At 61.0% G+C, this 206681-nt stretch carries 200 protein-coding genes, 1 tRNA gene, 4 pseudogenes and 2 riboswitches (1 of these 207 running past the window's edge); of the genes and pseudogenes, 108 read left to right on the forward strand and 97 right to left on the reverse strand.

Annotated elements, in window-relative coordinates; genetic code table 11:
* From HGP14_RS17310 to bluB, 3 genes are all read left to right on the forward strand, one after another.
* A protein-coding gene (locus HGP14_RS17310) for an NAD+ synthase (RefSeq protein WP_168831296.1) crosses the window boundary here: on the forward strand, positions 1 to 924 show its 3' portion. Its footprint begins 756 nt before the window's first position; 924 of the gene's 1680 nt are visible here — the last part of the coding sequence; its start codon lies beyond the left edge, outside the window; the stop codon is at positions 922 to 924.
* Positions 925 to 943: 19 nt separating this feature from the next.
* Positions 944 to 1774, forward strand: a complete 831-nt coding sequence (locus tag HGP14_RS17315) for a TolB family protein (protein ID WP_168831093.1) — start codon at positions 944 to 946, stop codon at positions 1772 to 1774.
* Positions 1775 to 1792: 18 nt separating this feature from the next.
* Positions 1793 to 1978: riboswitch (cobalamin riboswitch) on the forward strand.
* 40 nt (positions 1979 to 2018) lie between these two features.
* Positions 2019 to 2702 (forward strand): 5,6-dimethylbenzimidazole synthase, encoded by a 684-nt coding sequence (bluB, locus tag HGP14_RS17320; protein ID WP_168831094.1) that lies wholly within the window; start codon positions 2019 to 2021, stop codon positions 2700 to 2702.
* Positions 2703 to 2708: 6 nt separating this feature from the next.
* Here the strand turns inward: bluB and HGP14_RS17325 are convergent, their stop codons facing one another.
* Positions 2709 to 3803 carry a DUF2865 domain-containing protein gene (locus tag HGP14_RS17325; protein ID WP_168831095.1) on the reverse strand — a complete coding sequence of 365 codons (1095 nt, stop codon included), beginning with the start codon at positions 3801 to 3803 and terminating at the stop codon, positions 2709 to 2711.
* Positions 3804 to 3927: 124 nt separating this feature from the next.
* A complete protein-coding gene (locus HGP14_RS17330; protein WP_168831096.1) occupies positions 3928 to 6240 on the reverse strand; it encodes an NADP-dependent malic enzyme in 2313 nt (770 codons plus the stop codon).
* Between the two features lie 170 nt (positions 6241 to 6410).
* Between HGP14_RS17330 and HGP14_RS17335 the strand changes: the two genes are divergently transcribed.
* A complete protein-coding gene (locus tag HGP14_RS17335; RefSeq protein WP_409527084.1) occupies positions 6411 to 7268 on the forward strand; it encodes a UDP-2,3-diacylglucosamine diphosphatase in 858 nt (285 codons plus the stop codon).
* A gap of 144 nt (positions 7269 to 7412) precedes the next feature.
* The gene (locus HGP14_RS17340; protein ID WP_168831098.1) at positions 7413 to 8633 is read left to right on the forward strand and encodes an MFS transporter; all 1221 of its coding nucleotides are present in this window, start codon (positions 7413 to 7415) and stop codon (positions 8631 to 8633) included.
* Here the strand turns inward: HGP14_RS17340 and dgcA are convergent.
* The gene (dgcA, locus tag HGP14_RS17345; RefSeq protein ID WP_168831099.1) at positions 8585 to 9568 is read right to left on the reverse strand and encodes an N-acetyl-D-Glu racemase DgcA; all 984 of its coding nucleotides are present in this window, start codon (positions 9566 to 9568) and stop codon (positions 8585 to 8587) included. The genes HGP14_RS17340 and dgcA overlap by 49 nt on opposite strands.
* Positions 9569 to 9668: 100 nt before the next feature.
* Here dgcA and HGP14_RS17350 point away from each other — a divergent pair, with 100 nt between their 5' ends.
* The 4 genes from HGP14_RS17350 to HGP14_RS17365 are packed head-to-tail and all read left to right on the forward strand — an operon-like array spanning position 9669 to position 13711.
* Positions 9669 to 10835 carry an ABC transporter permease gene (locus HGP14_RS17350; RefSeq protein WP_246704501.1) on the forward strand — a complete coding sequence of 389 codons (1167 nt, stop codon included), beginning with the start codon at positions 9669 to 9671 and terminating at the stop codon, positions 10833 to 10835.
* A gap of 9 nt (positions 10836 to 10844) precedes the next feature.
* Entirely contained in the window at positions 10845 to 11693 is an 849-nt protein-coding gene (locus HGP14_RS17355) for an ABC transporter ATP-binding protein (RefSeq protein ID WP_168831101.1), read from the forward strand.
* A gap of 3 nt (positions 11694 to 11696) precedes the next feature.
* Positions 11697 to 13067 carry an MlaD family protein gene (locus HGP14_RS17360; protein ID WP_168831102.1) on the forward strand — a complete coding sequence of 457 codons (1371 nt, stop codon included), beginning with the start codon at positions 11697 to 11699 and terminating at the stop codon, positions 13065 to 13067.
* Positions 13068 to 13096: 29 nt separating this feature from the next.
* A complete protein-coding gene (locus HGP14_RS17365; RefSeq protein WP_168831103.1) occupies positions 13097 to 13711 on the forward strand; it encodes an ABC-type transport auxiliary lipoprotein family protein in 615 nt (204 codons plus the stop codon).
* A 140-nt stretch (positions 13712 to 13851) separates the two neighbouring features.
* Here the strand turns inward: HGP14_RS17365 and HGP14_RS17370 are convergent, their stop codons facing one another.
* Entirely contained in the window at positions 13852 to 14673 is an 822-nt protein-coding gene (locus HGP14_RS17370) for an alpha/beta fold hydrolase (RefSeq protein ID WP_168831104.1), read from the reverse strand.
* 140 nt (positions 14674 to 14813) lie between these two features.
* Here HGP14_RS17370 and HGP14_RS17375 point away from each other — a divergent pair, with 140 nt between their 5' ends.
* On the forward strand, positions 14814 to 15806 hold the full coding sequence (locus tag HGP14_RS17375) for a L,D-transpeptidase (protein ID WP_168831297.1): 993 nt from the start codon (positions 14814 to 14816) through the stop codon (positions 15804 to 15806).
* Here the strand turns inward: HGP14_RS17375 and HGP14_RS17380 are convergent.
* Complete coding sequence (locus HGP14_RS17380) at positions 15794 to 16894, reverse strand: AraC family transcriptional regulator (RefSeq protein WP_246704492.1); 1101 nt, start codon at positions 16892 to 16894, stop codon at positions 15794 to 15796. The two genes, HGP14_RS17375 and HGP14_RS17380, sit on opposite strands and share 13 nt — an antisense overlap.
* 75 nt (positions 16895 to 16969) lie before the next feature.
* Here HGP14_RS17380 and HGP14_RS17385 point away from each other — a divergent pair, with 75 nt between their 5' ends.
* Positions 16970 to 17764, forward strand: coding sequence for a class I SAM-dependent methyltransferase (locus HGP14_RS17385; protein WP_168831105.1), 795 nt, complete (start codon positions 16970 to 16972; stop codon positions 17762 to 17764).
* Positions 17765 to 17874: 110 nt separating this feature from the next.
* Here the strand turns inward: HGP14_RS17385 and HGP14_RS17390 are convergent, their stop codons facing one another.
* Positions 17875 to 24102, reverse strand: coding sequence for a hypothetical protein (locus HGP14_RS17390; RefSeq protein ID WP_168831106.1), 6228 nt, complete (start codon positions 24100 to 24102; stop codon positions 17875 to 17877).
* Positions 24103 to 24566: 464 nt separating this feature from the next.
* Here HGP14_RS17390 and HGP14_RS17395 point away from each other — a divergent pair, with 464 nt between their 5' ends.
* Both HGP14_RS17395 and HGP14_RS17400 read left to right on the forward strand, forming a co-directional pair.
* On the forward strand, positions 24567 to 24935 hold the full coding sequence (locus HGP14_RS17395; RefSeq protein WP_168831107.1) for an Hpt domain-containing protein: 369 nt from the start codon (positions 24567 to 24569) through the stop codon (positions 24933 to 24935).
* 214 nt (positions 24936 to 25149) lie between these two features.
* Positions 25150 to 25470: a 2Fe-2S iron-sulfur cluster-binding protein gene (locus HGP14_RS17400; protein WP_168831108.1), complete on the forward strand. Its 321-nt coding sequence runs from the start codon at positions 25150 to 25152 to the stop codon at positions 25468 to 25470.
* Between the two features lie 282 nt (positions 25471 to 25752).
* On the opposite strand, the gene HGP14_RS17405 is transcribed toward HGP14_RS17400, so the two are convergent.
* Positions 25753 to 26379 carry a DUF922 domain-containing Zn-dependent protease gene (locus HGP14_RS17405; protein WP_168831109.1) on the reverse strand — a complete coding sequence of 209 codons (627 nt, stop codon included), beginning with the start codon at positions 26377 to 26379 and terminating at the stop codon, positions 25753 to 25755.
* 99 nt (positions 26380 to 26478) lie between these two features.
* Here HGP14_RS17405 and folP point away from each other — a divergent pair, with 99 nt between their 5' ends.
* The 3 genes from folP to folK are packed head-to-tail and all read left to right on the forward strand — an operon-like array spanning position 26479 to position 28222.
* On the forward strand, positions 26479 to 27342 hold the full coding sequence (folP, locus tag HGP14_RS17410) for a dihydropteroate synthase (protein WP_168831110.1): 864 nt from the start codon (positions 26479 to 26481) through the stop codon (positions 27340 to 27342).
* Positions 27343 to 27717 (forward strand): dihydroneopterin aldolase, encoded by a 375-nt coding sequence (folB, locus tag HGP14_RS17415; RefSeq protein WP_168831111.1) that lies wholly within the window; start codon positions 27343 to 27345, stop codon positions 27715 to 27717.
* 1 nt (position 27718) lies between these two features.
* The gene (gene folK / locus HGP14_RS17420) at positions 27719 to 28222 is read left to right on the forward strand and encodes a 2-amino-4-hydroxy-6-hydroxymethyldihydropteridine diphosphokinase (RefSeq protein WP_168831299.1); all 504 of its coding nucleotides are present in this window, start codon (positions 27719 to 27721) and stop codon (positions 28220 to 28222) included.
* Between the two features lie 52 nt (positions 28223 to 28274).
* Here folK and HGP14_RS17425 read toward each other — a convergent pair whose 3' ends face one another.
* The 4 genes from HGP14_RS17425 to HGP14_RS17440 all read right to left on the reverse strand — a co-directional run bounded on the left by HGP14_RS17425 (position 28275) and on the right by HGP14_RS17440 (position 32153).
* The gene (locus tag HGP14_RS17425; protein WP_168831112.1) at positions 28275 to 28826 is read right to left on the reverse strand and encodes a hypothetical protein; all 552 of its coding nucleotides are present in this window, start codon (positions 28824 to 28826) and stop codon (positions 28275 to 28277) included.
* A 211-nt stretch (positions 28827 to 29037) separates the two neighbouring features.
* Positions 29038 to 30120 carry a YcjF family protein gene (locus HGP14_RS17430; RefSeq protein ID WP_168831113.1) on the reverse strand — a complete coding sequence of 361 codons (1083 nt, stop codon included), beginning with the start codon at positions 30118 to 30120 and terminating at the stop codon, positions 29038 to 29040.
* Entirely contained in the window at positions 30117 to 31592 is a 1476-nt protein-coding gene (locus HGP14_RS17435) for a YcjX family protein (protein WP_168831114.1), read from the reverse strand. Before HGP14_RS17435 ends, HGP14_RS17430 begins: the two co-directional genes overlap by 4 nt.
* Before the next feature lie 66 nt (positions 31593 to 31658).
* A complete protein-coding gene (locus HGP14_RS17440) occupies positions 31659 to 32153 on the reverse strand; it encodes a histidine phosphatase family protein (protein WP_168831115.1) in 495 nt (164 codons plus the stop codon).
* Positions 32154 to 32429: 276 nt separating this feature from the next.
* Here HGP14_RS17440 and dksA point away from each other — a divergent pair, with 276 nt between their 5' ends.
* The gene (gene dksA / locus HGP14_RS17445) at positions 32430 to 32849 is read left to right on the forward strand and encodes an RNA polymerase-binding protein DksA (RefSeq protein ID WP_168831116.1); all 420 of its coding nucleotides are present in this window, start codon (positions 32430 to 32432) and stop codon (positions 32847 to 32849) included.
* 67 nt (positions 32850 to 32916) lie between these two features.
* On the opposite strand, the gene HGP14_RS17450 is transcribed toward dksA, so the two are convergent.
* The gene (locus HGP14_RS17450) at positions 32917 to 33936 is read right to left on the reverse strand and encodes a flagellar biosynthetic protein FliO (RefSeq protein WP_168831117.1); all 1020 of its coding nucleotides are present in this window, start codon (positions 33934 to 33936) and stop codon (positions 32917 to 32919) included.
* A 277-nt stretch (positions 33937 to 34213) separates the two neighbouring features.
* On the opposite strand from HGP14_RS17450, the gene cckA reads away from it, so the two are divergent.
* Positions 34214 to 36820: a cell cycle histidine kinase CckA gene (cckA, locus tag HGP14_RS17455; protein WP_168831118.1), complete on the forward strand. Its 2607-nt coding sequence runs from the start codon at positions 34214 to 34216 to the stop codon at positions 36818 to 36820.
* Positions 36821 to 36847: 27 nt separating this feature from the next.
* On the opposite strand, the gene HGP14_RS17460 is transcribed toward cckA, so the two are convergent.
* The gene (locus HGP14_RS17460; protein ID WP_168831119.1) at positions 36848 to 37774 is read right to left on the reverse strand and encodes a pseudouridine-5'-phosphate glycosidase; all 927 of its coding nucleotides are present in this window, start codon (positions 37772 to 37774) and stop codon (positions 36848 to 36850) included.
* A gap of 30 nt (positions 37775 to 37804) precedes the next feature.
* Complete coding sequence (locus HGP14_RS17465) at positions 37805 to 38749, reverse strand: carbohydrate kinase family protein (protein WP_168831120.1); 945 nt, start codon at positions 38747 to 38749, stop codon at positions 37805 to 37807.
* A 232-nt stretch (positions 38750 to 38981) separates the two neighbouring features.
* Between HGP14_RS17465 and recA the strand changes: the two genes are divergently transcribed.
* The 3 genes from recA to HGP14_RS17480 all read left to right on the forward strand — a co-directional run bounded on the left by recA (position 38982) and on the right by HGP14_RS17480 (position 43400).
* Positions 38982 to 40070 carry a recombinase RecA gene (recA, locus tag HGP14_RS17470; protein WP_168831121.1) on the forward strand — a complete coding sequence of 363 codons (1089 nt, stop codon included), beginning with the start codon at positions 38982 to 38984 and terminating at the stop codon, positions 40068 to 40070.
* A 156-nt stretch (positions 40071 to 40226) separates the two neighbouring features.
* Entirely contained in the window at positions 40227 to 42887 is a 2661-nt protein-coding gene (alaS, locus tag HGP14_RS17475) for an alanine--tRNA ligase (protein WP_168831122.1), read from the forward strand.
* A gap of 24 nt (positions 42888 to 42911) precedes the next feature.
* Positions 42912 to 43400, forward strand: coding sequence for an STM3941 family protein (locus tag HGP14_RS17480; protein WP_168831123.1), 489 nt, complete (start codon positions 42912 to 42914; stop codon positions 43398 to 43400).
* Positions 43401 to 43441: 41 nt separating this feature from the next.
* Here HGP14_RS17480 and HGP14_RS17485 read toward each other — a convergent pair whose 3' ends face one another.
* From HGP14_RS17485 to HGP14_RS17495, 3 genes are all read right to left on the reverse strand, one after another.
* On the reverse strand, positions 43442 to 44068 hold the full coding sequence (locus tag HGP14_RS17485) for a glutathione S-transferase family protein (protein ID WP_168831124.1): 627 nt from the start codon (positions 44066 to 44068) through the stop codon (positions 43442 to 43444).
* Positions 44069 to 44156: 88 nt separating this feature from the next.
* Complete coding sequence (locus HGP14_RS17490; protein WP_168831125.1) at positions 44157 to 44600, reverse strand: GNAT family N-acetyltransferase; 444 nt, start codon at positions 44598 to 44600, stop codon at positions 44157 to 44159.
* A 76-nt stretch (positions 44601 to 44676) separates the two neighbouring features.
* Positions 44677 to 45888: an NADP-dependent isocitrate dehydrogenase gene (locus HGP14_RS17495; protein WP_168831126.1), complete on the reverse strand. Its 1212-nt coding sequence runs from the start codon at positions 45886 to 45888 to the stop codon at positions 44677 to 44679.
* 190 nt (positions 45889 to 46078) lie between these two features.
* Between HGP14_RS17495 and HGP14_RS17500 the strand changes: the two genes are divergently transcribed.
* The 6 genes and pseudogenes from HGP14_RS17500 to HGP14_RS17525 all read left to right on the forward strand — a co-directional run bounded on the left by HGP14_RS17500 (position 46079) and on the right by HGP14_RS17525 (position 52399).
* Positions 46079 to 46597, forward strand: coding sequence for a hypothetical protein (locus HGP14_RS17500; protein WP_168831127.1), 519 nt, complete (start codon positions 46079 to 46081; stop codon positions 46595 to 46597).
* 88 nt (positions 46598 to 46685) lie between these two features.
* A pseudogene (locus HGP14_RS17505) lies at positions 46686 to 48654 on the forward strand (FUSC family protein).
* A gap of 57 nt (positions 48655 to 48711) precedes the next feature.
* Positions 48712 to 49542 carry an RNA methyltransferase gene (locus HGP14_RS17510; RefSeq protein ID WP_168831128.1) on the forward strand — a complete coding sequence of 277 codons (831 nt, stop codon included), beginning with the start codon at positions 48712 to 48714 and terminating at the stop codon, positions 49540 to 49542.
* Positions 49523 to 50326 carry a glutamate racemase gene (gene murI, locus HGP14_RS17515; protein WP_168831129.1) on the forward strand — a complete coding sequence of 268 codons (804 nt, stop codon included), beginning with the start codon at positions 49523 to 49525 and terminating at the stop codon, positions 50324 to 50326. Before HGP14_RS17510 ends, murI begins: the two co-directional genes overlap by 20 nt.
* A 75-nt stretch (positions 50327 to 50401) precedes the next feature.
* Positions 50402 to 50728 (forward strand): MmcQ/YjbR family DNA-binding protein, encoded by a 327-nt coding sequence (locus tag HGP14_RS17520; protein WP_168831130.1) that lies wholly within the window; start codon positions 50402 to 50404, stop codon positions 50726 to 50728.
* Between the two features lie 156 nt (positions 50729 to 50884).
* Complete coding sequence (locus HGP14_RS17525; RefSeq protein WP_168831131.1) at positions 50885 to 52399, forward strand: ATP-binding protein; 1515 nt, start codon at positions 50885 to 50887, stop codon at positions 52397 to 52399.
* A gap of 7 nt (positions 52400 to 52406) precedes the next feature.
* Here the strand turns inward: HGP14_RS17525 and HGP14_RS17530 are convergent, their stop codons facing one another.
* Positions 52407 to 52838 carry a TA system VapC family ribonuclease toxin gene (locus tag HGP14_RS17530; protein WP_168831132.1) on the reverse strand — a complete coding sequence of 144 codons (432 nt, stop codon included), beginning with the start codon at positions 52836 to 52838 and terminating at the stop codon, positions 52407 to 52409.
* Complete coding sequence (locus HGP14_RS17535; RefSeq protein WP_168831133.1) at positions 52835 to 53062, reverse strand: CopG family transcriptional regulator; 228 nt, start codon at positions 53060 to 53062, stop codon at positions 52835 to 52837. The genes HGP14_RS17530 and HGP14_RS17535 overlap by 4 nt, the downstream gene beginning before the upstream one ends.
* Before the next feature lie 268 nt (positions 53063 to 53330).
* Here HGP14_RS17535 and rpsD point away from each other — a divergent pair, with 268 nt between their 5' ends.
* The 4 genes from rpsD (at position 53331) to HGP14_RS17555 (ending at position 56743) form a co-directional block, all read left to right on the forward strand.
* Positions 53331 to 53948 carry a 30S ribosomal protein S4 gene (rpsD, locus tag HGP14_RS17540; RefSeq protein ID WP_168831134.1) on the forward strand — a complete coding sequence of 206 codons (618 nt, stop codon included), beginning with the start codon at positions 53331 to 53333 and terminating at the stop codon, positions 53946 to 53948.
* Positions 53949 to 54017: 69 nt separating this feature from the next.
* Positions 54018 to 54947 (forward strand): glutaminase, encoded by a 930-nt coding sequence (locus HGP14_RS17545; RefSeq protein WP_168831135.1) that lies wholly within the window; start codon positions 54018 to 54020, stop codon positions 54945 to 54947.
* 59 nt (positions 54948 to 55006) lie between these two features.
* A complete protein-coding gene (ttcA, locus tag HGP14_RS17550; protein WP_168831136.1) occupies positions 55007 to 55888 on the forward strand; it encodes a tRNA 2-thiocytidine(32) synthetase TtcA in 882 nt (293 codons plus the stop codon).
* 30 nt (positions 55889 to 55918) lie between these two features.
* The gene (locus tag HGP14_RS17555; protein WP_168831137.1) at positions 55919 to 56743 is read left to right on the forward strand and encodes an inositol monophosphatase family protein; all 825 of its coding nucleotides are present in this window, start codon (positions 55919 to 55921) and stop codon (positions 56741 to 56743) included.
* Between the two features lie 31 nt (positions 56744 to 56774).
* On the opposite strand, the gene HGP14_RS17560 is transcribed toward HGP14_RS17555, so the two are convergent.
* The 4 genes from HGP14_RS17560 to HGP14_RS17575 all read right to left on the reverse strand — a co-directional run bounded on the left by HGP14_RS17560 (position 56775) and on the right by HGP14_RS17575 (position 60142).
* Positions 56775 to 58055 (reverse strand): multidrug effflux MFS transporter, encoded by a 1281-nt coding sequence (locus HGP14_RS17560; RefSeq protein WP_168831138.1) that lies wholly within the window; start codon positions 58053 to 58055, stop codon positions 56775 to 56777.
* A gap of 33 nt (positions 58056 to 58088) precedes the next feature.
* Positions 58089 to 59294 carry a multidrug effflux MFS transporter gene (locus HGP14_RS17565; RefSeq protein WP_168831300.1) on the reverse strand — a complete coding sequence of 402 codons (1206 nt, stop codon included), beginning with the start codon at positions 59292 to 59294 and terminating at the stop codon, positions 58089 to 58091.
* Positions 59295 to 59434: 140 nt separating this feature from the next.
* A complete protein-coding gene (gene grxD / locus HGP14_RS17570; protein WP_168831139.1) occupies positions 59435 to 59770 on the reverse strand; it encodes a Grx4 family monothiol glutaredoxin in 336 nt (111 codons plus the stop codon).
* A 147-nt stretch (positions 59771 to 59917) separates the two neighbouring features.
* Entirely contained in the window at positions 59918 to 60142 is a 225-nt protein-coding gene (locus HGP14_RS17575) for a hypothetical protein (RefSeq protein ID WP_168831140.1), read from the reverse strand.
* 155 nt (positions 60143 to 60297) lie between these two features.
* Here HGP14_RS17575 and HGP14_RS17580 point away from each other — a divergent pair, with 155 nt between their 5' ends.
* Complete coding sequence (locus tag HGP14_RS17580; protein WP_168831141.1) at positions 60298 to 61449, forward strand: hypothetical protein; 1152 nt, start codon at positions 60298 to 60300, stop codon at positions 61447 to 61449.
* A 19-nt stretch (positions 61450 to 61468) separates the two neighbouring features.
* On the opposite strand, the gene HGP14_RS17585 is transcribed toward HGP14_RS17580, so the two are convergent.
* The 4 genes from HGP14_RS17585 to HGP14_RS17600 all read right to left on the reverse strand — a co-directional run bounded on the left by HGP14_RS17585 (position 61469) and on the right by HGP14_RS17600 (position 66190).
* Positions 61469 to 61702, reverse strand: a complete 234-nt coding sequence (locus HGP14_RS17585; protein ID WP_007789538.1) for a BolA/IbaG family iron-sulfur metabolism protein — start codon at positions 61700 to 61702, stop codon at positions 61469 to 61471.
* Between the two features lie 20 nt (positions 61703 to 61722).
* Positions 61723 to 63957, reverse strand: a complete 2235-nt coding sequence (gene purL / locus HGP14_RS17590; protein WP_168831142.1) for a phosphoribosylformylglycinamidine synthase subunit PurL — start codon at positions 63955 to 63957, stop codon at positions 61723 to 61725.
* 126 nt (positions 63958 to 64083) lie between these two features.
* A complete protein-coding gene (locus tag HGP14_RS17595; RefSeq protein WP_409527087.1) occupies positions 64084 to 64629 on the reverse strand; it encodes an acyloxyacyl hydrolase in 546 nt (181 codons plus the stop codon).
* Between the two features lie 142 nt (positions 64630 to 64771).
* Positions 64772 to 66190: a PLP-dependent aminotransferase family protein gene (locus HGP14_RS17600; RefSeq protein ID WP_168831144.1), complete on the reverse strand. Its 1419-nt coding sequence runs from the start codon at positions 66188 to 66190 to the stop codon at positions 64772 to 64774.
* Between the two features lie 130 nt (positions 66191 to 66320).
* On the opposite strand from HGP14_RS17600, the gene HGP14_RS35550 reads away from it, so the two are divergent.
* On the forward strand, positions 66321 to 66521 hold the full coding sequence (locus tag HGP14_RS35550) for a DUF1127 domain-containing protein (protein WP_312862144.1): 201 nt from the start codon (positions 66321 to 66323) through the stop codon (positions 66519 to 66521).
* Here HGP14_RS35550 and HGP14_RS17610 read toward each other — a convergent pair whose 3' ends face one another.
* From HGP14_RS17610 to HGP14_RS17640, 7 genes are all read right to left on the reverse strand, one after another.
* The gene (locus tag HGP14_RS17610) at positions 66522 to 66920 is read right to left on the reverse strand and encodes a hypothetical protein (protein ID WP_168831146.1); all 399 of its coding nucleotides are present in this window, start codon (positions 66918 to 66920) and stop codon (positions 66522 to 66524) included.
* Positions 66921 to 66966: 46 nt separating this feature from the next.
* A complete protein-coding gene (gene purQ, locus HGP14_RS17615; RefSeq protein ID WP_168831147.1) occupies positions 66967 to 67641 on the reverse strand; it encodes a phosphoribosylformylglycinamidine synthase subunit PurQ in 675 nt (224 codons plus the stop codon).
* The gene (locus HGP14_RS17620; protein WP_168831148.1) at positions 67638 to 67895 is read right to left on the reverse strand and encodes a hypothetical protein; all 258 of its coding nucleotides are present in this window, start codon (positions 67893 to 67895) and stop codon (positions 67638 to 67640) included. The genes purQ and HGP14_RS17620 overlap by 4 nt, the downstream gene beginning before the upstream one ends.
* 19 nt (positions 67896 to 67914) lie before the next feature.
* Positions 67915 to 68157 carry a phosphoribosylformylglycinamidine synthase subunit PurS gene (purS, locus tag HGP14_RS17625; protein ID WP_168831149.1) on the reverse strand — a complete coding sequence of 81 codons (243 nt, stop codon included), beginning with the start codon at positions 68155 to 68157 and terminating at the stop codon, positions 67915 to 67917.
* A 29-nt stretch (positions 68158 to 68186) separates the two neighbouring features.
* Entirely contained in the window at positions 68187 to 68951 is a 765-nt protein-coding gene (purC, locus tag HGP14_RS17630) for a phosphoribosylaminoimidazolesuccinocarboxamide synthase (protein ID WP_168831150.1), read from the reverse strand.
* Between the two features lie 214 nt (positions 68952 to 69165).
* Entirely contained in the window at positions 69166 to 71397 is a 2232-nt protein-coding gene (locus HGP14_RS17635; protein WP_168831301.1) for a putative bifunctional diguanylate cyclase/phosphodiesterase, read from the reverse strand.
* A 169-nt stretch (positions 71398 to 71566) separates the two neighbouring features.
* Complete coding sequence (locus tag HGP14_RS17640; protein WP_168831151.1) at positions 71567 to 72121, reverse strand: RBBP9/YdeN family alpha/beta hydrolase; 555 nt, start codon at positions 72119 to 72121, stop codon at positions 71567 to 71569.
* Between the two features lie 165 nt (positions 72122 to 72286).
* On the opposite strand from HGP14_RS17640, the gene HGP14_RS17645 reads away from it, so the two are divergent.
* Together HGP14_RS17645 and HGP14_RS17650 are read left to right on the forward strand one after the other, a co-directional pair.
* Positions 72287 to 73084, forward strand: a complete 798-nt coding sequence (locus HGP14_RS17645; RefSeq protein ID WP_168831152.1) for a DUF2189 domain-containing protein — start codon at positions 72287 to 72289, stop codon at positions 73082 to 73084.
* Between the two features lie 85 nt (positions 73085 to 73169).
* A complete protein-coding gene (locus tag HGP14_RS17650; RefSeq protein WP_168831153.1) occupies positions 73170 to 73634 on the forward strand; it encodes a low affinity iron permease family protein in 465 nt (154 codons plus the stop codon).
* Positions 73635 to 73674: 40 nt separating this feature from the next.
* Here HGP14_RS17650 and purB read toward each other — a convergent pair whose 3' ends face one another.
* The 4 genes from purB to HGP14_RS17670 all read right to left on the reverse strand — a co-directional run bounded on the left by purB (position 73675) and on the right by HGP14_RS17670 (position 77471).
* Positions 73675 to 74976: an adenylosuccinate lyase gene (gene purB / locus HGP14_RS17655; RefSeq protein WP_168831154.1), complete on the reverse strand. Its 1302-nt coding sequence runs from the start codon at positions 74974 to 74976 to the stop codon at positions 73675 to 73677.
* A gap of 63 nt (positions 74977 to 75039) precedes the next feature.
* Complete coding sequence (locus tag HGP14_RS17660) at positions 75040 to 75525, reverse strand: hypothetical protein (protein ID WP_168831302.1); 486 nt, start codon at positions 75523 to 75525, stop codon at positions 75040 to 75042.
* Between the two features lie 85 nt (positions 75526 to 75610).
* On the reverse strand, positions 75611 to 76288 hold the full coding sequence (gene rpe, locus HGP14_RS17665; protein WP_168831155.1) for a ribulose-phosphate 3-epimerase: 678 nt from the start codon (positions 76286 to 76288) through the stop codon (positions 75611 to 75613).
* A 103-nt stretch (positions 76289 to 76391) separates the two neighbouring features.
* Complete coding sequence (locus tag HGP14_RS17670) at positions 76392 to 77471, reverse strand: ABC transporter substrate-binding protein (protein ID WP_168831156.1); 1080 nt, start codon at positions 77469 to 77471, stop codon at positions 76392 to 76394.
* Positions 77472 to 77643: 172 nt separating this feature from the next.
* On the opposite strand from HGP14_RS17670, the gene HGP14_RS17675 reads away from it, so the two are divergent.
* Genes HGP14_RS17675 through HGP14_RS17705 form a run of 7 tightly spaced genes read left to right on the forward strand, consistent with a single transcriptional unit; the run spans position 77644 to position 83331 of the window.
* The gene (locus HGP14_RS17675) at positions 77644 to 78138 is read left to right on the forward strand and encodes a flavin reductase (protein ID WP_168831157.1); all 495 of its coding nucleotides are present in this window, start codon (positions 77644 to 77646) and stop codon (positions 78136 to 78138) included.
* Between the two features lie 21 nt (positions 78139 to 78159).
* The gene (locus HGP14_RS17680) at positions 78160 to 79083 is read left to right on the forward strand and encodes a MoxR family ATPase (RefSeq protein WP_168831158.1); all 924 of its coding nucleotides are present in this window, start codon (positions 78160 to 78162) and stop codon (positions 79081 to 79083) included.
* A gap of 2 nt (positions 79084 to 79085) precedes the next feature.
* Positions 79086 to 80348, forward strand: a complete 1263-nt coding sequence (locus tag HGP14_RS17685; protein WP_168831159.1) for a vWA domain-containing protein — start codon at positions 79086 to 79088, stop codon at positions 80346 to 80348.
* Positions 80345 to 80674, forward strand: coding sequence for an XdhC family protein (locus HGP14_RS17690; RefSeq protein ID WP_168831160.1), 330 nt, complete (start codon positions 80345 to 80347; stop codon positions 80672 to 80674). Before HGP14_RS17685 ends, HGP14_RS17690 begins: the two co-directional genes overlap by 4 nt.
* Positions 80674 to 81375 carry an XdhC family protein gene (locus HGP14_RS17695; RefSeq protein WP_168831161.1) on the forward strand — a complete coding sequence of 234 codons (702 nt, stop codon included), beginning with the start codon at positions 80674 to 80676 and terminating at the stop codon, positions 81373 to 81375. Before HGP14_RS17690 ends, HGP14_RS17695 begins: the two co-directional genes overlap by 1 nt.
* Before the next feature lies 1 nt (position 81376).
* Complete coding sequence (locus HGP14_RS17700; RefSeq protein WP_168831162.1) at positions 81377 to 83011, forward strand: NTP transferase domain-containing protein; 1635 nt, start codon at positions 81377 to 81379, stop codon at positions 83009 to 83011.
* A 2-nt stretch (positions 83012 to 83013) separates the two neighbouring features.
* Positions 83014 to 83331, forward strand: coding sequence for a TfoX/Sxy family protein (locus HGP14_RS17705; RefSeq protein WP_168831163.1), 318 nt, complete (start codon positions 83014 to 83016; stop codon positions 83329 to 83331).
* Here the strand turns inward: HGP14_RS17705 and HGP14_RS17710 are convergent, their stop codons facing one another.
* The 5 genes from HGP14_RS17710 to HGP14_RS17730 all read right to left on the reverse strand — a co-directional run bounded on the left by HGP14_RS17710 (position 83332) and on the right by HGP14_RS17730 (position 88114).
* Positions 83332 to 83754: an NUDIX domain-containing protein gene (locus tag HGP14_RS17710; RefSeq protein ID WP_168831164.1), complete on the reverse strand. Its 423-nt coding sequence runs from the start codon at positions 83752 to 83754 to the stop codon at positions 83332 to 83334.
* A 7-nt stretch (positions 83755 to 83761) separates the two neighbouring features.
* Positions 83762 to 85255 (reverse strand): DEAD/DEAH box helicase, encoded by a 1494-nt coding sequence (locus HGP14_RS17715; protein WP_168831165.1) that lies wholly within the window; start codon positions 85253 to 85255, stop codon positions 83762 to 83764.
* Positions 85256 to 85411: 156 nt separating this feature from the next.
* Positions 85412 to 86719: a M23 family metallopeptidase gene (locus HGP14_RS17720; protein ID WP_168831166.1), complete on the reverse strand. Its 1308-nt coding sequence runs from the start codon at positions 86717 to 86719 to the stop codon at positions 85412 to 85414.
* A gap of 100 nt (positions 86720 to 86819) precedes the next feature.
* The gene (locus tag HGP14_RS17725) at positions 86820 to 87644 is read right to left on the reverse strand and encodes a ferritin-like domain-containing protein (protein ID WP_168831167.1); all 825 of its coding nucleotides are present in this window, start codon (positions 87642 to 87644) and stop codon (positions 86820 to 86822) included.
* On the reverse strand, positions 87641 to 88114 hold the full coding sequence (locus HGP14_RS17730; RefSeq protein ID WP_168831168.1) for a peroxiredoxin: 474 nt from the start codon (positions 88112 to 88114) through the stop codon (positions 87641 to 87643). The genes HGP14_RS17725 and HGP14_RS17730 overlap by 4 nt, the downstream gene beginning before the upstream one ends.
* A gap of 120 nt (positions 88115 to 88234) precedes the next feature.
* Between HGP14_RS17730 and HGP14_RS17735 the strand changes: the two genes are divergently transcribed.
* Positions 88235 to 91630: a DUF3971 domain-containing protein gene (locus tag HGP14_RS17735; RefSeq protein ID WP_168831169.1), complete on the forward strand. Its 3396-nt coding sequence runs from the start codon at positions 88235 to 88237 to the stop codon at positions 91628 to 91630.
* 45 nt (positions 91631 to 91675) lie between these two features.
* Here the strand turns inward: HGP14_RS17735 and tyrS are convergent, their stop codons facing one another.
* Positions 91676 to 92932: a tyrosine--tRNA ligase gene (gene tyrS, locus HGP14_RS17740; protein ID WP_168831170.1), complete on the reverse strand. Its 1257-nt coding sequence runs from the start codon at positions 92930 to 92932 to the stop codon at positions 91676 to 91678.
* Positions 92933 to 93041: 109 nt separating this feature from the next.
* On the opposite strand from tyrS, the gene HGP14_RS17745 reads away from it, so the two are divergent.
* Together HGP14_RS17745 and HGP14_RS17750 are read left to right on the forward strand one after the other, a co-directional pair.
* Positions 93042 to 94163 (forward strand): anhydro-N-acetylmuramic acid kinase, encoded by a 1122-nt coding sequence (locus tag HGP14_RS17745; protein ID WP_168831171.1) that lies wholly within the window; start codon positions 93042 to 93044, stop codon positions 94161 to 94163.
* 40 nt (positions 94164 to 94203) lie between these two features.
* Entirely contained in the window at positions 94204 to 94680 is a 477-nt protein-coding gene (locus tag HGP14_RS17750) for a GNAT family N-acetyltransferase (protein WP_168831303.1), read from the forward strand.
* Between the two features lie 3 nt (positions 94681 to 94683).
* On the opposite strand, the gene HGP14_RS17755 is transcribed toward HGP14_RS17750, so the two are convergent.
* On the reverse strand, positions 94684 to 95361 hold the full coding sequence (locus HGP14_RS17755) for an alpha/beta hydrolase (RefSeq protein WP_168831172.1): 678 nt from the start codon (positions 95359 to 95361) through the stop codon (positions 94684 to 94686).
* Between the two features lie 202 nt (positions 95362 to 95563).
* Here HGP14_RS17755 and HGP14_RS17760 point away from each other — a divergent pair, with 202 nt between their 5' ends.
* The 9 genes from HGP14_RS17760 (at position 95564) to HGP14_RS17800 (ending at position 103795) form a co-directional block, all read left to right on the forward strand.
* Entirely contained in the window at positions 95564 to 96730 is a 1167-nt protein-coding gene (locus tag HGP14_RS17760; protein WP_168831173.1) for a cysteine desulfurase family protein, read from the forward strand.
* 141 nt (positions 96731 to 96871) lie between these two features.
* Positions 96872 to 98341 (forward strand): Fe-S cluster assembly protein SufB, encoded by a 1470-nt coding sequence (gene sufB, locus HGP14_RS17765; protein WP_168831174.1) that lies wholly within the window; start codon positions 96872 to 96874, stop codon positions 98339 to 98341.
* A gap of 58 nt (positions 98342 to 98399) precedes the next feature.
* Positions 98400 to 98741: a GIY-YIG nuclease family protein gene (locus tag HGP14_RS17770; protein WP_168831175.1), complete on the forward strand. Its 342-nt coding sequence runs from the start codon at positions 98400 to 98402 to the stop codon at positions 98739 to 98741.
* Between the two features lie 101 nt (positions 98742 to 98842).
* Positions 98843 to 99598 carry a Fe-S cluster assembly ATPase SufC gene (gene sufC, locus HGP14_RS17775; RefSeq protein WP_168831176.1) on the forward strand — a complete coding sequence of 252 codons (756 nt, stop codon included), beginning with the start codon at positions 98843 to 98845 and terminating at the stop codon, positions 99596 to 99598.
* A gap of 22 nt (positions 99599 to 99620) precedes the next feature.
* Positions 99621 to 100895 carry a Fe-S cluster assembly protein SufD gene (sufD, locus tag HGP14_RS17780; RefSeq protein WP_168831177.1) on the forward strand — a complete coding sequence of 425 codons (1275 nt, stop codon included), beginning with the start codon at positions 99621 to 99623 and terminating at the stop codon, positions 100893 to 100895.
* Positions 100896 to 100908: 13 nt separating this feature from the next.
* Positions 100909 to 102150, forward strand: a complete 1242-nt coding sequence (locus tag HGP14_RS17785) for a cysteine desulfurase (RefSeq protein WP_168831178.1) — start codon at positions 100909 to 100911, stop codon at positions 102148 to 102150.
* 10 nt (positions 102151 to 102160) lie between these two features.
* Positions 102161 to 102541 carry an SUF system Fe-S cluster assembly protein gene (locus HGP14_RS17790; RefSeq protein WP_168831179.1) on the forward strand — a complete coding sequence of 127 codons (381 nt, stop codon included), beginning with the start codon at positions 102161 to 102163 and terminating at the stop codon, positions 102539 to 102541.
* Between the two features lie 135 nt (positions 102542 to 102676).
* Positions 102677 to 103072: a Fe-S cluster assembly scaffold SufA gene (gene sufA, locus HGP14_RS17795; RefSeq protein WP_168831180.1), complete on the forward strand. Its 396-nt coding sequence runs from the start codon at positions 102677 to 102679 to the stop codon at positions 103070 to 103072.
* Between the two features lie 93 nt (positions 103073 to 103165).
* Positions 103166 to 103795 carry a LysE family translocator gene (locus HGP14_RS17800; protein ID WP_246704494.1) on the forward strand — a complete coding sequence of 210 codons (630 nt, stop codon included), beginning with the start codon at positions 103166 to 103168 and terminating at the stop codon, positions 103793 to 103795.
* 55 nt (positions 103796 to 103850) lie between these two features.
* Here HGP14_RS17800 and HGP14_RS17805 read toward each other — a convergent pair whose 3' ends face one another.
* A complete protein-coding gene (locus tag HGP14_RS17805) occupies positions 103851 to 104156 on the reverse strand; it encodes a flagellar basal body protein (RefSeq protein WP_168831181.1) in 306 nt (101 codons plus the stop codon).
* A gap of 533 nt (positions 104157 to 104689) precedes the next feature.
* On the opposite strand from HGP14_RS17805, the gene HGP14_RS17810 reads away from it, so the two are divergent.
* Positions 104690 to 106372: an arylsulfatase gene (locus HGP14_RS17810; protein ID WP_168831182.1), complete on the forward strand. Its 1683-nt coding sequence runs from the start codon at positions 104690 to 104692 to the stop codon at positions 106370 to 106372.
* A gap of 73 nt (positions 106373 to 106445) precedes the next feature.
* Here the strand turns inward: HGP14_RS17810 and HGP14_RS17815 are convergent, their stop codons facing one another.
* Positions 106446 to 107456 carry a trypsin-like serine peptidase gene (locus HGP14_RS17815; RefSeq protein ID WP_168831183.1) on the reverse strand — a complete coding sequence of 337 codons (1011 nt, stop codon included), beginning with the start codon at positions 107454 to 107456 and terminating at the stop codon, positions 106446 to 106448.
* Between the two features lie 129 nt (positions 107457 to 107585).
* On the opposite strand from HGP14_RS17815, the gene HGP14_RS17820 reads away from it, so the two are divergent.
* Positions 107586 to 108386, forward strand: a complete 801-nt coding sequence (locus tag HGP14_RS17820; RefSeq protein ID WP_168831184.1) for a class I SAM-dependent methyltransferase — start codon at positions 107586 to 107588, stop codon at positions 108384 to 108386.
* 42 nt (positions 108387 to 108428) lie between these two features.
* Here HGP14_RS17820 and HGP14_RS17825 read toward each other — a convergent pair whose 3' ends face one another.
* From HGP14_RS17825 to gcvT, 4 genes are all read right to left on the reverse strand, one after another.
* A complete protein-coding gene (locus tag HGP14_RS17825; protein ID WP_168831185.1) occupies positions 108429 to 108812 on the reverse strand; it encodes a VOC family protein in 384 nt (127 codons plus the stop codon).
* A 160-nt stretch (positions 108813 to 108972) separates the two neighbouring features.
* Positions 108973 to 111837 carry an aminomethyl-transferring glycine dehydrogenase gene (gene gcvP / locus HGP14_RS17830; protein ID WP_168831186.1) on the reverse strand — a complete coding sequence of 955 codons (2865 nt, stop codon included), beginning with the start codon at positions 111835 to 111837 and terminating at the stop codon, positions 108973 to 108975.
* A complete protein-coding gene (gcvH, locus tag HGP14_RS17835; protein WP_168831187.1) occupies positions 111837 to 112199 on the reverse strand; it encodes a glycine cleavage system protein GcvH in 363 nt (120 codons plus the stop codon). Before gcvH ends, gcvP begins: the two co-directional genes overlap by 1 nt.
* Positions 112200 to 112222: 23 nt before the next feature.
* Positions 112223 to 113359, reverse strand: a complete 1137-nt coding sequence (gene gcvT, locus HGP14_RS17840; protein WP_168831188.1) for a glycine cleavage system aminomethyltransferase GcvT — start codon at positions 113357 to 113359, stop codon at positions 112223 to 112225.
* A 152-nt stretch (positions 113360 to 113511) separates the two neighbouring features.
* Positions 113512 to 113605: riboswitch (glycine riboswitch) on the reverse strand.
* Between the two features lie 24 nt (positions 113606 to 113629).
* On the opposite strand from gcvT, the gene HGP14_RS36235 reads away from it, so the two are divergent.
* The 3 genes from HGP14_RS36235 to HGP14_RS17850 all read left to right on the forward strand — a co-directional run bounded on the left by HGP14_RS36235 (position 113630) and on the right by HGP14_RS17850 (position 115186).
* The gene (locus tag HGP14_RS36235) at positions 113630 to 113761 is read left to right on the forward strand and encodes a hypothetical protein (RefSeq protein ID WP_281408099.1); all 132 of its coding nucleotides are present in this window, start codon (positions 113630 to 113632) and stop codon (positions 113759 to 113761) included.
* The gene (locus HGP14_RS17845) at positions 113761 to 114141 is read left to right on the forward strand and encodes a hypothetical protein (protein ID WP_168831189.1); all 381 of its coding nucleotides are present in this window, start codon (positions 113761 to 113763) and stop codon (positions 114139 to 114141) included. The genes HGP14_RS36235 and HGP14_RS17845 overlap by 1 nt, the downstream gene beginning before the upstream one ends.
* Positions 114142 to 114220: 79 nt before the next feature.
* Positions 114221 to 115186: a copper chaperone PCu(A)C gene (locus HGP14_RS17850; RefSeq protein WP_168831190.1), complete on the forward strand. Its 966-nt coding sequence runs from the start codon at positions 114221 to 114223 to the stop codon at positions 115184 to 115186.
* Between the two features lie 56 nt (positions 115187 to 115242).
* On the opposite strand, the gene HGP14_RS17855 is transcribed toward HGP14_RS17850, so the two are convergent.
* On the reverse strand, positions 115243 to 115509 hold the full coding sequence (locus HGP14_RS17855) for a hypothetical protein (RefSeq protein WP_168831191.1): 267 nt from the start codon (positions 115507 to 115509) through the stop codon (positions 115243 to 115245).
* A 118-nt stretch (positions 115510 to 115627) separates the two neighbouring features.
* Between HGP14_RS17855 and crcB the strand changes: the two genes are divergently transcribed.
* The 7 genes from crcB (at position 115628) to HGP14_RS17890 (ending at position 121088) form a co-directional block, all read left to right on the forward strand.
* Positions 115628 to 116005: a fluoride efflux transporter CrcB gene (gene crcB, locus HGP14_RS17860; RefSeq protein WP_168831192.1), complete on the forward strand. Its 378-nt coding sequence runs from the start codon at positions 115628 to 115630 to the stop codon at positions 116003 to 116005.
* 85 nt (positions 116006 to 116090) lie between these two features.
* Entirely contained in the window at positions 116091 to 117086 is a 996-nt protein-coding gene (locus tag HGP14_RS17865; protein ID WP_168831193.1) for an RluA family pseudouridine synthase, read from the forward strand.
* Entirely contained in the window at positions 117083 to 117733 is a 651-nt protein-coding gene (locus HGP14_RS17870) for an HAD-IA family hydrolase (RefSeq protein WP_168831194.1), read from the forward strand. Before HGP14_RS17865 ends, HGP14_RS17870 begins: the two co-directional genes overlap by 4 nt.
* A gap of 9 nt (positions 117734 to 117742) precedes the next feature.
* Complete coding sequence (locus HGP14_RS17875; RefSeq protein ID WP_168831195.1) at positions 117743 to 118531, forward strand: ATP12 family chaperone protein; 789 nt, start codon at positions 117743 to 117745, stop codon at positions 118529 to 118531.
* Positions 118532 to 118598: 67 nt separating this feature from the next.
* On the forward strand, positions 118599 to 119057 hold the full coding sequence (locus HGP14_RS17880) for a hypothetical protein (RefSeq protein WP_168831196.1): 459 nt from the start codon (positions 118599 to 118601) through the stop codon (positions 119055 to 119057).
* Between the two features lie 35 nt (positions 119058 to 119092).
* Entirely contained in the window at positions 119093 to 120625 is a 1533-nt protein-coding gene (locus tag HGP14_RS17885) for an acyl-CoA carboxylase subunit beta (RefSeq protein WP_168831197.1), read from the forward strand.
* Between the two features lie 76 nt (positions 120626 to 120701).
* A complete protein-coding gene (locus HGP14_RS17890) occupies positions 120702 to 121088 on the forward strand; it encodes a DoxX family protein (RefSeq protein ID WP_168831198.1) in 387 nt (128 codons plus the stop codon).
* A 25-nt stretch (positions 121089 to 121113) separates the two neighbouring features.
* Here the strand turns inward: HGP14_RS17890 and sugE are convergent, their stop codons facing one another.
* The 9 genes from sugE to lipB form a co-directional block, all read right to left on the reverse strand.
* A complete protein-coding gene (gene sugE / locus HGP14_RS17895) occupies positions 121114 to 121428 on the reverse strand; it encodes a quaternary ammonium compound efflux SMR transporter SugE (protein ID WP_168831199.1) in 315 nt (104 codons plus the stop codon).
* Between the two features lie 189 nt (positions 121429 to 121617).
* Complete coding sequence (locus HGP14_RS17900) at positions 121618 to 122079, reverse strand: YaiI/YqxD family protein (protein ID WP_168831200.1); 462 nt, start codon at positions 122077 to 122079, stop codon at positions 121618 to 121620.
* A gap of 104 nt (positions 122080 to 122183) precedes the next feature.
* Complete coding sequence (gene gfa / locus HGP14_RS17905; RefSeq protein ID WP_168831201.1) at positions 122184 to 122762, reverse strand: S-(hydroxymethyl)glutathione synthase; 579 nt, start codon at positions 122760 to 122762, stop codon at positions 122184 to 122186.
* Between the two features lie 292 nt (positions 122763 to 123054).
* Positions 123055 to 124182, reverse strand: coding sequence for an S-(hydroxymethyl)glutathione dehydrogenase/class III alcohol dehydrogenase (locus HGP14_RS17910; RefSeq protein ID WP_168831202.1), 1128 nt, complete (start codon positions 124180 to 124182; stop codon positions 123055 to 123057).
* A gap of 135 nt (positions 124183 to 124317) precedes the next feature.
* Positions 124318 to 125583, reverse strand: a complete 1266-nt coding sequence (locus HGP14_RS17915; RefSeq protein WP_168831203.1) for a hypothetical protein — start codon at positions 125581 to 125583, stop codon at positions 124318 to 124320.
* A gap of 113 nt (positions 125584 to 125696) precedes the next feature.
* Positions 125697 to 127706 carry an acetyl/propionyl/methylcrotonyl-CoA carboxylase subunit alpha gene (locus HGP14_RS17920; RefSeq protein WP_168831204.1) on the reverse strand — a complete coding sequence of 670 codons (2010 nt, stop codon included), beginning with the start codon at positions 127704 to 127706 and terminating at the stop codon, positions 125697 to 125699.
* A gap of 103 nt (positions 127707 to 127809) precedes the next feature.
* Positions 127810 to 128502 carry a hypothetical protein gene (locus tag HGP14_RS17925; protein WP_168831205.1) on the reverse strand — a complete coding sequence of 231 codons (693 nt, stop codon included), beginning with the start codon at positions 128500 to 128502 and terminating at the stop codon, positions 127810 to 127812.
* A gap of 86 nt (positions 128503 to 128588) precedes the next feature.
* On the reverse strand, positions 128589 to 129527 hold the full coding sequence (locus tag HGP14_RS17930; protein WP_168831206.1) for a DMT family transporter: 939 nt from the start codon (positions 129525 to 129527) through the stop codon (positions 128589 to 128591).
* Between the two features lie 58 nt (positions 129528 to 129585).
* A complete protein-coding gene (gene lipB, locus HGP14_RS17935; RefSeq protein ID WP_168831207.1) occupies positions 129586 to 130299 on the reverse strand; it encodes a lipoyl(octanoyl) transferase LipB in 714 nt (237 codons plus the stop codon).
* A 175-nt stretch (positions 130300 to 130474) separates the two neighbouring features.
* Between lipB and HGP14_RS17940 the strand changes: the two genes are divergently transcribed.
* A tRNA-Leu gene (locus HGP14_RS17940) sits at positions 130475 to 130559 on the forward strand.
* A 221-nt stretch (positions 130560 to 130780) separates the two neighbouring features.
* Here the strand turns inward: HGP14_RS17940 and HGP14_RS17945 are convergent.
* Entirely contained in the window at positions 130781 to 131368 is a 588-nt protein-coding gene (locus HGP14_RS17945) for a TetR/AcrR family transcriptional regulator (protein ID WP_168831208.1), read from the reverse strand.
* 162 nt (positions 131369 to 131530) lie between these two features.
* On the opposite strand from HGP14_RS17945, the gene HGP14_RS17950 reads away from it, so the two are divergent.
* Positions 131531 to 132760 (forward strand): YbfB/YjiJ family MFS transporter, encoded by a 1230-nt coding sequence (locus HGP14_RS17950; protein WP_168831209.1) that lies wholly within the window; start codon positions 131531 to 131533, stop codon positions 132758 to 132760.
* Between the two features lie 46 nt (positions 132761 to 132806).
* A complete protein-coding gene (locus tag HGP14_RS17955) occupies positions 132807 to 133550 on the forward strand; it encodes an SDR family NAD(P)-dependent oxidoreductase (protein ID WP_168831210.1) in 744 nt (247 codons plus the stop codon).
* Positions 133551 to 133660: 110 nt separating this feature from the next.
* Here HGP14_RS17955 and HGP14_RS17960 read toward each other — a convergent pair whose 3' ends face one another.
* Genes HGP14_RS17960 through HGP14_RS17970 form a run of 3 tightly spaced genes read right to left on the reverse strand, consistent with a single transcriptional unit; the run spans position 133661 to position 136921 of the window.
* Positions 133661 to 134302: an Isoquinoline 1-oxidoreductase subunit gene (locus HGP14_RS17960; RefSeq protein ID WP_205927207.1), complete on the reverse strand. Its 642-nt coding sequence runs from the start codon at positions 134300 to 134302 to the stop codon at positions 133661 to 133663.
* 2 nt (positions 134303 to 134304) lie between these two features.
* Positions 134305 to 136458 carry a xanthine dehydrogenase family protein molybdopterin-binding subunit gene (locus HGP14_RS17965; protein WP_168831211.1) on the reverse strand — a complete coding sequence of 718 codons (2154 nt, stop codon included), beginning with the start codon at positions 136456 to 136458 and terminating at the stop codon, positions 134305 to 134307.
* 4 nt (positions 136459 to 136462) lie between these two features.
* Positions 136463 to 136921 carry a (2Fe-2S)-binding protein gene (locus tag HGP14_RS17970; protein WP_168831212.1) on the reverse strand — a complete coding sequence of 153 codons (459 nt, stop codon included), beginning with the start codon at positions 136919 to 136921 and terminating at the stop codon, positions 136463 to 136465.
* A gap of 329 nt (positions 136922 to 137250) precedes the next feature.
* Here HGP14_RS17970 and HGP14_RS17975 point away from each other — a divergent pair, with 329 nt between their 5' ends.
* Positions 137251 to 137577, forward strand: coding sequence for a hypothetical protein (locus tag HGP14_RS17975; RefSeq protein ID WP_168831213.1), 327 nt, complete (start codon positions 137251 to 137253; stop codon positions 137575 to 137577).
* A gap of 122 nt (positions 137578 to 137699) precedes the next feature.
* On the opposite strand, the gene HGP14_RS17980 is transcribed toward HGP14_RS17975, so the two are convergent.
* Both HGP14_RS17980 and HGP14_RS17985 read right to left on the reverse strand, forming a co-directional pair.
* Complete coding sequence (locus HGP14_RS17980) at positions 137700 to 138197, reverse strand: BON domain-containing protein (RefSeq protein WP_168831214.1); 498 nt, start codon at positions 138195 to 138197, stop codon at positions 137700 to 137702.
* Positions 138198 to 138284: 87 nt separating this feature from the next.
* Positions 138285 to 138779: a peptide deformylase gene (locus HGP14_RS17985; protein ID WP_168831215.1), complete on the reverse strand. Its 495-nt coding sequence runs from the start codon at positions 138777 to 138779 to the stop codon at positions 138285 to 138287.
* A 235-nt stretch (positions 138780 to 139014) separates the two neighbouring features.
* On the opposite strand from HGP14_RS17985, the gene mgtE reads away from it, so the two are divergent.
* Positions 139015 to 140430, forward strand: coding sequence for a magnesium transporter (mgtE, locus tag HGP14_RS17990; protein WP_168831216.1), 1416 nt, complete (start codon positions 139015 to 139017; stop codon positions 140428 to 140430).
* A gap of 62 nt (positions 140431 to 140492) precedes the next feature.
* Positions 140493 to 140885: a MerR family DNA-binding transcriptional regulator gene (locus tag HGP14_RS17995; protein WP_168831217.1), complete on the forward strand. Its 393-nt coding sequence runs from the start codon at positions 140493 to 140495 to the stop codon at positions 140883 to 140885.
* A gap of 4 nt (positions 140886 to 140889) precedes the next feature.
* On the opposite strand, the gene HGP14_RS18000 is transcribed toward HGP14_RS17995, so the two are convergent.
* Together HGP14_RS18000 and HGP14_RS18005 are read right to left on the reverse strand one after the other, a co-directional pair.
* On the reverse strand, positions 140890 to 141891 hold the full coding sequence (locus tag HGP14_RS18000) for a heparan-alpha-glucosaminide N-acetyltransferase (protein ID WP_168831218.1): 1002 nt from the start codon (positions 141889 to 141891) through the stop codon (positions 140890 to 140892).
* Positions 141891 to 142658, reverse strand: coding sequence for a DUF599 domain-containing protein (locus HGP14_RS18005; RefSeq protein ID WP_168831219.1), 768 nt, complete (start codon positions 142656 to 142658; stop codon positions 141891 to 141893). The genes HGP14_RS18000 and HGP14_RS18005 overlap by 1 nt, the downstream gene beginning before the upstream one ends.
* A gap of 179 nt (positions 142659 to 142837) precedes the next feature.
* Between HGP14_RS18005 and HGP14_RS18010 the strand changes: the two genes are divergently transcribed.
* The gene (locus tag HGP14_RS18010; protein ID WP_168831220.1) at positions 142838 to 144244 is read left to right on the forward strand and encodes an L-serine ammonia-lyase; all 1407 of its coding nucleotides are present in this window, start codon (positions 142838 to 142840) and stop codon (positions 144242 to 144244) included.
* A gap of 62 nt (positions 144245 to 144306) precedes the next feature.
* Positions 144307 to 144744, forward strand: coding sequence for a DUF1489 family protein (locus HGP14_RS18015; protein ID WP_168831306.1), 438 nt, complete (start codon positions 144307 to 144309; stop codon positions 144742 to 144744).
* 2 nt (positions 144745 to 144746) lie between these two features.
* Here HGP14_RS18015 and HGP14_RS18020 read toward each other — a convergent pair whose 3' ends face one another.
* The 6 genes from HGP14_RS18020 to HGP14_RS18045 all read right to left on the reverse strand — a co-directional run bounded on the left by HGP14_RS18020 (position 144747) and on the right by HGP14_RS18045 (position 150349).
* Positions 144747 to 145019, reverse strand: coding sequence for a hypothetical protein (locus HGP14_RS18020; RefSeq protein WP_168831221.1), 273 nt, complete (start codon positions 145017 to 145019; stop codon positions 144747 to 144749).
* 110 nt (positions 145020 to 145129) lie between these two features.
* Positions 145130 to 146623: a serine hydrolase gene (locus HGP14_RS18025; protein WP_312862150.1), complete on the reverse strand. Its 1494-nt coding sequence runs from the start codon at positions 146621 to 146623 to the stop codon at positions 145130 to 145132.
* Between the two features lie 135 nt (positions 146624 to 146758).
* Positions 146759 to 147511 (reverse strand): hypothetical protein, encoded by a 753-nt coding sequence (locus tag HGP14_RS18030; protein WP_168831223.1) that lies wholly within the window; start codon positions 147509 to 147511, stop codon positions 146759 to 146761.
* 229 nt (positions 147512 to 147740) lie between these two features.
* On the reverse strand, positions 147741 to 148340 hold the full coding sequence (locus tag HGP14_RS18035) for a transglutaminase-like cysteine peptidase (RefSeq protein WP_168831224.1): 600 nt from the start codon (positions 148338 to 148340) through the stop codon (positions 147741 to 147743).
* 660 nt (positions 148341 to 149000) lie between these two features.
* The gene (locus tag HGP14_RS18040) at positions 149001 to 149612 is read right to left on the reverse strand and encodes a PilZ domain-containing protein (RefSeq protein WP_168831225.1); all 612 of its coding nucleotides are present in this window, start codon (positions 149610 to 149612) and stop codon (positions 149001 to 149003) included.
* Positions 149613 to 149734: 122 nt separating this feature from the next.
* Positions 149735 to 150349 (reverse strand): PAS domain-containing protein, encoded by a 615-nt coding sequence (locus tag HGP14_RS18045; RefSeq protein WP_168831307.1) that lies wholly within the window; start codon positions 150347 to 150349, stop codon positions 149735 to 149737.
* 295 nt (positions 150350 to 150644) lie between these two features.
* On the opposite strand from HGP14_RS18045, the gene HGP14_RS18050 reads away from it, so the two are divergent.
* Both HGP14_RS18050 and HGP14_RS18055 read left to right on the forward strand, forming a co-directional pair.
* A complete protein-coding gene (locus HGP14_RS18050; RefSeq protein ID WP_168831226.1) occupies positions 150645 to 151415 on the forward strand; it encodes a rhomboid family intramembrane serine protease in 771 nt (256 codons plus the stop codon).
* A gap of 101 nt (positions 151416 to 151516) precedes the next feature.
* A complete protein-coding gene (locus HGP14_RS18055; protein ID WP_168831227.1) occupies positions 151517 to 151951 on the forward strand; it encodes a CBS domain-containing protein in 435 nt (144 codons plus the stop codon).
* Positions 151952 to 151976: 25 nt separating this feature from the next.
* On the opposite strand, the gene HGP14_RS18060 is transcribed toward HGP14_RS18055, so the two are convergent.
* The 3 genes from HGP14_RS18060 to folE all read right to left on the reverse strand — a co-directional run bounded on the left by HGP14_RS18060 (position 151977) and on the right by folE (position 154152).
* Entirely contained in the window at positions 151977 to 152945 is a 969-nt protein-coding gene (locus tag HGP14_RS18060) for a patatin-like phospholipase family protein (protein WP_168831228.1), read from the reverse strand.
* A gap of 115 nt (positions 152946 to 153060) precedes the next feature.
* Positions 153061 to 153513, reverse strand: coding sequence for a phosphoribosyl-AMP cyclohydrolase (hisI, locus tag HGP14_RS18065; RefSeq protein ID WP_168831229.1), 453 nt, complete (start codon positions 153511 to 153513; stop codon positions 153061 to 153063).
* 24 nt (positions 153514 to 153537) lie between these two features.
* A complete protein-coding gene (gene folE, locus HGP14_RS18070) occupies positions 153538 to 154152 on the reverse strand; it encodes a GTP cyclohydrolase I FolE (RefSeq protein ID WP_168831230.1) in 615 nt (204 codons plus the stop codon).
* A 305-nt stretch (positions 154153 to 154457) separates the two neighbouring features.
* On the opposite strand from folE, the gene HGP14_RS18075 reads away from it, so the two are divergent.
* The 5 genes from HGP14_RS18075 to HGP14_RS18095 all read left to right on the forward strand — a co-directional run bounded on the left by HGP14_RS18075 (position 154458) and on the right by HGP14_RS18095 (position 158926).
* Positions 154458 to 154904, forward strand: a complete 447-nt coding sequence (locus HGP14_RS18075; protein WP_168831231.1) for an iron-sulfur cluster assembly scaffold protein — start codon at positions 154458 to 154460, stop codon at positions 154902 to 154904.
* Between the two features lie 12 nt (positions 154905 to 154916).
* A complete protein-coding gene (gene yidD / locus HGP14_RS18080) occupies positions 154917 to 155315 on the forward strand; it encodes a membrane protein insertion efficiency factor YidD (protein ID WP_168831232.1) in 399 nt (132 codons plus the stop codon).
* A gap of 19 nt (positions 155316 to 155334) precedes the next feature.
* Positions 155335 to 155862, forward strand: coding sequence for a DUF1697 domain-containing protein (locus tag HGP14_RS18085; RefSeq protein WP_168831308.1), 528 nt, complete (start codon positions 155335 to 155337; stop codon positions 155860 to 155862).
* Between the two features lie 123 nt (positions 155863 to 155985).
* Complete coding sequence (thrS, locus tag HGP14_RS18090; protein WP_168831233.1) at positions 155986 to 157989, forward strand: threonine--tRNA ligase; 2004 nt, start codon at positions 155986 to 155988, stop codon at positions 157987 to 157989.
* A 67-nt stretch (positions 157990 to 158056) separates the two neighbouring features.
* A complete protein-coding gene (locus HGP14_RS18095) occupies positions 158057 to 158926 on the forward strand; it encodes a lysophospholipid acyltransferase family protein (RefSeq protein WP_168831309.1) in 870 nt (289 codons plus the stop codon).
* Here the strand turns inward: HGP14_RS18095 and HGP14_RS18100 are convergent.
* Positions 158887 to 159972 carry a hypothetical protein gene (locus HGP14_RS18100; RefSeq protein WP_168831234.1) on the reverse strand — a complete coding sequence of 362 codons (1086 nt, stop codon included), beginning with the start codon at positions 159970 to 159972 and terminating at the stop codon, positions 158887 to 158889. The two genes, HGP14_RS18095 and HGP14_RS18100, sit on opposite strands and share 40 nt — an antisense overlap.
* Positions 159973 to 160085: 113 nt before the next feature.
* Between HGP14_RS18100 and HGP14_RS18105 the strand changes: the two genes are divergently transcribed.
* From HGP14_RS18105 to HGP14_RS18120, 4 genes are all read left to right on the forward strand, one after another.
* The gene (locus tag HGP14_RS18105) at positions 160086 to 160670 is read left to right on the forward strand and encodes a nitroreductase (RefSeq protein ID WP_168831235.1); all 585 of its coding nucleotides are present in this window, start codon (positions 160086 to 160088) and stop codon (positions 160668 to 160670) included.
* Positions 160670 to 161293 (forward strand): flavin reductase family protein, encoded by a 624-nt coding sequence (locus HGP14_RS18110; protein ID WP_168831236.1) that lies wholly within the window; start codon positions 160670 to 160672, stop codon positions 161291 to 161293. Before HGP14_RS18105 ends, HGP14_RS18110 begins: the two co-directional genes overlap by 1 nt.
* A 92-nt stretch (positions 161294 to 161385) precedes the next feature.
* On the forward strand, positions 161386 to 162525 hold the full coding sequence (locus HGP14_RS18115) for a DUF2336 domain-containing protein (protein WP_168831237.1): 1140 nt from the start codon (positions 161386 to 161388) through the stop codon (positions 162523 to 162525).
* Between the two features lie 17 nt (positions 162526 to 162542).
* Positions 162543 to 163001 carry a GNAT family N-acetyltransferase gene (locus HGP14_RS18120; RefSeq protein ID WP_168831238.1) on the forward strand — a complete coding sequence of 153 codons (459 nt, stop codon included), beginning with the start codon at positions 162543 to 162545 and terminating at the stop codon, positions 162999 to 163001.
* Here the strand turns inward: HGP14_RS18120 and HGP14_RS18125 are convergent, their stop codons facing one another.
* Entirely contained in the window at positions 163002 to 164195 is a 1194-nt protein-coding gene (locus HGP14_RS18125) for an AI-2E family transporter (RefSeq protein WP_168831239.1), read from the reverse strand.
* A gap of 234 nt (positions 164196 to 164429) precedes the next feature.
* Between HGP14_RS18125 and HGP14_RS18130 the strand changes: the two genes are divergently transcribed.
* Positions 164430 to 164885: an OsmC family protein gene (locus HGP14_RS18130; RefSeq protein WP_168831240.1), complete on the forward strand. Its 456-nt coding sequence runs from the start codon at positions 164430 to 164432 to the stop codon at positions 164883 to 164885.
* Between the two features lie 16 nt (positions 164886 to 164901).
* Here the strand turns inward: HGP14_RS18130 and HGP14_RS18135 are convergent, their stop codons facing one another.
* Positions 164902 to 166041, reverse strand: coding sequence for an esterase-like activity of phytase family protein (locus tag HGP14_RS18135; RefSeq protein ID WP_168831241.1), 1140 nt, complete (start codon positions 166039 to 166041; stop codon positions 164902 to 164904).
* 149 nt (positions 166042 to 166190) lie between these two features.
* Positions 166191 to 168239 (reverse strand): DNA topoisomerase IV subunit B, encoded by a 2049-nt coding sequence (gene parE / locus HGP14_RS18140; RefSeq protein ID WP_168831242.1) that lies wholly within the window; start codon positions 168237 to 168239, stop codon positions 166191 to 166193.
* A 214-nt stretch (positions 168240 to 168453) separates the two neighbouring features.
* Here parE and HGP14_RS18145 point away from each other — a divergent pair, with 214 nt between their 5' ends.
* The 4 genes from HGP14_RS18145 to HGP14_RS18160 all read left to right on the forward strand — a co-directional run bounded on the left by HGP14_RS18145 (position 168454) and on the right by HGP14_RS18160 (position 172613).
* Positions 168454 to 169338: an alpha/beta hydrolase gene (locus HGP14_RS18145; RefSeq protein WP_168831243.1), complete on the forward strand. Its 885-nt coding sequence runs from the start codon at positions 168454 to 168456 to the stop codon at positions 169336 to 169338.
* Between the two features lie 132 nt (positions 169339 to 169470).
* Positions 169471 to 170241, forward strand: coding sequence for a triose-phosphate isomerase (gene tpiA / locus HGP14_RS18150; RefSeq protein WP_168831244.1), 771 nt, complete (start codon positions 169471 to 169473; stop codon positions 170239 to 170241).
* A 107-nt stretch (positions 170242 to 170348) separates the two neighbouring features.
* A complete protein-coding gene (gene secG / locus HGP14_RS18155; protein WP_168831245.1) occupies positions 170349 to 170843 on the forward strand; it encodes a preprotein translocase subunit SecG in 495 nt (164 codons plus the stop codon).
* Positions 170844 to 170984: 141 nt separating this feature from the next.
* Positions 170985 to 172613 (forward strand): CTP synthase, encoded by a 1629-nt coding sequence (locus tag HGP14_RS18160; RefSeq protein ID WP_168831246.1) that lies wholly within the window; start codon positions 170985 to 170987, stop codon positions 172611 to 172613.
* 50 nt (positions 172614 to 172663) lie between these two features.
* On the opposite strand, the pseudogene HGP14_RS18165 reads toward HGP14_RS18160, so the two are convergent.
* Positions 172664 to 173747: pseudogene (locus HGP14_RS18165) on the reverse strand (citrate synthase/methylcitrate synthase).
* A gap of 84 nt (positions 173748 to 173831) precedes the next feature.
* On the opposite strand from HGP14_RS18165, the gene HGP14_RS18170 reads away from it, so the two are divergent.
* The 5 genes and pseudogenes from HGP14_RS18170 to HGP14_RS18190 all read left to right on the forward strand — a co-directional run bounded on the left by HGP14_RS18170 (position 173832) and on the right by HGP14_RS18190 (position 180221).
* Positions 173832 to 174977 (forward strand): citrate synthase, encoded by a 1146-nt coding sequence (locus HGP14_RS18170; protein ID WP_168831247.1) that lies wholly within the window; start codon positions 173832 to 173834, stop codon positions 174975 to 174977.
* A gap of 119 nt (positions 174978 to 175096) precedes the next feature.
* Entirely contained in the window at positions 175097 to 175630 is a 534-nt protein-coding gene (locus HGP14_RS18175; RefSeq protein WP_168831248.1) for a FecR domain-containing protein, read from the forward strand.
* Positions 175631 to 175636: 6 nt separating this feature from the next.
* Positions 175637 to 177495 (forward strand): annotated as a pseudogene (locus HGP14_RS18180) (CHASE2 domain-containing protein).
* A gap of 106 nt (positions 177496 to 177601) precedes the next feature.
* Complete coding sequence (locus tag HGP14_RS18185) at positions 177602 to 179500, forward strand: DEAD/DEAH box helicase (RefSeq protein WP_168831249.1); 1899 nt, start codon at positions 177602 to 177604, stop codon at positions 179498 to 179500.
* Between the two features lie 67 nt (positions 179501 to 179567).
* Complete coding sequence (locus HGP14_RS18190) at positions 179568 to 180221, forward strand: methyltransferase (protein ID WP_168831250.1); 654 nt, start codon at positions 179568 to 179570, stop codon at positions 180219 to 180221.
* 41 nt (positions 180222 to 180262) lie between these two features.
* Here the strand turns inward: HGP14_RS18190 and glp are convergent, their stop codons facing one another.
* Genes glp through HGP14_RS18215 form a run of 5 tightly spaced genes read right to left on the reverse strand, consistent with a single transcriptional unit; the run spans position 180263 to position 185732 of the window.
* Positions 180263 to 181486 carry a gephyrin-like molybdotransferase Glp gene (gene glp / locus HGP14_RS18195; protein WP_168831251.1) on the reverse strand — a complete coding sequence of 408 codons (1224 nt, stop codon included), beginning with the start codon at positions 181484 to 181486 and terminating at the stop codon, positions 180263 to 180265.
* Positions 181483 to 181983: a cyclic pyranopterin monophosphate synthase MoaC gene (gene moaC, locus HGP14_RS18200; protein ID WP_168831310.1), complete on the reverse strand. Its 501-nt coding sequence runs from the start codon at positions 181981 to 181983 to the stop codon at positions 181483 to 181485. The genes glp and moaC overlap by 4 nt, the downstream gene beginning before the upstream one ends.
* Positions 181984 to 181985: 2 nt before the next feature.
* On the reverse strand, positions 181986 to 182798 hold the full coding sequence (gene trpC, locus HGP14_RS18205; RefSeq protein WP_168831252.1) for an indole-3-glycerol phosphate synthase TrpC: 813 nt from the start codon (positions 182796 to 182798) through the stop codon (positions 181986 to 181988).
* Positions 182799 to 182807: 9 nt separating this feature from the next.
* Positions 182808 to 183824 (reverse strand): anthranilate phosphoribosyltransferase, encoded by a 1017-nt coding sequence (gene trpD / locus HGP14_RS18210; protein WP_168831253.1) that lies wholly within the window; start codon positions 183822 to 183824, stop codon positions 182808 to 182810.
* 15 nt (positions 183825 to 183839) lie between these two features.
* The gene (locus HGP14_RS18215) at positions 183840 to 185732 is read right to left on the reverse strand and encodes a peptidylprolyl isomerase (protein WP_168831254.1); all 1893 of its coding nucleotides are present in this window, start codon (positions 185730 to 185732) and stop codon (positions 183840 to 183842) included.
* Positions 185733 to 185952: 220 nt separating this feature from the next.
* On the opposite strand from HGP14_RS18215, the gene HGP14_RS18220 reads away from it, so the two are divergent.
* Positions 185953 to 186237, forward strand: coding sequence for a hypothetical protein (locus HGP14_RS18220; protein ID WP_168831255.1), 285 nt, complete (start codon positions 185953 to 185955; stop codon positions 186235 to 186237).
* Positions 186238 to 186322: 85 nt separating this feature from the next.
* Here HGP14_RS18220 and HGP14_RS18225 read toward each other — a convergent pair whose 3' ends face one another.
* A complete protein-coding gene (locus HGP14_RS18225) occupies positions 186323 to 186577 on the reverse strand; it encodes a GlsB/YeaQ/YmgE family stress response membrane protein (RefSeq protein ID WP_168831256.1) in 255 nt (84 codons plus the stop codon).
* A 410-nt stretch (positions 186578 to 186987) separates the two neighbouring features.
* On the opposite strand from HGP14_RS18225, the gene HGP14_RS18230 reads away from it, so the two are divergent.
* The 7 genes from HGP14_RS18230 (at position 186988) to HGP14_RS18260 (ending at position 197522) form a co-directional block, all read left to right on the forward strand.
* Entirely contained in the window at positions 186988 to 187791 is an 804-nt protein-coding gene (locus HGP14_RS18230; RefSeq protein WP_168831257.1) for a response regulator transcription factor, read from the forward strand.
* A gap of 421 nt (positions 187792 to 188212) precedes the next feature.
* The gene (locus HGP14_RS18235) at positions 188213 to 189535 is read left to right on the forward strand and encodes a calcium-binding protein (RefSeq protein WP_168831258.1); all 1323 of its coding nucleotides are present in this window, start codon (positions 188213 to 188215) and stop codon (positions 189533 to 189535) included.
* A 214-nt stretch (positions 189536 to 189749) separates the two neighbouring features.
* Complete coding sequence (locus HGP14_RS18240; RefSeq protein WP_168831259.1) at positions 189750 to 190487, forward strand: hypothetical protein; 738 nt, start codon at positions 189750 to 189752, stop codon at positions 190485 to 190487.
* Positions 190488 to 190766: 279 nt separating this feature from the next.
* Positions 190767 to 191039, forward strand: coding sequence for a hypothetical protein (locus HGP14_RS18245; RefSeq protein ID WP_168831260.1), 273 nt, complete (start codon positions 190767 to 190769; stop codon positions 191037 to 191039).
* 238 nt (positions 191040 to 191277) lie between these two features.
* Positions 191278 to 194292: a calcium-binding protein gene (locus tag HGP14_RS18250; protein WP_168831261.1), complete on the forward strand. Its 3015-nt coding sequence runs from the start codon at positions 191278 to 191280 to the stop codon at positions 194290 to 194292.
* A gap of 26 nt (positions 194293 to 194318) precedes the next feature.
* The gene (locus HGP14_RS18255; protein ID WP_168831262.1) at positions 194319 to 196094 is read left to right on the forward strand and encodes a type I secretion system permease/ATPase; all 1776 of its coding nucleotides are present in this window, start codon (positions 194319 to 194321) and stop codon (positions 196092 to 196094) included.
* 60 nt (positions 196095 to 196154) lie between these two features.
* Positions 196155 to 197522, forward strand: a complete 1368-nt coding sequence (locus HGP14_RS18260; protein WP_312862147.1) for an HlyD family type I secretion periplasmic adaptor subunit — start codon at positions 196155 to 196157, stop codon at positions 197520 to 197522.
* Here the strand turns inward: HGP14_RS18260 and HGP14_RS18265 are convergent.
* Both HGP14_RS18265 and HGP14_RS18270 read right to left on the reverse strand, forming a co-directional pair.
* Positions 197468 to 198175 (reverse strand): response regulator transcription factor, encoded by a 708-nt coding sequence (locus HGP14_RS18265; protein WP_168831263.1) that lies wholly within the window; start codon positions 198173 to 198175, stop codon positions 197468 to 197470. The genes HGP14_RS18260 and HGP14_RS18265 overlap by 55 nt on opposite strands.
* Before the next feature lie 119 nt (positions 198176 to 198294).
* A complete protein-coding gene (locus HGP14_RS18270; protein WP_168831264.1) occupies positions 198295 to 198567 on the reverse strand; it encodes a hypothetical protein in 273 nt (90 codons plus the stop codon).
* 28 nt (positions 198568 to 198595) lie between these two features.
* Here HGP14_RS18270 and HGP14_RS18275 point away from each other — a divergent pair, with 28 nt between their 5' ends.
* A complete protein-coding gene (locus tag HGP14_RS18275; RefSeq protein ID WP_168831265.1) occupies positions 198596 to 199000 on the forward strand; it encodes a hypothetical protein in 405 nt (134 codons plus the stop codon).
* A 74-nt stretch (positions 199001 to 199074) separates the two neighbouring features.
* Here the strand turns inward: HGP14_RS18275 and HGP14_RS18280 are convergent, their stop codons facing one another.
* A complete protein-coding gene (locus HGP14_RS18280; RefSeq protein WP_168831266.1) occupies positions 199075 to 199326 on the reverse strand; it encodes a hypothetical protein in 252 nt (83 codons plus the stop codon).
* Positions 199327 to 199584: 258 nt separating this feature from the next.
* On the opposite strand from HGP14_RS18280, the gene HGP14_RS18285 reads away from it, so the two are divergent.
* A complete protein-coding gene (locus HGP14_RS18285) occupies positions 199585 to 200499 on the forward strand; it encodes a hypothetical protein (protein ID WP_168831267.1) in 915 nt (304 codons plus the stop codon).
* Between the two features lie 146 nt (positions 200500 to 200645).
* On the opposite strand, the gene HGP14_RS18290 is transcribed toward HGP14_RS18285, so the two are convergent.
* The 4 genes from HGP14_RS18290 to HGP14_RS18305 all read right to left on the reverse strand — a co-directional run bounded on the left by HGP14_RS18290 (position 200646) and on the right by HGP14_RS18305 (position 203701).
* Positions 200646 to 201641 (reverse strand): aldo/keto reductase, encoded by a 996-nt coding sequence (locus tag HGP14_RS18290; protein WP_168831312.1) that lies wholly within the window; start codon positions 201639 to 201641, stop codon positions 200646 to 200648.
* A 34-nt stretch (positions 201642 to 201675) separates the two neighbouring features.
* On the reverse strand, positions 201676 to 202104 hold the full coding sequence (locus tag HGP14_RS18295; RefSeq protein WP_168831268.1) for a MerR family transcriptional regulator: 429 nt from the start codon (positions 202102 to 202104) through the stop codon (positions 201676 to 201678).
* 444 nt (positions 202105 to 202548) lie between these two features.
* Positions 202549 to 202932, reverse strand: coding sequence for a hypothetical protein (locus HGP14_RS18300; protein WP_168831269.1), 384 nt, complete (start codon positions 202930 to 202932; stop codon positions 202549 to 202551).
* A 502-nt stretch (positions 202933 to 203434) separates the two neighbouring features.
* A complete protein-coding gene (locus HGP14_RS18305) occupies positions 203435 to 203701 on the reverse strand; it encodes a hypothetical protein (protein WP_168831270.1) in 267 nt (88 codons plus the stop codon).
* Positions 203702 to 203976: 275 nt separating this feature from the next.
* Here HGP14_RS18305 and HGP14_RS36240 point away from each other — a divergent pair, with 275 nt between their 5' ends.
* Both HGP14_RS36240 and HGP14_RS18310 read left to right on the forward strand, forming a co-directional pair.
* A complete protein-coding gene (locus HGP14_RS36240) occupies positions 203977 to 204102 on the forward strand; it encodes a hypothetical protein (RefSeq protein WP_281408101.1) in 126 nt (41 codons plus the stop codon).
* A gap of 320 nt (positions 204103 to 204422) precedes the next feature.
* Complete coding sequence (locus tag HGP14_RS18310) at positions 204423 to 204833, forward strand: cupin domain-containing protein (protein ID WP_312862148.1); 411 nt, start codon at positions 204423 to 204425, stop codon at positions 204831 to 204833.
* 154 nt (positions 204834 to 204987) lie between these two features.
* Here HGP14_RS18310 and HGP14_RS18315 read toward each other — a convergent pair.
* Positions 204988 to 205339, reverse strand: a pseudogene (locus tag HGP14_RS18315) (SOS response-associated peptidase); the annotation flags it as partial.
* A gap of 924 nt (positions 205340 to 206263) precedes the next feature.
* Here HGP14_RS18315 and HGP14_RS18320 point away from each other — a divergent pair.
* Positions 206264 to 206677, forward strand: coding sequence for a cupin domain-containing protein (locus HGP14_RS18320; RefSeq protein ID WP_168831271.1), 414 nt, complete (start codon positions 206264 to 206266; stop codon positions 206675 to 206677).
* The last annotated feature ends 4 nt before the right edge of the window (positions 206678 to 206681 follow it).

Here is a 206681-nt window from a genome sequence, read left to right on the forward strand (position 1 = left end):
CGCGGCGAGGACGGCTGGCATTGCACCGAGGGCCCGATGTCGCGCATTCCCGAGCTCGACGAGGCTGATTACCGTGCCTGCCTGCTCGGTTTTCGCGACTATGTGAACAAGAACGGCTTCAAGAACGTCGTGCTTGGCCTGTCGGGCGGCATCGACTCGGCCATCTGCGCGGCGATTGCCGTCGATGCGCTCGGCGAGGAGCGCGTCCGCACGGTCATGCTGCCTTACCGCTACACCTCCGCCGATTCGCTGAAGGATGCAGCGGATTGCGCCAGGGCGCTTGGTTGCCGCTACGACATCGTGCCGATCGAGGAGCCCGTGAAGGGCTTTACCGCAGCGCTGTCGGAACTCTTCGAAGGTACGGATAGCGGCATCACCGAGGAAAACCTGCAGAGCCGTGCGCGTGGCACGATCCTGATGGCGATCTCCAACAAGTTCGGCTCGATGGTCGTCACGACCGGCAACAAGTCGGAAATGTCGGTCGGCTATGCGACGCTCTATGGCGACATGAACGGCGGTTTCAACCCGATCAAGGACCTCTACAAGATGCAGGTCTATGCGCTGGCGCGCTGGCGCAACAGCCATGTGCCGCCGGATGCGCTGGGTCCTTCGGGTGTGGTGATTCCGCAGAACATCATCGACAAGGCGCCGTCCGCCGAGCTTCGTCCCGACCAGACGGACCAGGATTCGCTGCCGCCTTATCCGGTGCTCGACGACATTCTCGAATGCCTCGTGGAGAAGGAGATGGCGGTGAGGGAGATCGTCGCGCGCGGGCACGACGTCGAGACCATCCACCGCATCGAGCATCTGCTCTATCTCGCCGAATACAAGCGCCGCCAATCGGCTCCGGGCGTGAAGATCACCAAGAAGAATTTCGGACGTGATCGCCGCTATCCGATCACCAACCGGTTCCGAGATCGGTAACAAGAATCCGGGAGGATCGATGCGCAGTTCGGTCGAGATCTACAACATCCGCACCGGCGAAAGCCGGGTTGTCTTTCAAACGGAGCAGCTGATCGAGGCGCCGAATTTTTCGCCGGATGGCGGCTACCTGCTGGTCAATGGCGATGGGCTTCTTTACCGGCTGCGGCCGGATGGAGCCGGCGGGCTGGAGAAGGTCGATACCGGTTTTGCAGTTGCCTGCAACAATGATCACGGCATCTCTGCGGATGGCACGATGATCGCCATTTCGGACAAGACGGAATACGGCAAGTCATGCATCTACGTCCTGCCTGCGGCCGGCGGCACGCCGCGTCAGGTCACGCAGAACCTGCCCTCCTACTGGCACGGCTGGTCGCCCGATGGCCGGCATGTCGCTTATTGCGGCATCCGCGACCAGGTTTTCGACATCTACACGATTGCCGTAGATGGTCGCGAGGAAACGCGCCTGACGCATGGCGAGGGGCGCAATGACGGCCCCGACTGGTCGGCCGACGGACAGTGGATCTATTTCAACTCCAGCCGTACCGGGCTCATGCAGATCTGGCGCATCCATCCGGATGGAACGGGTCTCCAACAGGTGACGCATGACAATTACGGCAACTGGTTTGCGCATCCGTCGCCCAAGAACGACAAGGTGCTGATCCTGTCCTACGATCCTGATGTCTTCGACCATCCGCGCGATCTTCATGTGCGGTTGCGGCTGATGGACATGGATGGCGGCAACCTGACCACGCTTTTCGAACTCTTCGGCGGGCAGGGCACGATCAATGTGCCGTGCTGGTCACCGGAAGGTGACGAGTTTGCCTATGTGCGATATTTCCCGGTGGCTTGATCGGGACAGCAATCCGGGAGATAGAGACTCCTGTCAGGTGCCTGCTTCAAGCAGGAGAATCGGGAATCCGGTGTGAGACCGGAACGTGCCCAACGCTGTAAGGCTGACGCTTGCTGCAAAACTGCCACTGGCTTTCGGGCCGGGAAGGCTGCGGCAGGCGGGTGAAGCCAAGTCAGAAGACCGGCCTGACAGGATAGACTGACCCGCGCGGACGGCGGGCGGTTGCGTTGTTGGGGATTTGACGATGCGACCCTTGAATGACGGCGCGCTTGCGGGCGCGTCTGCCTTTGACAGTGAAGAACGCGATGCGGTTTATCGGGCGATCATGACCCGGCGCGACGTGCGCGATCAGTTTCTGCCCGATCCCTTGCCCGACGATGTTGTGCGACGGCTGCTGGAGGCAGCGCACCACGCGCCCTCCGTCGGCTTCATGCAGCCCTGGAACTTCATTCTGGTGCGCGATCCGGCCATCAGGCAACAGGTGTGGCAAGCCTTCGACCGCGCAAACCGCGAGGCGGCGGAGATGTTCGACGGGGAGCGCCGCGACAAATACCGCTCGTTGAAGCTCGAAGGCATTTTGCGGGCGCCGCTCGGTATCTGCGTCACCTGCGATCCGACACGCGGCGGCAGCGTGGTGCTCGGACGCACCCACAATCCACGCATGGATGCCTACTCGACGGTCTGCGCGGTCCAGAACCTGTGGCTTGCGGCTCGAGCGGAGGGCGTCGGTATCGGCTGGGTGAGCATTTTCCACGAGAGCGACCTGAAGGAGATACTCGGTATCCCGCCCCATATCGAAGTCATCGCGTGGCTGTGCGCGGGTTACTTCGACGAGCTTTACGTGGAGCCGGAGCTCGCCGTGAAAGGCTGGCGGCAGCGCTTACCTCTAGAAGAACTGATCTTTTCCGACCGGTGGGGCAACCGCTAGCGCCTGTCAGTTCTGTTGCGGCTGCGCGCCAGGCGTTGCGGGCTTCTTGAGGTCGATCGCACCCTGATCGCCAGCCAGGAACTGCGGACCGACCTGACGGACCTTGTTGTTTGCGGGATCGTAGGGGCGATCCGGCACTGAGGGTTGCGGCGCCGGTTCCGGGGTCGCGGCGGCGGTCGCCGGCGGCTTCGTCCGGATAGTGGTGATCGAGCCTTTTTCCGGCGGCTGGCTGATCGCCTGGTTCTTGCGGATGTTGTCGTAATAGGCCGACAGATTGCAAGAGCAGGTCGACTTTTCGCCAGGGGCGCGCTTCTTGTAGGCGAAGGCATTCGGCATGGCGCTGTAGGGCGCGCCGGTCGACGCCGAGATCATGTTGGCGGCGTCGGGGTTCGCGATGTCCTGGTAGAAGAGTTCGGTTTCAATGCCCGGGCACATTTTCGAGCATGTCGCAGCGTCGCGTCCGAAATCGACCGAGGTTGCGTTCGTGGTGATCGGGAAAAAGCCGCCGTCGCAGGTGCGCACGCACATGGTGGTGACTTGCGCCATCGGCTCGCCGCGCGGCACGCCGTATTGCATGTCGCCATGTTCGCCGCCACCGAGCGGGATGAACGTGTCGCTGCGCATTGCCTGCTCCTCGGGGCTCGGCGCGGGGGCATAGGCTTGATCGTCGGGCCAATATTCCTCGACCTCATTGCAGCCATTGTCTTCAAGCGCCGCGATCAGCTCCCGGCGTCCGCGATCGTCCACGCCTTCCCGTTCGGGCAGGTCGTTGCGGCGGTTCTGCAGATACTGGATGTTGTCGACCATGCGCGCTTCGGCCTGCTCCAATTCGCTGCAGTAGTCCGCATTCTCGCCGCCGATTACCACCATGCTGTCGACAGAGCAGCCGTACCTGCGCATGTCTTCGCGGACATCGCGCAGTTCGAGATTCTGCTCGGCAATTGCGCTGGCGTAGTGGTGGTTGAGCTCTCGGCTGTTGGTCGTGATTTCCGGCAGATTGGCGAGGCGGGCGCGCAGGTCCTGGCAGATCGCATTCGTCTGCGCGGCCGCAGGAGCTGCGAAGGCAAACAGAAGCGCAAGGGTCAGGTTTCGACGTTTCACGGTATCATCCCGCTAGCAAGCCAGGCCGGTACGCGGCGGAGCATTCGCCGCTTATCCCTTTCTAGCCTGTTTCCGTTAACAGGCTGCCGACGGATTCTAACGCATTTTCCCGTTTGGCAGCAACTTATGCGGGCTGCGAAGCTTCGACGACCGCAAGAGCGGCCATGTTCACGACGCCGCGCGAGGTGACCGAAGTCGACAGGATATGCGCCGGCTGCGCGGTTCCAAGCAGAATCGGGCCGACATGAAGCGCATCCATCATCGTGCGGACGATGCCGAGCGAAATGTTGGCAGCATCGAGGTTCGGGAAGAGCAGGAGATTGGCTTCACCGGTAAGGGCGCTATTCGGCATGGCGCGCTTGCGCAGCGTTTCCGATAGCGCCGAGCCGCCTTGCATTTCACCGTCAACCTCCAGTTCCGGGGCGCGCTCGCGCACGAGCTGCAGGGCATCGCGCATCTTGCGGGCGCTCTCGGAATCGCGGGAGCCGAAATTCGAATGACAGATCAATGCGGCCTTCGGCGTTATGCCGAAGCGGCGAACTTCCTCGGCCGCGAGAACGGCGATCTCGGCGATCTCATCATGCGTCGGATTGTATTTCACGAAAGTGTCGGCGAAGAACACCGGTCCCTTCTGGGTGATCAGCAGGCTGAGGCCGGCAAAGGTGCAGACCCCTGGCCGCCTGCCGATGATCTGGCCTACGTCCTTGAGATGGCGGTCGAACCGGCCCTCGACGCCGCAGATGAGGGCATCGGCCTCGCCGCGCTTCACCGACAAGGCGCCGATGACGGTGGTGTTGGTGCGCACGATGGTGCGGGCGGCCTCCGGATTGATGCCCGCACGGCCGACGAGGGCGAAGTAGTCGTCGACATAGTCGCGGTACCGCGGGTCGTCTTCGGGGTTCACCACGGCGAAATCGACATTCGGGCGAATGCGGATGCCGAAGCGCTTCAGGCGCGCCTCGATAACGGAGGGGCGGCCGATCAGGATCGGCTCGCCGATCTTTTCTTCCAGCAGGACCTGGGCCGCACGCAGGACACGCTCGTCTTCGCCTTCCGCGAAAATGACGCGCTTCTTGTCGGCAGCCTTGGCGCTCGTGAAGATAGGCTTCATGACGAAGCCTGAGCGCCAGACGAAACGGTTCAGCTGATCGAGATAGGCGTCGAAATCGGCGATCGGCCGCGACGCAACGCCGGTCTCGGCGGCGGCTTTGGCGACAGCCGGGGCGATGCGCAGGATGAGACGTGGATCGAAGGGCGAGGGGATGAGGTAATCCGGACCAAAGACCGGCGTCTCGCCGGAATAGGCGCGGGCGGCGACGTCCGATACTTCCTCGCGGGCGAGGCCGGCGATCGCCTTGACGGCCGCCATCTTCATCTGTTCGTTGATGGCCGTGGCGCCGCAATCGAGCGCGCCGCGGAAGATGTAGGGGAAGCAGAGGACATTGTTCACCTGGTTCGGGAAGTCGGACCGGCCGGTGCAGATCATCGCGTCGGGGCGGGCTGCACGCGCAAGCTCCGGCATGATTTCGGGCGTCGGGTTCGCGAGCGCCATGATGAGCGGCTTCTCGGCCATCTGCGCGAGCAGTTCCGGTTTCAAGACGCCGGCTGCAGAAAGGCCAAGGAAGACGTCGGCGCCGCCGATGCTGTCGGCGAGCACGCGCTTGTCGGTCTTCTGGGCATAGACCTCCTTCCACTCGTCCATCAGCACGTTGCGGCCGTCATAGACCAGTCCCTCGATGTCGTGGACCCAGATGTTCTTCTTCTTGGCACCGAGTTCGACCAGAAGATTGAGGCAGGCGAGCGCCGCGGCACCCGCGCCCGAGGTGACGATCTTCACATCCCCGATCTTCTTGCCGGCCAGTTCCAGACCGTTCAGGACCGCCGCCGCAACGATGATCGCTGTGCCGTGCTGGTCGTCATGGAAGACGGGAATATTCATCTTCTCGCGAAGCTGGCGCTCGACCTCGAAGCATTCCGGCGCCTTGATGTCCTCGAGGTTGATGCCGCCGAAGGTCGGTTCGAGCGAGGATACGGTGGAAACCATCTGGTCGACGGTGGACGCGTCGATTTCGATGTCGAACACGTCGATGCCGGCAAACTTCTTGAAGAGAACCGCCTTGCCTTCCATCACCGGCTTGGAAGCGAGCGGGCCGATATTCCCGAGGCCGAGAACGGCGGTGCCATTGGAGATAACGGCAACCAGATTGGCGCGCGAGGTGTAATCGGCAGCGGTTTCCGGATTGTCGCGGATCGCAAGGCAGGGTGCTGCGACGCCCGGGGAATAGGCAAGCGCGAGGTCGCGCTGATTGCCGAGCGGCTTGGTCGCCTGAATTTCGAGTTTGCCGGGACGGGGATAACGGTGGAAGAAAAGCGCCTGTTCGTCGAGGTTTCCGCCCGTTTCATTTTTGTCCGTCTTGGATTTTTCCTGATGATCCATTGCCGTCTCCACTGCCGCACTTACACTTTTCCGAGACTCCTCCATACAACAATCGGCTGAGCGGGCCAGTCAGAATTTCGGCATCGACGTGGAAATCGCGCAGGCGCGACAATGTGCCTTCCTGTCATCTTCCTGAAACACGAGTCTGATTTTGGAAGACCAGATGAACGATGGGGGCGGGCAGGACGCCTGTGAAAGACACTATGGATACCCGACACTTCCGTACTCTCTTCATTTCCGATGTGCATCTCGGCTCCAAGGCGGCGAAGGCAGACTTTCTCATCGATTTCCTTCGGTATCACGAAGCCGATACGATATTTCTCATCGGCGACATCGTCGACGGCTGGCGGCTGAAGCGGAGCTGGTACTGGCCGCAGGTCTGCAACGACGTGGTGCAGAAGCTGCTGCGCAAGGCGCGCAAGGGCACGCGAGTCGTCTATATTCCAGGCAATCACGACGAATTCCTGCGCGACTTCCCCGGCATGCATTTCGGTGGCATCGAAGTGGCCGAGCGCATGATGCACGATGGGGCCGACGGCAAGAAGTACCTCATCCTTCATGGAGACGAATTCGACGTCGTCGTGCGCAACGCGCGGCTGCTCGCCTATCTCGGCGACTGGGCCTATGACACGGCGATCCGCATCAATATCGTGCTGGCCGCCATCCGGCGCCGGATGGGCATGCCCTATTGGTCCTTCTCCGCCTGGGCGAAGCTGCAGGTAAAGCATGCCGTGAACTTCATCGGAGAGTTTCAGCGTGTGGTGGCCGAGGAAGCCCGCAAGAGCGGTGCCGACGGCGTCATCTGCGGCCATATCCATCATGCCGTAATCGAGGATTTGGACGGCGTGCGCTACATCAACACCGGCGACTGGGTGGAGAGCTGCACGGCGATCGCCGAGCATGAGGACGGCACGTTCGAACTCATTACCTGGCGCTCGATTATGGACTCCCAAGCCATTACGGACGCCCAAGCCATTCCGCTGGCAATCGAGCATCGCGACAGCAAACTCGAGCCGCAGGCTGCCTGATTTTTTATTGGGAAGGCATCTAGCCGTTGCCTTCCGGCGACAGCCCTATTTATTTTCTAAAACGTTTCAGGGGCGGCCATTTCTCGCCATAGTCGCGCTTAGGTTGATGTGATAGGTGACGCACAGTTTCCTACAGGTCAACCAATGATTCCCGCCCAAAACGCCCCGACAGGTGAGGGGCCGCCGCCGCGCTTCCGGCTGCTCAGCGCCCTGTCTTACTGCGCCCCCCTGATTGTCAACGGCGTCGTTCTTCCCTTCTTTCCCGTCTGGCTCGCGGTTCACAAATTCACGGATCATGAAATCGGTGTCGTTCTGGCGGTGCCGATGGTCGTGCGCGTTCTCGTGGCGCCGATCGTTGCCATGTATGCCGACCGCATGAAGGAGCGTGCCGACGTCTTGCTCTGGTCAGGCGGACTGTCGTTGCTGACGGCGGTGGCGCTCTACTGGACGACAACATTCTGGCCGGTGCTGATTGTCTTCACGATGCAGGGAGCGACCTTCGCGCCGTATGTGCCGGTCGTGGAGTCGATCGTCATTTCCGGCGTGCGCCGGTGGGGGCTCGACTATGGCTCGATGCGGGTCTGGGGTTCGATCGCCTTCATCGCATCGACGCTGGTCGGCGGCGAAATGATCGGCCACTGGGGCGGCTCCATGGTGCTGCCGGTCATGATCTTCGGCTTCGTCGCGACGATGCTGATGGCGATCTACTGTCCGCGGATCGGGCCGACGCGCCGGCGCGGCACACCCGTCGACATACCGGCGGCGACTGGCAGTTCGCTCCGGCAGCCTCATCTTCTGGTGCTGCTTTGGGGCGTCGCGATACAGCAGTCGAGCCATGCGGTGCTCTATGCGTTTGCCTCGATCTACTGGCACCAGCTTGGTTTTTCGGGAACCGAGGTCGGCATTCTCTGGAGCGCCGGCGTCGCCTCCGAGGTTATGGTGTTCTTCGTTTCGAAGCACCTCAACCGCCGCTTCAGCGCCTGGACGCTCATCCGGATCGGCTGTGCCGTGTGCATCTGCCGCTGGATCCTGTTTCCGATGCATTGGGGTTTTGCCGGCTTCTTCTTCCTGCAGTGCTTCCACTCCTGCACCTATGCCTTTGTGCATACCGGTGTACAGCGCCGGATCGTCGCCACGGTTCAGGCGACGCAGGAATCATCCGCCCAAGGTGCCTACTTCTTCTACAACGGCATGTTCATGGGGCTGATGACGCTTGCCTCGGGCTATATCTACAGCTGGCTCGGCCTCGCGAGCTACTATGTCATGGCGCTGGTCGCAGCCTTGGGCATGGCCCTCGTCTTTACGGCCTATTACCTTCAGCCCCAAAGCTCCTTCTCCGGCGGAAAAACCAGAGAGGCGGTATAGCGCAACCCCGGCTCCCGATCGCGTGCCAGCAGAAGCGCGCCGTCGAGGTCGACGAATTCCGCATCCTGCGCCAGCAGCACGGCAGGCGCCATGGCAAGCGAAGTGCCGACCATGCAGCCGAGCATGATCTGGAAGCCGAGGCGTTGTGCCTCGCGCTTCATCCCAAGGGCTTCCGTCAGGCCGCCGGTCTTGTCGAGCTTGATATTGATGGCGTCATAGCGGTCGCGGAGACTGGCGAGATCGCCGGTATGATGAACGCTTTCGTCGGCGCAGACGAGGATCGGGCGCTCGATACAGGCGAGCATTTCGTCCTTGCCCGCGGGCAGGGGCTGCTCGACGAGGGCGATCTTCATTTCGGCAGAGATGCGCAGGTGATGCGTGAGCGTTTCCTCGGGCCAGCCTTCGTTGGCATCGAGCATGATGATGCTGTCGGGTGCGGCTTCGCGCACGGCACGGATCCGGCTTTCGTCGTCGCCAGTGCCGACCTTGACCTTGAGCAGCGTCCTTGCGGAATGTTCGCGCGCCTGCGCGGCCATGACCTCCGGCTCTCCGAGCGAGATCGTATAGGCGGTCGTGAGCGGCTGCGGGGACGCGAGACCAAGGCGCTCCGCGACCCCTTGCCCGCCAAGCTTGGCCTCCAGATCCCATATGGCGCAATCGACGGCATTTCTTGCCGCGCCAGGAGGCATGGCGCGCAGCAGGTCTTCAGTTGAAATGCCTTGCTCGATCAGTGGGCGGGCCGCTTCAATCTGCGCTGCCACGCTTTCCATCGTTTCGCCGTAGCGGCGGTAAGGGACGCATTCGCCCCAACCACGCCTGCCGTTTTCGGTAAGAACGCAGGTAATCACCTCCGCCGAAGTCTTTGCACCGCGCGAGATCGTGAAGGTGCCTGCGATAGGAAATGAGTTCATCTCGATTTCGAGCGAGCGTGGCATAATTGCAATCCTGCGAGCATGGAAATTCTAGGTGTTTTCGGTATATTAACGCGCCGGGCGCGAGCGATATGTTCGCGAGTCGGCAATGTCGCCCCAAGCTCTGAAAGACACAAGCGTTTTGAAGCCCGAGACCCGCAGCGCCGCCTCTCTGTATGTTGACGACCAAGCCAATGGTGGAGAGCGCCGCGTTCATCTCGAAGGCAATTGGCGCAGCGCCAACATCCATCTCGTCCTGCGCGACTTCGAAAAGATTTCTCACGGCAAAGGCGATCTGACGCTCGATCTGTCCCACGTCACGGATATCGATACCGCTGGCGTGTGGCTGCTGTGCCGCCTCAAGCAGCAGGGAGAGGCGGCCGGGCGGCAGGTTCGTTTCGAGGGAACCAATCCGCATATCGATGAGCTGATCGAAGAATTTTCCGAAAAGCCGGCGGAGCAGGAAGTCGAGGCTCCGAAGAAAACCGGCATTGCGGAGAAAATCTTCGCGCCGATCGGCGAGATGACTGTCGAGGTTTGGAATAACCTCACGGCTGCGATGTATATTCTCGGGTCCGCCGTGCGCGGCGCGCAGATGAAATTCGGGCGCGGCAGTGGCGTTTCTCCGGCTTCGATCGTCAATCAGATCGATCATATGGGTGTGCGGGCGGTGCCGATCATCCTGCTGATGTCGTATCTGATCGGCGCCATCATCGCCCAGCAGGGCGCTTTCCAGCTCCGGTATTTCGGGGCTGAGGTCTTCGTCGTTGACCTTGTCGGCATCCTCCAGCTTCGCGAAATCGGCGTGCTTTTGACGGCGATCATGATCGCCGGCCGTTCGGGCAGCGCGATCACGGCGGAAATCGGCTCCATGAAAATGCGCGAGGAAGTGGACGCGCTGAAGGTCATGGGCCTGAATCCCATAGGCGTGCTGATCTTCCCGCGGCTTGTGGCGCTGACGGTGGCGCTGCCGCTTCTGACGGTGCTTGCAAACTTCGCCTCGCTCTTCGGTGCGGCAACGGTGGCCTGGGCCTATTCCGGAATCACCTTCGCGACGTTCCTTTCGCGCCTGCACGAGGCCGTCACGCTGTCGACGGTGCTCTCCGGTATGATCAAGGCGCCGTTCATGGCGCTCGTCATCGGTATTGTCGCCGCCGTAGAAGGCCTTAAGGTCGGAGGCAGTGCCGAATCGCTCGGCCAGCACGTCACGGCTTCGGTCGTGAAGTCGATTTTCGTCGTCATCCTCATGGACGGGCTGTTTGCCATGTTCTATGCGGCCATCGATTTTTAAGGGTTCAGCGTGGACGGGCAGGTACCAGAGCCGGGCGGGAAGAAGGAGCGGGACATCGTGCTGTCAGCGCGCGACGTCACCGTGGGCTTTGGCTCGAAGATCGTGCTCGACAAGCTCAACCTCGACATCTACCGCGGTGAAATCCTCGGCTTCGTCGGCGCATCGGGCACCGGTAAATCAGTCCTCATGCGGACCATTCTCAGGCTGTTGCCCCGCCAATCCGGTACGATCAAGATCCTTGGCCAGAACTTCGATGAGCTCGGCGAGGCCGAGCGGAATGCGCTGGACATGCGCCTCGGCGTGCTTTTCCAGCAGGGCGCGCTGTTTTCCTCGCTGACGGTGAAGGAAAACATCCAGGTGCCGATGCGCGAATATCTGGATCTGCCGAAATCCCTGATGGACGAGCTGGCGCACCTGAAGATCCGGCTCGTCGGCCTTGCTGCGGATGCGGCGGACAAATATCCATCCGAGCTTTCCGGTGGCATGATCAAGCGCGCAGCACTGGCGCGCGCTCTTGCTCTCGACCCGGACCTGGTTTTCCTGGACGAGCCGACGTCCGGCCTCGATCCGATCGGCGCTACGGAATTCGACGAGTTGATTGCCCGCCTGCGCGATACGCTCGGGTTGACCGTTTATATGGTAACCCACGACCTCGACAGCCTGTTTTCCGTCTGCGACCGTATTGCCGTGCTTGGACACAAGCGAGTAATGGTTGAGGGAACGATCGAAGATATGCTGGCCTATGACGATCCGTGGGTTCAGGCCTATTTCAAGGGTAAGCGCGCGCGCGCGATCGTGCCGCAAGGAGAAAACGCAGCTGGCCGCGCCGAGAGCGCCGAACACGGCAGCGGGAAGTAAACGATGGAAACGAGAGCGAATTACACAATCGTCGGTTTTTTCACCGTTCTGGTGATCGCTGCCGCCTTCGGCTTCGTCTACTGGATGGCGGAGTATGGCCGAAGCGGTCCGATGGCGGAGCTCGTGGTTCGCATTCCGGGTTCCGCGAACGGCCTCAGCGTCGGCTCTCCGGTGCGTTTCAACGGTATTCAGGTGGGCTCCGTGACGTCACTGTCCATCGACGCCGACGATCCGCAGTATTCGCTTGCGTTCACGGAGGTGCGCGTCGACGCACCCATCTATCCGTCCACCAAGGCAATCCTTGAAATCCAGGGCCTGACGGGAGCGGCCTATATCGAGCTCTCGGGCGGCAGGGTCGGCGAAGATAACATCCTGAAAAAGTCGCTGGAAACCGGCCAGCGCGCGGTGATCGTCGCAGACCAGTCGAGCGTGACGAACCTGCTGGCCACGGCCGACAAGATCCTCGACCGAGCAAATGACGCGATCGGCCAGATTCAGACTTTTGTCCAGGACGCCCGCCCGTCGCTCACGAAAACGCTCCAGAATGCGGAAACCTTCTCCGATGCACTGGCGAAGAATTCCGGCAATATCGATTCCTTCCTGCAGAGTGTCGGTCAGCTTTCCGAGACCGTGCGCAACGTCTCCGGCCGTGTCGATTCCACCCTTGTCGCGATCGAGGGGCTCGTGAAGGCCGTGGATGCCAAAAAGATCGATACGATCCTCACGAACGCCCAAAAGGTCAGCACCGACATCGCCAATGCGTCGGGCGATCTGAAGGGTGCTGTTCAGAGGTTCAACGAGACGGCGACGACCTTCAACGACTTCGGCAAGAAGGCGCAGACGACACTCGACCGCGTCGATACGCTGATCGCGCAGGTCGATCCCGCCAAGGTGAAGGGCTCGGTTGACGATATCGCGCAGGCGACCAAAGATGCGCGCGTTGCGGTTGCTTCCATCCGCGACGTTGCCAATACGGTGTCGGCGCACCGGAAAGATATCGACCAGACGATCCAGGACGTCTCGCAGATGGCGAACAAGCTGAACTCGGCTTCCACCCGCGTCGACGGCATCCTGATCAAGCTCGACGCGATGCTCGGCACCGACAATTCGCAGTCACTCTTTGCGGAAGCGCGCACAACGCTCGAATCCTTCAAGAAGGTGGCGGACAATCTGAATGCCCGCATCGGTCCGATCGCGGACAATCTGCAGAAATTCTCGGGCGGTGGTTTGGGCGACGTGCAGGCGCTCGTCAACGATGCCCGCCGGACCGTGCAGAATCTCAACGATGCGATCAGCAATTTCGACCGCTCTCCGCAGCGGCTCATTTTTGGCGGCGATACAGTGAAGCAATATGACGGCCGGACGCGCCGTTGACATGGATATTGAGGAAGCAGAGGTAGCATATGGGCGTATCGCATGTGTGGGCGTGCCGTGCCTTGCTGGCGAGGACCGCAATCCTTATGCCGTTGGTGGCGCTAGCAGTGACCGGCTGCGGTACAGCTGCCAAGAATGACACCTTTGATCTGTCGGCGCCCGTCAGCGGTGAGGGGCCGGCGGCCAGGCGAAGCCAGATTCTCGTGCAGGAGCCGACGGCGCTGAAGCCGCTGAACAGCGATCAGATCGTTGTCCGCGTCTCTCCGTCCGTGATCCAGTATTTGGCGCGCTCGCAGTGGAGCGACAGCCTGCCCCGCATGGTCCAGTCGAAGCTCGTCGAGGCCTACCAGAACTCCGGCAAACTCGGCGGCGTCGGCAAGCCGGGGCAGGGCCTTGCGATCGACTATCAGGTCGTCACCGAAATACGCTCCTTCGAGATCGACGCAGGCGCCGGCAACCAGGCAGTCGTCGAAATCTCGGCGATGATCCTCAACGACCGTAACGGTACCGTCCGTGCGCAGAGGGTTTTCCGCGCAGCAACGCCGGCAGGCGGTGGCTCGAGCGAGGGATATGTGAAGGCGCTCGACCGCGCGTTCGCGGCGGTGACGGGGCAGATCGTCAACTGGACATTGACTTCGATCTGAGACGGGTGGCTGGCGCCTTTCTTTCGTGCGGCCGCCCTCAACATATCCTTGAAGCCGTGCGAATGCGCTTCCGGTCATGAAAGATGGATACATTTCCGTGCAGGAGCCAGTTTGACACGACGGCTTCGCGCCAGGACCTGTCACGGATGCTCCAGAAATGCCCGGATCAAGCCGGCCACCTTTTCGGGGGATTCCCAATGGAGGTTATGGCCGTGGCCGGGAAGAGAAATGAACTTCGCGCCGACGATTGCATCTTTCATTCGGGCCTGATCCTCCTCCGTCGCGATCATGTCCTCTTCGCCCCATAGGATGAGCGTCGTCGCGGAAATATCCTGCAGAAGCGCTGACGGATCATAGGCAAGCTGCTCGTAATAAATCGAATGCCAGATTCGTGACGGCAATGCGGCACTCTCGCGTCGCGCATGGGCGAGGAAATTCTCGTCGACCGCAACTTCCCCGGAACACCATTCACGGATGAACGTGCTTTCGGGATCGATTGGATCGCGGAGCATCTGAATGTTTTCCCACAACCAGCCCCGACGTTCACGCACCGCGGCGGAGGTCGATATCAGCACGATCTTGCGGACGAGATGGGGCCACCGCTCAGCGATCGCTTGGGCAAGCCGTCCGCCAAGCGAATGGCCGACCAAGTGGGCGGGTGCAAGGTTCAAGGCCTCTATCAGCAACCGCACATCATTCGCCATCTCGGGAATCGTGTAGCAGCCCTCAGGCCGGTCGGAGTGTCCGTGGCCGCGCAGGTCCGGCGCAACGAGGCGAAAGCCCGTCGCCAGATACGGTGCGGTGAGGCTCCAACTTCGCGCGCTGTCCGTAAACCCGTGGAGCAGGAGGACGGGCACGCCGTTGGGGTCGCCCATTTCGAAACAGGCAAGCCGGAACCCGCCGGAAAGCACGACGGTCTGCTTCAGTGCTGAAAAGTGTTCCTGGGAAATCAATTCAACCACACGTTCACCTTCAAGGCTGACCTGGTATTATTGACGCGACTGTGGCGATTGTTGGCGCCCGCTTTGGACATCTGCGGAGGTCAAGCTTGATCCGAATGCCGAAGCCAGCCGGCGGAACAAGTTCGGTCGCTGCGGCTTTGATGTTCATGAAGAACAGGACTCTCATCGCAGCATCACTGACATTGGTCCTTTGTGGCACCGCCAGTGCTCAGGAGCTTCAGCCGGACGCCATCAACAATGCTTCGATTGCCTCGATTTCGCCGGAGCGACCGCTTAAACCCGCGCCCCGATCGGATCCCGCCATCGTTCATCTCCAGGTTCTTCTGGACCGCGCGGGTTCATCTCCCGGGGTGATCGACGGCTACTACGGCGAGAATGTCACCAAGGCGATCGCCGGATTTGAGGCTATGCTGAGTCTTCCGGTTGACGGAAAGCCGGACCCCGCGGTGATCGGTCGACTTTCAGACGATGGGCCCGTCATCCAGCCTTATGTCATCTCCGAAGACGATGCCAAGGGTCTCGTCGATAGCATTCCGGAAGACTACGCCAAACAAGCCAAGATGAAGCATCTCGGATATACAAGCATCGCGGAGAGACTGTCCGAGCGGTTTCACATGGACATCGACCTTCTCAAAGCGCTCAATTCCAGCTCGGAATTTGCCGTCGGAGGGACGGTGTCGGTTGCGATGCCTGGCGCCGCGAGGGAGGGTAAGGTCAAGCGGATAGAGGCGCGCAAGCAAGCGGGGCAAGTCCTGGCCTTCGCTGAAGACGGCAAGCTGCTTGCCGTCTATCCTGCTACCATCGGCAGCGAAGAGGCGCCTTCGCCCTCTGGCACGCACAAGGTCAAGGGCGTCGTTCGAATGCCTACCTACACCTACAACCCCAAAGTCAACTTCCAGCAGGGCAACAACAGGAAGGTGCTAAAGCTGCCCGGCGGCCCCAACGGACCCGTGGGAAGCGTCTGGATCGATCTGTCGGAGCCTACCTACGGGATTCACGGCACGCGGGAACCGTCCCTCATCGATAAGGCCGGCTCACACGGATGCGTTCGCCTGACAAACTGGGACGCGGAGGAATTGGCGGCGATGGTCAAGCCCGGGGTAATCGTCGAGTTCACCGATCACCCTATGTAAGGGCTTCGCCACGCGGCGGGTGAGACGCCCACGGTCTTCCTGAACGCCCGGCTGAAGGCAGCCTCGGATTCATATCCGATCTCACGGCCCACGGCGGCCACCTTCATGGAACTGTCGCCAAGGAGGCGCGCGGCAATCTGCATACGCCAGAGTGTCAGGTATTGCATCGGGGCGTGGCCGACGAGATGGGTGAAACGGGCCGCGAGGGCGGCGCGTGACATGCAGGCGCGGCTTGCCAGCTCGTTCAGCGTCCACGGATATGCGGGCTGCTGGTGGAGCATGATCAGGACCTTGCCGATTTGAGGGTCGCGCAGGCCCGAGAGCCAGCCGGTCTCGTGAGCCGGCAGGCGCTCCAGATATCGGCGCATCACCTCGACGAAAATGAGTTCGCTCAGTCTCATCCGGATGGAGCCGCCGCCAATCCGCGCCCGGCGCGCCTCGGCGAGCGTGAGGTCGATGAGGCTGCTCAGGAGACCTTCACGCCCGTTGTGCGACCGCTTGATCCGCAGAAGGCGCGGGAGGGTCGAGAGCAGGGGATTGAAGGGCTGCATGTCGCAGCCGAGAAAGCCGCAGACGAACTCGCAGCGCGGCTCGCAGCCGCCGCCTTCCCTGGCCACGAACGGCAGCCTGCCCGCCGCCATGGCCCGGAAAAAGTCCATCGTCGCGTCGGTGTCGAATTCCGGCTGCTGGTCGGGTTCGCTGAGCATCGAATAGGGGTCGCCATGCGGCAGCACCAGCACGTCGCCGGCCTCGAACGATGTGGAGGTGACGTTGGGAATGCCGGCCCAGCCCGAGCCCTTCAGGATGATGTGATAGGACACGATATGCTGGGCGCGCGGCAGGATGATGGAGGAAAACGCCCGCGCTGGCGGCACCGCCACGCCCCAGGGGAACGACGCGTCCACCAGGAAGAACATCGCGCCCGTCAGCTTGACGGTGCCCAGCACGTCCGAGAGCGGATCGGCGCCGAGCGGTCTGTGCTGGGCAGGTATCTCCGTCTCAGCAGCAGCGCTGTTTGACCGCCCCGCATCGAGCATCTTGGACGATACGGCAAGCGACAAAGACGTCCGGTCATGGGCTTGGACCATGTTTAGAGAGTATCCTATCCCCGCCGGCATATCCACCGGATGTGCCGCTGCCTGAAGTTCAAGGCGGAGGAAGCTATGACGACACTTGAGAGAGTGTGCGGTCCGGCCGAGATCTACGACGCCCATTTCGTGCCGGCGCTTTTTGCGCAATGGGGGCCGGTCGTCGCCGCGGAAGCCCGGGTGCGGAAAGGGGACCGCGTGCTGGACGTAGCTTGCGGTACTGGCGCCCTGACGCTGGCCGTAGCTGAGATCGCCGGCCCTTCGGGCTCGGTTATCGGGCTCGACGCAAATCCGGAAATGCTGGCGGTTGCGCACCGCAAGCCCGGGGAGATCGAATGGATCGAAGGAATGGCCGAGGCGCTGCCTTTGCCGGATAACAGCTTCGACGCCGTTGTCAGCCAGTTCGGCTTGATGTTCTTCGAGGACAAGCCGAAGGCGCTTGCCGAGATGATGCGGGTCCTGAAACCGGGCGGACGGCTGGCTGTCGCGGTGTGCGATGCGGTCGAGAACTCGCCGGGATACGGCACCTTCGCGCTGTTGCTCGACCGGCTGTTCGGCAAGAAGGTGGGGGATGCCTTCCGCGCGCCCTTCAGCCTCGGCGACGCCGGGAGACTGCGTGAAATCTGCAATGAAGCGGGTCTACCGGGCGCGGAGATCGTCCAGCGTAATGGAAAGGTCCGCTTCAGGTCGATCGATGCGCTGGTATCGACCGAACGCGCCTGCGTGTGGACGCTCGGCGGCGTGCTGACCGAAGAACAGTTCCAGCGGCTCCTCAAGGAGTCGCAGACGGCGCTCAGGCCCTTCGTGACCAGTGGCGGTACGATCGAATTCGACATGCCGTCGCTGATCATCAAGGCACGCAAATCTTAGCCTCGAACCTTAAGGACACAGCTCGCTAGGTGCGCCGCCCACATGATCGCGCAAAAGAAAGGGCCGCCTGGAGGCGGCCCTTACTGCAGCAATCTTTTGCTTTGCTACCGTTAGCTCAGGCGGCCCGCGGCGTGGGCCAGCATCGTGTAGACCTTGCCGGTGTCCGAGGTCAGGTAGGACTGGGTGATCGTGCGGTCGCGATCGGTGCGGGCGACGTCGGAGAGCAGCTTCTCGAAATCGGCGATGTAGCGATCGACGGCGGTCCGGAACTCCGGCTCGCGGTCGTACTTCCGCTTGATCTCATCAAAGGTCTGCTGGCCCTTCAGCGTGTAGAGGCGGCGCGTGAAGACGTCGCGTTCGCCACGCTGATAGCGGCGCCAGAGATCGACCGAGGCATCGTGATCGATGGCGCGGGCGATATCGACCGAGAGCGAATTCAACGATTCGACGACATGCCGGGGATTGCGGTTGTCGCTGGCGCGCTGTGCCGGGGCGGGGGCCGGAGCAGCAGGACGGGCCGCAGGCGTTTCCTGGGCGGCTTCGTCACGCGAGGCACCGCGCAGGAGGTCGCTGATCCAGCCACCGGTTTCCTGGCGGGCAGGCGTGGCCGGCGCCGGTGTGGCGCGCGGCGGAGCGGGTACTGCCGGGCTTGCGGGCGCGATCGAGCCGCGAAGCGTCAAGCCCTCATCGATCGGCTGACGGGCCGGAGCCGGGGCCGGTTGTGGCGCCGCAGGTGCCGGTGCCGGGCGCGGAGCGGGCTGGGCCTGCGCTGCCGCGCGCGCGACCGGCTCGGAGATTTCGAGCTGCTGCGTGGAGCGGCCGACGATCTGCGAGATGTCCTGCAGCGCCTTGATCTGCTCGGCAACGGCACGACGCATCGCGGCTGCGCTTTCCTTGGCTTCTTCCGGAAGGTCGAATGCACCGCGCTTCAGCTCGCTGCGCGTCATGTCGAGTTCCTTGCGGATCTCGCCGGCCGAGCGGCGAATTTCCTCGGTGGCTCCAGAGAAGCGGCCAATCGCTTCGTCGACGGCCTCGCGGAGCGATTCGCGGAGTTTCTGGGAGGCGCCGTCCGAAGCGCGGCCCGCCTCGCCGAGCATCCGCTCGACCTCCGAAAGCGATGCCGTCAGGCCGCCGCGAAGGCGGTTCGACAGCTCGTTCGAACGGCGTTCCGCACCGCCGAAGGTTCCTTCGATCGCAGCGTTCGCCTCTTCGCCGGCCTTGGCGATGGTATTGCGCAACGCGGCGGCGGCTTCCTCGGCCCGCTTTTCGGTCTCCGAGAGCACGCGGCCGACATCGGCGAAGGAGGATTGCACGCCCTGGCGCAGATTGCCGGCGACCTGGTTGGCGCGTTGTTCGGCGCGTTCGAAGGCGGTTTCGACCATGCCCGAGAGCGCGTGCATCGTCTTTTCGATGTCTTCGGAACGCTGGACGAGGCTGACCGACAGGCTCTGGAGCGCGCCTTCGCGTTCTTCCAGTGTCGAGACCAGGTTCGACTGCGCAGCGCCGAGCAGGGTCGAAGCCTGGGTAAGCACCTTCGAGTGCTCGTCGAAGCGGCTGACGATGCCGCCGACCTGCGCCAGCGTCTGACCCGATATATTGGAGAGGCGGTCGACCTTGCCTTCGAGAAGGCGGGTGGAGGCGGAGACCATCTCCGCAGCCTTGGACGCCGAGTCGGTGAAGCGCGCGGTGGTTTCGCCAAGCCGGCCGTCGACGTTGGTCAGATCTTCTGCCGCGCGGTTCATCATATGCGCCATCGAGGCGCTGTTTTCGGACAAGCGCTCGATCAGCGTGTTGACGTTTGCAAGCAGGCTGCCTTCAATTGCGTTGACCGCCGTGGCCGCGCTCTCCGTACGTGCCACGATCGCATTCGCAAGTGCGGCGTTTTCGGCGCGCAGGCGCTCTGCGCTCTGCTCTGCGGCAGACGCGATGCGGGCCGCCGCTTCCTTGCCGGTTTCCGAATAGCGCTCGATCATCGGACGCGCGGTCTCGTCGATGAGGCGCGACAGCTCGGAGGAGCGGCCGGCGAGCATCGAATTGAGTTCGCGAGTGCGTTCGTCGAGTGTCGAGCGGATGGTATTGCCACGGGCTTCGAGCGCCTTTTCGACATCCGTCAAAGTCGTGTCGATTTCGCGAGCGCGCTCTTCGAGGCCGGAGCGAATTGCGCTGCCGCGGGCTTCAAGGGCGCGATCGACTTCCGCCATCTTTGCAGCGATCTCGTCGCTGGCGGAGGAGATCGTCGTGCGGATCGCGGTACCGCGCGTTTCAAGCGAGGACTGCGCGTCCGACAGGGCCTGCGAGATGGCGTTGACCTGGCCGCTGACGAGGCCCTCGGCCTCGGCGACCTTGTTGACGATCGCATTGCCCGCTTCGGAGAAGGTCTGGGCCACGGCGGCAGCCTGACTTGCAAGGCGGTTCTGTGCCTCGGAAACGCGGCTGACGATATGCTCGGAGCGCTCGTCCATGGCACGTGCGAACTCGCCGCTTCTCTGATCGAGGCCTTCGGTGAACTGCTGGCCGGTACGGGCCATCAGTTCCGCCGTGCGTGCGGCTTCGGCGTCCATGCCCTGGGCCGCGTCGGCGACGGCGGTGCGCAGCGTCGATGCGAGGCCCGCGGCCTTGCCCTCGATCGTCTGATTCACCGCGTTGAGGCCCTGGGTCAGCGCGCGATCCATTGTGGACAGGCGTTCGTCCAGATGTTCGCCGCCGCGATGCATGGCCAGAGCAAGGTTTGCAGTCCGCTCGTCGAGCGAGGACGCGAGACTTTCGGCACGTTCGTCCATCCACGTCTTGAGGCCCGTCGTCCGATCGTCAAGTGCGCCAGTGAGATTGGCGGTGCGCTCGTCGAGCGAGGCCGTCAGATTTGCGGTGCGATCGGCAAGCGATCCGGTGAATTGTGCAGCGCGCTCGTCGAGAGATTGTGTGAGATTTGCCGTGCGCTCGTCGAGCGATGCTGTGAGATTTGCCGCGCGATCGTCCAGCGACGCCGTGAGATTTGCCGCGCGCTCGTCGACGGCGGTCGTCAGGGTCGTCGCGCTTTCGTCGATCGTTGTTGCCAGACGCGCGGTGCGCTCATCGATTGCGCTGGCGAGTGTGTCGCTGGTGCTCTCCAGCACGGTGGTCACGCGCAGCGCGGCGTCGTCGCCGAGTTCGCGCAACTGCGAAATGCTCTCCGTGAGCGTCCCGGACAGCCGCAGGCCTGCGGCGTCCACCTGTTCGGCGACACCACCGACGCCGTCGCGGATGCGGTTTTCGAGAGCGGTGAGCCCTGCTTCGACGCGCGAACCGGTTTCGGCAAAGCGGCTCGTCATGCCGTCGATGGACTGATCGAGATGCGTGGAGAAGGTTTCTGCGGAACGCGAGATTTCGCCCGCCGCGTCCTGGAAGCGGCCGGCGATCTGGCCGACACCTTCCTGCAGCCGCTCGTCCAGCGACTTGGCGCTGCTGTCGATCGTTTGGCGGAGCGAAGCCTCGTGATCTTCCAGCGACATTTCGAGCATGCTGGCGCTTGCCGCGACGGAGGCGCTGATGGTCATCGCCTGGTCGGACAGCGTGTCGCGGATCTGAGTATGCGCTTCGTTGAGCGAAAGGCTGATCGCGTTCGAACGGTCATCCAGCGTTGCGCGGATACGCTCGTGGGCGGAGGCAAGGCCGCCGTCGAGCCGGTCGGCTGCTTCGCTGGTCAGCGTCTCCATCCGCGCGGCCGCTTCGCCCGTCAACGTCTCCAGCCGGTCGTTGTTGCGCGTGAGCGTGGAGGAAAGGGCTTCCGCGTGCTGGCCGAGCGAACGTTCGAGCCTGTCCTGATTTTCCGTATAGGCGCTGCGGATCGCGTCTGTCTTGTCGGTGAAGGCGCCGGCAACCCGTGCCTCGACGCCCGCAACCGTGTCGAGGATCGCGTTGGTGCGCGCCTCGAGCGCACTATCGAAGCGGCTCTGGCTGTCGTCGAGCGAGATGGCAAGCGCCATCGTCTTTTCATCGAGGGCGTCGGTCAGGCGGTCGTGGTTGCTGGACAGGGCATCGACGAGCGCATTGCTGCGCTCGGCCATGACGCCGTCGATGCGCTCATGGGCAGAATCCAGCGCCTGCGTAATCGCTGCGGCGCGCTGGGAGATCACGTCGTTGAGCTCGTCGGCGCGGCCGAATGCCGAGGTGATCTGCTCCGTGCCGGCGGATACCGCAGCGGTGAGATCGGACGTCGTCGAAAGGAGGGTTTCACGGAATTCCGTGGAACGTGCGGCGAGATTGTTGTGCAGTTCGGATGTGCCGGTGGCAAGCGCCAGCGAAATATCGCCGGTGGCGTTCTGCAGCGCGGAGGACAGTTCGCGAGTGCGGCTCGAAAGGTTCGCCTGTAGTTCGCCGGTGCCGGATGCGAGAGCCTCGGAGAGCTCGCCCTTGGCGTTTTGCAGCGCCGACGTGAGTTCGCTCGTACGGCTCGAGAGATTCGTTTGCAGTTCGGACGTGCCGGATGCCAACGCTCCGGAAATTTCCTCTCTGGCGCTCTGCAGCGCAAAGGTGAGTTCGCTGGTGCGGCCGGAAAGGCTGCCATGCAGCTCGGAAACGCCGGAGGTCAGCGCCTCGGAGATCTCTCCGGTCGCCGTCCGCAGGGCTGTGGTGATCTCGCCGGTCCGCGTGGAGAGCGCCTCCGAGATCTCGTTGACCCTGTTGCCGAGCGCGCCTTCGAGCACTTCCTGGCTCGTGCTCAGCGCCGTTGCCAATGCAAAGGATTGGTCGGTGATCGAGGTGCCAAGGCGCTCGATGCTGGAATTGAGAATGCCGTCGATCGAATCCGAGCCGCCGGCCAGCGTCTCGTTGATGCGCGCGAGGCTTTCCATCAGCTTGGTATCGAGAGAACCGGCGCGCTTGTCGAAGGCGTTTGCAAATTCCGCCACCCGCTCGTCGAACGCCGTCGACATCTGGGCAACGGTCGACTGCAGACGCTCGTCGAAGAAGCCTGAACGCAGGTCGAGGTCCATGATCGCCTCGTCGGCGGTGGACTGCAGGCTCTGACGGAAGCTTGCACCTTTTTCGTCGAGCGTGGTGTTGAGCTTGGCAAGCACGTCGTCGAGCGCCCCGGTGATCTCGCGTTCGCCGCCAGTCAGGCTGTCGTTGATTTCGCGGGTGCGGGCAATCAGGATCTCGTTGAGCTGGCGGGCGCGCTCGTTCAGGGCCGCATTCAGCTTCTCGGCAGTGCTGTCCATCGTGGAGGCGCGCGTTTCGAACTGGCCGAGCAGCTGTTCGCCATGCTCGCTGAGGCCGGAGGTGAGCGTTTCCAGGCGCGTGTCGAATTCATGCGCCAGCGCGAAACCGGACGAGGTGAGCGTCTGCAGCAGCGAATCGGTCTTTGCCGCGAGAAGCGTGCCGAGCGACTGGATCGCCGTTTCCGACTTTTCCGTGAGCGTTGCAGCGCGCGTGTCGATCATTGAGGCGAAGGCTTCGCCGGAAGTCGCCAGCCGGACGGCAATTTCTTCCGTTGCGAGCGAGAGGTCTTCCTTCAGCTGATCGTGGACGCCGACGATCGAGCTGCGAATGCGCTCCGCATGGTTGATGATGGCTTCACGCTCGGAGCCGAGTTCGTGCACCAGGCCGCGCACGCGCAGCTCGTTATCGGCATAGCTGCGCTCAAGTGCATTCACCTCGGAATGAACCAGCGTCTCGAGCTCGGAGGCGCGCGCGATCGTACGCTCGATGCCTTCGTTCATGGCGGAGACTTCGCGGCGAACGGCCTGGCCAACGGTCATGATGCGCTCGGAAGCGATGGTTTCTGGTTCGGAAAGGCGAAGAGCGACTTCCGCCATCGAGCGGGCCGCATTGCGCATGTCCTGGGCACGCGAAATCATGATCGCAAAAGCGTAGAACAGAAGGACCGGCACGACGATGCCGACGATCCCGGCAACGACGCCCGGCAGCGCCACGAGATCGGAGAGCGAACGGACCTGCCAGATCTGCGGGGAGTAGAGAAGGGCGATCAGACCGAGACCGCCGACGATCCACAGCAGCGAGACGAGCGTCGCGTTGCGGACGGCCGGACGCGTCGAGCCGCCGTCCAGCGATTTCAGGATGCTGGCCGCGGTCATGCGGTTGGCGTCGTTTGCCGGCTCCAATGCCGGCGAACGTGGCGCAGGCGGCTCGGGGGGCCTGGCGCCGCGGCCAGGGCGGCGCGGGCTCTGCTCGGCTTGATCGCTGCGGGCAGATGGCGTGTCCGATGCTTTGGCTGCCGGAGGGTTGGGCGTTTTGCCGCCGCGAGGCGGTGCGCCTTGCTGGCTGAAGTCGATTTGGAGTGCTTCGTCCAGTGCCTGGAACGCCTTGTCCTCGATCGACTCGCTATATTTATTGTTCGCCATTCGGTTACGCCTCGTTACATCTCAGCCGGTTCAGCCGCATTTCCGGACAGCGCCGCGCCCGGATCTAACCTTTGCCTCTGACGCTTTCCACGCCCCCACCGAGGCACGGATAAGCATGTCATTTCAGAGTAGATAGCCGCTTTTGCAAACGGACGGTATCAAAACATTACCACTATCCACTTAGGCCGCAAAGGCACGTACCAGAAACTTACTATACGAGTATCGTAGTGACACATCCGGCCTGCTGAGACAATTAACGAACCCTTGCCAAGCGCCACTCGTTAACATGTTGTTAACATCATTTAACGTTAGGAGAGGCGAAAATCCGATAATTTCAGCATGTTTAACGGCCGTTAACCATAGCGCGAGAATTCGCTTCGAACTGTCCCGAAATTTAACGCGGCTGCCATTCTCCCAACGCAGCATGGCTTTAAAGGCGGCGTCAGAAACAGGAGAGTTTGCACATGGCAGCAGTCAGTATCGCGTTCGAGGCGCCGGATAATTCCACGGGGCCATGCCCTTCAAAAGGCCGTCCGATAGACCTTGTTCATCTGGCGAAGCAGACGATGGGCGACAAGGCCCTGGAAGCCGAGGTCCTGCAGATGTTCGCGCGACAGGCTCGCGCTTGCCTGCAGAAGCTGTCTTCAGGCGACACGAAGAGCATGGCAGCCGTAGCCCATCGTTTGAAAGGCGCAGCGAGCTCGGTCGGTGCCTTCTGGGTGTCTGCTGCGGCGGACAAGCTCGAGGCCGATTGCAGCGACCCGGCCAACATGGCCGCGGTCGGGGCCGCCATCGTAGAGGCTGAAAACTTCATTCTGAAACTCAGCCGCTAGGTCCTGACCTATAGAGCTGAGAATTGTCGGGCGCTCTGTCCGCCGCTCCATGCCGGAGCGGCGGTCTTTTTGTGACCAGCTGCATGGCGCAAACGGAAAAGCCTGTCGTTTTTAAATGTGGAATTAAACCGTGAAGGCGGTCGATGTTGACTGCCTATCAGATTTGTTGGAAGAAAAATCCTGATCCTCCCCTCTACGTTTACCGGAAAACAACATGCCCAAACTGACTATCGTCGCCTTTGACGGCACGCGCTTCGAGCTGGATGCTGACCAAGGATCCACCGTAATGGAAAATGCCGTGCGCAACTCGGTGCCGGGCATCGAAGCGGAATGCGGCGGCGCATGCGCCTGCGCGACCTGCCATGTTTACGTCGACGATGAGTGGACGGATCGCGTTGGCCCGCCGGAACCGATGGAAGAGGATATGCTTGACTTCGCCTTTGACGTCCGTCCTAGCTCGCGGCTTTCCTGTCAGATCCGGATGAAAGCCGCTCTTGACGGGCTGACCGTGCACGTGCCCGAGCGGCAGGCCTGATCGGCTTCAAAAAGAAGCCTCGCACGCCAGACGGACGAGCGAGGCGAGGCGGGCGCATAACCAATCGGACGAGGGAGGACCGCCCGCGGCTTACAACGCGCCAGGAGAACCAATACGAAAGATCAGGCGTACCCGCCTAAACTTTCGTATGTGTTCATATTAGCGCGTGCGGGCTGAGTCGCATATCCCAATATGCCGAGAGGCTGTGGAGGACGTGGGCTTTTTTTGCACAGGGTTGCTTGTATAGCACACAGTTCTTAGCGTTCCGTGCCCGAAATTCGGCTAATTCCTGCGCGCGGATGCATTGATTCGGTTGCTGAGCAGACGCATCATCCGGCGCTCAAAATTGACGGCTTCGACGCGGTCGAATTGCGCCTGCACCCTGTCGTGCTCTTCTATTCCGCGGCTGGATTCCTCCGAGACCAGCTCCTGCATCACCTCGCAGCTGCGCTGGGCCGGTAGCGAGCGGATCCTTTGCTCCATGCGGCGGGCCATCGTTCGGGCGATTTCCGCGTGACGCTCTTCGTGTCTCTTGATGTCGCTTGAGAGCGCATCCCAGACCATCGACAGTTCCTTGCTTGCGCCCCGGCGGTTTCGCCAGCGTGGCAGGATGATCTGCGTGTGGACAACGACTTTCGCGCTGGCGAGGCGGCAGCGGCCGTTCTTCTGGATATAGCTTGCCTCGCCGCTGAAGCGGATCTTGGTGGCGCCGGGATGACGGGCCGACGAGCCGCTTGCGGTTGGTCCGCGCCGGCTCAGTTCGTCATCGAGCTGGCCTGCCGTTTTTCCACGGATATCGAAGTAGGAGTAGGTCTTAGTCGCAATGACTTCGGCTGCGGCTTGGCTGCAGAGCGCAAGCGTCATGGAAAAAGCAAGCACGAGACGCATATAACGCGAAGCAGAAGGCATTCTTGACGCTACCCGTGTTGAAGTTTGACCGAGCTTGGGGCATAGGCACCCCAAGCGCAATACAGAGCTTAGGCTTTTTTGATCAGTGGGATAACCCCCGTGAGACAGCTTCAAAGCAGTTTCTGGCGGCTGGCACACGGCCGCGAAATAGAACTCGGACCGCGTGGCGTTATCATGGCGATCATCAACGTAACGCCGGATTCCTTTTCCGATGGCGGACGTTATGAGAGCGTCGATGCCGCCGTTGCGCATGCCCTCCAGGCTCTCGCAGACGGGGCGGAGATCATCGACATCGGCGGGGAGTCGACGCGTCCGGGCGCTGCCGCCGTCAGCCCTTCGGAAGAGCAGGCGCGCGTGCTGCCGGTGATCGAGGCGCTGCGCGGCACAAGCGAAGCACTGATTTCGGTCGATACCTACCGGGCGGAAACGGCGCGGCTGGCGGTCGGCGTCGGCGCGCATATCATCAACGACGTGTTCGGATTGCAGAAGGATGCGGCGATCGCGAAGGTTTCGGCCGATACCGGCGCCGGGCTCTGCCTCATGCATACGGGCCGGGAACGCGAGAAGCTTCCCGACGTGATTGCCGACCAGCATCATTTTCTCACTCGCTCTCTGGAGATCGCGGCGGAAGCCGGCGTTTCGCGTGAGCGGATCGTGCTCGATCCTGGGTTCGGCTTTGCCAAGGATGCCGATGAGAACCTGGAGCTGATGGCAAGGTTTTCCGAGCTGCACCGTTTCGGATTGCCGCTCATCGCCGGTACCTCGCGCAAACGCTTCATCGGCACGGTGACGGGGCACGACGCGGCTGAGCGCGATGTTGCGACGGCAGCGACAAGCGCGCTTTTGCGCCTTCAGGGCGCTGCGGTTTTCCGGGTGCACAATGTCGCAATCAACAAGGACGCGCTGGTGATGGCGGATGCTATGCTGGCGGCAGGCCGGAATTTCAAGCGGGGAGAAGGCTGAATGGGCATGCAATATACAATCACGCTGCAGAATTGCGCCTTCTTCGCGCGTCATGGCGTGCACGACGAAGAGGAGTTCCTCGGCCAGCGATTCTTCGTTGATGCCGAACTCGATGTCATTGCGGGGGACGCGCTCGAAAGCGATTCGATCGACGATACCGTGAATTACGGAGTCGCCTTCGCAGTCATCGAGGAGATCGTGACAGGCAGGCGCCGCTACCTGATCGAATCGCTGGCGCTCGATATCGCCAAGGGCCTTTGCGACAAGTTCCACCAGATCACGCGCGCCAAGATTACGGTGCGCAAGCCGAATGCGCCGGTGCCAGGCGTTCTCGATTTCGTACAGGTGAGCATTGAACACTTTGCCGGCCGTTGATGTGAGGTCCGCGACGCTTGGGCTGGGCGGCAATCTCGGCGATCCCGTGAAATCAATGGCTGCCGCGCTGCGGCTGCTCGACGCGCGTGATGATTGCCGCGTCGTCGCGGTTTCGCGGCTCTATCGTACGCCGCCCTGGGGCAAGACGGACCAATCCTTCTTCTTCAATGCATGCGCGGCGCTCGACACGCGGCTCGAACCGGAGGCGCTGCTCGACGTTTGTCTCGATATCGAGCGAGACATGAAACGCGAGCGCATCGAGCGCTGGGGGCCACGCACGCTCGACATCGATCTGCTGACTTTCGGTAATTTGGAACAGGAGGCGCCGCGACTGGAGCTGCCGCATCCGCGCATGACCGAGCGGGGGTTCGTTCTGATGCCGCTTGCCGACATAGCGCCGGGCCTCGTCATCAAGGGCCGGACCGTGGCAGACTGGCTTTCCAACGCGGATATCCAGGGCATCGAGGTTGCCGATGCCGATCGCGACTGGTGGCGCAACAGCTGACAAAAAGAGCGGCGGAAAACCGCCGCTTCATGTTCCCGTATGGCGGTACTTCTTACTGAACGGAGCCGACGGTCATTTCATCGACCTGGCGGGTCAGCGTGAGGCCGATGACCGGGATCATGCGGTCGTCCACCTTGACGGAAACGGTCACGTTCATCGTCTTGTCGTCGCGGACGCGTGCGATCATCGCACCGTTCAGCTTGGCGCGGTTCAAGCCGACGACGACGGTATCCGTTGTGACGGTTCCCGAGACCACGTCGAGACCCTTGCCGGCGGCACCATCGAGAAACTTGCCCTTATAGCTGCTACCCGCTTGCGCGATCACGGCTGTCATCGGCTGCTTGAATACGCCTACACGGCAGGACCCATCCAGCTTGATGCCCGTGCCGCCGTCATTCACGGGCGAGCCGATGAGATTGCAGCTGAATTTCGTGCCCTTGTATTTGCCGGCGACGATTTCGCCCGGACCCCGCCAAGTGCCCGCTACAGATTCGAAAAAAGCCTTGTCGCGTGTCGCGGCGCTGGCAGCCGTCGTACCATCTGCCATCGGAAACAAGGCCGCGGCGGCGAGCCCGCATACGAAGAGAAACTTGCGCGAATACATGGATTTTCCTTGGCAACCACCACCCGTTCGTAGCTCGGAGTTTTGCCGAATAATGGTTAATGCTTAGTTTCCAATGTGCCGAAATGCACTGGAAGTAAAGGAGTTTTGAAATACCGCAGGATTCAATTTCTGCCGCTAATACGCTGAACTTGCTGTCGTCCGCGCATTTGTCCGTTACGGAAGGCGGGCGGGCAGAAAAACGACAGCGATGTCATTTGTTGCTCGTGCGCGCCGCCATCGAGGGGGCCAGATCGCCGATGAAATCACCGATCCCCGGGCGCTTCAGCGCGCGAAAGGCAAGCGGACGGCAGAGATCCATCGCCGCTATGCCGATACGGGCGGTCATCAGCCCGTTGATGACGCCTTCGCCGAGCCGGGCCGAGAGCTTGGAGGCGAGGCCATGGCCGAGAACCTGCTGCACGAGGCTGTCGCCGACGGCGATGGAGCCGGTGACGGCGAGATGAGCAAGAACGTCCCGCATCAGGCGGATCATGCCGAGCGTGCCTGGCCTGCCGCCATAGAGCTCCGCCATGGCGCGGATCAGGCGCGAGGCTTCGTACAGCACGTAGAGCAGATCGACGACGGCACGCGGGCTGACGGCGGTGACGATCGAAACACGTTTGGATGCATTGACGATCAGCGCTCTCGCCTGCCGGTCCAGAGGCGCCAGCAATTCACGTTCAGCAAGCGCGACGAGATGCGGCGCGTCGATGATGTCGCCTTCGGCGGCCGTCAGGGTCGCGCGGCCCTTGGCGGTCTCGGGCTTGCCGGCAAGCAGACTTGCAAGGTTCTTCACCAGGGCACGCGCCCTGGCGGGCTTCGTTTCAAGGATGGCGGCCTCCGCCTCCGCCTTGATGGTCTGAACCGCGGCAAGGCGCATGATGCCCGCGGTCTCGCGGATTACGATGGCGATGACTGCGAGTATGCCGATCGCAAGCGCCGCGAGCGCCGTGTAGCCCAGCCAGTCGGCACGGGAAAAGAGATCGCGGATCAGGCTGTCGGTCCAGAGACCGAAGGCGAGCGACAGGAGCACGCCGAAGGCGCCAAGCGCGATCTTGGCGAAGGACGTACGCCTCTTGCGCGGCGCGGCGACAGGGAAGGGGGCGATGTCCCCGTCCGGGTTGAGGAAGGGGTCCTCCTCGTCCGGGGTGAGCACCACTTCGCCACCAAAGCTTGCGGGTTTGCGGCGTTCGGCCTTCTTTTCCGTCTCAACGGGGCGAGGATCGTCCTCGTAGGCGAAGGCGGCCGGGGCGCGGCGCGGCAGATCCGAATCTCCTGAAGCGGGTTTGCTCATGCGAGACGGTCTCCAAACAGAAACTGCATGGCCCGGTCGAGCCGGATATGCGGCACCGAGAGCTTTATGCCGGCACCGGTTTCCTCAAGCTGCGGCGGCCGGAAGCGAACGACATTCACGTCCGGCAATTGGGCATCTGGGCTTCCGGATTCAATGCTGTCGAACAGGCTCTCCGGGTTTTCCGGAAGATCCCCGGGAAAAATAGCCGTCTTCCTGAGGCCGTCAAAGCGTTCACCGGCGATCGTCTCGCCTTCGATCGGTGTGCCGACGATGACCGGCAATTCGTGACCGTCACGCTTGACGGTCGCCTCGCGGGTGGCGCGCACGGAGGCAAGCGCCATGACGTCGATGCCGGCGCCAGCCATACCGATCCGTTGGATGGCGCGATCGACGAGACGGCGCGTCAGTGCATCCAGGCGGTCGTGGCTCTCGTGATGCAGATGATCGGCCTTTGTGGCGGCGACAAGAACACGATCGATGCGGCGGCCGAGAAGCGAGGAGAGGAGCGAGTTGGTGCCGGGGCGGAAACAGGCAAGCACGTCGGTCAGCGCCCGTTCCAGGTCCTGCATCGCCTCGGGGCCGCGGTTCAAGGCCTGTAGCGCATCGACGAGAACGATCTGGCGGTCGAGCCGTGCAAAATGTTCGCGGAAGAAGGGTTTGACGACGACGGCTTTATAGGACTCGTAGCGGCGCTCCATCATCGCCCAGAGCGATCCCTTGGCGGGCTTGCCTTTGGATGGAAATTCGAGAGGCGCGAAAGTGAGCGCGGGCGATCCCTCAAGATCGCCGGGCAATAGAAAGCGGCCCGGCGGCAATGTCGACAACGAGCGCTCGTCGGCCTTGCAGGCCTTCAGATAGCCGGTGAAAGCGGCGGCGAGATCGCGCGCCTGCATCTCATCGGCAGGAGCGTCAACGTCGGCCGCCCCGGTGACTGCCAGCCAGTCGCGGGAGAGTTCCGCGCGGACACCCTTGCGGGCGAGCGCCAGCGTCTCCTCACTGAATATCCTGTAGTCCTTGGCAAGAAGCGGCAGATCGAGCAGCCATTCTCCGGGATAATCGACGATATCGATCGAGAGGCGGCCGGGCGAGAACAGACGGTTCCAGCCGCTGGCGCTCTGATACTCCAGCGTGATGCGCAGTTCGGAAATGGCGCGGGTCGAATCCGGCCATATCCGCTCTTTCACCAGGGCGCGGATGTGATCCTCATACTGGAATCGCGGAACCGCATCGTCCGGCTGATGCTCCAGGCGGACGGCCGATACCCGGCCGGACTGCACAGGCTCAAAAAGCGGCAGGCGCCCGCCGTGCAGCAGATTATGCACGAGCGACGAGATGAAGACGGTCTTGCCTGAGCGGGAGAGCCCGGTGACCCCGAGGCGGACGGCCGGATTCACAAGGCTTGAGGCGCGATCTGCGAGATTGTCGAGCGCGATGCGCGCGTCGTCGGCAAATGATGTCAGGCTTGGCGGCAAGGCGGGTTTCCGGTTGTCAGTGCTCAAGCATATAGGACGGGAAGCCGTCCACAAAAAGAAGCGGCTTTAATCGCGCAGGAAGTCGGTCAGCTTCCAGCTCGCGGAACCGTTGTCGAAATCGAGGACCGCAAGGCCGGCCGGGGGAAAGCCGCCCGGCAGTGCGCGCAGCAGGGCATCGTGGCCGATGAGTGCTTCAAGCGTCAGCTCGCCCGTCGGATTATGACCGACGAGCATGACGGAGCCGACCGTCTGGGAATCGATGATCTCGAAGTAGATCTGTGGGGTGGCGTTGTAGAGCTCATCGACGTAGCGGATATCCAGCGACAGCCCCATTGCACGATGCATGGCATCGGTGGTCTCGCGGCAACGCCTTGCTGTGGAGCTGATCAAGAGATCCGGCCGGTAGCCTTTGTCAGCTGCGCGGTCGGCGACGATTTCCGCTTCGTCATAACCCTTGTCGCTCAGCGGCCGGTCGAAATCCCGTTCGCCGGGCTGCGCCCAGGCGGCCTCGGCATGCCGCAACAGATAGATTCGTGAAGGCGGAGGCAAAATTGCGGCCATAGAAGAATCCACGAGCGAATGAACCTTTTCAGTAGCCTCCGCCGGTCGCCGGCGTCAACCGCGTCCGCGCCGCCTGCCGCACAAAACACGAACTACAACACGTCATCTTGAACAAGAAGCAAAATCCAGAAATCCTAATAGTGCTGCCAAAATAGCCTGTTAGCGTAAAAATATGACAGATTTAAAAATCTGTTAACGTGTCGTATTTGGCTTGAATCCGCGACGGCGCTTGGGATATACACCCGGCCAGATGAGATGTTCTTCAGGAGAATCGCGTTGAGTGAGAAGATCGATCTTAGCAGTTACGTTCCCTCGGAGGACGAGGAATTTATGAACACAAACCAGCGGGCCTACTTCAGAGCTAAGCTGGTCGCATGGAAAAACGACATCCTTAGAGAAGCGCGCGAGACACTGGATCATCTCGCTGAGGAAAGCGCCAATCATCCGGACCTCGCAGACCGGGCCTCTTCCGAAACAGATCGGGCGATTGAACTACGGGCCCGCGACCGCCAGCGAAAGCTGATCTCCAAAATCGATGCAGCATTGCAGCGTATCGAGGACGGCACCTACGGCTATTGCGAGGAAACAGGCGAGCCGATCGGCATCAAGCGTCTCGACGCGCGGCCGATCGCAACGCTGTCGATCGAGGCGCAGGAACGCCACGAGCGGCGCGAAAAGGTCTATCGGGACGAATAAGGCTTCAGGCGCTCTTCAAACAAAAAGGCACCGCTGTTGCGGTGCCTTTTTTGTTCCAGCGAGGCGCTCATTTTTCCCGATTGACGCTCATTTCGCCAAAGATACGCGCCACTTCCTTCTGCAGGTCGGAATCGGCGCCGGTGATCGGCGCCATTTCCGGATCGCGGCGCGGCAGGCTGCCGGACGGCGACGGAGCAGGCCGGGCAGGGGCGCTCGCAACAGGTGCGACGCGCTGCGCAGCCAGCGTATTGTCCATCTCTTCTTGAAGAATCCGTTCGAAATCGCTGACTGAGCTCTTCGGAGCGGCCGCGGCTGCATCGCCTCTGACCACCGGTATGTCTTGCTCGACGGTCGGCGGGCTTTGCGCCGGTCGGGTCGAGAGCTGCGGCTCCAATCGCTGCTGCGGCAGCACCCGCTGGCGCGCGGCATCGAGGACATCAGCGGCGCTGGCCGCCTCCACGACCGGAGCGGCTGGGCGTTCCGGAGCCTTGGGAATGATGGGCGGCTGTGGAGCAGACGGGGCGGTCTCGGGTTCGATGTTTGCTGCCGGGACCGGTGGCGCCGCCATAGGCGGTATTGCAGGCGCCGGTGCAGGATGCGCCGCAACAACGCGTTCGGGGGGACCAGAACGTGGCTCGACGGCGGGCGTAGGAGTTCGGACCTCCGGCGCTTCAGCTTCACGCTCGACGGGTGCTGCCAGCTTCGGCTGCGGCATCACCGGCGGTTCGGGCGCTGCGATCACCGGGGTAGGCTGGGGCGCCGGTATGGGCTTGAAAGCGGGCTCGAATCGACCTTCGCTCTCCTGCCCGATCCGGCTTTCGATGACGATGTCGGTCGGGCCGCCGATCATGATGAGATGCTCGACATCGTCACGGCGCACGAGCACCAGCCGGCGGCGCGTATCGACAGCGGCCGCATCCAGAACCTGCAGACGGGGCTGACGGTTCTTGCCGCCGCGCACGAAAGGCGAAGGCGCCCGGCTGCGGAGGATCCAGAAGATGCCGATCAAGACTAGCAGGGCGAGGCCGACCCCGCCGGCTGCGAGGAGGAAACGGCTGCCATAAGCGCCCATTACATCGTCGAACATGATCCTTTACTCCCGTTGCGGCCTCATCATATGTGACGGCTTTTCAATTCCTTAGGCAATAGGTCGCATGCTTGTCCAGACACGGCGGTGTCGCAAGCGCAGGTTTCATCTGGAAATACTTGGTTGCGAAACTGGCCCTGTTGCCTGTGAATTCAAGCTTTCTTGGCCCCTCACAGTGTTTTTGCAAGCGCCGCAAATTGCTAATAATGAACGAACGCCTGATTCCTGCTTTGTCTTAAGATTATCACAAAGCCAGACAGGCTCATGCGAGGAATAGATGACGACACCACGTCAGGCTGACGACTACAACGCCCCGATCGTGGATCGCGGAGGGCGCTCCGGGACGGCTGTTCGCATCATTCTTCTGGCGCTGGTGCTTGTTGCTGCCGCGGCAGCATTTGTTTTCTTCAAAGAGTCACTCGATAACCAGATGGTGCTTGGTGTCCTTGGCGTGCTGGCAATGGTCGGCATCTTCTTCCTGGTTTCCTCGGTCATCGGCTTCATCGAGGTGATGCCGCAACGGCAATCGGATAGCCTCGCCCGGTCGTTTCTCAACAGCCATCCCGACGGTTCGCTGATTACCGACGAGAAGGGCCGCATCATCTACGCCAACGCTGCCTACGGAAAGCTCACCGGCGCGCGCAAGCCGACCGAGGTCCAGACGCTCGAAGCGCTGCTTTCCCGGCATCGGGAGTCGAACGAGGCGTTGTACCGGCTGACCAACGGGCTTCGAGAGGGCCGGGAGGGGCAGGAGGAATTCCGTCTGCTGCGCGCTCTTGGGCCGTCGTCGAACGGTTCGGGTGCTCATTGGTACCGCCTGAAGGCGCGAACGCTGAAAACCGAGGAGAGCCCCCGGAAGCCCCTGCATATCTGGCAGATCAGCGACATCACCTCTGAGCGGGACGATCAGGAGCGCTTCTTCAAGGAATTGCAGAACGCGATCGACTATCTTGACCATGCACCGGCCGGTTTCTTCTCAGCCGGGCGCAAGGGCGAGATCTTCTATGTGAATGCGACGCTTGCCGAATGGCTGGGAGTCGATCTTACCAAGTTTGTGCCAGGGTCGATGACGATCGGCGATCTGGTGGCGGGCGGTGGGCTGGCTCTCATCCAGTCGGTGCAGGCCGAGCCCGGGCTCAAGAAGACGGACACGCTTGACCTCGACCTCAAAAAGGCAAACGGCCAGAGCCTGCCGGTTCAGATTGTCCACAGCGTGACGTCGACCCGCGACGGCGCACCGGGCGAAAGCCGGACGATCGTATTGAGGCGGCAGGCGGGTACCGAGAGCGAGCAATCGGCTTCGGCTGCCGCGATGCGCTTTACGCGCTTCTTCAACAACACGCCGATGGCGATCGCGTCGGTCGACGGGAACGGCCGTATCCTTCGCACGAATGCGCCGTTCCTCAAGCTCTTCTCCGGCATCGTGTCGCGCGACGATGTCGACAACGGCGCAGCCCTCGAAGTGATCGTTCAGGAAAGCGACCGCCAGAGGCTGACGGATGCGCTGGCCGCCGCGAAGGACCGCCAGGGCGATATTGCGCCAATCGATTCGCGCATGCCGAACGACGAAGGGCGGCATTTCCGCTTCTACGTCAACGCCGTCATCGATCAAAGCGACGAGGCGCCCGAAGAGGCTGCCATCGTCTACGCCGTCGAGACGACGGAACAGAAGGCGCTGGAAGCCCAGATGGCCCAGACGCAGAAAATGAATGCAGTCGGTACGCTTGCGGGCGGCATAGCGCACGACTTCAACAACGTGCTGACGGCGATCCTTTTGTCTTCCGACCATCTGCTGCTGCAGGCGCGTCCCGCCGATGCAAGCTTTGCCGATCTGATGGAAATCAAGCGCAATGCCAACCGCGCGGCCGTTCTCGTGCGCCAGCTGCTGGCGTTCTCGCGCAAGCAGACGATGCGGCCGACCGTCTTGACCCTCACGGATGTCGTCGGCGATCTGCGCATGCTCGTCGACCGGCTGCTGTCCGGCACAAACGTCAAGCTCGATGTCGAATACGGCCGCGATCTCTGGCCGGTAAAGACCGACCTGTCGCAATTCGAGCAGGTGCTGATCAATCTTTGCGTCAACGCGCGCGATGCCATGCCCGAGGGCGGCAAGCTGACGCTGCGCACCCGCAACGTGACGGCGGCCGAGGTGGCGGGCTTCAATTATTCCTACATGCCGCATGAGGATATGGTGCTGGTCGAGGTGGCCGACACGGGAACCGGGATCGCGCCCGAGATCATGGACAAGATCTTCGAGCCCTTCTTCACGACCAAGGAAGTGGGCAAGGGAACGGGTCTCGGGCTTGCGATGGTCTACGGCATCGTCAAGCAATCCGGCGGCTACATTCAGCCGGAATCGGAAGTCGGCAGGGGAACCACGTTCCGCATCTTCCTGCCTCGCCATATTGCCGATGCGGCTGTTGCCGCCGAGGCCGAAGCTCTCGAGGTGATGGAAGCCGGACAGTCCGAGCAGGCGGCCGCAGCTCAGCCGGAGCAGCCGGAAGACCTGACGGGCAATGCCGTCATCCTGCTCGTCGAGGACGAGGAGGCCGTGCGCCGGGGCGGCAAGCGAATGCTGGAGACCCGCGGCTACACGGTCCACGAGGCAGGTTCAGGCACCGAAGCGCTCGACATCATGGACGAACTGGACGGCAAGGTGGACGTCGTCGTTTCGGATGTCGTCATGCCGGAAATGGACGGGCCGTCGCTGTTGCGCGAACTGCGCAAGAGATATCCGGACATGAAGTTCATCTTTGTTTCCGGCTATGCGGAAGACGCTTTTGCCCGCAATCTGCCGCCGGACGCCAAGTTCGGCTTCCTGCCGAAGCCCTTCTCGCTGAAGCAGCTTGCCGTCGTCGTCAAGGAAACTCTCGAAAGCGAATAGGGAGGCGGCAAGCGCCTCCCGCCGGTGTCAATCGCCCAGTGCGACGGCGATCTCGGCCGCCAGACGCGCGTTGTTCTCGACCAGCGCGATATTGGTCTTGAGGCTGCGGCCTTCCGTCAGATCGAAGATGGTGCTGAGGAGATAGGGTGTAACGGCCTTGCCAAAGATTTCATCGCGCTCGGCACTGTCCAGCGCCCGCTCGATATAGATCTCCATCTCTTCGCGCGGGATCTCGTCGGCTTCCGGGACTGGATTGGCAACGAGCATGCCGCCGTCGATGCCGAGCTGTTCGCGGGTGGCCTGGAAATTGGCGATGGCGGCCGGGCTGTTCAGCGACAATGGGCTTCTCAAGCCCGAGGAGCGCGACCAGAAAGCCGGAAACTCTTCGCTTTCGTAGGTAACGACCGGGACGCCGCTGGTTTCCAGTACTTCGAGTGTCTTCGGAATATCGAGGATCGCCTTGGCGCCGGCGCAGACGACGATGACGCAGGTGCGGGCCAGTTCCTGCAGGTCGGCGGAGATATCGAAGCTTTCTTCGGCACCCCGATGTACGCCGCCGATACCGCCGGTGGCAAAGACCTTGATGCCGGCGCGCGCGGCAGCAATCATCGTTGCGGCAACCGTTGTGGCGCCGGTGCGGCGCTCGGCAACCGCGAAGGCGAGGTCGGCACGCGAGACCTTCATCACGTCTTTTTCCTGTGCCAGCTTCTCGAGCTCCTCCGGCTCCAGCCCGACATGCAGGATGCCGTGAATGACGGCAATCGTTGCCGGCACTGCACCCTGCTCGCGGATGATCGCCTCGACGCTGCGGGCCATTTCGATATTGCCGGGGTAGGGCATGCCATGGGTGATGATGGTCGATTCGAGCGCCACCAGCGGCGCGCCGCGCTGCTTTGCAGCGGCAACCTCCTTGGAATAGGAGACCGGCAGGAGAGGGGAGATCGGTTTCGTCATTGTCTCTTCCGTTTCATCGGTGCTGCAGTTTCAATGCAGAATTCTTGCGCGCTGAACAAGAGGCAGCGTGTCCGCAAGCAGTCCGGGTGTGAGCCTTTCATTGACGGCATGCGGCGACTGGACGGTCAGCGCGGCAGCCGCCGCGCCATGCCGGACGGCCTCCTCGAGCGGCGCCCCCCGCATCAAGGCGGACAGGATGCCGGCTGCGAGCGAGTCGCCTGCGCCGGTGACGTCGGCGACGGCCTCGACCGATGGAGGCTGCAGGCAGAAGGCTCCATCCGGGCCGAAAGCGATCAGCTCGCGCTGCCCGCGCGTCACGACGCCGCCCTTGAGGCCGATGTCGCCGAGCAGTGATATCCAGTCTTCCGGCCTCTCCGGCCGCCGGCCGGTCAGGGCCGCGGCTTCCGCCTCGTTGAGGAAAAGATGGTCGATGCCGCTAATGGAAGGCCTGAGCTTGACGACCTTTGCCGGGGATATGGCGATCGCGGCAACCGGCTTGCCGAGCGCATTGGCGCGGCTCACGAGCGCGGTGATCGTATCTTCCGGCAGGTTTGCGTCGAAAAGGATAAGGTCGGTGGCGGCGAAGGCTTCGCGCACCCAGCGGATCGCCAGCCGGCGCGGCACGAAGTAGCGGTAGAGTTCCATGTCGGCCAGCGCCACCACCAGATTGCCATCCCGCTCGATTATCGCGGTGTAACTTGGGGTCTTGCGGTCGAGAAAGACGAAGGGCCGGTCGTCGATACCGGCCGCGTAGGCTGCCTCCGTCACCAATTCGCCCGTCGGATCGCCGCCGCGCGGGGAAATCATCGTCACATCGAAGCCGAGCCGCGCGAGGTTCCTGGCGGCATTGAAGGCGCCGCCGCCCGGCTCCTCGAACCATTCGCCGGGGTTGCTGGCCCCCGGCGCCGTCTCGCCGGAGATACGCCCGCGCCGATCGATATGCGCGCCGCCGAGAACGAGAATCCTGTTCTTCATGTCTTTAGTTCCCGATGATCGAATCGACGGGGCCGCAGAGGAGCCGCCGCGTGCTTGCGCCGCAATCTAAGCTGTTGCTTTGCATCAATAAAACAAACGTAGAACACAGACCGTTTTGCCTTTTTCTTTCAACCATTTGGACCCCACTTGCGAAATGAGAACAAATGGCGTACAAACCCGATATCAACGGCGACATTGCTAGAGCGGCTTCAATAACCTAAAGGTGGATCGAATGTCACAGAATACATTGCGGCTTGTAGAGGACAAATCGGTGGACAAAAGCAAGGCACTTGAAGCGGCACTCTCACAGATCGAGCGGTCGTTCGGCAAGGGCTCGATCATGAAACTTGGCGCGAACGAGAGCGTCATTGAGGTCGAAACGGTGTCGACCGGTTCCCTCAGCCTCGATATCGCGCTCGGCATCGGCGGTCTTCCGAAGGGCCGCATCATCGAAATCTACGGACCGGAAAGCTCGGGCAAGACGACGCTGGCGCTGCAGACGATCGCCGAAGCGCAGAAGAAGGGCGGCATCTGCGCATTCGTGGATGCAGAACATGCGCTCGATCCGGTCTATGCCCGCAAGCTCGGCGTCGATCTCCAGAACCTTTTGATCTCCCAGCCGGATACCGGCGAGCAGGCTCTCGAAATCACCGATACGCTGGTACGCTCGGGGGCGGTCGACGTTCTCGTCGTCGACTCGGTTGCGGCGCTGACGCCGCGTGCCGAAATCGAGGGCGAGATGGGCGACAGTCTTCCAGGCCTTCAGGCGCGCCTGATGAGCCAGGCGCTGCGCAAGCTGACGGCGTCGATCTCCAAGTCGAACACCATGGTCATCTTCATCAACCAGATCCGCATGAAGATCGGCGTCATGTTCGGCTCGCCGGAAACGACGACGGGCGGAAACGCGCTGAAGTTCTACGCCTCTGTCCGCCTCGACATCCGCCGCATCGGCGCGGTCAAGGAGCGCGAAGAGGTGATCGGCAACCAGACCCGCGTCAAGGTTGTCAAGAACAAGATGGCGCCTCCGTTCAAGCAGGTCGAATTCGACATCATGTATGGCGAAGGCGTATCCAAAACCGGCGAGCTGGTCGATCTCGGCGTCAAGGCCGGCATCGTCGAGAAGTCCGGTGCCTGGTTCTCCTACAACAGCCAGCGTCTCGGCCAGGGCCGCGAGAACGCCAAGCTTTTCCTGCGCGACAATCCGGATCTCGCCCGCGAAATCGAGATGGCTCTTCGCCAGAATGCGGGTCTTATTGCTGACCGGTTCCTGCAGAATGGCGGACCGGACGCCAACGATGGCGACACCGACACGGATATGTAGTTTTTTACAGCTGCCGCTCCGGCATATCGAAGCCGGCCGCATTCCTGACCAGAATGCGGCCGGTTTTGTTTGTCTGCTGGACAGTGGCAAGGGTGAACGTTAAAAGCCACTGGATTTAAGTTTTGACCTGCCTCGGGCAGCATTGAAGGGCATAGCATGAGCGGTGTGAATGATATCCGGTCGAGCTTTCTCGACTATTTCAAGAAGAACGGCCACGAGATCGTGCCGTCGAGCCCGCTCGTGCCGCGTAACGACCCGACGCTGATGTTCACCAATGCCGGGATGGTGCAGTTCAAGAACGTCTTCACCGGTCTGGAACAGCGCCCCTACAAGACGGCATCGACGGCGCAGAAATGCGTTCGCGCCGGCGGCAAGCACAACGACCTCGACAATGTCGGATATACCGCGCGCCACCACACCTTCTTCGAAATGCTCGGCAACTTCTCGTTCGGCGATTATTTCAAGGAGCGCGCGATCGAGCTTGCCTGGAACCTGATCACCAAGGAATTCGGTCTCGACGCCAAGCGCCTGCTGGTCACCGTCTATCATACCGACGATGATGCCTTTAACCTCTGGAAGAAGATCGCCGGCCTTTCGGACGACAAGATCATCCGCATTCCGACCAGCGACAATTTCTGGGCGATGGGCGATACCGGCCCTTGCGGCCCCTGTTCGGAAATCTTCTACGATCATGGCGAGCAGATCTGGGGCGGCCCGCCCGGTTCGCCCGAAGAGGATGGCGACCGCTTCATCGAGATCTGGAACCTCGTCTTCATGCAGTACGAGCAGGTGACGAAGGAAGAGCGCGTCGACCTGCCGCGTCCGTCGATCGACACCGGCATGGGGTTGGAACGCGTTGCTGCCGTGCTGCAGGGCAAGCACGACAACTACGACATCGACCTATTCCGGGCGCTGATCGAAGCTTCGGAAGAGGCGACCGGCGTCAAGGCCGAGGGCGAGCGCCGTGCGAGCCACCGGGTCATCGCCGACCATCTGCGTTCATCCGCTTTCCTGATTGCCGATGGCGTCCTGCCGTCGAACGAAGGCCGCGGCTACGTGTTGCGCCGCATCATGCGCCGCGCCATGCGCCATGCCCAGCTGCTGGGTGCCAAGGAGCCGCTGATCTGGAAGCTGCTGCCGGCGCTGGTCCAGCAGATGGGCCGCGCCTATCCCGAGCTGGTACGCGCCGAAGCGCTGATCTCCGAGACGCTGAAGCTTGAGGAAACCCGGTTCCGCAAGACGCTGGAACGTGGTCTGTCGCTGCTTTCGGATGCCACGACGACGCTCGGCAAGGGCGACATGCTCGATGGCGAGACGGCATTCAAGCTCTACGACACCTACGGTTTCCCGCTCGACCTGACGCAGGATGCGCTGCGCGCCCGCGAGATCGGCGTGGATCTGGCCGGCTTTACCGATGCAATGGGGCGCCAGAAGGCGGAAGCCCGGTCGCATTGGGCGGGTTCCGGCGACAAGGCGACCGAGACCATCTGGTTCGAGCTCAAGGAACAGCACGGCGCAACCGAATTCCTGGGCTATGATACCGAGACGGCCGAGGGCGTCGTTCAGGCGATCGTCAAGGATGGCGCTGCCGTCGGATCCGCTACCGCTGGCGACAAGGTGCAGATCGTCGTCAACCAGACGCCATTCTACGGCGAATCCGGCGGTCAGGTGGGCGATACCGGCATCATCAGCTCGGATCACGCGAAGGTCGAGATCACCGACACGCAGAAGAAGGGTGAAGGCCTCTTCGTGCATTCCGGCATCGTCGCCGAAGGTTCGATCAAGGCGGGCGACGCGGTCGCGCTGACCGTCGACCATGCACGCCGCTCGCGGCTGCGGGCGAACCACTCGGCAACGCACTTGCTGCACGAGGCGCTCCGCGAAGTGCTCGGCACGCATGTGGCGCAGAAGGGCTCGCTGGTCGCACCCGAGCGCCTGCGCTTCGACGTCTCGCATCCGAAGCCAATGTCCGCCGAGGAGCTCAAGGTCGTCGAGGACATGGCCAACGAGATCGTGCTGCAGAACGCGCCGGTCACGACTCGCCTGATGAGCGTCGATGACGCGATTGCCGAGGGTGCCATGGCGCTTTTCGGCGAGAAGTACGGTGATGAAGTGCGCGTCGTTGCGATGGGTGAGGGCGTGCGCGGCACGAAGGCCGGCAAGCCTTACTCGATCGAGCTTTGTGGCGGCACGCATGTCTCGGCGACGGGCCAGATCGGCCTGGTTCGCATCCTTGGTGAAAGCGCGGTCGGGGCCGGCGTTCGCCGCCTCGAGGCCGTGACCGGTGAAACCGCCCGCGAATATCTGACCGAACAGGACGAACGCGTGAAATCGCTTGCTTCGTCGCTGAAGGTTCAGCCTGCCGAAGTGCTCTCGCGCGTCGAAGCGCTTGTGGACGAGCGCCGCAAGCTGGAGCGCGAACTGGCGGATGCCAAGCGCAAGCTTGCCATGGGCGGCGGACAGGGCGGATCGGCCGATGCCGCACGCGAGGTTGCCGGTGTGAAATTCCTCGGCAAGGCGGTCACGGGCGTCGACCCGAAGGATCTGAAGGGGCTCGCCGACGACGGCAAGTCCAGCATCGGCTCGGGCGTCGTGACGCTGATCGGCGTTTCCGAAGACGGCAAGGCGAGCGCGGTCGTCGCCGTGACGCCGGACCTGACGGGGCGGTTCAGCGCCGTCGATCTGGTGCGGGTCGCATCCGCTGCTCTCGGCGGCAAGGGTGGCGGCGGGCGACCGGATATGGCGCAGGCCGGCGGCCCTGACGGCTCCAAGGCCGAAGAGGCGATCGAAGCTGTGGCTGCGGCGCTTGCTGGCTGAGTATCGCAATAGGTTGGGGCTTCGATGAAGGTTTATCGCTCGCAGGCAAAGATGGTCGGGCTGACGCTGCTCGCCCTGGTGATGGCGGTGCTGCTTGGCTTTGTCGGCTTCGGCGGCTACCAGCGGGAAGGGGCAGGCAACTTGCCCCTTTTGATCGGCATCATCGGTGGCGGCTTCTTCTTCGTCAGCTTCATCCTTCTGCTTATCAAGGCTTTGGACCGGCGACCGGCACTCGATTTTTCTGCCGAGGGTCTACTGATTCCCGACGCGGCCAAAGAGCGGATCAAGTGGGATGATCTGCTTGCCGCCCGTCTCTTCCAGGTCCATCGGCAGAAGTTTATCGAGTTGCAGATCAAGCCGCAGGCTGTGGCCGCGCTCTCGCTGCGGCGCATGACCAAGCTCAACAACAAGGCGATGGGCAAGTCTGACGACTTCATCACCGTCGCCATGAGCGGGCTTACGATTCCTGCCAATCGCGTACTCGAGCTGGTCGGCAAGCGCGGCGAGGAATAGCGCAGCCGATTTTCGGCCGTAGCCTCCGCCGCTATGTTATTTCATGCGGCCTGCATCGCCTTCATGGCTTCGTCGTCAAGCATGGTGGCCCGCCTGTAGCCTTCACGATTGGCCACGCGGGCGGCATAATCCACGAAAGCCGGCCGCTTCTCGATCGCGCCGATGCCCAGACCCCAGCCGATGTGGGAGCCGACATAAACGTCGGCGGCGGTAAAGCGATCACCCGCAATGAAGGGCTTTTCGGTTACAGCCTTTTCGAGCGTGTCCATCACATCGCCAAAACTTCCGTAGCCGGCCATGCGGGCCTTTTCGGCGGGCGTTACGAATCCGAGCGCGCGGTTGGTGACCGCTGATTCCAGCGGACCTGCAGCGAAGAACATCCAGCGATAATAGGGGCCGCGTTCCTCGGGGCGCGGTGCCAGTTCCTTCTCGGGAAAGGTGTCGGCCAGATAGGCGCAGATCGCCGCGCATTCGGTGACGATGGTATCGCGATGCCGGATTGCCGGCACCTTGCCCATCGGATTGACCGCCAGGTAGTCCGCTCCCTTCATCGTATTGCCAAAGGTCATGATTTCCGTGCGGTAGGGAACACCTGTTTCCTCGAGCATCCAACGGGCGATGCGGCCGCGTGACATGGGATTGGTGTACAGGACCAGTTCTTCGCTCATGGTAGTCTCCTCCTCGGTGCCTGATATCTGGCGCAGGCGAACGATGCGGCAATGCCTAACAGAGGCGACCGTCAATTCGTGGCAACAATCACAGCTGTTTGCGGTATTGAATGAAGCCGGAGCGCTGGGCAACTTGGTCGTAGAGCCGCCGTGCCCGCTCGTTCGTCTCGTGCGTCATCCAGTAGAGGCGCCCAGCTCCATGCTCGCGGGCGAGATCGGCAACCCTGTCGATGAGGGCTGCGCCGGTTCCGAGCCCGCGCTGGTCCGCCTCGACGTATAAGTCCTGAAGGTAGCAGGTCCATTCGGGAAACCATGTGGATCGATGGAAAATCGCATGCACGATGCCAACGAGGCGGCCGGTCTCGTCGAAGGCGCCGAAGGCGTGCATTGGTTCCGCCGGATTATGGAACCGCGACCAAGTCAGCTCGGTCGTCGCGGCCGGAATGGCGACTTCATAGAAGCGCTGGTAGCCCTGCCAGAGCGGCTCCCAGGCGGCACGATCGGATGGTTGAAGCAGGCGGATTGTCGTCATTTTCTGTTCCCTTATTGTCGTTGAAACGAAAACGGCGGGGAAATCCCCGCCGCTCGCTTTGCATCTTTCTGCTGGCTTATGCCATGGCCTTCTGAAGGTTCTCGTCGATCTTGTCGAGGAAGGCCGTCGTGGAAAGCCAGGGCTGATCGGGGCCGATCAGCAGCGCCAGGTCCTTGGTCATGAAGCCGGCTTCGACGGTGTCGACGCAGACCTTTTCGAGGGTCGAAGCGAACTTGGCGAGTTCTGCGTTGTCGTCAAGCTTGGCGCGGTGTGCGAGGCCGCGGGTCCAGGCGAAGATCGAGGCGATCGAGTTCGTCGAGGTTTCCTGACCCTTCTGGTGCTGGCGGTAGTGGCGGGTAACCGTGCCGTGAGCGGCTTCGGCTTCAACCGTCTTGCCGTCCGGGGTGAGCAGAACCGAGGTCATGAGGCCGAGCGAACCGAAGCCCTGCGCAACGGTGTCGGACTGAACGTCGCCGTCGTAGTTCTTGCAGGCCCAGACATAACCACCGGACCACTTGAGGGCCGAGGCGACCATGTCGTCGATCAGGCGATGCTCGTAGGTGATGCCGGCTTCCTTGAACTGGTCCTTGAATTCGGTCTCGTAGATTTCCTCGAAGATGTCCTTGAAGCGGCCGTCATAGGCCTTGAGGATGGTGTTCTTCGTGGACAGGTAAACCGGCCACTTGCGCATCAGGCCGTACATCATCGAGGCGCGGGCGAATTCGCGGATGGATTCATCGAGGTTGTACATGGCCATGGCGACGCCGGCGCCCGGCGCGTTGAAGACTTCCTTCTCGATGACCTGGCCGTCTTCGCCGACGAACTTGATGGTCAGCTTGCCCTTGCCCGGGAACTTGAAGTCGGTCGCGCGGTACTGGTCGCCGAAAGCGTGACGGCCGACGACGATCGGCTGCGTCCAGCCCGGAACGAGGCGCGGAACGTTCTTGCAGATGATCGGCTCGCGGAAGATGACGCCGCCCAGGATGTTGCGGATCGTGCCGTTCGGGCTCTTCCACATTTCCTTGAGGTTGAATTCCTTCACGCGCGCTTCATCCGGCGTGATCGTCGCGCACTTGATGCCGACGCCGTACTTCTTGATGGCGTTGGCCGCATCAACGGTAACCTGGTCGTTGGTGGCGTCGCGGTTCTGAACCGAGAGGTCGTAGTAGTCGATGTTGAGGTCGAGATACGGATGGATCAGCTTGTCCTTGATAAGCTGCCAAATGATGCGCGTCATTTCATCGCCGTCGAGATCGGCGACGGGATTGGCGACCTTGATCTTCTTCATGTATCTGCCTCGTTCAAGCTAGCATGGGAACAGGTGTCCCGGTGGGTGATAGGGTCCGGAGCGCTATAGCATTGTGAACCGGGAACGCAAAGCCGCAAGCGTCCCGCGGCGTGGTTTTTGCGCCGCCATTGCCAAGCGCATGGATTCGGCTAGTGTCCCGCCACCGCTCGTTGCCTGATGGATATTTTCAATGAAGACGATTGCCTTGCTGTGTCTCCTTGCCGCACCTGGCGTTCTGCATGCCGCCGACGTTGCCGATCCCGTGAAGGAGATCATGGATGCGACGGTGAGCAACTGGTCGGGGGCCGACACCGAGTGGATCGACATCTTCGATGCCGCGAAAATCGATCAGCGTTTCAGCAGGGACTTCGTCGCGAAGTATCATGAGGCGGAAAAGCATCCGGCGATGGAAGACGGCATCTCGCCCTTCGATTACGATGTGATCATCAACGGCGAGGATGCATGCCCGCTGAAGGATATTTCGATCACGCCGGAGCCGCCGGCCGATGGAAAGACGGAGGTCGTCGTGCGCTTTCGAAAGATGGATTGCGCGGACGGACCGGAGGCGCAAGTGGTTTCAACGGTTCGCTTCGAACTGATCGATGAAGGCGGCAAGCCGGTGGTTGACGATATCGTCAACGAGGACAGCGAGACAAAGGAGTCTACCTCGCTGAAAGCGATCATGACGGATATCATCAACGGCAATTGACGTCGTTCGGATTTGAGTTGCTTCCGGTGGCGCGGCAGTATCTCGCAGAAAGGGCATCTCATGATCGGCCGCATGAAAGGTGTCCACATTGTTTTCCGGCTTTGACTTTCGCGATTGGCTTCTTGCCAATGATCCGGCGCTTTCCCGGCTTCGCATGGCATCGCGGGTAACGATGACGGTCGTCTTTTCCACCGTCATCCTGATTGCCTTCCATTTTCTGGTCACACCGCTGCCGCAGGTCGCTTATGGTCTCGGGATCGTGCTTTCGGTCGAAGGGGGCGTCGCCGTGCGCGACAAGGGCTATTCGCGCCAGCTCGGCTGCTCGGCTGCATAGTCAGTCTCGTGGCGCTCGGCATCGCGGCAGGCCTCGAAGAGCACCGCTACCTGTCGGACGCCGTCTTTCTTGTGGTGATCCTGCTGGCGACATCGAGCCGGGTGTTCGGGCCGCGCGGTCATGCGATCGGCATGTTTGCGTTTTTTTCCTATTTCATGGGGTCTTATTTCCACCCGAAGCTCGACGAGTTGCCGCTGATTGCGATCGGGCCAGTCGTTTCCGCCGTCACCGGACATGTCGTGTCAGTCCTCATGTTGCCCGACAACTGGCGGAGCGACCTCCTGAGGTCGCTGGAAAGCGTGCAGGGAAGGGTCAATCAGATCCTTTTCAAGCTTGCGGCGCTCGCCTCGGAGGGCTTTGTTCAAGAGAGCGACCGGCAGGAGCTGCGGCAGCTCGAGGAGCGGTTGAAGGAAGTGGTTCTGATGGCGGAAAGCTTCCTTCCGCGACCGCCCAGCGGCGTGTTCGACGGCGGAGCGGATCCCGCTGAAGAACTGGCCGTGCGATTGTTCGACCTGCATCTCGCTGCCGAGAGCGCCATCGTTCTCACCCTGCAGAAGCCGCCGGATTTTGCACTGGTCCACACTGTGATCGAAGGCCGAGAGAACACGCAGACGGATGGGTTGGCAGATGGGACGACAAGGCGGCAGTGGAAACGCGCCGCGCGCTCTTGTGGCTCGGGCAGGCCAAGCATCAGTTGGCGAAGACAATCGAGGAAGGCCGAATTTCGGGATTTGCAACGATCGATGCGGCCAGCGGGAAGCCGGCTGCCCCGGCGATCGATTTTTCGCTCCGGAACCCACTGATCAAAGCGTCGCTGCAGATCACGCTTGCTTCAGCACTTGCGATGGCATTCGGGCTCATACTGTCGCGCGAACGCTGGTTCTGGGCGGTGCTTGCGTCCTTCCTCGTCTTCATCAACACGAATTCGCGCGGCGACACGGCCATGAAAGCACTGCAGCGGTCGCTGGGGACACTGTCCGGCATTGCCATCGGGCTCGCACTTGCGACGTTGCTTTCCGGTCATCAGGCGATTGCCGTTCCCGTCGCTGTCCTCTGCATTTTCCTCGGGTTCTATTTCCTGTCGGTTTCCTACGCGATGATGACGTTCTTCGTATCGATTGTGCTTTGTCTGGTTTACGGGTTGACCGGCGCACTGACGCTCGATCTGCTGCGGTTGCGTATCGGGGAAACGCTGATCGGGGTGCTCGCGGGGACGGCCGTCGCATTTCTGGTGTTTCCCGCGCGAACTCGCGGAGCGCTGGATGCGGCCCTGAAGAAATGGTACTCGGCGCTCGATACGCTGCTTGCCGCAGCGCTTAATGGCAAGTCCCGTTTCGAGCTGATCCCGCTTTCGCAAAAACTCGATGCGGCCTATCGCGACCTGACCGTTGCGGCGCGCCCGCTCGGCTCGTCCTGGTCCTTGGTAACGCGGCCGGGCCGGATCAGGCGGACGCTGGCGACTTTTCTGGCCGCGACCTATTGGGCGCGTCTCATGGCCGGGACCTTCGAGGCGGACATTTCGGAAGACGAGGAAATGAGGGCATCGATTGCCGATGCAAGATCGAGGCTCGAAAGGATTTCCGCACGCCGCTCCGAATGCTTCTTTGTCGAGCGGACGGCACCGGCTTCGGCGGGGCGGCATTTACCGCTTTCACGCGGCGGCGCCCGGCTTGCCGCGGAAATGATCGGCGGCATGCTCGACCGGCTTTACCCGCAAGCATAGGCCTTGCCGTTTGCGCTGAGCAAAGCTATTCCGCATTGAAAGCAAGGACGGCGTTTCATGGCAGGCACGAACAGCGATCGTAAACTTCTGGCCGAGGGGCCGGTCATCATTCTGGTGGAGCCCCAAATGGGCGAGAACATCGGCATGGTGGCGCGCGCAATGGCGAATTTCGGCCTTGCGGAGTTGCGCCTCGTCAATCCGCGCGACGGCTGGCCGAACGAGAAGGCGCAGGCCGCGGCCTCCAAAGCCGATCACGTCATCGAAGCCACGAAGGTCTATGACACCCTGGAGCAGGCGGTTGCCGACCTCAATTTCGTCTATGCGACGACAGCGCGCGAGCGAGATGGGTTCAAGCCCGTCCGGTCGCCGGTGGTTGCGGCCGAGACGCTGCGCGCGAAGTTTCGCGCAGGCGAGGGGACCGGCATCCTGTTTGGACGTGAACGCTGGGGGCTGACCAACGAGGAAGTGGCGCTTGCCGACGAGATCGTCACCTTCCCCGTCAATCCTGCCTTTGCCTCGCTGAACATCGCGCAAGCGGTTCTGCTGATGTCCTACGAATGGATGAAATCCGGCATGGAGGATGTCGGAGCGGTGCCGTTTCAGGCGATGTCGCAGACGCAGTCGACCAAGGAACAGCTCTTCGGCCTGTTCGATCAGCTGGAAGAGGCGCTGGATGCGCGCGGTTATTTCCATCCTGCCGGGAAAAAGCCCAAAATGGTGGACAACCTGCGTGCAGTTCTCTCGCGGCGCGCCTTCACGGAACAGGAAATCAGCGTGTTGCGCGGTGTGATCTCCTCCCTCGACCGCTTCTCGCGCAAGTCACCGCGCGGTGGCCGGTTCCCTGCAGACGTCAAGGAACAGCAGAAAGATGACAGCAGCGGCGAATGAGCTGAAACCGGTTCTGGTCTTCGATTCCGGCATCGGGGGGCTCACCGTGCTCCGCGAAGCCCGCGTGCTCATGCCCGAACGCAGTTTCCTTTACGTCGCCGACGATGCCGGATTTCCCTATGGCGGGTGGGAAGAGCAGGCGCTCAAGGAGCGCGTCATCGATCTCTTTGCCAAGCTGCTTGCGGAATACGACCCGGAAGTCTGCATCATTGCTTGCAACACGGCCTTCACCCTGGTCGGCGCCGATCTTCGCGCAGCTTTCCCGCAGATGACGTTCGTCGGTACGGTGCCGGCGATCAAACCTGCGGCGGAACGGACACGCTCTGGCCTCGTATCGGTGCTCGCCACGCCGGGAACCGTGAAGCGCGCCTATACGCGCGATCTCATCCAGTCCTTCGCGCAGCAGTGCCATGTGCGGCTCGTCGGCTCGGAAAACCTGGCGCGGATGGCGGAAGTCTACATTCGCGGAGATGCCGTTTCCGACGACGCAGTCTATGCCGAGATCGACCAATGCTTCGTCGAGAAGGACGGCCGCAAGACCGATATTGTCGTGCTGGCCTGCACGCATTACCCGTTCATGGCCAATGTCTTTCGCCGCCTGGCGCCTTGGCCGGTGGACTGGCTTGACCCCGCGGAAGCCATTGCAAGGCGCGCCCGCAGCCTCGTGCCGCACGTCGCCGAGGCGGTTCATCCCGATGGCTTCGACTTCGCAGTGTTCACCTCCGGCAATCCAGACTTCGCCACGCGGCGGCTGATACAGGGCTTCGGGCTGAAGGTCGGCTGAGAGATGCTCGACGCTTCCGGGAAGCAATCGTGATAGCATGGCTCCGACGAACGGATCAGCGTCGGAGATAGTGCAATGGCGACGGGCGAGGACTTGCGGCGTATCGCGCTCTCTCTGGAGGGTACGGTGGAGGCCCCGCACTTCGACCGCATGGCATTCAAGGTCGCGCGGAACTACGTCACGCTCGCCGCCGACAGCCGGACGGCGAACTTCAAGTTCACGCCCGACGAACAGCAGTTCAAATGCATGATGCTGCCGGAGGCGTTCTCGCCGGTGCCGAATGCCTGGGGCAGGCAGGGCTGGACGACTGCCGATCTGTCGCGGCTGGCCGAGGAGGATCTCGAGAATGCTTTGCGCATGGCCTGGGAGCGTGCTCAACCCAGAAAGCCAGCGCGGCGATGAAGTCCGGACGGCGTGGCCGGCCTAAATGTCCGCATTCGCTGTGGGTTTTAGAAATGTAAGGGCGAAATGCTGGGAAATCTTTGATAGACGGGAGCGCGCCGTTTCAGGACAATGGCGCTCCGCATCATTGAGTCTCAGCTGAGTAGGATCGTCGCATTGCAGGTTGGTATCGATATGGGAATGGCGTCCGGCAACAGCCCGGCGACGCTCGATATCGAGGAGTTGCTGGCGACCCGCCTTCTCGTGCAGGGCAATTCCGGTTCCGGTAAGTCGCATCTGCTGCGGCGGCTGCTCGAGCAGTCTGCGCCATGGGTGCAGCAGGTCGTCATCGATCCGGAAGGCGATTTCGTCACACTTAGCGACCGGTTCGGCCATGTGGTCGTCGACGGCGAGCGGACCGAGGCGGAGCTTGCGGGCATCGCCAATCGCATCCGTCAGCACCGGGTCTCTTGCGTACTGACGCTCGAAGGCCTTGATCTCGAAGAGCAGATGCGTGCGGCGGCGGCCTTTCTCAACGGCATGTTCGATGCCGATCGCGAATATTGGTATCCGGTTCTGGTTGTTGTTGATGAAGCGCAGATGTTTGCGCCATCGGTCGGGGGCGATGTTTCGGAAGATGCGCGCAAGATGTCGCTCGGCGCGATGACGAACCTGATGTGCCGCGGCCGAAAGCGGGGGCTCGCCGGAGTGATCGCCACCCAGCGTCTGGCGAAGCTTGCCAAGAACGTTGCGGCGGAGGCTTCGAACTTCCTGATGGGCCGCACCTTTCTCGATATCGACATGGCGCGCGCCGCCGACCTTCTCGGCATGGATCGCCGTCAGGCCGAAATGTTCCGCGATCTGAAGCGCGGGAATTTCGTAGCGCTTGGTCCGGCGCTGTCGCGGCGTCCGCTGCCGATCGAGATCGGCGCGGTCGAGACCTCGGCCCGTTCCAACAGCCCGAAGCTGATGCCGCTGCCGGATGCGCCGCAGGATGTCGAAGACCTGATCTTCACGCCGGACCCCGAGGAATTTCAGCGGCCGCTCGTTCGCCGCGCGCCGCCAGCGCCACGTCCGACGACCGACATTCTGGCCGAGCTTTCCCGCTCGGCGCCTGCCGCGACCACCGCGCCGGTTGAACCGCGCGCGAGCCAGCCGGAGCTTTCCGCCGAAGAGCGCGAGGAACGCTTGTCGGGCGTGCTGGCTGAAATCCTCGATGATCCCGCGTCGGGTTTCCGGACAGATTCGGTGCTCTACCAGGAATTCCTGGTGCGCCTGCGCATGCGCCGCGTGCCCGGGCCGCCGATCTCCTTGCCCGATTTCCGCCGGCGTGTTGCGATCTCGCGCTCCGGCGTCGATGCTGCGACTGCCGCAACCGATGCCTGGGCGACAGCTCTGTCGCTGTCGGCGACGGTGACCGATGATCTGCAGGGCGTCTTCCTGATGCTCGCCAAGGCCGCGGTCTGCGGCGAGCCGTGCCCGTCGGACGCCCGCATTGCCCGTGCCTACGGCACGCACTCGGCGCGTCGGGCGCGCCGTCTTCTCGGTTATTTCGAGGAACAGGGGACGATCGTCGTGCACACGGATTTCACCGGCAAGCGCATCGTGGCTTTCCCGGACATGAACTGCCAGACGGCGCCGGGTGACGCGAATGCACCGGATGAGGGCGATGCGCGACACGCGGCGGAATGATCCGCAGCTAAGCTTCAATCAGATGGAGGGCTTCGGCACCACCAATGACGGCGTCGGTATTAATGCGTCGGTCGAACGTGGCAAGGTAGCCGCCATACCGGACTGCCAAGCCTAACAGATATGTATCTGTTATCTGTCGGGACGACAGTAACCGATTTGGTCTGAAAAAGCGGGGATCTAAGATACTGACCGCCTCCGGCCAAAACTCATATCGTGGAAGAAATTTTAGCTCGGCTAGCATTTCCACAACAACAGCCGGAGAATTCGTACTGTTGGGGTACCGGGAATTGGCAACAATTCTTACCAGTCCGTTTTCTGTAATCGCGCATGTTGCCCAGCTATCCTGAGAGCTTTCGAGCCAGCGATGTGCGGCATTGTGATGTTCGTGATAGCGATCAACAAGTGCTATCAACACATTTACATCCAATAGATAGCTCACAAATCCTCATCCCTCAGGGCATTGACGATTTCCATTGTAACAGCCCTTCCATTTGGACGTTTCGGCAGGAGAGGTATGCCATTGCGCGTCTCCCAAGGACGAGCCTCTTCGAGTGAGCGCCGTGCCAAGGTGGAAATAACCTCGTCGACGCTCTTATGCTGCCGTTCAGCCATCGCTTTTGCAGCTTCGAAGACATCGTCGTCGATCGCCAAGGTCGCTTTCATGAGCATTCTCCATTATTCCGAATGGAATATAGCGACAAACACCATACTTCTCAACGCATTGCGCTGTTGACATTTTCACGACGAACCCATAAACACCGCGCCAGCACCGGGCAGAGATGTCCGGTGTTTCATTTGACATGTCCCGTGGATTTGTCCTGTTCGCGTAACCGGATGATCCTGTCGGGCTTTCGAGAGAAAGCCAAAGGAGGGCGTGTTTCCTTCACGCGGTTTGGCAACGAACCGTCCTAACATTCTGAAAGGAAATACGATGAGCAAGCGCGAATCGTCCAAGTACAAGATTGACCGCCGTATGGGCGAAAACATCTGGGGCCGTCCGAAGTCCCCGGTGAACCGCCGCGAATACGGCCCGGGCCAGCATGGTCAGCGCCGCAAGGGCAAGCTTTCGGACTTCGGTGTGCAGCTGCGCGCCAAGCAGAAGCTGAAGGGTTACTACGGTGACCTGCGCGAAAAGCAGTTCCGTGCGATCTACGACGAAGCCAACCGCGTCAAGGGCAATACGGCTGAAAAGCTGATTGGCCTTCTGGAGTCGCGTCTCGACGCGATCGTCTATCGCGCCAAGTTCGTTCCGACCGTTTTCGCTGCCCGCCAGTTCGTCAACCACGGCCACGTGACCGTGAACGGCGTCCGCGTCAACATCGGCTCTTACCGTTGCAAGGCCGGCGACGTTATCGAAGTTCGCCAGAAGTCGAAGCAGCTCGTTACGGTTCTGGAATCCGTTAGCCTCGCTGAGCGCGACGTTCCGGACTACATCGAAGTTGATCACAACAAGATGGTTGCGACCTTCGCACGCGTTCCTACGCTCTCCGACGTACCGTATCCGGTCGTCATGGAGCCGCATCTGGTGGTCGAATTCTATTCGCGTTAATCAGAGCGAGACGTTCGCATACGGAAAAGCCGCCTTCAGGGGCGGCTTTTTTGTCTCTGGAGAGAAGCCATGGTGGATTTGCAGGCAGTCCTCGACAGCATCTACAAGGATCTGACGCCCCGCATCGGCGAAGGCACGGTCGCGGATTACATTCCGGAACTGGCCAAGGTCGATCCGAAGCAATTCGGCATGGCGATCGTCACGGTCGACGGGAACATCTATCGCGTCGGCGACGCGGCCGTGCCGTTCTCCATCCAGAGCATTTCCAAGGTCTTCATGCTGACGCTGGCTCTCGGCAAGGTAGGCGAGGGGCTGTGGAAGCGGGTCGGCCGCGAGCCGTCGGGTTCGTCCTTCAACTCCATCGTGCAGCTCGAGCACGAGCACGGGATCCCGCGCAACCCATTCATCAATGCCGGCGCGATTGCCGTCACCGACGTCGTCATGGCCGGCCACGCGCCGCGCGAGGCAATCGGCGAATTGCTGCGCTTTGTACGCTACCTTGCCGACGACGAGTCGGTGACGATCGACGACAAGGTGGCGAAGTCCGAAACGCAGACCGGCTACCGCAACTTCGCGCTCGCCAATTTCATGCGCGCCTACAGGAATATCGATCATCCTGTCGAGCATGTGCTCGGTGTCTATTTCCACCAGTGCGCTCTGGCGATGACATGCGAGCAGCTTGCGAAAGCGGGACTGTTTCTCGCTGCACGCGGGAGCAATCCGATGACCGGGCATTCGGTCGTTTCGCCGAAGCGGGCGCGGCGCATCAATGCGCTGATGTTGATGTGCGGGCACTATGACGGTTCAGGCGACTTTGCCTATCATGTCGGCCTGCCCGGCAAGAGCGGCGTCGGCGGCGGCATCTTTGCGGTGGCGCCGAGGATTGCGTCGATCGCGGTCTGGTCGCCTGGTTTGAACAAGGTCGGCAACTCGCAGCTTGGCTCGCTGGCGCTCGAAATGCTGGCGGCGCGCACCGGCTGGTCGGTTTTCGGCGATTGATGCTGTGTATGCCTCTGGCTTTCTGCTAAGGCAGGGCCGTAGCTGATTTGGATGGGACCATGAACATCGCAGCGAATATTGCGGATGATTTTGACACGCGCGAGGATGGCTCGATCGGCCATGCGCTCTTTGCCGATGCGCCGCGTTCCGTCTCGTTCAACAAGTTGCGCAAGCGCCTGCTCCGCCAAGTGCGTCAGGCTTTCGACGATTTCGACATGCTGAAGGGCCAGAAGCGCTGGCTGATCGGCCTTTCGGGCGGCAAGGATTCCTACGGGCTGCTGGCGCTGCTTCTCGACCTGCAATGGCGCGGCCTTCTGCCGGTGGAACTGATTGCCTGCAATCTTGATCAGGGCCAGCCGAATTTTCCGAAGCATGTGCTGCCGGACTACCTGACCAAGATCGGCGTCAAGCACCGCATCGAATACCGTGACACCTATTCGATCGTGAAGGAGAAGGTGCCGGAGGGCGCAACCTATTGCTCGCTCTGTTCGCGTCTTCGCCGCGGCAATCTTTACCGTATTGCCAAGGAAGAGGGCTGTGATGCACTGGTTCTCGGCCATCACCGCGAGGATATCCTCGAAACCTTCTTCATGAACTTCTTTCACGGCGGGCGGCTTGCCTCGATGCCGGCAAAGCTGCTCAACGATGAGGGCAACCTCATGGTACTGAGGCCGCTCGCCTATTGCGCCGAAGACGACATGGCGAAATTTGCGGCGGCGATGCAGTTTCCGATCATACCCTGCGATCTCTGTGGTTCGCAGGACGGCCTGCAGCGTAACGCGATGAAGGACATGCTTGCCGATATCGAGCGGCGCATGCCGGGCCGCAAGGACACGATGCTGCGAGCGCTCGCGCATGTGAACCCCTCGCACCTGCTCGATCCGAAGCTTTTCGATTTTTCGAGCCTGACGGTCACAGAAGTGTCGCCAAAGGGCGAGTAACTGGACGCTCCTCCCAAGCAAGGAAATGCCATGACTTCGACAGTTGATGTGACGACGCTAGCCGATCTCCTGCGGCGGGCGGCGAAGGCCGAGATATTGCCGCGCTTCCGGCGGCTCGGAAGCGGCGATGTTCGCGTCAAGACCGAGGCGACCGATCTCGTCACGGAAGCCGACGAGCAGGCCGAGCGGATGATGAAGGCGGAGGCCGCGCGGCTCTGGCCGCAAGCGGTGTTCATCGGCGAGGAGTCGGTCGCGGCCGACCCGGCGCTGCTCGAAAAGCTGCAGGGAGCCGAGCTTGCGATCGTCGTCGATCCGGTCGATGGCACGTTCAATTTCGCCTCCGGGATTCCCGCCTTCGGGGTCATGGCGTCGGTGGTGTCGCGGGGCGAAACCGTTGCCGGCATCATCTATGACCCGATGGGTGACGATTGGGTGATGGCGGAAAAGGGCGGCGGTGCCTGGCTGCGGCGGCCGGAAGGCGAGGCGGAGCGGCTTTCCGTGGCGGCTCCGGTTCCGCTGGAACAAATGGTCGGCATGGCATCGGTCGGTTATCTGCAAAAGGAGCGGCGTGCGGAAATCCTAGCAAACCTCGCGAAGGTTCGCTTCCTTGCGAACTACCGCTGCGCAGCGCATGAATACCGGACATTTGCGTCGGGGCACGTGCACTACCTCATGTACAACAAGCTGATGCCCTGGGACCATCTGGCGGGCACGCTGATCTGCCAGGAGGCGGGCGCCTACGCGGCGCGCTTCGATGGAACGCCCTACCTGCCGCACCATGTCGACGGCGGATTGCTAGTCGCGGCGGACAGGGCGTCCTGGGAGCTGCTGCGGCGCGAGGTCTTCACCATCTAAAAGAAAGCCCGCCAGATCGGCGGGCTTTCTTTTAGAAGTGTGCGGCGCCCGGCTCGAGCTGCGGGCTGTCGCCGGGGTGGGTGAAGAGCTTGCCCTTCTCAGCCCATAGCGTCGCCACGATGCTGATCGCACCGAAGACAGCGAAGCCGCCGAAAAGCGGCTGAACGGTCCCGTTGAAAAGCTGGCCAACGGTGCCGCCGAGCAACGCTCCGACGGTCGTCGAGACGAAGCCGGTGATGGCGGTTGCCGTGCCCGCAAGGTTGCCCATCGGCTCCAGGCTGATCGCCGTGAAGTTGGTCGCGATGACCGCAAACATCATCAGCAGGACCGAGAACAGAGCGTAGTCTAGCGCGAAATTGACGCTGGTATCGAGCGCCATGACATAGCCGAAAGCCGAAACGATCGTGAAGAGAACCATCGCGGTGTGCGAGATGCGGCGCATGCCGAAGACGCGGACAAAGAAGCCGTTGGCGAAGTTAGCGACCGCAATGCCGCCCGCCGTTGCCGCGAACGCGATCGGCAACCAGTCGCCGAGGCCATAGACCTCGCCGAAGACCTGCTGGACAGAGATCACATAGGCACTGATGACGCCCGTGAACATCGTCAGGCCGATCATGTAGCCGCAGGTGACGCGGTTGGTGAGGACGGTTCTGAAACCGTCGACGACCGAGCCGATGGAGAGCGGCATGCGCTCGTCCTCAGGCAGCGACTCCTTGAGACGCAGCAGCGCCCAGACGAAGAGGATCGAGCCGACGATGCCGAGCAGAATGAAGATCCAGTGCCAGTCGGCGTAGGTGATGATCAACTGGCCAACGGAGGGCGCGACGATCGGTACGATCATGAAAACGATCATCACAAAGGACATGACGCGCGCCATTTCGCGGCCACCGAAGCAATCGCGCACGATCGACATCGTGGTGATGCGGACCGCTGCGCCGCCGATGCCCTGGATGAAGCGCATGACGAGCAGCATGTGGAAGCTGCTGGTCCAGGCAGCGGCGAACATGGCGACGACATAGACGGCCATGCCGCCAAGCAGGATCTTGCGGCGGCCGAAAGTATCGGAGAGCGTGCCGAAGGCGATCTGCGAGATGCCGAAGCCGAAGAAGAAGACGCCGATGACCAGCTGCGCGTCATTGGTGCTCATCACGCCCAGCGAATGGCCGATGGCAGGCAGCGCCGGCAGCATGCTGTCGATCGCCATGGCGATGCTGGCAGTCATGATGGCGATCGTGATCACAAATTCCGCAAAGCCCATGCCGATCCTGCTGGAGCCCTGATTTTCAATATGCGGCTTATGCTGCGGCGTCATTTCTGAAATCCTGTCATTGTAAAAATGGCCCGCTCAGGCAGGCGAGTTTTGCGGCTGAAACAGAAGACCTTTTTCCGCGATGAGGACGAATACGAGCCCGATAATCGACACGGTGAAATAGCCGGCAACCATCGGCAGCGCAGTGCCGTCGTAGGCCTGGCCGATACCTGCTCCGATGATTGCCCCACCGACCGTGCTCATGAAACCGAGAACGGAGGAGGCGGTGCCTGCCACATGACCCAGCGGTTCCATTGCTAGCGAGTTGAAGTTCGAGCCGATCCAGCCGAAATGGAACATCGCAAGGCCGAAGAAGGTGATGAAGAGGAAGAAGGGCATCGGTTCAGAGCTCGACACCTGCACGATCATCCAGATGGTGTTGACGGTGAGGAAGCCGAGCAACGATGCATGCGACAGGCGCCGCATGCCGAATTTGCCGACGAAGCGCGAGTTCAGGAAGGACGATATCGACATGAAGGCTGCAACACCGGCGAAGGCGAAGGGAAAATAGACGCCAAGATCGTAGATGCCGACGTAGATCTGCTGGGCGGAATTGATGAAGCCGAACAGCGAGCCGAAAATGAAGGTGGTGGCGAGCGTGTAGCAGAGCGCGATGCGGTTCGTCAGGACAAGCTTGAAGCCGCCAAGCACGGAGCGGGCGGTAAAGGGCCGGACGTTGCGCGGATCGAGTGTTTCCGGCAGGCGTAGATAGGCCCAGACGCCGATCATGGCCGCCAACGCGGCGATGAACACGAAGATCATGTGCCAGCTAGCAAAGAGCATGATGACCTGGCCGCTACCCGGCGCGATGACCGGGACGATCATGAAAACCATCATGATCAGCGACATGACCTCTGCCATCTGCCGGCCGCCGTAGATGTCGCGGACGATCGAAATCGTGATGACGCGCGTTGCGGCCGACCCGATGCCCTGGATGAGGCGCAACGCGAGCAAGCCGGCGAAAGACGGAATGAAAGCGATTCCAATCGCCGATGCGATATAGATCACCAAACCGATGAGAAGCGGCAGGCGGCGGCCGAAACGGTCGGAAAGCGGCCCGAAAAGAAGCTGGGCGCCGCCGAAACCGAGGAGATAGGCAGAGACGACGAATTGACGATGGTTTTCGCTCTCGACGCCCAGATTGGCGCCGATTTGCTGCAGAGCCGGCAGCATGATGTCGATCGCCAGCGAATTGGTCGCCATCAGGAAGGCCGCAAGCGCGATAAATTCACGCTTGCCCATGGGCTTCTGGCCCGCGGACACGGCTTGTGATGAATGTGTCACAATGCAATTCCCATAAACAGGTCAAGGCGCTGTTCAGCACAGCGCCTCGGACTCAAATTAGAACAAATATGGAAACCGGGCGGACGCCCGGTGACCTGTCAGGCGGCGCCGCGAAGCGCGACGCCTTTTTCCTGGAAGTGCTGCTGCAATTCACCGGCCTGGAACATTTCCCGCACGATGTCGCAGCCGCCGATGAACTCGCCCTTCACATAAAGCTGCGGGATCGTCGGCCAATTCGAATAATCCTTGATGCCCTGGCGGATTTCCGAATCGGCGAGCACATTGACGCCCTTATAATCGACGCCGAGATAGTCGAGAATCTGGACGAGCTGGCCGGAGAAACCGCACTGCGGAAACTGCGGCGTGCCCTTCATGAAAAGGACGACGTCGTTCGTCTTGACTTCGTTGTCGATGAATTCGTTGATACCGCTCATGAGACCTAATCCTTTCAACAGGCGAGTTAAAGGCCCGCCGTTTCAATCGCTAGCCTTAAATAGCATGCGCTGGCTCAAATTCCACCCGCCCCGACCAAAAAAGAACGTGTCTTTTCCGGGACTGCCGCGGCGATAGGAGCTGGAAAACTAGCGGCTGCGCTGCCTGCTGCGGCCGGCGGCGGTGCGCCGCTTGCTGACCTGCTTTCTGGCGGGCTTTGCGGTTGCGGCCTTGCGCGCGAAGCGGCCGGTCGTGGGTGAGCGCGTTTGACGCTTCTTCCGCTTCGTTGCGGTGCGGCCTGTCGTTTTCTTGAGGATCTCCTTGAGCACGCTTTCCACCACGCCACTCACCAGTTCCTTTACGATATCGGCCATGAACCCTCCTGCACCAAAAGCGTTGCCTGGCTATTGAATTCCTGATGCTTTCCGTTAGCAAGCGGCCTTCAGCGCTTCGGAGCTTTTTCCTCCGTATTTCAGATGCATGCGCGATTGCGAATTGGTAAGGCCCGAGCCTGCCGGAAAGATATTTTGTGGAATTGATCAAGAAGAGGGTGGTGCTTCACTTCCCCGGTTTCGAGCCTTTGGATGGCAACGCCCATCGGATGCGTTACGAACGAACGGCGAGCCAGAGCGGAAAAGTCTGGGGCTTCGGGGCAAAGGTCAGCGAATTGAATGCGTTCCACGGGTTCAGCAGCTTCGATGTGGATGCCGCCTCCCACCTGTGGCAGACGGTGAGCAAGGTTCATGTTTTCGATCATGACGTGCTGGTGCAGCACCTTCGGGCGAAGTCGACGGCCAAGCGCATGCTCGACGGCTTTGTCGCCTGCGGACGCATCGTTGCGGACGGCGGATTGGCCGGGTATTTCCGTCATGCGTGGCGCTTCGGTCTTTTCTTCATCTTTCCGTTTCTGCTGATGCTGCTCGGTCTGCTTCTGGCTGTGACGATTGCGCTCGCGCCGGCGGGCTTCGGCCTCCCGGCCTGGCATCTTGCATGGAGCCTGCCGGGGGCTGCGGCCTTCTTCGTCTATCTCTTCCTGCCGTTCGCAGAGCGCTTCTACACGCTGCATCTGTTCTCGGATTGGGAAATGGCGGTTGCGCTCGCCCGGATGGATCGCCCCGAATTCAACGAATGGCTCGAGCGTTGTGCGGCAGCCGTGCGAGAGGCGCTGCGCGAGGAAGCCGACGAATATGTAATCTCGTCGCACAGCATGGGTTCGAGCGCGGCCGCGCACGTGATCGGAGCGCTGCTCGAAAAGGAGCCGGCGATCTTCGAGGGCAAGAAGGTCGTGTTTGCTTCACTCGGTTCGGCAGTGCTGCAATGCGCGCTGCTTTCGTCGGCAAAGACCTTGCGAGCGCGCGTCGGGCTGATCGCGCGTTGCCGATCCGTCTTCTGGCTCGACGTGCAATGCCTGACGGACGCCATTCACTTTTACAAGGTACCGGTTGTTGCGGCGGCGGGACATCCGGACGCGCCGCAGGCGACGATGCAGTTCATCCGCGTCAAGCAGATGCTGACGTCCGATCATTACAGGAAGATCAAGAGGGATTTTCTTCGGGTGCACCGGCAGTATGTGCTGGGACCGGATCTGAAGGCAGCCTTCGACTTCACGCTGCTGACAGCCGGGCCTGTACCCGCCGCTCGTTTCGCCGACGGCGGACTGCAGAAAATGCCCGGCTCGTGACCGGGCTATTCTCGAAGCATCAATCGGGGGCCGATGTCTGCAGCGCCAGCGCATGCAGGATGCCACCCATGTTTCCCTTCAGCGCCTCGTACACCATCTGGTGCTGCTGTACGCGGCTCTTGCCCCGGAAGGCTTCGGCCACGACTTCGGCGGCATAGTGGTCACCGTCGCCAGCGAGGTCGCGGATCGTCACTTTGGCACCGGGGATCCCGGCCTTGATCATGTCTTCGATATCGCCGGGCTTCATTGGCATGATCGTTTACTCCTTGCGCATCATTCCGCAGCGATAACGGCTGCGGCGTCATTCATGAAATCAGGGAACCACGATTCATGGGCGCTGCGCAATTCCTGAATGGATAGCGAGAGCAGATCATCGATAACGAGTTCGCTGCCGGTCACCGTTCCCAGGCGCCGGAAGGGCACGCCAGCACCTTCCGCATTGGCGCAGATGAAGTTGGCGACGTCCGCCTTGACGGCAATGACATAGCGCGCCTGATCCTCGCCGAAGAGGAGCGCGTGCGGGGCGCCTTTGCCTTCGGCAAGCGTGACATGCATGCCCTTGCCCGTTGCCATCGCCATTTCGGCAAGCGCCAGGGCCAGGCCGCCCGAGGAGATGTCATGGCAGGCCGTTGCCTGGCCGTTGCGGATGACCGAGCGGACGAAATCGCCGTTGCGGCGTTCCGCGAAAAGATCGACGTCCGGTGCCGGGCCATCGCTGCTGCCGAGGATGTCGCGCAGATAGATCGAGGAGCCGAGATGGCTGCCGTCGGTTCCGATCAGGATCAACTGATCGCCTTCGGCGGCTCCGCCGATGCGGGCCATCGCCTTCCAGTCGGGCAGTAGGCCGACGCCTGCGATCGTCGGCGTCGGCAGGATCGCGACACCGTTCGTCTCATTGTAGAGCGACACGTTGCCGGAAACGATCGGGAAGTCGAGCGCACGGCAGGCTTCGCCGATGCCCTTCACGGCTTCGACGAACTGGCCCATGATTTCCGGTTTCTCCGGATTGCCGAAATTGAGGTTGTCCGTTGCTGCCAGCGGCTCGGCGCCGGTCGCAGTGATGTTGCGCCAGCATTCGGCGACGGCCTGCTTGCCGCCTTCGAACGGGCAGGCTTCGACGTAACGCGGGGTCACGTCGGACGAGAAGGCAAGCGCCTTGGTCGGGTGGCCCTCGACGCGGACGACGCCCGCATCGCCGCCCGGAAGCTGCAGCGAATTGCCCTGGATCAGCGTGTCGTACTGTTCGTAGACCCAGCGGCGGCTCGACTGGTTCGGCGAGCCGACGAGCTTGAGCAGCGCCTGGCCGTAATCTTCCGGTGCAGCAACGAGTTCCGCGGGAAGGGGAGCGCGCTTGCCGGACTCGCGCCACGGACGGTCGTATTCCGGCGCCTGGTCGCCGAGGTCCTTGATCGGCAGGTTGGCGACTTCCTCGCCCTGATGGACGACGCGGAACCGCAGATCGTCCGTGGTCGTGCCGACGATTGCGAAATCGAGGCCCCACTTGTGGAAGATCGCCTCGGCTTCCTTTTCCTTTTCGGGACGGAGAACCATGAGCATGCGCTCCTGGCTTTCTGAGAGCATCATTTCGTAAGCGGTCATCTGCTCTTCGCGAACCGGAACCTTGTCGAGTTCGAGCAGGATGCCGAGGTCGCCCTTGGCGCCCATTTCGACCGCAGAGCAGGTGAGGCCGGCGGCCCCCATGTCCTGAATGGCGATGACGGCTCCGGTCTGCATCAGCTCAAGGCAGGCTTCGAGCAGGCACTTCTCGGTGAAGGGGTCGCCGACCTGAACCGTCGGGCGCTTTTCCTCGATCGATTCGTCGAATTCCGCCGAGGCCATCGTCGCGCCGCCGACGCCGTCACGGCCGGTCTTGGCACCGAGATAGACAACCGGAAGGCCGACGCCTTCGGCCTTGGAGTAGAAAATTGCGTTCGACTTCGCGAGACCCGCCGCAAAGGCGTTGACGAGGATGTTGCCGTTGTAGCGTTCATCGAACTCCACCTCGCCGCCGACGGTTGGAACGCCAAAGGAATTTCCGTAGCCGCCGACACCTGAAACGACGCCGGAAACGAGATGGCGGGTCTTCGGATGGTCAGGTTCGCCGAAACGAAGGGCATTCATGGCGGCGACCGGGCGGGCGCCCATGGTAAAGACATCGCGCAGGATGCCGCCGACACCGGTCGCCGCACCCTGATAGGGTTCGATGTAAGACGGGTGGTTGTGGCTCTCCATCTTGAAGACGACGCAATCGCCGTCATCGATATCGACCACGCCGGCATTTTCGCCGGGACCCTGGATGACGCGCGGACCCTTGGTCGGCAGCGTGCGCAGCCATTTTTTCGAGGATTTGTAGGAGCAGTGCTCGTTCCACATGGCCGAGAATATGCCGAGTTCGGTGAACGTCGGCTCGCGCCCGATCAGTTCCAGTATCCGCTGATATTCATCCGGCTTCAGGCCGTGGCTGGCGATGAGTTCGGGGGTGATCGGGCGGGTATTGGATATGGTCATGAGTTCTCGAAAGTCCCTGCCGTTGCGCGTTTGCGGTGTCTTTAGCTTATGTAAGGGCGGCGCGCGACAGGAAAATGCCCGCCGTCAACAAACAGCGGGCGGCAGGCCTTTTAATGCTGCAAGTGCCTAGAATTTGTACCCGAGTTGGACGCCCGCGCGGGTCATGCCCTCATTGGGGCCGTCGCAAAGATTTGCATTCGAGGAATGGGCAACCTGCGCCATGACATTCCAGTGGTTGTCGAAACGGTAGCCCGCGCCGATATACTCGTGGAACAACACGCGGCAGCCGAGCGCGGGGCCATCGTCGTTCTTGTCGAGTTCGCCAGTGTGAATGACGCCGCCGAAACCGGCCTCGGCAAAAAGCTTATCGGTAAAGTTGGCAGTCCAGGAAAAGCCGGTGAAGAACTGGGTCGCTTCACCCTCCGTTCCAATCGACGTACCGAGATGGATACGCGGGCGCACAAGCGTCTGGGTCCAGGTCGTGGCGGAATCGGCACCAAACGGATCGAAAAAGACGGTAACTTCCGGAAAGATGCCGTCTTCCCGCTCGTGGCCGCCCTGGATCGAGGTCGAGGCGCCAAAGCGCAACTCATCGAAGATCTGGTCCTGCGCATAGGCGGATGCCGAGACCTCGGTGATGTCGGCCAGCAGCGCCAACAAGACGATAGCCATGGTACGCAATACCCAGTCGCGATCAAGTATCGCCATCCGCCGCTCTCCTCACTCCGCACAATGAGGAAGTGTTAGCATGAGTCGAAGCGCGATCCAGTGTGCGGTCGACGTTTTGTCTTCGTGACTCCAATTTGCCGCAGCATCAGATTTCGCCGATATACGCCGAACCGCCGCCCTCAAGAAGGCTCCGCAAAATGATCAGGCCGTTTTTAAGTTCATCCTTGCTCTTCGATGAGGAGAAGCCGATGCGCACGCGGTGATAGACCCTGTCCGCGCGGGCGACCTTGAACTCATCCTCGTCATCGACAAGCACGCCGTCGCGGAAGGCTGCGTTCTTGAAGGTACCGGACATCCAGGGGTCCGGAAGCTTCAGCCAGAGGAAGGGAACATGCGGATGCGATTCGAAATCGAAGCCATCCAGCGATTCACGAGCTAGCCGCTCGCGTGCGGCAAGCTCCGTGACGCTTGCCTTGCGCATGGCGTGCGCGCTGCCGCTTTCCACGAGACGCGCGCAAGTCTCCGCCAGAATGAACGACAAGCCCCCTGTGATCATCTTATGCGTGACCTTGATGCGTTGGGCGAAATGCGGGGGGCAGGCGACCCATCCGCCGCGGACGCCGGCAGCGACCGATTTCGAAAGCCCGTTGACGAGGAAGGTACGATCCGGCGCAAGCGAGGTAAGCAATGGTGTTTCGTCGCCGGTCATGCCGCCGTAGAGGTCGTCTTCGATGAGCCAGACGCCATGCTTGCGGGCCGTTGCCGCAATCGCCGCGCGGCGCTCGTACGGCATGGTCGCCAGCGTCGGATTGTGCGCCGTCGGCATCAGGAAGGCGAGTTTCGGATGCTGCTGGACACACAGGCGCTCGAAATCATCGGGAAGGACGCCGTTCTCATCCGAATCGACGGTGATCGTTCGCCGCCCCAGCAGGCGGGCGCTGCGGCTTACCTGCGTGTAACTCAGGTTTTCAAAGACGATCTTGTCACCGGGCGAGGACACCGCGGAAATGATGGAGATGGCTGCCGCGTGCGCGCCGAGCGTCGGAACGATATTCTCCGTCTGAGGCGTCCAGCCGTTTCGTGCCAGCCATTGCCGACCGGCCTGGAACCAGTTGCGCGGGAACTTGCGAGAGTAGGACGAGATTTCGGAAATGTTCTGCTCGCCGATCTCCGCCAGGATCTGACCGATGATCCTGCCTTGGCCGAGATCGGGTGCTGCGGTGGTGTCGAACCGGATCTTGTCCGCCGGCGCGTCGAGGACGCGTGTGCCGCCAAGCGAAATCGTCAACGGATCGGCCTGCTCGCTCGGCGGCGTCTGCGCCCGATCAAGCACATAGGTCCCGCGGCCGACTTCGCCCGCCACGAGGCCACGTTCATGAACGAGGGCATAGGCCCGGCCGACGGTGCCAATCGTCACGCCGATGTCATAGGCGAGGTTCCGCTGCGGCGGCAATTTGCTGCCTGCGGCGAGGGTGCCCGCGGCAATGGCGGATTCGATGCTATCCGCCAGACGCATATAAACCGGGCCGGAGCCGCGTGATAGATCAGGGAGCCAATTTGTCATGGTAACAATTCGATAGATTGTCACCCTTCGGCTGTCAAGGATATGAATCAATCATCAGCAACGGCACGGATTTTAGACGGCGATGTCCATCTTACCGAAGATCGACCAGAGCATTGTAACGATTGTGCCTGTGAACAAGCGGGACAAGTTGGAAGGCATCATCCGGCAGCGGACGCTGTTGGCGAGAATCCTAGAAAGGCTGTCTTCCTGGAGCGAGAAACGCCAAGGGCGCAGGGTCCTGCGGGAGATGTCGGATTGGCAATTACGCGATATCGGCCTTGAGCCCGCCGATGCAGCCAAGGAAGTCAGCAAGTCGTTCTTTTGGGATTGATCAACGGCAAGCCTTGCCGCCACCCGACCATCGGGTCACGTCGGCGGCAATGCGACCGGCTACCGGCTCGGACATCATCGGACCGAATGCCTGCAGCCGGGCAGGGTTGCCTTCGGCCTGGACAACGAGCAGCGGCCTGCCTTCCGGAGTGTTCTTATGGACGACCAGGATGCGCGGCCGGCCGGAGAAGGAAGTCAGCTCCGGCGCCAGGCGGTAGGCTGCGAAGGCAGCGTCGCCGGATTTGAACCAGCACGAATTGGCGCCGACCGCAACGCGCTCCATCGTCGACAGCGCATCGCGAGCAGGGCCCGAAGACGGCGCATGGGACTGGCACGAGGAAACCAGAAAGCCCATCGCACTGATAGTTGCGACGGTTGCGATATTCGTGGAAAGACGCATCAATCTGCTCCGGTGAACCTGTTGAGTGCGTCTTACGCGGCGAAGGTTAAGCAGCGATTACGTCGAGCGCCGAAGCAAACAGGCCGCGTCCGTCGGAACCGCCATGGGCGGCCTCGATGAGGTTTTCCGGATGCGGCATCATGCCGAGCACATTGCCCTTGGCATTCATCACGCCGGCAATATCGTTCATCGAACCATTCGGGTTGGTGCCTTCCGCATAGCGGAAAACCACCTGACCGTTGCCTTCGATCGCCGCCAGCGTTTCGGCATCCGCGAAATAGTTGCCGTCGTGGTGAGCAACCGGAGAGCGGATGATCTGGCCCTTGGCATAGGCACGGGTGAAGTCGGTATCAGCGTTGACGACTTCAAGCTTGATTTCGCGGCAGACGAACTTCAGCGAGGCGTTGCGCATCAGCGCGCCGGGCAGGAGGCCCGCTTCGACGAGGATCTGAAAGCCGTTGCAGACACCAAGTACCTTTACGCCCTTCTGAGCCTTGTCGATGATCGCCTGCATAACGGGCATGCGTGCGGCGATCGCGCCGCAGCGGAGATAGTCGCCATAGGAAAAGCCGCCCGGTATGACGATCAGGTCGACGCTATCCGGAATCTCGGTCTCAGTCTGCCAAACGGTGATCGGCGCCTTGCCGGAAATCTTGGTGAGCGCGGCGATCATGTCGCGGTCGCGATTGAGGCCCGGAAGTTGAACGACGGCTGATTTCATGGGTGCGGTTCAAACCTTGCTTGTGCTTCTGCCAATTCTCGAAGTTCGAGACGATTTTCTATGCAATCCAGGTGGTGCTCTATATGTCCAAAAGTTGCGCGGAGATTGTTCACGTCACCCTGTAGAACATGAAGCTGATTACGCAGCGTCATGTTATCAGCCCGAAGTTCACCAATCGCATGGTCAACCTTGTCGAAGCGCTGATTGAGCTTTTTAAGAAGCTCATACATCAAATCTTGGGTCACCTCGGCCATAACGCATTCTCCGCAACCTTCAGTCGAGAGAAATAGTATAGTTCTCGATCACCGTGTTGGCGAGGAGTTTCTCGCACATGGCCTTGAGGTCAGCCTCAGCCTTCGCTTTGTCGGCGCCTTCGAGCTCCAGGTCGAACACCTTGCCTTGGCGGACATGGCCGATGCCGGCGAAGCCGAGGCCGGTAAGGGCGCCTTCGATTGCCTTGCCCTGCGGATCGAGAACGCCGTTTTTCAGCGTGACGGTTACACGAGCCTTGATCACTTCTTCTTCCCTGTCTTTGACCAGAACGTTTACTTGACCAAAACGGGGCCAGTGCCGCGCACAGGCTCGTTTTCGTTGATGATGCCGAGGCGGCGCGCGACTTCGGAATAGGCTTCGAGAAGCCCGCCCATATCGCGGCGGAAACGGTCCTTGTCCATTTTCTCACGGGTTTCGATATCCCAGAGGCGGCAGGAGTCGGGCGAAATCTCATCGGCGAGGATGATGCGCATCATGTCGCCTTCAAAGAGGCGACCGCATTCGATCTTGAAATCGACAAGCTGGATACCGACGCCGAGGAAGAGGCCGGTCATGAAGTCGTTCACGCGGATCGCAAGCGCCATGATGTCGTCGAGCTCTGCCGGGTTCGCCCAGCCGAAGGCCGTGATGTGCTCTTCGGAAACCATCGGGTCGTCCAGCGCATCCGACTTGTAGTAGAACTCGATGATCGAGCGCGGCAGCACCACGCCTTCTTCGATGCCGAGGCGCTTGGCAAGCGAGCCGGCAGCGACATTGCGCACGACGATCTCTAGCGGGATCATTTCCACTTCGCGGATCAACTGCTCGCGCATGTTGAGCCGGCGGATGAAATGGGTCGGAATGCCAATCTTGTTCAGATGGCTGAAAATGTATTCCGAAATACGGTTGTTCAGAACGCCCTTGCCATCGATGACTTCATGCTTCTTCTTGTTGAAAGCCGTGGCATCGTCCTTGAAGAACTGGATCAACGTGCCGGGTTCCGGCCCCTCATATAAAATCTTGGCCTTGCCCTCGTAGATACGGCGGCGACGGTTCATTTTAATTGTTCTCTATCGTTGGCGCTCTTGGGATGGCGCAAGTGGATCGATCTCGTGGCGTCCCCATAAAGGAAAAGGGAGAGTTTCACAATGTGCCTGTCATTCCTTCCCCGGATTCCTGATATTTAGGAACGCCGCTCAAGAGAATCGAAGATTTTCTAAGACAAGTTTACAGTTTTTCGTGAACCTGTGGAATCAAAGCCGTTCTCTCCGCTTATGCGGATTTATTTGCGCGGCTGCCATTGAGCGGCTGGCGGGCGGCGCCTTTGGGGCGGCGAGAGGCGGTTTCGCCCTGCCGCCAGTGTTCTTCGCGTACAAAAGCCGGAACCTGCGAGGCCGGCATCGGCCGGGCCAATGCATAGCCCTGCAGCGTGTCGCAGCCGAGATCGCGAAGGATGCGGACATGATCCATCGTTTCGACGCCCTCGGCAGTAACGCCGATGTTCAGCGAACGGCCGATGTCGATGATCGAGCGGACAAGTTTTCTTTGCTCGGCCGATTGCGGCAGCATGCGGATCAGTTCCCGATCGATCTTGAGTCTGCGCGGGCTGAGCTTGAGCAGGCTGACGATCGAGGCGCGACCTGTCCCAAAGTCATCGATCTCGATATCTATACCAAGCTTGCGGAATTGCCGCAGATTGGCAAGGACCGCGTCATCGCAGTCGTCGAGCGATATGGATTCCAGCAGCTCAAAGGAGACGACGCCCGGTTCGATTTTCTGAGCCCGCAGCTTCTTGGCAAGGCCCGGATCGGCCAGCCGCCGTGAGGAGACATTGACCGAGATTTTCGGCGTGACGAAACCCTCCTCGGCCCAGCCGGCCCGATCGGCGAGCGCCTTTTCAAGGATAAGCGCATCGATCGTCGAAACGGCATCGAGATCTTCGGCTATCGTCAGGAAGTGGTCGGGTGCGAGCAGTCCGTGCTCCGGATGCCGCCACCTGGCGAGCGTCTCGACTCCGGCGACCTCCAGCGTGCGGGCATCGAACTGCAATTGATAGTAGGGAATGAATTCGTCGCGCTCGAGTCCCAGCAGTATCTCGTCCGATAGCCGTTTGACGGCGATGATGTTGCGGCGGGCGTCCTTTGAAAAGAACTCATGCCGATTGCGGCCTGAGGCTTTGGCCCGGTAAAGCGCAATGTCGGCATTGAGCAGCAGTTGCCTCGGGTCGAGCTCCGGGCCGCCGTCGGCGGCAATGCCGATGCTGGCGCCGAAACGGCAGTCGTGCCCCTCGTAGCGAACGGGCTTGTTGAGCTCGCGAATGATGCGGACAGCGATGTTGGAAAGCTTCTTGGACGCACTGTCGATCGTACAGAGCACGACGAACTCGTCCCCGCCAATACGGGCAACGAAATCGGTGGAGCGTACGCACCCCTTCAGCAACTTGGCTGCGTGTTTCAACATCGCATCGCCTGCACGATGACCGAGTGTGTCGTTGATCTGCTTGAAGCGATCGAGATCGATATGCAGGACCGCGAGCGTCAGGCCGTTCTCGCGGCACGTGGCGGCGCGTTCATCGAGCATGCGGTCGAGATAACGCCGGTTTGGCAAACCGGTGAGATAGTCATGAAGAGCCAGGTGTTCGATGCTTGCCCGGGCGGCTTCGAGCTCCTGATTGCGGGCTTCCGCCAGCTCCTTGGCCTTCTGCAGATCGTTGCGAAGATTGACTTCTTCGGTGACATCCCAGCTGGCGCCGACCAACTTTCGCTTGCCTTCCGCATCAAGGAAGAAGGCCGATCGGGAGCGAATGACCCGTTCGGCGCCGTCGCCTCGGATGATGCGAAACTCCTGCAGCAGACCGCGATCCTTTTCCAGGCTTTCGCTGAGGCTGTTCAGCGTGCACTCTCGATCGTCGGGATGCAGCGCCTGCTCCCATTCTTCGGCGCGCTTTATGCGTGGCGTCCCTTCGACCCCGTACATCGTCAGGAGGCGATCATCCCATTCCACCATTCCGGCCTCGAGATCGGCTTCGAAGACGCCGATCCGCGTGATTTCGAGTGCAAGATCGAGCCTGCGCGAAAGCTGTTCGAGCATTTCCTCCGATCGCTTGCGGGCAGTGATGTCCGTGTCCGTGCCTACGATGCGGGCAGGGGCGCCGCTTTCGTCCCATTCCACGCAGGCGCCGCGGCATTCGATCCAAACCCAGTGGCCCTGCCTGTGGCGTTCGCGGTATTCGAAGACGTGATAGTCCGGGTCGCCGGCGATCTGCTTCGGGATGGCTTCAATGACGTAATCGCGGTCATCGGGATGAAGAAGCGTCAGCCACTCCTCGTAGTTCCCCTGGTAATCTTCGTCCACGGGCATGCCGCGGATTTCTTTCCAGGTGTCGGAATAGTATTTGGTTCCGGTGCGATCGTTGTGATCCCAGACGCCAAGCCCGGAGCCGACGAGGGCGTAATTCCAGCGGCTCTCCCGATCGGCCAGATCGGACGGATCCCGCGCCTGCATCCGCTTTGCCGAAGCCTTGGGCTTGCTGTCAGCCTTGCTCGCGCTTTTCTTTTCTTGCTGCTTCAAACGGCGTCTCGCTGAATTTCGCGTTCTGGTAGTCTGAAGTCATTCAATAAAATAATTCTTAAGCGGGTCCCGAAATGCTGTTCAATCTTGGGATGTCCACAGGTTACGGTTTCAGCCGGCTCAAAAACTGCGCGAAGACCATCGTCCCTTCCGGCCATGGGCCATGGCCAGACTCGGCGTTGATATGGCCGGACTCGCCGGCATCGATCAAAAACGAGCCCCAGCTTGCGGCAATGTCGTCCGCGTGTTCGTAGCTGCCGAAGGGATCGTTGCGGCTCGCCACCATGATCGCAGGGAATGGCAGCGGATCGCGCGGGTAGGGGCCGAACGTCATCAAATGCTTTGGGCGGATATTCGGGTTGGTGACCTCGGGCGGCGCCACGAGAAAGGCGCCTGCCACCTTGTTCCTGAAATGCGGAATTGCATGGATCGCCGAGGGGATGCCGAGCGAATGAGCGACAAGAACGACGGGGCGCGTGGAGGCATTCACCTCCTCGGCGATGCGTGCCACCCAATCGTCGCGTACCGGCTTCGACCATTCCGCCTGCTCGACGCGCCGCGCCGTGCTGAGCTTCGCTTGCCAGCGGCTTTGCCAGTGCTCCGGACCGGAATTCGTATAGCCCGGGATGATGAGAATATCTACGTCAGACGCTTTCATGATGCCGCCGATGTGAGAAAGCTTGGCCCTTCTGTCAAGGGAAAGGCGACAACAGCCACTAAATTAGTTATCATCGCGCCATTGCCGGTTGCGGTTTCTCGGGTCGGCTGAGTTATGGCCGATGCTTTTCCGCCGCCGGTTGATCGGCTCACGGAGGAGAAAGCCATGACGGCATTTCATGTAATGACAGGAGCCGGCGAGCGCTACGCACGCCTTGCCATCAACAAAATCAGTATCTCGGACGTGTTCGACGCGCTGCGGCGCGGCATCGATGATTTTCGCGAGAAGCCTTCCCATTACGTGTTCCTGTGCCTCATGTACCCGATCGCCGGCATTTTCCTTGCGCTGGCGACATCGGATGCCAACCTCCTGCCGATAATCTTCCCGTTGATGTCGGGTTTCGCGCTGGTCGGGCCAATTGCCGCGATCGGGCTCTACGAAATCAGCCGCCGCCGCGAGGCTGGGCTCGATACTTCATGGAAACATGCGCTCGAAGTCAGGCACTCGCCGGCCTTGCCGTCCATCATCGTCGGCGGATTGCTGTTGTTCGGCTTTTTCATCGTCTGGCTGGTGGCAGCGCAGACACTTTACACGAGCTTGTTCGGAGATGTCTTCCCGCGATCGATCGGCGTGTTCCTCTCGCAGATTTTCAGCACGCCTCAGGGAATGCAGCTGATTATCTGGGGCAATCTTCTGGGCTTGGTCTTCGCCATTGTCGTCCTGGCGACCACAGTCGTCACGTTCCCCCTACTGCTTGATCGCGACGTAGGATTGGTCGCTGCGATGGCGGCTTCCATCCGCGCGACGGTCCGCAATCCGGTGCCGGTTTTCCTATGGGGCCTCATTGTCGCGGCAGCGCTCGTCATCGGCACGATCCCGCTTTTTGTGGGCCTGGCACTGGTGATGCCTATCCTCGGGCACGCGACATGGCATCTCTACAGAAAGCTGGTTGCGCCGGCCTGACAGGAAATGCATTCTGCACGTTTGCCTAATGGAACCTGAAAACCTCCTTCCAAGTTACTTAACAGTGCTTTGAGGGAGGTTTTTCATGGGAACGCCGCAGCACGTCTTTGCGCGCTTCGCCACTAAGGTATCGGAATGGGCGGGCAAGCCGGTGATCTTTGTCCTGGCGCTCGTGGCAGTTGTTATCTGGGCTGTCCTCGGCCCGGTCTTCGACTATTCGGAAACATGGCAGCTGGTCATCAATACCGGCACCACGATCGTAACCTTCCTGATGGTTTTCGTGCTGCAGAACGCGCAGACGCGCGACACGCGGGCGATCCAGGCGAAGCTCAACGAGATCATCCTGACAAGCCAGGCCGAGAACCGCTTCATCGGTATCGAACATCTCGATGAAGAGGATCTGGAGCATCTGGATCGACTCGTCGCGAAAGCTGCGAAGGGACAGGCTCAGACGGCGGTGAGCCGCGTGCGGCAACAAGACGAAGGAAACGGCAAGAGATCGCAGAACGGCAAGCGTCCTGGCTTATCGAAATCACGAAGGCAGAAATGAAAACGGCGCCATCGGCGCCGTTTTATGCATGGCGTCAGGATTAACCGAAAACGCGTTTGAAGATCGTGTCGACGTGCTTGGTGTGGTAGCCGAGGTCGAACTTCTCACGGATATCTTCCTCGGACAGTGCCGCGCGGACTTCCTCGTCGGCGAGCAGTTCTTCAAGAAAGTCCTTGCCCTGTTCCCAGACCTTCATGGCATTCCGCTGCACGAGGCGGTAGGCATCCTCGCGGGAAACCCCGGCCTGCGTCAGCGCCAGCAGCACCCGCTGGGAATGCACGAGACCGCGGAACTTGTTGAGGTTCTTCTCCATGTTCTCGGGATAAATGACGAGCTTTTCAACCACTCCCGCGAGGCGGTTCAAGGCAAAATCCAGCGTAACCGTCGTATCCGGGCCAATGGCCCGCTCGACGCTCGAATGGCTGATGTCCCGCTCATGCCACAGCGCCACGTTTTCCAGCGCCGGAACGACCGACATGCGCACCAGGCGGGCAAGGCCGGTCAGGTTTTCCGTGAGAACCGGATTGCGCTTGTGCGGCATGGCTGATGAGCCTTTCTGGCCGGGCGAGAAGAATTCCTCGGCCTCCAGAACCTCTGTGCGCTGCATGTGACGGATTTCGATCGCCACGTTTTCGATCGAGGAGGCGATGACGCCGAGCGTGGCGAAGAACATCGCATGGCGGTCGCGCGGAATGACCTGGGTTGAAACCGGCTCCGGCGTCAGGCCGAGCTTTGCGCAGACATGCTCCTCGACGCGCGGGTCGATGTTGGCGAAGGTACCGACAGCACCGGAGATCGCACCGGTGGCGATTTCGGCGCGCGCGGCGACGAGGCGAGCGCGGTTGCGGTCCATCTCGGCGTAGAAGCGGGCGAGGGTGAGCCCCATGGTGGTCGGCTCGGCGTGGATGCCATGGCTGCGGCCAATACGAATGGTGTCCTTGTGCTCGAAGGCGCGCGCCTTGAGGGCGGCGAGCACGCGGTCCATGTCGGCGAGCAGGATGTCGGCGGCGCGCACCAGCTGGATGTTGAGCGTCGTGTCGAGCACGTCGGACGATGTCATGCCCTGATGCACGAAGCGGCTGTCCGGCCCAACGAATTCGGCGAGATGGGTCAGAAACGCGATGACGTCATGCTTCGTGACGGCTTCGATCTCGTCGATGCGGGCCACGTCGAAGTTTGCGGCGTTGCCTTTTTCCCAGATGGTCTTTGCCGCCGACTTCGGTATGACGCCGAGTTCGGCGAGAGCATCGCAGGCATGGGCTTCGATCTCGAACCAGATGCGGAACTTGGTTTCGGGCGACCAGATGGCGACCATCTCTGGGCGGGAGTAACGCGGGATCATGGCTCACTGCTTTCGTTGAGAGGAAATTTTCTGGCGCCCCTGTACCAAAGACGGGCGGCAATCTCAACGCATGCGTCGTGCCAGCGCGTAGCTGGTCGCAAGCAGGCAGACGAGGCCGAGGGGCAGGAAGAGCCGCATGCCAAGCACCAGGAACTGATAGACCGAGCTCGCGCCCGTGACCATGAACTGGAACATCCATGTGAGGCTACCGAAGGGCGCGTGCCAGCGTGAGTAGAAGTAGCGGTAGTCCATGGAAAAGAGAAATGCCGTCATCAGCATCGTGCCCGCCGTCAGGCAGACGAAGAAAGCGGCAAATCGCGTTTCGATGCGGCGCCGATGGGCAAAGAAGCGGGCGAGCGGCAGCATGAACGGCCAGGATAAAAGTCCCCCGGCAAAATAAAGAACCGCCAATTCGATCGCGTGGTGCGTCTCCAGGCGGTTGCGCAGAAAAAGGGCCGTCACCGCCGACGCCATCATCATGAGGCCCCAGAGTGCTGCGCCGCCGAGCAGATCGGGATAAGGCGGTATGGCAGCGCGTATCCGGCCCATCGTCAGCAATGAACCCGACTTTTGGCCGCAGCTCTCGATCGCATGCCACACAGACCTGCCGGACGGGCGACCGATCGGCGTAGTGTCATGAACGGCCGGCCTCCGCAGCGCTGCGCAGCTCGCTGATGGTGGACCGGTAAGCTTCGATGGAGCCGCCTTTGAAGATCGCCGAGCCGGCGACGAGCACGTTGGCGCCCGCCTTGGCGATCATCGGCGCGGTTTCGACCGCAACGCCGCCATCCACTTCGAGTTCGATCGGCCTGTCACCGATCAGGGACTTGGCGGCGGCAATCTTCTGGGTCATTGCCGGAATGAACTTCTGGCCGCCGAAGCCGGGATTCACAGACATGATGAGGACGAGGTCGACATCGTCGAGGACGTTCTCGATTGCCGAAAGCGGCGTTGCCGGATTGATCGTCACGCCGGCCAGCTTGCCCAGGTTGCGGATCGTCTGCAGCGAGCGATGCAGATGCGGACCTGCTTCGGCATGAACGGTGATGCGGTCGCAGCCCGCCTTGGCAAAGGCTTCCAGATAAGGGTCGGCCGGAGAAATCATCAGATGGCAGTCGAAGGTCGCCTCCGTGTAGGAGCGCAGCGACTTGATGACGTCAGCGCCGAAGGAAATGTTCGGGACGAAATGGCCATCCATGACATCGAGGTGGACCCAGTCCGCGCCCGCCGCGACGACGTCGCGCACTTCCTGGCCGAGCTTTGCAAAGTCCGCGGCAAGAATGGAGGGCGCGATCCGGATCGGCAGGGTCATGAAACTCTCTTTCTCGTCAGGCAATTCGCGGCCATTTAGCAGGGCGCGGCCAATCGGGCAACAGCATGCCAGTCATCAGTAAACTCCGCATAGGCGGCTTATTCTAATCTTGAAGGGCTGGAACGCGAAATGCACCATCACGCCACTCCAGCAGCCTGTAAGGGTTGTCGGAAAGCTCGTGGCCGGCGGTGAACGACAGATCGCCGAGCGGCGTCTGGAAGGTCGTGCTGATAAGCTTCTCGGCGATTGGCTTTCCTTCAGCCACGGCCGCTGTTGCCGCCTGCTGCGCGATCGCTGCGGCGGCAGCCGCGGGAAGGACGTAGCCTTCAGGCTCGATGCCCTGCGCCCGCAATGCCTTTACCGCGGTTTCTGCCGCGGGAGCGTCGGCATATTCCGGTATTGTCACGGCCCGCACTCCATCCCTCATGGCTATGGGCTGGTTTGCGGCGCGCATCGCATCCCCACCCAGGATGTCGAGCGGAATTTTTTCCGCTGTGGCATCGCGGGCAATGACTGCGACGTCGGCGCGATCGCCGCCGATGAAAACCTTGGTCGCTCCGGCTCTCTTCAGGCGGCGGACGAGGGCGATCTGCTGCTCCTGACCCGGACGGTAAGTGTCGGTGAAGACCGGCTTCAGCCCCTTTTCCTCGAGCGCATTTCTGACGGCCTCGGTCAACTCACGGCCATGGATGGTGCCATCCTCGATGAGTGCGATCGGGTCCGCCGCCCAATCGCGGAGGATTACTTCGATAATGCGTGCAGCTTCGGCGCCATCGGGCGGCGCCAGGCGAAACAGCGGCCAGCCGTTCTTCAATGCATCCTCCATCAGGATGCGGGCGCGCACCGAGACGGTGATTGCCGGGATATTGGCTTCCTTCAGTTTCGGCAGCGCCCCTTCGAGCGTCTCGCTACAGAGAAAGCCGATCGCGACCTGCACCTTGGCGTTCACCAGCGCATCGGCAATCCCGCCGCCGCTGTTTTCCTCGCAAGGTTCGTTGATTGTGATAACTGTATTGCCGTCCTTGGTGATCTGATAGTTTGCCCCGGCAAAGACCTGCGCACCGAGCTGTTGAAGGCTTCCGCTCTGGGGAGCGACGACGCCGATCGTGACACCTGCGGCATGGCTTTCCGCCGCTGCAAGAAACAGCATCGAAAAAGCAGCTATGCCACGCAGAATGTTCATGAAAATCGACGGCTCCCTTTCGTGCTTCATGTTCTTTTATCTGCCCGGAGGTAATCGTCAAAGAAAAACAGGCAAATACGCCGTATTTCGTCGGCTTCGTTGTAGAAAAGATAACGGATGACCTCCATATTAGCGGCACAGGAACAAGCGGCGGGGCCGCAGGAGACCATATTTGCTAAGCAGGCAGCCGATCGATCCGCAGCTTTATCGCGATGCCATGAGTCGCTTTGGTGGTCATGTGCAACTTGCGACGACGGCGCTCGGCGAGGCACGGCGTGGGGTTACGATCACCGCGGCCTGCTCGGTCTCCGATAGCCCGGCCTGCGTGCTTGCCTGCCTCAACAATAGCAACCCGAAGAACGAGATCTTTTTCCGGAGCGGCATTTTCGCGCTGAACACGCTTGGTGCGCATCATCAGGCGCTCGCGGACGCGTTCTCAGGACGCACGCCGATGAACGACGAGGAGCGGTTTGCGACCGGCAAATTCGGCAAGCTCGTCACCGGCGCCCCCGTGCTCTGGGATGCGCTTGCCTCGTTCGATTGCAGGGTCATGGAGATCAAGGAGATGTCGACCCACCACATCATTTTCGGTGAGGTCGTGGGTGTGCATTTCAACGAAACAAAACCGGCCCTGCTCTATATGAACCGGGACTATCACACGCTATAACTCCCCTGAAACGGAGGAGAAATGCCTGATCATTCGCTGCCGCCTGCGTCCATCGACGAGACGATTGCCATGCTGGCTACGCAGGACTATCTGGCAGGCAGGTCGCTCGCGACGGTTCTTTTTCTTGCCTTGAAGATGAAGCGGCCGCTGTTTCTCGAAGGAGAGGCTGGCGTCGGCAAGACCGAGATAGCAAAGGTTCTTTCGAAGGCGCTCGATCGTCCGCTCATCCGGCTGCAGTGCTACGAAGGCCTTGATATCGCGTCCGCCGTCTACGAGTGGAACTATCCGGCCCAGATGCTGGAGATCAGGCTTGCCGAAGCCTCGGGCCTGACCGACCGCGGCCGTATCGAGTCCGATATCTTTTCCGAGCGCTATCTCATCCGCCGCCCCGTTCTGCAGGCGCTTTCCTCCGCCGACGGCCGTGCACCTGTTTTCCTGATCGACGAGCTCGATCGCACCGATGAGGCGTTCGAGGCCTTTCTGCTGGAGGTGCTTTCGGATTTCCAGGTGACGATACCAGAACTCGGCACCGTCAAGGCGGCCGAGCCGCCGATCGTCATCATCACAACGAACCGGACACGCGAAGTGCACGACGCGCTCAAGCGCCGCTGCCTCTACCATTGGGTCGATTATCCGCAAGCGGCGCAGGAACTGGAAATCATCCGCCGGAAGGTCCCTGGCTGCAATGAGGCTCTCTCGCAGCAGATCGTGGCCTACGTGCAGAAACTGCGCACGCTCGACCTTTTCAAGAATCCCGGCGTCGCCGAGACAATCGACTGGGCGACCGCGCTGACTGAGCTCGATCGTCTGGCGCTCGATCCGGATACGATCTCCGACACGATCGGCACGCTGCTCAAATACCAGGACGACATTGCTCGTATCCAGGGCAGCGAAGGGGCTCGTGTCCTTAACGACGTCAAGGACGAGCTCAGGGCGACGGCTTAGATATGGAAACGCAACCAGCGCAGGATGCTGTCGTGGTTCCGCCGGTGCCGCCGGGCGAGGGGCGGTTTGCCGATAACATCGTCTTCTTTGCCCGAACCCTCCGCAAGGCCGGCCTCAAGATCGGTCCGGCTTCCATTGCCGATGCGATCGAGGCCGTCGAGGCGATCGGCATGGGATCGCGCGAGGAATTCCACGCGGCGCTCTTTTCCATTTTCGTCAAACGGCACGAGGACAAGCCCGTTTTCGACGAAGCTTTCCGGCTTTTCTGGCGTTCCCGCGATTTGGTGGAGAAGATGATCGCCATGATGTCGCCGCGCGCGCCGGACAACCGCGAAAAGGAAAAGGCGAAAGCGGGCGAAACGCGCGTCAGCGATGCGCTTCTGGGTGATCAGCGCGGCAACAAGCCTCCGCGTGAGGAGCCGGATATCGAAATCGATGCGCGCTTTACCACTTCGGGCAACGAGGTGTTTCGCCGAATGGACTTCGCGCAGATGTCGGCGCCCGAAATTGCGCTGGCGAAGAAAGAGCTGAGCCGGCTGCAATTGTCGCTCGACACCGTCCGGACACGGCGGTTCAGGCCATCGCACGTTCACCGGTTGGTCGATCCTCGCGCTACGATGCGCTCGGCGCTGCGCACCGGCGGCTCACTGATCCTGCCGCGCTATCGCGAACAGAAGGAAATCCGGCCGCCCTTGGTGGTTCTTGCGGATATCTCCGGCTCGATGAGCCAGTACACCCGCATCTTCCTGCATTTCCTCCACGCGCTGACCGAGCGTCGCCGCCGCGTCCACACATTTCTCTTCGGAACACGGCTCACCAATGTCACCCGGCAGATGCGCCACAAGGATCCGGACGAAGCGCTGGACGAATGCGCTGCCGCCGTGAAGGACTGGTCGGGCGGCACGCGCATCGGCGAAACGTTGAAGGATTTCAACCGGCTGTGGGCGCGCCGGGTGCTCGGGCAGGGCGCGCTGGTGCTGTTGATCACCGACGGGCTAGAGCGTGAAGGCATCGAACTGCTCTCGGCGGAGATCGACCGACTGCACCGATCCTGCCGGCGGCTGATCTGGCTTAATCCGCTTTTGCGTTTCGAGGGGTTCGAGCCTCGGGCGCGCGGCGTGCGCGCGATGCTGCCGCATGTTGACGAATTCCGCCCGGTTCACAATCTATCATCTTTGAGCGACCTTGCTGCGGCGCTTGGTACGGGTAATTCGTCAACATATGATCCGCGGCGCTATCTCGACAGAATGAGAGGCTTGGCATGAGCGAGTCATCTTACGGTCTCGATCCGCTGATGAAGGCGGAGGAGTGGAAGAAGAGCGGCCGCGATGTGGCTGTCGCGACTGTGATCGAAACCTGGGGATCGGCGCCGCGTCCGGTCGGAAGCCATCTGGTGATCGACGGCGAGGGCAATTTCGAGGGTTCGGTTTCCGGCGGCTGCGTCGAAGGCGCGGTCATCGCGGAAGCGATGGACGTGATCGGCGACGGCAAGGCAAAGCTGCTGGAATTCGGCGTCGCCGACGAGACCGCCTGGCGCGTCGGGCTATCCTGCGGCGGCCGCATCCGCGTCTTTGTCGAGAGGCTCGGCTGATGGATCTTGTCAATCTGGAACGGTTGAATGCGGGCCGCCGGGCGCGCAAGGCCGTCATGCTGGTGACGGACATGGAGCGTGGAACGGATCGCGTGATCGTCGAAGGCGGGCCGGTCGATGCTGCGCTGAGCGAGGCGGTGGCAGCGACGTTCCGCTCCGGCAAATCGGGGACCTGCGAGATCGATGAGGCGAGATACTTTCTGAACGTGCATCTGCCGCCGCCGCATATCGTCATCATAGGCGCAGTGCATATCAGCCAGGTTCTGGCGCAGATGGCGGCTCTTGCAGGTTTCGATGTGCGCATCATCGATCCGCGGACGGCCTTCGCCACCCCGGAGCGTTTCGCCGGCATAGATTTGGTAGCCGACTGGCCGGTCGATGTTTTGAAGGATCGTCCGCTCGATGCCTACACCGCCGTCGTCGCAGTTACGCACGATCCGAAAATCGATGACTTTCCGATTGCTGAGGCGCTCAGAACCGGCTGCTTCTATGTCGGCGCGCTCGGCAGCCGCAAGACCCACGGCTCGCGTCTCGAGCGACTCCGGATGGAAGGTTTTTCCGACGGCGAGCTGGCGAGGATCAACGGCCCGATCGGGCTTAATATCGGCGCATCCAGTCCTGCAGAAATAGCCGTCGCGATTCTGGGGCAAATCATTCAGGCGTTGCGCTCTCGCGACGTAACGTCTCCGAAAGGTGACTAGCATGATCTTCGGTGAGTTCAGTGTCGAAAGTGCCGAAGGGCTTGTCCTCGCCCATTCCATCAAGATGGCCGGCGGAGCCTTGCGGAAAGGCCATGTGGTTGAAGCTGCGGACATCGAGCAACTGAAGAGTTCTGGCATCGAAAAGATTGTTGCCGCTCGCCTGGAGGACGGTGATCTCGACGAGGACGAAGCTGCGGCCCGTCTCGGGCAGGCGATTGCACCCGATCACCTCAGCTTTTCCGAGGCCGCGACCGGCCGCGTCAACATCCATGCGGCCGTCGACGGCCTGTTCGCGGCGAACCGCGAGGCTGTCGATCGGCTGAACCGCATCGATCCGGCGATCACGCTCGCCTGTCTTGCCGACCATACGCGCATCAGCGCGGGCGACATGGTGGCGACCTTCAAGATCATCCCACTGGCGGTCCCGGGCGCCAAGGTCGATGCTGCCTGTGCGGAACTTCGCGCGAATTCGCCCTTCGAAGTCAAGCCGTTTGTCGAATACGCGGTTTCCCTCATCGCGACCGAATTGTCCTCGCTGAAGGTCTCCGTGATGGACAAGACTGCGCGCATATTGGAGCGGCGCCTGGAGGGGTCCGGCAACCGGCTCCTGCGGGAACGACGGGTGCCGCACGAGACCAAGGCGCTCGCCGCATCGATCAAGGACGTGATGGCGATTTCCGAGCTGGCGCCGAAGCTGGTGATCGTCTTCGGAGCGTCGGCTGTCATCGACGAGGCGGATGTCATTCCACAGGCGATACGCGAGGCGGGCGGGAATATTCTCAGCGTCGGCATGCCGGTCGATCCGGGGAACCTGATGGTTCTCGGCCGCATCGGGGCAACGTATGTGGTCGGCGCTCCGGGCTGTGCTCGCAGCCCGAAGGAGAACGGTTTCGACTGGGTTCTCGATCGCATTCTGGCCGGCGAGCGGCCGGGTGCGCGCGAAGTGACGGGCATGGGCGTTGGAGGCCTGCTGATGGAGATACAATCACGACCGCAGCCGCGCGACGTGCCTGCCGCAAAGCGCGCGGCCGCTTCGGTCGCCATTGTCCTGCTGGCGGCCGGCCGCGCGCGCCGGATGGGCGAAGCCGGCCAGCACAAACTGCTTGCGGAGTTCGATGGGGTGCCGCTGGTCCGCCGCTGTGCATCCGTTGCCATCGCTAGCAAGACAGGCTCGGTCATCGTCGTGACGGGGCACCGGAATAGCGAAATCGAAGCCGCGCTTGAAGGCCTCAACGTGAAGCCCGTCTTCAACGCCGATTACACGTCAGGCATGGCAAGTTCGCTCGCGGCCGGCTTTGCGGATGCTCATGCGGGCGACGCCGACGGCATTCTCGTCATGCTCGCGGATATGCCGGGTGTTTCGACTACGGATCTCGATAGTTTGATCGACGCATTCGAGCGGGCAGACGGGCGGGTAATCGTTCGCGCTGTTGCGCAGGGAAAACGCGGAAATCCGGTTATCCTGCCGCGATCGCTCTATCAGGCGGTGCTTGCGCTCGAGGGAGACGTCGGGGCGCGTCACATCATCGAAGCGGCAGGACTTCCTGTCATCGATGTCGATATAGGCGAGGGCGCGCATCTTGACGTGGATACCCCCGAGGCCGTTGTCGCTGCGGGCGGCATTTTGAAGGAATAGCAATGGACGCCGCTGGCATAGAGGAAATGTTCCAGGGTCTCGGTCCCGTGACGATCAGGCGCATGTTCGGCGGCAAAGGCATCTATCACCTCGGCCGTATCGTGGCGGTCGAAGTCGGCGGAGAGGTGCTGCTCAAGGCCGATGCCGAAAGCGCGCCGGAATTTGCTGCCGCCGGTTCCAGCCAATGGTTCTACGAGGGGAAGAAAGGCAATCCTGTAAAGATGCCTTATTGGTCGGTCCCCGAGGCTGCCTATGACGATCCCGATGAGATGGCGAAGTGGGTGCGGCTTGCCTATGAGGCGGCGTTGCGGGCGGAATGACTAGCGGAAGTCGGTTTCGCTGAGAGTGGCAATCGCGGCCTTTGTGAAAGCCGAAAGCGGTTGCGGCAGGTCATGGCGGCCGAACCAACCGAAATCGGAAAGTTTGTCGGGTTCAGTCAGTTGCGGTTCCCCCTCGACATCTCGCGCTACGTAAAGGAGTGAAATCCAGTGCTGGCGGTCTGCCTCGATAATCTGCTCGGTCGGTTCTAGCAATTCGACGTGGCCGATCTTCAGCCCGGTCTCTTCCTCGGCCTCGCGGCGGGCGGCTTGTTCGGCCGGCTCCATATGATCGACCTTGCCGCCGACGATATTCCAGAAGCCGGCTTCGGGCGGAAGCATGCGCTTGTAGAGCAGGATCTTGCCGTCGCGCAAAATCACCAGGCCTACGCCGAGGCCCGGAAAATCGATGCCGGGCTTGCCCATCGAGAGATCAGATCTTGGCGTTTGCCGCGATCAGCATGAAGGCGGGAATATCGTCGCCGAAGCCGACCGGCGTCGGGCCGTCGTCGTGGTCGCGATAGCGGCGGCGTTCGCGAACGTCGTCGTTCGCCGGATAGGGCCGGGTGTTGCGCGCGGTGTTTTGCGGCTTCTGGTCTGCTTTGCGCTCTTGCTTCACGCTTTCGGCCCTTGCTGGTGCTGCTTCGATGGTTTCGGCGGCATTATCCTCGGCGCCGATATCAGATTTATGACCCCGGCGATCCTTGCCGCGGCCACGGTCCCTGTCGCTGCGATCCCGGCTGCCCTTGCGGCGCGCGCGGTCGTCCTCGCGGCCCGGCTCGGGCGGCGGAAGAGCAGTAAGGTCGCCATTTAGCCATTCGACCTTCTCGCCGATCAGCTTTTCGATCGCGTCGGCGTGTTTCTGGTCACGACCGGTGACAATGGTGAAGGCAGCGCCGGAACGGCCCGCGCGACCGGTGCGGCCGATGCGGTGCACGTAGTCCTCGGAATGGATCGGCACATCGAAGTTGAAGACGTGGCTGACATCCGGAATGTCGAGGCCGCGGGCGGCGACATCGGATGCGACGAGCAGTTGCAGCTGCCCATCACGGAAGTTCTGTAGCATGGTCGTGCGCGAGCGCTGGTCCATGTCGCCATGGAGAGCGCCGACGGAGAAGCCGTGGCGTTCCAGCGAGCGGAAGAGGTCGGCCACGTCCTTCTTGCGGTTGCAGAAGATGATCGCGTTCTTCAACTCTTCCTGTGCGCGGATCAGATCGCGCAGCGCAGCGCGCTTCTCGTAGTCCTTGCCGTGCGCGGCGACGAAACGCTGCGTGATGTTCTTGGCGGCGGATGCCGGCTTGGCGACTTCGATGCGTTCCGGATTCTGCAGGAAGCGGTCGGCGAGCTTCTGGATTTCCGGCGGCATGGTCGCCGAGAAGAACAGGGTCTGGCGCGTGAAGGGGATGAGCTTTGCGATGCGCTCGATATCTGGAATGAAGCCCATGTCGAGCATACGGTCGGCCTCGTCGATGACGAGGATTTCGACGCCGCTCATCAGCAGCTTTCCGCGCTCGAAATGGTCGAGCAGCCGGCCGGGCGTGCAGATCAGAACGTCTGCTCCGCGCTCAAGCTTGCGGTCCTGGTCTTCGAACGACACGCCGCCGATCAGGAGCGCGACGTTCAAGCGGTGGTTCTTGCCGTATTTTTCGAAGTTTTCCGCGACCTGCGCGGCGAGTTCGCGCGTCGGCTCGAGGATCAGCGTGCGCGGCATGCGGGCGCGGGCGCGACCCTTTTCCAGCAGCGACAACATCGGTAGCACGAAGGACGCGGTTTTGCCCGTACCCGTCTGCGCAATCCCGCAGATATCGCGGCGCTGCAGGGCGAACGGGATTGCGCCCGCCTGAATAGGAGTAGGGGTCGTGTAGCCGGCGTCGGTAACGGCGGAAAGCACTTTTTGGCTCAGGCCAAGATCAGCAAATGTCGTCAAAGGGAAAACTATTTCCGTTCAGGTTCGGCCAAACTCCGGTGAGTCGGCGGAATTGCATGCCGCAATGCAGCGCGACATAGTCCCAAACGGCTTGCAAGTCAAGGAATACGGCAACTGCAACCTGTGTGCAGGTAAAGCGATGGTTACTTCATTTGGTTATTTGATGTAACTCGCGAGTTTTAGCCCGGCATTCATGAAATACATGGGGTCTACGGCGCGGCCATTCTGGCGGACCTCGTAGTGCAGGTGCGTGCCTGTCGAACGCCCGGTGCTTCCCGCAAGACCGATCACCCCGGACCGCTCAACCGTGTCTCCGGCTTTCACCAAAATCTGCGACATGTGGCCGTAGCGAGTGGAGATGCCATTGCCATGATCGATCTCGACCATGTTGCCGTAACCGCCCGTCCAGCCCGCGCTGAGGACCTTGCCAGGCGCCGCCGCGCGAACCTTTTCACCGGGAGCGAACCGGAAATCGATGCCGGAGTGAAGCGCGAGCCGGCCTAGAAACGGATCGCGCCGGTTGCCGAACGGACTGGTGATTTCCTTGCCGGCCGCCGGAGTGCCAAAGGGGAGCGATTGCGCCGTGCTGCGCACCGCCTCAAATCGCGTCAGAGCAGTGTCGAGCTGTGCAAGGGAATTGTTGAAGTCGTCGTCGCTTTCCGGTTCGATGTAGGGCCCGCCGACAGCGCTGTCGTCTGCAGCTTTGGCGAGTGCCTGCTCCGGAACGGCGATATCGAAGCGGGTCAGGATTTTCTCGATGTTGTTGGCAGCGTCGCCCGCATCGGCGGTGAGCTGGTCCACACGGGCGCGTTGCTGCTCCTCGATGCCCTTCAGCGTCAGCGTAACCTTCGAAAACAAGCGGTCGGCACGGTCGCCGGCAGTTTCACGCGCAGGTACATAGGCGAGCGTAGAATTGTCGGGTGTGGCGTCGGCGGGTTCGTCCCTGCCTGCCAGAAGTTTGTCGATCGCTGCGGCTCCGGCTGAAAGCGACGCGCGCTTGTCCTTTATCTCGGGTGCGTAGGATTGAACTGGAACTGCCTCATCCTTCTGCGTCAGCCCGGAATTTTCGGCGCGGTCGAACAGGGAGCCGAGCTTTCCGTTGCGTGACGTGAGCGCCATCTGTTGCTCCAGGAGCTTGTCGACCTTGTCTTCAACCACCTGCTGGTCGAGCAGCTGACGCGAGGTCACGCGATCGACCTGTGCGCGAAGAGCAGCGATACGGTCTTCATAATCATGCTGCATGCGGGCCTGGCGGGCCATAGTCGCGCCGATCAGGTCGTCGCGAAGGACAAGATAGGACGTGGCAAGGAGATAACCGATGACAAAGACGCCGCCGAAGCAGAAGGCGAGGGCGGCCATCCACGGCTTTATGGTCGCATGGCGCACCTTATCGCCACTGGCGAGAATGAGGATATGCTCCTGCGAACGCTTGCCGAATACGCGACTATGCTGTGCATGCGTCACGGAGAATCTCCCGATTGGTCGCCCGCGCTTAGGTCAGGAGATGATTACACACGGTTATGGTTAATAACGCCTTAGCGAAAAAGTTAACAAGAACAGTAATTTAGGCAATGCTAATAGATGTCAGCGAGCGGTAGAACGATGGCGTGAGGCCAGCCTCTGCGCGCGCCAGATCGTTGAACGGCGGCTTCAATGGCCCGCGGAAGTTGGCCCGCACCAGGTCCTTGAAGGTCTGTGCCGGGTCGCGCCGCTCGCGAGCGCAAAGAAAGCGAAACCACTTGGCGCCGATTGCCACATGGCCCTTCTCATCGTTGTAGATGACATCGAGCACGGCCGCGCTTTCGAGATCGCCGGTTTCGCGCATTTTTGCCTGGAGCGAGGGGGTGACGTCCAACCCGCGGGCTTCGAGGATAAGGGGAACGACGGCAAGCCGTGCCGTCAGATCGTTTCTGGTCGAGTGCGCTGCCTGCCAGAGGCCGTCATGCGCAGGCATATCGCCATAATCGGCGCCGAGCTCCCGCAGGCGCCCGCGCACCATGCGGAAGTGCTTCGCCTCTTCGAAGGCGACCTGCATCCATCCGTCAAAGAAGGAGTTGGGAACCGCTTCGGTTGCAAAACGCGCGACGATATCGAGCGCGAGGTCAACGGCATTGAGCTCGATATGGGCAATTGCGTGAAGCAGTGCGATGCGGCCGTTGACGGTGTGGAGCGAGCGTTTCTCGACCTGCGTCGGCGGTACCAGCGCCGGTTTCTCCGGCCGGCCGGGCCTGTCGGGCAAGGAGGAATCGAGGGGCGACCGCAGCGAAATCTTGCGGGCGAACCAGCGGGTTGCAGCCTCCTGCGCGAGCGCCGTCTTGCAATCGAGATCGGCGGAGCGGATAGCGTCGATCGCACCGCCGCGCAGCGACGTCATCGAAAGCACATTCATGCGGCGAGATTCCTGACGGCCTTCAGAACGTCTTCGGCATGGCCGGGTACCTTTACCTTCTGCCAGATCATTGCGATCGTGCCTTCGGCGCCGATGAGGAAGGTCGTGCGTTCGACACCCATGAAGGTACGGCCATACATGCTCTTTTGCTTCCACACGCCATAGGCCTGCAGCGTCGTCTTCTCCTCATCCGAGGCGAGCGCGACGGAAAGCTTGTGCTTCGTGATGAAACGATCGTGGCATGCGGCCGAATCGGGGGACATGCCGATAACTGCCGCGCCTGCGGCGTCGAATTCGCCGGCCAGAGCGGTGAAGGCCAGCGATTCAGCCGTACAGCCGGTCGTATCGTCCTTCGGATAAAAGAACAGGACCAGCGGCTTTCCGCGGAAATCGGCAAGCGATACCCGCCCGCCGCCGTCGCGAGGAAGGTCGAATTCGGGGGCCGAAGCGCCAATGCCGAGAAGAGCCATGTGTGGAAACCTTTCTTTTGCCGGGTTTTAGGATGACACTATCTCCCGCGGATATATATTGAAGACCAATTCGTCCAGCCAGACTGGACCAGTTTCGAGGCAGGGGGCTATCCAAAACGCATGGCGTCGATTCGCGGCGAAAAGGTTACGTTTCGCAAAAAGGACATCGTCGCGCTGCATGAGCTCCCATCCGCCCAGGCCGAAGATCCCATCATCGTGCATTGCCCGCGGCCTCGCTCCCGTATTCGCCGTGCTACGGGCGTAACGGCGGGTTGCATTGTCACTCTCCTCTTCATTCTCGCCGCGATCATTTTCACCGTCGAAAGCGGAATGTTCGATGCAACGCTGTCGCGCCAGGCGCAGACCGCATTGAATTCGGCAATAGGTCCCCGCTATCGCGCGGAAGTCGGCTCGACCGTCATCCGCTTCACCTCCGGCCTGCAGCTCGCCCTGGAAGCCCGCAACGTCAACATGGTCGATCAGCAGAGCGGGCAGCATCTGTCGACCACCGGCGCCATACGCATGGCGCTCGACCCCTTGGCTTTGTTTCGGGGCCGTGTGGCGGTAGCTGCAATCGAAGCGGACGACATTGCACTCGATACGGCTCTGCTTCCGTCCGGCGGTCCTCTCGACTTCAGCCAGCTTCGCATCGACGCAATTCCGGTGGCGATGGAAGCCGTGTTTTCCCGCCTTGATGTGCTGGATAGTTTTGTCGAGCGCGGCGGCACGGATACCGTCCGCCTATCGGGTATCAACATCAAACTGGCCGATACCGCCAACGGTCCGCTCTCGGTCGAGATCGACAATCTCGCGTTCACGCATGTGGGGGCGTCTTCGCTGCAGTTGAAGGGCGAAATCGCCATCAACGGCGAAGTGGCGGCGCTGAATGTTCTTGTCGACAAGGTAGCGGGGAAATCGTCCCGGGTTACGGCAAAGCTCACTCATGCCGACCTGACGCCCTTTACCTTGAGACGGAATGCGCTCGGGGAAATTCGTCAGGGCGTCAACGGCTTCGCCGACCTTGCCGTTTCAGCCGTGCGCGGCGAAGGCGACATTGCGCCCTCGCTCGAGGCGGCTGCGGATATCGCGCCAGGGCTCTTCTATGTCGACGGTGATGAGCAGCGGCTTTCCGGCGGCCGGATCAATCTCGGCTATGATTTCGGTAAGCAGACACTGGAGATATCCAGATCGCAAGTGCAGTTCGCAGACACGTCCGTGCCTTTCAATGGCGCGGTCATCGATCTCGACAAGCTCGATCCGGTCGCCGGCAAGGGCTTCGGTGTCGATCTTCTGATCAGCGGGGGTACGGCAGCACCCGCAGGGTCGGGCGAGCATCCGTTGCCATTCGATCTACAGATGACGGGCCGCTACCTCATCGCCTCGCGAGAACTGCAAGTTCCGGGCCTGACGGTCTCCAGTCCCTTGGGGCAGCTGTTCGGATCGCTTCATGTCAGGTTTGGCGACAGGTCGCCGGAAATCAGCTTCGTGGGGAATTCGCAGCAGCTCCAGACGGCTGCGATCAAGCAGCTCTGGCCGTTCTGGATGGCGTCCAAGGCGCGTGAATGGGTGCTTGGAAATCTCTTCGGCGGGACAGTCACGGATGCGTCGATCTCCGTATTCATCCCATTCGGCAAGCTGGACGAAGCCGTCGGCAAGGGACTGAAACTCGACGACGACCAGATCCGCATCAATTTCGATATCGCGGATGCGCGCATGAACGTGGCGGGCGATATTCCGCCGATCCGGGATACGTCAGCGCACTTCGATCTGATCGGACGGAAGGCAACGATTTCGATCAAGAGCGGCACGTCCTACTTCGCGTCGGGCCGCTCGGTCAGTCTCGGGGAGGGCACTTTCGTGCTGCCTTCGACCTACGACAAGCCGCTGATGGCGGAAATGAAGCTCGCAGTCTCCGGCGACGCCGATGCCGTGGGAGAGCTCCTGACTTACAAGCCGATCCAGGTCTTGCAACGCGCCGGCTTGGCACCCGGAGACCTTAAGGGCGAGATCACCGCCGAGGTCGAAGCGAGGTTAGGTCTTCTGCGTTCGCAGAATCCTCCGCCGCCAGAATGGAAGGCAGCGATGCACCTGGCCGGCGTGGATGTCGCCAAGCCGATTTCGGGCCGGATGGTGACGAAACTCGATGGCGAACTCAACGCCGATCCGCAGCAGGTGGTGCTCAATGCCAAGGGGCAGCTTGATGGCATTCCGGCCGAGATCGATCTCGTCGAGCCGACCGACAAATCGTCCGGTGTCAAGCAACAGCGCATCATCACGGCGACGCTGAACAACGACCAGCGTGAGAAAGTGCTGCCTGGTCTTTCGGGCATTATCAACGGCAGCATGAAGATGCAGCTGACGCGGATCGACGAGTATCACCAGAACGTTGAGATCGATCTCGGCAAGGCATCCTTGCAGCTTCCGTGGATTGGTTGGGCAAAGGGCAGCGAAATTCCAGCAACGGCGGAGTTCGACGTCTCGGGTCCACCTGAAAGCACGCAGATCAAGGACTTTCGCTTGAAGGGCGATGGTTTCGGCGCCAGCGGTGCGCTGATGCTGAGCAAGGGCGGTTTGACATCGGCCGACTTCGACAGCGTGAAACTGTCCTCTCTCGATGACTTCGCCATATCGATCAAACGCAGCAAGGGTAGTTTTGATGTCGCGGTTTCGGGGAGCACCGCCGATGCGCGTCCCATTCTTTCAAGGCTGAAGAACGGGCAGGGCGACAGCAGCGATGGAGATGGCAGCAATGCCAGCATCTCGGTCCGCGCCAAGCTCGACAACGTTGTCGGTTTCAACGACGAAAAGATCCGCAATTTCGAGGCTGCTTACATCTCGAGCGGCGGCCGGCTGCAGGCTCTGAATTTTTCGGGGGTTACCGACAGCGGCGAAGCAGTCGTCAGCCAGACGAGAGAGGGCCGTGTACTGAACATCACCAGCGGCGATGCCGGCGCCGTCTCGCGCTTCGCCGATCTCTATCAGCACATGCAGGGCGGCTTGCTCAACATGTCAATCAGGCTCGGCGACGCGCGCAACTGGGACGGCTCCGTCGACATACGCCGTTTTGCCATCGTTAACGAACAACGCCTTCACTCGATTGTTTCGACGCCGGTCGGGCAGGACCAGCGCAGTCTCAGTTCCGCGGTCAAACGCGACATCGATGCGTCCGCACAGCGCTTCCAGCGGGGCTTTGCGCGCGCCGTGTCCCGCGGCGGGGTGATCAGCATCGAGAACGGTGTGGTGCGCGGCGATCAGGTCGGTGCGACGTTCCAGGGCGTGATCCGGGATCAGAGCGGCAACATGGACATGACAGGTACCTTCATGCCGGCCTATGGGCTGAACCGGCTCTTTGCGGAGCTGCCGGTCATCGGCATCATTCTCGGAAACGGATCGGATCGCGGCCTCATCGGCATCACGTTCAGGCTGACGGGCAAATTCGATAAGCCCGCTCTGGTGATCAATCCGCTTTCAATCATCGCACCGGGCGTTTTTCGCAATATCTTCGAATTCCAATAAAAAAGCCGGCGCAAGCGCCGGCTTCCATTGGTCAGAGCTTGGAGCTCAAGCCGTCGGGCGGATGAGGATATGCTTCTTCTTGCCGAGCGAGAGCTTGATGACCCCATCTGTGGTGATTTCGCCGCTACCGATCATTTTGCGCTCATCACTGATCGCCTGATCGTTGATGCGCACGGCACCGCCCTGAACGTGACGGCGGGCTTCGCCGTTCGAGCCTGCAAGCCCGGCCCGGACGATAAGTGAAAGCAAGCCGATGCCGGCATCCAGCTCGGAGGCGGGAATGTCGACGGAGGGCAGGTTTTCGGCAATGGCGCCTTCCTCGAAGGTCTTGCGGGCTGTCTCTGCCGCTTCCTCGGCAGCGGCGCGCCCGTGCAGGATTGCCGTCACTTCGGTTGCCAGGATCTTCTTGACCTCGTTGATCTCCGAGCCGCCAAGTGCGGAAAGGCGAGCGATCTCGTCCATCGGGAGCGTGGTGTAGAGCTTCAGGAAGCGCGAAACGTCGGCGTCTTCGGTGTTGCGCCAGTACTGCCAGAAGTCGTAGGCCGACAGCATGTCGGCGTTCAGCCAGACGGCGCCGGTGGCCGATTTACCCATCTTGGCGCCCGAAGAGGTCGTCAGGAGCGGGGAGGTCAGAGCATAAAGCTGCGGCGTCCCCATGCGGTGACCGAGATCGATGCCGTTGACGATGTTGCCCCATTGGTCCGAGCCGCCCATCTGCAAGCGGCAATCATAGCGCTTGGCAAGCTCCACGAAGTCATAGGCCTGCAGGATCATGTAGTTGAATTCCAGGAACGACAACGATTGTTCGCGGTCGAGACGCGTCTTGACGCTGTCGAAGGCCAGCATCCGGTTGACGGAGAAATGCCGACCGACGTCACGCAGGAATTCAAGGTAGTTGATCGAACGCAGCCATTCGGCATTGTTGATCATCAGCGCGTCTTTGGGCCCGTTGCCATAGGTCAGGTAATTGGAGAAGACGCGCTTGATCGAGGCAATGTTGCTCTCGATCGTATCGATGGTCATCAGCTGGCGGGCCTCGTCCTTGAAGGAGGGGTCGCCCACCATGCCGGTACCGCCGCCCATCAGCGAAATGGCGCGATGGCCCGTTTTCTGCAGCCAATGCAGCATCATGATCTGGATCAGCGAGCCCGCATGCAGGCTTGGCGCCGTGGGATCGAAGCCGATATAGGCTGTCACGGTTTCCTTCGCCAAGAGATCGTCGAGGCCCGATTCATCGGAAATCTGATGAATGAAGCCGCGCTCTTTCAGGGTGCGCAGGAAATCGGATTTGAACTCGGACATGACCTTTTGCTCTCGGATGCGGATTTTGGGATTGTTGAAGCGTCGCGGCGCGTTTAGCACTGTTTTGTTGAACAGTCACCATTTGGTGGAAATCTTCCGGCGGGGTGCCATGGGGAAAATGAGAACCGCAATCGGCCTGATGAGCGGCACGTCGATGGATGGGATCGATGTCGCGCTGGTTCGTACCGACGGCCTTGCTGCCGTGGAACGCGGACCATTTCTGGGCGTACCTTACGATCCGGCTTTCCGCGACAGGTTGAAGCTGGCACTCGAACAGGCAAAATCCATTCGCCAGCGAAACGAGCGCCCCGGCGAATTGGCAGCGATCGAGCGCGAACTGACGTTGCGTCATGCAACTGCTGTTACGGAGTTTCTTGAGCGCAACTCTCTGGATCGAAGCTCGATCGATCTCATCGGGTTCCATGGTCAGACCGTGCTTCACCGGCCCGACGAAGCGCTGACGGTCCAGCTCGGCGACGGGCCGCTGCTTGCCAAGGAGACCGGCGTTGCAGTGGTTTACGACATGCGTGCCAACGACATGCTGCATGGCGGCCAGGGCGCACCCTTGGTGCCTGCCTATCATGCGGCGCTCGCCGGGACCATTCGAAACGCCAGGCTGCCGGTCTGCTTCGTCAACATCGGCGGCATTTCGAACGTGACCTATGTCGGCGTCGATGGCGCCGTCGTTGCCTACGACAGCGGGCCGGGAAACACCTTGATCGACCAATGGGTCGAGACGCACGCCGGAATACCCTTCGACCAGGGCGGCATGGTCGCTTCGGAAGGCCGTGTCATCTCCGAATTGGCCGATCGCTATCTCAGCAACCCGTTCTTCACCGCCGAAAAACGCCGATCGCTCGACCGCAATGATTTTCAGCCGCCGGGCGGAAAGGACGCCGAGCTTGCAGATGGAGCCCGCACGCTCGCCTATGTCGCTGCCGCCTCGATCATCAAATCGGCCGGTCACCTGCCGGTGACGCCGGCGCTCTACGTGATTTGCGGTGGCGGACGTCTCAACCGCACCATCATGCGGGACTTGAGCGATCTCGCAGCCCGCCAGAACGCCGGCGTGATCTCCGCCGAGGAGGCCGGCTTCAACGGCGATGCGATGGAGGCCGAGGCCTGGGGCTATCTGGCCGTCAGATCGCTGCAGCGATTGCCGCTGACGTTCCCGGGCACGACTGGTGTTCGTGAACCGGTTACCGGCGGCATTCTTGCGGAGCCACAATGATCGAACCGTCATTCTCGAAACGCCGCGGCTGCGGCTGGTGATGTGGGATAGGGATGACGTAGGGCTCGTTCTCCATCTGCATTCGACAATCGGAACGACGCGCTATATGTCCGGTGGCGCGCCGTGGACGAGGGAACGGTGCGAGGAGCGGCTGACGCGCTGGTTCGGCGAGCATACGCGCGATGGGACCACAAAGTACAAAGTACTCAGCCGTGACGACGGCCGCTTCATCGGCCGCGCCGGCATTTCGCTTTACAACCGGCAAGAAAACGAATTCGAGCTTGGTTATGCGCTGCGCGAAGAGGAATGGGGAAAAGGCTACGCGACGGAGATCGCCCGAGCTCTGGCCGACTGGTTCTTTGGCAAGCGGTTTGCGACCCACCTTATCGCCTTCACGCATCCCGAGAACGCGGTGTCGCAGCACATCCTAACAAAAATCGGCATGCGAAGCCGCACGCCGATTTTGATCGATGGGATTTTGTGCCCGACCTTCGAGCTCACCGCTGATGTCGGGTGAGTCCTAGCGAATGCGCTTCGCCGCCGGTTCCGGCACCAGTTCGCCGTTCAGACGGCGGTCGAGGTAGTCCTCGCATTCGGCCATCAGCGTTTCGACCTGGCCGTTGAAGAAGTGATTGGCGTTCGGCACCGTGCGGTGCGTGATGAGGATGCCCTTCTGCGTCTTCAGCTTCTCGACCAGACCGTTCACATCCTTTTCAGGCGCGACCTTGTCGGCTTCGCCATTGATGATCAGGCCGGAGGACGGGCAGGGTGCCAGGAACGAGAAGTCGTAGGTGTTCGGCTGCGGCGCGATCGACATGAAGCCTTCGATTTCCGGACGTCGCATCAATAGCTGCATGCCGATCCAGGCGCCGAAGGAATAGCCGGCCACCCAGCATGTCTTCGAATCGGGATGCAGGCTCTGGACCCAGTCGAGTGCGGAGGCGGCATCCGAAAGCTCGCCGGCGCCGTGATCGAATTCGCCCTGGCTGCGGCCGATCCCGCGGAAATTGAAGCGCAATGTCGTAAACCCGCGCTTCTGGAACATGTAGAAGAGCTGGTAGACGATCTGATTGTTCATCGTGCCGCCGAACTGCGGGTGCGGGTGCAGGATAACGGCAATCGGTGCGCTTTTTTCCTTGGAGGGCTGGTAGCGGCCTTCAAGACGGCCGGCGGGGCCGTTGAAAATGACTTCGGGCATCGGTACTCCGGGTTTTATTTTCAGCGTTCTTGCTGCTTAGACTTGACGAATGTTGTCAGGTTTTCTAAAACGCAGTTTAGAACAATTCGAAACTTGCATGGCGGTCCACGGTCTTCGTGGAACGTGTCATAAGGCAAGCCCGGCCGAAATTTCAAGGAAAATGAGCCGAGCTTAGCAGGAACCAAGCGCAGGACCCGAGAACATGGCGCCGCCCCGCCTCTATCTTGATTGGAACGCGACGTCGCCGCTGCATCCCGCAGCGCGCGAGGCGGTTGTGCGCGCGCTCGATCTCTTCGGAAATCCGAACTCGGTGCATGGCGAAGGCCGGGCCGTACGTGCTGCGATCGAACGCGCCCGCCGCCAGATTGCGGCCCTGACCGGCGGCGAGCCTGCACATGTGATCTTTACCAGCGGCGCCACGGAAGCGGCCAATATGGTGCTGACGCCGAACTTCCGCATGGGGCGCACGCCGCTTGCGATCGGCCATCTCTATTATTCGGCGGTCGAGCATCCCGCCGTGCGCGAAGGCGGGCGGTTTCCGACTGAGAAGAAAACCGAGATTCCGGTGACTTCCGCAGGTTTGGTGGATCTCGCGGCGCTGGAAGCGCTGCTTGCGAATCACGACAAGGCCTCGGGCCTGCCCATGGTGGCGATCATGCTCGCCAATAACGAGACCGGCATCGTTCAGCCTGTTTGCGAGGCCGCGAAGGCGGTTCAGGCGCATGGCGGCTTGCTCGTCGTCGATGCCGTGCAGGCGGCAGGACGCTTGAGGCTCGACATCAATGAGCTTGGCGCCGATTTCATGATCGTCTCATCGCACAAGATCGGTGGCCCGAAAGGCGCCGGCGCTGTGATCAGCCGCGGTGAGGTTCTGATGCCGCGCCCGCTGATCCACGGTGGCGGCCAGGAGAAAGGTCACCGCTCGGGGACCGAGAATTCGCTTGCCGTGATCGGTTTTGGTGCGGCCGCCGAAGCCGCCGTTGCGGAATTCGATAAACGCAATGAGACCGTTTCGGCTCTACGCGATCGATTGGAAGCCGGAATGCGCCGTGCTGCACCCGACATCGTCATCTACGGCGCCGCTGCTTCGCGTGTTTCGAACACCACCTTCTTCACGCTTCCGGGCCTGAAAGCCGAGACCGGGCAGATCGCCTTCGATCTCGAGGGTGTGGCGCTTTCGGCGGGGTCGGCGTGTTCGTCCGGCAAGGTCGGCGAGAGCCATGTTCTGGTGGCGATGGGCCGCGACCCGAAGCTGGGTGCGCTGCGCATCTCGCTCGGTTTTGCGACGACGGAAGAAGAAATAGACAGGGCGGTAGCCGCCTTTGCGAAAATTGCCGGCCGGTGCAGGCCGGCCGGAGAAGCGGCCTGATTGCTTCAATTAATTGCGGAAACGCAAATTTCCGCTTGCCAATCGGGCTGAAAACGGCCTTCTGGCCACCTACATACGGGGTAGTAAAAATTGCCCCAAGACGACCTGCCGGACCTTGACCCGGCGAGATTGGAGAACGACATGCCCGCCGTCCAGGAAACGGTTGATCGCGTCCGACAGATCGACGTGGACCAATACAAATACGGTTTCGAAACCGTCATCGAGATGGACAAGGCACCCAAGGGCCTGTCCGAGGATATCATCCGCCTCATCTCCGCCAAGAAGCAGGAGCCGGAATGGATGCTCGAATGGCGTCTCGGGGCCTACCGGCGCTGGCTGACGCTTGAGGAGCCCACCTGGGCACGCGTCAACTATCCGAAGATCGATTTCAACGAGATCCATTACTACGCCGCGCCGAAGAGCACGCCGGGTCCGAAGTCGCTGGACGAGGTCGATCCGGAAATCCTGAAGGTTTACGAAAAGCTCGGGATTCCGCTGAAGGAGCAGGAGATCCTCGCCGGCGTTGAAAAGCCGAAGATCGCCGTCGATGCCGTTTTCGATTCCGTCTCGGTCGTCACGACCTTCAAGGAAGAGCTGAAGAAGGCCGGCGTGATCTTCATGTCGATCTCGGAAGCGATCCGCGAGCATCCGGAGCTTGTCCAGAAGTATCTCGGCTCGGTCGTTCCGACGACGGACAATTACTACGCGACGCTGAACTCGGCGGTGTTCACGGACGGCTCGTTCGTGTTCGTGCCGAAGGGTGTCCGCTGCCCGATGGAGCTTTCCACCTATTTCCGCATCAACGAAAAGAACACCGGCCAGTTCGAGCGCACGCTGATCATCGCCGAGGAGGGCGCCTACGTTTCCTACCTCGAAGGCTGCACCGCGCCGCAGCGCGACGAGAACCAGTTGCATGCAGCTGTCGTCGAACTCGTCGCTCTCGACGATGCCGAGATCAAGTATTCCACCGTCCAGAACTGGTATCCGGGCGACAAGGAAGGCAAGGGCGGCATCTACAACTTCGTCACCAAGCGCGGCGATTGCCGCGGTGCCCGCTCGAAGATCTCCTGGACGCAGGTCGAAACCGGCTCTGCGATCACCTGGAAGTATCCGTCCTGCATCCTGCGCGGCGACGACAGCCGTGGCGAATTCTATTCGATCGCCGTGTCGAACGGTCACCAGCAGATTGACAGCGGTACCAAGATGATCCATCTCGGCAAGAACACGTCGAGCCGCATCATCTCCAAGGGTATTGCTGCGGGCGTTTCGCAGAACACCTATCGCGGCCAGGTTTCGGCCCACCGCAAGGCGTCGAACGCACGCAACTTCACTCAGTGCGACTCGCTGCTGATCGGCGACAAGTGCGGCGCGCATACCGTGCCCTACATCGAAGCGAAGAATTCGACGGCGCAGTTCGAGCACGAAGCAACCACCTCGAAGATCTCCGAAGACCAGCTCTTCTACTGCCTGCAGCGCGGTATTCCCGAGGAAGCGGCGATCGCGCTGATCGTCAACGGCTTCGTCAAGGAAGTCCTGCAGGAGCTGCCGATGGAATTCGCCGTCGAAGCGCAGAAGCTGATCAGCATCTCGCTCGAAGGCTCGGTCGGGTAAATCTCGGGTTCCGTCATCCTCGGGCTTGTCCCGAGGATCTGCGGCTTACGGATAAAGGATGAGCAGCTTCGTCTACATGATGTCCGACAAACCGCGCGGCGTGATCTACATCGGGGTTACGAGTGATTTGCATGGTCACGTTTGGGAGCATCGCAACGAAGGACACAAGGGGTTTACGGAGAGATACAGAGCGAAAAATCTGGTCTGGTTCGAAACCCACCCGAACATCGTGCTGGCGATACAGAGAGAAAAGTCTCTGAAGCGCTATGTGCGTGAATGGAAGATCAAGCTTATCGAGGGACTTAATCTGACATGGATGGACCTCGACGAGCGGATCGATGAAATCGAGAGTGTCTATCGGCCGCATCCGAACACGCGGCAGTGGAGCGACTACAATTGAAGGCTTAGATCCTCGGGACAAGCCCGAGGATGACGATCAGGACCGGTATGAGACGGTCAATCAGGCGGCACTTGAACCCGCCCTACGAACAGGAACTGGAAATGCTTGAAATCAAAAATCTGCACGCCCGCATCGCCGAAGACGGCACCGAAATCATCCGCGGCCTGAACCTCACCGTGAAGGCCGGCGAAGTAGCCGCCATCATGGGCCCGAACGGCTCCGGAAAGTCGACGCTCTCCTACATTCTTGCGGGCCGCGAAGACTACGAAGTGACTGAAGGCGACATCCTTTACAATGGCGAGAGCATCCTCGAGCTCGACGCCGCCGAACGTGCCGCCAAGGGCATTTTCCTCGCCTTCCAATATCCAGTCGAAATTCCGGGCGTTGCCACCATGCAGTTCCTGAAGGTCGCGATGAACGAACAGCGCAAGGCGCGCGGCGAGGAAGAGCTGAAGACGCCTGATTTCATGCGCCTCGTCAAGGACGCGGCCGGCAAACTGCAGATCAACACCGAAATGCTGAAGCGTCCCGTGAACGTCGGCTTCTCGGGCGGCGAGAAGAAGCGCGCCGAGATCCTGCAGATGGCGCTGTTGCAGCCGCAGCTCTGCGTGCTTGACGAGACCGACTCCGGCCTCGACATCGACGCTCTGAAGATCGTCGCCGACGGCGTCAACGCCCTGCGTTCGCCCGACCGTGCGGTCGTCGTCATTACCCACTACCAGCGCCTGCTCGATTACATCGTTCCGGACACCGTTCACGTTCTCTACAAGGGTCAGGTGGTCAAGTCCGGCGACAAGACGCTGGCCCATGAGCTCGAGGCAAACGGTTACGCCGACATCATCGGGGCGGCAGCCTGATCAGGCGGAAAGGACCAGTCTCATGAACATGCAGACGACGAGCCGCCTGACCGTTGCGGAAGCGGCGCTCATCGAGGCTTTTAACAACCAGTTCGGCGACCTGCCCGGCGACGGCGCGGTTACCGCGACTCGCGACCGCCTTCTTGACGACCTGAAGAAGAGTGGCCTGCCGACGCGGCGGATCGAGGCCTGGCACTATACCGATCTCAAGACTCTGCTTCGCGATATTCCGGCCGTTGCCGGCGATGCCGCCGCCAAGCAGATCGAGCCGCTGATCGAAGGATCTTCGGTTCTTTCGATCGTGCAGGGCCATGCAGACCCTAAAGCGACGGCCGGCGATCTCGGTATTTCGAGCTATACGCAGAGCCTGCTCGACGGTTCGGCTGCTGCGGCGCTCCGTGTCCTCGGCACAGATGATACCATCGGCAGCATCAACGGCAGCTTCGTGCGCGACGGCTACGTCGTGGACGTTCCGGCGGATACCGAATTTGACAAGCCGCTCGAGGTCGATATCACCCATGCCGGTGGGCAGATCCACACGCGCCTGCCGGTATCGTTCGGCGCAAACGTCAAGGCGACGGTCATCGAGCGTCACCAATCGGTGACCGGCGATGCGGCGCTCGTGTCTCACGTCAGTGACATCACCGTCGGTGAAGGCACGGAGCTCACCTGGATCATCCTGCAGCAGCAGGGCGCCGAAGACACCCACCTCGGCCAGATCCGCGTCGACCTCGGCGCCAACGCCAAGCTGAAGCTGTTCGTCATCAACGCCGGCGGCAAGCTGGTCCGGCAGGAACTGCATATCAAGGTAACGGGCGAGGGCGCCGATCTGACGCTTCGCGGCATCAACCTGCTCGGTGGCGATACCCACACGGACGTCACCATGGTGCTGGGCCACGACGTGCCGCATACCAGCTCGACGGACGTCATCCGCAACGTCGTTTTCGACCGCGCCAGGGGCGTCTTCCAGGGCATGATCCGGGTCGCTCCGGACGCGCAGAAAACCGATGCCAGAATGGCCTGCAACACGCTGCTGATGTCTGATGATGCGGAGTTCTCGGTGAAGCCGGAGCTCGAAATCTTCGCCGACGACGTCCAGTGCGGCCACGGGGCGACCGTCGCCGATATCGACGACAACCATCTCTTCTACCTGCTGTCGCGCGGCATTCCCGATAAGAAGGCGCGGGCGATGCTTGTCAACGCCTTCGTGGCGGAGATTGTCGAAGAGCTGGAAGACGAAGCCCTGGTCGAGGCGCTGGAAGGCGTCATTTCGGCCTGGCTCGAAAAGCACGCCTGATCGGACAAGAGCCATGGACAAGATAGTACCGGCAACCAGCTACGACGTCGAAGCCATCCGCAAGGATTTCCCGATCCTTGCGAGGGAGGTCTATGGGAAGCCGCTGGTTTATCTGGACAACGGCGCCTCCGCTCAGAAACCGCAGGCGGTCATCGACGCAATCTCGCATACCTATTCGAACGAGTATGCGAACGTCCACCGCGGCCTGCACTTCCTCTCGAACGCCGCCACCGAGGCCTATGAGGGAGCCCGCGAAAAGGTGCGCCGCTTCCTGAACGCGCCTGATGTCAATGACATCATCTTCACCAAATCATCGACAGAGGCGATCAATACGGTCGCCTATGGTTGGGGCATGCCGAAGATCGGCGAGGGCGACGAGATCGTCGTCTCGATCATGGAGCATCACTCCAACATCGTGCCCTGGCATTTCATTCGCGAGCAGCAGGGCGCCAAGCTCGTCTGGGTTCCGGTCGATGACGAGGGCGCGTTCCACATCGAGGACTTCGAGAAGAGCCTAACGGAACGCACCAAGCTCGTCGCCATCACACATATGTCGAATGCGCTGGGCACCCTCGTTCCGGTCAAGGAAGTCTGCCGCATTGCCCATGAGCGCGGCATTCCGGTGCTGATCGACGGTTCGCAAGGCGCGGTCCACCTGCCTGTCGATGTCCAGGATATCGATTGCGACTGGTATGTGATGACCGGCCACAAGCTTTACGGTCCTTCGGGGATCGGCGTGCTTTACGGTAAGAAGGATCGGCTTCGGGAGATGCGTCCCTTCCAGGGCGGCGGCGAGATGATCTTCGAGGTGACGGAAGACAACGTTACTTACAACGATCCGCCGCATCGTTTCGAAGCAGGCACGCCGCCGATCGTTCAGGCGATCGGCCTCGGCTATGCGCTGGACTACATGGAAAAAGTCGGCCGCGAGGCGATCTCGCGCCATGAAGCCGATCTGACGGCCTATGCCACCGAACGGTTGCGGTCGATCAACTCACTGCGTGTTTTCGGAACGGCGCCGGGCAAGGGCGGTATCTTCGCCTTCGAGCTGGCCGGCCTACACGCGCACGACGTGTCGATGGTTATCGACCGGCAGGGCGTTGCGGTTCGCGCCGGCACCCATTGCGCCATGCCGCTCTTGAAACGGTTTGGCGTCACCTCCACATGCCGAGCATCCTTCGGCATGTACAACACGCGCGCCGAGGTTGATGCCCTGGCCGATGCGCTGGAATATGCGCGCAAGTTCTTTGCCTGAGGAGTGCCTTATGAGCCTGGACGAAAGCGAACAGAAAATCGACGTGCGCGAGGGCATCGTGCATTCGAGCATTCCGGCCGACGAGCTGGCGCGCCTCAGTGATGACGTCATTAGCGCGCTGAAGACCGTCTACGACCCGGAAATCCCGGCCGATATCTTTGAACTCGGCCTGGTCTACAAGATCGACATCGAAGACGACCGCATGGTGAAGATCGTCATGACGCTGACGGCGCCAGGATGCCCGGTAGCCGGCGAAATGCCGGGCTGGGTCGAAAACGCCGTCGGTGCCGTCGAAGGCGTTTCTGGCGTCGAAGTCGAGATGACCTTCGATCCGCCGTGGACGCCGGACCGCATGTCGGAAGAGGCGCAGGTCGCCGTCGGTTGGTACTAGCATGACCCCGAAAAGTTGCAGACTTTTCGGACAGGATCATGCGGCGGACTGGTATTGATCGGTTAAGCTGCTGGCACTACATTTGAATCGTGAAACGCCGGACCTTGAATCCGTGCGCGGAAGGAGAAGAGGCCGATGGGCTTTGCAGTAATGAGCATGACGGAAACCGCCGCAAGCCGCGTCAAGGCGATCGTCGAGAATTCCGGGCCGGATGCCAAGGGCATCCGCGTCGGCATCAAGAAGGGCGGTTGCGCCGGGATGGAATATACCATCGATCTGGTGACCGAACCGAATGCCAAGGACGACCTGATCGAGCGCGACGGCGCCAAGGTCTGGGTCGAGCCGTCTGCGGTGCTCTACCTGCTCGGCACGGAGATGGGCTTCGAGATGACGACCCTGCGCTCCGGCTTCATCTTCACGAACCCGAACCAGACGTCCGCCTGTGGCTGCGGCGAATCCGTGGAGCTGAAACCGGCGGATCTGGCAGCGCTTGCCGCTCGTGGCGATGCGGTGGTCCCTGCGGCGCACTAACGCTTTCGGGATCGAGATCCGAAGAGCCGCCAGCGATGGCGGCTTTGTTATTTTTGATTTGCCCCTTTTCGGCGCCAAACCAGTTTCTGCCGTATGATCATCGAAACGCTGCTTGTGCTTTTCGTCAAAGGCGCTTTGCTTGGCCTTGTCGTCACCGCGCCGCCAGGCCCGATCGCGACGCTGTGCATCAATCGCAGCCTTCATCGCGGGTTCGGTTCGGGGGTGGCGATCGGCATTGGCGCGGCGCTGGGGGATTCCTGTTACGCGCTGGTTGCCGCGGCAGGGCTTGCGATGGTGTCTGATGCCCTGGATTCTTATTCCCTGCCGATTGCGGCGGCCGGTGGTATCGTGCTCATCGTTCTTGGCATCCGCGATCTTATGACGCCGCCGGCAGAGGCGGTGGAAGTCGGCGCCCGCAATTTTTTTCGGACCGTCGTGTCAACCTTCCTGCTGGCAATTTCCAATCCCGGCGCGTTTCTATCCTTCGGCGGCCTCTTTGCGGGGCTGGGCCTGGTGAACGGCAATACGGTGACGGAGACCGCGGCGATCGTCACCGGTGTGTTCTTCGGCGCGATGGTCTGGTGGACGGCGTTGAGCGCGGCGGTCAATCTCGCCCGCGACAGGATTTCAAGCGATCTGACGCTGCTGATCCGACGCATCTCCGGCGGCCTGATTATCGCCTTCGGTGTCGTCGTGCTCGGTTATGCCGGGACGCTGCTGTAACGCGCTTTCATCGCTGATGATCGAGGCGATGCGCGGGATCGGCGGGCGCGCTTTCCTAATCCCGCTTTATGCTCATCAGCACGTCCCACATGTCCGCACCTGTCTCGAACACGCTGGCGCTGGCGGCAAAGCTCTGCTTGGCTTGGAGCAGGTCTGTCAGTTCGGTGGCCGGATCGACTTCGCCATCGGTCTGGCTGACGATCGCCTGAACGCCATTCGGGGAGAGGGATTGCAGGCGGGTATTCAGCGCCTGGTACCCGGGCGTACTGGCATTCGCAACATTGTTGGCAATTGCGCTTACGCGCGTCGTCTGCGCCAGCATTCCCGAAAGAGCGGTACTCGTGATGCCTGATATGCTCATCGGTCCTATCCCTGAAAGGTTAGATGGAGCCTTTCTACAGGCAGGAGCTTAGGGAATGCTGAAGGGGCTGGGTTAGCGAAGAGCTGCAAGCAGGCGCGCATTATCGCGGTTTCTGTATTGTATTGGCACGGAACTCAGCCGACAGCGCCTGCTTCTCGGCGGAACCGGCCCACCGTGGGTTTCGGCATTCCTTCATACCAAAGGATGCGGCCACTCGCGTGCGACGAGAGCTTTCAATCTGGCAGTGAAGGTAAAGATGTGCCATATTCGCGCTTAGGACGACTGCCTACACTGGGGCAGACGCCAGAGCGAGCATTTTATCGCTAGCCATTGACGCTTCGATGGCGGGGACGCCTATCGCCACCTTATGGCGACTAATCAGAGCTGCATTCACATACCCAGTATATCCCGCTGTGCCGGCCGCCGCGCCGCGCAGTTTCACAAACTCAGATCGTCGCAGACATGAGGGTGTGTACCCTTATGCTGTGAGAAGACAATCGCGATTTAGACCAAGTGAAACGGAGGGTATAATCATGAGTAGCACGAGAAATCTTTGCCTTGGTTTGCTGGCTTCCGCGTTCGCCACCGCGCTGGGTGCGCCGACTGTCGCACAGCAGCAGCCAAAACCTAACATCCTTGTCATTATGGGCGACGATATCGGCTGGTTCAACCTTGGCGCCTATCACCGCGGAATCATGTCCGGGAAGACGCCCAACCTCGACAAGCTGGCGTCCGAAGGCATGATGTTCACCGACTATTATGCAGAGGCGAGTTGCACTGCCGGCCGGGCGAGTTTCATCACCGGAGAAATTCCATTGCGTACCGGCCTGACGACTGTTGGTCAGGCGGGCGCGGACGTTGGCATGCCTGACAAGGCGGCAACCCTAGCCGCCGTTCTCAAGAACGAGGGATATGCCACCGGTCAGTTCGGCAAGAACCATCTTGGCGACTTGAACAAGTATCTGCCGACACTGCATGGCTTCGATGAGTTCTTTGGCTATCTCTATCACCTCGATGCGATGTCAGACCCCTATTGGTATTCGTTTCCGAATGACCAATCGTACCGGGATAAAGTCGGGCCGCGCAATTTGGTCCACACCTTTGCAATGGACACGGACGACACGACCGAGCAGCCGCGCTGGGGCAAGATCGGCAAGCAGAGGATCGTGGACGAGGGTCCCCTGGCACCATATCCCGACATGTCCAACGTGCCGAACATGCATGACGTCATGCCCAAGGCCAAGTACGACATGGGCACGTTCGACGAAGTGCTGGTCAAGGCTTCGTGCGACTTCATGGACAAAGCCAAGACTGACGCCAAGCCGTTTTTCGTCTGGCACAACACGACGCGCATGCACGTCTGGACTTTTCTGTCGCCTAAATACCAAGCCCTCATGAACAGCGACTCCAACTATGGCCTTGAGGAAGCCGGAGTGGCGCAGCTTGATGACAACGTCGGCGCTCTTCTCAAATGCGTGGAAGATGCGGGCGAGACCGACAACACCATTGTCGTCTTCACGACCGACAATGGGGCGGAGGTGTTTACCTGGCCCGATGGCGGCATGACCCCGTTCAAGGGCACCAAGGGTACCGTGATGGAAGGTGGCTTCCGCGCACCGGCCATCATTCGCTGGCCGGGCAAGGTCAGGCCGGGTACCGTCGAGAATGGTATATTTTCGGCCCTGGATTGGTTCCCGACGCTGGCGGCGGCCGCTGGCAACACCGAGATCACCGACCAGCTGCTTAAAGGTGTGAAGCTGGGCGATACGACCTACAAGAACCATCTTGATGGCTACAATCAGATGGACCTGTTGATGGGCAAATCACCATCCGCGCGGCATGAGTTTTTCTACTTCGCCGGCCCTGCTCTCGGGGCAGTTCGGATCGATAACTTCAAGTTCCAGTTCTTGCAGCAGCCGCAGGGCTGGCCCGGCGGAAAGGTAACGACGGACATGCCCACCATGGTCAATATCCGTCAGGATCCCTTCGAGCGGACACCATCGATTGGCGAGCAAAGCCTCAATGACCTCGGCGGAGGTTACATGAATGACTTCTTTGCCCGCGAGTTCTGGCGCTTCGTCAGCGTCCAGCAGGAAGTCGGGAAACTTGCCCTCACGGCAGTTGACTACCCGCCGATGCAGGACCCGGCTTCCTTCAATCTCGATGCTGTGAAGAGGCAGATCGACGCGGCCATCCGGAACAAGCCGGGCAACTAGTCGAGTGCGGTCAAGACCACGGGCGGCCCGGAAGGGCTGCCCTGTTCTCCTGAACGCGCAGGCGCCCGTCGGTCTATTGCCAGTTATCCCAGCCGTAGCGAACCACGCCGACCATCGGACCGCCGCCGGCGAATACGCCGCGAACGGGATCCCATCCATCGGCCTCGTAGCCGCTCTTGACGCCGCCGACACGAGGGTCGCCGTCGATCCAGTCCCAGAGCGGACCGCCCGACCAGCCGCCGGCGAAGGCGGTGGAATAATCGACCTCCAGTTCCAGGCTGTCGTTGTCGTCGCCATCGATATCCTCGATGTCAATGTTGACGTCCATCACCGGATCCTGTCCACTCATATAGACTGAGGGATAGCCGATGCTGAGCCAGCGGCGGTCGTAATATTTGTCCTCGTCGCCGAAGGACTGCGAGCCCATCCAGCCGACACGCTCGCCGAGCGGGGCATAGAGGCGGCAGATGACGTAGTCGAGACCGTAGGGATCCTCATGCGGCCGATATCCGTGAACCGATTGCACGTAGGAGCGTCCATAGGGCTCAAGGCCGCTGACGTAGCCGGGCGAAAAGCGCATCCACCAGCCTTCTGGCGGATGATCCCATGGCATCAGGTGGCTGGCAGTCAACATCAGATTTGGCCCAACCAGCGTGCCCGTGCCCCAGCCGAGAGGACGATCGAAACTCGTTCCGTGGCCATACTCGACGCGGCCGACGGTGGAATAAGGATAAAGGCAAGGCGGCAGTTCCGATCGGCTCAACGTCTTCATCACCGGCAGCCCAAGAAGCAGGAGCGTGGTGGCGCGAGGGAAGGCCATGGCGTTGGGCCGGCGGGCGCGGGGCCGAAATGGTATGAGGGGCGGTAGATGGGTGAGCGTTGTCCAGGCGGGGCGATAACCCTCGATGATCCCCGCTGTCGGCATCTTGAGCGCCGTGATTGGCTCCAGCACGGCATCTTTGCCGCTCTGTCCCTCGCAGGCTTTGCCGGCGACCTGTTCGGTCAGGATCGCTTTCTTGATATCGTCGGGGAAGGGCTCCGTCGCTGGCTGGTCGGGGAGTGCCCACAATTCCATAGCGTCCATCGTACTCTCCTCTCCTGTTCGAGCACTCAGAATATGAAAACATGCTAATGTTTTAAAGGCAATCTGGGGGCGATGCCTTGGCAATCTTCCAGTCGAGGTTTACCATCTGTTCGGCAGATGGAGGCTCGCATGTCTTCAAGCTTCACTGTTCACGATGCGGCTGGCTACGAACAGCTCATGGGACGCTGGAGCCAGAAGCTCGCGCTTCCATTCATAGAGTTCGCGGGCCTCGCCGATGGCGAGAAAGTACTTGACATCGGCTGCGGCACCGGCAGCCTCACCTTCGCGCTCGACCGAGCCGCCAGTCTCGGCGAGATCACCGCGATCGACTATTCGCCCGTCTTCGTCGAGGAGACAATTCGGCGCAACACCAGCCCTCGCATTAAGATCAGCCAGGCGGATGCCTGCTCCTTGCCATTTGAAGACGGAACCTTCGACCGTGCTTTGGCGCTGCTCGTCCTACATTTCGTGCCCGAGGCCGATACGGCGGTGGCGGAGATGGGCCGCGTCGTGCGGCCCGGCGGCACGGTGGCGGCAGCCGTCTGGGATCATCTCGGCGGCATGCCGGTCATGCGCATGATGGTCGACACGGTGGCGGCGCTCAGTGAGGCCGGGCGCCAGCTACGCAGTCGCTATTGCTTTCAGCCGATGATGCAGCCGGGCGAAATGAAGCGGGCTTTTGTCGAGCAAGGCCTCATGGATGTTGCGGAGACACAGCTGCTGATCCGCATGGAATACCAGAACTTCGCTGACTTCTGGGCACCTATCGCCGCGGGCGAAGGGCCTCTTGGTCAATATATGACGACGCTCGGCGCCTCGGAGCGAGCCCGCGTCGATGCCGCCATCCGCGATGCCTATGAGGCGGGGCGACCGGACGGCGCGCGATCCTTTGCCAATGTCGCGTGGGCCTGCCGAGGCATTGTTCCCTGAGGCCCAAGCAGCTCGAGTGCGAGGGGCCGCTACAGCAGACTGTCATTGCTGTGCCGGCTGGAAGAGTTCGACGAAATTCCCGGAAGGATCGACCAGCAGGATTTGAGCGCCTCCGGGCCCTTTGACGATGTCGTTCCGGAAACGGACGCCAGCAGTGCGCAGCCGCGCGACGGTGGCAGGCAAATCATCAACGATGAGATGAATGCGATTCCAGCCGCCCGGCTTTGGCTGTTCGCCATCCGGCATAGGCCGACCAGCCGAGCTTGTCGGCCCGCTCAAAAGGAGCCGTAAATTCCCCAGCTGCACATCCGCGAAGGCCGGAGCATAGTTCGTCAGAAGCGAGAAGCCGAGGTGGCTCGTATACCATGTGATAGCGGCCTCCACATCATCGACCATGTAGCGGACATTGACGGTGGTTTCCGGCATTGTTCTCACTCCCGCACTCAACGGGCACGTTCAGGCTGACCCGTGGCCGTCATGCACACGCCACTACTTTTACCACAGCTGAGGCACGGCCGATCGAAAAAAGCGAAGTGAGATTTGCAGGAGCCCCTTCTCCCGGGGCAGGGAGAAGGGGATCTTCAAGTTATTCGGCAGCCTCGGCGTAGCTCTCCACCGGCGGGCAGGTGCAGAGCAGGTTGCGGTCGCCATAGACGTTGTCGACGCGGTTGACCGGCGACCAGTATTTGTCGACGCGGAAGGCACCTGGCGGGAAGCAGGCCTGTTCGCGCGAGTATGGGCGGTCCCATTCGCCGACCAGGTCTTCGACCGTGTGCGGGGCATTCTTCAGCGGGTTGTTCGCCTTGTCGGAGCGGCCTTCCTCGATGTCGCGGGCTTCCTGGCGGATCGCCAGCATCGCCTCGCAAAAGCGGTCGAGTTCGGCCTTGGTTTCCGATTCAGTCGGCTCGATCATCAATGTGCCTGATACCGGCCAGCTCATGGTCGGTGCGTGGAAGCCGCAGTCGATCAGGCGCTTGGCGACGTCGTCGACCGTGACGCCGGCGCTGTCGACCAGCGGGCGCGTGTCGATGATGCATTCATGCGCGACACGGCCGGCCTCGGATTTGTAGAGCACGTCGTAGGCGCCCTTGAGGCGGGCGGCGATGTAGTTGGCATTGAGGATCGCGACCTTGGTCGCCTGCGTCAGGCCTTCGCCGCCCATCATCAGGCAGTAGCTCCACGAGATCGGCAGGATCGACGCCGAGCCGAAGGCTGCCGCCGAGACCGCACCGGAGCGACCGTCGGTTTCCGGATGGCCGGGGAGGTAGGGCGCCAGATGCGCCTTGACGCCGATCGGCCCCATGCCAGGACCGCCGCCGCCGTGCGGAATGCAGAAGGTCTTGTGCAGGTTGAGGTGGGAAACGTCCGAGCCGATGTCACCGGGACGGGACAGGCCGACCATGGCGTTCATGTTGGCGCCGTCGAGATAGACCTGGCCGCCGTGGCTATGGACGATGTCGCAGATTTCCCTGACGGTCTCCTCGAAGACGCCGTGCGTCGACGGGTAGGTGATCATGCAGCAGGAGAGGTTCTCCGAATACTGCTCCGCCTTGGCACGGAAGTCATCCATGTCGATGTCGCCGTTGTCGCGAACCTTGACCACGACCACCTTCATGCCGGCCATCTGCGCAGAGGCTGGGTTGGTGCCGTGTGCCGAGGTCGGGATGAGGCAGACGTCGCGATGCGTATCGCCATTCGCCAGGTGATAGTTGCGGATCGTCAAGAGGCCGGCATATTCGCCCTGCGCGCCGGAATTCGGCTGCATCGAGAAGGCGTCGTAGCCGGTCACCGCGCAGAGCTTTTCGATGAGATCGTCGATCATCTCGCGATAGCCCAGCGCTTGGTCGGCCGGCACGAAAGGATGGATGTCGGAAAATTCCGGCCAGGTGATCGGCAGCATTTCCGCCGTCGCATTCAGCTTCATCGTGCAGGAACCGAGCGGGATCATCGCCCGGTCGAGCGCCAGGTCGCGGTCCGAAAGCCGGCGGATGTAGCGGGTCATTTCGCTTTCGGCGCGGTTCATGTGGAAGATCGGATGCGTCAGGTAATCGCTGGTGCGCAGCAGATCCTTCGGCAGGCGGTAGCCCGGCTCGAAATCGGCGATCGCGAAGTTGCCGCCGAAGGCGCGCCAGACGGCCTCAAGGGTTGCAGGGCGGGTGCGCTCGTCGAGGCTCATGCCGATCTTCGTATCGCCCACCTTGCGAAGGTTGACGCCTTCCGCAACGGCGGCGCGCAGGATGAGGCCCTGCATATGGCCGACGTCCACGGTGAACGTGTCGAAGAAGGTTTCCGGCTCGACCGTGTAGCCGAGCTTTTCGAGACCCTTTGCCATCAGCACCGCCTTCTGGTGGACCTGCTGGGCAATCGCCTTGATGCCCTTCGGACCGTGGAAAACGGCATACATGGAGGCCATCACGGCCAGCAGCACCTGTGCGGTGCAGATGTTCGACGTCGCCTTTTCGCGGCGGATATGCTGCTCGCGGGTCTGCAGCGACAGGCGGTAAGCGCGGTTACCGCGCGCATCGACGGAGACGCCGACGAGACGGCCGGGCATGGAGCGCTTGATCGCATCCTTGACGGACATGTAGGCCGCATGCGGACCGCCATAGCCGACCGGAACGCCGAAGCGCTGCGAGGAGCCGATGGCGATATCGGCGCCCATTTCGCCAGGCGACTTCAGGAGCGTCAGGGCCAGGATATCGGCTGCGACGACGGCGATCGCGCCGGTCTGGTGGAGGCGGGCGATCAGGCCGGAGAAATCATGCACATGGCCGTGCGTGCCCGGATACTGGAAGATCGCGCCGAAGACTTCAGTCGGGTCGAGATCGGTGAAAGGGTTGCCGACGATGACGGTCCAGCCGAGCGGCTCGGCGCGGGTGCGGATGAGCGCGATTGTCTGCGGATGGCAGTCGGCATCGACGAAGAAGGCCTTTGCCTTCGACTTGGAGACGCGTTCGGCCATAGCCATGGCTTCGGCGGCGGCCGTGGCCTCGTCGAGCAGCGAGGCATTGGCGACGTCGAGGCCGGTGAGGTCGCAGATCATCGTCTGGTAGTTCAGCAGCGCCTCGAGGCGGCCCTGGCTGATTTCAGGCTGGTAGGGCGTGTAGGCCGTGTACCAGGCCGGGTTTTCGAGGATGGTGCGCTGGATGACCGGCGGCGTGATCGTGCCGTAATATCCCTGGCCGATCAGCGAGGTCAGCACCTTGTTCTTGTTGGCGGTCTCGCGCAGCTTGTCGAGCGCCTCGCGCTCTGTCATCGGGGCGCCCCATGCCAGCGGCTGCTTCTGGCGGATGGAGGGTGGCACCGTCGCATCAATCAAGGCATTGAGGCTGCCGTAGCCGATGACCTTCAGCATGTCAGCCATTTCAGCCGGCGAGGGGCCGATATGGCGGCGATTGGCGAAGTCGTAGGGCTGGTAGTCCGTGAACTGGAATTCCGTGGGCGTCGTCATTACGCGGTGAGCTCCTTGTAGGCCGCCTCTTCGAGGAGGCCATCTGCATCGGCCGGGTTCTTGAGCTTCAGCTTGAAGAACCAGCCGGCACCCTGCGGGTCGGAATTCACCAGCGACGGATCGGCGGTAATTGCCAGGTTGACTTCAGTGATCTCGCCATCGAGCGGACAATAAACGTCGGAAGCAGCCTTTACGGATTCGACCGTCGCGGCGGCATCATTCTTGGAGAAGCTGCTGCCTACTTCTGGCAGTTCGACGAAAACGAGGTCGCCGAGTTGATCGACGGCATAGCTCGTGATCCCGACCGTCGCAACGCCGCCTTCAATCTTCAGCCACTCGTGTTCTTCGGTAAATTTCAGCATGGTTCGTCCTCTCTGGAAAACTATTAGCGTTTATAGGTCGGCGTGATGAAGGGAAGCGCAATGACGGTGAGGGGCAGGTACTTGCCGCGCACTTCGGCGTAAATCTGAGTTCCCGCGGCCGAATGCGAAACCGGCACGTAGCCCATGGCAACCGGACCTTCTACACTGGGACCGAAGCCGCCCGAGGTGACTTCGCCGATCTCGGTCTTGCCTTCGGCATCCGCGTAAAGCTTTGAGTGGCCGCGCACCGGCGCCTTGCCCTCGGGCTTCAGGCCGACGCGGCGGCGCTTGGCGCCATTGTCGAGTTCGGAAAGAATGCGTTCGGCACCCGGAAAACCGCCGGCGCGCGCTCCGCCCGTCCTACGGGCCTTCTGCATGGCCCATTCGAGCGCGGCCTCGATCGGCGTAGTCGTCGTGTCAATGTCGTTGCCATAGAGGCAGAGACCGGCTTCCAGCCGAAGTGAATCGCGGGCTCCAAGACCGATCGGCTGCACGTCCGGATGCTCGAGCAGCCGTTTGGCGATATCTTCGGCCATCTCCTGCGGTACCGAGATTTCGTAGCCGTCTTCGCCGGTGTAGCCGGAGCGGGACACAAGACAGGAGACATCGTGCAGGCGGCAATGGCGCACGTCCATGAACTTCATCGCGGCGACGTCGGCCCAGAGTTCGGCGAGCACATCGACTGCGTGCGGCCCCTGAAGAGCGATCAGTGCCCGATCGAGCACGGTAATGTCGCAGCGGTCGCCGATATGCTTCCGCAGATGCGCGACGTCGGCCTCCTTGCAGGCGGCGTTGACCACGACGAAGAGGTGGTCGTCGAGATGGGCGATCATCAGGTCGTCGAGGATGCCGCCGTTCTCGTCGGTGAAGAAGCCATAACGCTGGCGCCCTTCCGCCAGACCGAGGATGTCCACCGGGACGAGGCTTTCCAGCGCAAGCGCGGCGTCTTCGTATTTGCCGGACTTCGCCTTCACGATGACCTGGCCCATGTGCGAGACATCGAACAGGCCGCCTGCGGTGCGCGTCTGCAGGTGTTCCTTCATGACGCCCGCCGGATATTGCACCGGCATCTCGTAGCCTGCAAAGGGGACCATGCGGGCGCCGAGCGAAAGATGCAGCGCGTGAAGCGGAGTTTTCTTGAGGGCAGCAGTATCGTCCAATGACGCCTCCGGGGTTTGCGCGTGGAATCCCAAGCGCGGGCTCAAATCTGCAGGCACCGCCGCGCCTGTCTTTCGAGCCCCCTCTGTCCCTGTGCCTGAGATTGTTATCCCTTCGGCGAGCGTTTCGAGAACGCTTCTCTCCAGAGTTCCGTCTGCCCCTTGTGGTCCTTTTGCCTGAGAGTTTCCGGGGCGGTTGCTCCTTCGGCACCGGTCGCTAGCGGACCGGATTCTCCCAACAAGGTCGCCGCAATTATCCGGCGGAGCGGGTTGTTGGCAAGGGGGAATGTCGCCGCCGAGCAAATTTTTGTCGCGCTTTCCGTGGGCCAGCGTCTGATCTGCGGCAAAACGCTTTTGCTTTTTGCCGGTAAAGTGGTTAATCGCAAAGTCGCCGAGGGGATTTGATGACGGACAGGAGCCGAAGAGCTGGGATGCTGACACGCGTAGTCTGCGCGTTGAGCCTGCTTTTGCTCGGCCTTGCGCATCAGGCTCCGCAGGTCTCGGCCGAGCCCGCTTATAACGGCGCGGAATACGGCCTGCCGGACGGCTCGTATGCCTCGCTCTGCGTGACGGTCACCGACACTGATGGCAGGGCGGTTCCGCCGAAGCCGAATTGTGAAGTCTGCCGGCTCGCGGCTTCCGTCATTTTGCCAGGGCCTGACTCCGGCTCGTGGCTGCATCTCGAATTCGCCTCGCTGCATAATCCGCCGGTTGAGGCGCATGTGACTATCGGCGCGCGTGCCGTCGAACAGCCGAAATCCAGGGGGCCCCCGGCTCTGGTCTGATCTCCAGCCATGACCGAAATGACACTATAGTGCCGGTACGCCAGGGTTCGCAGGTAGTAACCGGCGGGGAGATATTCCAATGAAGGCAATTAAAACACTCGGCGGCGTCGCGCTGCTTTCCGCTACCACGTTCACCGCCGCGCAGGCACATGTGAGTTTCCTAGATCCGCAGGCGCCGCAAGAGAAGACGATCCTTGTCACGCTGCAGGTCTCGCATGGATGCGACGGCAAGACGACGAACGAGGTACAGGTCAAACTGCCCGAAGGGTTTGTGTTCGCAAAGCCGCAGCCAAAGGCGGGCTGGGAACTCGAGATCGTCAAGGGCGACTACAAGAAGAGTTACGACAATCACGGCACCGCAGTAACATCCGGCGCTGTCGAGATCCGCTGGAAGGGCGGCAATCTCTCCGACGATTTCTACGACACCTTCGTCATTCAGGGTAAGATCTCTAGGGTCGAAGGCGGGACGCCGCTCGCTTTTCCGGTCACCCAGCTTTGTGGCGATGCCGTAGCAGCTTGGGATGAGGTCGCCAAGGAAGGCGGCAATCCGCACAAGCTCAAAAACCCGGCGCCGTTGCTGACGGTCGTTGCAGGCGCGGAACATGATCACGGCCATGATGATATGGCTGGCATGGATATGAGCGGCATGGCAGGTGACACGGTAACGCTCGGCGATCTCCAGATTTCCGGCGCTTTTGCAAAGGCGATGCTTCCCGGCCAGCCGGTCGGTGGCGGCTTCTTCACCATCAGCAACAACGGCAAGACCGACGACAGGCTCGTCTCGATCTCGTCCCCCAATGCGGGCGAAGTTGAATTGCACGAGATGGCGATGCAGGACAATGTCATGAAGATGCGGGAGCTGAAGGACGGTATTCCCGTGCCGGCTGGCGGGACCGTGACGCTCGCACCGGGAGGCCTGCACCTGATGTTCCAGAAGGTCAAGGCGCCGTTCAAGCAGGGCGACAGCGTGCCCGTGACACTGACCTTCGAGAAAGCCGGCAAGGTCGATCTGACGTTGAAGGTGCTTTCGGCTCAGGGCAAGTGATCAGGCGGAGGCCCGCGGCATGCGTCGCGGGCTTTTCGCTTCCCCGGCGACGGAATTCAGGAATCTTCGTAGGATTTCAGAGCCTGCCGTAAACCGGCCTGCGGCTGCTTGTTGCCACTCGTCATGAGGTCGAGAGCGATCTCGGTCGATTGGATGATGTTCTGGGTTTCCTCGACTTCATCCGCCGTCGTGCCCTTGAGCTGGCGATCGGCGATACGGCGCGCATCCTTGGCGGCAATGCTCGCAGGCACGCGGGGAGCGATCCTCAGCGTCTCGAAAGCGGCAGCGGCGGTGCTCGCGGATATCGTAATGACCTGTGCCATACTGATATGGTACAGGCTCTTTGTTTGTGTCCGGCTAAAGAAATTAATAGCATTTTACTGAACTGCAGATCTTTTCCTGCCGCTTGGAATCCATGGATTTGTGACGTAAGGCGAACGCATGATTCAGGCTTTTCTTGTGGGCGCCGGCGGCGCCATCGGTTCGCTTCTGAGATATTATGTCGGCCAATGGTCGCTTCGGCTCATGGGGCCGAACTTTCCGTGGGGCACGCTGATCATCAACATCGTGGGATGCTTTGCCATCGGCGTTCTTGCTGAAATGATCGCACGCAGGTTCAACGCCTCTGTCGAACTGAGGCTTCTGCTCATCACCGGCTTTCTCGGCGGCTTCACAACCTTCTCGGCCTTTTCGCTCGATGCGATTTCGCTCTTCGAGCGCGGCGACGCTGTCTCCGGCTGGCTCTACATCACCGCAAGCGTCGGGTTTTCGATGGCCGCTGTCACGGCTGGACTCGCCGCGGCGCGTGCTTTGATCTGAAAGGCGGTTTCCGCGCGCGGAAAAATGATCTAAAGCCAGCGGCAACAGCCGCGTGGCGCGCTCAAGATATCCCGAAAGAACAAGAATGGCCGGTATCGAACATATCAAGGTGGAAGCCGACGAGGCGGGCATGCGGCTCGACCGCTGGTTCAAGGTTCATTTTCCGGGCCTCGGCTTCGGCCAGCTGCAGAAGCTGTTGCGCTCGGGCCAGGTCCGCGTCGACGGCGGGCGGGTCAAGACCGACGCGCGCGTGCAGCCCGGCCAAATGGTCCGCGTGCCACCGCTCGATGTCGACACCAAGGTGAAATCAGGGCCGATTGCCGGCAAGGACCTGAAGCACTCCGGTGATGCGGAGCTTCTGGCCCGCATGGTCCTTCACGAGGACGACAAGGTGATCGTGCTCAACAAACCTGCCGGCCTCGCCGTTCAGGGCGGCTCCGGCGTCAGCCGTCACATCGACAAGATGCTGGAGGCATGGACGAGCCCGAAGGGCGAAAAGCCGCGGCTCGTGCATCGTCTCGACCGCGATACATCGGGCGTACTCGTGATCGCCCGCACGCGCGGGGCGGCGCAGAAGCTCACCGCGGCCTTCCGCGAGCGGGATACCAAGAAAACCTATTGGTCGCTGGTGAAGGGCGTGCCTCGCAAGCACGAGGACAAGATCTCCACCTGGCTGGTCAAGGAGGCGACCGCGGACGGCGATCGCATGCGTATCGCCAAGCATGGCGAGGATGGTGCGGATCATGCCGTATCCTACTACCGCGTGCTCGAAACGGCAGCACAGCGCCTCGCATGGCTTGAGATGGAGCCCTATACCGGCCGGACGCACCAGCTCCGCGTTCACGCGCTCCATATCGGCCATCCGATCATCGGCGATCCGAAATATTTCGACGACGACCCGAATTGGGATTTCCCGGGCGGCATCCAGAAGCGCCTGCATCTGCACGCGCGCCATATCGATATTCCGCACCCCTCCGGTGGCCGCCTCCGCATTACGGCGCCACTGCCGCCACACATGGTGCAAAGCTGGAACCTGCTTGGCTTCGATGAAAATTCGGCAGACGGAGCTTATGACGAATGAAGCTCGTTCTGTTCGATTGCGACGGCACGCTGGTTGACAGCGCAAGCCTCATCCACGAAGTCATGGCCCGAACTTTCGAGCATTTCGGTCACGAACGGCCCGCGGTTGCGGCGACCAAGTCCATCATTGGCCTGACGCTCGACATTGCCATTGCCCGTATGCAAGGCAAGCCGCATGTCGACGACGAGGCGATTGCCATGACCGCGCACTATAAGGCGATCTATATGGATGTCCGTCAGGAGCCGGGCATGGACGTTCCGCTGTTCGCCGGCATAAAGCCGATGATCGAGACGCTGGCCGAAAGGGAAGACATCCTGATCGGCGCCGTCACCGGAAAATCGCGACGTGGGCTCGTGAACATTCTGGAAACCCACGGTTTCGCGCCGCATTTCATCGTCTCCCGAACAGCCGACGATTGTCCGTCCAAACCGCATCCGGCGATGGTGACCGAATGCTGTGACGAGGCCGGGATGAGCCCGGCCGATGCCATTGTCGTCGGCGACGCAATTTACGACATGCAGATGGCAAAGGCTGCAGGTGCGAAGGCAATCGGTGTATCCTGGGGATATGCGAGTGTTGACGATCTGATCGCCGGCGGCGCTGATGCCATCGCCTACCATCCGAATGACGTGCTTTCCAATTTTTGAGGTGACGCTATGCGCGACCTGCTGAACGACCTATCCGAGGGCCTGAGCCATCCTGATCCGACCCGCCGTGCGCAGATCCAGATGAAGAAGCCGCTTCCGGCTCGCTTCTACAAAAGCGCGGCGGTTGCAGAGCGGGGGGATGAGGGTTTCGCAATCGAGCTCGACGGCAAGGTCGTGCGCACCCCGGCCAAGCAGATTCTGGCGGTGCCGGTTCGGGCGCTGGCGGATCTCATCGCCGCCGAATGGGATGCGCAGGCGGAGGTCATCGATCCGGTGACCATGCCGGTGACCCGTCTCGTCAACACCGCGCTGGACGGCGTTGCCAACGACCCGCAAGCCGTCTTTGAAGATATCTTGCGTTTCTCCACGAGCGATCTTCTCTGCTATCGCGCCGAAAGCCCCGAAGCTCTGGTGCAGCGCCAGACCGAGCGTTGGGATCCGGTTCTCGATTGGGCGGCGAACGATCTCGGCGCGCGGTTCATCCTAATCGAAGGCGTCATGCACCACGAACAGCCCCGCGAGGCCATCGCCGCGCTTGGGGTCACGCTGCGGAGACATGACAGTCCGCTCGCGCTTGCCGCGCTCCACACCATGACGACGCTCACAGGGTCAGCAATACTTGCACTCGCTTTCGCTGAACGCCACCTGACGACGGAGGAAGTCTGGTCGCTTGCGCATCTCGACGAGGACTGGACGATCGAGCGTTGGGGCAGCGACGAGGAGGCCGAGCTACGCCGCGCCAAGCGCTTTGATGAGTTCAAGGCTGCGGCGGATGTTTTTTTGGCGCTAAGGGCCTGAAAGACATTGCTTTGCGGACCGTTATGACGAAATCTGCGACTCCAATTGGGGAGCGCGGAATTTCGGGATGAGACGGTTGAGGTCGTGTTTTTGTCAGCTGATGCTGATTTGCGCCACGCTGACGGCCTGTGCGAGCTGGTTCTCCAGCGAACCGCCCGGTCCCATCTACGATGTTCGCAGCGCCGTCGTTCTAGGCGGCCCCGAGGTATCGCGAGAATTGCTCTCGGGTATCGGCGATCGCATAAATTCCGCCATCAATGCGACGGTTCGCACCGAGGTCTATCCGCGCGTCGTGCTGACGATTCGCGTCGCTTCCGTCCAAAAGGCGGTCGGTTTCGATCGGAACCGAAACGTTGCCAAGATCAGGATAGACGCTGCTTCCGTGGACGATGGTTCGGTCATCGCTGTCAGCGCTTTCGAGGTTACGAGCACCGCAAATGATGAGAAGATGGTCGATCAGATCCTCGCGGAGGATGTCGCCGCGCGCATCCGTTCGGCCTTCCAGCTCACGGCCGGCGGCGCTTGAAATCATGCCGCAATTTCTGCGGCGAGGGGAGATTCATGAAGGAAGTTCTCGAAGAGCTCGAGCGGCGCCGTGAGGTTGCCCGGCAAGGCGGCGGCCGCGCGCGCATCGAAGCGCAGCACAAGCGTGGCAAGCTGACGGCGCGCGAGCGCATCGACCTCTTTCTCGATGAAGGCTCGTTTGAGGAGTTCGACATGTTCGTCGAGCACCGGTCGACGGCTTTCGGCATGGACAAGAGCCGTATCGCCGGCGACGGCGTCGTCACCGGCTGGGGAACGGTCAACGGGCGGACCGTCTTCGTCTTCGCCAAGGATTTCACCGTCTTCGGCGGTTCGCTTTCCGAGGCGCATGCCGAGAAGATCATGAAGGTGCAGGACATGGCGCTCAAGAACCGAGCGCCGATCGTCGGCATCTATGACGCGGGCGGTGCGCGCATTCAGGAAGGCGTTGCGGCGCTCGGCGGCTATGCCGAGGTCTTCCAGCGCAATGTGCTCGCCTCCGGCGTCATTCCGCAGATTTCGGTGATCATGGGGCCGTGCGCGGGCGGTGACGTCTATTCGCCTGCCATGACCGATTTCATCTTCATGGTGCGCGACACCTCCTACATGTTCGTCACCGGCCCTGACGTCGTGAAGACCGTCACCAACGAAACCGTGACGTCCGAGGAACTTGGCGGCGCGACCGTCCATACAACGCGCTCCTCGATCGCCGACGGCGCCTATGACAATGATGTCGATACGCTGCTGCAGGTCCGGCGCCTTGTGGATTTCCTGCCTCTGTCGAATACCTCGCCGGTGCCGGAGATCGAATGTTACCAGTCGGTGACCGATGCGGACATGTCGCTGGACACGCTCGTCCCGGCCAATGCCAACAAACCGTATGACATCAAGGAACTGATCAACAAAGTTGCCGACGAAGGCGATTTCTTCGAGATTCAAGCCAGCTTCGCCAAGAACATCGTCTGCGGTTTCGGACGCATCGAAGGTTCGACTGTCGGCTTTGTGGCCAACCAGCCGATGGTGCTCGCCGGCGTGCTCGACAGCGATGCGTCGCGCAAGGCCGCGCGTTTCGTTCGCTTCTGCGACTGCTTCAATATTCCGATCGTCACCTTTGTCGATGTTCCGGGCTTCCTGCCGGGGACAGCGCAGGAATATGGCGGCCTGATCAAGCATGGCGCAAAGCTGCTTTTTGCCTATGCGGAGGCCACGGTGCCCAAACTGACGGTCATTACCCGCAAGGCCTTCGGCGGGGCCTACGACGTGATGGCCTCCAAGCATTTGCGAGGCGACCTCAACTACGCCTGGCCGACGGCACAGATCGCCGTGATGGGAGCGAAGGGCGCTGTGGAGATCATCTTCCGCAAGGATATCGCCGATCCGGAAAAGATCGCCGCACATACGAAGATGTACGAAGATCGATTCCTGTCGCCCTTCGTTGCCGCGGAGCGGGGCTATATCGATGAGGTGATCATGCCGCATTCGACGAGACGGCGTTTGGCGCGGGGTCTGAAGATGCTTCGCAACAAGGATCTCTCGAATCCCTGGAAGAAACACGACAATATTCCGCTCTGACGAATAAAATCGGCTCTGAGGTGTTTAGGCGCAAAAGCGTCCGGGGGGCGCGGCTTAGACTTGATCGGAGAATTTGATGTTGGAATTCGAGCGCCTCGGGCAGTACCGGCCATATGCCCTTGCAGTTCTCAGGATTGTCACCGCGCTTCTGTTCATGGAACACGCAACGCAAAAGCTCTTCAATTTTCCGCCGTGGCAATATGGCGAGATGACAACGCTGTTCACCGTTGCGGGCGTCATTGAGCTCATCGGCAGCGTCTTCATCATTCTTGGGCTTTTCACCCGGCCGGTTGCGTTCCTCCTGAGCGGCGAGATGGCGATCGCCTATTTCATGGAGCATCTCCCGATCAGCATCTTTCCAGTCATCAACGACGGGGACGGCGCCGTGCTTTTCTGCTTTATTTTCCTGTATCTGGTTTTTGCGGGGGGCGGCGCCTGGTCGTTGGACAGCCGCCGCGCCTGATATCGTCTGCTTGGGACTTGCGGCTTCAGGATACGAATTTCAGCCCCGCAATCCCTAGCACGATCAGACCGATGCAAGCGAGCCGCGTGGCGGTTGCGGGGTCACCGAGCAGCCAGACGCCCAGCAGCACCGTTCCGACGGTGCCGATGCCGGTCCAAACTGCATAGGCGGTACCGACTGGCAAAGTTTTGACCGCAAGTCCAAGAAGGACAACGCTGATAACCATCGACACCGCCGTGAAAATTGTCGGCACGGGGCGTGTGAAGCCATCGGTGTATTTCAAGCCGATTGCCCAACCACATTCGAAAAGACCTGCAAGAAACAACAGGAACCAAGCCATTTTGCTCTCCTTTAGCAAGAGCGAGGCCGTCCCCGCGACATTTGCGCCCGGAAGTCAGGCGCCGCAGTCGTCTGCGTCGACGCCTATATGCACAGTTTGACGGCTGGTTTCAAGTTGGGGATTGGCATAGCTGCCATGCCACCCGTTTCTTGCGTTCCTCGGAAAACGGGCAGGGCCTCGATGACCCAGTCAGTCTGTACTGGTCTGTGATATGCTCTTCGCGCGGCGGCAGAGCCGGTCGAAGGTTTCGAGAAAACGCGACCGGTCCTTCGGCCCGAAGGAGGCATTGTAACCTTTGCTCTCGCCAGTCTCGCGGAGATGCGCACCGAGGTCGCGCATGGCGCTCGCCATGCCGATGTTCGTTTCGTCAAAGACACGGCCGGACGGGCCGCAGACGAGCGAACCGGATGCAACACACCTGACCGCCAGAGGTACGTCTGCCGTCACCACGACGTCGCCCTTCGTTGCATGTTCCGCAATCCAGTTGTCGGCGGCATCGAAGGCATTGGAGACGATGACGTTATGAACCATCGGATCCCGCGACGACCGGAGCCCGGAATTGGCGACAAACGTCACTTCGATTCCGTGGCGTTCCGCAACTTTGAGAATTTCCGATTTCACGGGGCAAGCGTCTGCATCGACGTAGATCATGAATTTCAATCTGCTCTGACTGGAAACGCTACGCGGCCTTGGCGGGCGCGTAGCGGCGGTTCGATCCGATCTAATAGTCCGACAGTTGCCCCTCATTCAAGACGTCAGGCTTCCTTCAGTGTGCCTGCCTTTTTCGCCACCCAGGTTGCTATGACATCCATCAGCGTCGGGTTCAGGCAATCGTAGGGGGTGACGCCGAGTTCGTTCAAGCGGCCGCGCACGCCTGCCATCGCCGAAGGCGGGGTGCCCGATTCGATGATCGACGAAACGAAGGCCGCAAATGTCGGCTCGGGCCAACCGCTTTCCTGAAAACGTTCCGGGTGAATGAAGTCGAGACCCTTGAATGCGTGGTCCCGCTCCACCGGTCCGTACATGTGCACGCCACATTCCTTGCAGGCATGGCGGCGGATCATTGCGTCGGGATCGATGATCTTTAGCTTGTCGCCGTTTTCGAGAACGGTGACGTTCTCATGCGGCGTGACGGCGACGACGGAGAAGGCGGCGCCCTTCGGCTTCCAACATTTTGTGCAGCCGCAGGCGTGGTTATGGGCGATATTTCCCTTGATGGCGACTTTGACGGGACGGTCGGCGCAGGCACAGACGAGTGTCCCGCCGCCGAAATTCGCTTGTCCCGCCTTCACGCCGCCGTCGAGGGCGGGGTGTATCGATACTTGACCTGGCATATTCAACTCCTCCTCTTGGCGCAGCCCCCTAAATCGGGATCGATTTAGGGAAAGGATCATGTGCAGATTCAAAGTGCTGCAGTCCCGTTTTGTACGTCATCCATGACGCACGGTACTGCGCCTTCCCGCGGGCCGCCGGTCGAATCGAGCGACATTGAAGCCGCAGGCAAAGGGCATCTGACCTGCTTTTCGCACGGTGTCCGATGCCGCTTCTCTCGCATCGTTTTGCCGAAAGGCGTCTCCGCCCCTCGGCACTATACTTCATTCGAAGTCGCCTTGCCGCTATCCGATATTAGTAGAGCACCACGCTTCTGATGCTCTTGCCGGAATGCATGAGGTCGAAGCCCTTGTTGATGTCCTCGAGCGGCATCGTGTGCGTGATCATCGGGTCGATCTGGATCTTGCCTTCCATATACCAGTCGACGATTTTCGGCACGTCGGTGCGGCCGCGCGCGCCGCCGAAGGCAGTGCCCATCCAGGTGCGGCCGGTGACCAGCTGGAAGGGGCGGGTGGAGATTTCCTGGCCGGCGCCGGCAACGCCGATGATCACCGACTTGCCCCAGCCGCGATGCGAGGCTTCCAGCGCCTGGCGCATGACCTTGGTGTTGCCGGTGCAGTCGAACGTGTAGTCGGCACCGCCGATCTGGTCGGCGCCGCGTTTCGTCATGTTGACGAGGTACGGCACGATGTCTTCGCCGACGTCCTTCGGATTGACGAAATGCGTCATGCCGAAGCGTTCGCCCCATTCTTTCTTGTCGTTGTTGAGATCGACGCCGATGATCATGTCGGCGCCGGCAAGCCGCAGACCCTGGATGACGTTGAGGCCGATACCGCCAAGTCCGAAGACGATGGCTGTCGCGCCCATTTCGACCTTGGCCGTGTTGATGACGGCGCCGATGCCGGTTGTTACGCCGCAACCGATGTAGCAGATCTTGTCGAAGCGGGCGTCCGGATTGACTTTCGCGACGGCGATCTCCGGAAGAACCGTGTAATTGGCGAAGGTCGAGCAGCCCATGTAGTGGTGGATCTTGTCCTTGCCGATCGAAAAGCGTGACGTGCCGTCCGGCATCAGCCCCTGGCCCTGCGTTGAGCGGATCGCGGTGCAGAGGTTGGTCTTGCGGCTGAGGCATGACGGGCATTCGCGGCATTCGGGCGTGTAGAGCGGGATGACATGGTCGCCCTTCTTGACCGAGGTCACGCCCGGACCGACATCGACGACGACGCCCGCGCCCTCGTGGCCCAGGATGGCGGGGAAGAGACCTTCCGGATCGGCGCCCGAAAGCGTGAAATCATCGGTATGGCAAATGCCGGTCGCCTTGACCTCGATCAGTACTTCGCCGGCCTTGGGGCCGTCGAGCTGCACGGTCATGACTTCCAGCGGTTTTCCTGCCTGAACGGCAACGGCGGCGCGAACGTCCATCTTTTGGTCTCCCTATAGAGGATTTGTTTGCCGAACCTTGGCACGGCCAGAGAGGCACGCTCAAGCGAAAAGGGAATACGGCGCCGACATAATTGCGAAATCCGCTGGCCTGCGGCGCTTACTTTCCCCAAAGCGTCAAAAGAGCTTTTCGGCCGAGAATAGAACGGCATAACCATGAATGGCGATCGCGGCAAAGAGCCCGAAGGCAACCAGTATTCGCTCGCCGTCCTTCATCTGGTCGAGCTTGTGGCGGGGCTTTACGGAGCTGGCACCGATCATGCTCAGCAGAATGAATACGGCGAGACCGGCCATGAGCATTTTCGCGGAAATTCCGAGCTCCCAACCGATCCACAGAATGAAGATCGTGGTGGCAAAGCTGGCCCAGATCCGAGAACGCCGAGTGGTGAAGATCTGACGCAGGACCTGGCCGCCGTCGAATCTCTGCATCGGCAAAAGATTGAGCAGATTGAAACCGCCGAGGATGAGCAGGAAGATCAGCAGCGGGCTGCCCAGTTGCTCCGGCAGCAGCAGATCGCGGGCAGTGCCGTTGTATCCGGCGACCAGAATGGGCACGGCGAAGGCCGACATACCGGAGCCCATCAGCGCACAGACCGCTACTTCGAACTGGCTCTTGTAGGGCCTTCCGCCGATCGCAATGCCGCCGAGGAGCGGCACGAAGATCATGCGCACGGATTCGTGCCCGAAGGTTCGGTAGGCAGCGAGATGTCCAAGTTCATGCAGGGCGATGACAAGCGTGAGGAATGCCGAGATCATCAGGCCGGAGACCGTCAGTCCAAAGAACGGCCAGAGGAGCAGCGTCGAGATGAGGGCCAGACCGAATTGAACGGCGGGGTGCTCTACGTACCCCTGGGGAACCGATCTGCCGGTTTCCAGCCATCCTTCCAGCGCGCGCAGTTCGCGCCGCAGCACGAAGTAGCGGAAGAGAAGGGATGCGAGGCCGCGATAGCGATCGGTTTGAGTAATCTCGATTTCGGCGCCGTCCGGCAGGCGGCGGACGATCCTGCTTTCTCTGAAATCCCGCCAAAAGGCCGCATCCAGCGTGCTGTCGTCGGCAATGCGCGTGTGGAAGCCGCGTCCTCCGGCGGCCGCCAAGGGTTCCAAGGCCAGGAGCCGCCGCTGCGGTTTGCCGTTGCGGTCGAGATGGCTGTAAATCTGTTCGACCATATCCGCGCGATTATCGAGCGGCTTGCTGCTCACGACGGAATGGTGCCAGTTGGCGTTGGTACCTGAAGGATTGATGGCGCTCCACAGTTCCTCCGGCGCGCGGCGGAATCTCCGCTTGAGACAAATGGTGCGCACGCCGAGCGGCATGCGCATGAGCAGCCAGAGGAGCCCCAGATTGATGAAAAGCAGCAGGGCGGCAGATTGCAGCGCCGTCATTGGTGCCTCCGGACCCCAGCCACAGGACGAAAACGACGTATCGTAAGCTGCCAGACCTTAACAAAGGCGAAGTGCTTAGGCTCGGGGCGCAGCTGGGGCTGTCCCAATCTGGATCAGGCGAATTCCAGGATCACGGCATCGACAGCAAGGCTCTCGCCGGGCTTTGCATTGATCTTGCCAACCACCAGGTCGCGTTCGGCGCGCAGCACGTTCTCCATCTTCATGGCTTCGACGACGGCAAGGGTCTCTCCGGCCTTGACAGCCTGGCCTTCGGCGACCGCGATCGAAACCACAAGCCCGGGCATCGGGCAGAGCAGCAGCTTCGACGTATCCGGCGGAAGCTTGACGGGCATCAAGCGATCGAGTTCGGCATGACGCGGCGTGAAAACCCTGGCCAGGACGGAGAGGCCCTGCCAGTCGATACGCATGCCGCTGACGACAGGCCGGATCTGGGCCGTTACCGGGCGCCCGCCGACCGAGCCGCTCCAGACGGCATCGCCAGGTCTCCAATCGGTGACAACGGTAAGCTTTTCGCCAGCGGCTTGCATGTCCATCTCGAACGGGATGGTCACCAGTCCGTCGATAAGCGTGACAGGCACATAGTTTTGGCCGACCTTGACGACCCATTCCTCGCGGAGATTGTCGGCTGATGCGCGCAGGCGATCCGTGTGGTGCTCACGGCGGTTTGACTCGATCAACGTCGCGGATAGAGCGACGGCGGCAAGCAGCGCCTCTTCCCGCTGGTCGGGGACCATCGGCGCAAAGCCATCCGGATATTCCTCGGCAATGAAGCCCGTGGAAAACCGGCCTTCACGCCAGCGCGGATGCTTCATCAACGCCGAGAGAAATGGGAGGTTGTGGGCGATGCCGTCGACCACGAAACCGTCGAGCGCCTGGCCCATGGCCTCGATCGCTGCGGGACGGTCCGGCGCCCAAGTGCAAAGCTTGGCGATCATCGGATCGTAGTACATCGAGATTTCCGCGCCCTCGAACACACCGGTGTCGTTGCGGATGATGGCATCGCCGTGCTTGCCTTCGGCCGGAGGACGATAACGCGTCAGGCGTCCGATCGAGGGCAGGAAATTGCGATACGGGTCTTCCGCGTAAAGCCGGCTTTCAATCGCCCAGCCATTCAGCTTTATGTCGCCCTGGCCGAAGGGAAGCGTTTCACCCGCCGCGACCCGGATCATCTGCTCGACAAGGTCGATGCCGGTGACCAGTTCCGTTACCGGATGCTCGACCTGCAGCCGCGTGTTCATCTCGAGGAAATAGAAGTTACGGTCGCGATCGACGATGAACTCCACTGTCCCTGCGCTCTGATAGTCAACCGCCTTGGCAAGGGCGATCGACTGTTCGCCCATCGCCTTGCGGGTCTTTTCGTCGAGGAAAGGCGAGGGCGCCTCTTCGGCGACCTTCTGATTGCGGCGCTGGATCGAGCATTCGCGTTCGCCAAGATAGACGGCATTGCCATGCGCATCGGCGAGGACCTGAATTTCGATATGACGCGGATCGACGATATACTTTTCGATGAAGACGCGGTCGTCGCCGAAGGAGCTCTTTGCCTCCGAGCGGGCGCGATCGAAGCCGTCCCGTACTTCCGCCTGGTTCCAGGCGATGCGCATGCCCTTGCCGCCGCCGCCGGCCGAGGCCTTGATCATCACAGGATAGCCGATCTCGGCGGCGATCTTTTCGGCGTGCCCGGCATCCTCGATGACACCAAGATAACCCGGCACCGTTGAGACGTTGGCAGCATTTGCGAACTTCTTCGATTCGATCTTGTCGCCCATGGCCTTGATGGCCTTCGGCTTAGGACCGATGAAGACGATGCCCTGCTTTTCCAGAGCTTCGCAGAAGGACGCACGTTCGGAGAGGAAGCCGTAGCCGGGATGGACAGCTTCGGCACCGGTCTCCTTGCATGCGGCGATGATCTTGTCGGCAACGAGATAACTCTCGGTCGCTGCGGCTGGGCCGATATGCACGGCCTCATCGGCCATTTCGACGTGGAGCGCATCCCGATCGGCATCCGAGTAGACCGCGACGGTTGAGATACCCATGCGGCGCGCAGTCTTGATCACGCGGCAAGCGATCTCGCCACGATTCGCGATCAGGATTTTCTTGAACATGCAGACTCCACCCGAAAAATGCGTCGAGAAGTTCTACGCAGAAACTGGGGGACGCACAATCGGGCGGAACCCGGCTATCGGAACGATTGTCTTACCCGAGAAGTCACGCGACGGCTTGCTCGTCGTCCACGAGACGCAGCCATCGGCTGGTGCGCGGCGAGGTGTACTCGCGCAGCTCGAGCGCGCGCAGGATATCGGCCCAACGCGGATGATTGGCGGAAGGCCGCGTCTCCGCGCCGATCCGGCGCAGCACATCGTAGGTGAACTGCCCAACCGGGATGACGCCGGCCTCGCAAATGCTCCGCAGCACACGCATGATGAAATCGACGTCCTGGCGGGTTACGCCCCTGCGGTCGACCGCGCGCACGAGCTTGTAGGCGCCGATGTTATCAGTGACCGCAAGGCGCAGCTGATCGAGAGCAAAGGCACGCAGTTCATCCGGAACATGGGAGGATATTTCTATGATGTGCAGCACCAGCTCCAGCTCGAGTTCGGAGTTGACGATACCGTCGGTCGCGAACATGCGCGTGATCCATGCTACATTGATCTCGTCCAGCGATCCCTGCGGATAGCTGTAGTTGACGATGAAGCTGGCGAGGCTCTCCACAAAGAAGGAGGTCCATTCCGGGCATTTTTCGGGGCAAAAGTTATGCAGCGCCAGCATGACGCCGACGTCGTCGGGCGTCCTGACGCCCTCCGGGAAGCTGTGCTTGCGCAACAGGCCGATATCCTCGGCACTCAGCCGATGCTTTCCCGCGATCACGCATGCCGGGAAAGCGAGTCGGAATTCGCTCATCTTGTATCTCCAGGCCTCATCATGAAGCCAGAGGTGGTTCTAACGCGCCAAGATTGAAGAAGCCCTCAATAACAAGGGTTAACCGACTACGCAGGCGCTTCCGACGATTTTAACGATTTCGATTGAACGCGCTCGCGCCAGATGATGAAAAGCCCTGACGCCACGATGATAAAGATGCCGATCCATTTCGAAGGGTTCGGAAAATCATTGAATAACACGTAACCGAGAATCGTCGCCGAGATGATCTCGAAATATTGGAAAGGAGCAAGCAGCGACAGCGGCGCCAAGCGGAATGCCCTGACGACCAGCATGTGCGCATAGCCGGAAATGGTGCCGAGCGCGAGCAACAGCACGAGACCAAGGGCGGACGAGGGGAGCGACACTTCGAAGTCGGGTATGGCGAGCGCATTGCCGCCGAGGAGCGCGGCTCCCATGAAGAGCGTTCCGCCGATCCCGGCCATGGTCTGCATCGTCAGCGGGGAATCAGCCTCGCCAATTGCCCGGTTGAGGAAGAGATAGAGTGAAAAGAGGAAGGCGCAAAATACCGGGAGAAGCGCCTTCAGGCCGAAGATTTCATAGCTCGGCTGAATGACGATCATCGCGCCCCCGAAGCCGACGACGATTGCCGTCCATCGCCGCCAGCCGACCTTGTCGCCAAGGAAGAGCGCCGAAAGCGTGGTCAGCATGAAGGGTTCGACAAAATAGATCGCGAAGACATCTGCAAGCGGCATGTATTTGACTGCGACGAAGAAAAGCAGGCTGGCTGCCCCGTGCAGGGCGCCGCGCAGCAGATTCATCCACGGCCGCTTTGCCGAAAGGGCCTTCCAACGGAAGATCGCGAAAAGCACGGGGAGGGTGCAGACCAGCTGGAAGAAGAAGCGGTAGAACGTCACCTGTCCCGGCGACATTGATTCGAACGTCGCCATATATTTGGCGATCGCATCCATGGCAGGCAGGATGACCATGGCGCCGGCCATGATGGCCATGCCTTGAAGCGGATTTTGAGGAGATGGTGCTTGGGACATGCTGCGGCTTCCGGGAACGAAGCCATCAACCACAGGAATGCCTGCCGATCAATATGGCTTAGCGGTCGTGCACCGTTTCGCCGAATACCGATTCGAAGGCCTCCCGCAGACGGATGTCCACATCCGTCATCATCACTGGCAGGCCAAGATCGACGAGGCTCGTCACCCCATAGGCGGAGATTCCGCAGGGGACGATGCCGGTAAAATGGTCGAGGTCCGGCTCGACATTGAGTGACAGGCCGTGGAACGTCACCCATTTGCGCAACCGGATGCCGAGGGCGGCAATCTTGTCTTCGCTCATGCTGCCGTCCGGCAGAAGCGGCTTCTCCGGCCGCCTTACCCAGACGCCGACGCGATCCTCGCGCCGCTCACCGCGGACATTCATCGATTCGAGCGTGCGGATCACCACTTCTTCCAGTGCCGCCACAAAGGCCCGCACATCCTGACGGCGGCGCTTGAGGTCCAGCATCACGTAGGCCACGCGCTGGCCGGGGCCATGGTAGGTGTATTCGCCGCCGCGACCGGTCGCAAACACCGGGAATCGGTCCGGCTGCACAAGATCTTTCGCATCGGCGCTGGTGCCTGCCGTGTAGAGCGGCGGATGCTCGACAAGCCAGACGAGTTCGTCGCCGCCTTCGGCGATTGCCGCGACTTCACGCTCCATCGTCTCGACGGCTTCCGGATATGGCATGAGACCATCGGCGATGCGCCATCGCACCGGCTTGGAGCCTTCGATAGGAAACATGGAGAATTGGAGATCGGTGCGAAGCATGAATTTTCCCTCGCCGCATGATGATCGCAGGCGGCAGACCGCCTATATGGCCCCGTTTTCAGGGCAATTCAAATGCTGTGATTTCTTTTGCAAAAATCTGTCACATCGCCCTTGTGCACCCAAGATGCTTTTGCTACATGCTGCCCCGCCGACGCAAATCGGCACCTACCACGATGCGGTCGTGGCGGAATTGGTAGACGCGCAGCGTTGAGGTCGCTGTGGGGCAACCCGTGGAAGTTCGAGTCTTCTCGACCGCACCAAGAACCCGGCTTTGGCCGGGTTTTTTGTTTTTAAATCAATGATTTGCATTTTGATGTGTCCGATGCCAGAACCAAGCTTGGGAGACATTTACTCGCTCGCACTACTCCACGCCGGCGGGTGGCTTGGCCTTCTTGGCATTGTCGTCAAATATTGAAATTGCTGTCTAGAACGGAAACTTCCTGCCGTCAGGTGGGGGCGGCATTGCTGCCCGTTCCTGCTTTCAAGACACTTTCGGTTTCAGCAAAAGCTGAATGAGCAGGTCGGCCATTGAGCGCATACGTGCCTCGTCGCCGTATACCCGCTCAATCACAACGAGCCCGCGCGTGTGCGTGACGATCAAGCGCGCCGCATCCGATGGCGAGAGCGCCAGTTTTTCTGCGTCGTCGGGTCGCGACAGTCTTTCATCCAAGGCCTTTTCGATCTCGTCTAGGAGGTCTCTGATTGCTGAGCGGACGGCCTCATCCAGCGCCTCAATGCCGACCGCCGTTTTCGTGCTCAGGCAACCCCTTGTCGGCGCGCCTGTTCTCATCGACTTGATGACAAATTCGAAAAAGCTCTGAAGCGCCTCGCGCATCTTCGGCTTGTCCATCGCCTCGCGCATCTTTTGGACATAGGCGTCGCGGTAGACACCAAAGACACGCAGGAACAAGGTCTCCTTGTCTCCATAGGCATTGTAGAGCGAGCCGCGCTGCACACCGGTCGCCTCAGCCAGATCCTGCATAGATGTTTGCGAGAACCCCTTCTGCCAGAAGAGGGTCAATGCTTTGTCGAGCATCTCGCTTTCATCGAACTGGCGAACTCCCACCATTCTCTTGCTCCGTGGAATTGAAACCCGAGGGAATCATAAGCATCCTTGACACTGATGTCAAATTTGACTAGGTCGTCAAACTTGACACCTATGTCAAAGATGACTCGTGGCCGTCCCGATGGGGAAGGCGACAGTGTTCAACCTTCTATTTTTGGTGCGCGAATGTCTTCACAACCCGCTTCTTTCACATCGGCGAAGATCGATCAGTTGCTCGTCCGGCGTTATATCTTCGCAGGTTTATGCGCGAGCCTCGATAGTATCGGCCTCGCCCGCTTCGCTTTCACACCTCTTGTTCCGGAACTCATTCAAGCCCACTGGTTCTCGGCTTCCAGCGTGGCCTATCTGGCTGCCGCCAATCTGGCCGGCTATGTGTGCGGTGCGCTCATCGGCCGGCCGCTCGCCACGCGCTTCGCCAACGAACACATTTTGCGGCTTATGATGGTCTTGATTTCCGCCGCTTTCTTCGCGTGTGCCACCCCCCAGTCCTTTTCATGGTATTTCGCCTGGCGTTTCGTCTCAGGCATCGCCGGGGGCGTTGTCATGGTGCTGGTCGCGGCAACCATCCTGCCGCATGTCCCCGCAGCGCGGAAAGGCGCGGCAGGGGGTGCGATCTTCCTCGGACTCGGTTTGGGCATTGCCGGTTCGGGAACCATCATCCCTCTATTGCTGGAACTGGGCTTGGCGCAGACGTGGATCGGCCTCGGCATCATTTCCGTGATCCTGACGGCAGCAAGCTGGTTTGCTTGGCCATCGAGCTACCTCCACCCGCGTGTCGATAGCCGTGACGCCCCAACCAGTCACGCCATGCACTTCGGCAGGGATATCAAACTGCTCTATTTGCAATATGCTCTGATGGCCGCCGCCGCCGTGCCGCCGATGGTCTTTCTCGTCGATTTCGTCGCCCGCGGCCTAGGCGAGGGCACCTATCTCGGGGCGGTCTTCTGGGCGATCTATGGCTTGGGCGCCATTGCCGGTCCTCCGTTGTATGGATACCTGGCCGATCGTCTCGGCGCCAAACCAACGGTCAGGATCGTGTCCCTTGTCGCGGCGGTCGGTCTTGCTGCCTTCTACGTCACCGATAACCTGATCGTCCTCGGGAGTATCACCCTTGTCGTCGGTACATTCGCTCCAGGTATCGTCCCCTTATTCCTTGCGCGAGTACACGAGGTCGTAACCCACAATTCGACCCGCCAGAACGTTGCCTGGACTCGTGCCAGCATCATTTCCGCCGCCGCCCTGGCGGTGGCCGCGTATGCCTTTTCCGCTCTGTTCAATGCTACGGGCGGCAGCCACCGTCTGCTGTTCCTGACGGCGGCCGCGATGTTGATTGTCTCCATGCTCGCTGGTGTCGCCACATCAGGCAATTCTCGCGCGGCAAGCAAGCGCGCGTAATCAAAATCCTTCCATGCCCACATCACCAAAATCGAAAGGAATAACAATGACTTCTCCTGTTGTATTGATCACCGGTGCCCTGGCCGGTATCGGTCGCGCCACCGCATTTGCCTTCGCGCAAGCGGGAGCGCGACTGGTGATTTCAGGGAGACGTGAGCAGGAAGGCCTCGCCCTTGCGCAGGAAATGCGCAAAACGGGAGCGGAGGTAGAATTCGTCCGTGCCGATGTCCGTTACGAGGACGAGGTTCGTCACATGATCGACAGCGCCGTTTCCCATTTTGGTCGCTTGGACGCCGCGGTTAATAACGCGGGCGTCGATGGCATTCTTGGACCGATTGTTGACCAGACTGCCGAAACCTATGCCGCAACCTTCGACACCAACGTCCTCGGAACTCTGTTGTGCATGAAGCATGAATTGCGAGTGATGCTTGCCCAAGGGAGCGGAAGCATTGTCAATCTATCCTCTGCTGTCGGAAAAAAAGGTGCTGCGGGCGCGGCGGTTTACACTGCCAGTAAGCATGCCGTCGAAGGTCTGACGAAGGCGGCCGCGCTCGAGGTGGCCGGCTCCGGAGTGCGTGTCAACGCGGTGGCACCTGGTCCCACCGACACCGACATGCTCACCCGTTTTGCAGGGGGCGATGCTGGCAAGGACAGCATGGCACGAGCATTGGCTTCACAGCGCTTGGGACGGCCGGAGGAAGTGGCAGCGGCAATCGTATTCGCTGCCCTCGGCAATTCGACGTTCATGGTCGGTCACTCACTTTCGGTCGACGGTGGATACACCGCCTAGGCGTGACAGTCGGGCGGCGGTCTCTCTTGTACGACTGCCGTCCTGCTCGACGAAGCTAGCAGCCCGAGTTCCCAGTCCCGAGAGCTGAAAGCGCCGGAAACGTCCAGTGATCAATCCGGACATTCGGCACCGGTATTCACCCAGGCGGCGATCAGGGCGGCAAAGGTCTCCTGCGAGCCGGGAGGGGCGCTGCGTCCTGCGCCCGGATGCCAGGCCCAGCCGACCAGATGGTCTTCGCCCGTATGGCGTATGAGATCGGCATGGGAACGATTGCCGTTCCGGCTCGTATCTTTCACCTGTTGGCAGATCTCGCCCACCGTCAGCCCTTGCCACGCCATGCTGGCCGGCGCCAATGACCAGTGCGCGTTCCCCGGAATGGATTTCATGCGGCTGCCGACGATCGGACGGTTCTCGGCACCGTGGCAGGTGCTGCATGCAAGTCCCGCCGGACCTACCGAGCTTTGGCTGGCATTCATCAACGGCACATGCGGGTGCATGTCCTCACCCTGCGTCGGGCTGCGCGTTGCCGGATGGCAGTTGATGCAGCGCGGGTGCGTCAGGACGCGGCTTGCCTCCTCGAAGATGGCCTTCGAGCGCGCGCTGGTGTCCGCAATCGTATCAAAGTCAGAGACGGCCTTGAGAGCTCCGCCATCGGATGTTTCAGCATGACTCTGCATGGACCCCATGCCGGCAACGATCCCGCTCGCAGCAAGAACGGCGGCGAGCGGGATAGCGAAAATCCGCTTCGTCATGATCACACCCTCCGCAATTCGTTCTGATTGATCGGCAACGACCGCAGCCGCTTGCCGGTCGCCGCGAAGATCGCGTTGAGGAGCGAGGGTGCGACACCAGGCGTGCCGACCTCTCCTATGCCGCCTGGGGCCTCGGAACTCGGCACGATGTGGACCTCGATCTTGGGTGTCTCGTAGATCCGCAGAACGGGAGAATCGTCGAAGTTGCTCTCCACCACGGCACCGTTCCGGACGGTGATGCGTCCGTAGAGAGCGGCACTGAGACCGTAGATGATGCCACTTTGTATCTGGGCTTCGATCGTGTCTGGGTTGACGACCTGGCCGCAATCGACGGCGCAGATGATGCGGTCCGTCTTGAGCTTTCCGTCTTCTCCGACGCTCACTTCCGAGATCATCGCGGCGAAACTGCCGAAATCCTCCGCGACAGCAATGCCTCTTCCCTTGCCGGCCGGGAGGGCGGTTGTCCATCCGGCCTTGTCCGCCGCCAGATCGAGCGCGGCGAGGAGACGCGGTTTATGCTGAAGCAGGCGCCGCCGGTACTCCAGCGAATCGACGCCGGCAGCATGGGCCAACTCGTCGATACCGCCTTCAACTACGGGCACATTGCGGGTCGCGCCGACGCCGCGCCAATTGCCTGTCAACATGCCGTCCGGCGCCTCGTGGCGGACGAAGTCCGTATATTTGTTCGGGATCGCATAGGGCGTCTCTGCACCACCCATGATATCAAGGTCTATGCCATTGCGGGTGAAGGCCGGCAGCCAGCGTGCCATGACCGAGGGGCCGATGACACGATGACGCCAGGAAACGGGTAAGCCGTCCGGCCCCAGGGTCGCGGTGACCTTGCTGTAGTTGAGATAGCGGTAACAGTCGTGGCGGATATCCTCCTCACGGCTCCAGGTGACCTTGACGGGGCCATCCACCTGCTTTGCGATCTTCGCCGCCAGAATGACGCCGTCGACATCCAGTCGCCGGCCGAAACCGCCGCCGAGAAAGTGGTTGTGCACGACGATCTTTTCCAAGGGGAGGCCTGTAACATCAGCGACGACCTGCCTTGTTCGTCCCATGATCTGCGTGCCGACCCATACATCGCAGCCATCAGTGCGGACATGGAGCGTGCAGTTCATCGGCTCCATGGCCGAATGGGTGAGGATCGGGAGGCGGTAGACGAACTCAAGCGCAGGTCCGTGCTCGGCTTCCGCTTTCGCAACATCGCCCACATTGATGTGTGGCAGAGCGTTGCCGCCAATTGCATCTTCCGCGCGCTTCTCCAAATCAACCAGCGAAAGAGCGCCATTCGGGCCGGGCTCCCATTCGATGGAGAGAGCCGCGAGCCCCTTTCTTGCGGCACCGGTGTTGTCGGCGACCACGGCAACAGCATCCTCTATCCGGACGACCTGTTTGACGCCCTTTACCGCCATTGCCGGTCCGTCTTCGACCGCGCGCAGTTTGCCGCCGAAGTGGGGACAGATCGCGATCGCCGCGTAAGACACGCCTTCCGGGCGGGCGTCGATACCGTATTTCGCCGTACCGTTGACCTTTTCCGGACTGTCAAGACGCCGGATGGACTGGCCGATCAGCTTGAAGCTGGACGCAGGCTTCAGGGGCATTTCCTGCGGAACGGCTTCGGATGCCGCAGCCTGTATCAGGCTGCCATAGGCAGCGCGGCGGCCGCTTGCGGCGTGGGCGACATGCCCGGCCTCGGCGTTGCACGTTTCCGGCGCGACGCCCCAGCCACGCGCCGCAGCGTTCACCAGCATGATGCGAGCGGCGGCGCCCGCCTTGCGCATCGGCGCGTAAACACCGCGGATGGCGATGGAGCCGCCGGTGATCTGGTCGCCCAGCAAAGGGTTTGCATAACGCGTGGGATCGGCCGGTGCATGCTCCAGCACCACCTGATCCAGGGTGACCTCCAACTCTTCGGCCAGCAGCATGGCGACCGAAGTATAAACGCCTTGTCCCATTTCCACGGACGGCATGACGAAGACGATCTTGCCTTCGGCAGGGATGCGAATGAAGGCGTTCGGTTCAAACGCCTCTTCGGCAGCGGACGAAGGCGAAGGCTGCAGGCCAATGACGAGGCCCGCTCCTGTCAGCGACGCGCCGATCAGAAAGTTGCGTCGCGAGACGGCGAGATTGATCTTGTCATGAATGGACATCGCATCACCTCGCCTGTGCGGCCGCCTTGATGGCGGCTCGAATGCGCGGATACGTACCGCATCGGCAGATATTTCCGGCCATGACGGCATCGATATCGCCGTCGGTCGGCGACGGATTGGCAGCGAGCAGCGCGGCCGCGGACATGATCTGTCCGGATTGACAGTAGCCGCACTGGACGACATCTATGTCGAGCCAGGCCTTCTGCACACGGGCGCCCTCGGCAGTCTCGCCAATCGCCTCGATCGTGGTGATCGGCTTGTCCACCGCATCGGCGAGCGGCATGACACACGACCTCACGGGCACGCCATCGACATGCACCGTACAGGCGCCGCACATTGCGATGCCGCAGCCAAATTTCGTTCCGGTAAGCCCTATGGTGTCGCGTAAGACCCATAGCAGCGGAATGTCGCCATCCACATCGATGGCATATTGCTTGCCATTGACCACAAGATCATAAGACATGTGAATATCGGCTGAAAGCCGTCCCCGACGAACACCCCAGCGCCTGCGAAACTACCAGTAAACCGCGGAGGTCGCCAGTTACATTTTGCAAGGCCGGCCCGCGCGATAAGCATGGGATTGTTCTGCCTTCCGAGCTGGCGGAGCAGAAGGTTCCGTACCTGTCCTCGGCGCTACGTTAATGCGGTCTGCCCGCGCCGGGTAGACGGACCCATCGAGAGCGCCGCCGGTGTTCTTTATTCCGCCAAAAAGTTCGTTCACGAGCCGTTAAGCGTAAACGTGCAATTTGAGATTCTGCGGGTGGGGCAGGCTCTAATCCCAACGGAGACAAAATGAAAAGACTAGTCTTGTCCACGCTCATCGCCGTTATAACGGCCAGCAGCGTCCTTACCGTGGCCGGCTCTGCGTCAGCAGACGACTGGCGCCGGCGGCATTACAACAATCACCACCATCATAATGGCAATGGCAATGCAATTGCCGGCGGTTTGGCTGCCGGTGTGATCGGCGGCCTCATCGGCGGCGCGATCGTCAACAGCAGCGGTCCGCGATACATCGATCCCCCGCCGCCACCACCGCCGCGTTGCTGGTTCGAGGACCGTCGAGTCCCGAACGCTTATGACGGTGGTTGGCACACGGAAAGCATCCGCGTCTGCCGATAGGCGCCTCCAGGTGATGAAAAAGGCCGGGCCAAACACGCACCGGCCTTTTCGATCTATGTAAAAGTCAAAAACGCGCGGCTTGCAGCGATTTTCGCTTGCGCGCTCACGCGCAAGCGGGCTCATCAATCCTCGTCCGGAATATGCGAATCGACTCCGATCGTTTCCAGCCGGTTGAGGACATGGCGGACGCCATCGACGGAGAGTGCTGCAAGCTCAGCTTTGCGAGCCATGCCGATCGTCTCCACCGAACCTTCCAGCGTCACGGTATGACCGTCGGCGTGAACGTCGATGCTGTTGAGGTCCAGGTCCGGAACCTGTTCGAGGTTCTCGGTGACCCGCGCTTCGAGCTCATCGCTATCGTCGCGGTCGATCGCATGAGGCTCAAGTGAATCCTTGAGTCGATTTTCGTCGCCGTTTTCGTCCGTGCCATCGACGCGGAAGCCGGGGTTGGGGTCGCGGTCGAAGTTGGCGGGCGTTGCCCCGTAAGGCCGATTCGCCGGGTCCGTCGATGCGGCGCCCGGCTCGTCGGCATATGGCCAGCCTTCGTCACGGTTGCGTTCTTCGTAGTCACGGTACTCGTCTTCGCGCGATACGGGCTTCTTGTCGTTCGTCTTCGCCATTCGTGTTCTCCTCAGACTGGTTGTCCGAAGAACGTTCACGACCGGGAATAGTTCGGCAGAGCTCCGTCAAATTGGCGGGCGGTCTTTTTAGCGGGCGGTCTTTTCCCACTTCCGGATCAGACGGTCGCGCTTCAGCTTCGACAGGCGCTGGAGCCAGAAGACGCCATCAAGCTGATCGGCTTCATGCTGGATACAGATGGCCAGGAAGCCGTCCGCATGCTCTTCATGTTGGACGCCCTGGAGATCCTGGTAGCGGAAATGGATTGCGCCGGGTCTCGTTACTTCTTCGGTGGCGCTCGGCATCGACACGCTGCCTTCGGTGTTGCGCGTCACTTTATCGGAAACCGAAACGATCTCAGGGTTGATATAGATCCGAACCCGATCTTCTTTGCCGAGCTCGATCACAACCACCCGCTGAAAGATGCCGACGTGGGCTGCGGTGATGCCGACGCCCGGCGCCGCACGCATCGTCTCCAATAGATCGTCTGCGAGCCGAGATAGTGCCGAATCGAAGAGCCTTACCGGTTCGCAGATCGTCTTCAGCCCGGGATGCGGATAGCGAAGTATGGGGAGGATGGCCATCGATTGTCAGTCCTTGTTCAGTTGTGGCGGAAACTACCGGCAAGGCGTCGCATTGTCATCTGGGGAGGCCGTTCGGCTCTGGACGGGACGGTACGTTTCGGTTAGCGGGGGAAGGGAATTGAAGCCGTCGGAGAAAGCGGTCGCAATTCGCTTATCCACTTGTTGACAATGCTTTTTCAGCCGCCATTCTCCGAACTGGCGACAGGCGTTAATCTTGAAAAATGCGAGGCGGCAGATGACGGACACTGGAGAAGAAGACCGCATCCGCAGGCGTTCCGACGATGAAGGAGCCGATATCTACGACGAAGACGGCAATGTCCGGAGCGACTTTCTGGCGCTTGTCGGCGCCGCCATTGCCGATCGGGACACGATCTTTCTCCGGCAGCACGTCGCGCGTCTCCACGAATCGGAAATAGGCGACCTGCTGGAATCGCTGCAACCGGATCAGCGCCTGGCCCTTGTGCACCTGCTCGGCGACGATTTCGACATGACGGCGCTGACCGAAGTCGACGAGGCGATTCGGCGCGAAATCGTCGATCAGATGCCGAACGAGCAGATCGCGGCGGCGATCGGAGAGCTCGATTCGGACGACGCAGTCTACATTCTCGAAGACCTCGACACGGAAGACCAGGAAGAAATCCTGGCGCAGCTGCCGTTCACGGAGCGGGTGCGCCTTCGCCGGGCTTTGGACTACCCGGAAAGTTCCGCCGGCCGTCGCATGCAGACCGAGTTCGTCGCCGTGCCGCCATTTTGGACGGTCGGACAGACGATCGACTACATGCGCGAGGAGGAGGACCTTCCTTATTCCTTCACGCAGATCTTCGTCATCGATCCCACCTTCAAATTGCTCGGCGCGGTCGATCTCGACCAAATCCTTCGCACCAAGCGGCAGACGAAGATCGAAGCGATCATGCGCGAAACGAGCCATCCGATCCCGGCCGAAATGGACCAGGAAGAGGCGGCGCAGCTCTTCGAGCAGTACGACCTGCTCTCCGCCGCCGTCGTGGACGAGAACGGCCGCCTTGTCGGCGTGCTAACCATCGACGACGTCGTCGACGTGATCCACGAGGAGGCCGACGAGGACATCAAGCGCCTCGGCGGCGTCGGTGACGAAGAGCTGTCGGACAATGTCATATCGACGGTGCGGTCGCGCTTCCTGTGGCTGTTCATCAATCTCGGCACAGCCATGCTCTCCGCAAGTGTCATCGGCCTGTTCGACGCGTCGATCGAGAAGATGATCGCACTTGCTGTGCTGATGCCGATCGTCGCCTCGATGGGCGGAAATGCCGGAACGCAGACGATGACGGTGACAGTGCGCGCGCTCGCGACCCGCGATATCGACATATACAATGCTGGCCGCATCATCCGCAGAGAGGCGGGCGTCGGCATTATGAATGGCGTCCTCTTTGCTACCCTCCTGGGCGCCATTGCCGGCACCTGGTTCCATGACTATCAGCTTGGCGTCGTCATTGGGGCTGCGATGATCATCAACCTTATGGCTGCGGCGCTCGCCGGCATTCTTCTGCCGCTTCTTCTTGACAAGGTGGGCGCAGATCCGGCCATAGCGTCGTCCGTCTTCGTGACGACGGTCACGGACTGTACCGGTTTCTTCGCCTTCCTCGGGATCGCCACGTGGTGGTTCGGTATCTGAGCCGTACCAAAATTGACTATTACGTAAAAGTCAATATGATGCGGCGCGAGAGTGGGAAGCCAATGCCTGTGAACAAATACTATAGCATAACGGAGCTAACGCGCGAATTTGGCGTGTCGACGCGCACGCTGCGCTTTTACGAGGATGAAGGTCTGATCCATCCGGAGAGGCGCGGACGCACGCGCCTGTTCCGCCAGGCCGATCGGCGCTTGATTCAGGAAATCCTGCGCGGGCGGCGTATCGGCTTCACGATCGCCGAGATCCGCGAAATCATCCAGGTCTACAAGGAGCCGCCGGGCGAACTTGGGCAGCTGAAGCTGCTGATGAAGCGCATCGATGAAAAGCGCGAGGATTTGCGCCAGAAGCGCAAGGACATCGACGATACGCTGACGGAACTCGACAACATCGAAGAGGCCTGCCTCGGCCGCCTCGCCGAAATCGGCGTCGGCACCTGAGCCGTTAGGGTTGCTGGGCTGGCAAGGCCTTAATGCTGCACTGGTTGGCGATGGATTGAATCCGTTCGTCCTCAGGTTTGACGGCACCTGAGTGGAACGGCACCAGGAGGTTTTGCTGCTGCAGTTCCGTTAGGGTGCATTGGCAATAGGTTTGGCAGGATGTCGCATCCATGCCGTCGCACCAAGCCGGGTTGCACTGTTTCATATGAATTTCACCAAGATCGGGCACCGCGGGCGGTATGACCATCGTGAGCCCATAGGCGATGGAAAACAGGACCGGCTGGTGAATTAGATAGAAAGCAAGGCTGTGGCGGCCGGCCCTCGCAAGCAGAGTGGAGCCGGTGCCGAATTTAGCAAGCCTGTCGAACAGCCCCGTCCTCATGGCAAGCAGCGTCGCCATGGCGCCAAGCATGAACGGCACTGCCCAGGGGAAGATCGGAACGTAATCATTCGATCGCTGAGGCATTTCGGCGAAGCCCATCCAGGCAAGATAGCGCGGATTGAAGACCGGCGAGCGCAGCAAGTTCGGTGCAATCCATGTATCCACAACCCATGCCGCGGTTATAACCGCCGTCGCGGCAATAGTCACCGGCAGCGGCAGACGCAGGAAAACAAGGCCAAGCAAGCTGAGAACGGCAATGCAATGCAGGATGCCGAAGAATATCCATTCACCCGGGAAGATGAACCGCGTCACGACGGAGATCGCAAGCGCTGCACCGGCGATCATCGCGAAGCGTCTCCAGAATGACGGCCAGCGGACCTCCGGCTTGCTCGAAAGCGCCATGCTGATGCCGGCGATGAAAAGGAAGGTGCTGGCGATGACCCGGGCATAGATCTTCAGCCAGCCGGTCTCCACCGTACCCGGCGCCAGATAGCCCATTGCTTCCAAGTCCCAGCTGAAGTGGTAGGTGGCCATCGCAACCAGCGCTACGCCACGCGCCGTATCGAGCAGCCCGATGCGGGGCACCCGGACGGACGCCTCGTTTTCGCTTGCTGAAATAGCCATCAGAGCTCCTTGGACAAATCATTGCCGCCATTCGCCGACATGTCGCGGCGAATAGCAGAAAGGTGGAGATTTGATGGCGGTTTGACATCCATGATGGCCAGACGCGCCTCGGAGAAGAATTGCCTTCGTGTCAGCACGACGACGATGATCGCCGTCGTCGCCATGAAAACGTAAGCGTTTATGAACCAGCCGAGATAACCGATCGACAGGAAAATCGCGCGAAGACCCTCGTTGAAGTGTCCACCGGCAAGGATGTTCATGCGGATGACGCGTTCGGCGGCGCGCTCGGCCGCAACGATATCGCTCTCGGCCTCTCGCACCATCGGGATGGTCCCAAAGAGGATGCTGCAGTAGTTGAAGAGCCGGTAGGACCAACCGAATTTAAAGAACGCGTAGGCAAAAAGAGCGGCCAGTCCTCCGACCTTGAGTTCGAAACTCGCAGTGCCGCCGTTAAAGACATAGGGCAGATCGGCGAAGACCGCATTCACCTTCTCGGTCGCGCCGAGCAGCGCAAAGCAGCTGCCGATTGCGAAGATCGAGGTCGATGCAAAGAAGGCTGTGCCGTTCTGCAATCCGGCCATGATCTGCGTGTCGATCATTTTGAGGTCGCGACGCAGCGAGTTGTAGATCCATTCGCGCCGCCGCTCGCTCATGGCGTGGGTCAGGCTCGTGCGGCCGAAGAATGTCCTGCCGCGCAGCAGCCAGGAATAGCCGAGCCATAGTATGGTGAAGAAAGCCAGTGCGATATAATCGGCCACCGAAAGCATCGATGATTCAATCCTAGATTCGACGCCGCCACTCTACAGATGCAAATGCATGCTGCAATGACTGGCAAGACGCGCCCGTTCGTTTTAGTGTCGCGCCAATTAAACGGGATGTCGGTCCGCCGCGAGTGCCGAAATAGGCCATCGGATAGTCTGGCGGAAGATTTTCATAGGAAGCAGGCATGTTCCTTTCGGTATTCGACGTTTTCAAGATCGGTATCGGGCCATCGAGCTCGCATACGATGGGGCCGATGTCGGCTGCCAATCGCTTCCTCGACCTGATCCTTTCAAATGAATGGCCACGCCCGTCGTCGGGCGCACAGGTTGCCGCCATCAAGGTCAGCCTGCACGGCTCGCTCGCACATACCGGCATCGGCCACGGAACGGGCAGGGCGGTCATTCTCGGCCTGATGGGAGAGAAGCCGGACAGTGTCGATCCTGACAAGATGGACGGCATTATCGACCAGGTGGAACGCTCCGGCCGCATCACGCCGCCCGGCCATCCGGCGTATTTCTTCATGCCGAAGAACGATCTGATCTTCGACAAGAAACAGCCGCTGCCGGGGCATGCGAACGGCATGATCTTCTCCGCCTATGACAAGGACGAACGGCTGCTGCTGAAGCGCATCTATTACTCCGTCGGCGGCGGTTTCGTCGTCACCGATACCGAGCTCGAACAGATGCGGGCCAAGAAGAAGGCGGCCGCAGGTGCGGTCAAGGTTCCATATCCGTTTGCCACAGCCAAGCAGATGCTGGAGATGGCGGAACGGTCCGGCCTCAGCATCGCCCAGATGAAGCGCACCAACGAGGAGAGCCAGCGGAGCCGCGAGGAGCTGGATGAGGGGCTCGACCGTATCTGGGAGGCGATGCGCTCCTGCATCGAACGAGGGCTCAAGGTTGACGGCGTGATGCCCGGCGGCCTGAACGTCCGGCGGCGCGCGCGGAAAATACATGACAAGCTGCAGGAGGAGTGGCGCAGCAACCGCATCAATCCGCTGCTCGCCAACGACTGGCTAAGTGTCTATGCCATGGCCGTCAACGAGGAGAACGCCGCAGGCGGCCGCGTGGTGACCGCGCCGACCAATGGTGCAGCCGGCGTCATTCCCGCGACGATCCGCTACTACGAGCATTTCCACGAGGACTGGGATCAGGACGGGATCCGGGACTATCTGCTGACTGCGGCGGCCATCGGCGGCATCATCAAGCACAATGCCTCCATCTCCGGCGCCGAAGTCGGCTGTCAGGGTGAAGTGGGTTCGGCGGCGGCCATGGCGGCGGCCGGGCTCGCGGCCGTGATGGGCGGGACGCCGGCACAGATCGAAAATGCTGCCGAAATCGCGCTCGAGCATCACCTCGGCATGACTTGCGATCCGGTTGCGGGTCTCGTCCAGGTGCCGTGCATCGAGCGGAATGCGCTGGGTGCGGTAAAGGCGGTGACGGCCGCCTCACTCGCCGTCAAGGGCGATGGCCAGCATTTCGTGCCGCTCGACGCCTGCATCGAAACCATGCGTCAGACCGGCCACGACATGAGCGAGAAATACAAGGAAACCTCAACCGGCGGTCTGGCCGTCAATGTCGTCGAGTGCTGACGTTGTGGACTTGCAGCCGGTAGATGCTTGACGCTGCCGGTCAAAAGGATTTCAACGGCAGCATGGCATTACATCTCATCAAATTGTGCGTGGGTGCAGACTCGATCGAGGACCTGCGCGAGTGGGTGGCCGAACGTTCGCTTCGAGCGATTGCGGCTGGCCTCGAGCCACATTCCGTGCACACGACGCGCATGGTCCCGAAACGCGTAGAAGAATTGCTCGACGGCGGTTCGCTCTATTGGGTGATCAAGGGACAGGTGCAGGCGCGCCAGAAGCTGCTGGACATCGAAACCTTCACAGACGGCGAGGGGATCGGCCGATGCCACCTCGTGCTTGGGCCGGAGGTCATCGAAACCGCCGTGCAGCCAAAACGCGCGTTCCAGGGCTGGCGCTATTATCCGGAAGAAGATGTGCCGCGGGATATCACGACGCTCGGCGATGGCGTTGCCGAAATGCCCGCAGATTTACGCCGCGAGCTCTCTGAGCTTGGGCTGCTCTAGGTTCAGCGCAGCCGCAGCATGACCGGCGACCTGCCATCCGCGCAGGTGACGTGCAGGTGAATGCGGGCTTCGGGCTGCGAATAGCGCCAGGCGCGCGCGCCATGGCAGAGCAGCAAGTTGATGAGGTCCTTGGTCTTCGCCGATTTCGCTCTCGGCCGATGCAAGCCGATTTCGGCGAGCCGGAGAGCAGCCTCATGCAGCGGATGAAAGCCGAACCGTCCCGGCCTGCCTGACCCGCGCGGCGGAAAGCCCGTAATATTGCCATTCGTTGCCATATTCGTCCCCGTACGCATTACAAATCGAGGTTAGGAACTCAAGCCGGCGTCGCGAACACCGAATCCGGCCTTGAACGGCGCCGCAGGAAAGGCCAGCGGCGCCGTAAATCTCATTGGGCCGAGGCCCAGCACTTCACGCCTGTACGCTTGAGGGCGTTGCAGGCATTCACAGCTTCGCGCTGGTCGTCGAAGCCGCCAAAGCGAGCGCGATAAATCTGGTCGCCACCATTTGAATAGGCGACGGCGAAAGGCTTCGCGGAACGCAGCGCCTTGCCGCCCTTGCTCTTCGCCTTTTCCAGCAAGTCCATCGCCATGTCGCGGCTGGAAGACACACCGATCTGCACAACCCAGCCGCTCGGCTCCTGCTCCGCGCTCAAGACGCGCTTTGCAGCAGCTGGCTGCGGGGCCACGGAGGCGGTCGTTACCGCATCAACCGGATCGCTGGCAGCCTGCTCCGGCGGCATGTAGGCCGGGGCGGGAGACGGAACGGCGACCGAGGCCTGCTTGAAGCTCGTCGTCTTCACCTTCGTCGGAGCAGGTATCTCGGGCTTCTGTTGTGCAACAAGTGGGTTTTCGGAGCTTTGAGCCGGCGAGTCGGTATAGGCAACCGCTGCCGATGCCACCTCGTAACGTGTATCCGGCGTCGGACCCTTGTGCGGCAGATCGACGTCAGCGGTAGCGACCGAAGCGTCGGCCGCAGGGGTTGGCGCCTTCTCGGCGATTAGGTTCGAGCCACCGCGCGTCGAAGCTTTTGGAAGGTAAGCCGCAATGAGCTTGCGCATCTGAGAATCGCGGGCAGGTGTCGACGTTCCGCCCATGACGACGCCGACGATCGATTTGCCATCCACCTGCACCGAGCTCACGAGATTGAAGCCGGCAGCGCGAGTATAGCCGGTCTTGATGCCGTCAACGCCGCGCACGGAACCGACAAGGCGGTTGTGGCTGCGGATGATGCGGTTGCCGAACTTGAAGCTACGCGTGGAGAAATAGGCGTAATACTGCGGAAAATGCTGACGAAGAGCGATGCCGAGACGGGCCTGGTCGCGCGCCGTGGTCATCTGAGCCGTATTCGGCAGGCCGTTGGCATTGCGATAGGTGGTGCGGGTCATGCCGAGCGCATGTGCCTTTGCCGTCATCATCTGCCCGAAACGGTCTTCGCTGCCGCCAAGCAATTCGCCAAGCGCGGTTGCCGCGTCATTGGCGGAGAGCGTGACAAGACCAAGGATGCCCTGCTCGACGGTGATCGAATTGCCGGCTTTCACACCGAGCTTGGTCGGAGCCTGCGCAGATGCATGAGCGGAAAAGGGAACGCGTGTGTCCAGACGAATACGCCCTTGCTCAAGCGCCTCGAAGACCATGTATAGCGTCATCATCTTCGTCAGCGACGCCGGGTATTGCAGACGGTCGGAATTCTCGCTGTAGAGCACGTTCCCCGTTTTCGCATCGACGACAATGCCCGCATATTTCGGATTGGCGGCTTCTGCTTCTGCGGTGACCGATTCAGCGAGAAAGGCGGTTGTTGCGATCGCAACCACAGCCAGAATCTTGAACAGGAAATTGCCGGACCTCGGCGACGGTACGAAGGATACAGACCTTGACACTATTTAACTCTTCGCTTGCATTTCACTAGTGGTCGGCGCGCACATCCGTATCGGCGCGACCATTGTCTTTTGACGTTAGCCTGGTGGGGTTACCAATCCGTTTATGATTAATCGTTTGCTTCGCCGTCCGGCTGCTTTTTAGCGGGGTGTTGCGGTACGGGTCACAAGCCGCGCTTCCACAAAGGTTCGAATAGCGGCATCAATATGGTCCCAGTCCTGCAAATGACGGCTTGAGAAACGATAAAGGACGCTGAGATCCTTCCCAACTTTAATGTCGCGTTGGCAATCCCCGCTTGTCGCATCGGCCGGGGACGAGGGCAGGATACAGCGCACGGCATATTCGGTCTGGTTTGCACGCGCTCCGGTCAGCAGAACCTCGCCGCCATAGCCCGCTTCGGCCTTCAACTTGCGGAGCGTCAGGCCGTGGCCGTAAGGAACGGCGGCTCCCTCCGTCAGATGCGAATAGATTGGCTCGAGCCGGCCGGACATGTCCTGCGACATCGTGCTCTGGGTGATCTGCACGAAGATGAGATTGGCGGACAGCGATATGTCGTCAAAGCGCTGACGGTACTCCTTCGAATAGCCCTGCATCTCTGGCCATGTGAGGTAAATGTCGGCGCGTTCTGCCACTCCGTTGTGCCTCTGGCTTGGGAAGCGCAAGGCATTTTCAGGCAGATTGAGTGCGTCGCGGCCAATGGCGATCGTGACTGCCTCCGTGCTGTCGGTATTTCCCGCCAGCGTAATGTGCCGCCCGATCCAGCGGCCACCAATACTGATTGCAAGCGTCAGCGTGGCAAGAACGGTGACGAGCGCGATCAATCGCACGATCAAGCCGTTGGAAAAGAGGGGCGCCTCATCGGGTGTGTCGGCGCTACGGGCAAAGTGGCTCATGGCGGGCTCTTCAGTTGTCTGACCGCCGTAAACGAAACTGGAGCCGCCGGTGCTTAATCTCGCGAAAAGATCCAGCAGTTCGGTAAAGGAAGGGTTAATTCGGATGAGCTTGAAAAAGTAAGCTGCTCCCGGGACAGCGGGAGCGGCTCAGGGCACCGGTCGGGACGGGATGCGGGGACGGACCGGGCCGAGTGGAACCTGCCGGTACCCCCGGCGGGTGCAATTCATCTTAGCGTACGCTACCAACTGCGACGGCACGGCCGTCCTGCAACTTCGTCCAGCGTGCCGGATCATCGGCGGACTGACGCTTCAGGAAGGTGTACTCGGTATCGGCCCAGAGCATCACCTTGTTGCGCATGTTGTCGAGGATGAAGTCGCCGTGGTCTGTGCGGACCGTCAGCACGGCATGGCCTTCGCCATTCGGCTGCATGACGACGGTCATGAGCAGGTCGGACGGCGAGAAGCCGTCGTCGATCAGCATCTTGCGTTTCAGCAGCGCGAAGTCCTCGCAGTCGCCGACGGTGCGGGGGTAGGCCCAGCGCTCTTCGACGCCATAGATTTCCATGTCGGTCATCGGCTTGATCTGCGAGTTGACCTCGTAGTTGATCTTGAGGATCGTCTTCCAGCGCTCTTCCGTCAGGATCGCCGGACCGGCGTCGCCGCCGGCGTAGGCGCATTCGCTCGGATTTGCCCTGCAAAATTCGTAGTGGCCGATCGGTGGGCTGGCATTGCCTGCTAGTGTCATGCTGCCAGGCGCCGCTTGTCCCGCGCCCGCCATCGCCATCAGCAGTATACCGCCGAAAAAGCCGCCTTTGATTGCATTGAACATCGTTTTTGTCGTCCCTGTTCTATGAGGACGATAATGGCACAGACGTTTTTATCTGCCGCAAAATTACGCAATAGAATTAAAGGCTTAGTTGATTCAAAGGCGCATAAAACCTGATTAAAAACAAAGTCGAATACGCGTAAAATTGGATGCGGTTTCGACGTAAATTTGAATAAAACTCTAAGCGTCAGAACAACGCCCGGAGGCCACGCAAGCGGCGGCTCTCCATGCAAAAGTTAACGGCAAGGCCGGATTTCGGGAGGTTGCCTGGCTGCCAATCGACATCCGAGCATCACGGACGGGTGTGTAAATCAGGCGGGAAGGCTGAGTTTGGCGGGTCAGCGCGGCTGATCTCAGCTGCAGCCCGCAAAAATTATTTTCGAAGAGTTTCGCGAAATTCGTTGGTTGCCGCGACGATCGCGGAGGAGATAGCGGTGTTCGATGTCGCGTGCGCCGCGTTTTCAATCACGACAAGGCGGCTGCTAGGCCATGCTTCGGCCAGTTCCCAAGCGGTTGTGAGCGCCCTAGATCCGGTTGCCGTTCACCGGTCTCCAGGAATCCCTCTTCGTAGGGCTCGATTTCGGGATAAAACAAGGACATGAGAAAGCCACCGGTTGGGGCGGCGTTCATCTCTCATATCGATGACACTAAGATGACAATCGCCTAGAGGAACTCGCGCAAGGTCTCGCGGGACTGGAGCGAGAGGAATTCGAGCGCGACGCCTTCGCTGAAATGACGGACCACGCGGCCGCGCATGTTGCCGAGGCGGATCGCCGTGCCGAGGGCAGGGCGCACGTCGACGTCGACTGCGGCGCCCGAAAGCGAAAGGTCCATGATGCGGCAGGTGTATCGCGTGCCGTCTTCGAGCGTCAACTCGGTCTGGGTCTCGCGCGGCGTCAGACGATCGTGGCGGCGGTCTTCCGGCAGGCCGAGCTCGTGTTTGTTGGCGAGCCACGTCAGCTGTGCCGCCAGCTTTTCCCGCTTGCGTTCGGTGGCGTTGATCGACATCGTGAAGCCGCGCACGTCCACGGTCTGGACGTGGCCTTCGACGCGTCCGAGATGATCGATGTAGGCGACGACCCGCTCATTGGCGCGCGGACGGCCGTTGCAGGTGACATACATGTCGCCCGGCGACATATCGATCACGGTGCATTCATATTCTTCGTAGTTCGCAAGCATCAGGCGGCCCTGCATATGGATGGGCACGCGCTGGAAAACACCCTGTTCGGGACGCGGCGCAATCCGGGGCGGCTGGGCTTGCTGGAACGAGTGCATGAAAGAACTTCTTCATGAAATGATATACACCGATCATAACCGGCAACCCCTTAACAGAAGGTTGTCCTGAAGAAGGTCGATACACCTCGGAGCATAAAGCGAACTGTGTCGCAATGAGACGGTCAGTGCGGCGCCGGGCCTGAGAACAATGAAGACATCACCCGGCCGATGAAGGCACCGACACCGTGCGGGCGTTCGCTGACGGCCGCATATGGCCAGCTTTCCTTCCGGTCCTGAGCTGGCCTGTCGCGGAGAAGACGGCTACGGTCCAGCGCCAGGAAATCAAGCGGAACGATCTCCAGCCAGCTTGCCGCGACGGACGGTGCGATTGCGCCGAGCAGCCGCTCGGGGCGACCATCTTCGGAGCGCAATGGCATGACGATGATCTCAAAGCTGGCCTGGTGCCCCGCCGTGCTGTAGCCGGTGGCATTGAGCAGCGTGGGGATCACATGCTCCATGGCGCCACGAAGCGTTGCCTCGATATCGAGAGCATGCCCATCGCCGAACAGTTCCGCAAAGCTTTCACCGCGCAGATCGCGCCCAAAGAGATCACAGATCCGCGTGCCCGCAAGCCGGAAGGTGACGGCGCCCAGACCGTCGTTCTTCTCAAGAATGAAGAGGCTCGGCAGAATATGGCCTAGGCTCGACGGCTCGATCTGCGATTTCAGCGGGGCGTCGCCAGAGCCCCGCAGGCGGTTCCAGTAGTCATAGATATCGATGATCGTCTGATGGCGCACGGTGCCAACCTGTTTCATTTTGGTTCGAGTTCGAGCCTGAAGGGTTCTTTTGCTCTCTACCTAGCGGATTTCATGCCAATTGCGGCGAGTTAAGGTTAAGGAGCGGTTTCGATTGCGCTGCGAAGCCTTGTCGTGCGACGGTTGCCCATCGCTTCGGAAACGAAGTTCGGCACACGTACTGATCGGGCACGAGGGATACTCGGGGGATGTCCGGCAAGCCGTCTGGTTCTTCCGGACGGCTTTTTTTTTGACCTTCGCTCCTGTAAGGCTTTGGCCTGAACCGGCGAGGACGGATATGGAAGACCACAGGACAGAGCCGGAGTCGGCAGACGAAACCCCGGCCGCAAAGACACGGACGCCGATCTTCAATCTGCCCGGCATCCTGCTCGCGACGCTCTGTCTGCTCGGGGCGATCTATGCCGTCCAATCGGTCCTTCTTCCCGCAGACGCTGTCGATTGGCTGTTCTTCAACTTCGGGTTCATTCCGGCACGCTACGTGGTCCCGTTCTCGGAGCAGGGGCCGCAATGGCTCTGGTCGCCGGTGACCTATTCGCTGCTGCACGGCAGCGTGGAGCATATCCTCTTCAACGGACTCTGGCTGATGGCCTTTGGGGCGCCGGTCGCGCGCCGCATCGGCGCGTCGCGCTATGTCATATTCTGGATTTTCTCGTCGGTCGCCTCGGCTGCGCTTCATGCCGGGTTGAACTGGGGTAATCCGACCTTGCTCATAGGGGCTTCCGGCGTCGTTTCTGCCCTCATGGGGGCGGCCTGCCGCTTTGCCTTTCCGGCGGAACGCAGGATGCTGCGTCCGGCCCATCTCAATCCGCGCCTGTCCGTTATGGAGTCCCTGCGGAGCCGGACGGTCATAGTCTTCACAGTCTTCTGGCTGCTCGGCAATGTGCTGATCGCGGTGGGCATTCCGCTGATCGGCGATCCGAGCCAACCGATCGCCTGGGATGCCCATATCGGCGGCTTTATTTTCGGATTCTTCCTTTTCCCGCTGTTCGACCGGAACATACCGACGGGTCCTGATAGTTCAGAAGCACACGATATGTTGCAATCTTGAGCGCGGGAGTGCACCATTCCGATTGATCGGCATTGGAACTCGCAGCCGCGTGGAAGCCACTGATCAGTTAAGCGTTTCGCTTTCGACATGGGAGGGTTCGAATGTCCAACACCGTAAAAGCCATCCTGGACCAAAAGGGCCGCGACGTCGTCACGGTCGGGCCGAACACCACAGCGGCCGAAGCGGCAAAGATACTGAACAGCCGCAAGATCGGCGCCGTCGTCATCCTCGGTGCGGATGATCGCATTTCGGGGATCTTCACCGAGCGCGATCTCGTCAATGCTGTTGCGAAGTTTGGCAAGGAATGCCTCGATCAACCGGTTGTCTCATTGATGACATCCAAAGTTTTCCGCTGTCACGAGGAAACGACCGTCAACGAGTTGATGGAACTGATGACCAGCCGGCGTTTCCGGCACGTGCCGGTCGAAGCACATGGCAAGCTCACCGGCATCATTTCGATCGGTGACGTCGTTAAGACGCGTATCGCAGAAGTCGAACGCGAGGCAGAAGAGATCAAGGCCTATATCGCAGGCTGATGCATTTGCCGGTCCTCATACCTGACTAGGTATTCGCAAACGCTTCCTGCATTCTGCGAATTTCAGGAAGCCGCGCCTTGGCTTCCTCGTAGCCGCGTTCGATCGCTTCCCCGGCCCGGTGGAATTCCGAAAGGCCCATGTCGCTGAGACGCGGATGCAACGAGATATCCGGCGGATCGCCGGCAAGCCGGGCGCGCGAAATTCTATCCTGAATGATGTTGAAGGCCTGTACCATCACGCCGGTCATTCCCAGGCGTGCATAAGGTGCTTCCTCCTGCTTCTGCATTTCCTGAAGCGTAAGGCTTGCATTGTGCTTGACGACCGCGGAACGGCCGAACAGATCGTAGTTCAGATTGACAGCCACGACGAGCGGCTCTTCGTAGCTGCGGCAAACCGAAACCGGCACCGGATTGACCAACGCGCCGTCGACCAGGGTCCGGTTGTTGCTGCGGACCGGCTCGAAGATGCCGGGTAGAGCATAGGATGCTCGCAGCGCGGTAATCAGGGAACCATTCGCAATCCAGACCTCGTGACCGGTGTTCACTTCCGCGGCGACCGCCACAAAAGGGCGGCTGAGGTCTTCGATGTTCAAGCCCTCGAGATGCTCTTGCATCCGCTTCGTCAGACGCATGCCGCCGAAAAGCCCGCTGCCGCCGATCGTGAGGTCAAGCAGGCTTGCAATACGCCGCATCGTCAGCGACCGGGCGAAGGCTTCTAGCTCATCCAGTTTGCCGGCAAGATAGCAGCCGCCGACGAGCGCACCGATGGAGGTACCAGCGATCATGCCGACTTCTATTGCTGCCTCGTCCAGCGCGCGCAGCACGCCGATATGCGCCCAGCCGCGCGCGGCGCCACCGCCGAGCGCCAGCGCGATCTTCGCCTTGTTAGGGAGAGGGGAGGAGTCTGCGGGGGGCGTAGTGGCTGGGACTGTCGGACTGCCGGAAGCGGAATTATTTGCCTGAGAGCCTTGGCGGTTCAAATTCCAATTCAGCATGTTGCGCCTCCCTCGCAGCAGAAACATAGTCGTCTGTAATACTCGTCCCGTAGTCTTTCCAAATCGTATATAACCGCCGTTCCGTGGCCCAAAAGCAAGCAGACGCCGCCACGCGCTACTTGCCGTAAACGTCTTTCGGGTCGAAATGCAGCTCATCATCGACGATGTCGAGCATCGGCTTTCCGTCCTGAAGATTAACCGTCCGGTAGAAGCAGGAACGGCGTCCAGTATGGCACGTAGCATCGTGCCCCGCGACCTCTACTTTAAGCCAGATTGCATCCTGATCGCAGTCGGTGCGTATTTCCTTCACCATCTGGACGTTGCCGGAAGTTTCGCCCTTCATCCAGAGTTTGCCCCGCGAGCGGCTGAAGTAATGTGCCTTCCCTGTCTGGATCGTCAGCGCAAGAGCCTGCGCGTTCATATGCGCAACCATCAGCAGTTCGCCGTCATGCGCATCGGTGACGATCGCGGCGATCAGGCCACGATCGTCGAAGCGCGGCGTGAAATCACCGGCGTCTTCTAGTTCGGATTTGTCTTCGGACGGCGCATTAAATGCAAATGACATCATTCGGCTCCCTCATTGGAGCCGATATCAACGGCTCCGTACCATCGTCATGAAGCGGGCTTGCTCAGCAGGCTCGGCCTTGAAACTTCCAGTAAAGGTTGTCGTCAATGTGGTGGAGCCTTGCTTCTGAACGCCGCGCATGGCCATGCACATATGCTCAGCTTCAATCATGACCGCAACGCCGCGCGGACGCAGCGTTTCGTCGATCGCACTTGCGATCTGCGCCGTCATGGTTTCCTGAGTTTGCAGGCGGCGCGCATAGATCTCGACGACGCGGGCGATCTTCGAAAGGCCAAGCACCCTGCCATCGGGAATATAGGCGACGTGCGCCTTGCCAATGATCGGAACCATGTGATGTTCACAATGCGAGAAGAAGGGAATGTCCCGCACGAGCACCATGTCGTCGTAACCGGCGACCTCCTCGAAAGTGCGGCCGAGCACTTCTTCCGGGTCCATGTCGTAGCCGGCGAAGAGTTCGCGATAGGCTTTGGCGACGCGGGTAGGGGTATCAATCAGCCCTTCACGCGAGGGATCGTCACCAGCCCAGCGGAGCAGGACGCGAACTGCGTCTTCAGCTTCCTTCTGGCTGGGGCGTTCCGAGTCACGGTTGGTCTGCGGAAAATTCTTTACGATGGCGTCCATACTGCTCAAGTCTCCTGATCCGCGAACGTGCGGATCGTCTTTCGGACTCGCCACTGGCATCCCTTGTCAGGAATTTTGCACCTTTGGCAGGCTCCGGGGCTTTCGGGGCAACTTATAGCCCGTCCGGCACGGTTTCCTAATCAAACTTACCCGAGGCCATTGCATTTTTATGGCCTTCGAACGACATACATATAGGAAGACGGCGTCGTCATGTAAGTATGCTAACACGACACGGTGTGTTTTTTGTTTGTGTTACAATGACCGCCGAATGAGCCGGTCCGCGGCAATCTGGAGCGGAATTCATCATGGAAGATATCTATAACACCAAAATTCTCGAATTTGCAGGCAATATTCCGCTGACCGGCAGCCTGCCGGATGCCGACGCCAGCGCCAAGGCCCATTCGAAACTCTGCGGTTCCAAGGTGACGATTTGGCTAAAGATGAAAGGCGACACGGTTACGGATTTCGCCCATGACGTGAAAGCTTGCGCGCTCGGTCAGGCTTCCTCCTCGATCATGGCGCGCCATGTCGTTGGCGCGACCGCCGGCGAAGTGCGTAAAGCCCGTGAAGACATGCTTGCGATGCTGAAGGCGGACGGGGAGGGTCCGGAAGGTCGCTTCGAGGATATGCGCTACCTTCGCCCGGTCAGGGACTACAAGGCGCGGCACGCCTCCACCATGCTGACTTTCGACGCCGTCGTGGACGCAATCGGGCAGATCGAAGCAAAGCGCGCCGAAACGGTTGAGGCGTGAGCGGCGCTAGCGATGTGCGAATTCTGCTTCATCAGCCACAATGACCAGGAGGACGAAGGCGGCGCAGCCGGCCCTCGGAAAGAGCCGCTGCGGTTTTCCCGAAACTACACCGGCCCGTTCCGCAAGACCCCGGATCGCCTGCTCGGAATGAGCTGTATTCGGCTTTATCAACTGACCTTGTCCGGCTTCGTCGGTAACTCGTGCCGGCATATCCCCACCTGTTCCGAATATGGCTATGAGGCCATTGCCCGCCATGGGCTTTGGGCCGGCGGCTGGATGACGCTCTTCCGCGTCGGGCGCTGCGGTCCGGGCGGCACCAGCGGGCTTGATCCGGTTCCGGAACGCCTCGAACACCGTTTCCACTGGTGGACGCCGTGGCGCTATCTTGCGCTTGGACGAAAAGCAGGCTGACGGCATGTCCATGCCGGGTATGACCACCTACGTCGCACTCCTTCATAGTATCGTGCTTGGGCCAGGTCGCCGTGTGGCGATGTCAGATCTTCGCGACATGACGGAAGCACTCGGCTACCGCAATCCGCGGACGCTCGTTTCCACGGGCAATATCGTTTTCGAAGCAGCCGACGCACCACTCGGTGACATCGAGGCAAAACTTGAGGCAGCCTTCAAGGCACGGTTCGGCAAGGCTGTCGATATCATCGTCCGCAGGGGCGGGGATTGGCTGAAGCTCGCGGAGGCCAATCCCTTTCCGGACGGTGAGGGCAGTGAGGTCATCGTCCGCGTCATGCGAAAGCCTCTCGATCGCTCCGTACTCGACGCGCTCGGGAAGTACACCGACCCCAATCAGCGTCTGGCGCTCACCGCCGGCGATCTCTGGATCGATTTTGCCGGTAAACCCAGCGAGTGGAAGCTGCTCTCGGCGCTGACCACCAAGCGCATGGGCATCGGCACGCTCCGCAACTGGAACACGGTCCGCGGTCTTGCCGAAATGATCGGCTGAACCGGCTTTTTCTTTACTCGCTCGCCAAATCTCGGTATCAGGCGGCGGCGCGTTCGCACGGACGAAGCGCTTCATTGCAACCACCCGCATTCGTTGGCGGGACTGGACAAGGAGAATATCGATATGTCCCAATCCGTTTCCCTCACTTTTCCCGATGGCAACCAGCGCAATTTCGAGCCGGGCACGACCGGCCGCGACGTCGCCGAATCCATTTCCAAGTCGCTCGCCAAGAAGGCCGTCGCCATTGCGATCGACGGCACGGTGCGCGACCTTTCCGACCCCGTGACGACGGGCAAGATCGAAATCATCACCCGCAATGACGAGCGCGCGCTGGAACTCATCCGCCACGACGCAGCACACGTCATGGCGGAAGCGGTGCAGGAGCTCTGGCCCGGCACGCAGGTGACGATCGGTCCGGTCATCGAGAACGGCTTCTATTACGACTTCGCCAAGAACGAGCCCTTCACACCTGACGATCTGCCGAAGATCGAAAAGAAGATGAGGGAGATCATCGCCCGCAACGCGCCCTTTACCAAACAGGTCTGGTCGCGCGAAAAGGCCAAGGAAGTGTTCGCGGCCAAGGGCGAGCAGTACAAGGTCGAGCTTGTCGATGCGATCCCGGAGGGCCAGGATCTCAAGATCTACTATCAGGGCGACTGGTTCGACCTTTGCCGCGGACCGCATATGGCTTCCACGGGCCAGATCGGCAATGCCTTCAAGCTGATGAAGGTGGCCGGTGCGTACTGGCGCGGCGACAGCAACAATCCGATGTTGACTCGCATCTACGGTACGGCCTTTGCCGAGCAGTCCGAACTCGACAACTACCTGCATATCCTCGCCGAGGCCGAGAAGCGCGACCACCGCCGTCTCGGCCGCGAAATGGACCTCTTCCATTTCCAGGAGGAAGGACCGGGTGTCGTGTTCTGGCACGGCAAGGGCTGGCGCATCTTCCAGACGCTTGTCGCCTACATGCGCCGGCGGCTGGCGGCCGACTATCAGGAGGTCAACGCGCCGCAGGTTCTCGACGCCTCGCTCTGGGAGACTTCGGGGCACTGGGGCTGGTACCAGGAAAACATGTTCGCGGTGAAATCCGCCCATGCGATCACCCATCCCGACGACAAGGAGGCGGACAACCGCGTCTTCGCGCTTAAGCCGATGAACTGCCCTGGTCACGTCCAGATCTTCAAGCATGGCCTGAAATCCTATCGCGAACTGCCGATCCGCCTTGCGGAATTCGGCACGGTCCATCGCTACGAGCCGTCCGGCGCGCTGCATGGCCTGATGCGTGTGCGCGGTTTCACGCAGGACGATGCGCATATCTTCTGCACCGACGAGCAGATGGCTGCAGAATGCCTCAAGATCAACGACCTGATCCTTTCGGTCTACAAGGACTTCGGTTTCGACGAGATCACCATCAAGCTCTCCACGCGCCCGGACAAGCGCGTCGGTTCGGACGATCTTTGGGATCGCGCCGAGAGCGTCATGACGGATGTTCTCACGACGATCCAGCATCAGTCGAACGACATCAAGACCGGCATCCTGCCGGGCGAGGGCGCGTTCTACGGTCCGAAGTTCGAATATACGCTGAAGGACGCCATCGGCCGCGAATGGCAGTGCGGCACGACGCAGGTCGACTTCAACCTTCCGGAACGCTTCGGTGCCTTCTACATCGACAGCAATTCGGAGAAGACGCAGCCGGTGATGATCCACCGGGCGATCTGCGGCTCCATGGAGCGCTTCCTCGGTATCCTGATCGAGAACTTTGCCGGGCACCTGCCGCTCTGGGTCTCGCCGCTGCAGGTCGTAGTCGCGACGATCACCTCTGAGGCAGACGGCTACGGCCAGGAAGTTGCCGAAGCGTTGCGCGAGGCCGGGCTCAACGTCGAGACCGACTTCCGTAACGAGAAGATCAACTACAAGATCCGCGAACATTCCGTTACGAAAGTTCCTGTCATCATCGTCTGCGGCAGGAAGGAAGCCGAGGAGCGCACGGTTAATATCCGCCGCCTCGGCAGCCAGGAGCAAACCTCGATGTCGCTCGACGAGGCGATCGAGAGCCTTGGCTGGGAAGCGACACCGCCGGATATCCGCCGCAAGATAGAAGCGAAGCGGGCCAAGGCCGCCTGATCTCTGTCAGACGGATGTCATCGCTTTGATACATAACCGCCCGGTCTTCAATAGAGGCCGGGCGGTTTTGCGCTTCAACCAGCTATCCTACGCCAGCGAGAACGATCCCCGCTTCAAGCGCTGGCTGATCCGCTCGATCGAGGGTCTTTCGGGCCGCAACCGCTATGTTCGCCTCTATGAGACATGGCGCACCGATATCGTGCCATCGCGCGAGCGCGTCTTCGGCAAGCTTCTCGACCTTATCGACGTCGATCTCGATATCCGCGGGAACTGGCCTGCCGCCGCACCTGCAGGCAGACCCCTGGTCATCGTCGCCAATCATCCGTTCGGCATCGGCGACGGCATAGCCGTCTTGTCTCTCGCCGAGCAGCTCGGCCGGCCGTTTCGTGTTCTCATTCACAATGAGCTGCTGAAGCTGCCTGAGATGGCTGACTACTCGCTTCCGGTCTCTTTCGAGGAGACCAAGGCAGCGCTTGCCATCAATATGGACACGCGCCGCGAGGCGGTCCGCCTGCTGAAGGACGGTGTAACGGTCGTCATCTTTCCGGGCGGCGGCGTAGCGACGGCCAAGAACGGTTTCGGCCGCGCACGGGATCTGCCATGGAAGATGTTCCCGGCCAAGCTCGTCCAGTCGGCCGGGGCCGACGTCTTGCCCATCTATTTCGAGGGCCAGAACGGGCCGCTGTTTCACATTGCCAGCCGGTTTTCGCTGACGCTTCGCCTCTCGCTTCTGATCCGGGAGTTTCGGCGGCTGTCGGGCAAGACGATTGTCGCCCATGTGGGGCAGGTCCTGCCGTACGAGGAACTGCGGAGGACCGATCGGAAGGATTTGCTAGCGGCGCTTTACAGCGCGGTCTTTTGCTTGGCGCCCGTCAGGGCCAAAAGAGCATCTGAGGATCAATCAGCATCCGCGCCGCCCGGTACCAGCTGCTCATAGGAAGGAAGCGGCGCACGCGCGGAATTCTGCGGTTCGCCGGCGGCTGCCGGCTGCGGTTCCTGCTGCAGCGTCGTGGCGGCGCTGGTGGGTTCCTGCGGCTGTTCGTCCTTCATGAGCACTTCGACGTCTGTATTCTTGCCAGCCTCGACCTTGAAGTCGCGCTGATAGATCTTGTCCTTGTTGCGCGCGACGGCTGTATACTCGCCTTCCGCCAGAACCATGGTCGGGAAGGCGCTGACGCTTTCGCCGACGCTGTCGCCCGCCGCCGTCAGGATCGACCAGGCCGTGTCGGCGATCGCTTCGCCGCCGGCGTCTGAAACGAGCTTGAAGTTGATCTGCGCGGCGCGGTGCTGGATCGTCGCTTCGGTCAGCTTTCCGGACTCGACCTGGATATCGGCACGGATGACAGCGTTGACGGCTCCGTATTCTGAAACGATGTGATACGTGCCGGCATTCAGCCGTACCATGGTGTTCGGCGCGACATCTGCCATCACCAGTCCGCGTTCGCCGTCTTCGCGCACTTCCGAGGAGTAGATCGAGAAGCGCAGCTGGTCAGGACGGATGCGAACATCGGACCCGGACACGGCGTTGAGCACCAGACCGCCGGCATCGAGCACCATCACCTGCTTGTCGAGCGTGCCGTCCTCGGGAACATTCACCTTGCGGGTCACGCCGGCGCGGCCGAACGAGACATTGATCAGATAGTCGCCCGGGGCGAGCTGGAAAGCCGCCGACCCGCCACGGGCGCTTGCCACCAGCGGCAGCTTGCCGTCGGCACCCGCGACAGGACTGAACACATACCAGGAGAGTCCGTCTCGCACCGGCTCGCCGCTTTCCGTGAGCTTGGCTTCGATCTCAACCTCGCGCAGCGCCGCATTCTGCTGCGTGCTGCCCGGCGCAATGAAAGCGTTGAGCTTCGGCATCTTCGTGGTCGTGTCGAGCTGCTTGAATCCCTTGAACGCGTTCTCGGCGCTTGCGCTAAAGGGCAACAACGCAGTCAGAACAAGCACGAACGCCATACGCGTAAAAGGCAAAATGCCGGGCATGTGTTTCCTGAACAGATTGACTTCTAAAACTACAGAGGCCACTTCAAAACGAACCCAGTGGCAAATTCAAGACCCACCCATCCCGCTGCCGTGAAAATGAAAGTTTCTCCCGCATGAAATCCGATATCAAGCTGATTGATTACCTCGCTGTGCGCCGATCGATCCCTGCCTTCCAGATGTGCGAGCCCGGGCCTGCAAAGGCGGAAATAGAGGAAATCCTTCGTCTGGCATCGCGTGTCCCCGATCACGGGAAGCTCGCGCCCTGGCGTTTCATCGTCTATCGCGGAGAAGAGCGTGAACGAATCAGCGAAGAACTCTTGAAGCTCGCGCTCGAGGCCAAGCCTGATCTCTCGGAGGAAATGATCCAGGTCGAACGCACGCGTCTCACCCGAGCGCCGGTTGTCGTTGCCGTGGTCAGCAAGGCGGGCCCGCACTTCAAGATCCCGGAATGGGAGCAGCTCATGTCGGCGGGCGCCGTGTGCCTCAACATCATCTTTTCGGCGAATGCCCATGGCTGGGTCGCCAACTGGTTGACCGAATGGTTTGCCTATGACGAGCGCGCCTATCCGGTTCTCGGCGTTCGGCCGGGCGAAAAAGTTGCCGGCTTCATCCATATCGGTTCGACAAATTTCCCGGTGGTCGAGCGGCCGCGTCCATCACTCTCCGAAACCGTCACCTGGGTCGGCGGAGAGGGCTGATGTTCTATACGACGGATAGCAACAAGCACGGTCTCTCCCACGATCCCTTCAAGGCGATCGTGGCGCCGCGCCCGATCGGCTGGATCGGCAGCAAGGGGGCAGACGGATCGATCAATCTCGGTCCCTACTCCTTCTTCAATGCTGTCTCCGACCATCCGAAGATCGTCATGTTCTCATCGAGCGGTCGCAAGCACAGCCAGCGGAATGCCGGCGAGACGGGCGTCTTCACCTGCAATTTCGTCAGCCGCAACCTCGTCGAGAAGATGAACCTTTCTTCCGCCGCGGTTCCCTATGGCACCGACGAATTCGCGCTCGCCGGGCTGACCGCCGTTCCGGGCAGACTGGTCGATGCGCCCTATGTGGACGAGGCCTTTGCCGTGCTCGAATGCAAGGTGACGGAGATCATCGTGCCGAAATCGCAGTCCGGTGAGCCGACGGAAAACGTCATGGTCTTCGGCGAGGTCGTCGGCATCCACATCGACGAAGCGATCGTCAGCAATGGCCGGCTCGACATGTCGCTGGCAAGGCCGACGGCGCGCATGGGCTACATGGACTACAGCGAGGCGAGCGAGGTTTTTGAGATGTTCCGTCCGAAGGTCGAGACGGTGGCCGACAAAGCCTAATAAACATGGTGAACCAATCTTAAACCATTTGCCGATAGTGTTACCCGAACGTTAGGGGCGCGAAGGAATCGCGCCGCAGGTTGGGGCGTAAATTGATCGTAGAGGCTTTCCTTCGCTGGGTTGAAACTGCCAAGGCAGGGGATAGAGCTCGCGCCGCGAACGCATTGGGGCGTGCCTATCTGCAGTCCGAAATGCTTCCGGAGGAGCGCAAGGCCGCGGAAATGGCGATGACCTTCCTGCTTGACGATCCTTCGCCGCGCGTGCGCCTTGCGCTGGCCGAGGCGATCGCTTGGTCGCAGGAAGCGCCGCGCGCCATCATTCTGGCGCTTGCCGAAGACCAGCCGGAAATCGCCTGCCACGCCCTGACCTGCTCTCCAGTGCTCTCGGACACGGACCTTGTCGATCTTGCCGCCCGCGGCAGCAGCGTTGTCCGCATCCTGATCGCGGCACGGCCGTCGATTTCCCGAGCTGTTTCAGCCGCTCTTGCGGAAGTCGGCGACGAAGAAGAGGTCCTGTGCCTTCTGGAGAACGAGGGCGCAGCGATCGCCCCGCAATCGCTGAAGCGCATAGCCGAGCGGCTCGGCGACTGCCGCGACACACGCAATCTGCTGCTCGATCGCACCGACCTTCCAGCTGATGCCCGCCAGCTGCTGACGCAGCATGTCAGCAACGCATTGGTGGCTTTTCCTCTGGCACAGGCCGCCGTCGGGATCGCTCGTCTGCAGCGCATCAGCCGCGAGGCGGCCCAGTCCGCTACGGTCTCCCTTGCAGGCGAGATCCAGGCGCACGAAATTGCCGATCTCGTCGAGCATTTGCGCCTTGCCGGCAATCTAACGCCGTCCTTTCTCATGCATGCTCTTTGTTCCGGCAAGGTGGATTTCTTCGCGAGCGCCATCGTCAATTTGACCGGCTGCACCGAGAACCGCGTGCGCTCGATCCTCGCGACGGGACGCAGCCATGCGGTGCGTGCGCTGTACGAGAAGGCTGGCCTCAGCCGCGAAATCAGCAGCGTCTTTGTAGAAGCGACTCTCCACTGGCGCGAAGCCTCCAGAAAAACCTCTGGAAGCAGGCTCTTCAATGTCTGCGGCAGCCTGCTCGAACAATTCCGCCATATCGGGGGTGCCCATGGTGCGGTCGGCGAACTCCTTGATATGGTCGAGAGGCTTCATATTGCCGAGCAGCGTCAATCGGCGCGAGACTACGCGTCTATGACTGCGCTCGAAGCTGCCTAGAGTGCCTGAGAAAAACCATGTCCGTCACCATTGCTGTTGAATCGCCACGTCAGCCGGAAATCGTCCGCTTGCTGGAGCTTTCCGATACTTATGCGGCCTCCCTCTATCCGGCCGAGAGCAACCATCTCGTCGATCTCTCGACCTTGGAAAAGCCGTGCGTCAGCTTCTTCGTTGCGCGGAATGCCGGGGCGATCGTCGGCTGCGCGGCACTCGTGGAGACAGGCGACGGCACGGCGGAGATCAAGCGGATGTTCATCGATCCAGCGGCGCGAGGGCTGAAAATCGCAACCCACCTGATGGATGCGCTTGAGAAACGCGCCAAGTCACGCGACCTTGAGGCGATCCGTCTGGAAACCGGCATCTACCAGCCGGAGGCGATCGGGCTTTACCGCAAGTACGGCTATATCGACATCGAGCCTTTCGCTTCGTACCTGCCGGATCCGCTGAGCCTGTTCATGGAGAAGCGGTTGAAATGATCAGCCCTCGGCAACGCGTTGCGCCGGCGGTGCCTGCTCATCGATCATGACTTCCGGGCCGAGTCCCGCCTGATCGCTCGCCGCCACTTCATGCATCCATTCGCGCCAGATCGCGACGAGCAGAGCCATCAGCACCGGCCCGATGAAGAGACCGAGAAAGCCCATGGTCTTCACGCCGCCGACGAGGCCGAAGAAGGTCGGCAGGAAGGGAAGCTTGATCGGGCCGCCGACAAGTTTCGGACGCAGCGTCTTGTCGACGATGAAGAGTTCGACCGTACCCCAGACGAAGAGCGCGATGCCGGCAAAATGCGATCCGCTGGCCAGGAGGTACACCGAAACCAAAGTGAACGAGAGCGGCGCGCCGCCGGGTATCAGCGCCATAAGGCCCGTTATAACGCCAAGTGTGACCGGCGAGGGGACGCCTGCGATCCAGTAGGCGACGCCGAGCACGATGCCTTCCCCGATTGCAATCACCGTCATGCCCATGACGGTCGAGCTGATTGTTGCCGGAACGACCCGCGAAAAGCGCTCCCAGCGATTGGGCAGGATGCGCTCGCCGAGCATGTCGATCTGCCGCGAGAAGGACGATCCGTCGCGATAGACGAAGAAGAGCGCGATCAGCATGAAAAGCAGCGTCAGGAGGAGATGGAACGACGCACCGCCGGCGGCGAGAACCGCACGATAGATATTGCCAAGATGGGCACCGCTGATGACCTGAACGAGTTCACCTAGGGACCCCGGGCTACCGACGTATTTCGTCCAGAGTTCATCGAGGTAAGGCCCTGCAAACGGCAGCGCAAGGATCCACTGCGGCGTAGACGCGCCCTGCCGGTTGGTCTGAACGACCCAGGCAAACCATTCACGCACTTCGCCTGTCGTGTAGGTAATCGCAAGCCCAATAGGAATGACCAGAAAGGTGATGATCAGAAGGATCGCAATCGTGGCGGCGATCGTTGTGTTGCCGCCGACGCGGGCGAGAAGCTTGCGATAAAGCGGCCAACTCGCAAAGCCGATGACGAGCGCTGCCAGAACTGGAATAACAAAGCCATGGAAGAAATAGACGCCCGCAGCAACGATGAGAATCAAAAGCCAGCGAGCGGCCGAAATTGACGGGATCAGCGGCGTGCGCGTGGGCGCAGACGGGCCAAGCCACCGCGTTTCGCCTGGCAGTCTCTTGTTGTTCGAAAGGCTCACGTCGTTTTTATTTCCTTCTTGTTCTCATGGATATGCGCTCTACGGCGCCCGGACGCAAGCATATCGATCATTTAAGTCGGAGCTTTTGCGATCACTGACGCAGCCCGCAGCTTCAGGGTGCCGCATATCTCAATCCTCTGTACGAAATGTGACGAAGTTTTCTTTCAGAGTGTTGATGACCGGCGAAAATAGTACAGGTTGGAGCAACGGAATCGAAAGCTATGGTTGGGGACCATGACGTTATTTTCAGCGGAAGTTTCATGGCAGCGCGGTGAGGGCAGCTTTACGGACGGCAAATACAGCCGCGGCCATACATGGAATTTCGACGGAGGCCTTTCGGTACCTGCCTCGGCATCTCCGCACAACGTACCGCTTCCGTACTCGGTCGCCGAGAACGTCGATCCCGAAGAGGCCTATGTGGCGGCGCTCTCCAGCTGCCACATGCTCTTCTACCTATGGCTTGCATCGAAGAAGGGCATCGTTATCGACAGCTATGTCGATAACGCGACGGGCATAATGGAGAAGGTCGACGGAAAAATGCTTGTCAGCCACGTCGAGCTGAAGCCGAGCGTCGTCTATTCAGGCGAGGCGCCGAGCCGTGAAACCGAGGAGAAGCTCCATCACGAAGCCCACGAGCTCTGCTTCCTCGCCAATTCCGTCAAGACGAAGATAGACGTTCGCCTCGCCTAGCGGCCCCATCTCTCCGTTACGATTGCGGACGGTGCAATAGTTTGAACGCGTAGAACTGCGTCTTTTGCCCGGTCGAGAAGTTGTTGTCGGAACCGAGAATCAGGACGTCGCTGCCGTCCTTCGCCCTGCCTATCGCCATCGACTCGATGTTATCAGGCACCAGACCGGCGGCGCGCAGGTCGAGCACCTGGTTCTTGCGGACGGGAACGATGCGCTGATCGGTCCTGGCGAGCGAAGCGATGGCCGAGACGTCGGTGGCGCCGTCGAGGTCCAGCATGAAGATCTTAATGTTGTTGCCGAAGCCTTGGGCGTAGCTGCGCTCGACGGCGAGCAGGCGGTGGTCGTCGAGTGCGACGATCTCCGACATGCCGTTGTCGTTGCCGCCAATGGGCTTTGTGGCAGCCTGCGGGATCGGCGAGATTGGATAGACATACTGCGCCTTCGGTTCGCCAGTCGCCCCGTCATAGCGGATAATGCGCGACAGGCTGCCGTTGACGAGCGAGGCCGCCGGACCGTCCTGGTAGAGCGCAGCTTCGACGCCGACGAACACATCACCGTCGGGTGCGACCGCAAGATCCTCGAAGGCGAGATTGTCGCGGATGCCGGTCGATTTGTCGGCCGTCGGCGCGAAGCCGTCCGGTAGCTTGAATTCGCGCACAAAGGCACCGTCCGGCGAGGCGACGCGGACGAAGGGGGCGATCAGCGCCTTGCCGTCGCCTTCGCTACCCCAATAGACGCCGTCCCGGCCGAGGCGGATCGATTCGGGGTCAACGGTGCGGGCGGCGAAGGGTTCACCGTTCTTGTCCTGCAGCTTCACCTGCTTGACGACGGAAACGCCCTTGAGGCCGGAGCCGTCAAGATCAACGTCGAGTTCGTAGAAGCGGGCCGGACCTTTTTCGGAGCGGTCGTCGCTGATGGCGATGTAATGGCCGGTCGCCGGGTCGAAGTCGAGACCGGAAATGCCGCCGAATTCGACGCCGTTTTCCATGTGACCGGTCGGGATGACGAATTCACCGAGATAGGAAAAGGAGATCCGAGCTGCGCAATCGCCGAACGGGCAAGGTGTCTCGACGGTTGCGCCGATCGTGGTGGCGTGGAGGTTGGCGGCGCTGGACAGGAGAGCAACAGCGATAGTCGCAAGAAAACGCTTGGTCATGGCGAACATCCGGCTGGTGAGGAGGTTGACGAGCGGAACAGGCCGGACCTCCCTTTGAAGGATCGGCCCGCCAGTCGCGTCGCTTGTCATGCACCGGTTGTTTGACGGAGTTGTTACGATTCTTCGTCAATTTCGTGAAATAGCGAAGCTCAGATATCGAGGTTTTCGGCAAAGGCGGCACGGTCCTGAATGAAGCGGAAGCGCGCATCAGGCTTCGTGCCCATAAGGTCGTCCACCGCAGCACGGGTTCCCTCGAAATCGACCTCGTCGATCAGCACCCGCAGCAGCGTACGCTTGCTCGGGTCCATAGTCGTTTCCTTGAGCTGCGCGGGCAGCATTTCACCAAGGCCCTTGAACCGGCTGATCTCGATCTTTCCCTTGCCCTTGAATTGCGTTTCCATCAGTTCCTGCCGATGGGCGTCGTCGCGTGCATAAGCGGATTTGGCGCCCTGGGTGATCTTGTAGAGCGGCGGCACGGCAAGGAAGAGATGGCCGCCGCGGATGAGCTCCGGCATCTCCTGATAGAAGAAAGTGATTAGCAATGACGCGATGTGGGCGCCATCAACGTCGGCATCGGTCATCACGATGATGCGCTCGTAGCGCAGGTCCTCGTCGCGATACTTGGAACGCGTGCCGCAGCCGAGCGCCTGAACGAGATCCGCAAGCTGCTGGTTGGCGCCGAGCTTTTCACGGCCGGCGCTCGCAACGTTCAGGATCTTGCCGCGCAACGGCAGGATTGCCTGATTGGCACGGTTGCGTGCCTGCTTGGCGGAACCGCCTGCCGAATCACCTTCGACGATGAAGAGTTCGGCGCCCTGGGCCGTGTTCTGAGCGCAATCGGCCAGTTTGCCCGGAAGGCGCAGTTTGCGCACGGCGGTCTTGCGGGTGACTTCCTTTTCCTTGCGGCGGCGGAGACGCTCCTCGGCGCGCTCGATCACCCAGTCGAGCAGCTTTGCAGCCTCGTTGGGATTGTCCGCCAGATAATGGTCGAAGGGATCGCGAAGCGCGTTTTCGACGATCCGCTGTGCCTCGACGGTCGCCAGCCTGTCCTTGGTCTGGCCGACGAATTCCGGTTCGCGGATGAACACCGACAACATGCCGACCGCCGAAATCATCACGTCGTCGGTGGTGATCTGCGCTGCGCGTTTGTTCTGCGTCAGATCGGCGTATGCTTTCAGCCCCTTCGTCAGCGCTATGCGCAGACCTGCCTCATGCGTGCCGCCCTCGGGCGTCGGAATGGTGTTGCAATAGGAGTGGATCTGCTGGTCGCCACCATACCAGGTGATCGCCCATTCGAGCGAACCGTGGCCGCTGGCCTTTTCGCTCTTGCCGGCGAAGATTTCGCGCGTGACGGTGAATTCCTTCCCCATCGTCGCCTGCAGGTAGTCCTTCAGCCCGCCGGGGAAGTGGAAGACGGCCTTGTCCGGAATTTCGGAACCCTGCGGAAGCACGCCTTCATCGCAGCTCCAGCGGATCTCCACGCCTCCGAAGAGATAGGCCTTGGAGCGCGCCATGCGGAAGACACGCGCTGCCTCGAACTTTGCGTGCTCGCCGAATATCTGCGGATCGGGGTGGAACCGCACGCGCGTGCCACGGCGGTTGTGCACGTCGCCAAGCTCTTCGAGACCACCCTGCGGCAAGCCGCGGGAGAAGCGCTGACGGTAGAGCTTGCGGTTACGCGCGACTTCGACTTCGAGATAGTCGGAGAGCGCGTTGACCACTGAAACGCCGACGCCGTGCAGACCGCCGGAGGTCTCATAGGCCTTTCCGTCGAACTTTCCGCCCGCATGCAGCTTCGTCATGATGACTTCGAGCGTCGACTTGCCTGGGACCTGCGGGTGGTTTTCCACCGGAATGCCACGGCCATTGTCCGAGACCGTGAGATAGCCGTGGATGTCGAGATGCACTTCGATGAAGTTCGCGTGGCCGGCGACCGCTTCGTCCATCGAGTTATCGATGACTTCGGCAAAGAGGTGGTGCAGCGCCTTTTCGTCGGTGCCGCCGATATACATGCCGGGGCGCATGCGCACCGGTTCCAGACCTTCGAGAACGCGGATCGACGAGGCACCGTAGTCGTCACCATTCGAGGCTGCCGGGGCCGGACGCGCTGGCGCAGCCGGGGGCGCGGCGGGCTTTGGTGCCTCCTCCTGCTTGGGTGCGAGAGGCATTTCGGAAAATAGGTCGTTGCTGTCGTCCATGGAATTGTTCAGATCTTTATCCTGCCGGCCGGCGTGTCCGCTTGAGGCCAGACTCAAAATCACCGCATTTGATGTCACGTTTGCGAATCATGCAGATTCTGCCAGAAACCGCCTCGCTAAGCGATGCCGCTCGATCTGGCGGAATTCTTTGGAATTGGTTTGCGTTGCCAGACGCGGATTGGCAAGCGGCCCGAGGTGCAAGGAAACCGCCCGCATGAGAATGTCCACAAGTCATTGCATGATTATTGCTGTAATTGCGGCCTTTTTCCTGTCCTGTGACATTCTGAGCGCGGCAGCGGATGGCTTGCCGCCCTATAAGGACGAACTTTTCTCCAAACAAAACGTGTTGCAGAGCGCCGACGACGGCGCCTTCGAAGTGATCGACTATGATGAGATGCGCGACATCAATGGTCGCGACCAGATCCCGCAAGGGCGCGTGCAGCGGAAGTATGTGTCGCTCGGCGTACGCAAGGTACAGCAAGACGAAACCCTGTCTCTGGATGGCCTCCGGCTGGATGTCACCAGAGTGGGACCGGCAGACGGAGCGGCCTTCACGGTGATCTTCATCCACGGCCGCGATGGCGATCGCCGCCTCGGGGCCAACGACTACTCCTTCGGCGGCAACTTCAACCGGCTGAAGAACCTCGCGGCCGGCAATGGCGGTGTCTATTATTCGCCGACTGTACGGACCTTCGACAGCGACGGCGTCGCCAAGATCGCCGAACTCATCCGCTATGCCAGCGAGAAATCAGGTGGAAAGCCCGTGGTCCTCGCCTGTGCCTCCATGGGCAGCCAAATCTGCTGGGGGATCGGCCGTGATCCTGCGAGCGTCAAGCGGCTGAGGGGAATGGTGATCATGAGCGGCGTCACCGATCCCGCTTTCACGAAAAGCGCCTTCTACAAAGCCAAGCTGCCGCTTTGGTTCGCGCACGGGAGCCGCGATCCGGTCTATGCGGCTGCCGACCAGCAGGCCCTGTTCGAAAAACTCTACAAGTCGAAATACCCGGCCCGTTTCACGCTTTTCCAGAATGGGAACCACGGTACCCCCATCCGGATGATTGATTGGCGGCAGGTCTTGAACTGGATTCTCGCTTCCTAGGTTTTTAAGCGCCGAATTTAATCATTTTCCGCGGCAACTCGGCCGATTTACCTAGCGTGAACTTGAGATCGCTTTCCTTTCGGCTGCAGTTTTGCTAAGGCGCACCCATGAGGAAAAGCTTGGAAGGCCGGTATGACACCTGATGTGCGCCCGCTTGTGGCGGGAAACTGGAAAATGAACGGCACACGCGCCTCTCTCGATCAGATAAAGGCTATTGCGGAAGGCGTTAATAGGCCGCTTGCCAAGCGGGTGGAGGCGCTGATTTGCCCGCCCGCGACGCTGCTCTATGTCGCGACCGCGCTCTGCACTGACAGTCCGCTTGCGATCGGGGCGCAGGATTGCCACCAGAACGCGGCGGGCGCTCATACCGGTGATATATCGGCCGAAATGATTGCCGATTGCTTTGGAACCTATGTGATCGTCGGCCATTCCGAGCGCCGGACCGACCATGCAGAAACCGACCATCTCGTCCGCGCCAAGGCGGAAGCCGCCTTTGCCGCCGATCTGACCGCCATTGTCTGCATCGGCGAGACCGCAGACGAGCGCAAGGCGGGGCAGACGCTCGACATCCTCAAGCGCCAGCTCTCTGCCTCCGTTCCGGACAGCGCCACAGCCGAAAACACGGTCATTGCCTACGAGCCGGTCTGGGCGATCGGCACCGGTGTCACGCCGACGGTAGATGACGTCGAAAAGGCGCATGCCTTCATGCGGTCGGAGCTCACAGGCCGCTTCGGCGCCGAGGGCCGGAAGATCCGCATTCTCTATGGCGGCTCGGTGAAGCCCCGCAATGCCAGGGAACTGATGGGCATCGCCAATGTCGACGGCGCGTTGATTGGCGGAGCGAGCTTGAAAGCGTCCGATTTCCTCGCCATCTACGGCGCATATGAAACGCTCCTCGCATAAATAAGCTTAGCATATTCCTGGCCGAAGGGCTTGGAATAGCCGATCAGCTCATGTAAAGAGCGCCAGATTTTTATTCGATGCTCGCCGAAGCGGGCAGGACTGGACCCATGCAGACAGTATTGATTGTCATCCACCTCATGATCGTGCTGGCGCTCGTCGGCGTCGTGCTCATCCAGCGCTCGGAAGGCGGCGGTCTCGGTATCGGCGGCGGTTCGGGATTCATGTCGGCGCGCGGCACGGCCAATGCGCTGACCCGCACGACCGCAATTCTGGCGGCGCTGTTCTTCCTGACGTCGCTCGGCCTTGGCATCCTGACGCGCTACCAGGGCAACCCGACCGACATCCTGAACCGCATTCCGGCAACGAGCGGGCAGGGCAACGGCATTCTCGATTCTCTCGGCGGCGGCACGCAGCAGCCGGCAAATCAGCCCGCCAGCAACGGGATTCCGAACGGCGGCGCGGCTACTCCGGCACCGGCGACCCCGGCGGCGCCAGCAGCAACGGCTCCTGCGGCCAACGCTCCGGCGACGCAGACGGCCCCCGCTGCGCCTGCAACACCCGCTGCTCCGGCTCAGCCGAGCGGCGTTCCGACCGGGCAGTAAGCCGGTCCACGAAATAAACCGCCGGCAGGCCCTCGGGTCTGCCGGTTTTCTTTTGTTCAGATTCCAAACTGGCACCAAAAATTCTGGAAAAGAATTTTTGGGCTGGTGGAATCGTTTTTGAAAAGGTATCCGGTGACTCCCATGGCGCGATACGTATTCATCACTGGCGGCGTGGTTTCTTCCCTCGGAAAAGGAATTGCGGCTGCGGCTCTCGGAGCGTTGTTGCAGGCCCGTGGTTATCGGGTCCGACTTCGCAAACTCGACCCCTATCTGAACGTGGACCCGGGCACTATGAGCCCGACCCAGCACGGCGAAGTCTTCGTCACCGACGATGGCGCGGAAACCGATCTCGATCTCGGGCACTATGAGCGCTTCACCGGGCGTTCGGCGACCAAGACCGACAACATTACCACCGGCCGCATCTACAAGAACATCATCGACAAGGAACGCCGCGGTGACTATCTCGGGGCAACCGTGCAGGTCATTCCGCACGTCACCAACGAGATCAAGGATTTCGTCACCGAGGGCAATGACGACTACGATTTCGTCATCTGCGAAATCGGCGGTACGGTCGGCGACATCGAGGCCATGCCGTTCATCGAGGCTATCCGTCAGCTCGGCAACGATCTGCCCCGCGGGACGGCGATCTACCTTCACCTGACGCTGATGCCTTACATTCCAGCCGCCGGCGAGCTGAAGACCAAGCCGACGCAGCACTCGGTGAAGGAACTGCAGGCGCTCGGTATTCACCCGGACATTCTTCTCGTCCGCGCCGATCGCGAAATTCCGGAAGCCGAGCGGCGCAAGCTCTCGCTCTTCTGCAACGTGCGCCCGTCCGCCGTCATCCAGGCGCTCGACGTCGCCAACATCTACGACGTGCCGATGGCCTACCACAAGGAGGGCCTCGATAGCGAAGTGCTCGCCGCCTTCGGCATCGAGCCGGCTCCCAAGCCGCGGCTCGACCAGTGGGAGGAGGTGTGCAACCGCATCCGCACGCCCGAGGGTGAAGTCACCATCGCGATCGTCGGCAAGTACACGGGTCTCAAGGACGCCTATAAGTCGCTGATCGAAGCGCTGCATCACGGCGGCATCGCCAACCGCGTCAAGGTCAACCTCGAATGGATCGAGTCGGAAGTCTTCGAAAAGGAAGACCCTGCACCGTATCTCGAAAAGGTGCACGGCATTCTCGTACCCGGCGGCTTCGGCGAACGCGGTTCGGAAGGCAAGATCCTGGCAGCCCGCTTCGCGCGTGAGCGCAAGGTGCCGTATTTCGGCATCTGCTTCGGCATGCAGATGGCCGTCATCGAGGCGGCACGCAATCTCGCCAACGTCGAGAACGCGTCTTCCACCGAGTTCGGCCCGACCAAGGAGCCGGTCGTCGGACTGATGACAGAATGGGTCAAGGGTAACGAGCTGCAGAAGCGAACGGCAGCGGGCGACCTTGGCGGCACCATGCGCCTCGGCGCCTACAAGGCATCGCTCAAGAAGGGCACGAAGATTTCCGATATCTACGGCTCGACCGATATTTCCGAGCGCCATCGCCACCGCTACGAGGTCAACATCGACTATAAGGACCGGCTCGAGAACTGCGGGCTGACGTTCTCGGGGATGTCTCCGGACGGCGTATTGCCGGAGACGATCGAGTACGCCGATCATCCCTGGTTCATCGGTGTGCAGTACCACCCGGAACTGAAGTCCCGGCCGCTCGACCCGCATCCGCTCTTTGCAAGCTTCATCGAAGCCGCGACCGAACAGAGCCGCCTCGTTTGAGGCTTTCGATCCCCTCACCAGCAAGAATTGCGGGTGAGGGGATTGCTTCGTTATGCAGCCTGCGGCAAGGGCCCGACGTAAACCGACTTTGGCCTGATCAACCGGCCCGTGAGCGCCTGTTCGCGCGCATGGGCGATCCAGCCTATGGTCCTGCCGATGGCAAAGACGCCGGTGAAGGCTTCGCGCGGGAAGCCGAGCGAGTCGAGCAGCAGTGCCGTATAGAATTCGACGTTGACGTCCAGCGGGCGATCCGGTTTGCGTTCCTTCAGGATAGGCGAGAGCTGCCTGTTCGACGCTCTCAGCCAACGCGATCCGCTTCCGGTCGACCTGACCGCTCGCGACCAGCGGCTTCAATGCGTTCTTCAGGGCGTCGGCGCGCGGATCGCGAACGCGATAGATGCGGTGGCCAAATCCCATCAGCCTCTCGCCGCGGTCAAGAGCAGCTGATAGCCATGTCTTCGCCCGGCTTTCAGTGCCGATCGCATCCAGCATGTCGAGAACCGGTCCCGGCGCGCCGCCATGCAGCGGCCCCTTGAGCGCACTGATCGCCGCAAGGACGGACGACGTGAGACCTGCTCCCGTCGAGGCAATCACGCGCGAGGCGAAGGTCGAGGCGTTCAACCCATGATCGGAAATCGTCACCAGATAGGCGTCCAGAGCGGCTGTCTGCTCGGCACTCGGAAGTGCACCGTGCATCATCCGCAGGATGTCTGCGGCTTGCGAGAGAGATGCATCCGGACCGACGAGCACTTCTCCGCGCTGCAGCCGCAAAACTGCGGGAAGAAAGACCGCAGGGGCTGCCAGCAGTCTGAGTGCGGTTTGAAGATCGTCGCCGTCCGGTAGTCGCGCCGTCATGGCCCGCATCGCATCGACCGGTGGCAATGCGAGGAGGGTAGCATCCGCCGCTGCGAGGTGCTCGAAAACTTCGCCACGCGCCGTTCCAAGCCGCGTCTTCAACTCTCCCGCGTCGAGCGCAATCAATCCGTCAAGCAGCAGCGCGGCAACGCTTTCATAGGTACCGCCGGTTACCAGGTCGTCGAGCGATACACCGCGAATGATCAACCGTCCGGCTGCGCCGTCGACGTCCGAGAGCTGGGTCTCGGCTGCAATCACATCTTCCAATCCGTTCTTCATGGCATTTCTCCTTTACGGAGAAGAAGATCAGTCCTACGCTAATTGACGTCAATCTTGATGCAATTGATCAATGTGAGACGTCCGATGCCTTGGCTGACTTCAAAGGAGGCGTTGAATCGACTCGGCACCAAGCCGCAGACGCTTTATGCCAATGTCAGCCGCGGGCGCATTCGCGCAAAGCCCGATCCATCCGATCCGCGCCGCAGCCTCTATCACACCGGGGACGTGACACGGCTTGCAAAGCGCAACGCTGGCCGCCGTAAAGTCGAGGCGGTCGCTGCAGAGGCTATCCAATGGGGCGATCCCGTCCTGCCGTCGTCAATCTCGACGGTCGCCAACGGACGCCTCTCCTATCGCGGGATAGATGCCGCCAAGCTTTCCGAACATGCAACGCTTGAAGAAGCGGCCGGATTGCTTTGGGGCATCCCTACGCCGATTGCCGTTGCGGCCGGTGGCGAAGGCGCCACGGGACCCTCCCTCGCCATAGCCTTGTTGGCTCTTGCGGCGCGGGTGCCGCAGGACCTGCCGAGCCTCGGGCGTTCGATTTCCGCTTTGGTCTCGGAGGCGCAGGATGTCATGACGACGGTCGGCTCCGCGCTCGCGCCGGGTTCATCGCATATCCCGCTTCACCAGCGCCTAGCCGAGAGCTGGAGCCGCCCCGACGCCGGAGACGCCATCCGCCGTGCCTTGGTGCTGCTTGCCGATCACGAGCTCAACGCGTCGACGTTTTCGGCTCGGGTCACGGCGTCCGCTGGCGCAACACTTTCTGCATCGGTGCTTTCGGGACTTGCAACGCTCACCGGCCCCCTGCACGGCGCAGCCTGGGAGGCTGTGGCGACGCTCGCTGACGCGGCGAGAAGCACCGGCGCCACGGAGGCGATCCGCCGCGCGCTAGGGCAAGGCAACCGGCTGCCAGCCTTCGGTCATCCGCTCTATCCGGACGGCGACATCCGCGCCGAAGCCTTGCTTGCGCATGTCACGCCACCGGAGATCTTTCTGGAAATCCAGACCGCCGGCGAAGCGATAATCGGCGAGCGAATCAATATCGATTTTGCGCTCACGGCGATGGCCGTTCGCTTCGATCTTCCACGAGATGCGCCCCTTATCATCTTCGCGCTGGCGCGCTGCTGCGGCTGGCTCGCCCATGCAATGGAACAGGCCGAGGGCGGGCATCTTATCCGGCCCAGAGCCCGCTACACCGGTCCCGTCATTGAAACCTCTGGTGGGTAATAGCGACCGGCCACTTACGAAAATCCGCTTTTGCTCTATGATGATCGTGCTGGGGACGAGTGTCAGGTAGCATGGAGACCACTGTGCCGCCTGATGGCGTTTGCGCAAAGGGGCGTGTCATGAGGGTAATCTCAGCTTTCCTTGGCTGCTCTTTCGCTGCCGTACTCGCAGCAGCGCTTCTGTCTGTCGAAGCCTTGGCCCAGGCGCCGACCGGCGGCTGCCGACTCACGAATGCGTCCGACGGCCGTGAGATCCTGCGCTGCCCCAACGGGGTCACGATCACGGCTGAGGCGGATGCTGCCTACAGGCTGACCGACCGCAATCGCGATGGCAATCCCGATGTGGTGTCGCTGCGCGGCAAGGCGATTCTGGTCGATGTCGACGACGCCCGGCATTCCGGCGGTTTTCAGGTCGTTACGCCGCAGGCGATCGCTGCCGTGCGCGGCACGCAATGGGCGGTCGACGTCGCCGCCCGACAGACCTCCGTGCTGGTCGTACGCGGTGCCGTGACCGTGCGCCGTCCCGCAGGGGGTGAACCTGTCGTGCTCAATCCCGGAGAGGGCGTCGATGTTACCAGCGGCACCGCCCCCCTTGTCGTGCGCCGCTGGCCTGCCGCCCGCGTTGCCGCCCTTCTTGCCCGCCTCGGGCAATAGACACGCATGCCGAACCAGAGATTTCTGATCACCGCAGCCCTTCTTCTTTCCGCGCTCTGGGCCGGCTTTCTGGGCTCGCTGCATATGACAGGCCGGGCCGGCTTCCTTGATCGGATGGAAGCCTCGCTGACGGATCTTCGAAGCATGCTGGTCGGCAGCAAGGCCCCGCCACCGGCAGTCACGATCCTCGCCATCGACGACCGCACCGCCGCATTGCACACATACCCTCTCCAGCGGGCAACGCTCGCACAAGCCGTCACTGCAGTTGCGGCGTTAAGGCCGAAGACGATTGCGCTCGATCTGCTCTTTGTCCAATCCGGCATCGAGGCGGGCGATGCAGCACTTGTATCGGCGCTCCGGCTGGTCCCGTCCGTCATTGCGGCTGCAGCCGTTTTTCCGGAAAGTACCCAGGTGGTGACCAGCGACGCGAACGATCCGCTGTCCGCCATTCCCGTCGCCGAGAGCCTGCTCCTGCCGCTCAAGCGCTTCTCCGACGTTGCAGCGACCGGCGTCGTCAATGTTGCAACGGACGAGACCGGCGTTCCACGCTTCATTCCACTGATCTCTCGCAGCGGCGGGCGTATCGACCCGTCATTCCCGCTGCGGGCGGCGTCGCTGGCGCTTGACCGCGATCCCGCCTTCCAGCCGGGCGCCATCTCCTTTGCCGATAGGCACATACCGACGGATACCGGTCAGCGCCTGCCGCTCACATTCTATGGCCCGCGCGGCACGATCCCGACATTCAGCCTTGAGGATGCGCTCGACGGCAAATTGCCTGCAGATGCAATCGAAAACCGCGTTGTCGTGATCGGCGCAACCGTCACCGGCGGCGGCGACGTTTTCCCGACGCCCTTCGATCCGGTGCTGCCCGGCGTCGAGGTCATTTCGACCGCCATCACGCATCTGATCGCGGGGGACAGCATCATCCGCAATGACAATATCCGCCGGCTCGATGCGGCTGTTGCGCTGCTTCTTTCGCTCTTGCTCGTCAGCCTGATTGCGTGGCGCCGCAGTGTCATCAGCTTCATTTTGATCGCCCTGGTCTTTGTTGTCTGGGCGGCGGTCAATATCGCCGCGTTCAAGGCAGGCTATTGGCTCAGCGCCGCACTGCCGATAACCGCCGCACTGCCGCTCGTTCTTGTCTTCGGGGCGGCGCAACTGCTTCTGGGCCGCCGTCAGGCCAGGCATTTCGCCGCCCAAAGCGAACTCCTGCAGCGCGTGGAAGCGCCGGGGCTCGGCGAGTGGCTTGCCCGCGATCCGTCGTTCCTCGCCGAACCGGTCCGGCAGGAGGCGGCGATCGTCTTCATCGATCTCTCCGGTTATACCGGCCTTAGCGAGGCGGTCGGGGCAGTCACTGTGCGCGAGGTGCTGAGTAGCTTCTTCGAGATCGTTGACCAAGAGGCGAGGGCGCATGGCGGGGCAATCACGAGTTTCACGGGTGATGGCGCGATGATCTTGTTCGGATTGCCACAGCCGGCGGAAGACGATGCTGCGCACGCCGCTGCCTGCGCTCTTGCGCTCGCGGATCGCATGCGCTCATGGCTCGCTGCGCACACGGATATCCAAGCGGGACGCAAGGTCGGCTTCAAGATCGGGGCCCATTGCGGCCCGGTCGTCGCCTCGCGTCTCGGTACCGGCGATCACCAGCAGATCACGGCCACCGGCGATACCGTCAATGTCGCCAGCCGCCTGATGGAGGTCGCCGCCAGCCGAGGCGCGGAGATCGCCTTTAGCGCCACACTCGTCGGCGCCGCCTCCGGCAAGGGCAGCCCCCCCCCGCCGGGCCGCTCGAAGGACCTTTGGAAACACGTATTCGCGGCCGCTCCGGGACAATCCAGGTCTGGCTGTGGCGCCCCACCGGCTGATATGCTGCTTTGACATTTGCTGCCCGAGCGAGTAGGAACGCGCCAACCGTTCTGCCGGCAGGTTCCGGCCGGCGCTTTCGCGCCCGATATTCCGAAAGACAGACAGATGACAGATTTCAACGGCGTCGTTCCGGCGATCGCCAAGGCGTTGGCGAAGCGCGGCTATGCCGAACTGACGCCGGTTCAACAGGCCATGCTCGACCCGGCGCTTGCCGCATCGGACGCGCTGGTTTCGGCGCGGACCGGCTCGGGCAAGACCGTCGCCTTCGGCCTTGCGCTTGCGCCGACGCTTCTCGAGGGCGCGGAACGCTTTGCGCCTGCCGCCGAACCGCTGGCGCTTGTGATCGCTCCGACCCGCGAACTTGCCTTGCAGGTGAAGCGGGAGCTCGAATGGCTCTATGAGATGACAGGCGCCCTGATCGTCAGCTGCGTCGGCGGAATGGACATCCGCAGCGAACGCCGTGCGTTGGAACGCGGCGCTCATATTGTCGTCGGTACGCCTGGCCGTCTCTGCGACCACATCCGGCGCAAGGCTCTCGATATGTCGGCTTTAAAAGCCGTCGTGCTCGACGAGGCCGACGAGATGCTCGATCTCGGCTTTCGCGAAGATCTCGAATTCATCCTCGAATCGGCTCCCGACGACCGTCGCACGCTGATGTTTTCAGCGACCGTGCCTGCGGCGATCGCCAAGCTCGCCAAGAGCTATCAGCGCGATGCCGTGCGCATTTCCACGCAGACCGAAGAAAAGCAGCACGTCGATATCGAATACCGTGCGCTTGCCGCTGCGCCCGCCGACCGCGAGAACGCGATCATCAACGTTCTTCGCTATTATGAAGCGGCCAATGCCATCGTCTTCTGTTCGACGCGCGCGGCGGTCAATCATCTGACGGCGCGATTCAACAATCGGAATTTCTCGGTCGTGGCGCTCTCGGGCGAACTTACGCAGAACGAACGTACGCACGCGCTGCAAGCCATGCGCGATGGCCGGGCCCGTGTCTGCATCGCAACCGATGTCGCCGCACGCGGTATCGACCTGCCGGGTCTCGATCTGGTTATCCATGCCGACCTGCCGACCAACCCCGAAACGCTGCTTCACCGAAGCGGACGGACCGGACGAGCAGGGCGCAAGGGCGTCAGTGCCCTGATTGTGCCGCTCAATGCCCGCCGCAAGGCCGAGCGCATTCTCGATGCCGCCGGAATTGCCGCCACCTGGGCTCTTCCGCCGTCTGCCGAAGAGGTGATGCGCCGTGACGACGAGCGCCTGCTCGCCGATCCTATTCTCGGCGAGGCCGGCAGGGACGAAGATCAGGCGCTGGTCAGCCAGCTCATTGAAAACTATGGCGCGGAGAAACTTGCGGCAGCCTTCGTGCGCCTCTATCGCTCCAATCAGTCCGCCCCGGAAGATCTGATCGAAGTCTCGATCGAGGGCGACCGCAAGCGTGCACGCCGCGACAATGCTTTCGAGCCGCGCGAACCGAGCCAAAAGGGGCCGCGTGACGATTTCGGGCCTAGTGTCTGGTTTTCGATTTCCGTCGGCCGCAAACAGAACGCCGAGCCGCGTTGGCTGATACCGATGCTCTGCCGCAACGGCAACCTGACGAAGCGTGAGATCGGCGCGATCAAGATGCAGCCGGAAGAGACTTATGTCGAAATCGCGTCTGACAGCGCCGACGCTTTCCTCCAGTCGATCGGACCGAACAAAACCATGGAGCGCGGCATCCGGGTCACGCGCCTGAACGGCACCCCGGATTTCAGCCGCCCGGCTGCGTCGAAGCCATATGGCGACAAGAAGAGTTCCGGGGAGCGCCGAGACGCCAAGTCCTACGACGATCGCCCGAAAGGTAAATTCAAGAAGGACTTCAAGGGCGAGGGCGCTCCGGCAAAGGGCGAGCGCAACGAGAAACGCGATGCCAAACCTTGGGGCAAGGGCGCCGGAAAGCCGAAATTCGAAGGCAAGGGCGGCTTCGCACCCAAGGGCAAGTTCGGCAAGAAGAAGCAGGGTTGACGAGGCCGGGCTGTCACCAAAGAACGACTGACGGCGCGGGATGCCTGGGCGCAAAGGAGGTCGGACTATGACCGACAATGACGGTCGGCAGCAGATTGCCGCCGTGGCTTTCATTCGCGAGAACCTCCGCCTGCAGCCAACACCGTCAGTTCCGGAAATATTGCTCTACGCCGCGCATGCGGGAAGCGGCCTTGGGCGGTTGGGAGGCCCGGGCGAGGCGGCTTCCGCCACGCCCTACTGGGCCTATCACTGGGCAGGCGGAACGGCACTTGCGCGGCATGTTCTCTCGCAATCTCACACCATTCGCGGTCGCCGTATTCTTGATCTTGGCTCCGGATCGGGCCTCGTCGCGATAGCAGCTGCGAAAGCAGGAGCCGCTCATACCGTTGCTGTCGACATCAACGCGCATGCGATCGCCGCGGTGGGTCTCAACGCCGCCGCGAACGGCGTCGCGATCGACACCATGCAAGCTGACATCCTCGATGATTTGCCCGAAGCATGCGACATGATCCTGGCTGGCGATGTCTTCTATGAGGCAGAGCTTGCAATGCGGGTTCTGCCGTTTCTGACCCGCTGCCGCGCTGCCGGTATCGATGTGCTGATTGGGGATCCGGGCAGAGCGCCTTTGCCCCGGGAGCGGTTGCGTCTTGTTGCAACATACGCCGTCGCAGACTTTGGGGATGCGGCAACCGGAAAGATGAGCGGCGTGTATTCGCTCTAGGTCGGACTAGCTGCGCGTCGCTTCATCGCCTAGACAAATGGTTAGCTGAAAAGCTCGGGGCGCAGCAGCATGACCGGACAGGGAGTTCCCGCCGGAAGTTCAGGTGCATGCGGCGGGCGAACGATCAGGCAATCGGCACGCGCGAACACCTTCATCATCGATGAATCCTGTTTGCCGAACGGCTCCGCCAGCCAGTTGCCGGAGGAGGACCGCATGAGCTTCGCCCGCACATAGTCCTGGCGTTGATCATTGGGACCGAGCGTGACGGCTGCCTCGACCACCGCATCGCGCTTTACCGGCGGCAACGAGGCGAGCTTGCGGACCAGCGGTTCGAGAAACAGCAGGCCGCAGACGAGGCTCGATACCGGATTGCCCGGCAGGCCGAGCACATGCGTCCGTCCGAGGCTGCCGACCATCAAGGGTTTGCCCGGCCGCATGGCGATCTTCCAGAAATCGAGCTTCATGCCTGCCGCAACGAGCGTCGCCTGAACCAGATCGTGGTCGCCGACGGAGGCTCCGCCAAGCGTCACAATGACGTCGGCCTCTGCGGCTTGCGCCCGCCGGACGGCAGCCGTGATAGCGGCCGTATCGTCCGGCACGATGCCGAGGTCCAGAACGTCGCCGCCGGCTTTACGCACGAGCGCAGCAATACCGAACGTGTTCGATGCGATGATCTGCGACGGCCCCGGCTCCGTTCCCGGTGCGAGCAGTTCGTCGCCCGTGGCAAGGATTGCAACAACCGGCTTGCGCAATACGTCGAGCATTGCGTGGTTCATTGCGGCCGCCACCGTCAGCCGCGTGAAATCCATCAGGGTGCCGGCTGCGAGAACCGCTTCACCCTTGTCGAAATCCTGACCGCGCGGACGGATATGCTGACCCTGCCGGACGGGAAATTTTGTGCGGATGCCGCCTTCGATTTTCTCCGCATCCTCCTGCAGCAAGACGCTGTCGGCGCCAGAGGGCACCGGCGCGCCGGTGAAGATGCGAACTGTCTCACCCTTGCCAACCGTGCCGTCAAAGGCGTGCCCAGCGGCAGAGGTGCCGATGAGTTTCAGCTCCGCTCCGGGTTCCGGTGCGTCGTCGCGACGCAGCGCGTAGCCGTCCATGGCGGAAGCGTCGAACGGCGGCTGGGTGAGCCGCGCCGCCAGATCGGCCGCAAGCACGCGTCCTTCGGCATCGGCAAGCGCAACGCTCTCAACATCGGCAATAGGATTGGCGCTGCCAAGCAGCCTGCCTTGTGCCTCCGCGACCGGGAGCAAGCTCATCGATCTGCCCCCGGGTGCCTGAAGTCGCCGGATTTTCCGCCCGACTTTTCGAGCAGCCGGATTCCGCCGATCTCCATCGCCTTATCGGCGGCTTTCGCCATGTCGTAGATCGTCAGGCAGGCGACGGACACGGCCGTCAGCGCTTCCATCTCGACACCGGTCTTGCCTGTGAGCTTGGCGGTCGCAACGACCCGGAGGCCGGGGAGAGCTGCGTCTCCCTCGATCTCGACGCTGACCTTCGTGAGCATCAGCGGATGGCAGAGTGGAATGAGATTGGATGTCTGCTTGGCTGCCATGATTCCCGCAAGCCGTGCCGTGCCGATCACGTCGCCTTTCTTGGCGTCTCCCTCGCGGATCAGCCGCAGCGTTTCCGCCGCCATTTTCACATGGCCCTCGGCCGTTGCCACGCGAACCGTATCGGCCTTGTCGCCGACATCGACCATGTGAGCTTCGCCGGAAGCGCCGATATGGGTGAGGCCTGGCTTGCCGCCACTCATGTTCATTCAGCCGCCATGGCAGCGTCGCCGAAGAGGAGGGTGCGGGTTGCAGCCGTTACGTCTTCCTGCCGCATCAGGCTCTCACCGACAAGGAAGGTGTTGATGCCAACAGCCTGGAGCCGCCTGCAATCGGCGTTAGTGAAGATGCCGCTTTCGCCGACCAGCAGCCGGTCGTCCGGCACCATTGTCGAAAGCTCTTCGCTGACGGTGAGGCTCACCTCGAAGGTGCGCAGATTGCGGTTGTTGATGCCGATGAGCGGCGAGGAAAGCTTGAGCGCCCGCTCCATTTCGTCGGCATTATGCACCTCGACCAGCACATCCATGCCGAGCGAGTAGGCCTCATCCTGCAGCCGCTCCGCATCGTCATCGGAAAGCGAGGCCATGATCAGCAGAATGCAGTCCGCACCCCAGGCGCGGGCCTCCTGCACCTGATAGGTCTCGAACATGAAATCCTTGCGCAATGCCGGAAGCGTGCAGGATAGGCGCGCAGCCGTTAGGAATTCGGGCGCGCCCTGGAAACTCGGCGTATCGGTCAGCACCGACAGGCATGCGGCGCCACCCGCTTCATAGGCCTTGGCGAGTGCGGGCGGATCGAAATCAGGCCGAATGAGCCCCTTGGAAGGGCTCGCCTTTTTGATTTCGGCGATTAGCCCAAAGAGGCCGGCATCACGCTTGGCGACCAGCGCCTTCTGGAAGCCGCGAGGGGCCGGTTGTCCGGCCTGCATCGCTTTCAGGTCAGCAAGCGAAATCTTCGCCTTGGCGGCGGCGATTTCCTCGCGCTTGTAGGTCTCTATCTTTTTCAGGATGTCTGTCATCGCCCGATCCTAGTCGATATCGTTGGAAACGGCGATCAACTTATCGAGCGCAGCAGCCGTCGCGCCACTATCCAGCGATTGCGCGGCGAGCTTCATGCCGCTGGCGATCGTCTCCACCTTGCCGGCGATGACCAAGGAAGCAGCGGCATTCGCAAGGGCGATATCGCGATAGGCATTCTTCGCACCGCTCAGAACTTCGCGAAGTGCGGCGGCATTGGCTACGCCATCGCCACCCTTGATCGCAGAAAGCGCACAAGGCGAAACGCCGAAATCCGCGGGCGAAAGCTCGAACGTGCGTATCTTGCCGTTTTCAAGCGCCGCGACGCTTGTCTTGCCGGTGGTGGTGATCTCGTCGAGACCGTCGCCATGGACGACCCAGACACTCTCCGAGCCGAGGTCGCGCATCACTTCGGCGAGCGGCACCACCCATTGCGGCGCAAAGACGCCGAGCAGCTGGCGGCGGACGCCTGCCGGATTGGTGAGCGGCCCGAGCAGATTGAAGATCGTCCGCGTACCGAGCTCGACGCGCGACGGGCCGACATGGCGCATGGCCGAATGATGCTGCTGCGCGAACATGAAGCCGACGCCGGCCTCGTTGATGCACCGCGTGATGACTTCCGGGCCGATTTCGAGCCTGACGCCCAGTGCAGCCAGGCTGTCGGAAGACCCGGATTTCGAGCTCAGCGCCCGGTTCCCGTGCTTGGCGACCGGCACACCGGCACCGGCGACGATCAGCGCCGCCAGCGTCGAGATATTGTATGTGCCGCTGGCGTCTCCACCCGTACCGACAATGTCGATCGCATCGGCAGGCGCTTCCACGCGCAGCATCTTGGAGCGCATCGTCGTCGCGGCGCCGACGATTTCATCGACCGTCTCGCCGCGAACGCGCAACGCCATCAGGAAACCGCCGATCTGGGACGGCGTTGCCTGGCCCGACATCAGGATTTCGAAGGCCTCGCGAGCCTCCTCGCGGGTCAGCGGCTCACGGCTTGCGGCCTTTGCCAGAAGCGGCTTCAGATCGGTCATGCGCTAAAGCTCCTCCTAGCGAACGGCTGCCTGGTCGGCGAGCGACTGGTTGATCGACGCACCGTATTGCGTTTGCAAGATGTTGACCATCTGATCCAGAATATCGTCGCCGGCGGCATTGGCCATGGCTGTGACCTGTGCGTCCTGGTTGCTCAGCACGTCGCCGGTCGGTTCGGTGTTGACATTGGTGACCTTCAGCAGGATCTGCGTTGACGGATCGCCACCGACGGCGCTCGCAACAGTATCGACGGGGCCAGTGAAGGCCGCGGTTACGCCGGCGCGGCCAAGAACGGGGTCATCGGTACCGCGCGTGATGCCGCTCTTGCTTTCGACGGCAATACCGAGCGGCGTTGCGATGTCGGCAAGCGACTTGCCTTTCTGGGCTTCCTGTTTCAGTTCCTCGGCCTTTTTGGCAAGCTCGATCTTCTGCTGTTCGGCAGTCCAATCCTGCACGGCCTTGTCACGCACTTCGGCAAGCGGACGGTCGCGTTCCGGAGTAATCTCGCGCACGTCGAACCAGACATAGCCGTCATTACCGAGCGAAAGCGGGAGCGCCTGAATACCGGCTTCGGTCTTGAAAGCTTCGCCGAGCAACTGCGGCTTGGACGGGATGTCCTTGACTTCGTTGCCGTCCTTGTCGAGGCCGCTCGGATCAACAGCGTCGATCGCGACGGCTTTCAGCTTCAGCTGGTTTGCAATTTCCTCAAGAGACGATCCTGCGCCGCGCATGTCTTCGATACGATCGTGGACGTTGATGACCTCGTGAGAAGCGTTGACCAGTGCCAACTCCTTGCGGATATCCTCCTTCACCTCATCAAGGCTCTTGCTGCTCTCTGGTTTGATGTTGGTGACACGGAGGATGACCGGGCCGAAGGAGCCTTCGACCACGGGGGTGGTGCCGCCATCCTTGGCGACCGCGAAAGCGGCATCGGCGACGGACTGATCCGGCACCTTATCCTTGGTGAAGTCGCCAAGCAGCACGTCGCTTGCCGTTTTCCCCTGATCGGTCACCAGCTGGTCGAAGCTCGTGCCGCTCTTCAGCGCCGCTTCGGCTGCCGCCGCCAGATCCTTGTTGGCAAAGGTCAGCTGTTCAATCGTGCGCGTTTCCGGGGTACGGAAGCTATCCTTGCGCTTGTCGAAATCTTCGCGAATCTGATCGTCGGTGACGGTCGCGGGGTCAGCGATATCGGCGGACTCAAGTTTCAGGTAAGCAAGCTTGCGATATTCCGGAGCGCGATAGCGGCTCTTGACCCCATCGAACCATTTCGACAGCACGTCGTCAGCCGGCGCCTTGATCGGCTCGATATTCGCGTTCGTCAGCAGGAGGTAGTCAACGTCGCGACTCTCCTCACGATAGAGCTTCAAGGCGTCGACAAGCGTCTTGGGAGCGGTAAAGCCGTTCGACACTGCGTCGACAATCTGGCTGCGAACGGCAACCTTGCTGCGTTCGTTGATGTAGTCCGCTTCGCGGATACCGGCGTTGCGTAGGCGCGAGGTGAAGAGTGTGCGGTCGAACTTGCCGTTGACGGCCTTGAAGGCCGGATCGTCGCCGATCAGCTGTGCAAGACGGTCCTCGGAAAGCCCGAGGTTCATGTCAGCGGCAAGCTGGTCGAGCGAGGCGCCGGCGACGAGCTGAGCAATCACCTGCTGCTCGACTCCGAAGGCTTTGGCCTGCTCGGGCGTCAGGCGCGTGCCGAACTGCTGGCTGAGACCCGCAACCTGGCGCTGGTAGGCGAGGCGGAATTCAGTAACGTCCACCTGCTGGTCACCAACGGTGACCACAGCTGTGCTGCTGCCCCCCGAGATCAGCGAACGGGAGACACCCCAGATGCCGAAAGAAGCGACCAGGAGAAGCATCAGAAGCTTGGCGACCCACGTCTGGGCAGCTCTTCTCAGGAAGTGGAACATCGAAACGCAAACCTCGCATCATATTCAGCCCGTTCATGGGCGCATTCATTCGAGTTCCTTAGAGCAAACGCCGCCGGAAATGAAGCGTCCGCTCTCGAAAACATGGCTCTCGCTGCCGATGTCTTGCCACGGCGAATTGCTCCCAGGAAAACAGGCTGCATCGGGAACCTTTCGGCGCTCCACTTCGTTGAAGCCGCATCCGGAAAAAGAGGAGCAGACAATGGCCGAACTCAAGACCGCCTCCGCACAATCGACTGGATCGCGCGTGAAGACGGATGAAATCGCTGCGGACGATCTTTCCGCCCAGGTCACCGCCTTGCGCGAGGATCTGGCGCGTCTGTCTGAGAGTGTCGTCGCCCTGGGGCAGGGCGCAAAGACCGCAGTTGCCGACGAGGCCTCGATGTTGACCGAGCGCGTGCGCGAAAAGGTGCGCGAGGAGCCACTCTTTGCGCTGGCTGTCACCGCTGGCGTCGCCTACCTCTTTGGTCTGATGAGCCGTCGCTGATTTTGGTAGGTCCTGACCCTAAGCCGTAGTGAAGCGGCAAGAGAAAAGCCGGGAGCGTAGCTTCCGGCCTCTTCTGCTGTTGAAATCAACGCCGGATGAGGCGACCGAGGGCGATAAGGATACAAGCACCGACAAAGCCCGTGATCAGATATCCGAGCCAACCGGAGAGCGGCTGGATGGTCAACACGCCGAGAATGAAGTTGGCAACGATCGCACCGACGATGCCGAGAATGATATTCATGAAAACGCCCATGCTGCTGTGCATGAACTTTTCCGCAAGCCAACCGGCTACGCCGCCGATGATGATGGCCGCAATCCAACCTACGCCTTGGTCTTCCATGGTGATCTCCCTCCCAGAGCAACGACAAAATGAACGCAGAACCTGCAGAAAAATTCCTGGCCACGTCAGGGCTGCAGCCATCCGACCAGCATAAGCTGAAAAGCACAACCCGGATCCTGTAAGAATACAGTGTTTTTTGGGATTCTACATCCCTCGCACGGCATGCCCAAAGAGATCGACTGCCTGTCCTATGTATCTTCAGGATAAACAGAGCATTCTTCGAGAACTTATCTAGATGTTTTCAGGGGAAATTTTGTCTCAATTGAATGGTGCACACTGCAACCACGACGCCTTACTGTTTGCGTGCATTGTGCAAGACAAGGAAAACTGATAGTTGTACTGGACCGCGACACTGACTGGCTCGGCGGTTTTGCTGGGCACCTTATGCTAAGCAAACGGGGGAATGTGCAATGTCCGAGTTATCAGAAGTAGGAATCGTTCTCGTCGTCGATGCGCTGGAACTGCGGCGGGCGGGAATAACATCTCTGGTCGACCAATGGGCCCAGGCGATCGGCCTGCACACCGTCGGAATCTCGCCGGACGAGATGGCGGCGCACAGCCCGCATGGGGGGAAGGTGCGATTGGTCATCTTGAGCATTGGAGGATCGTCGCTGCGCGAGGGGGCTCTGCAAAACTGGGCGAAGAGCGCGCGCGACTTGTTTCCGGAGACGCCGCGCGCCATCCTTTCCGACAGAACGGAAGCCGAGGAGGCGATCGCGGCCGCCCAGATTGGCAAACAGGCGTTTCTCTCCACCAGCATGGAGCCGGAAATCGCGCGCCAGGCGCTGACCTTCATCCTTGGGGGCGGAACGTTCTTTCCCCGCGAGGCTCTCCTCCACCAACACGCATCGGCGGCGAGGGCGGCAAACGGTCATGCGCACGATCACAGGACGGAAACTGACGGACTGACGCGACGTCAGATCGAGGTGCTCGAGCGGCTACGGCTCGGCAGATCGAACAAGCATATAGCGCGTGACCTGGACATGCAGGAATCGACTGTCAAGGTGCATGTCCGACAAATCATGCGAAAGCTCGGAGCTTCAAACCGGACACAGGCGGCGCTGCTCAGCACAGCGGTTCCGAATACCCCGCCCGCGCAAAACGGCGCTCCTTCCGGCGCGGTGGCTCCCGCCTTGGCTGCCGGCGACCGCATTGCGGCCGAACAAAACGGCGGAGGCGCTAGTGCCGCCGGAAGCCGGCCGATTACGCTGTAACCGTTCCTCGACGCCCACTAACAGCGAACAACAGAATGCGCACCATGCGTCCATACGGATGGATGGCGCGCCCTCTGTCTGTTCGCCGATCTCTCTGCTCTGAAGTTTTACTCCAAAAAGCTTACTGCCGGTGATTTGAGCGATCATGCTTCCGATGGTGTTTCTCACTCGGGAGGATGGCTGATTGAACCGATGCCTACCCGCGGCAGCGTGTACTACCTTGGAGACAATTCACTGGGGATATCCAAGCATGCGAGCGAACACATCCGCGGGCGGCAGCTGGTCGTCACTCTTCCATCACTCTACACCTTACGACTTCTGGAGCCATAATGCGCATTGGATTGAACCTTTCAGTCACTGTGGTCCAAGGCCACGTCCGCCGGTCGCCACAACGCCGGTGACAGCCGAGGGAGGGCTCGCCGTGACTGTCGTCGGCGGGGCGGATGCAGTCGGGCTCGACTCAGTAGCCAGTGCAAACGTCAGCCTTCAACTGATGGACCGAGGACTGGCGACATTTGCGATCGGCAGCGCCAGCTTTACAGCTGCAGCACAGGGCGGCTCTGCCTATGCAACGACCTACGGAGACGTGGAGATAACCGGCGCGGATCTGTCTATCGTTTCCACGAGAACAGCAAGTGCCAGCGGCGCCAATGAAATGGCTGAAAGCACCAGTCTGAGCTTCGCGGCTGTCAATTTGAAATTTGACCTCGGCTACCAGGTAGAGATCGAAAAGGCGGCCGCGCTCGACAGCGCCAAGAATGGGACTTTGCAAGGAAATGCCGCGTTCTTCCACGTCGATGCCACTGCGGCAGGCGAGAACAGTTTCGTGGATGTTCAAGCCGACGCCGTGGTCGTGGAGGACGCGCTGTCCACTGTTACCGTCTCGGCAACCGCAGGCGTCAGCGCCGAAATCGTCTATACCCAGATCGACGGCTCGTCGCGATCGGACAAAATCAGCACTGGGTCTGGCGACGCGCTCGTCTTTGCAGGTGCCGGCGACGACAATGTTATCGCACGCGCCGGGGATGACTGGATCTTCGGCGGCCGGGGCCGCGACACAGTTTATGCAGGGGCAGGGAGCGACACCGTTGTCGGCGAAGATGGCGCGGACCGGCTGTACGGTGAAGACGGCGCGGATTGGATCTTCGGCGGCGAGGACGACGACACGATTTCTGGAGGCGGCGGAGACGACCTGCTCCTTGGGGGAGACGACGATGATACGGTGAGCGGCGGCGGAGGCAACGACATCCTATGCGGCGGTGAAGGCCGCGACTGCCTGGATGGCGGCGCCGGCGACGACATCTTCCGGCTTGGCGCCAGATCCGGCGACGACAACGACGTCTACAACGGCGGGAGCGGCAGCGATCTGTTCCTTCTCGTCGCCGAGTTCGACCGCGACGTGATTCAGAACTTCTCGATCACACAAGGTGACCGTCTGGCGATTTCCGATCTGGACGAGATTGCTGCACTGGGGAGGTGCGCCTTCACGATGGAGCGATCGTCCCGGGATGCGGATGACCTGACGATTACCTTCGATGTTTTTGACCGCCGCTCGGAATTGACGCTGGACGAGTTCTTCGCGATCAACTCCGGTTATGGCGGCATGCCGCGCCGGGGTATGTTCAGCGACGCTCAGGCGGGAACGCTGCTCGCCGCGATCTCGCTTGATGCCGATCACTCCCAGGACGTGCAGGGGGCTCAGCCGCTCCTGCAACTCGGAGACCTCTTGTCCTTGCTCGGTTAGCGACCGCACAGAGTTTCCGGCGCTCGAGAAAGCGGTCGTCCATCGCTCCAAAGACGAGGCTACTTTCGCCTGACTTTCCGACAAAAGATCTATACCGCTACCGACCATGGGACTCCTTCCAGGACCATTGGGCGATCCATCATTTGAACGTCTGATACCGATGAACGCGAGGTGTATGCTGCCTTGACGAATTGGACGAGAGGGTGGAGTTGACATGGGAACGAGCCGCACATCGACCGTAAGCGCCGGGGTTTCGACCTCGACCGGCAATCCTGGCGACGAAAACTACGCCGAAACCTCTTATGGCTCGGAGACCACGGTGTTCGTCGGCAATTTGCCTGACGGCGACGGGGGAGCGCTGGGCATCGGAGTTCAGGCCGACGCCACCGCAATCGGCACCGATACCTTGGCCCAGCTCGACGTGACCGCGAGTGTTTCCGACGGTACCTACGTCGATTCCGCTTCGGCGTCGGTAACGGCTGTTGCGGCCGCACAGTCGTCTTATGACGATGCCTATGCGGCCGCAACAGCGCTGCTGGAGGTCTATGGCGGGGCCGACCTCTATTATGGCAGCACTCACTCGACCAGTTATACCGCCAAGGATGAATCAGGATCGACGACTGTGTCGGAAGTTTCGGCAAGCGTCCATGCCATCCAGTTTTCAACCGGCGGGGATGCAGCATCCGAACAAACGGTTCCGGACTATCTTCCCCAAACGCAGTTACCGCAGGACGAACCGCCGCCATACGTCACGCCCGACTGCAACTGCGACGAACCTGACTACGGTGGCGGTTTCGGTTACGACATCGAGATCGATGGAAATCTCGCGACATTCGACATCACGGCCAATGCATTCGGCCCGGACACGCTCGCCGACGTATCTGCCGATGCGTTCGTTCTCGAGGGTCAGATTTCCACCGCTACAGCAGCGGTCTTCGTCGCCATCGGATAAGGCACTTTCAGAAGTGAATGTCTATCTAAGCCGAATGAGCGCATTCGGCGCATGTTATCTAAATATATTTAGATTTTCTTTTGGCAAATTCCTATAGGATCACAAACGTAGTAGCTCTTCTTTAGATAAAATCGATGAATTCTCGATAGTATTACAGCAAGAATACACGCTACTCCCTTAGCCTTGTACGCCGACTGCTTCTTTGCTTCTGATTGGCGCCGGACCTAATCTTTCCCTGGGTCAGAAACCTGGCCTGATCACGTTACAAGGAGAGAGACTATGACCTACTATGACCCAGGATTCGAGTTCGACAAGGACATCGACGTTGAGGTGGACTTCGATTTCGACTCCTATGTCGACGTCGACTTTTACAAGGACGTTGATATCGATGTCCGCACTGACGTCTGCGTCGACATCGACGGCAACCAAGCGGACTTTGCGATTGATGTCGAGGCCTACGGCGATGATTCCTACGCCGATCTGGAGCTGAATGTCCTCGTGACCGACGAGCTGTCGTCGATCGTCGCTGTCGGCACCGCCTCCGTCGACTGAGCAGCGTCGATCTTCTAAAGCCGCTCCGGGAAAAAGGCTATCCCAAACTCTCCGGAGTGCAAGGGGCCCTGCTTTCGTCAGGGTCCCTTTTTGCGTGCGGAGCGTCCGGGAATAACCACCGGCCAAGGGTGTACGCCTTAAGAAGGGTCCACCAACGCGTTGTGTCCGTGCGGCCAAATGCTGGCTTAGCATACTTCAAGAAGCACGCCGCATGTGTGCCGGCGCAGAGGAGGGCAGGATGGCTCGCATTTCGAATTCCCGTCGGTCGAACGTATCGTCTACCAGCACCGAATCGTCACCGGTCAATGCGCCGACCGCCAAGGACGGCCCGGTGGCGCAGGAATCCCACACGAGCGTTGCGATGATCTCGGCGTTGCTTGCGCCGCCCTCCTATACGCTCGTCCAGCTGAACAACAACGCCAACAACTATACCCATTCGGGCAATGGCAGCTTCCGGATTGAAGGTCTCGGCGGCAACGACGTCATCACGGTGGCAGCCTCGAGCACCGGGAATGATTACCTGGACGGCGGAACAGGCAACGATACGCTGAACGCGGCCGGGACCGATGATTTTCTCGACGGCGGCGCCGGCACCGACACCCTGAACGGCAATGGGGGTAACGATATCCTGCGCGGCGGAGCTGGCGCGGACATCCTCAACGGCGGGGCAGGCATCGACACCGCCGACTATTCCACCTCTGCCGCTGCTGTGACCGTCTCGCTTCCCTCCGACCCAACCCGGACATCGCGCGGTTCGGGAGGCGACGCCGCCGGCGACACGCTGAGCGGCATCGAGAACCTGACCGGCTCTGCAGGAAACGACTTCCTCAGCGGTAACCGGCTCGACAACCAACTCGTCGGAAATGCCGGAGAGGATACCCTGCGCGGCATGGACGGCAACGATCTCCTCGTGGGTGACGGCATGGTTGATGCCGACATGAATGGCGTGCCGGACGACGACAACATGGACGGCGTCCCAGACGGGGTGGATGAGGACCAGGCCGGTGCTGACGATCTCCTTGACGGCGGTTTCGGCGACGATCGCCTCTACGGCGGTGGTGGCAACGACACTCTCATTGGCGGCTTCGGGAACGATGTGCTGCATGGCGGGTATGGCGACGACATGCTCAGCGCCGGCGACGGCGACGACGTACTCGACGGCGGCGAAGGGAACGACGATCTGATCGCAAGTCTCGGCAACGATACTCTGCGCGGCGGGGGCGGCGACGATTTCCTCAATGCTTCGATCGGTAATGACAGTCTTGACGGCGGCGACGGTAACGATGATCTCCTGGCGGGCGCTGGCGACGACATTCTGAACGGCGGCGCGGGCGACGACACGCTGAACGGGGGCGGCGGCGACGGCGATCCGCTGAATGGCGGCGACATTCTGAATGGCGGTGATGGCGACGACATGCTGCTGGCAGGCTCGGAACCCGACCAGATGGATGGCGGCGCGGGAAACGATACCGTGAGCTACGCTGCCGGCGGCGCCGTCGGCATCAATCTGGGAACTGGCGCGGTCAGCGGCGCCGCGGCTGGCGACACCTTGGTAAACATCGAGAACATCGTCGCATCGGGCCAGAACGACATACTGGTCGGCGATAGCAGTGACAACACCTTCACCGGTGGCGCCGGAGCTGACCAGATCATCGGCCAGAGCGGATTCGACACCTCGGATTACTCGACGTCGGCCGGCGGCGTCACCATCAACCTGAACACGACTGTGGCTGATCCGTTGGCGGTCGGAACCGGAAATGGTGGAGATGCCGAGGGAGACACGCTTCAGCTCATCGAGCGGATTATAGGCTCGGCCTTCATCGACACGCTGAACGGCGGCGAACTCGGCGACACTTTCATGGGCGGGGGCGGTGCGGACTTCATCAATGGCGGTCTCGGGGCAGACACTGCCGAATATTCATCCTCCGCTGCCGGCGTTTCCATAACGCTGGATGAAACCGGTGCAGCGCTCGGGGCCGGCGGTGACGCCGACGGCGATGTGCTGACCTCGATCGAGAACCTGATCGGCTCGGGCGCTGACGATACGTTGATCGGCAACGCCCTGACGAACCGTATCGACGGCGGCGCGGGTAACGATTTCATACGAGGCGGCGCCAACACCGGGAACGAATTCCTCATCGGCGGCGAAGGTATCGATACGGCCGACTATTCGAATTCGGGCGCTGCCGTAATCGCCAGGCTGTCGGACAGCCAGACCAGCGGGGCGCTTTCGACCGGTGGTGACGCACAGAATGACGTCCTCGTCACAATAGAAAATATCATCGGCTCCGCGTTCGATGACCAGCTATTTGGCGCATCGGCCGCCAATCGGCTGGACGGCGGCAGCGGGAACGATGTGCTGATAGGCGGCGCGGGTGCGGACGTGCTGATTGGCGGGGCCGGGACCGACACCGCTTTCTATCAAACCTCCAGTGCAGGCGTCACCATCATACTGGATAACACCGGTGCTGCGCTCGGTGCCGGCGGCGATGCGCAAGGCGACCAGCTCAGCACGATCGAGAATCTCATCGGCTCCAATTTCGACGACCTTCTGATCTGCAATTCCGGCGTGAACCGCCTCGAGGGTGGCAGCGGAAACGATACCTTCCGAAGCGGCGCAGGCGGTTCTTCCGCGGGCGCGATCGTGGAATTCGTGGTCGGTGGCGCGGGTGTCGACACGATCGACTATTCGGCGTCCACGGCTGCCGTGGTCGCGCGCCTCTTCAGCGGCACGTCCGGCAGTCTCAGCCAGGGCGGCGAAGCCGACGGCGACTTGCTTCTGCAGATGGAAAACGTCATCGGATCGAATTTCAGCGATCAATTGCTCGGAAGCACGGCGGGCAACACGCTGGTCAGCGGTTCGGGCAATGACCAGATGCGAGGCGGCAGCGGCGCCGATATCCTTTCGGCAACGGGAACCGGCGCCAAGACGTTGTTCGGCGATGGTCTCGTTGATGGCGGCACCGCCGGTCAGGATACATTCAAGATACTCGGCGGTACGGGCAATGTGATCGTCGACTATCAGGCCGGCGAAGATCTCTTCCTGAACAGCCTCAACGCAACCGGCGGCATCGCGTTCACAGCGATCAGCATCGGAGGCGTGGCAACATGGGCCGGCCGATTTACCGGCAGCACCCACCAGACATTCGTCGCATTGGGCGCTCAAAGCGCGGTCAGCCAGGCCGATGCGGTCGCGGCGCTCAATACGCTTATTGCGAACGACCTGTTCGTCGATCAGGGCCTGATCGCCTGAGACGGGACCAATAAGGGGATTGGGGAATGGCTGCGAAAGCATCTGCCGACAGGCGTCGGCGCGGCAAGACGGACTTGGACTACGCGACAGGGCAGATCCGCTCGTCTCTCCTGGTGCTGGCGATCTTCAGCTTGGCCATCAACCTGCTGATGCTGACATCGCCGATTTACATGCTCCAGGTCTATGACCGCGTTCTCGTATCCGGCCGGGTTGAGACGCTGGTCATGCTGACGGTTCTGGCCGCGGCCGCTCTGTTCGTTCTGGGCGTGCTCGACAGTCTGCGCAGTGCGGTAATGGTCAGGATGAGCTGCTGGCTGAACGACAGGCTGGGGCCAGTATTGATCTCGAGTGGCGTTCGGGCCCGGCTGGTCGGCGACAGTGCCGGCGCACAGCCTCTGCGCGACCTTGCCCAGGTGCAGTCCTTCCTGTCCTCGCAAGGCTTGACCGCGCTTTTCGATGCGCCGTGGACGCCCGTCTGCCTCGCCCTGATTTGGCTGCTCCATCCGGCGCTGGGAATCTTTGCAACCGGCGCGGCACTGCTTCTGGCGCTGCTCGGACTGCTCAACGAACTGATGACCCGGCAAGGGTCCCATACCGCCAGCACGACCCAGATCGCGGCGTTCCAGCAGGCCGATTCGATGATCCGCAACGCCGAAGTGGTGCGCGCAATGGGAATGCTTCCCGGATTGCTCGAACGCTGGCGCAAGAGCAATGATTCCTCGCTCGAGGCAACCCGTTCCTCAGCGGAACGCGGCGCCGCGATACTCGGGATCACCAAATTCCTGCGCTTCTTCGTCCAATCAGCCACACTCGGGCTGGGCGCTTATCTCGTCCTGCAGGGGGAAGTGTCCGGCGGCACCATGATCGCGTCTTCGATCCTCCTTGGCCGGGCGCTCGCGCCGGTGGAGCTCGCGATGGGAAGCTGGCGGAGCTTCCTGGCGGCGCGAATCGCCTATGACCGCCTGAAGTCGCGCCTGCAGGCCATCCCCGCCGAGCCGCAAAGGACGCGTTTGCCCGAACCGCTCGGGAACATTTCGCTGAAGAATGTCTCCTACTCCGCGCCCGGGGCCAAGGGGCAAGTTCTGGACAATGTCAGCTTCCGCGTAACGCCGGGCGAAGCACTGGCGGTGATCGGGCCATCGGCCAGCGGCAAGAGCACACTGTGCCGGCTGATTGCCGGGATAGCCGCACCGTCCGGCGGAGAAATCAGGCTCGATGGATCCGAACTCCACCACTGGAACCCGGAACAGCTCGGCCGCCATGTCGGCTATCTGCCGCAGGACGTCGAGTTGTTCTCCGGCTCCATTCGCGACAACATCTCACGGATGGCGAGGGCGGGCGACGACGAAGTCGTTCAGGCAGCGATGCTGGCGCATGCCCATGAGATGATCCAGCGGCTTCCGCAAGGCTACGAGACGCCAATCGGTGATGCGGGCGCGCGGCTCTCCGGGGGCCAGCGACAGCGCATCGGCCTTGCCCGTGCCGTCTTCGGGAATCCGAAGATCATCATCCTGGATGAACCCAATGCGAACCTCGACCAGTCCGGCGAGACGGCGCTGGCTGCAGCGGTGAGGGCTCTAAAGGAGCGTGGCGCCGCCCTCATGATCGTCGGCCACCGCCCATCGACCCTGGCTCAGGCCGACAAGATACTGTTTTTACGCGATGGGCGCGTCGAAGTCTTCGGCACGCGCGAGGATGTCCTCGGCAAGCTTCGGCTGGCGGGCGGCGAGTCAAAGCGCCAGGAGCTGCAGCTACGCGATAGCTCGGCAGCTCCGCCACGGGCCATGGAAATAGGCGAGTGACCCCGCATGGACCGCGGGGATCGCGGCGCTCTCAATAATCTCGTATCGAAGGACTATCCCGTGACAAACAGCAGATCGAATGTCGTTGCGCTTCCGGGAAACACGATGCTGCGTCAAGAGGCTCTGCCGGAACTGACCACGGTGCGCGACGCGATCAAAGGCCCCGTTCGGCTTGGTTTTGCCGTGATTGTTGTATTCGTCCTTGGCGGTCTTGCCTGGTCCCTGCTTGTACCGATTGCGGCGGGAGCGGTTGCGCCGGGCATCATCAGCCCGGACGGCAGCCGACGGACGGTACAGCACCTGGAAGGCGGTATTATCCACGCGCTGAAAGTCAGGGATGGGGACTTCGTGCGGGCGGGAGACCCGCTTCTGATGCTCGAAAGCACTCAGGCGGCCGCGGCGAACGAACAGCTTCTGGAGCAGTCAAGAACCCTTGCAGCAACGCGGGTGCGTTTGCTGGCCGAACAGGCGGGCAGTGACGCGCTTCACTTTCCGGATGAAATGCTGGCCCGAGACGATGCCGGGCTGCGCGAGGTCATTCAGGGGCAGATATCGATCTTTGAGATGCGCCGGGCATCGCTTGCGGCCCAGCTGCAGGTTCTCGACGACCGCGAGAAACAGTTTCAGGAGCAGATTAGCGCCCTGGAAGCGCAAGTGCAGGGTGCCGACCGACAACTCGAACTCATCGCGGAGGATCTTGCGGCGAAGGAGAAGCTCCTTGGCCGGGCTCTTGTCACCAAGCCGGAAATACTGACGCTTCGCCGCTTCGAAGCCGCTCTTCAGGGTGATCGCGGCGAGTATCTCGGCGAAATCGCCGAGACGCAGCAGAAAATCGGCGAGATCGCGACCCAGCGCATCTCCCTCCGCGCCACCCGGGCGGAGGAGGTCTCGACGGAACTTGAAAAAGTTCGCGCGGAGATGGCCGGCGTATCGGAACGCCTGAGCGCAAGCCAGGATATCCTCGATCGAACGACCGTGACCGCTCCGGTCAGCGGCAAGGTCGTCAACCTGCATTTCAAGTCGATCGGCGGCGTCATTCTCCGCGGCGAGCCAATCCTCGATATCGTCCCCACGGAGGAGCGGCTGCTCATCGATGCGCGGATAGCTCCTGGCGATATTGACGTTGTAACCGTGGGGCTCACAGCGACAGTTCATCTCACCGCATTTTCCAGCAGGGGCCTGCCGCGCGTGCAAGGCGTGGTCCGAAGCGTCTCCGCCGATCGCATCGTCGACGAGAAGACAGGCCAAGCCTACTATCTCGCACGCGTCGAGGTCCCGCGCGAAGAACTCGCCGCGCTCGACAAGGGCATGGTCCTCGTTCCCGGGATGCCGGCGGAGGTCTTGATCGTGACGGCCGAGCAAACCGCCTTCGACTATATGGTTGAACCTTTCCGCGCAGCCTTTCGCAGAGGCTTCCGGGAAAGCTGAGGATGCCGGCCGGGCTGCCATTCCCGCTTCACGTCTTCGGGTTCGCTCCGGCATGGTTCTGGCGTTCGAAACCGCACAAGCACGCGCAGGATAAGGCGCGGATAAGTGCTGGCGGCATACCGGATGCGCAGTTCGACCCTGGCGGAGCCTCCGTTTGGCTTCTCGGGAGAATTCGAGCTCTGCGCCGAAAGGATGAGGCGCGCGCGTCGCATCGCCGGCTGCAGCACAGACGGCGGGAAGAAGTGTCCGCCGTTCAGGATGAAGGTCAGTGCCTTAAGTGCGAGTTCCGGAGCGATACTGGTCGGCACGAAGCCTCTTACTCCGGCCTCGAATGCTTTGGCCATCTCGACCGGATCGTCGAGATCGGAAATGACCACGACCGGCACTTTCACAGCCCGTTCGACAAGTTGCCGGAGCGAGATATCCAGACCCGCGCGGAAGACCGACGTGTTACCGATGTTCACGAGGATCATGGCCCGGTCGCGGGGCGGGTCCGCAGGGTCCTCGACGCCGGAGATCTGTCCCAGTTCGATGCTGGCGCCGAAGCCGTCGGCCCAAGGCGTCAGCAAGGACGCGACAGCGGCACGACGCAGGCGCAGGTCGTCTATGAGCAGGACGACCGACTGCCGGGCAAGTTCGTTTGTTTTTTGCATCGACGCTCCCATGTCATCCACCGCGTTGACGAAGCAATATTACGACAGCGCCGGAGAATTGTTTAGATCACCTTGTGGAATGGAAACGGCATTCACCTTTGTATAACAGTGGCTTACCGTTAGGAGGTATCCAAATATTTATAGAGAAGTCGTTCGGCTTTTGTTTCGTCGGTAGCAATAACGATGTAGTACGCAATAATCATCCGTTCGCCGTTTGCACGCTGGAAAGAAAAACGGCTGGCAGTACCGTCGAGACAGCTCAATCCGTGCGCGGCCACTATCGCTGCAAGCGGCGGTTCGGGCCGGAACGGGACAATAGGACAAGCGGTGGCCGCCGTGGCAACGTCGAAGATTGATTTCTCAGCAGCGACGGAGTGGGCGGGGCCGCTCATCGCTTATGCGGATCCTTATATTTCATTCGTGCTTGCCGCGATGATCGCCCTACTGCTGCTGATTGCCCTGTACTCGGGCCATGCTGCCAGTGTGATGGAAGCATTCGTCTTCGGCCTGCTGGGTTTGTTTGCAGCGGGCGAGGGGGAGCCTGTTTTCGTGCTGCTTTTCTTTGCAATGGCAGCTCGCGCGGCAGTCAACGGTTTCCGCCGGCGAAAGGACGAGCACTTCCAGGTGGAGATCAAGGAGGACATCGGTGACCTTCGCAAAAGGGTCGATGACTTTCTTGACGCGCTCGACCGTCGCACAAAGGACCTCGATCTCGCCCTCGCGGACGCGATCCCCAATCGTGACCCGAGCGAGGCCGAGGGGGTGGAGGAGCGCGGCGGTACGCCGACGCGGCTGCACAACGGCCCTGCAGATTCGCCCGTCTGACTTCGTTGTCGAGATGATGAGGGCTCGCCGCGGCAGGCGACCAGCGCATGTGAACGCGCTTCCCGGCTCTGAGGCTATGGGTCCTCTTTCCGTTGGTCGGCCGCTTCTGCTTCCTCAGATGAGCTCTTGTCCTTGTCACCGACGGGAACGTCTGACTTGCGCAGATGAACGCGCACGCTTCGCAGCAGGATGAACCATGCCGATGCGATCAGGCAAACTCCAATTATTGACCAGGGCAGCACCCAGAAATCCACGACGCTCTCCCCTTTGCGAGGCGGCCGCACCAAAATTGGAATGGAAAGAATGCGCTGAATCGCGCCGCCCATACAGCGCTCAATGGGAGATGCGTCTGATGAGGTAGATCGGATCCAAGTATTAATCAGTAATAAGCATATGCATCCGCCATGATCGCGCTGAGACGCCGGTTCGTAGAACCGCATTGGAAAGACTATGTTTTCTTCTGGTAGGATTAGTGTGTATTATTAGCGTCTACTAACGTGGGTCCTGACGAACAGCGCAATGACAAACCGTAAGCAGAGACGTCTACCTTGATTTAATGACATTACCGGGTGGTTCAAATCAGCATGTTCAAGAAGATCATGATAGCGCTCGGAATTACCGTCGCCGGCTTTACACTCGGCGGTCTTCTTGTGCGCATCGCCTCTTGGCCGCCTGTGCCCAGAAGGGTTCAGGCGCGAATGCCCGGCTTGCAGTCACGATTGGCGGATTGTCTCGGCGCGTTCGCCACATCGGCAGCACGAATGGCCTATTTCGCGCGGTCTTCGTGGAAGCGACACAACCAGACAAAAGCGGCCCTCACTCGCGCATTTCCAAATGAGCACTTCGTCAGCCGCGTCTATGCCAGCGAGGATGGCCGCTACGGGTATCTACCCCTACGTGCCGGGGATGACATCTGGGACGAAAGGCACAAGGATCTCCATCAGGAAACGCGTTTGACGGCCCCCAGGCTCGGCGGGCAGGCCGGGCTCTACGACTTCGTTTTTGTCGAAAGAACCAACGGAAAGGGCTTCTCAGTCCTTCCGGCGACCTCAACGGAATGTTCAGCAGATATCAAAGTCATCTTCAAATACAGCGCGATGCGGCGGCTGCTGATCTCCATTCTGGTCACGGTGCACCGCGTGTTTTCAGAAATCACAATCCCCGGGGTTGGACCCGCGCTAATCTCGTTTTGCGTGTCTTCGGTCAGCGCGATCCGGTTTGACCAGGAAGAACGGTGGAAGGATTACTGTTCAACGGCGCTCTGGCCTTACGTGGCGATGCAAACGCCGGAATTGCCTGCGCCTCCATCGGGACTTTTTATCGGAGCTCTCGAAATAACTGCCGAACGCTCGAAGAGCGCTCCGCCAATCACGTTTCGAGAAGAGATCGCATACGGCCCGAAGGAAGCGGGGACGGCCATTCTCCAAACGATGCATCTCTTTCCGTTCGGGAGCCTGAAACAAGCGACGCTTGAGGAACCGAGGTTCATCGACGACTAGGGGCTGTGGAAGGCGTCGCACCGTTAGAGCCGCATAAGTCTTCCGATCAGTTCGGGCCAGCTCCCGATCAGCACCAGGCTTCCGGCCCACTCCTTGTGAGATGTTCGATGCCACCGGGGTGGCATCGAACGAAAAGGTATCTCAGCTCACTTCTTGGTCACCCAGGCGCCTGCATCGCCATAGCGTTTGCCGGCGAATTTCTCCGGTGCCAGCATGTCGCCGAGCACCTTGAGCTCTTCAGGTGAAAGCGCGATATTCGCAGCGGCAATGTTCTGCTCGAGATGCGCGATCTTGCGTGCACCGGGAATCGGCACGATGAAATCTCCCTGGTTGAGGACCCAGGCGAGTGCGAGTTGCGCAGCCGATATGCCCTTCTCGGTCGCCATCTCCTCCAGCAGCTTCACAAGCGAAGCGTTGGCGGCCATGTTGTCTGCGCTGAAGCGGGGAAGATTCCGTCGGAAGTCGCCGGCGCCGAAATCATCCGGCTTCTGAAGTTTGCCCGTCAGGAAGCCACGACCGAGCGGACTGAATGGCACGAAGCCGATGCCGAGCTCACGGCAGGTGTCGAGTATTTCGCCTTCCGGATCTCGGGTCCAGAGCGAGTACTCGCTTTGGAGAGCCGAAATCGGGTGGACAGTATGCGCCCGGCGGATCATCTCGGCTCCCGCCTCGGAAAGGCCAAGGGCGCGCACCTTGCCTTCCTTCACCAGATCCGCCATAGCGCCGACAGTGTCTTCGATCGGTACCTGCGGATCGACGCGGTGCTGGTAGAAAAGGTCAATCACCTCGACCCCGAGCCGCTTCAGCGATGCCTCGGCCACTTCGCGGACGTGTTCCGGCCGGCTGTCGACGCCGGACATGGCATCCACGCCCTCCTTGCTGGCGTCGATCCGGAAGCCGAACTTCGTGGCGATCACGACTTTGTCCCGATAGGGCTTCAACGCCTTGCCGACGAGGATTTCGTTTTCGAAGGGGCCATAGACCTCAGCCGTGTCGAAGAAGGTGACACCGCATTCGACGGCACGATGAAGCGTGCGGACCGACTCCTTCTCGTCCTGCCCACCGTAGGCGTGGCTCATGCCCATGCAGCCGAGCCCGACCGCCGAAACGGTGAGATGAGGGCCGAGTTTACGTGTCTTCATCGCGGTGCTGGCATTGCGGCCGCTTTCGTTACCTTCAGCGAGCGTTGGCCCGGCGTGCTCCAGCCGGCTTTCGTCGGCGTTCTGGTGGTGCTGCGTCATAGTCCTTCATCCTTGTCGTTGTGCCGGCATAGCCGGCGATCTTGTTGTCGAGGACGAGAAGGCAATCCGACAATTCGGCAAGGCGGGTCCGCACGCGTTCGCGATGCTGTTCCAGCAGTATCCGTCGCTCCGCTTCCGTGCCGACGCCGCGCTCCCGCAAGGCTGCATAGCGCAACATCTCCCGGATCGGCATCCCGGTCTCCTTCAGACGCCCGAGAAATTCGATCCAGTTCAGGATTGATGCATCGTAGTCACGCAGCCCCGATTGGTCCCTGTCCGCAAAAGGAAGCAGCCCGATCCGCTCATAGTAGCGGATGGTATGGGCCGTTAACCCCGAGCGCTTCGCCAGTTCACCAATCTTCATGGATGTCTTCTTTCGCCACGACGCTTCCAAGGCTAGGGGTTAGAGCGCACTCTAAGTCAAGGGGCAAAATGGTATTGCTGTTCTTCTGGCAGAAGCGACGGCTGCAAGTGCGGCATTGGGCCGGATCGCGAGCCTTGTTTTATTCGGCACTAAGGTCGGGAAGCGAAGCCGTATCCGCGCTCAAAGCAGGTTTCGCGGACCTCATGCGGCCAATGGCGTTGATTGGAGCCTCCCGTTACCGGTCCTCGACCCTGCAAACGAATTCGCACGTTCTCTCGCCAAGGTGCTGGTGGACGAAGGCAGGGATGCAGGAGCAAACCGCCCAACTGCTTCGCGCCATCGGAGGCGTAGGCAACCGCATTGACGGGCTAACTAAACGGCTCGATCGCTTTTACGAGAACCAGCTGCGCCGCACGCGCTCTTAACTAACGACCGCCCCTTCAGCTAGCTGCCTGAGGTGCGCTTTTTGCTCCGGTATTTAAACGGGTTTCTAGCCGCTTCTTCTCTTGCGAGGGCTACTAAATCGAAAATTTGAGCCCTGCTTAAATGCGGATATGCTGTTCTAACTTGCCTTACGAGATCCCTAAACTCTCGCTCTGACATTCTTGCACTGGGATCAAACAGCTTGTCTTTGAGATAGTTGGAAACTGGTTTGCATAAATAGAGGCCCGCAACGGTGCCCATGGCCCCAAGGGCTACTACGCCCAGGGGATTCATAGATTTGCGACCAACTTGCAATCCGACACTGGCCGCGCCGGCGACGCAAAGCGCGTAAGCCATGTGACTCCTGAAGTTTTCAGGAAAGAAGTCGAAATCATCAAGCGACATCATCCTAGCTCCCTGAAAACGGAGGAAGAATGAGTAGGCCATGTTCGCGGTGTAGCATCAACTCGTCAATTAGAGCTAACGCGCTACCGCCCCATCATCGTGGAGAGGCGGTCTGGTGCGGCGGGTGGTAGCCGCCAGCGACGAAGCGCCTTCAAGGAGGGGTTGCAAGGCCTGCTTCGCCTGGGAGTGGTCTGGTGCATCCCTTTGAAGGCCACCCGGTAGACTGTAGTGCACGGCTCGCCTCGAGCGAAGCGAGCTTGCGCCGCATTAGGTTCGCCTAGATCCCTTGCGGCGTCGAATCGGTCTTGTGTCCAGCACGACCGACTCCAGTGGTCAGATTGCTCGAAAATCCTTCGCGGCAAGGCTTACGATCGACCACACTTTCAGGTGAGGGTGTTGAACAGCGCCGCTACACTGCCGATGCCTTGAGACGCATCGCCCCTGTCATCACGGGGCGATAACGCAATTCTATTCATCGAAGCGGGGATCCTTCAACCGCGCCCTATCGATAGCAAACGCGGGTCGAGCGCGTGACCCATCTATCCTGGCGTTCGCTATAATATCGTTCCTTCTTTGTGTGGCAGGATGCATTCTGCGGCCGGTAACGGTCGCGATAATAGCGGTGATGGTAACGCGGGTAGCCGTGATAGCCGGGACCGACATAGACCCCGCTTGGTCCAACCCGGAAAACGGTATCGGCGAGCGTTGGAGCTGCGGTACCCGTCAATCCGGTAAGCGCGACAACGGCTGCGATTAAGAGCTTTCTCATGTTCATCTCCATCCAAGTATCCGATTTGTCAAACACGTACTGTCGCGGTGACAATCAGAAGCTTTCACTGTTTTTTCCTCACGTTGTAGTTGGAGGATCAACGAGGGAGATGAGGAAACGGTTCCGTGCTTGGACTTCAGTCCGAAGGCGGTGGGACGAACGTCTCGCAGCGACAATAGTTATTGCGGCAGCGCGCGGAAACGTGGAACGAAGTGGGATTTGCAAATGTTAGGCTGAAGCGAGCACTCAATTCGGGCCGGCCGATGAGAATATTGTTGAGGCTGATAATCGCAGCGATGATCGCCTCCGTCCTGGGTATCCTCGTCGTGAAACCATTCGATCGAGGGAACGGCAAGAGCGACACGCCTCCGGCGATAATCCAGCAGCCCGAACCGAAGTAGGCTTTTGCCAGGCGCCATGATACCGAGAAGGGGCCGCCACGGCAGAAATGGACGCTTTGCCGGTTGGACCTAGTCGGGAAGAAGGGACGGCACTACCCACTCGATCCGCTGCTTCAATAGAATGCGTACAGCCGGCGATTGCCGCTTGTGCCCGGACCTGGTTCACGCAAGGTTCCTCCAGGAGACACGTGCTCTTACCGCCGGACAACGGTCATGGTAAGTTCCTCCGGCAGTGTTAACAGGGCCAAATGAACGCACCTAGCTAGCCGCCTGGTTCGCTATAGGGTTGCGAAGGCCCGATCACCTAGGGGAGAAGTCTCGTGTTCAGACCCACTGTTGCTGCAATATGTGTTGCATTGGTAGCCGGGACCGGCTTCGCCGCTGACAAACCGCATAACGCCAAGGTCACCACGGTTTTCGACCACAAGCTTCCGAACGTTCCCGGGAAGAGCATGCGGGGCGTCCTGGTTGAATACGGTCCCGGTGGATCTAATCCCTCGCACACACATGCCAAGAGCGCTTTCATCTATGCAACGGTGATAGAGGGCCGCATCAAGTGCCAGATCAATGATGGCGAGCTGAAGGTCTACAATACCGGCGAAAACTGGATTGAGTCCCCTGGCGACCACCACCTCGTCAGTGCAAATGCCAGTGAGACGGAAAATGCAAAGATCCTTGCGGTCTTCGTAGTAGATACAGAAGAAACGGAACTAACTATCCCCGACAAATGATGGACTCAGTAAAGAAGGATGATCAGCCTGGCGCTGAGCGGACTTCTGGCGCCTGACATGGACTCTTCAAGCACTCTCTGATGACGGACCGAGGGCATGACAATGGCCCTCGGAGGACTGCAGAAAGCTGCCGCACGCCGCTGGGTAATCTCAGATCAGTGTCGGTGTCGATCTCTTCGATGATATCGGGGCTGTCGTTCTTCGGTGATCCGACTTTTCTGTCGATCGGCCACATCATCATCAGTTCAGACAGGAACGGCTTCATCAGGTCGTTTGGATCCGGCTCTGGAGAGAGCCAGCGATGATGGTCTTCGGGATGCAGAATGACCGGCATGCGGTCGTGGATCGCAGCCATCATCTCGTTCGCCGCACAGGTGACGATGGCGAAGGTGCGGATTTCAATGCCGGCCTGATCTCGGAAAATTTCCCAGACGCCGGCAAGGGCAAAGGGCTCTCCCGACTTCATGGCAATGGCCATAGGGCTGCTTGTTCTTGCCCGTTCCGAAAGGCACGGATGGAGGATGGCGAAGGCGCCGAGAGTGGGAGCCCTTGGACCTTGGTCCACTACACAGTCACGCTGATTAGCCTAGCTGTTGAGTGACGAGGAAGCGGTTTGGTCTGGGGTAATGCTCCTCGTAGCCCTTCTCCAGGGCAAAAGGAGGCCACGGCTTAACCCATCGTCCCGGTCGTGGTCTCCATCGTGCACACCGCGCCTAATTGCCCGGAACCGACAGACGCGGGGATATTTGAAAATCGAACACGCTAGCTCATCGGCGGTCGCTTTGGTTCAAGACTGAAAAACGACGTAAGAACCGTGACTGATACGGTCGTTGTTATGCTGGTGAACGTCGTAATCAAATCTGGCGGGACATCCCTGACACAAATGCGAACCCTGAAATGTGGCGGGCAATCAACGTCTTGAGAGCGGCACTGGCCAAGCAGGGTGTTGCGCGAACCCGAACTCATCAGATTGTGTGTATATGGGCGGACTCTCCCTCCCGAAGATTACTCGGAGATTGGGAATTGGCCTTACATCAGTCCACCGGATTTTGAATGCAGCGAAGCTCCCGCGGCGGCCTCAATCCGAGGCGCAACGGATGTCAACTCCTGGGATCGGGCATCGCATCTCTCAAGCCGTGCGAGATTTCAGCGGAGAAAGTGCGGGACCTCGGGCTTTCACGATCAGCGAGGCGATGCCCCCGAGCCACGGTCCGCCGACTCCGTCGGCAGCTCGCCTATGATCTTACCTGGCCGGTCACAGTGGAAGTGTTGCGCATTGTCCCACGGCCATCATAACCAGCGGCTATCGACTTCATGGCGTGACGTCATTTCCCACTCGCCGCGCAGAATCCCATGCTGATGGGCGTGAGTGGCAACCTTTCGCCGCCACTGCGACACTCGAACAAGGGTTCACAATCAGGAGGCTACAAATGCCAGTCCAGAAGCCGATTCTAACGCCGCCCCACGGCGGAGAGATGGTGACCTCGAGCGGCGACTCGAGCATCGAGATGAAAGTGGAGAGCAGCGAGTCCGGAGGCGAATATGGCGCTGTCCTGTGGACGGTGCGAGCTGGGGAGGAGCCTCCGATGCACACCCACTCGCGCGAGGACGAGCTAGTCTACGTGGTTGAGGGGCAGCTAGTCGCGCGGGTCGGCGATGCCCGCGTCGAGGTGGGGCCGGGCGCCTACGCGGCGCTTCCCCGTGGTGTGCCGCATACGATCGAGGTGGTCGGCGACCAGGCGACCCTGCTGGTCACCTTCGTGCCGGGTGGGCTGGAGCGCTTCTTGGTGCCCCGGAAAGGCGAGCAGCCCGATCCGGCCGCTTTCGGCCTGACGCTCCCCTAGGGCC

Source organism: Rhizobium sp. P32RR-XVIII (assembly GCF_012641395.1).
Classification (GTDB): Bacteria; Pseudomonadota; Alphaproteobacteria; order Rhizobiales; family Rhizobiaceae; genus Rhizobium.

Coding starts and splice junctions, on each gene's coding strand:
- HGP14_RS17930 (WP_168831206.1), bottom strand. CDS start 129,527: ATGTCCCAAGCACCATCTCCTCAAAATCCGCTTCAAGGCATGGCCATC.
- HGP14_RS18100 (WP_168831234.1), bottom strand. CDS start 159,972: ATGCCCGGCATTTTGCCTTTTACGCGTATGGCGTTCGTGCTTGTTCTG.
- HGP14_RS18250 (WP_168831261.1), top strand. CDS start 191,278: ATGGCTCGCATTTCGAATTCCCGTCGGTCGAACGTATCGTCTACCAGC.
- HGP14_RS17395 (WP_168831107.1), top strand. CDS start 24,567: ATGGCAGCAGTCAGTATCGCGTTCGAGGCGCCGGATAATTCCACGGGG.
- purB (WP_168831154.1), bottom strand. CDS start 74,976: ATGATCCCGCGTTACTCCCGCCCAGAGATGGTCGCCATCTGGTCGCCC.
- HGP14_RS17640 (WP_168831151.1), bottom strand. CDS start 72,121: ATGAAAGCGTCTGACGTAGATATTCTCATCATCCCGGGCTATACGAAT.
- HGP14_RS17485 (WP_168831124.1), bottom strand. CDS start 44,068: ATGAGCGAAGAACTGGTCCTGTACACCAATCCCATGTCACGCGGCCGC.
- HGP14_RS17390 (WP_168831106.1), bottom strand. CDS start 24,102: ATGGCGAACAATAAATATAGCGAGTCGATCGAGGACAAGGCGTTCCAG.
- HGP14_RS18000 (WP_168831218.1), bottom strand. CDS start 141,891: ATGGCTATTTCAGCAAGCGAAAACGAGGCGTCCGTCCGGGTGCCCCGC.
- HGP14_RS18005 (WP_168831219.1), bottom strand. CDS start 142,658: ATGCTTTCGGTGGCCGATTATATCGCACTGGCTTTCTTCACCATACTA.
- HGP14_RS17670 (WP_168831156.1), bottom strand. CDS start 77,471: ATGAACATTCTGCGTGGCATAGCTGCTTTTTCGATGCTGTTTCTTGCA.
- folB (WP_168831111.1), top strand. CDS start 27,343: ATGGGCATGCAATATACAATCACGCTGCAGAATTGCGCCTTCTTCGCG.
- HGP14_RS18055 (WP_168831227.1), top strand. CDS start 151,517: ATGTCCAACACCGTAAAAGCCATCCTGGACCAAAAGGGCCGCGACGTC.
- HGP14_RS18160 (WP_168831246.1), top strand. CDS start 170,985: ATGGCGCGATACGTATTCATCACTGGCGGCGTGGTTTCTTCCCTCGGA.
- HGP14_RS17815 (WP_168831183.1), bottom strand. CDS start 107,456: ATGGACGCTATGGAATTGTGGGCACTCCCCGACCAGCCAGCGACGGAG.
- HGP14_RS17380 (WP_246704492.1), bottom strand. CDS start 16,894: ATGGTCCAAGCCCATGACCGGACGTCTTTGTCGCTTGCCGTATCGTCC.
- HGP14_RS17405 (WP_168831109.1), bottom strand. CDS start 26,379: ATGCCTTCTGCTTCGCGTTATATGCGTCTCGTGCTTGCTTTTTCCATG.
- HGP14_RS17915 (WP_168831203.1), bottom strand. CDS start 125,583: ATGACGGCGCTGCAATCTGCCGCCCTGCTGCTTTTCATCAATCTGGGG.
- HGP14_RS17980 (WP_168831214.1), bottom strand. CDS start 138,197: ATGGCGAAGACGAACGACAAGAAGCCCGTATCGCGCGAAGACGAGTAC.
- HGP14_RS18175 (WP_168831248.1), top strand. CDS start 175,097: ATGAGGGTAATCTCAGCTTTCCTTGGCTGCTCTTTCGCTGCCGTACTC.
- HGP14_RS18120 (WP_168831238.1), top strand. CDS start 162,543: ATGTCCGTCACCATTGCTGTTGAATCGCCACGTCAGCCGGAAATCGTC.
- HGP14_RS17545 (WP_168831135.1), top strand. CDS start 54,018: ATGGTGGATTTGCAGGCAGTCCTCGACAGCATCTACAAGGATCTGACG.
- HGP14_RS17970 (WP_168831212.1), bottom strand. CDS start 136,921: ATGTCTTATGATCTTGTGGTCAATGGCAAGCAATATGCCATCGATGTG.
- folE (WP_168831230.1), bottom strand. CDS start 154,152: ATGGACGCCATCGTAAAGAATTTTCCGCAGACCAACCGTGACTCGGAA.
- trpD (WP_168831253.1), bottom strand. CDS start 183,824: ATGACCGATCTGAAGCCGCTTCTGGCAAAGGCCGCAAGCCGTGAGCCG.
- HGP14_RS18230 (WP_168831257.1), top strand. CDS start 186,988: ATGTCCGAGTTATCAGAAGTAGGAATCGTTCTCGTCGTCGATGCGCTG.
- HGP14_RS17565 (WP_168831300.1), bottom strand. CDS start 59,294: ATGGGCAAGCGTGAATTTATCGCGCTTGCGGCCTTCCTGATGGCGACC.
- purC (WP_168831150.1), bottom strand. CDS start 68,951: ATGAACCGTCGCCGCCGTATCTACGAGGGCAAGGCCAAGATTTTATAT.
- HGP14_RS17820 (WP_168831184.1), top strand. CDS start 107,586: ATGTCTTCAAGCTTCACTGTTCACGATGCGGCTGGCTACGAACAGCTC.
- HGP14_RS18265 (WP_168831263.1), bottom strand. CDS start 198,175: ATGCAAAAAACAAACGAACTTGCCCGGCAGTCGGTCGTCCTGCTCATA.
- HGP14_RS18110 (WP_168831236.1), top strand. CDS start 160,670: ATGTTCTATACGACGGATAGCAACAAGCACGGTCTCTCCCACGATCCC.
- HGP14_RS18305 (WP_168831270.1), bottom strand. CDS start 203,701: ATGAGAAAGCTCTTAATCGCAGCCGTTGTCGCGCTTACCGGATTGACG.
- sugE (WP_168831199.1), bottom strand. CDS start 121,428: ATGGCTTGGTTCCTGTTGTTTCTTGCAGGTCTTTTCGAATGTGGTTGG.
- HGP14_RS17680 (WP_168831158.1), top strand. CDS start 78,160: ATGCCTGATCATTCGCTGCCGCCTGCGTCCATCGACGAGACGATTGCC.
- HGP14_RS18015 (WP_168831306.1), top strand. CDS start 144,307: ATGGCATTACATCTCATCAAATTGTGCGTGGGTGCAGACTCGATCGAG.
- HGP14_RS17400 (WP_168831108.1), top strand. CDS start 25,150: ATGCCCAAACTGACTATCGTCGCCTTTGACGGCACGCGCTTCGAGCTG.
- HGP14_RS18295 (WP_168831268.1), bottom strand. CDS start 202,104: ATGAAGATTGGTGAACTGGCGAAGCGCTCGGGGTTAACGGCCCATACC.
- HGP14_RS18050 (WP_168831226.1), top strand. CDS start 150,645: ATGGAAGACCACAGGACAGAGCCGGAGTCGGCAGACGAAACCCCGGCC.
- HGP14_RS17635 (WP_168831301.1), bottom strand. CDS start 71,397: ATGCAGGCGCGGGATCCGTCCGATCTGGCCGATCGGGAGAGCCGCTGG.
- HGP14_RS18300 (WP_168831269.1), bottom strand. CDS start 202,932: ATGTCGCTTGATGATTTCGACTTCTTTCCTGAAAACTTCAGGAGTCAC.
- HGP14_RS17385 (WP_168831105.1), top strand. CDS start 16,970: ATGACGACACTTGAGAGAGTGTGCGGTCCGGCCGAGATCTACGACGCC.
- secG (WP_168831245.1), top strand. CDS start 170,349: ATGCAGACAGTATTGATTGTCATCCACCTCATGATCGTGCTGGCGCTC.
- HGP14_RS18145 (WP_168831243.1), top strand. CDS start 168,454: ATGAGAATGTCCACAAGTCATTGCATGATTATTGCTGTAATTGCGGCC.
- crcB (WP_168831192.1), top strand. CDS start 115,628: ATGATTCAGGCTTTTCTTGTGGGCGCCGGCGGCGCCATCGGTTCGCTT.
- gfa (WP_168831201.1), bottom strand. CDS start 122,762: ATGCCAGGTCAAGTATCGATACACCCCGCCCTCGACGGCGGCGTGAAG.
- rpsD (WP_168831134.1), top strand. CDS start 53,331: ATGAGCAAGCGCGAATCGTCCAAGTACAAGATTGACCGCCGTATGGGC.
- rpe (WP_168831155.1), bottom strand. CDS start 76,288: ATGACCCTGCCGATCCGGATCGCGCCCTCCATTCTTGCCGCGGACTTT.
- HGP14_RS17750 (WP_168831303.1), top strand. CDS start 94,204: ATGTGGGATAGGGATGACGTAGGGCTCGTTCTCCATCTGCATTCGACA.
- HGP14_RS17440 (WP_168831115.1), bottom strand. CDS start 32,153: ATGGCCGCAATTTTGCCTCCGCCTTCACGAATCTATCTGTTGCGGCAT.
- tyrS (WP_168831170.1), bottom strand. CDS start 92,932: ATGTCCGAGTTCAAATCCGATTTCCTGCGCACCCTGAAAGAGCGCGGC.
- HGP14_RS18060 (WP_168831228.1), bottom strand. CDS start 152,945: ATGCTGAATTGGAATTTGAACCGCCAAGGCTCTCAGGCAAATAATTCC.
- HGP14_RS18020 (WP_168831221.1), bottom strand. CDS start 145,019: ATGGCAACGAATGGCAATATTACGGGCTTTCCGCCGCGCGGGTCAGGC.
- sufD (WP_168831177.1), top strand. CDS start 99,621: ATGAACATGCAGACGACGAGCCGCCTGACCGTTGCGGAAGCGGCGCTC.
- HGP14_RS17610 (WP_168831146.1), bottom strand. CDS start 66,920: ATGCGTCTTTCCACGAATATCGCAACCGTCGCAACTATCAGTGCGATG.
- grxD (WP_168831139.1), bottom strand. CDS start 59,770: ATGAGCGGTATCAACGAATTCATCGACAACGAAGTCAAGACGAACGAC.
- yidD (WP_168831232.1), top strand. CDS start 154,917: ATGTGCGAATTCTGCTTCATCAGCCACAATGACCAGGAGGACGAAGGC.
- thrS (WP_168831233.1), top strand. CDS start 155,986: ATGTCCCAATCCGTTTCCCTCACTTTTCCCGATGGCAACCAGCGCAAT.
- HGP14_RS17430 (WP_168831113.1), bottom strand. CDS start 30,120: ATGAGCAAACCCGCTTCAGGAGATTCGGATCTGCCGCGCCGCGCCCCG.
- purL (WP_168831142.1), bottom strand. CDS start 63,957: ATGACCATATCCAATACCCGCCCGATCACCCCCGAACTCATCGCCAGC.
- HGP14_RS17955 (WP_168831210.1), top strand. CDS start 132,807: ATGACTTCTCCTGTTGTATTGATCACCGGTGCCCTGGCCGGTATCGGT.
- HGP14_RS17760 (WP_168831173.1), top strand. CDS start 95,564: ATGGCGCCGCCCCGCCTCTATCTTGATTGGAACGCGACGTCGCCGCTG.
- HGP14_RS17845 (WP_168831189.1), top strand. CDS start 113,761: ATGACGGACAGGAGCCGAAGAGCTGGGATGCTGACACGCGTAGTCTGC.
- HGP14_RS17890 (WP_168831198.1), top strand. CDS start 120,702: ATGTTGGAATTCGAGCGCCTCGGGCAGTACCGGCCATATGCCCTTGCA.
- HGP14_RS17365 (WP_168831103.1), top strand. CDS start 13,097: ATGGGCGTATCGCATGTGTGGGCGTGCCGTGCCTTGCTGGCGAGGACC.
- HGP14_RS17660 (WP_168831302.1), bottom strand. CDS start 75,525: ATGGGCCGGATACGCGCTGCCATACCGCCTTATCCCGATCTGCTCGGC.
- HGP14_RS18085 (WP_168831308.1), top strand. CDS start 155,335: ATGACCACCTACGTCGCACTCCTTCATAGTATCGTGCTTGGGCCAGGT.
- HGP14_RS17500 (WP_168831127.1), top strand. CDS start 46,079: ATGAAGACGATTGCCTTGCTGTGTCTCCTTGCCGCACCTGGCGTTCTG.
- HGP14_RS17810 (WP_168831182.1), top strand. CDS start 104,690: ATGAGTAGCACGAGAAATCTTTGCCTTGGTTTGCTGGCTTCCGCGTTC.
- HGP14_RS18105 (WP_168831235.1), top strand. CDS start 160,086: ATGAAATCCGATATCAAGCTGATTGATTACCTCGCTGTGCGCCGATCG.
- HGP14_RS17330 (WP_168831096.1), bottom strand. CDS start 6,240: ATGGATCATCAGGAAAAATCCAAGACGGACAAAAATGAAACGGGCGGA.
- HGP14_RS17975 (WP_168831213.1), top strand. CDS start 137,251: ATGAAAAGACTAGTCTTGTCCACGCTCATCGCCGTTATAACGGCCAGC.
- HGP14_RS17850 (WP_168831190.1), top strand. CDS start 114,221: ATGAAGGCAATTAAAACACTCGGCGGCGTCGCGCTGCTTTCCGCTACC.
- HGP14_RS17825 (WP_168831185.1), bottom strand. CDS start 108,812: ATGCCGGAAACCACCGTCAATGTCCGCTACATGGTCGATGATGTGGAG.
- cckA (WP_168831118.1), top strand. CDS start 34,214: ATGACGACACCACGTCAGGCTGACGACTACAACGCCCCGATCGTGGAT.
- HGP14_RS18225 (WP_168831256.1), bottom strand. CDS start 186,577: ATGGAAGACCAAGGCGTAGGTTGGATTGCGGCCATCATCATCGGCGGC.
- HGP14_RS18255 (WP_168831262.1), top strand. CDS start 194,319: ATGGCTGCGAAAGCATCTGCCGACAGGCGTCGGCGCGGCAAGACGGAC.
- HGP14_RS17985 (WP_168831215.1), bottom strand. CDS start 138,779: ATGGCCATCCTCCCCATACTTCGCTATCCGCATCCCGGGCTGAAGACG.
- mgtE (WP_168831216.1), top strand. CDS start 139,015: ATGACGGACACTGGAGAAGAAGACCGCATCCGCAGGCGTTCCGACGAT.
- murI (WP_168831129.1), top strand. CDS start 49,523: ATGACAGCAGCGGCGAATGAGCTGAAACCGGTTCTGGTCTTCGATTCC.
- moaC (WP_168831310.1), bottom strand. CDS start 181,983: ATGAGTGGCGGCAAGCCAGGCCTCACCCATATCGGCGCTTCCGGCGAA.
- HGP14_RS17855 (WP_168831191.1), bottom strand. CDS start 115,509: ATGGCACAGGTCATTACGATATCCGCGAGCACCGCCGCTGCCGCTTTC.
- HGP14_RS17340 (WP_168831098.1), top strand. CDS start 7,413: ATGATTCCCGCCCAAAACGCCCCGACAGGTGAGGGGCCGCCGCCGCGC.
- HGP14_RS17900 (WP_168831200.1), bottom strand. CDS start 122,079: ATGATCTACGTCGATGCAGACGCTTGCCCCGTGAAATCGGAAATTCTC.
- sufC (WP_168831176.1), top strand. CDS start 98,843: ATGCTTGAAATCAAAAATCTGCACGCCCGCATCGCCGAAGACGGCACC.
- HGP14_RS18215 (WP_168831254.1), bottom strand. CDS start 185,732: ATGTTCCACTTCCTGAGAAGAGCTGCCCAGACGTGGGTCGCCAAGCTT.
- bluB (WP_168831094.1), top strand. CDS start 2,019: ATGCGACCCTTGAATGACGGCGCGCTTGCGGGCGCGTCTGCCTTTGAC.
- HGP14_RS18190 (WP_168831250.1), top strand. CDS start 179,568: ATGACCGACAATGACGGTCGGCAGCAGATTGCCGCCGTGGCTTTCATT.
- HGP14_RS18130 (WP_168831240.1), top strand. CDS start 164,430: ATGACGTTATTTTCAGCGGAAGTTTCATGGCAGCGCGGTGAGGGCAGC.
- gcvP (WP_168831186.1), bottom strand. CDS start 111,837: ATGACGACGCCCACGGAATTCCAGTTCACGGACTACCAGCCCTACGAC.
- HGP14_RS17770 (WP_168831175.1), top strand. CDS start 98,400: ATGAGCAGCTTCGTCTACATGATGTCCGACAAACCGCGCGGCGTGATC.
- HGP14_RS17690 (WP_168831160.1), top strand. CDS start 80,345: ATGAGCGAGTCATCTTACGGTCTCGATCCGCTGATGAAGGCGGAGGAG.
- HGP14_RS17725 (WP_168831167.1), bottom strand. CDS start 87,644: ATGAATGTGCTTTCGATGACGTCGCTGCGCGGCGGTGCGATCGACGCT.
- HGP14_RS17790 (WP_168831179.1), top strand. CDS start 102,161: ATGAGCCTGGACGAAAGCGAACAGAAAATCGACGTGCGCGAGGGCATC.
- HGP14_RS17460 (WP_168831119.1), bottom strand. CDS start 37,774: ATGACGAAACCGATCTCCCCTCTCCTGCCGGTCTCCTATTCCAAGGAG.
- HGP14_RS18245 (WP_168831260.1), top strand. CDS start 190,767: ATGACCTACTATGACCCAGGATTCGAGTTCGACAAGGACATCGACGTT.
- HGP14_RS17920 (WP_168831204.1), bottom strand. CDS start 127,706: ATGTTCAAGAAAATCCTGATCGCGAATCGTGGCGAGATCGCTTGCCGC.
- HGP14_RS17645 (WP_168831152.1), top strand. CDS start 72,287: ATGACGGCATTTCATGTAATGACAGGAGCCGGCGAGCGCTACGCACGC.
- HGP14_RS18185 (WP_168831249.1), top strand. CDS start 177,602: ATGACAGATTTCAACGGCGTCGTTCCGGCGATCGCCAAGGCGTTGGCG.
- HGP14_RS17480 (WP_168831123.1), top strand. CDS start 42,912: ATGAAGGTTTATCGCTCGCAGGCAAAGATGGTCGGGCTGACGCTGCTC.
- HGP14_RS17785 (WP_168831178.1), top strand. CDS start 100,909: ATGGACAAGATAGTACCGGCAACCAGCTACGACGTCGAAGCCATCCGC.
- HGP14_RS18220 (WP_168831255.1), top strand. CDS start 185,953: ATGGCCGAACTCAAGACCGCCTCCGCACAATCGACTGGATCGCGCGTG.
- gcvH (WP_168831187.1), bottom strand. CDS start 112,199: ATGCTGAAATTTACCGAAGAACACGAGTGGCTGAAGATTGAAGGCGGC.
- HGP14_RS17685 (WP_168831159.1), top strand. CDS start 79,086: ATGGAAACGCAACCAGCGCAGGATGCTGTCGTGGTTCCGCCGGTGCCG.
- HGP14_RS17925 (WP_168831205.1), bottom strand. CDS start 128,502: ATGAGCGAATTCCGACTCGCTTTCCCGGCATGCGTGATCGCGGGAAAG.
- HGP14_RS17880 (WP_168831196.1), top strand. CDS start 118,599: ATGAGACGGTTGAGGTCGTGTTTTTGTCAGCTGATGCTGATTTGCGCC.
- HGP14_RS18240 (WP_168831259.1), top strand. CDS start 189,750: ATGGGAACGAGCCGCACATCGACCGTAAGCGCCGGGGTTTCGACCTCG.
- lipB (WP_168831207.1), bottom strand. CDS start 130,299: ATGCTTCGCACCGATCTCCAATTCTCCATGTTTCCTATCGAAGGCTCC.
- dgcA (WP_168831099.1), bottom strand. CDS start 9,568: ATGCCACGCTCGCTCGAAATCGAGATGAACTCATTTCCTATCGCAGGC.
- HGP14_RS17965 (WP_168831211.1), bottom strand. CDS start 136,458: ATGTCCATTCATGACAAGATCAATCTCGCCGTCTCGCGACGCAACTTT.
- HGP14_RS17585 (WP_007789538.1), bottom strand. CDS start 61,702: ATGCCAATGAAGCCCGGCGATATCGAAGACATGATCAAGGCCGGGATC.
- HGP14_RS17805 (WP_168831181.1), bottom strand. CDS start 104,156: ATGAGCATATCAGGCATCACGAGTACCGCTCTTTCGGGAATGCTGGCG.
- HGP14_RS17560 (WP_168831138.1), bottom strand. CDS start 58,055: ATGACGCCGCAGCATAAGCCGCATATTGAAAATCAGGGCTCCAGCAGG.
- HGP14_RS17335 (WP_409527084.1), top strand. CDS start 6,411: ATGGGGGCGGGCAGGACGCCTGTGAAAGACACTATGGATACCCGACAC.
- HGP14_RS17875 (WP_168831195.1), top strand. CDS start 117,743: ATGCGCGACCTGCTGAACGACCTATCCGAGGGCCTGAGCCATCCTGAT.
- HGP14_RS17705 (WP_168831163.1), top strand. CDS start 83,014: ATGGACGCCGCTGGCATAGAGGAAATGTTCCAGGGTCTCGGTCCCGTG.
- sufB (WP_168831174.1), top strand. CDS start 96,872: ATGCCCGCCGTCCAGGAAACGGTTGATCGCGTCCGACAGATCGACGTG.
- HGP14_RS17700 (WP_168831162.1), top strand. CDS start 81,377: ATGATCTTCGGTGAGTTCAGTGTCGAAAGTGCCGAAGGGCTTGTCCTC.
- HGP14_RS18075 (WP_168831231.1), top strand. CDS start 154,458: ATGGAAGATATCTATAACACCAAAATTCTCGAATTTGCAGGCAATATT.
- HGP14_RS17950 (WP_168831209.1), top strand. CDS start 131,531: ATGTCTTCACAACCCGCTTCTTTCACATCGGCGAAGATCGATCAGTTG.
- HGP14_RS18320 (WP_168831271.1), top strand. CDS start 206,264: ATGCCAGTCCAGAAGCCGATTCTAACGCCGCCCCACGGCGGAGAGATG.
- HGP14_RS18010 (WP_168831220.1), top strand. CDS start 142,838: ATGTTCCTTTCGGTATTCGACGTTTTCAAGATCGGTATCGGGCCATCG.
- sufA (WP_168831180.1), top strand. CDS start 102,677: ATGGGCTTTGCAGTAATGAGCATGACGGAAACCGCCGCAAGCCGCGTC.
- HGP14_RS17945 (WP_168831208.1), bottom strand. CDS start 131,368: ATGGTGGGAGTTCGCCAGTTCGATGAAAGCGAGATGCTCGACAAAGCA.
- HGP14_RS18135 (WP_168831241.1), bottom strand. CDS start 166,041: ATGACCAAGCGTTTTCTTGCGACTATCGCTGTTGCTCTCCTGTCCAGC.
- HGP14_RS17555 (WP_168831137.1), top strand. CDS start 55,919: ATGACTTCGACAGTTGATGTGACGACGCTAGCCGATCTCCTGCGGCGG.
- HGP14_RS18290 (WP_168831312.1), bottom strand. CDS start 201,641: ATGAAGACACGTAAACTCGGCCCTCATCTCACCGTTTCGGCGGTCGGG.
- HGP14_RS17650 (WP_168831153.1), top strand. CDS start 73,170: ATGGGAACGCCGCAGCACGTCTTTGCGCGCTTCGCCACTAAGGTATCG.
- HGP14_RS18270 (WP_168831264.1), bottom strand. CDS start 198,567: ATGAGCGGCCCCGCCCACTCCGTCGCTGCTGAGAAATCAATCTTCGAC.
- HGP14_RS18285 (WP_168831267.1), top strand. CDS start 199,585: ATGTTCAAGAAGATCATGATAGCGCTCGGAATTACCGTCGCCGGCTTT.
- ttcA (WP_168831136.1), top strand. CDS start 55,007: ATGAACATCGCAGCGAATATTGCGGATGATTTTGACACGCGCGAGGAT.
- HGP14_RS17885 (WP_168831197.1), top strand. CDS start 119,093: ATGAAGGAAGTTCTCGAAGAGCTCGAGCGGCGCCGTGAGGTTGCCCGG.
- HGP14_RS17960 (WP_205927207.1), bottom strand. CDS start 134,302: ATGACGAAGCGGATTTTCGCTATCCCGCTCGCCGCCGTTCTTGCTGCG.
- HGP14_RS17600 (WP_168831144.1), bottom strand. CDS start 66,190: ATGACAAATTGGCTCCCTGATCTATCACGCGGCTCCGGCCCGGTTTAT.
- HGP14_RS17535 (WP_168831133.1), bottom strand. CDS start 53,062: ATGAAAGCGACCTTGGCGATCGACGACGATGTCTTCGAAGCTGCAAAA.
- HGP14_RS17465 (WP_168831120.1), bottom strand. CDS start 38,749: ATGAAGAACAGGATTCTCGTTCTCGGCGGCGCGCATATCGATCGGCGC.
- HGP14_RS17730 (WP_168831168.1), bottom strand. CDS start 88,114: ATGGCTCTTCTCGGCATTGGCGCTTCGGCCCCCGAATTCGACCTTCCT.
- alaS (WP_168831122.1), top strand. CDS start 40,227: ATGAGCGGTGTGAATGATATCCGGTCGAGCTTTCTCGACTATTTCAAG.
- glp (WP_168831251.1), bottom strand. CDS start 181,486: ATGAGCTTGCTCCCGGTCGCGGAGGCACAAGGCAGGCTGCTTGGCAGC.
- HGP14_RS17870 (WP_168831194.1), top strand. CDS start 117,083: ATGAAGCTCGTTCTGTTCGATTGCGACGGCACGCTGGTTGACAGCGCA.
- HGP14_RS17375 (WP_168831297.1), top strand. CDS start 14,814: ATGTTCATGAAGAACAGGACTCTCATCGCAGCATCACTGACATTGGTC.
- hisI (WP_168831229.1), bottom strand. CDS start 153,513: ATGATGTCATTTGCATTTAATGCGCCGTCCGAAGACAAATCCGAACTA.
- HGP14_RS17575 (WP_168831140.1), bottom strand. CDS start 60,142: ATGGCCGATATCGTAAAGGAACTGGTGAGTGGCGTGGTGGAAAGCGTG.
- HGP14_RS17425 (WP_168831112.1), bottom strand. CDS start 28,826: ATGTATTCGCGCAAGTTTCTCTTCGTATGCGGGCTCGCCGCCGCGGCC.
- HGP14_RS17490 (WP_168831125.1), bottom strand. CDS start 44,600: ATGACGACAATCCGCCTGCTTCAACCATCCGATCGTGCCGCCTGGGAG.
- HGP14_RS17865 (WP_168831193.1), top strand. CDS start 116,091: ATGGCCGGTATCGAACATATCAAGGTGGAAGCCGACGAGGCGGGCATG.
- HGP14_RS17710 (WP_168831164.1), bottom strand. CDS start 83,754: ATGGGCAAGCCCGGCATCGATTTTCCGGGCCTCGGCGTAGGCCTGGTG.
- HGP14_RS17595 (WP_409527087.1), bottom strand. CDS start 64,629: ATGGCTATCGTCTTGTTGGCGCTGCTGGCCGACATCACCGAGGTCTCG.
- HGP14_RS18040 (WP_168831225.1), bottom strand. CDS start 149,612: ATGCACTCGTTCCAGCAAGCCCAGCCGCCCCGGATTGCGCCGCGTCCC.
- trpC (WP_168831252.1), bottom strand. CDS start 182,798: ATGACAGACATCCTGAAAAAGATAGAGACCTACAAGCGCGAGGAAATC.
- recA (WP_168831121.1), top strand. CDS start 38,982: ATGTCACAGAATACATTGCGGCTTGTAGAGGACAAATCGGTGGACAAA.
- HGP14_RS17910 (WP_168831202.1), bottom strand. CDS start 124,182: ATGGACGTTCGCGCCGCCGTTGCCGTTCAGGCAGGAAAACCGCTGGAA.
- HGP14_RS17745 (WP_168831171.1), top strand. CDS start 93,042: ATGGGGAAAATGAGAACCGCAATCGGCCTGATGAGCGGCACGTCGATG.
- HGP14_RS17315 (WP_168831093.1), top strand. CDS start 944: ATGCGCAGTTCGGTCGAGATCTACAACATCCGCACCGGCGAAAGCCGG.
- HGP14_RS17695 (WP_168831161.1), top strand. CDS start 80,674: ATGGATCTTGTCAATCTGGAACGGTTGAATGCGGGCCGCCGGGCGCGC.
- HGP14_RS18030 (WP_168831223.1), bottom strand. CDS start 147,511: ATGAGCCACTTTGCCCGTAGCGCCGACACACCCGATGAGGCGCCCCTC.
- HGP14_RS18035 (WP_168831224.1), bottom strand. CDS start 148,340: ATGTTCAATGCAATCAAAGGCGGCTTTTTCGGCGGTATACTGCTGATG.
- HGP14_RS18170 (WP_168831247.1), top strand. CDS start 173,832: ATGCCTTGGCTGACTTCAAAGGAGGCGTTGAATCGACTCGGCACCAAG.
- HGP14_RS18280 (WP_168831266.1), bottom strand. CDS start 199,326: ATGGGCGGCGCGATTCAGCGCATTCTTTCCATTCCAATTTTGGTGCGG.
- HGP14_RS17510 (WP_168831128.1), top strand. CDS start 48,712: ATGGCAGGCACGAACAGCGATCGTAAACTTCTGGCCGAGGGGCCGGTC.
- parE (WP_168831242.1), bottom strand. CDS start 168,239: ATGGACGACAGCAACGACCTATTTTCCGAAATGCCTCTCGCACCCAAG.
- HGP14_RS17620 (WP_168831148.1), bottom strand. CDS start 67,895: ATGGCCGAGGTGACCCAAGATTTGATGTATGAGCTTCTTAAAAAGCTC.
- HGP14_RS17995 (WP_168831217.1), top strand. CDS start 140,493: ATGCCTGTGAACAAATACTATAGCATAACGGAGCTAACGCGCGAATTT.
- HGP14_RS17360 (WP_168831102.1), top strand. CDS start 11,697: ATGGAAACGAGAGCGAATTACACAATCGTCGGTTTTTTCACCGTTCTG.
- HGP14_RS17755 (WP_168831172.1), bottom strand. CDS start 95,361: ATGCCCGAAGTCATTTTCAACGGCCCCGCCGGCCGTCTTGAAGGCCGC.
- tpiA (WP_168831244.1), top strand. CDS start 169,471: ATGACACCTGATGTGCGCCCGCTTGTGGCGGGAAACTGGAAAATGAAC.
- HGP14_RS17450 (WP_168831117.1), bottom strand. CDS start 33,936: ATGTTCGACGATGTAATGGGCGCTTATGGCAGCCGTTTCCTCCTCGCA.
- HGP14_RS17520 (WP_168831130.1), top strand. CDS start 50,402: ATGGCGACGGGCGAGGACTTGCGGCGTATCGCGCTCTCTCTGGAGGGT.
- HGP14_RS17800 (WP_246704494.1), top strand. CDS start 103,166: ATGATCATCGAAACGCTGCTTGTGCTTTTCGTCAAAGGCGCTTTGCTT.
- purQ (WP_168831147.1), bottom strand. CDS start 67,641: ATGAAATCAGCCGTCGTTCAACTTCCGGGCCTCAATCGCGACCGCGAC.
- HGP14_RS17495 (WP_168831126.1), bottom strand. CDS start 45,888: ATGAAGAAGATCAAGGTCGCCAATCCCGTCGCCGATCTCGACGGCGAT.
- HGP14_RS17735 (WP_168831169.1), top strand. CDS start 88,235: ATGGCGTCGATTCGCGGCGAAAAGGTTACGTTTCGCAAAAAGGACATC.